At 41.4% G+C, this 230686-nt stretch carries 217 protein-coding genes, 11 tRNA genes, 3 rRNA genes, 1 other RNA gene, 6 pseudogenes and 2 other annotated features (2 of these 240 cut by a window edge); of the genes and pseudogenes, 29 read left to right on the top strand and 209 right to left on the bottom strand.

Annotation, left to right across the window (positions count from 1 at the left end; genetic code table 11):
- The 9 genes in view from EC328_RS05375 to EC328_RS05335 are tightly spaced (at most 23 nt apart) and all read right to left on the bottom strand, a layout consistent with a single transcriptional unit that may run on beyond the window.
- Window positions 1–660 carry the 5' portion of a zinc metallopeptidase gene (locus EC328_RS05375; RefSeq protein ID WP_206363932.1) on the bottom strand. 24 nt of this gene lie to the left of the window's left edge, so only the first 660 of its 684 coding nucleotides appear in the window; its start codon is at window positions 658–660; its stop codon lies off the left edge, out of view.
- A gap of 14 nt (window positions 661–674) precedes the next feature.
- Window positions 675–1601 (bottom strand): methionyl-tRNA formyltransferase, encoded by a 927-nt coding sequence (gene fmt / locus EC328_RS05370; protein ID WP_128425835.1) that lies wholly within the window; start codon window positions 1599–1601, stop codon window positions 675–677.
- Window positions 1598–2071 carry a peptide deformylase gene (gene def / locus EC328_RS05365; RefSeq protein WP_128425834.1) on the bottom strand — a complete coding sequence of 158 codons (474 nt, stop codon included), beginning with the start codon at window positions 2069–2071 and terminating at the stop codon, window positions 1598–1600. The genes fmt and def overlap by 4 nt, the downstream gene beginning before the upstream one ends.
- A gap of 10 nt (window positions 2072–2081) precedes the next feature.
- Window positions 2082–4511, bottom strand: a complete 2430-nt coding sequence (gene priA / locus EC328_RS05360; RefSeq protein WP_128425833.1) for a primosomal protein N' — start codon at window positions 4509–4511, stop codon at window positions 2082–2084.
- A 23-nt stretch (window positions 4512–4534) separates the two neighbouring features.
- The gene (gene coaBC / locus EC328_RS05355; RefSeq protein WP_128425832.1) at window positions 4535–5740 is read right to left on the bottom strand and encodes a bifunctional phosphopantothenoylcysteine decarboxylase/phosphopantothenate--cysteine ligase CoaBC; all 1206 of its coding nucleotides are present in this window, start codon (window positions 5738–5740) and stop codon (window positions 4535–4537) included.
- 8 nt (window positions 5741–5748) lie between these two features.
- Window positions 5749–5955 carry a DNA-directed RNA polymerase subunit omega gene (gene rpoZ / locus EC328_RS05350; RefSeq protein ID WP_128425831.1) on the bottom strand — a complete coding sequence of 69 codons (207 nt, stop codon included), beginning with the start codon at window positions 5953–5955 and terminating at the stop codon, window positions 5749–5751.
- Window positions 5945–6571: a guanylate kinase gene (gene gmk, locus EC328_RS05345; RefSeq protein WP_128425830.1), complete on the bottom strand. Its 627-nt coding sequence runs from the start codon at window positions 6569–6571 to the stop codon at window positions 5945–5947. Before gmk ends, rpoZ begins: the two co-directional genes overlap by 11 nt.
- Before the next feature lie 22 nt (window positions 6572–6593).
- Window positions 6594–6851: a DUF370 domain-containing protein gene (locus EC328_RS05340; protein ID WP_128425829.1), complete on the bottom strand. Its 258-nt coding sequence runs from the start codon at window positions 6849–6851 to the stop codon at window positions 6594–6596.
- Window positions 6852–6865: 14 nt separating this feature from the next.
- Entirely contained in the window at window positions 6866–7747 is an 882-nt protein-coding gene (locus EC328_RS05335) for a YicC/YloC family endoribonuclease (protein ID WP_128425828.1), read from the bottom strand.
- Between the two features lie 158 nt (window positions 7748–7905).
- Here EC328_RS05335 and EC328_RS05330 point away from each other — a divergent pair, with 158 nt between their 5' ends.
- Window positions 7906–9681, top strand: a complete 1776-nt coding sequence (locus EC328_RS05330; protein ID WP_128425827.1) for an Rqc2 family fibronectin-binding protein — start codon at window positions 7906–7908, stop codon at window positions 9679–9681.
- A 4-nt stretch (window positions 9682–9685) separates the two neighbouring features.
- Here EC328_RS05330 and pyrR read toward each other — a convergent pair whose 3' ends face one another.
- From pyrR to EC328_RS05280, 10 genes are read right to left on the bottom strand one after another with little or no spacing between them, the layout of a single operon-like run.
- Window positions 9686–10219: a bifunctional pyr operon transcriptional regulator/uracil phosphoribosyltransferase PyrR gene (gene pyrR, locus EC328_RS05325; RefSeq protein WP_128425826.1), complete on the bottom strand. Its 534-nt coding sequence runs from the start codon at window positions 10217–10219 to the stop codon at window positions 9686–9688.
- Complete coding sequence (locus EC328_RS05320; protein ID WP_128425825.1) at window positions 10176–11138, bottom strand: RluA family pseudouridine synthase; 963 nt, start codon at window positions 11136–11138, stop codon at window positions 10176–10178. Before EC328_RS05320 ends, pyrR begins: the two co-directional genes overlap by 44 nt.
- Window positions 11135–11605 (bottom strand): signal peptidase II, encoded by a 471-nt coding sequence (gene lspA, locus EC328_RS05315; RefSeq protein WP_128425824.1) that lies wholly within the window; start codon window positions 11603–11605, stop codon window positions 11135–11137. The genes EC328_RS05320 and lspA overlap by 4 nt, the downstream gene beginning before the upstream one ends.
- Before the next feature lie 41 nt (window positions 11606–11646).
- Window positions 11647–12147, bottom strand: a complete 501-nt coding sequence (locus EC328_RS05310) for a DivIVA domain-containing protein (protein ID WP_128425823.1) — start codon at window positions 12145–12147, stop codon at window positions 11647–11649.
- A 12-nt stretch (window positions 12148–12159) separates the two neighbouring features.
- The gene (locus EC328_RS05305) at window positions 12160–12942 is read right to left on the bottom strand and encodes a YlmH family RNA-binding protein (protein WP_128425822.1); all 783 of its coding nucleotides are present in this window, start codon (window positions 12940–12942) and stop codon (window positions 12160–12162) included.
- Window positions 12943–12946: 4 nt separating this feature from the next.
- Entirely contained in the window at window positions 12947–13213 is a 267-nt protein-coding gene (locus EC328_RS05300) for a YggT family protein (RefSeq protein ID WP_164906038.1), read from the bottom strand.
- A 10-nt stretch (window positions 13214–13223) separates the two neighbouring features.
- Window positions 13224–13664 carry a cell division protein SepF gene (locus EC328_RS05295; protein ID WP_240671533.1) on the bottom strand — a complete coding sequence of 147 codons (441 nt, stop codon included), beginning with the start codon at window positions 13662–13664 and terminating at the stop codon, window positions 13224–13226.
- A gap of 11 nt (window positions 13665–13675) precedes the next feature.
- Window positions 13676–14377, bottom strand: a complete 702-nt coding sequence (locus tag EC328_RS05290) for a YggS family pyridoxal phosphate-dependent enzyme (RefSeq protein WP_128425820.1) — start codon at window positions 14375–14377, stop codon at window positions 13676–13678.
- Complete coding sequence (locus tag EC328_RS05285; RefSeq protein WP_128425819.1) at window positions 14377–15585, bottom strand: biotin/lipoyl attachment domain-containing protein; 1209 nt, start codon at window positions 15583–15585, stop codon at window positions 14377–14379. The genes EC328_RS05290 and EC328_RS05285 overlap by 1 nt, the downstream gene beginning before the upstream one ends.
- Before the next feature lie 11 nt (window positions 15586–15596).
- Window positions 15597–15971 (bottom strand): hypothetical protein, encoded by a 375-nt coding sequence (locus EC328_RS05280; protein ID WP_128425818.1) that lies wholly within the window; start codon window positions 15969–15971, stop codon window positions 15597–15599.
- Between the two features lie 103 nt (window positions 15972–16074).
- Here EC328_RS05280 and EC328_RS05275 point away from each other — a divergent pair.
- Window positions 16075–16151 (top strand) — tRNA-Pro (locus EC328_RS05275).
- Between the two features lie 66 nt (window positions 16152–16217).
- Here the strand turns inward: EC328_RS05275 and EC328_RS05270 are convergent.
- From EC328_RS05270 to EC328_RS05125, 30 genes and pseudogenes are all read right to left on the bottom strand, one after another.
- Window positions 16218–17240 (bottom strand): NAD(P)H-dependent glycerol-3-phosphate dehydrogenase, encoded by a 1023-nt coding sequence (locus EC328_RS05270; protein WP_128425817.1) that lies wholly within the window; start codon window positions 17238–17240, stop codon window positions 16218–16220.
- A gap of 4 nt (window positions 17241–17244) precedes the next feature.
- Complete coding sequence (gene plsY, locus EC328_RS05265; protein WP_128425816.1) at window positions 17245–17832, bottom strand: glycerol-3-phosphate 1-O-acyltransferase PlsY; 588 nt, start codon at window positions 17830–17832, stop codon at window positions 17245–17247.
- 1 nt (window position 17833) lies between these two features.
- Window positions 17834–19150 (bottom strand): ribosome biogenesis GTPase Der, encoded by a 1317-nt coding sequence (gene der, locus EC328_RS05260; RefSeq protein WP_128425815.1) that lies wholly within the window; start codon window positions 19148–19150, stop codon window positions 17834–17836.
- Window positions 19147–20484: pseudogene (locus EC328_RS05255) on the bottom strand (DUF512 domain-containing protein). Before EC328_RS05255 ends, der begins: the two are co-directional and overlap by 4 nt.
- Window positions 20485–20546: 62 nt before the next feature.
- Window positions 20547–21776: a serine hydroxymethyltransferase gene (locus EC328_RS05250; RefSeq protein WP_128425814.1), complete on the bottom strand. Its 1230-nt coding sequence runs from the start codon at window positions 21774–21776 to the stop codon at window positions 20547–20549.
- Between the two features lie 63 nt (window positions 21777–21839).
- The gene (locus tag EC328_RS05245) at window positions 21840–22094 is read right to left on the bottom strand and encodes a metal-sensitive transcriptional regulator (protein ID WP_128425813.1); all 255 of its coding nucleotides are present in this window, start codon (window positions 22092–22094) and stop codon (window positions 21840–21842) included.
- 12 nt (window positions 22095–22106) lie between these two features.
- Window positions 22107–22436, bottom strand: a pseudogene (locus tag EC328_RS05240) (SoxR reducing system RseC family protein); the annotation flags it as partial.
- A gap of 94 nt (window positions 22437–22530) precedes the next feature.
- Window positions 22531–23247: a tRNA threonylcarbamoyladenosine dehydratase gene (locus EC328_RS05235; protein WP_128425811.1), complete on the bottom strand. Its 717-nt coding sequence runs from the start codon at window positions 23245–23247 to the stop codon at window positions 22531–22533.
- Window positions 23240–25024 (bottom strand): aspartate--tRNA ligase, encoded by a 1785-nt coding sequence (gene aspS, locus EC328_RS05230; RefSeq protein WP_128425810.1) that lies wholly within the window; start codon window positions 25022–25024, stop codon window positions 23240–23242. Before aspS ends, EC328_RS05235 begins: the two co-directional genes overlap by 8 nt.
- 44 nt (window positions 25025–25068) lie before the next feature.
- Window positions 25069–25258 (bottom strand) — a binding site (T-box leader).
- Window positions 25259–25306: 48 nt separating this feature from the next.
- Window positions 25307–26773, bottom strand: coding sequence for a coproporphyrinogen dehydrogenase HemZ (gene hemZ / locus EC328_RS05225; RefSeq protein ID WP_128425809.1), 1467 nt, complete (start codon window positions 26771–26773; stop codon window positions 25307–25309).
- Between the two features lie 14 nt (window positions 26774–26787).
- Window positions 26788–27411: an MBL fold metallo-hydrolase gene (locus EC328_RS05220; RefSeq protein ID WP_128425808.1), complete on the bottom strand. Its 624-nt coding sequence runs from the start codon at window positions 27409–27411 to the stop codon at window positions 26788–26790.
- An 11-nt stretch (window positions 27412–27422) separates the two neighbouring features.
- Window positions 27423–27872, bottom strand: a complete 450-nt coding sequence (gene dtd, locus EC328_RS05215; protein ID WP_128425807.1) for a D-aminoacyl-tRNA deacylase — start codon at window positions 27870–27872, stop codon at window positions 27423–27425.
- Between the two features lie 11 nt (window positions 27873–27883).
- Window positions 27884–30049, bottom strand: a complete 2166-nt coding sequence (locus tag EC328_RS05210) for a RelA/SpoT family protein (protein ID WP_128425806.1) — start codon at window positions 30047–30049, stop codon at window positions 27884–27886.
- A 15-nt stretch (window positions 30050–30064) separates the two neighbouring features.
- On the bottom strand, window positions 30065–31801 hold the full coding sequence (gene recJ / locus EC328_RS05205) for a single-stranded-DNA-specific exonuclease RecJ (RefSeq protein ID WP_128425805.1): 1737 nt from the start codon (window positions 31799–31801) through the stop codon (window positions 30065–30067).
- Window positions 31802–31864: 63 nt separating this feature from the next.
- Complete coding sequence (locus EC328_RS05200) at window positions 31865–32227, bottom strand: LapA family protein (protein WP_128425804.1); 363 nt, start codon at window positions 32225–32227, stop codon at window positions 31865–31867.
- Between the two features lie 39 nt (window positions 32228–32266).
- Complete coding sequence (gene secF, locus EC328_RS05195; RefSeq protein WP_128425803.1) at window positions 32267–33127, bottom strand: protein translocase subunit SecF; 861 nt, start codon at window positions 33125–33127, stop codon at window positions 32267–32269.
- A gap of 12 nt (window positions 33128–33139) precedes the next feature.
- Window positions 33140–34405: a protein translocase subunit SecD gene (gene secD, locus EC328_RS05190; RefSeq protein WP_128425802.1), complete on the bottom strand. Its 1266-nt coding sequence runs from the start codon at window positions 34403–34405 to the stop codon at window positions 33140–33142.
- 1 nt (window position 34406) lies between these two features.
- The gene (scfB, locus tag EC328_RS05185) at window positions 34407–35768 is read right to left on the bottom strand and encodes a thioether cross-link-forming SCIFF peptide maturase (RefSeq protein ID WP_128425801.1); all 1362 of its coding nucleotides are present in this window, start codon (window positions 35766–35768) and stop codon (window positions 34407–34409) included.
- 63 nt (window positions 35769–35831) lie between these two features.
- The gene (gene scfA, locus EC328_RS05180) at window positions 35832–35972 is read right to left on the bottom strand and encodes a six-cysteine ranthipeptide SCIFF (protein ID WP_128425800.1); all 141 of its coding nucleotides are present in this window, start codon (window positions 35970–35972) and stop codon (window positions 35832–35834) included.
- A gap of 123 nt (window positions 35973–36095) precedes the next feature.
- Complete coding sequence (gene yajC, locus EC328_RS05175; protein ID WP_128425799.1) at window positions 36096–36404, bottom strand: preprotein translocase subunit YajC; 309 nt, start codon at window positions 36402–36404, stop codon at window positions 36096–36098.
- 51 nt (window positions 36405–36455) lie between these two features.
- A complete protein-coding gene (gene tgt / locus EC328_RS05170) occupies window positions 36456–37583 on the bottom strand; it encodes a tRNA guanosine(34) transglycosylase Tgt (protein WP_128425798.1) in 1128 nt (375 codons plus the stop codon).
- Window positions 37584–37595: 12 nt separating this feature from the next.
- Window positions 37596–38621 (bottom strand): tRNA preQ1(34) S-adenosylmethionine ribosyltransferase-isomerase QueA, encoded by a 1026-nt coding sequence (gene queA / locus EC328_RS05165; protein ID WP_128425797.1) that lies wholly within the window; start codon window positions 38619–38621, stop codon window positions 37596–37598.
- 10 nt (window positions 38622–38631) lie between these two features.
- Window positions 38632–39993, bottom strand: a complete 1362-nt coding sequence (locus EC328_RS05160; RefSeq protein ID WP_128425796.1) for a SpoIID/LytB domain-containing protein — start codon at window positions 39991–39993, stop codon at window positions 38632–38634.
- A 17-nt stretch (window positions 39994–40010) separates the two neighbouring features.
- On the bottom strand, window positions 40011–41030 hold the full coding sequence (ruvB, locus tag EC328_RS05155) for a Holliday junction branch migration DNA helicase RuvB (protein ID WP_128425795.1): 1020 nt from the start codon (window positions 41028–41030) through the stop codon (window positions 40011–40013).
- Between the two features lie 12 nt (window positions 41031–41042).
- Complete coding sequence (gene ruvA, locus EC328_RS05150) at window positions 41043–41630, bottom strand: Holliday junction branch migration protein RuvA (protein WP_128425794.1); 588 nt, start codon at window positions 41628–41630, stop codon at window positions 41043–41045.
- A 19-nt stretch (window positions 41631–41649) separates the two neighbouring features.
- Window positions 41650–42144: a crossover junction endodeoxyribonuclease RuvC gene (ruvC, locus tag EC328_RS05145; protein WP_128425793.1), complete on the bottom strand. Its 495-nt coding sequence runs from the start codon at window positions 42142–42144 to the stop codon at window positions 41650–41652.
- Between the two features lie 127 nt (window positions 42145–42271).
- A complete protein-coding gene (locus EC328_RS05140; RefSeq protein WP_128425792.1) occupies window positions 42272–43006 on the bottom strand; it encodes a hypothetical protein in 735 nt (244 codons plus the stop codon).
- Between the two features lie 150 nt (window positions 43007–43156).
- Window positions 43157–44143: an aspartate--ammonia ligase gene (gene asnA, locus EC328_RS05135; protein WP_128426998.1), complete on the bottom strand. Its 987-nt coding sequence runs from the start codon at window positions 44141–44143 to the stop codon at window positions 43157–43159.
- Window positions 44144–44187: 44 nt separating this feature from the next.
- Window positions 44188–44429: a binding site (T-box leader), on the bottom strand.
- 51 nt (window positions 44430–44480) lie between these two features.
- Entirely contained in the window at window positions 44481–45125 is a 645-nt protein-coding gene (locus EC328_RS05130; RefSeq protein ID WP_164906037.1) for a zinc dependent phospholipase C family protein, read from the bottom strand.
- Between the two features lie 104 nt (window positions 45126–45229).
- Entirely contained in the window at window positions 45230–45754 is a 525-nt protein-coding gene (locus EC328_RS05125; protein WP_128425790.1) for an O-acetyl-ADP-ribose deacetylase, read from the bottom strand.
- A 232-nt stretch (window positions 45755–45986) separates the two neighbouring features.
- Between EC328_RS05125 and EC328_RS05120 the strand changes: the two genes are divergently transcribed.
- On the top strand, window positions 45987–47192 hold the full coding sequence (locus EC328_RS05120) for a Na+/H+ antiporter NhaC family protein (RefSeq protein ID WP_240671532.1): 1206 nt from the start codon (window positions 45987–45989) through the stop codon (window positions 47190–47192).
- Here the strand turns inward: EC328_RS05120 and EC328_RS05115 are convergent.
- The 14 genes from EC328_RS05115 to EC328_RS05050 all read right to left on the bottom strand — a co-directional run bounded on the left by EC328_RS05115 (window position 47189) and on the right by EC328_RS05050 (window position 54658).
- Window positions 47189–48106, bottom strand: a complete 918-nt coding sequence (locus EC328_RS05115) for a ketopantoate reductase family protein (protein WP_128425788.1) — start codon at window positions 48104–48106, stop codon at window positions 47189–47191. The two genes, EC328_RS05120 and EC328_RS05115, sit on opposite strands and share 4 nt — an antisense overlap.
- A 267-nt stretch (window positions 48107–48373) precedes the next feature.
- Window positions 48374–48450 (bottom strand) — tRNA-Arg (locus EC328_RS05110).
- A gap of 9 nt (window positions 48451–48459) precedes the next feature.
- Window positions 48460–48533, bottom strand: a tRNA-Gly gene (locus EC328_RS05105).
- A gap of 43 nt (window positions 48534–48576) precedes the next feature.
- A tRNA-Gly gene (locus EC328_RS05100) sits at window positions 48577–48651 on the bottom strand.
- Between the two features lie 18 nt (window positions 48652–48669).
- Window positions 48670–48754, bottom strand: a tRNA-Tyr gene (locus EC328_RS05095).
- A 66-nt stretch (window positions 48755–48820) separates the two neighbouring features.
- Window positions 48821–48896 (bottom strand) — tRNA-Thr (locus EC328_RS05090).
- Between the two features lie 110 nt (window positions 48897–49006).
- Window positions 49007–49083: transfer RNA gene (locus EC328_RS05085), tRNA-Asp, on the bottom strand.
- A gap of 111 nt (window positions 49084–49194) precedes the next feature.
- A tRNA-Val gene (locus tag EC328_RS05080) sits at window positions 49195–49270 on the bottom strand.
- A gap of 5 nt (window positions 49271–49275) precedes the next feature.
- Window positions 49276–49350 (bottom strand) — tRNA-Glu (locus EC328_RS05075).
- Between the two features lie 139 nt (window positions 49351–49489).
- Window positions 49490–49566, bottom strand: a tRNA-Met gene (locus EC328_RS05070).
- Window positions 49567–49600: 34 nt separating this feature from the next.
- Window positions 49601–49675, bottom strand: a tRNA-Asn gene (locus EC328_RS05065).
- A gap of 92 nt (window positions 49676–49767) precedes the next feature.
- Window positions 49768–49884 (bottom strand): 5S ribosomal RNA (gene rrf / locus EC328_RS05060).
- Window positions 49885–50039: 155 nt separating this feature from the next.
- A 23S ribosomal RNA gene (locus EC328_RS05055) occupies window positions 50040–52979 on the bottom strand.
- A gap of 143 nt (window positions 52980–53122) precedes the next feature.
- A 16S ribosomal RNA gene (locus EC328_RS05050) occupies window positions 53123–54658 on the bottom strand.
- Together the 16S, 23S and 5S rRNA genes with 10 tRNA genes alongside form the textbook arrangement of a ribosomal RNA operon.
- Before the next feature lie 464 nt (window positions 54659–55122).
- Here EC328_RS05050 and EC328_RS05045 point away from each other — a divergent pair.
- Window positions 55123–56025 (top strand): selenium metabolism-associated LysR family transcriptional regulator, encoded by a 903-nt coding sequence (locus tag EC328_RS05045; RefSeq protein WP_128425787.1) that lies wholly within the window; start codon window positions 55123–55125, stop codon window positions 56023–56025.
- A 15-nt stretch (window positions 56026–56040) separates the two neighbouring features.
- On the opposite strand, the gene EC328_RS05040 is transcribed toward EC328_RS05045, so the two are convergent.
- The 14 genes from EC328_RS05040 to EC328_RS04975 all read right to left on the bottom strand — a co-directional run bounded on the left by EC328_RS05040 (window position 56041) and on the right by EC328_RS04975 (window position 73440).
- Window positions 56041–56694, bottom strand: a complete 654-nt coding sequence (locus EC328_RS05040) for a LuxR C-terminal-related transcriptional regulator (protein ID WP_128425786.1) — start codon at window positions 56692–56694, stop codon at window positions 56041–56043.
- Complete coding sequence (locus tag EC328_RS05035) at window positions 56684–57817, bottom strand: TMEM165/GDT1 family protein (protein WP_128425785.1); 1134 nt, start codon at window positions 57815–57817, stop codon at window positions 56684–56686. The genes EC328_RS05040 and EC328_RS05035 overlap by 11 nt, the downstream gene beginning before the upstream one ends.
- A gap of 89 nt (window positions 57818–57906) precedes the next feature.
- Window positions 57907–59175 carry an imidazolonepropionase gene (gene hutI / locus EC328_RS05030; RefSeq protein WP_128425784.1) on the bottom strand — a complete coding sequence of 423 codons (1269 nt, stop codon included), beginning with the start codon at window positions 59173–59175 and terminating at the stop codon, window positions 57907–57909.
- A 22-nt stretch (window positions 59176–59197) separates the two neighbouring features.
- Window positions 59198–61219, bottom strand: coding sequence for a urocanate hydratase (locus tag EC328_RS05025; RefSeq protein WP_128425783.1), 2022 nt, complete (start codon window positions 61217–61219; stop codon window positions 59198–59200).
- Between the two features lie 11 nt (window positions 61220–61230).
- Window positions 61231–62760 (bottom strand): histidine ammonia-lyase, encoded by a 1530-nt coding sequence (gene hutH, locus EC328_RS05020; protein WP_128425782.1) that lies wholly within the window; start codon window positions 62758–62760, stop codon window positions 61231–61233.
- A 109-nt stretch (window positions 62761–62869) separates the two neighbouring features.
- Entirely contained in the window at window positions 62870–64111 is a 1242-nt protein-coding gene (ltrA, locus tag EC328_RS05015) for a group II intron reverse transcriptase/maturase (protein WP_240671456.1), read from the bottom strand.
- 112 nt (window positions 64112–64223) lie between these two features.
- Complete coding sequence (locus tag EC328_RS05010) at window positions 64224–64403, bottom strand: hypothetical protein (RefSeq protein ID WP_128425093.1); 180 nt, start codon at window positions 64401–64403, stop codon at window positions 64224–64226.
- Between the two features lie 343 nt (window positions 64404–64746).
- Window positions 64747–65760 carry a LacI family DNA-binding transcriptional regulator gene (locus tag EC328_RS05005; RefSeq protein ID WP_128425781.1) on the bottom strand — a complete coding sequence of 338 codons (1014 nt, stop codon included), beginning with the start codon at window positions 65758–65760 and terminating at the stop codon, window positions 64747–64749.
- A gap of 49 nt (window positions 65761–65809) precedes the next feature.
- Window positions 65810–70021 carry a diguanylate cyclase gene (locus tag EC328_RS05000; protein WP_128425780.1) on the bottom strand — a complete coding sequence of 1404 codons (4212 nt, stop codon included), beginning with the start codon at window positions 70019–70021 and terminating at the stop codon, window positions 65810–65812.
- A gap of 35 nt (window positions 70022–70056) precedes the next feature.
- Window positions 70057–71061: a protein kinase domain-containing protein gene (locus EC328_RS04995; RefSeq protein ID WP_128425779.1), complete on the bottom strand. Its 1005-nt coding sequence runs from the start codon at window positions 71059–71061 to the stop codon at window positions 70057–70059.
- Window positions 71062–71083: 22 nt separating this feature from the next.
- Window positions 71084–71524: a MarR family winged helix-turn-helix transcriptional regulator gene (locus EC328_RS04990; RefSeq protein WP_128425778.1), complete on the bottom strand. Its 441-nt coding sequence runs from the start codon at window positions 71522–71524 to the stop codon at window positions 71084–71086.
- A 17-nt stretch (window positions 71525–71541) separates the two neighbouring features.
- Entirely contained in the window at window positions 71542–72426 is an 885-nt protein-coding gene (locus EC328_RS04985; RefSeq protein WP_128425777.1) for a diacylglycerol/lipid kinase family protein, read from the bottom strand.
- 126 nt (window positions 72427–72552) lie between these two features.
- The gene (locus EC328_RS04980; protein ID WP_128425776.1) at window positions 72553–73026 is read right to left on the bottom strand and encodes a hypothetical protein; all 474 of its coding nucleotides are present in this window, start codon (window positions 73024–73026) and stop codon (window positions 72553–72555) included.
- Window positions 73027–73053: 27 nt separating this feature from the next.
- Window positions 73054–73440, bottom strand: a complete 387-nt coding sequence (locus EC328_RS04975) for a YtxH domain-containing protein (protein ID WP_128425775.1) — start codon at window positions 73438–73440, stop codon at window positions 73054–73056.
- Between the two features lie 191 nt (window positions 73441–73631).
- On the opposite strand from EC328_RS04975, the gene EC328_RS04970 reads away from it, so the two are divergent.
- Window positions 73632–74432 carry a histidinol-phosphatase HisJ family protein gene (locus EC328_RS04970; RefSeq protein WP_128425774.1) on the top strand — a complete coding sequence of 267 codons (801 nt, stop codon included), beginning with the start codon at window positions 73632–73634 and terminating at the stop codon, window positions 74430–74432.
- Between the two features lie 43 nt (window positions 74433–74475).
- Here the strand turns inward: EC328_RS04970 and ssrS are convergent.
- Both ssrS and EC328_RS04960 read right to left on the bottom strand, forming a co-directional pair.
- Window positions 74476–74654: non-coding RNA, 6S RNA (gene ssrS, locus EC328_RS04965), on the bottom strand.
- A 62-nt stretch (window positions 74655–74716) separates the two neighbouring features.
- Window positions 74717–75541 carry an RluA family pseudouridine synthase gene (locus tag EC328_RS04960; protein ID WP_164906035.1) on the bottom strand — a complete coding sequence of 275 codons (825 nt, stop codon included), beginning with the start codon at window positions 75539–75541 and terminating at the stop codon, window positions 74717–74719.
- A 157-nt stretch (window positions 75542–75698) separates the two neighbouring features.
- Here EC328_RS04960 and EC328_RS04955 point away from each other — a divergent pair, with 157 nt between their 5' ends.
- Window positions 75699–76505, top strand: a complete 807-nt coding sequence (locus EC328_RS04955) for an NAD(+)/NADH kinase (protein ID WP_128425772.1) — start codon at window positions 75699–75701, stop codon at window positions 76503–76505.
- A 25-nt stretch (window positions 76506–76530) separates the two neighbouring features.
- Here EC328_RS04955 and EC328_RS04950 read toward each other — a convergent pair whose 3' ends face one another.
- Genes EC328_RS04950 through EC328_RS04940 form a run of 3 tightly spaced genes read right to left on the bottom strand, consistent with a single transcriptional unit; the run spans window position 76531 to window position 79608 of the window.
- The gene (locus EC328_RS04950; protein WP_128425771.1) at window positions 76531–77940 is read right to left on the bottom strand and encodes a peptidoglycan D,D-transpeptidase FtsI family protein; all 1410 of its coding nucleotides are present in this window, start codon (window positions 77938–77940) and stop codon (window positions 76531–76533) included.
- Window positions 77937–79166 carry an FtsW/RodA/SpoVE family cell cycle protein gene (locus tag EC328_RS04945; RefSeq protein WP_128425770.1) on the bottom strand — a complete coding sequence of 410 codons (1230 nt, stop codon included), beginning with the start codon at window positions 79164–79166 and terminating at the stop codon, window positions 77937–77939. Before EC328_RS04945 ends, EC328_RS04950 begins: the two co-directional genes overlap by 4 nt.
- Window positions 79167–79176: 10 nt before the next feature.
- Window positions 79177–79608, bottom strand: a complete 432-nt coding sequence (locus EC328_RS04940; RefSeq protein ID WP_128425769.1) for an FHA domain-containing protein — start codon at window positions 79606–79608, stop codon at window positions 79177–79179.
- Window positions 79609–79725: 117 nt separating this feature from the next.
- Here EC328_RS04940 and EC328_RS04935 point away from each other — a divergent pair, with 117 nt between their 5' ends.
- From EC328_RS04935 to EC328_RS04925, 3 genes are read left to right on the top strand one after another with little or no spacing between them, the layout of a single operon-like run.
- Entirely contained in the window at window positions 79726–80118 is a 393-nt protein-coding gene (locus EC328_RS04935) for a PspC domain-containing protein (protein ID WP_128425768.1), read from the top strand.
- A gap of 13 nt (window positions 80119–80131) precedes the next feature.
- Window positions 80132–80752: a regulatory protein RecX gene (locus EC328_RS04930; RefSeq protein WP_128425767.1), complete on the top strand. Its 621-nt coding sequence runs from the start codon at window positions 80132–80134 to the stop codon at window positions 80750–80752.
- Between the two features lies 1 nt (window position 80753).
- Complete coding sequence (locus tag EC328_RS04925; RefSeq protein ID WP_128425766.1) at window positions 80754–81011, top strand: GIY-YIG nuclease family protein; 258 nt, start codon at window positions 80754–80756, stop codon at window positions 81009–81011.
- Between the two features lie 12 nt (window positions 81012–81023).
- On the opposite strand, the gene EC328_RS04920 is transcribed toward EC328_RS04925, so the two are convergent.
- Genes EC328_RS04920 through EC328_RS04900 form a run of 5 tightly spaced genes read right to left on the bottom strand, consistent with a single transcriptional unit; the run spans window position 81024 to window position 86018 of the window.
- The gene (locus tag EC328_RS04920) at window positions 81024–81437 is read right to left on the bottom strand and encodes a hypothetical protein (protein ID WP_128425765.1); all 414 of its coding nucleotides are present in this window, start codon (window positions 81435–81437) and stop codon (window positions 81024–81026) included.
- 29 nt (window positions 81438–81466) lie between these two features.
- Window positions 81467–82984, bottom strand: coding sequence for a hypothetical protein (locus EC328_RS04915; RefSeq protein WP_128425764.1), 1518 nt, complete (start codon window positions 82982–82984; stop codon window positions 81467–81469).
- Window positions 82981–84378: a sensor histidine kinase gene (locus EC328_RS04910; protein ID WP_128425763.1), complete on the bottom strand. Its 1398-nt coding sequence runs from the start codon at window positions 84376–84378 to the stop codon at window positions 82981–82983. Before EC328_RS04910 ends, EC328_RS04915 begins: the two co-directional genes overlap by 4 nt.
- A 9-nt stretch (window positions 84379–84387) precedes the next feature.
- Window positions 84388–85080, bottom strand: coding sequence for a response regulator transcription factor (locus tag EC328_RS04905; RefSeq protein ID WP_128425762.1), 693 nt, complete (start codon window positions 85078–85080; stop codon window positions 84388–84390).
- Between the two features lie 14 nt (window positions 85081–85094).
- Entirely contained in the window at window positions 85095–86018 is a 924-nt protein-coding gene (locus EC328_RS04900; RefSeq protein ID WP_164906034.1) for a polysaccharide deacetylase family protein, read from the bottom strand.
- Between the two features lie 220 nt (window positions 86019–86238).
- On the opposite strand from EC328_RS04900, the gene EC328_RS04895 reads away from it, so the two are divergent.
- Window positions 86239–87420, top strand: coding sequence for an MFS transporter (locus EC328_RS04895; protein WP_128425760.1), 1182 nt, complete (start codon window positions 86239–86241; stop codon window positions 87418–87420).
- Here EC328_RS04895 and EC328_RS04890 read toward each other — a convergent pair.
- From EC328_RS04890 to EC328_RS04870, 5 genes are read right to left on the bottom strand one after another with little or no spacing between them, the layout of a single operon-like run.
- Complete coding sequence (locus EC328_RS04890) at window positions 87417–88232, bottom strand: alpha/beta hydrolase (protein ID WP_164906032.1); 816 nt, start codon at window positions 88230–88232, stop codon at window positions 87417–87419. The genes EC328_RS04895 and EC328_RS04890 overlap by 4 nt on opposite strands.
- 10 nt (window positions 88233–88242) lie before the next feature.
- The gene (locus EC328_RS04885; protein ID WP_128425758.1) at window positions 88243–89148 is read right to left on the bottom strand and encodes an ROK family protein; all 906 of its coding nucleotides are present in this window, start codon (window positions 89146–89148) and stop codon (window positions 88243–88245) included.
- Entirely contained in the window at window positions 89148–90407 is a 1260-nt protein-coding gene (nagZ, locus tag EC328_RS04880) for a beta-N-acetylhexosaminidase (RefSeq protein WP_128425757.1), read from the bottom strand. The genes EC328_RS04885 and nagZ overlap by 1 nt, the downstream gene beginning before the upstream one ends.
- Window positions 90408–90411: 4 nt before the next feature.
- Window positions 90412–92064 (bottom strand): nucleoside kinase, encoded by a 1653-nt coding sequence (locus tag EC328_RS04875; protein ID WP_128425756.1) that lies wholly within the window; start codon window positions 92062–92064, stop codon window positions 90412–90414.
- Between the two features lie 11 nt (window positions 92065–92075).
- The gene (locus tag EC328_RS04870; protein ID WP_128425755.1) at window positions 92076–93044 is read right to left on the bottom strand and encodes an RluA family pseudouridine synthase; all 969 of its coding nucleotides are present in this window, start codon (window positions 93042–93044) and stop codon (window positions 92076–92078) included.
- Between the two features lie 98 nt (window positions 93045–93142).
- Here EC328_RS04870 and EC328_RS04865 point away from each other — a divergent pair, with 98 nt between their 5' ends.
- Window positions 93143–93667, top strand: coding sequence for a hypothetical protein (locus EC328_RS04865; RefSeq protein ID WP_128425754.1), 525 nt, complete (start codon window positions 93143–93145; stop codon window positions 93665–93667).
- Window positions 93668–93689: 22 nt separating this feature from the next.
- Here the strand turns inward: EC328_RS04865 and EC328_RS04860 are convergent, their stop codons facing one another.
- The 19 genes from EC328_RS04860 to EC328_RS04770 all read right to left on the bottom strand — a co-directional run bounded on the left by EC328_RS04860 (window position 93690) and on the right by EC328_RS04770 (window position 108618).
- Window positions 93690–94241 (bottom strand): DUF6648 family protein, encoded by a 552-nt coding sequence (locus tag EC328_RS04860; protein WP_128425753.1) that lies wholly within the window; start codon window positions 94239–94241, stop codon window positions 93690–93692.
- A 53-nt stretch (window positions 94242–94294) separates the two neighbouring features.
- The gene (locus EC328_RS04855) at window positions 94295–95026 is read right to left on the bottom strand and encodes a pseudouridine synthase (RefSeq protein ID WP_206363928.1); all 732 of its coding nucleotides are present in this window, start codon (window positions 95024–95026) and stop codon (window positions 94295–94297) included.
- 52 nt (window positions 95027–95078) lie between these two features.
- Window positions 95079–95501, bottom strand: coding sequence for a hypothetical protein (locus tag EC328_RS04850; protein WP_128425751.1), 423 nt, complete (start codon window positions 95499–95501; stop codon window positions 95079–95081).
- A gap of 46 nt (window positions 95502–95547) precedes the next feature.
- Window positions 95548–96501 carry a tRNA modification radical SAM protein MnmL/YtqA gene (gene mnmL / locus EC328_RS04845; RefSeq protein ID WP_128425750.1) on the bottom strand — a complete coding sequence of 318 codons (954 nt, stop codon included), beginning with the start codon at window positions 96499–96501 and terminating at the stop codon, window positions 95548–95550.
- A gap of 13 nt (window positions 96502–96514) precedes the next feature.
- Complete coding sequence (locus EC328_RS04840; RefSeq protein WP_240671531.1) at window positions 96515–97390, bottom strand: HAD-IIB family hydrolase; 876 nt, start codon at window positions 97388–97390, stop codon at window positions 96515–96517.
- Window positions 97391–97417: 27 nt separating this feature from the next.
- A complete protein-coding gene (locus EC328_RS04835) occupies window positions 97418–97777 on the bottom strand; it encodes a DUF1292 domain-containing protein (RefSeq protein ID WP_320405557.1) in 360 nt (119 codons plus the stop codon).
- A 68-nt stretch (window positions 97778–97845) separates the two neighbouring features.
- Window positions 97846–99288 (bottom strand): aminoacyl-histidine dipeptidase, encoded by a 1443-nt coding sequence (locus EC328_RS04830; RefSeq protein ID WP_128425748.1) that lies wholly within the window; start codon window positions 99286–99288, stop codon window positions 97846–97848.
- A complete protein-coding gene (locus tag EC328_RS04825; RefSeq protein ID WP_128425747.1) occupies window positions 99260–100585 on the bottom strand; it encodes a DNA-methyltransferase in 1326 nt (441 codons plus the stop codon). Before EC328_RS04825 ends, EC328_RS04830 begins: the two co-directional genes overlap by 29 nt.
- 22 nt (window positions 100586–100607) lie before the next feature.
- Window positions 100608–101111, bottom strand: coding sequence for a GAF domain-containing protein (locus tag EC328_RS04820; RefSeq protein ID WP_128425746.1), 504 nt, complete (start codon window positions 101109–101111; stop codon window positions 100608–100610).
- Between the two features lie 11 nt (window positions 101112–101122).
- Window positions 101123–101599, bottom strand: a complete 477-nt coding sequence (gene msrA / locus EC328_RS04815; RefSeq protein ID WP_128425745.1) for a peptide-methionine (S)-S-oxide reductase MsrA — start codon at window positions 101597–101599, stop codon at window positions 101123–101125.
- A gap of 17 nt (window positions 101600–101616) precedes the next feature.
- On the bottom strand, window positions 101617–102306 hold the full coding sequence (locus EC328_RS04810; RefSeq protein ID WP_128425744.1) for an LrgB family protein: 690 nt from the start codon (window positions 102304–102306) through the stop codon (window positions 101617–101619).
- Complete coding sequence (locus EC328_RS04805; RefSeq protein WP_128425743.1) at window positions 102303–102671, bottom strand: CidA/LrgA family protein; 369 nt, start codon at window positions 102669–102671, stop codon at window positions 102303–102305. Before EC328_RS04805 ends, EC328_RS04810 begins: the two co-directional genes overlap by 4 nt.
- 56 nt (window positions 102672–102727) lie before the next feature.
- Complete coding sequence (locus EC328_RS04800) at window positions 102728–103219, bottom strand: ferritin family protein (RefSeq protein ID WP_128425742.1); 492 nt, start codon at window positions 103217–103219, stop codon at window positions 102728–102730.
- A gap of 69 nt (window positions 103220–103288) precedes the next feature.
- Complete coding sequence (locus EC328_RS04795; protein WP_164906031.1) at window positions 103289–104638, bottom strand: GTP pyrophosphokinase; 1350 nt, start codon at window positions 104636–104638, stop codon at window positions 103289–103291.
- Window positions 104639–104727: 89 nt separating this feature from the next.
- The gene (locus EC328_RS04790; RefSeq protein ID WP_128425740.1) at window positions 104728–105825 is read right to left on the bottom strand and encodes an NADH:ubiquinone reductase (Na(+)-transporting) subunit F; all 1098 of its coding nucleotides are present in this window, start codon (window positions 105823–105825) and stop codon (window positions 104728–104730) included.
- 11 nt (window positions 105826–105836) lie between these two features.
- Window positions 105837–106427 (bottom strand): NADH:ubiquinone reductase (Na(+)-transporting) subunit E, encoded by a 591-nt coding sequence (locus tag EC328_RS04785; protein WP_240671530.1) that lies wholly within the window; start codon window positions 106425–106427, stop codon window positions 105837–105839.
- The gene (locus EC328_RS04780; RefSeq protein WP_128425739.1) at window positions 106424–107044 is read right to left on the bottom strand and encodes an NADH:ubiquinone reductase (Na(+)-transporting) subunit D; all 621 of its coding nucleotides are present in this window, start codon (window positions 107042–107044) and stop codon (window positions 106424–106426) included. The genes EC328_RS04785 and EC328_RS04780 overlap by 4 nt, the downstream gene beginning before the upstream one ends.
- 3 nt (window positions 107045–107047) lie before the next feature.
- Window positions 107048–107638 carry an RnfABCDGE type electron transport complex subunit G gene (locus tag EC328_RS04775; protein WP_128425738.1) on the bottom strand — a complete coding sequence of 197 codons (591 nt, stop codon included), beginning with the start codon at window positions 107636–107638 and terminating at the stop codon, window positions 107048–107050.
- Window positions 107635–108618: an RnfABCDGE type electron transport complex subunit D gene (locus tag EC328_RS04770; protein WP_240671529.1), complete on the bottom strand. Its 984-nt coding sequence runs from the start codon at window positions 108616–108618 to the stop codon at window positions 107635–107637. The genes EC328_RS04775 and EC328_RS04770 overlap by 4 nt, the downstream gene beginning before the upstream one ends.
- Before the next feature lie 144 nt (window positions 108619–108762).
- On the opposite strand from EC328_RS04770, the gene namA reads away from it, so the two are divergent.
- Window positions 108763–109779, top strand: coding sequence for an NADPH dehydrogenase NamA (namA, locus tag EC328_RS04765; RefSeq protein WP_128425737.1), 1017 nt, complete (start codon window positions 108763–108765; stop codon window positions 109777–109779).
- Between the two features lie 201 nt (window positions 109780–109980).
- Here the strand turns inward: namA and EC328_RS04760 are convergent, their stop codons facing one another.
- From EC328_RS04760 to EC328_RS04750, 3 genes are all read right to left on the bottom strand, one after another.
- The gene (locus tag EC328_RS04760) at window positions 109981–110727 is read right to left on the bottom strand and encodes a peptidylprolyl isomerase (RefSeq protein ID WP_128425736.1); all 747 of its coding nucleotides are present in this window, start codon (window positions 110725–110727) and stop codon (window positions 109981–109983) included.
- Between the two features lie 76 nt (window positions 110728–110803).
- Complete coding sequence (locus tag EC328_RS04755) at window positions 110804–111001, bottom strand: cold-shock protein (protein WP_128425735.1); 198 nt, start codon at window positions 110999–111001, stop codon at window positions 110804–110806.
- 195 nt (window positions 111002–111196) lie between these two features.
- Complete coding sequence (locus EC328_RS04750; RefSeq protein WP_128425734.1) at window positions 111197–111667, bottom strand: methylglyoxal synthase; 471 nt, start codon at window positions 111665–111667, stop codon at window positions 111197–111199.
- Window positions 111668–111789: 122 nt separating this feature from the next.
- Between EC328_RS04750 and EC328_RS04745 the strand changes: the two genes are divergently transcribed.
- On the top strand, window positions 111790–112281 hold the full coding sequence (locus EC328_RS04745; RefSeq protein ID WP_128425733.1) for a hypothetical protein: 492 nt from the start codon (window positions 111790–111792) through the stop codon (window positions 112279–112281).
- A gap of 10 nt (window positions 112282–112291) precedes the next feature.
- Here EC328_RS04745 and EC328_RS04740 read toward each other — a convergent pair whose 3' ends face one another.
- On the bottom strand, window positions 112292–113017 hold the full coding sequence (locus EC328_RS04740) for an acyl-[acyl-carrier-protein] thioesterase (RefSeq protein WP_128425732.1): 726 nt from the start codon (window positions 113015–113017) through the stop codon (window positions 112292–112294).
- 122 nt (window positions 113018–113139) lie between these two features.
- Here EC328_RS04740 and EC328_RS04735 point away from each other — a divergent pair, with 122 nt between their 5' ends.
- Together EC328_RS04735 and EC328_RS04730 are read left to right on the top strand one after the other, a co-directional pair.
- Entirely contained in the window at window positions 113140–113544 is a 405-nt protein-coding gene (locus EC328_RS04735; RefSeq protein WP_128425731.1) for a DUF4332 domain-containing protein, read from the top strand.
- An 87-nt stretch (window positions 113545–113631) separates the two neighbouring features.
- Window positions 113632–115194, top strand: a complete 1563-nt coding sequence (locus EC328_RS04730) for a helicase HerA-like domain-containing protein (RefSeq protein WP_128425730.1) — start codon at window positions 113632–113634, stop codon at window positions 115192–115194.
- A 241-nt stretch (window positions 115195–115435) separates the two neighbouring features.
- Here EC328_RS04730 and EC328_RS04725 read toward each other — a convergent pair whose 3' ends face one another.
- The 3 genes from EC328_RS04725 to EC328_RS04715 all read right to left on the bottom strand — a co-directional run bounded on the left by EC328_RS04725 (window position 115436) and on the right by EC328_RS04715 (window position 117540).
- On the bottom strand, window positions 115436–116107 hold the full coding sequence (locus EC328_RS04725; protein WP_128425729.1) for a DUF192 domain-containing protein: 672 nt from the start codon (window positions 116105–116107) through the stop codon (window positions 115436–115438).
- A gap of 120 nt (window positions 116108–116227) precedes the next feature.
- A complete protein-coding gene (locus tag EC328_RS04720) occupies window positions 116228–117094 on the bottom strand; it encodes a DMT family transporter (RefSeq protein WP_128425728.1) in 867 nt (288 codons plus the stop codon).
- Window positions 117095–117108: 14 nt separating this feature from the next.
- Entirely contained in the window at window positions 117109–117540 is a 432-nt protein-coding gene (locus EC328_RS04715; RefSeq protein WP_128425727.1) for a DUF1893 domain-containing protein, read from the bottom strand.
- A gap of 138 nt (window positions 117541–117678) precedes the next feature.
- Here EC328_RS04715 and mnmH point away from each other — a divergent pair, with 138 nt between their 5' ends.
- Window positions 117679–118728, top strand: a complete 1050-nt coding sequence (gene mnmH, locus EC328_RS04710; RefSeq protein ID WP_128425726.1) for a tRNA 2-selenouridine(34) synthase MnmH — start codon at window positions 117679–117681, stop codon at window positions 118726–118728.
- Window positions 118729–118946: 218 nt separating this feature from the next.
- On the opposite strand, the gene ftsH is transcribed toward mnmH, so the two are convergent.
- The 13 genes from ftsH to EC328_RS04645 all read right to left on the bottom strand — a co-directional run bounded on the left by ftsH (window position 118947) and on the right by EC328_RS04645 (window position 132898).
- Window positions 118947–120767 (bottom strand): ATP-dependent zinc metalloprotease FtsH, encoded by a 1821-nt coding sequence (ftsH, locus tag EC328_RS04705; protein ID WP_128425725.1) that lies wholly within the window; start codon window positions 120765–120767, stop codon window positions 118947–118949.
- A 101-nt stretch (window positions 120768–120868) separates the two neighbouring features.
- Window positions 120869–121375, bottom strand: a complete 507-nt coding sequence (locus tag EC328_RS04700; protein WP_128425724.1) for an ECF transporter S component — start codon at window positions 121373–121375, stop codon at window positions 120869–120871.
- Between the two features lie 57 nt (window positions 121376–121432).
- Window positions 121433–122254, bottom strand: coding sequence for an Mrp/NBP35 family ATP-binding protein (locus tag EC328_RS04695; protein ID WP_128425723.1), 822 nt, complete (start codon window positions 122252–122254; stop codon window positions 121433–121435).
- A 21-nt stretch (window positions 122255–122275) separates the two neighbouring features.
- Window positions 122276–122665, bottom strand: coding sequence for a DUF134 domain-containing protein (locus tag EC328_RS04690; protein ID WP_128425722.1), 390 nt, complete (start codon window positions 122663–122665; stop codon window positions 122276–122278).
- Between the two features lie 109 nt (window positions 122666–122774).
- A complete protein-coding gene (locus EC328_RS11815) occupies window positions 122775–123005 on the bottom strand; it encodes a glutaredoxin domain-containing protein (RefSeq protein ID WP_128425721.1) in 231 nt (76 codons plus the stop codon).
- Window positions 123006–123209: 204 nt separating this feature from the next.
- Window positions 123210–123656 (bottom strand): Hsp20/alpha crystallin family protein, encoded by a 447-nt coding sequence (locus EC328_RS04680; RefSeq protein ID WP_128425720.1) that lies wholly within the window; start codon window positions 123654–123656, stop codon window positions 123210–123212.
- Window positions 123657–123764: 108 nt separating this feature from the next.
- Window positions 123765–124862, bottom strand: a complete 1098-nt coding sequence (locus EC328_RS04675) for a threonine synthase (RefSeq protein ID WP_128425719.1) — start codon at window positions 124860–124862, stop codon at window positions 123765–123767.
- Window positions 124863–124900: 38 nt separating this feature from the next.
- Window positions 124901–126148, bottom strand: coding sequence for a UV DNA damage repair endonuclease UvsE (gene uvsE, locus EC328_RS04670; protein ID WP_128425718.1), 1248 nt, complete (start codon window positions 126146–126148; stop codon window positions 124901–124903).
- A 12-nt stretch (window positions 126149–126160) separates the two neighbouring features.
- Window positions 126161–128245 carry a stalk domain-containing protein gene (locus EC328_RS04665; RefSeq protein WP_128425717.1) on the bottom strand — a complete coding sequence of 695 codons (2085 nt, stop codon included), beginning with the start codon at window positions 128243–128245 and terminating at the stop codon, window positions 126161–126163.
- Between the two features lie 50 nt (window positions 128246–128295).
- On the bottom strand, window positions 128296–129462 hold the full coding sequence (locus EC328_RS04660; protein ID WP_128425716.1) for a DUF438 domain-containing protein: 1167 nt from the start codon (window positions 129460–129462) through the stop codon (window positions 128296–128298).
- A gap of 150 nt (window positions 129463–129612) precedes the next feature.
- Window positions 129613–130167, bottom strand: a complete 555-nt coding sequence (locus EC328_RS04655; protein WP_128425715.1) for a GNAT family N-acetyltransferase — start codon at window positions 130165–130167, stop codon at window positions 129613–129615.
- 70 nt (window positions 130168–130237) lie between these two features.
- Window positions 130238–131047 (bottom strand): zinc transporter ZupT, encoded by an 810-nt coding sequence (zupT, locus tag EC328_RS04650; protein ID WP_128425714.1) that lies wholly within the window; start codon window positions 131045–131047, stop codon window positions 130238–130240.
- A 69-nt stretch (window positions 131048–131116) separates the two neighbouring features.
- On the bottom strand, window positions 131117–132898 hold the full coding sequence (locus EC328_RS04645; protein ID WP_128425713.1) for a diguanylate cyclase: 1782 nt from the start codon (window positions 132896–132898) through the stop codon (window positions 131117–131119).
- 184 nt (window positions 132899–133082) lie between these two features.
- Between EC328_RS04645 and EC328_RS04640 the strand changes: the two genes are divergently transcribed.
- The 4 genes from EC328_RS04640 to pdo all read left to right on the top strand — a co-directional run bounded on the left by EC328_RS04640 (window position 133083) and on the right by pdo (window position 137442).
- On the top strand, window positions 133083–133973 hold the full coding sequence (locus EC328_RS04640) for a foldase protein PrsA (RefSeq protein ID WP_128425712.1): 891 nt from the start codon (window positions 133083–133085) through the stop codon (window positions 133971–133973).
- Window positions 133974–134120: 147 nt separating this feature from the next.
- Window positions 134121–135644, top strand: coding sequence for a hypothetical protein (locus EC328_RS04635; protein ID WP_128425711.1), 1524 nt, complete (start codon window positions 134121–134123; stop codon window positions 135642–135644).
- A gap of 154 nt (window positions 135645–135798) precedes the next feature.
- A complete protein-coding gene (locus tag EC328_RS04630; protein WP_128425710.1) occupies window positions 135799–136776 on the top strand; it encodes an NAD(P)/FAD-dependent oxidoreductase in 978 nt (325 codons plus the stop codon).
- Window positions 136777–136791: 15 nt separating this feature from the next.
- The gene (pdo, locus tag EC328_RS04625; protein WP_128425709.1) at window positions 136792–137442 is read left to right on the top strand and encodes a protein disulfide oxidoreductase; all 651 of its coding nucleotides are present in this window, start codon (window positions 136792–136794) and stop codon (window positions 137440–137442) included.
- A 39-nt stretch (window positions 137443–137481) separates the two neighbouring features.
- On the opposite strand, the gene EC328_RS04620 is transcribed toward pdo, so the two are convergent.
- The 7 genes from EC328_RS04620 to EC328_RS04590 form a co-directional block, all read right to left on the bottom strand.
- Window positions 137482–138888, bottom strand: a complete 1407-nt coding sequence (locus EC328_RS04620) for a sodium-dependent transporter (protein WP_164906030.1) — start codon at window positions 138886–138888, stop codon at window positions 137482–137484.
- Between the two features lie 398 nt (window positions 138889–139286).
- Window positions 139287–140237, bottom strand: a complete 951-nt coding sequence (locus tag EC328_RS04615; protein WP_128425707.1) for a DUF697 domain-containing protein — start codon at window positions 140235–140237, stop codon at window positions 139287–139289.
- 12 nt (window positions 140238–140249) lie between these two features.
- The gene (locus EC328_RS04610; protein WP_128425706.1) at window positions 140250–141116 is read right to left on the bottom strand and encodes an NYN domain-containing protein; all 867 of its coding nucleotides are present in this window, start codon (window positions 141114–141116) and stop codon (window positions 140250–140252) included.
- A 2-nt stretch (window positions 141117–141118) separates the two neighbouring features.
- Window positions 141119–142708 carry an NAD(P)/FAD-dependent oxidoreductase gene (locus EC328_RS04605; protein ID WP_128425705.1) on the bottom strand — a complete coding sequence of 530 codons (1590 nt, stop codon included), beginning with the start codon at window positions 142706–142708 and terminating at the stop codon, window positions 141119–141121.
- Complete coding sequence (locus EC328_RS04600) at window positions 142701–143432, bottom strand: hypothetical protein (RefSeq protein WP_164906029.1); 732 nt, start codon at window positions 143430–143432, stop codon at window positions 142701–142703. The genes EC328_RS04605 and EC328_RS04600 overlap by 8 nt, the downstream gene beginning before the upstream one ends.
- A 147-nt stretch (window positions 143433–143579) precedes the next feature.
- Window positions 143580–144917, bottom strand: coding sequence for a hemolysin family protein (locus EC328_RS04595; RefSeq protein ID WP_128425703.1), 1338 nt, complete (start codon window positions 144915–144917; stop codon window positions 143580–143582).
- Between the two features lie 49 nt (window positions 144918–144966).
- Window positions 144967–147234: a putative bifunctional diguanylate cyclase/phosphodiesterase gene (locus tag EC328_RS04590; protein ID WP_128425702.1), complete on the bottom strand. Its 2268-nt coding sequence runs from the start codon at window positions 147232–147234 to the stop codon at window positions 144967–144969.
- Window positions 147235–147377: 143 nt separating this feature from the next.
- Here EC328_RS04590 and EC328_RS04585 point away from each other — a divergent pair, with 143 nt between their 5' ends.
- Entirely contained in the window at window positions 147378–147815 is a 438-nt protein-coding gene (locus tag EC328_RS04585; RefSeq protein WP_128425701.1) for a hypothetical protein, read from the top strand.
- A gap of 28 nt (window positions 147816–147843) precedes the next feature.
- Here EC328_RS04585 and EC328_RS04580 read toward each other — a convergent pair whose 3' ends face one another.
- The 5 genes from EC328_RS04580 to EC328_RS04560 all read right to left on the bottom strand — a co-directional run bounded on the left by EC328_RS04580 (window position 147844) and on the right by EC328_RS04560 (window position 153971).
- Window positions 147844–148317, bottom strand: coding sequence for a ferritin family protein (locus tag EC328_RS04580; RefSeq protein ID WP_128425700.1), 474 nt, complete (start codon window positions 148315–148317; stop codon window positions 147844–147846).
- A 117-nt stretch (window positions 148318–148434) separates the two neighbouring features.
- A complete protein-coding gene (locus EC328_RS04575) occupies window positions 148435–149136 on the bottom strand; it encodes an FAD-dependent oxidoreductase (protein WP_128425699.1) in 702 nt (233 codons plus the stop codon).
- Window positions 149137–149297: 161 nt separating this feature from the next.
- Window positions 149298–150548 carry an MFS transporter gene (locus tag EC328_RS04570; RefSeq protein WP_128425698.1) on the bottom strand — a complete coding sequence of 417 codons (1251 nt, stop codon included), beginning with the start codon at window positions 150546–150548 and terminating at the stop codon, window positions 149298–149300.
- A gap of 24 nt (window positions 150549–150572) precedes the next feature.
- Window positions 150573–152204 (bottom strand): GGDEF domain-containing protein, encoded by a 1632-nt coding sequence (locus EC328_RS04565; RefSeq protein ID WP_164906028.1) that lies wholly within the window; start codon window positions 152202–152204, stop codon window positions 150573–150575.
- A 111-nt stretch (window positions 152205–152315) separates the two neighbouring features.
- A complete protein-coding gene (locus tag EC328_RS04560; protein ID WP_128425231.1) occupies window positions 152316–153971 on the bottom strand; it encodes a transposase in 1656 nt (551 codons plus the stop codon).
- 458 nt (window positions 153972–154429) lie between these two features.
- On the opposite strand from EC328_RS04560, the gene EC328_RS04555 reads away from it, so the two are divergent.
- Complete coding sequence (locus tag EC328_RS04555) at window positions 154430–155908, top strand: peptidoglycan DD-metalloendopeptidase family protein (protein WP_128425696.1); 1479 nt, start codon at window positions 154430–154432, stop codon at window positions 155906–155908.
- Window positions 155909–156029: 121 nt separating this feature from the next.
- On the opposite strand, the pseudogene EC328_RS11720 reads toward EC328_RS04555, so the two are convergent.
- Window positions 156030–156332, bottom strand: a pseudogene (locus EC328_RS11720) (transposase); the annotation flags it as partial.
- A complete protein-coding gene (locus EC328_RS11610) occupies window positions 156331–156579 on the bottom strand; it encodes a transposase (protein WP_240671544.1) in 249 nt (82 codons plus the stop codon). The gene EC328_RS11610 and the pseudogene EC328_RS11720, both read right to left, overlap by 2 nt.
- A 506-nt stretch (window positions 156580–157085) precedes the next feature.
- Between EC328_RS11610 and EC328_RS04545 the strand changes: the two genes are divergently transcribed.
- The gene (locus tag EC328_RS04545; RefSeq protein ID WP_128425695.1) at window positions 157086–157535 is read left to right on the top strand and encodes an Hsp20/alpha crystallin family protein; all 450 of its coding nucleotides are present in this window, start codon (window positions 157086–157088) and stop codon (window positions 157533–157535) included.
- Window positions 157536–157884: 349 nt separating this feature from the next.
- Here the strand turns inward: EC328_RS04545 and EC328_RS04540 are convergent, their stop codons facing one another.
- The 7 genes and pseudogenes from EC328_RS04540 to EC328_RS04505 form a co-directional block, all read right to left on the bottom strand.
- On the bottom strand, window positions 157885–158463 hold the full coding sequence (locus tag EC328_RS04540; protein WP_128425694.1) for an HD domain-containing protein: 579 nt from the start codon (window positions 158461–158463) through the stop codon (window positions 157885–157887).
- Window positions 158411–159130 (bottom strand): putative ABC transporter permease, encoded by a 720-nt coding sequence (locus tag EC328_RS04535; protein WP_128425693.1) that lies wholly within the window; start codon window positions 159128–159130, stop codon window positions 158411–158413. Before EC328_RS04535 ends, EC328_RS04540 begins: the two co-directional genes overlap by 53 nt.
- 43 nt (window positions 159131–159173) lie before the next feature.
- Window positions 159174–160862 (bottom strand): 2-polyprenylphenol 6-hydroxylase, encoded by a 1689-nt coding sequence (ubiB, locus tag EC328_RS04530; RefSeq protein WP_128425692.1) that lies wholly within the window; start codon window positions 160860–160862, stop codon window positions 159174–159176.
- 95 nt (window positions 160863–160957) lie between these two features.
- Window positions 160958–161170: a DegV family protein gene (locus tag EC328_RS11915; protein WP_128425691.1), complete on the bottom strand. Its 213-nt coding sequence runs from the start codon at window positions 161168–161170 to the stop codon at window positions 160958–160960.
- A 95-nt stretch (window positions 161171–161265) separates the two neighbouring features.
- Window positions 161266–161637 (bottom strand): annotated as a pseudogene (locus EC328_RS11715) (DegV family protein).
- Between the two features lie 188 nt (window positions 161638–161825).
- Window positions 161826–162176, bottom strand: coding sequence for a phasin family protein (locus tag EC328_RS04510; protein WP_128425689.1), 351 nt, complete (start codon window positions 162174–162176; stop codon window positions 161826–161828).
- Window positions 162177–162201: 25 nt separating this feature from the next.
- The gene (locus tag EC328_RS04505; RefSeq protein WP_128425688.1) at window positions 162202–162777 is read right to left on the bottom strand and encodes a TetR/AcrR family transcriptional regulator; all 576 of its coding nucleotides are present in this window, start codon (window positions 162775–162777) and stop codon (window positions 162202–162204) included.
- A gap of 323 nt (window positions 162778–163100) precedes the next feature.
- Here EC328_RS04505 and EC328_RS04500 point away from each other — a divergent pair, with 323 nt between their 5' ends.
- The 4 genes and pseudogenes from EC328_RS04500 to EC328_RS04485 all read left to right on the top strand — a co-directional run.
- Window positions 163101–163781, top strand: a complete 681-nt coding sequence (locus tag EC328_RS04500; protein ID WP_128425687.1) for a ferritin-like domain-containing protein — start codon at window positions 163101–163103, stop codon at window positions 163779–163781.
- A 512-nt stretch (window positions 163782–164293) separates the two neighbouring features.
- Window positions 164294–164962, top strand: coding sequence for an IS30 family transposase (locus EC328_RS04495; protein ID WP_128425686.1), 669 nt, complete (start codon window positions 164294–164296; stop codon window positions 164960–164962).
- Window positions 164963–165088: 126 nt separating this feature from the next.
- Window positions 165089–166876, top strand: coding sequence for an IS1634 family transposase (locus EC328_RS04490; protein ID WP_128425685.1), 1788 nt, complete (start codon window positions 165089–165091; stop codon window positions 166874–166876).
- A gap of 59 nt (window positions 166877–166935) precedes the next feature.
- A pseudogene (locus EC328_RS04485) lies at window positions 166936–167595 on the top strand (IS30 family transposase); the annotation flags it as partial.
- A gap of 407 nt (window positions 167596–168002) precedes the next feature.
- Here EC328_RS04485 and EC328_RS11710 read toward each other — a convergent pair.
- The 21 genes from EC328_RS11710 to EC328_RS04390 form a co-directional block, all read right to left on the bottom strand.
- Window positions 168003–168215 (bottom strand): hypothetical protein, encoded by a 213-nt coding sequence (locus EC328_RS11710; protein ID WP_240671528.1) that lies wholly within the window; start codon window positions 168213–168215, stop codon window positions 168003–168005.
- Between the two features lie 44 nt (window positions 168216–168259).
- Window positions 168260–169519, bottom strand: a complete 1260-nt coding sequence (locus tag EC328_RS04475; protein ID WP_206363926.1) for a hypothetical protein — start codon at window positions 169517–169519, stop codon at window positions 168260–168262.
- A gap of 474 nt (window positions 169520–169993) precedes the next feature.
- Entirely contained in the window at window positions 169994–172918 is a 2925-nt protein-coding gene (locus tag EC328_RS04470) for a TOTE conflict system archaeo-eukaryotic primase domain-containing protein (protein WP_128425682.1), read from the bottom strand.
- A complete protein-coding gene (locus tag EC328_RS11810; protein WP_276318546.1) occupies window positions 172908–173033 on the bottom strand; it encodes a hypothetical protein in 126 nt (41 codons plus the stop codon). Before EC328_RS11810 ends, EC328_RS04470 begins: the two co-directional genes overlap by 11 nt.
- 47 nt (window positions 173034–173080) lie before the next feature.
- Window positions 173081–173683, bottom strand: a complete 603-nt coding sequence (locus EC328_RS04465) for an ATP-binding protein (protein ID WP_128425681.1) — start codon at window positions 173681–173683, stop codon at window positions 173081–173083.
- 206 nt (window positions 173684–173889) lie between these two features.
- Window positions 173890–174120: an AlbA family DNA-binding domain-containing protein gene (locus tag EC328_RS04460; protein ID WP_128425680.1), complete on the bottom strand. Its 231-nt coding sequence runs from the start codon at window positions 174118–174120 to the stop codon at window positions 173890–173892.
- A gap of 1002 nt (window positions 174121–175122) precedes the next feature.
- Complete coding sequence (locus EC328_RS04455; RefSeq protein ID WP_128425679.1) at window positions 175123–175482, bottom strand: VOC family protein; 360 nt, start codon at window positions 175480–175482, stop codon at window positions 175123–175125.
- Window positions 175483–175909: 427 nt separating this feature from the next.
- Window positions 175910–176098, bottom strand: a complete 189-nt coding sequence (gene dmpI / locus EC328_RS04450) for a 4-oxalocrotonate tautomerase DmpI (protein ID WP_128425678.1) — start codon at window positions 176096–176098, stop codon at window positions 175910–175912.
- A gap of 175 nt (window positions 176099–176273) precedes the next feature.
- A complete protein-coding gene (locus EC328_RS11605) occupies window positions 176274–178334 on the bottom strand; it encodes a M56 family metallopeptidase (protein ID WP_206363924.1) in 2061 nt (686 codons plus the stop codon).
- A gap of 2 nt (window positions 178335–178336) precedes the next feature.
- Window positions 178337–178699 (bottom strand): BlaI/MecI/CopY family transcriptional regulator, encoded by a 363-nt coding sequence (locus tag EC328_RS04435; protein ID WP_128425677.1) that lies wholly within the window; start codon window positions 178697–178699, stop codon window positions 178337–178339.
- 230 nt (window positions 178700–178929) lie between these two features.
- The gene (locus EC328_RS11805) at window positions 178930–179052 is read right to left on the bottom strand and encodes a hypothetical protein (RefSeq protein ID WP_276318545.1); all 123 of its coding nucleotides are present in this window, start codon (window positions 179050–179052) and stop codon (window positions 178930–178932) included.
- Between the two features lie 510 nt (window positions 179053–179562).
- On the bottom strand, window positions 179563–185667 hold the full coding sequence (locus tag EC328_RS04430; RefSeq protein ID WP_128425676.1) for a P-loop domain-containing protein: 6105 nt from the start codon (window positions 185665–185667) through the stop codon (window positions 179563–179565).
- A gap of 237 nt (window positions 185668–185904) precedes the next feature.
- Window positions 185905–188469 carry a S8 family peptidase gene (locus tag EC328_RS04425; RefSeq protein WP_128425675.1) on the bottom strand — a complete coding sequence of 855 codons (2565 nt, stop codon included), beginning with the start codon at window positions 188467–188469 and terminating at the stop codon, window positions 185905–185907.
- Window positions 188469–189479, bottom strand: a complete 1011-nt coding sequence (locus EC328_RS04420; RefSeq protein ID WP_128425674.1) for an AAA family ATPase — start codon at window positions 189477–189479, stop codon at window positions 188469–188471. Before EC328_RS04420 ends, EC328_RS04425 begins: the two co-directional genes overlap by 1 nt.
- Window positions 189480–189522: 43 nt before the next feature.
- Complete coding sequence (locus EC328_RS11800) at window positions 189523–189738, bottom strand: helix-turn-helix domain-containing protein (RefSeq protein WP_128425673.1); 216 nt, start codon at window positions 189736–189738, stop codon at window positions 189523–189525.
- Window positions 189739–189896: 158 nt separating this feature from the next.
- Window positions 189897–191531, bottom strand: a complete 1635-nt coding sequence (locus tag EC328_RS04410) for a recombinase family protein (protein WP_128425672.1) — start codon at window positions 191529–191531, stop codon at window positions 189897–189899.
- Window positions 191479–192459, bottom strand: a complete 981-nt coding sequence (locus EC328_RS04405) for a recombinase family protein (protein ID WP_128425671.1) — start codon at window positions 192457–192459, stop codon at window positions 191479–191481. Before EC328_RS04405 ends, EC328_RS04410 begins: the two co-directional genes overlap by 53 nt.
- Entirely contained in the window at window positions 192460–194055 is a 1596-nt protein-coding gene (locus EC328_RS04400; RefSeq protein ID WP_128425670.1) for a recombinase family protein, read from the bottom strand.
- Between the two features lie 83 nt (window positions 194056–194138).
- Entirely contained in the window at window positions 194139–194300 is a 162-nt protein-coding gene (locus tag EC328_RS11500; protein WP_164906027.1) for an SHOCT domain-containing protein, read from the bottom strand.
- 563 nt (window positions 194301–194863) lie between these two features.
- The gene (locus EC328_RS04395) at window positions 194864–195268 is read right to left on the bottom strand and encodes an RNA polymerase sigma factor (protein WP_128425669.1); all 405 of its coding nucleotides are present in this window, start codon (window positions 195266–195268) and stop codon (window positions 194864–194866) included.
- Between the two features lie 321 nt (window positions 195269–195589).
- Window positions 195590–196135, bottom strand: a complete 546-nt coding sequence (locus EC328_RS04390) for a hypothetical protein (protein WP_128425668.1) — start codon at window positions 196133–196135, stop codon at window positions 195590–195592.
- Window positions 196136–196283: 148 nt separating this feature from the next.
- On the opposite strand from EC328_RS04390, the gene EC328_RS04385 reads away from it, so the two are divergent.
- Together EC328_RS04385 and EC328_RS04380 are read left to right on the top strand one after the other, a co-directional pair.
- Window positions 196284–196733 (top strand): helix-turn-helix domain-containing protein, encoded by a 450-nt coding sequence (locus EC328_RS04385; RefSeq protein WP_128425667.1) that lies wholly within the window; start codon window positions 196284–196286, stop codon window positions 196731–196733.
- A gap of 15 nt (window positions 196734–196748) precedes the next feature.
- Window positions 196749–197258, top strand: coding sequence for an ImmA/IrrE family metallo-endopeptidase (locus EC328_RS04380; RefSeq protein ID WP_128425666.1), 510 nt, complete (start codon window positions 196749–196751; stop codon window positions 197256–197258).
- Window positions 197259–197395: 137 nt separating this feature from the next.
- Here EC328_RS04380 and EC328_RS04375 read toward each other — a convergent pair whose 3' ends face one another.
- The 36 genes and pseudogenes from EC328_RS04375 to EC328_RS04210 form a co-directional block, all read right to left on the bottom strand.
- Window positions 197396–199183, bottom strand: coding sequence for an IS1634 family transposase (locus tag EC328_RS04375; protein WP_128425665.1), 1788 nt, complete (start codon window positions 199181–199183; stop codon window positions 197396–197398).
- A 296-nt stretch (window positions 199184–199479) separates the two neighbouring features.
- Window positions 199480–199572 (bottom strand): annotated as a pseudogene (locus tag EC328_RS04370) (Csac_0668 family 2Fe-2S cluster-binding (seleno)protein); the annotation flags it as partial.
- Window positions 199573–199700: 128 nt separating this feature from the next.
- On the bottom strand, window positions 199701–200345 hold the full coding sequence (locus EC328_RS04365) for a plasmid pRiA4b ORF-3 family protein (RefSeq protein ID WP_128426992.1): 645 nt from the start codon (window positions 200343–200345) through the stop codon (window positions 199701–199703).
- A gap of 5 nt (window positions 200346–200350) precedes the next feature.
- Window positions 200351–200923 (bottom strand): hypothetical protein, encoded by a 573-nt coding sequence (locus tag EC328_RS04360; RefSeq protein ID WP_128425664.1) that lies wholly within the window; start codon window positions 200921–200923, stop codon window positions 200351–200353.
- Between the two features lie 59 nt (window positions 200924–200982).
- Window positions 200983–204222 (bottom strand): DEAD/DEAH box helicase family protein, encoded by a 3240-nt coding sequence (locus EC328_RS04355; RefSeq protein WP_128425663.1) that lies wholly within the window; start codon window positions 204220–204222, stop codon window positions 200983–200985.
- A 3-nt stretch (window positions 204223–204225) separates the two neighbouring features.
- Complete coding sequence (locus EC328_RS04350; protein ID WP_128425662.1) at window positions 204226–207360, bottom strand: site-specific DNA-methyltransferase; 3135 nt, start codon at window positions 207358–207360, stop codon at window positions 204226–204228.
- Complete coding sequence (locus EC328_RS04345; protein WP_128425661.1) at window positions 207357–207581, bottom strand: MerR family transcriptional regulator; 225 nt, start codon at window positions 207579–207581, stop codon at window positions 207357–207359. Before EC328_RS04345 ends, EC328_RS04350 begins: the two co-directional genes overlap by 4 nt.
- A gap of 6 nt (window positions 207582–207587) precedes the next feature.
- A complete protein-coding gene (locus EC328_RS11495) occupies window positions 207588–207737 on the bottom strand; it encodes a hypothetical protein (protein WP_164905968.1) in 150 nt (49 codons plus the stop codon).
- 15 nt (window positions 207738–207752) lie between these two features.
- Window positions 207753–208757 carry an SH3 domain-containing protein gene (locus EC328_RS04340; RefSeq protein ID WP_164906026.1) on the bottom strand — a complete coding sequence of 335 codons (1005 nt, stop codon included), beginning with the start codon at window positions 208755–208757 and terminating at the stop codon, window positions 207753–207755.
- 368 nt (window positions 208758–209125) lie between these two features.
- Window positions 209126–209830, bottom strand: coding sequence for a JAB domain-containing protein (locus EC328_RS04335; RefSeq protein ID WP_128425659.1), 705 nt, complete (start codon window positions 209828–209830; stop codon window positions 209126–209128).
- A 1-nt stretch (window position 209831) separates the two neighbouring features.
- Complete coding sequence (locus tag EC328_RS04330; protein ID WP_128425658.1) at window positions 209832–210086, bottom strand: hypothetical protein; 255 nt, start codon at window positions 210084–210086, stop codon at window positions 209832–209834.
- Between the two features lie 156 nt (window positions 210087–210242).
- Window positions 210243–210509, bottom strand: a complete 267-nt coding sequence (locus EC328_RS04325; protein ID WP_128425657.1) for a helix-turn-helix domain-containing protein — start codon at window positions 210507–210509, stop codon at window positions 210243–210245.
- A gap of 10 nt (window positions 210510–210519) precedes the next feature.
- Window positions 210520–212358: a VirD4-like conjugal transfer protein, CD1115 family gene (locus tag EC328_RS04320; RefSeq protein ID WP_206363922.1), complete on the bottom strand. Its 1839-nt coding sequence runs from the start codon at window positions 212356–212358 to the stop codon at window positions 210520–210522.
- A gap of 92 nt (window positions 212359–212450) precedes the next feature.
- Window positions 212451–213932 carry a DUF3991 domain-containing protein gene (locus tag EC328_RS04315; protein ID WP_128425656.1) on the bottom strand — a complete coding sequence of 494 codons (1482 nt, stop codon included), beginning with the start codon at window positions 213930–213932 and terminating at the stop codon, window positions 212451–212453.
- Between the two features lie 146 nt (window positions 213933–214078).
- The gene (locus tag EC328_RS11600) at window positions 214079–214864 is read right to left on the bottom strand and encodes a tetratricopeptide repeat protein (protein ID WP_206363921.1); all 786 of its coding nucleotides are present in this window, start codon (window positions 214862–214864) and stop codon (window positions 214079–214081) included.
- A gap of 89 nt (window positions 214865–214953) precedes the next feature.
- Window positions 214954–215853 (bottom strand): MobP3 family relaxase, encoded by a 900-nt coding sequence (mobP3, locus tag EC328_RS11595; RefSeq protein WP_206363920.1) that lies wholly within the window; start codon window positions 215851–215853, stop codon window positions 214954–214956.
- A gap of 11 nt (window positions 215854–215864) precedes the next feature.
- Window positions 215865–216272 (bottom strand): hypothetical protein, encoded by a 408-nt coding sequence (locus tag EC328_RS04305; RefSeq protein WP_028308203.1) that lies wholly within the window; start codon window positions 216270–216272, stop codon window positions 215865–215867.
- A 417-nt stretch (window positions 216273–216689) separates the two neighbouring features.
- On the bottom strand, window positions 216690–216944 hold the full coding sequence (locus EC328_RS04300) for a DUF6103 family protein (protein WP_128425655.1): 255 nt from the start codon (window positions 216942–216944) through the stop codon (window positions 216690–216692).
- Window positions 216945–216965: 21 nt separating this feature from the next.
- Window positions 216966–217340, bottom strand: coding sequence for a DUF6103 family protein (locus EC328_RS04295; protein ID WP_128425654.1), 375 nt, complete (start codon window positions 217338–217340; stop codon window positions 216966–216968).
- 13 nt (window positions 217341–217353) lie between these two features.
- Window positions 217354–217731: a DUF6329 domain-containing protein gene (locus EC328_RS04290; RefSeq protein ID WP_128425653.1), complete on the bottom strand. Its 378-nt coding sequence runs from the start codon at window positions 217729–217731 to the stop codon at window positions 217354–217356.
- A gap of 73 nt (window positions 217732–217804) precedes the next feature.
- Window positions 217805–218602, bottom strand: a complete 798-nt coding sequence (locus EC328_RS04285; RefSeq protein ID WP_128425652.1) for a Fic family protein — start codon at window positions 218600–218602, stop codon at window positions 217805–217807.
- Window positions 218603–218755: 153 nt separating this feature from the next.
- Entirely contained in the window at window positions 218756–219862 is a 1107-nt protein-coding gene (locus tag EC328_RS04280) for a M23 family metallopeptidase (RefSeq protein WP_206363919.1), read from the bottom strand.
- Window positions 219853–220347: a gamma-glutamylcyclotransferase family protein gene (locus EC328_RS04275; RefSeq protein WP_028308197.1), complete on the bottom strand. Its 495-nt coding sequence runs from the start codon at window positions 220345–220347 to the stop codon at window positions 219853–219855. Before EC328_RS04275 ends, EC328_RS04280 begins: the two co-directional genes overlap by 10 nt.
- Before the next feature lie 15 nt (window positions 220348–220362).
- On the bottom strand, window positions 220363–221397 hold the full coding sequence (locus tag EC328_RS04270; RefSeq protein ID WP_206363948.1) for an amidoligase family protein: 1035 nt from the start codon (window positions 221395–221397) through the stop codon (window positions 220363–220365).
- 69 nt (window positions 221398–221466) lie between these two features.
- Entirely contained in the window at window positions 221467–223299 is a 1833-nt protein-coding gene (locus tag EC328_RS04265; RefSeq protein WP_206363918.1) for a VirB4 family type IV secretion system protein, read from the bottom strand.
- Window positions 223300–223595: 296 nt separating this feature from the next.
- Entirely contained in the window at window positions 223596–224366 is a 771-nt protein-coding gene (locus tag EC328_RS04260; RefSeq protein WP_128425649.1) for a Fic family protein, read from the bottom strand.
- 57 nt (window positions 224367–224423) lie between these two features.
- Window positions 224424–225014, bottom strand: coding sequence for a hypothetical protein (locus EC328_RS04255; RefSeq protein ID WP_128425648.1), 591 nt, complete (start codon window positions 225012–225014; stop codon window positions 224424–224426).
- A complete protein-coding gene (locus EC328_RS04250; protein WP_128425647.1) occupies window positions 225011–225313 on the bottom strand; it encodes a hypothetical protein in 303 nt (100 codons plus the stop codon). Before EC328_RS04250 ends, EC328_RS04255 begins: the two co-directional genes overlap by 4 nt.
- Window positions 225314–225326: 13 nt before the next feature.
- Complete coding sequence (locus EC328_RS04245; protein WP_128425646.1) at window positions 225327–225896, bottom strand: DUF7768 domain-containing protein; 570 nt, start codon at window positions 225894–225896, stop codon at window positions 225327–225329.
- The gene (locus tag EC328_RS04240) at window positions 225893–226753 is read right to left on the bottom strand and encodes a conjugal transfer protein TrbL family protein (protein WP_128425645.1); all 861 of its coding nucleotides are present in this window, start codon (window positions 226751–226753) and stop codon (window positions 225893–225895) included. Before EC328_RS04240 ends, EC328_RS04245 begins: the two co-directional genes overlap by 4 nt.
- A 73-nt stretch (window positions 226754–226826) precedes the next feature.
- Complete coding sequence (locus EC328_RS04235) at window positions 226827–227168, bottom strand: DUF3852 domain-containing protein (protein WP_128425644.1); 342 nt, start codon at window positions 227166–227168, stop codon at window positions 226827–226829.
- Window positions 227169–227261: 93 nt separating this feature from the next.
- Window positions 227262–228953: a DUF8193 domain-containing protein gene (locus EC328_RS04230; protein ID WP_128425643.1), complete on the bottom strand. Its 1692-nt coding sequence runs from the start codon at window positions 228951–228953 to the stop codon at window positions 227262–227264.
- 75 nt (window positions 228954–229028) lie between these two features.
- Window positions 229029–229592, bottom strand: a complete 564-nt coding sequence (locus EC328_RS04225) for a DUF6550 family protein (RefSeq protein WP_128425642.1) — start codon at window positions 229590–229592, stop codon at window positions 229029–229031.
- 89 nt (window positions 229593–229681) lie between these two features.
- Complete coding sequence (locus EC328_RS04220) at window positions 229682–230236, bottom strand: hypothetical protein (RefSeq protein WP_206363916.1); 555 nt, start codon at window positions 230234–230236, stop codon at window positions 229682–229684.
- Complete coding sequence (locus tag EC328_RS04215) at window positions 230224–230622, bottom strand: DUF4320 family protein (RefSeq protein ID WP_128425641.1); 399 nt, start codon at window positions 230620–230622, stop codon at window positions 230224–230226. Before EC328_RS04215 ends, EC328_RS04220 begins: the two co-directional genes overlap by 13 nt.
- A protein-coding gene (locus EC328_RS04210; RefSeq protein WP_128425640.1) for a hypothetical protein crosses the window boundary here: on the bottom strand, window positions 230616–230686 show its final stretch. The gene runs 145 nt beyond the window's last position; only the last 71 of its 216 coding nucleotides appear in the window; its start codon lies beyond the right edge, outside the window — the gene reads right to left on this strand; its stop codon occupies window positions 230616–230618. The genes EC328_RS04215 and EC328_RS04210 overlap by 7 nt, the downstream gene beginning before the upstream one ends.

Genomic DNA, 230686 nt, shown 5'->3' with positions numbered 1-230686 from the left:
AAGTAACCTTAAAAGCTCAGCAAGGGCTACAATAGTAGCTGCAACATATGTTAAAGCGGCGGCATTCAGAACTTTTTTTGAACCTCTTGCACTTTCTTCATCAATAATTCCAGCCTCAAGCTGTTCAAGTGCTCTTTTACTAGCATTAAACTCAACAGGAAGCGTTACTATCTGGAACAAAACCACTCCAAGGAACAAAGCTATTCCTATGTCAATAAAGAATGGGCTTATGATCATTCCAATAAAAATGAATACCCATACAAGTCTGGACCCAAAACTTGCTACAGGAGCCAGAGCGCTCCTCAAGGATAGAGGGAAGTAGCTGTTTGCGTGCTGTATAGCATGTCCAACCTCATGGGCTGCCACACTAACTGCTGCAATACTGCTTCCTCCATATACATTTTGCGAAAGCCTTACGACTTCAGTCCTTGGATCATAGTGATCGGTTAGACTTCCAGCGACATTTTCAACTCTGACATTATACAGTCCATTCTTGTCAAGGATGAACCTTGCGACCTGAGATCCTGTAAGGCCTGTCTGACTTGGTACTTGAAGATATTTTGAAAATGTGCTCTTGATTTTCATCTGAGCATACATCGAAAAGAAAAGAGCCGGTAGGACCAGCATAAACCAAGTATTGTCATAAAATCCTGTATACATAATATCCATCTCCTCTATAAAATGTAGCCTTCCTCGATTTTATTCCCTAACAAAAATGCAGAGACTTCCACAGGCTTCTTATTTGGGAATTGTAATTCCTTAATTATAACAAACCCATCTCCAGCTGCCACCTTTATTCCATCTTTATCTGCCTTGACGATAGTGCCAGGTGGAATATTATGATTTTGCTTTATCGAATCAGCCTTCAGAATTCTTACCTTTTCGCCCTTGTAGAATGAAAATGCGTTCGGCCATGGGATCAAACCTCTAATCATGTTCCTTATATTATCAGAAGGCTTACTCCAATCAATCCTGCCTGTATTTTTATACAACATAGGAGCGTAGCTGCTTTCCCCATGATCCTGTGGTACATATGAGGCTTCTCCGTTAATAATATCATCTATAGCTCTAACTATAAGTTCTGCACCAAGGACAGATAGTCTGTCATGCAACTCTTCAGCAGTATCTTCATCGTCAATCTGAGTCTCAGCCCTTAAAACAATCGGACCGGTGTCAAGGCCCTTTTCCATTTTCATTATTGTTACACCTGAAATGCTCTCACCGTTTATGACAGCCCAATTTATTGGAGCTGCTCCTCGATACCTGGGAAGAATGGAAGCATGTATATTCAAGCAATCATATTTAGGAATTTTTAACAGCTCCTCTTTGAGTATCTGCCCGTATGCTGCCACAATAATGAAGTCAGGGTCAATGGACCTTAGCATATCGATAGTTTCTGCATCATTTACATTTTCAGGCTGGTGGACCGTTAATCCCAGATCAATAGCCACTTCCTTGACAGGTGTCGGTTGAAGTTTGTTCCCTCTTCCTTTGGGCTTATCCATCTGGCTTATCACTAGAGGTATTTGAAATCCCCTATCAAAAATCGCCCTCAGGGCAGGCACTGCGAATGCCGGGGTACCCATATAAACTATCTTCATTCCTCATCATCCTCTTGAGCTTCATTGTATATATCAGTTGCCAGATCAGTATATAGTATGCCATCCAGGTGGTCTATCTCATGACAAAATACTCTCGCCAAATATCCAGTCGGCTCCATTACAAGGTGGTCTCCATCCTCATTCATAAACGTAACTTTTATTCTTTCGGGTCTCTCTACAGTCCCTCGCATTTGTGGAACGGAAAGACAGCCCTCAATATCTTTTATTGCTCCGTCTTTTTCAACAATTATTGGATTGATTGCCTTAATAGGTTTTTCACCCACATCTATTACTATGACTCTCTTTAAAACTCCTACCTGAGGAGCTGCCAATCCAATCCCATTAGCTGCACGCATTGTTTCTACCATATCCTCTAACAACTCAAGTAACCTTTTATCGATTTTTTCTACATCTCTGGATCTTTTCCGAAGGATTGGATCTCCTTCAACTCTTATTTGTCTAAGCGCCATTCTTATCCTCCTACAAAATACTGACAGGGTCAAGATCGATACTGACCTTTATGTCATTCTGACGTATTCTTTCCTTATCTTCAATGAATACCCTATCAAGAGCATCAGCTACCTGTTTTTGGATATTGTAACCAAACTTTAACACTATTTGATATCTATGATTTCCGTTTATTTTCTCCAGTGGAGCAGGATGCGGACCCAGTATCTCCACTTCATTATTATCACCTATGACCCCCTTAAGTAACAGGTGCCACTTTTCGACTGCGAATTTAACTCTATTATTGTCTTTCCCGAATACAGTTATAACTCCCATCCTTAAAAATGGAGGGTACTTCAACGCCTTTCGAAGCTTTATTTCCTCATCATAAAAACCCTTATAATCACTGTTCCTGGAGAATTGAATGCTATAGTGCTCAGGATTATAAGTCTGTAATATGACTTTCCCTACCCATTCCCCTCTTCCAGCTCTTCCGGCTACCTGAGTCGTGAGCTGAAAGGTTCTCTCTGGAGATCTAAAATCAGGAAGATTTAGGGTTATATCCGCAGCAATAATCCCAACGACTGTTACATTTGGGAAATCCAAGCCCTTAGATATCATTTGAGTACCTATCAGTATATCTATTTCTCCCTGCTTCATCGATGTCAGTATTCTTTCATAGTCAACTTTGTTTCTTACTGCATCACTGTCCATACGCACTATTACTTTCCCAGGGAACATTTTATTAAGCATTTCCTCGACTTTTTCCGTTCCTACACCGAACCCCCTTATATAGCTGCTTCCACAAATGGGACATAATATCGGAATAGGTTTTGTACTTCCACAATAGTGACACCTTAGCCGACTGTTGCTTTTGTGATAAGTCATGCTAACCTCGCAGGAATCACATTTGGAAACATAACCGCAGGAACGACAGACAATAGAACCAGAGTAACCTCTACGGTTCAGGAATATTATTATCTGCCTTCCGTCTCCCAATGCTGCTTTCATTTCCTCGTAAAGTAGCCTGCTGACCATAGACCTGTTTCCTTCTGACAGCTCCTTTCGCATGTCAACAACCTGTATTTCGGGGAGCTGCATCGGTGTAGCTCTGGTGTTTATCTCTAACAGTTTAAGATCACCTTTTAAAGCCCGGTAATATGTCTCCACAGAAGGTGTGGCAGTCCCGAGGACTAGGGTGCTTCCTGACATAGAGCACCTTTTCATTGCTACCTCATAGGTGCTGTACTTTGGATTTATGGATGATTTATAGGTGTTTTCATGCTCTTCATCGATGACTATAAGGCCGAGGTCATTGAATGGAGCAAAGATTGCAGATCTCGCTCCAACAACAATCTTGTATTCTCCGGATTTTATTCTTCTCCATTGATCAAATCTCTCTGTCTGGGTCAATCCGCTATGAAGTATAGCTACCTTGTTGCCAAATCTCCCTGCAAATCTATCTATTGTTTGAGGTGTTAGAGCTATTTCAGGAACGAGTATAATTGAGTCTTTACCTTTGCTAAGCATTCCTTCCACCAGCTGAAGATAAATTTCTGTCTTGCCGCTTCCAGTTATACCATGGATCAGGAAAGCTTCTCCTGGATGGCCTTCTATTGAACTGTAAACCTTTCTTTGAGAGCTGTTTAGTTCAATTTTTGAATATCTGGCAACATCGATTCCAATAGGGGATTCCTGTATGCTCTTTTCAATTATTTCTACCATATTTCTCGCTTCCAGGATTTTTAGTACACTTAAGCTGGTATTGCAATTTTGCAACAAATCTGAGACAGGGATTTCAAAGCTACCCCAAATCTCATCCCATAAAAGCTGTTGCTTTGTAGCTCTATGCCCAATTATACCCAGTCCTTCGTTGTATTGCATTATTGGCTTTACAAATTTTTGTGTCTTTCCTTTACCAAGTTGAGCTATATCAAAGCTTAGTTCAATCAGCTGCTTTTCCTCCAAATCCTGGATCGCTGTCATCAAACCGGCTGTATCCAATCTTTCTTTTAGTTCATCAATAATTACAGCCTTCCCATCGGCGATATGCTCCATAATTTGTCTTTGAAGTTTCGATAATTCTTCCGTTTCTACAAATTTTGAAATTTTGATATAGGTCTTGATCTCACGGAAGTCGCCAGGAGGCAGCACTGTTTGTATTGCTTCCGAGAAGCTGCACAAGTATTCATTCTTCATCCAATATGCAAGCTGTATCATATCCGTATCAACAAGAGGATTTTTATCAAGAACATCAAGAATGTTTTTATATTTGAAATCACTTGATGCTGAATCTTCTATCGATACCACCATACCTATTTCAAGCTTATTAAAACGCCCAAACGGAACAACTACTCTCTTGCCTGGTTCAATTATTTTGGCCAGCTCTTCCGGAATCCTATAGGTATATGGTTTGTCAGCCTTAGCTGATTTTTGATTCACAATGATTTCTGCATATGACATTCCTTTACCTCCAAATTAACCCTCTACTTATTCTTAATTATTTCCATTGCTTTATTCAATATCTCCTTAGACAATTGATCTTTGGACATTATTGGATACTGTGTCTGCTGTCCGTTATTTTCAATAATTGTGGCAATGTTGGTATCTCCCTTAAAACCTGCCCCTTTCATTGTGACATCATTTGCAACGATAAAGTCAAGATTCTTTTCCTTAAGCTTTCTTGAGGCATACTCCAGAATGTTGTCTGTTTCAGCAGCAAAACCAATGATAATTTGGTTGGTTTTTTTCTGCCCATAGTATGCTGCTATATCAGGATTCTTATCGAACTTTACTGTAATTCCTGAGTTGTCCCCGGGTATTTTCTTTATTTTTGTTGTACTGACCCTTTCCGGTTTGAAGTCAGATGGTGCAGCAGCTTTGATCAAGATGTCACAGGCATCAAAATACTCACCTATTGCATCAAGCATGTTTTGAGTTGTATCAACCTTAATTACCTTTACACCTTTAGGTTCAGGGATACTTGTAGGACCTGAAATTAAAATGGTTTCAGCACCTCTTGAAGCTGCTTCTCTTGCAATGGCATATCCCATTTTGCCGCTGGAGTGATTGGTAATATACCTTACTGGATCCAAAGGCTCAATAGTAGGCCCCGCTGTAACTATAACCTTCTTTCCGGTCATATCTTTCTCGACCAAACTAAATCTTATATATTCAACTATGTCTGCTGGCTCAGCCATCTTACCCGGCCCAATATCACCGCAAGCCAGTCTCCCTTCACCTGGTGGAACAAACTCGTGGCCAAGGGCTTCAAGCTTTTTGATGTTTTCCTGAGTTATCGGATTTAAAAACATATTGGTATTCATCGCCGGAGCAAAAATTATTTTTGCAGTTGAAGCCAAGATAACAGTAGTCAGCATATTGTCTGCGACTCCATTAGCTATTTTTGCAATGGTATTGCCAGTAGCTGGAGCAACTACAATTACATCCGCTTTTTTTGCCAATGTTATATGCTCGACATCCACATAATCCAACAGTCCAAACAGGTCTGTATGGACCTTGCTCTGAGCCATTGTCTGGAACGTCAAGGGCGTAACGAATTTTTGAGCTGACTCAGTCATTATAACATCTACAGATGCACCTTCCTTAATCAGTCTGCTGACAAGATCTGCAGCTTTGTACACAGCTATTCCACCAGTAACACCGAGTATAACGTTCTTTCCCTTAAGCATTTCATCACCTACTTTAGACTATTTAGGTTAGGAGTCTTATAATTTATCTTTCCCTCAGCAATTTCATCAAGAGCTATAGTTACGGGCTTACTTGCTTTGGTTTCAACTTTTGGTTCATCTCCTTCAACTAATTGTCGAGCTCTCTTTGCTGCGACCATAACAAGAGTATATCTGCTTTCCCCTTCAAGCTTATGTTCCTTTATCCTATTTGACATTTACTGTTCCTCCTTGCATTGTAACAAGCTTTTTAATGTCATTATGCCTTTTAACTCTAAGCTTCTCTGAATGTATTATAGCCTCAATATCGGCAACGGCATTCTCAACCTTGTCGTTGACGACAAAAAAGTCATACTCACCTACAAAATCAAGCTCCTTAAAAGCATTGGAAAATCTCCTTTTTATATCTTCATCTGTTTCTGTTCCCCTCTTTATTATACGGGATCTCAGTTCATCCATTGTCGGAGGAAGAAGAAATATAAATACTGCTTCCTTATAATTTTTCTTTATTTGCAGAGCACCCTGTACATCAATTTCCAGAAATACTATCTCTCCTTTTTCAATCTGCTTAAATACAAAATCCTTAGGAGTGCCATAATAATTGGAATGAACGAAGGCATGTTCCAAGAATCCTCCTTCGTCAGCCATAATCCTGAACTCATCCTCTGACATGAAGAAGTAGTTCTCGCCATTTATTTCCCCGTCTCTTGGTTTTCTTGTCGTAGCTGATACAGAGTATACTATATCATCTCTTTTATCCAACAAAGCCTTACTGATAGTACCTTTTCCGCTACCCGATGGCCCGGAAAGCACTAATAAAAATCCTTTTGCCATTTTAAACCACCAACCCTCATTATTATTCATGCACTTCCTCTTTGGTGTGCAGCCTGTGAGCTATAGTCTCAGGCTGCAGTGGTGTAAGGACTAAATGTCCGCTGTCCATTACAATTACAGCTCTTGTCCTCCTTCCATAGGTAGCGTCAATAAGATTGCCCTGATCCTTTGACTCCTGGATCAGTCTCTTGACAGGTGCAGATTCCGGACTGATAACGGAAACTATCCTGTGGGATGCAACAACATTCCCAAAGCCTATGTTTATAAAGTAAGACACCATCCAACTCACCTCGCTTATTCGATGTTCTGTACCTGCTCTCTTATTTTTTCGATCTCTGATTTCAAATCGACGACTTTGTTGACGATAATTGAATCGCTCGATTTGCTGCCTATTGTATTTACTTCTCTGTTAAATTCCTGGATCAGAAAGTCCAATTTTCTTCCGACTGCCCCATCTTCCTCGATAATAGATCTGAATTGAGCAATATGGCTGTTCATTCTTGTCAACTCTTCATCTATGCTGCTTTTATCAGCATAGATCGCTACTTCCATGGCAAGTCTGTCCTGGTCGATAATAGCTGGTTCCTCCAACAATGCAGCTATTCTTTCATTTAACTTTCTTCTATATTCTTCGACAACTAATGGTGATCTGATTTTCACTTCCGAGGTAATTTCTTCGATTTTGCCAAGCTTTTCAAGCATATCAAGCTTCAATTGCTGGCCTTCAGACTCTCTCATAACTACTATCTGAGAGAGAGCTGAGTCAATAGCTGAACGCAACGTTTCCCATACTGATGCCTCATCAAGGTCTCTTTTTTCAGTCCTTATAACATCTGGGATCGAAAGAATATTACTGAGTCTTATACTGTCTTCAATCTGCAATTGATCCTTCAAATCCGATAGTGCATTTTTAAAGTTCATGGCAAGTGGTATATCTACCTTTACCTCTAATGAAGAGATACTCTCAAAATCCAGATTGATAAACACATCGACTTTTCCACGGCCAAGCTTCTCCTTAATAAGTTTCTTTATACTTTCTTCCAAATATATCAAATACCTTGGAAGTTTTACAGTAATATCAAGATATCTGTTATTTACTGATTTCAGCTCCACTTTTATCCTGAAACCGCTGCTCGATGCCTCACCTTTTCCATAACCTGTCATACTCTTCAGCAATGTGACACCCCCTTTAGTATCAAACTCTAATTATAGCTACATATATGAAAAAGGCTATAATTTGTTAAGAATTATTAATATTCGAGGCTCAAAATGTGAGATTTACATATAGTATAATATTTGTGCTATACTATTTTAAAAAGCTAACGGAGGATATTATGTCTTATGACGGAATAGTGACCCGCGCAGTAGTAAATGAGCTAAGAGACAAGATTCTCGGCGGCAGGGTCGATAAAATATACCAGCACGAAAAGGATGAACTTACTATTACAATTTATAGCAAGGGAATCAATCAAAAACTCTTGGTATCTGCAAGCAGCAACACACCAAGATTATACCTTACACGGCTTGCTTTTAAAAATCCGGACACACCACCCATGTTTTGCATGCTTTTAAGGAAATATCTCATAGGGGGGCATATACTAGACATTCGACAAGAAGGATTAGACAGGGTTGTTACTATTACTGTTTCAGGCACAGATGAGCTTGGGCATGCTCTTAATCGTGAGCTTGTCATTGAGATCATGGGTAAGCACAGTAATATCATGCTGATCGAGGAATCCAGCAAGCGAATACTTGACTCAATAAAAAGAGTACCAGTGGATATTTCACGAATAAGGCAGATCCTTCCAGGGCTTATCTATCACCCCATTCAAAATCAGGATAAGCGGGATCCCTTAAACGTCACCAATACAGAATTTATTGATTTAATAAACAAATCCAGTGGTAATTTGCAGGTATTTAGGTTCCTCTATCAAAGCTTCACAGGCTTAAGCCCGTTGATCGCCAGAGCAATATCTCAAAAAGCTGGTTTAGAACCTGAAAGAACAATGGCTAGTCTTCAGTATCAGGATAAATTATCATTATTTGACGAATTCGAGAATACTATGACTCAAGTGAGAGCAGGCAACTTCAATCCAATGATAGCGAAGAATGAAGATACAGGAACGATAGATGGATTCCACTCACTTTTTTTGGACTACTTTGGTACAAAGGGTATCATATTTTATGATTCAGTTTCTGAAATGTTGGACTCCGTATACTCATCAAAAGATATTTACGACAGGGTTAGTCAGAAATCCTCCTCTCTTAGAAAATTAGTACAAACACGACTTGAGAAAGCTCAAAACAAACTTTCAAAGTTAAGAGAGGAATTACTTGAGAGTTCAGAAAGAGAAAAATATAAGATTTACGCAGATTTGATACAATCAAATCTTCATAGAATACAAAAGGGTACCCGTGTGGCTTTTCTTCAAAATTACTATGATCCGGAAATGGAAGAATTGTCTGTACCTCTGGATGAGAAGCTCGGAGCAGTGGAAAATGCACAGAGATATTATAAAAAATATTCAAAGCTTAAGACTGCCAGCCTGCTGCTGGATAATCAAATAAGTGAAACTGAGGAAGAAATCTCATATCTTGAACACGTCATTATGAGTCTTGAAAACTCCGCTGAGGTGTATGAATTGGAGGAGATAAGGAATGAGCTTGTAAACGAAGGTTATATCTCTATTACCGGTAAACAGGGAATGAAGCGTAAAGATATTATTTCGAAGCCACTTCACTTTGTCTCATCAGACGGATTTAGTATTCTTGTCGGGAGAAACAATAGACAAAATGAAATATTGACTATGAAAACTTCAAAAAAAGAAGATTATTGGCTTCACGTCAAAGGAATCCCGGGAAGTCATGTCATTATACGCACTGAAGGCCGTTCTGTAACTGATAAGACCCTTGAAGATGCTGCTATATTAGCAGCCTGGTTTAGCAAGGGAAGAAACAGCTCAAATATTGAGGTAGACTATACACTTAGAAAGAATGTATGGAAGCCAAAGAATAGCAAGCCAGGATTTGTCAATTATGACAATCAGAGCACTATTGTAGTAACACCAAGCATTTCGCTTATAAATTCAATCAGAAAGGTAGAGGAATGACCCTCTACCTTTCTAATATCTGAACTTCGTCTTCTCCATCGGTTTCAAGAAATTTTACACTAACTACCTCATCCCCTGATGTAGGAACATTTTTCCCAACATAATCTGGTCTAATTGGAAATTCCCTATGGCCTCTGTCAACCAAGACTGCCAATTGAACCTTCTTAGGTCTGCCATTATCTATCAGTGCATCCAAAGCTGCCCGGACTGTTCTGCCAGTATAAATGACATCATCCACCAAAACCACTTTTTTACCATCAATATCCCCAGCAAAATTCTCTTTTACGACAGGCTTATAACCTATCTCCTTTAAATCATCTCTGTACAAGCTTATATCTAGAGTAAATACGTCGACTGAGGTTTCCTCGATCTCCATTATTTTTTCAGCAATCCTGTGAGCAAAAGGGACTCCCCTGGTCTTGATCCCAACAAGAACCAAATCCTTTATACCCTTATTACGCTCAATTATTTCGTTTGCTATCCTTGTTGTAGCCCTAAAAATCGCTTTTTGGTCCATTATAGATGCTTTGATCTTCATGGTAACCCTCCCTTCTGTCAAGCTTTGATAATATCTCTTTGAATAAATCAGGACACGGAGCCTTGAATTCAAGCTTCATTCCAGTCACGGGGTGAGTAAACTCAATTCTTCCGGCATGAAGTAGCTGAACAGCTATGCCAAATTCATTCTTGCCATTCGAATAAACGGGATCTCCGACAACTGGATGACCAATCTTCGACAAATGAACTCTTATCTGGTGTGTCCTGCCAGTTTCAAGTCTTACTCTTACCAAAGTATACTTATCATAGTATTTCAAAACCTGGTAATGTGTTATGGCTGGCTTACTATTTTTATATATCACCGCCATCTTTTTTCTATTGGAAGTATCTCTACCTATTGGAGCGTCGATAATTCCTTTTTCTTCCTTTAGCCTCCCATGTAGCAAAGCAATGTACTCCCTGACTATTTTATGATCCTTTAGTTCATTTGATAGAGCTCTATGTGCAATATCAGTCTTTGCAACTACAATAAGTCCGGAAGTATCCTTATCCAGTCTGTGTACTATCCCAGGTCTGATTACGCCGTTTATCGAAGATAAATTGTCCAGGTGGTATAAAAGTCCGTTTACCAGCGTTCCTTCATAGTTGCCCGGAGCTGGATGTACGACCATTCCTTGTGGTTTGTTTATGACGGCAAGGCTTTCATCCTGGTATACTATATCTATTGGCAGATTCTGTGCCTTGATCCTCAATGGCTCAGCCTCTGGAACTACTGCGAGGATAGACTCCCCTTCCTTTACTAAATAACTCGGTTTTTTATATTTCCCGTCTACTGTAACGTTCCCGTCCTTAATAAGCTTTTGTATATAGGTTCGTGAAATTTCATTCAATTCCTCAGCCAGATAATGGTCAAGTCTTTCATTGTCATCTTCACCTACATACAACTCGATCTTCTTCATGCACGATCGACCGCCTTTTTTTCCAGCTTATCAAATAACACAGTGTAAACCAATAGTGCTGTTCCTACTACTATAAATATATCAGCAATGTTGAAAACAGGGAAGTTGTATATCTTTAGATCCAGTTTTATGAAATCCACTACATACCCAAGTCTGACTCTATCAATTAAGTTCCCGACAGCACCTCCGGAAAGCATTGATATAGATAGTTTTGTTAAAATAGTAATATTCTTGCTGTTTCTAAGCATGTAAACTACCATCGCAAATACAACTATAGACGTAATTACTATAAAAAACCATCTCTGATTTTGAAGTATACCAAACGCAGCTCCATAGTTTTTTACATAATGGAGTTCAACAAAATTCTTTATTATTTCAATGGGCCTTTGACCCATCAGGTATTGAGTTGCAGCTGACTTCGTTATTTGATCAGCCAAAATTATAAATATAGACAATATAAGTCCCAATGAATTTCCTCCCCACAATAAGCCTTGAATAAAAAAGGAGCCTATGCTCCCTGTTCTTCCCTGACAGAATTTACTTCTGTAATCAAAAATTCCTCAGCCTCTTTGTAATAATTATTTAGCGATAAAATTTGAGATTGCAGAAATGACTCATATCTTGTCTTAAATATGTACATTTCCTTCCTCAGCTGGTCATATTCATCCTTGATATCCCTGACCTCTTCCTTGGTTTTTTCAATCAACCTTCTGCCTTCATCTTCGGCATTACCGATAATTAAATCAGCTTTGCTTCTCGCATTCAGAGCAACCTCTTCAGCTGTTTTTTGCGCAATGATCAACGTATTCTTAAGAGTTTCCTCCATAGTATTATACTGTCTTATCTGGTCCGTAAGCATGCTGATCTTGTCCTTATACTCGATATTTTCCTTGTACATCTTTTCGTAATCCTCGAGTATCTCGTTGAGGAATGAGTTAACGGCCTTAGGGCTGTAGCCTCTGAACGACCTTGAAAAAACCTTGTTTTGAATATCAAGAGGTGTTATCATGTCATCACTCCGTTATTTATAAATTTTTAATGCAATATTAAGCCTTCCTTTTTTACTCAAGCCATTCCTTGTCTCATAAAGAGCTCTCCCAAGACCCCTTGCTGAAATCATATCTCCAGGCTCAAGTTTGTAACTGGACTTTTCAACCGACTCCCAATTTACTTTTATATCACCGGCTTCAATTTTTGCCTGACTTTCATTTCTGGATAGATTGAATGCTGCTCCTAACATCACATCAAGCCTTTCTGATGCAATAAATAAATCCTTGCGTTCATAAGCTTGTTCTTTAAATACTACCTTATCTATAGAGATTAGAGAACATTTGACATTTACATTTCCGACCTTCTGAATGTTCATCAATAGGTAATCTCCGATCTCTTTTTTCAAGGAAACGATAGCACTTTTCTCTCCAATAAAAATATCCCCGATCTTTCCTCTTTTTATACCCATGCTCATGAGGCTCCCCAGGAAATCCCTATGATTCAATGAGTTAATATCCCCAGATATTTCCAAGTAACTTGTGTACTCAATGAAATCCATTTGTACCATATAGTCCGGAAATAGAAGAAAATACTTTCTTTCAGCAAATTCAGGCCCTCCAGCTTCCAAGTAGCCAAGATTGTGTATCCCGTTAAATATCGCCATTGCTGTTTTTCTCTCGAAGGGGTCTATAAAATCAGTATCAACTACCACATGTTTATTTAAGGCAATCTCTGCCTTGTCGATAAGCATCCTCATCTTTAATAGCAGCTCGGGTTTCTTTATATGTGATGTCAGCCTTTCTCTGTCCAGCAACTAATCACCCCGCAATATTAATCAGCAGAGTATAAGCTAGTCTTAGAAACAATATTGCAACCCATGGAGAGAAGTCGATAAATCCTCTTCCTAATCCAAGTTTGTCCAGAAGAGCTCTCGCTGGAGACATTATAGGCTCTGTTAGCTCTAAAACAGCCTTTCCAACTACATTATCCATAGATACTCTGAAAATGGACATAAAAATTCTTATTATAATCAGTATCTCGATTATATCAAATAATATCCTGACAGATCTTAGCACTGTATACATTAAATTCTCCTTACCAAGGGAAAATCCCTCTGTTTTTAAGCTCATCCTTAAGGCCGTCGATTTCTATATTACTTGGAGCTAAAATAAATATATCCTTAGTTACCTTCTGAATTTTACCCTCTACTGCATATAATCCACCATTAATAAAGTCAAATATCTGCCTCTTAACAGTTGTGTCAAGTTGTTCGAAATTTACTACTATTGCCTTCCTGAGCTTGAGATCATCTATTATAGCAGGCGCTTCCTCATAGCTTAAAGGCTCGTGTACAGAAATTTTCATATTGCTGTTGGTGTGGATGTTGACTACCTTATTATTGTATTTTCTGGACTTGGGAGCAGCAACATCGTAGGACTCATCCTCAATGGTCTCCTCCTCATGAGTGTATTCATCTTCCTCCTCATAGTCATCGATACCGATGAAGTACTTGAATTTATCCATTATCTTGCCCACACAAATCCCTCCTAATAATTTCTCTTCCCGAAAATTCCTGTTCCTACTCTAACCATGTTAGAGCCTTCCTCAATAGCAATTTCAAAGTCATTGGTCATCCCCATTGAAAGGTACTGGAAATCTATCTCTTTATATGAATTTGTCTTGATTCTTTCCCCCAGTTCATACAGACCACTGAAGGTCCTTCGAAGAATTGATTCCTCTTCAACAAAAGGAGCAATGGTCATCAATCCCTTTATCTTCAAGCTGTCATACTTCAGAGCAGATTCAATAAATGGTATTGCTTCCGCAGGTGAAATTCCAAATTTGGTGTCCTCACCTGAAACATTTACCTGTATAAGAACATCAATGATTCTTCCAATTTTTTTTGCCCTTTTATTGATTTCCTCTGCAAGTGATAATCTGTCAAGTGAATGGATCAAATGGACACTATCTGCTATGTACTTCACTTTATTTGTTTGAAGATGTCCAATCATGTGGTATCTCGCAGCAGTACCAAGTGACTTCATTTTGTCAGAAAGCTCTTGAACCTTATTCTCACCAATATCAGTTGCACCTGCTTCAATTGCCTCTCTTATTCTCCCCAAGTCGATTGTTTTTGTGACTGCAATAAGCTGTATATCATCGCTTCTACCAGCCTTGGAAGAAGCAGCAGCAATTCTTTCATTAATTAACTCGAGATTCTCCCTGATGCTAATTTTTGATCCCCCCATTAATCGATTATTTCTCCCTCAGAAAACTTATCTGGGTCCAGCAAAACTTCAGTATACATATTTATAGTTTTAAATCTCTTGCCACCCTCATCCTCAATATATCCATATGAATCGCCAGGTTCTACGTAGGTGAAATTCTCATCTTCTCCAACTATTTTAATAGGTCTGAAGCGAACAACACCATAAAATTCCTTAATAAATACCCCTGTCTTCCCTTCATTGTCACGTACGATCTCTTTGGGTATCCTTAAAGAATCTACCTTCAGTTTCACTATATCCACATTTGCATGTCTCACATCGTATAGTTCGCCCAGCAGTGTATTAGATTTGAAAAAATACAGGACACCTGAGTTATCCTTCTTGATTTGGATCAGTGGAACTTTCAATGAATATACCTCATCTGGGTTGACTCGTATAATCACTTCATAGACATTGCCTGTTTCAAGAGATCCAAAATCAGACTTTACTGCTAAAATCCAGTCGAAACCATCAACGATCTTAAATGCTGCTTTTTTGTTGTTATCTGAAATAGGAGCATCAAAATACTCAGGCTTAAAATTTTCAAGGTTATTGGTATCCAATAATTCTTCATACCCATCGATTTCGAATGATACAATCCCGGAGTGAGAACTGTATATTCTCTTGACATTTTTTTCAATGTCACTTTTCAAAATATCTCGCTCCTGCTCAAGCTCATTTATTTTATTAGAGATATCCTCAGGGCTGCTTAGGTGATTATTCACTAGAAATCCTAGTTGCTTCCCTAAGTCTCCCTTTAAATTGTGGGCAGTATAATAATCATCGATTGAAACAGCCAATTGAAGTCTGGAGAGAGTGTCTGAATAATTATCTGCATTTCCTGTTTGAAGCAGTGCAATGCTCTTTTCAATTTCAACAAGCTTATTTTTTTGACCAGTCAAATCTACCCCTGATAATACATTTGCTACCTCATAGCCAAAGGGCACCCTTTCACCCTCAAGAGCAACTCTGAAGACTTCTCCATTATATGGGTTATCATAGACTTTTTCGTCACGTATCATCAAACCTTGACCGGTAATGACTTCTTTGTATTCATCATATACCGGCAATACTGTTTCTACCCTGCCAATCAATAGTCCAGGTAATACATTTATAAGAAATAAGACCAGAAATAGCAATGATATCAGAGTTACAGCTTTCCTGGTACTCGATTCTCTTACCGAAGCCATATGATCAACACCTAACTGAAAAATTTTCCGTATTTACTCATGATCCTGAATTGTTTAATGGATTCGATCTTTAGCTTTATTATCTCATTTGCATGAGTTACAAGCTTGATCGATTGTTCCTTCTGAACTGCTCCTAATAGAATTCCGCGGAACTTTTCCTTGGTCTTTGTGATTACAGTTATTTCGTCTCCAGCCTTTAACTTTGTGCCATCAAGGAAAAATTCCTGCATATCAGTATCGTCTATCTCCTCTTGAGAGATATGTTTATTGTCAATCAGTATGATGTTATTCTTAAGATAATACTTCTCTTTTAATACCGTTAAAGAATATCCCAGCACACTTGCAAATAAAAGTATTGAAGCAAGGGATATCAAAAAATCAAACATGAATCATCCTCCTACAACTTAGATAGTGTCAGTATATCACAATCACACGTCATTTTAAACCACTTTACAAATTCAATTTTATCAGTTATAATTACGTTTGTGACGGGGTGTGGCGCAGCTTGGTAGCGCACAAGTCTGGGGGACTTGGGGCCGTAGGTTCAAATCCTATCACTCCGACCATGAAATAATGCTGCTCTTAATAGGAACAGCATTTGTTTTTTTGTATATTAAAGTCCTGGTGAAATATTACCAGGACTTTAATGAAGCTACTATTTCCATCTCGTGCTTTTTTTCTCTGCTCATTAACTTCTGAACTGAATTTCTGACGTCTGCTCCGTTATACAATACATTATATATCTCTTTGGTAATTGGCATTTCTATACCTAAGCTCTTTGATAAGTTGTATGCAGCCTCTGTGGTCTTAATGCCCTCAACCACCATTCCTATCTCCTCAACAGCCTGAGCCATCGTATAGCCCTTCCCAATGAGGATTCCAGCTCGTCTATTCCTACTGTGCATGCTTGTACAGGTCACAATTAAGTCGCCGATGCCAGAAAGTCCGGAAAATGTATCAGCTTCAGCCCCTAAAGCAACTCCCAGCTTTGACATTTCGTATATCCCCCTGGTCATCAGAGCCGCCTTTGTATTGTCGCCATAGCCTAATCCATCAGAAATTCCTGCACCTAAAGCTATTATATTCTTTAGTGCACCACCCAGCTCCACACCTAAAACATCAGGATTGGTATAAACCCTGAATGCAGGGCTAGAAAATACATCCTGAACAAGCTCGGCAACCTCCTTACTTCTGGAGGCGGATACCACAGTTGTAGGAATTTCTCTGGATACCTCTTCCGCATGTGATGGTCCGGACAAAACTGCAAATCCGTTGTCAGGATAATATTCAGTAACGATCTCTGAGATCATTTTCATAGATCTCATCTCAATTCCCTTCGCTACGTTAACGATTATTTGCCCAGATACCACAGCGTCCCCAATGCTCTCAAGAATTTCACGAATACTGTTTGTAGGAACGGCAAGCAAAATAATCTCACTGTCTTTAACTACATCCTTTATTATAGTTGAAACATTTATATTCTTTGGTATACTGATACCCGGTAAATACTTTGCGTTTGTCCTTTTGACACTGATCTCTTCAGCCTGCGATTCATTTCTTACCCAAATATGCACCTCATATTCCTTCTGAGCGAGCAGCATAGCCAAAGCAGTGCCCCAGCTACCACCGCCAAGTATCCCAATCTTTGCGTTCATTCAATCACCTGCCTATCCTATTTTCATTTCCAGCAAGTAAACGCTTAATATTCTCTCTATGTCTATAGTATCCTAAAATAGCCAAGACGGCTGTCAGTGCAGTCAGGTAGGGATCTTTTACAAAAACTCCCATGGAAGTCAGTAAAAATAATAAAGATAAAAATACTATCGATCCCAAGGATACATACTTAGTAATAACTGCAGTCAGTATTCCAATGACTACACTCAAAAGGGTTGTCGGGAAGCTTAAAACAGCCATAGCAGCAATAGTTGTTGCTATACCCTTTCCTCCTTTGAAGTTAAGAAATACCGGCCAATTATGCCCGATAACTGCAAATAGTGCTGAAATATATCCTCCAAATCCATTATGGAGATAAATTCCAATTAGAACTGCTATGATCCCTTTTGTGAAATCCATCAAAAATGTTAAAACTCCGAGCTTTTTGCCCATGATCCTAACAGCATTGGTTGCACCTGCGTTGCCGCTGCCATGTTTTCTAATATCGATTTTCATGAACAGCTTTCCTACAACATAAGCTGATGAAAAGCTGCCTATCAGATAGGATAATGCTGCTATTACAACCAACCTCATATTACTCACCTTTTTCTCTGAATTCAAATATTATTGGAGTCCCTGCAAATCCAAAGTGGCTCCTTATTTGATTCTCAAGATATCTAACATACGAGAAATGCATCAGTTCTTTTATATTGACAAAGATTACAAACCTCGGAGGCTTAACAGAGACTTGTGTACCATAATAGATTTTTGCTCTCTTACCTTTGTCAGAAGGCGGCTGATTCATTAGGATAGCCCTGTTAAGAATATCGTTAAGAACGCCAGTACTTATTCTCATATTATAGTTATTATTTACAATATTGATCATTTCCAGAAGTTTGTCAACTCTTTTCCCTGTTTTTGCGGATATGAATACTATTGGTGCGTAATTTATGAAGCCTAAGGTCTCTCTAATTTCCTTTTCATGGCTTAGATATGTTTTATCATCTTTGTCCACAACATCCCATTTATTAACTGCTACGATTATAGCTTTCCCGTTATCGTGAGCATAACCCGCAATTTTGGTATCCTGCTCTGTTACTCCCTGAGTCCCATCAACAACCAGTACACAAATATCAGCCCTGTCAACGGCGGTAAGGGTCCTTACTACTGAATACCTTTCAACCTTCTCTGTTATATATCTCTTCCTTCTTAATCCTGCAGTATCAACAAAGATGTACTTGTTTCCACTGTGTTCAAAATAGCTGTCTATGGAGTCCCTGGTGGTCCCAGGTATATCCGTAACTATAACTCTTTCCTCTCCAAGGATATAGTTGATCAAGGATGATTTGCCCGCGTTGGGCCTGCCGATAAAGGCAACTCTTATACTCTCATTATTTTTCTCAGTGTCGCTGTCCTCAGGAAAATATTTGACTACTTCGTCCAGCAGGTCCCCTAACCCCAATGACTGTTCTGCTGAAACGGCCATCGGTTGGCCAAGTCCAAGCTCATATAGTTCGTATAGCTCATCCGGGACTTTTCGGTTGTCTATTTTATTAGCTACAAGTATTACGTTTCTTCCTGATTTTCTCAGGATCTCAGCTATTTCTTTATCTGTAGTAGTCAAGCCTTCAAGTCCGTCTACTACGAAAAGGATCGCGTCAGCAGTTTCAATAGCCATTTCTGCTTGCTTCTTGATGTTTTGCATAACAATGTCGTCCTTCTCCGGTTCAAGACCTCCAGTGTCTATAATTGTGAAAAACCTTCCCAGCCATTCGCCTTCGGCATATATCCTATCTCTGGTTACTCCTGGTACGTCCTCAGTTATTGCTATCCTTCTACCAGCCAACTTGTTGAACAGAGTTGATTTTCCAACATTTGGACGACCTACTATACATACTATCGGTCTGCTCACGACCTCACCTCTTTCATAATTGATTCTAAAAACTCTCTACCATCTACAGGCACTAATCTAAGCCTGTTCATCAGGAATTCACTTGCTTGACCAAATGTCATATTATCCAGGAATATGTCCTCGTCTCTTTTCATCATCGACTTTGGAATAAAAACAGCGTCGTATTCTTCACTTCCTCTTACTTGGTCAACCAGGTCTCCGCCGGTTATAAGTCCAGAAACTGTTATCGTCTCGCCAAAGAAATTGTTTTTGATTGGAATGACATCAATTATTAGACCCGATATCTTATTTATAACCATCTCTGACATGTTTTTCATGAAGTTCGATGCAAGCTTTCCCGTAGCGATAAGAAGTCATTTATCTGATTGGATCACATTTATACCATCCAATGCTTCCACCAATTCATAAGAGAAGGATCTTAACAAACCCACTCCATTTTCGTACTGAGGAAAGCCCTCATAAAAATCATGATCCGGCAGCTCCTTGCCTGATACACAATAGAATTCGTCGGAAGCAAAGACAAATCTTGTGCCATGACTCTCAAGATACTCATGCTGCATCTCATCAATCTGTTCTATTAGCTTAGAAGCAGACTCTTGATCATATATTTGCAGCGAATCCAATCCATCCCTGTATTTTGTTATGCCCACTGGAACAACAGCCACTGAATTTATCGATGGATACAAAGAAGAAAGGTCGCTTATTGTTCGCTTTAGCTCTAAACCATCATTCACCCCAGGGACAAGCACTATCTGACAATTCATCTCCAGTCCAGCTTCATGGAACCTCTTAAGAGTATCAAAGATAGCTCCGGCTTTTTTGTTCCTTAGCATTTTGATTCTTAGTTCAGGATTTGTAGTATGCACCGAAACGTTGATTGGGCTTAGTTTATAGTCAATTATTCTTTGAATGTCGTCCTCATTCATATTTGTCATGGTGATAAAATTACCCTGTAAAAATGACAGCCGCGAATCATCATCCTTAAAATATAAAGTATCTCTCATGTTTTGCGGCAACTGATCTATAAAGCAGAACATACATTTATTCTGACAGGTCTTTGCTTTGTCTATCAAAGGATTTGTAAATATAATACCAATATCCTCATTAAAATCCTTCTCAATCTCAAATTCCCAAAGCTCTCCGTCTTTTTTTTCAATGACAATATCAAGCAGCTCATCAGATATAAGATACCTGTAATCTATTACGTCCCTCACCGGTTTGTCGTTTATGCTAACGAGAATGTCCCCAGGATCTATTCCAAGCTCATCAGCTATACTGCCAATGACGACGTCCTCAATTATATTCCTTGATTCCCTGATATTTGTAATTTCCATTTAGATTACCACCTGAATAAAAAATTTAGAGCCTACAGATGACTGTAGGCTAAATTCCTGGACTAATAGAGAGGAAACTTATCGCATAGGTCATACACTCTTTGTTTGACCATGTCCTTATCACTTTCTGGACTTAATGCAAGATTTATCAGCTCTGCAATTTCCTTCATTTCGACTTCCTTCATACCTCTTGTCGTCATGGCCGCCGTACCGACTCTGATCCCACTTGTTACAAATGGACTCTCTGGATCATTTGGGATGGTATTTTTATTGGTTGCCATACCTACCTCGTTTAGCATAGCCTCTGCAGCCTTGCCTGTCAAGCCTTTATTTCGAACGTCAATCAGAATAAGGTGATTGTCTGTTCCTCCACTCACTAACCTGAATCCAAATTCCTTCAGGCCTTCAGCCAATGCATTGGTATTGGTTATGATCTGCTTTTGGTAGACCTTGAAGTCATCCTTTAGTGCCTCACCAAATGCCACTGCCTTAGCAGCAATAACATGCATCAAAGGACCTCCTTGGATACCTGGGAAGATTGCCTTATCGATCATCTTTGCATATTCAGCCTTACACAGAATAGCTCCTCCCCTGGGGCCCCTCAAGGTCTTATGGGTGGTTGTTGTAACAAAATCAGCATAAGGGACAGGATTCTGATGAAGTCCAGCAGCAACGAGTCCTGCTATGTGAGCCATATCAACCATTAGGTATGCTCCTACCTCGTCAGCGATTTCCTTAAACTTTGAGAAGTCTATTTCTCTGGGGTAAGCACTTGCACCTGCAACTATCATTTTCGGTTTTTCTCTTATTGCAATTTCTCTCACAGCATCGTAATCTATAATCTCCGTCACCGGATCTACACCGTATGCAACGAAATTATAATAAACGCCTGAAATGTTTACAGGACTGCCATGAGTCAAATGTCCACCTTGGGAAAGGTTCATTCCAAGTACTTTATCACCAGGCTTCAGAAATGCAAAATAAACTCCAAGGTTTGCATTTGAACCGGAATGAGGCTGAACATTTGCATGGTCAGCTCCAAAAAGCTGTTTTAATCTCTCTATGGCTAATTCTTCTGCAAGATCTACTATCTCACAGCCGCCATAATACCTCTTATTTGGGTATCCCTCTGCATATTTATTTGTCAATTGGCTGCCCATCGCCTCCATAACCGCTTCTGATACGAAATTTTCTGATGCAATGAGCTCAATATGCTTATTTTGCCTGTCGATTTCTCTCTGTACTATTTCCATCATCTTAGGATCTGTCTTTGCTAAGTTTGTAAAATCCATACACACGGCTCCTCCCGAATCAATTTTGATTAACCCCTATGCCCTTCATCCAACGCAAGCCTTTTACTTGGTATACTTCAGCATAATTTCAATTAGTTTATCCATATCCTGCTCTTTACCGTCAGGTGACTCGAGTAAACAATGCTTCATATAGTTCTCAAGGATAAGCCCGCCTACATTGTTAAGTGCGCTTCTTGAAGCAGAAATCTGTATCAGGATATCACCGCAGAATTTATCCTCCTCGACCATTTTCTGTATACCCTTAATTTGGCCTTCTATTCTCCTAAGTCTAACTATCAAAGAATCCTTGTCAGTCAAGTCAGATCCCCCCTATAGCTTTCTAGTCATAACTATGACACTTTCATCCTTCTTGGCAAAGCTTCTATCTATGATTCTAATGACAAAAAAAGCGATAGCAAGAAAAACAATCCCTACTCCGAAGCTCGAAAGCTCCTTGTTAGCAGTGTCAGCACCTTTGAATATCAAGTTTCCTACGATGATCCCCATTATCAAAAATGCGAAGGGAATCATGTAAATTATTGTTATATACTTCATTATATTTTTTTGTATTGCCTGAAGCTCAACGAAATCTCCAGGCTTAGCATCTATATTATTCTTGAGCACAACATAGTGGGGTTTTTCCTCGCAAGAACTTGCGCAGCCTTTACAACTGCCTCACCCAGCTGTCCTCTTTACTTCAAGCTGTACCTTGTTGTCGCCCACAAAACCAGTCACATATCCGATTTGTTCCATACTACATATCCTCCTCCCTTAAAGCTATATCCTTGATTACCTCACCGGCAAGTATTAGTCCTGCAACTGAAGGGACAAATGAAACACTGCCTGGTATCGCTTTTCTTCTGTCGATATCCCCCAGATTCACATCAATAGGTTCTTCTGGCGAATAAACAACCTTAAGAGCCTTGACTCCTCTTTTTCTAAGCTCATTTCTCATGACCCTTGCCAATGGACATACCCTGGTATTGTATATATCGCTGACCAGAAAAGCTGTAGGATCAAGCTTATTACCTGCTCCCATTGAGCTTATGATAGGTATACCCATTTCAAGCGAACTTGTAACCAAATCTATCTTTGATGATACCATATCTATAGCGTCAATAATATAGTCAAATGAAGGATCCAAAAACTCTTGTCTTGTGTCTTTTGTATATCGCTCCTGAATCGCTTCTATTATCAACCCAGGATTTATCTCCAGCAGCCTATCTCTCATAACATCGACCTTAGGCAAACCAACAGTCTTTGAAGTTGCATGGATCTGTCTATTTATATTAGTAACATCAATTGTATCATAGTCTATCAGAATCAAGCTTCCTATTCCAGTTCTGGCTAAAGCCTCCGCAGCATAGGACCCAACTCCTCCAATGCCAAAAATAGCCACCTTGCTGTTTCCAAGTCTCTCCATACCCTCTGAACCAAGCAGATAGGATGATCTTATGAAAGCATTATTCATTATCCACATCGACCTTTATATGGGCTTCAGTTAACTGCTCCGCAGTAACATGTGTTGGTGCACCAGTCATCAAGCATGTTGCAGACTGAGTTTTGGGAAATGCGATAACATCTCTTATGTTTGACGATCCCGAGAATAACATTATAAGCCTATCCAAACCAAATGCAATCCCACCATGGGGAGGGGTCCCGTACCTGAATGCTTCCAAAAGGAAACCGAATTTATCCTGTGCTTCTTCCTCACTAAGACCGAGAGCCTTGAACATTCTGCTTTGAAGCCCGGAATTATTTATCCTTATGCTGCCTCCACCCATTTCATCTCCGTTTATAACCAAATCATATGCCTTTGCCCTGACCTTATCCGGATTGCTCTCCAGTAACTCAATATCCTCTTCCACCGGGTGAGTGAATGGATGATGTTTTGCAACGTATCTCTTCGCATCCTCATCATATTCCAGTAATGGGAACTCCGTGATCCAAAGCATTTCATAATGGTCATCCCTGAGTATCCCAAGTCTCTTGGCAACCTCATTTCTAAGATTGCCAAGGCTGTCAGATACAACGGACAGCTTATCAGCAATAATAAGTATAAGATCGCCTTCCTTAGCATCGAATCTGTAAAGAAGTGTACTCATATCTGCATCACTGAAGAATTTCCCTATGGGAGAGGTTATTCCTTCTTTGGTCACCTTAATCCATGCCAGACCCTTAGCGCCATAGGTTTTAACATAATCCTCCAGGGAAGCTATATCTTTCCTTGTAAAGCTTTCGCCATAACCATTAAGGTTGATACCTTTAACAGCTCCACCATTGGCTACTGCATCAGAAAATACCTTAAATTGAGACTTCGATGCAATATCTGAAATATCGTTCAGTTCGAATCCAAACCTTAAATCTGGTTTGTCCACCCCAAATCTTTTCATTGCTTCTTCATAGGACATCCTTCTAAGAGGCAGTTCTATGTCGATTCCCTTTATCTCTTTGAATAGTCTTTTCATAAGCTTTTCATTCATCGAAAGAACATCATCTACCTCAACAAAGCTCATCTCTATATCTATCTGGGTAAATTCAGGCTGTCTGTTTGCCCTTAGGTCCTCGTCTCTAAAGCATTTTACAATCTGGTAATATCTGTCCATGCCCGAAACCATCAACAATTGTTTAAGAAGCTGAGGTGATTGGGGAAGTGCATAAAACTGGCCAGGATTCACCCTGCTTGGTACCAAGTAGTCTCTCGCCCCTTCAGGTGTTGGCTTAGTAAGAACGGGAGTTTCCACCTCAACAAATCTATTTTCATAAAAGAAATCCCTCACTGTTTTCGCTACCTTAGCTCTAAGCTTAAGATTGCTCTGCATCCCAGGTTTTCTAAGGTCGAGATATCTGTATTTCAATCTCATTGATTCACTAACGTTGTCATCATCCTTAATGTAGATCGGGGGAGTTTCGGCTTCATCAAGTATCTTTAGTTCAGAGACAAGAAGCTCAACATCACCTGTAGCCATGTTTGGATTCTTCGACTGTCTTTCCCTTACGATACCCTTTACAGCTATTACATATTCAGCTCTTATGCTTTCGGCCTTTTCAATCAGTTCCCTCGGTACGCTATCATCAAACACTATTTGCGAGATCCCAGTGGTGTCCCTGAGATCTACGAACATCAGCCCTCCAAGATTCCTTTCTCTTTGAACCCAACCCATTAAGGTAACTTCCTTGCCAACATCACTGATGCTGAGTTCTCCACACATCATGCTTCTTCTCAGGTTTCCCATTCTTTCTCCCATTTTTTCTCCCTCCTAAAAATAAATTAAGCCCCTCATCTCTGATTTTCAGGGACGAGAGGCAATCTCGCGGTACCACCCTAATTAGGCTATCCTCACTCTTCTTTTAACGCTTCCCACGTGCGGTAGATCCGCAGGCTCCAGGTTGTCTTCGTCAGATGTAAGGGTCAACTCTCACCATTCGCTGACTCTCTTTACCTCATTGATCTGATTACTGGTTCCTATCCTTGCCATTATCTGTAATTGCTCATATTATATGATATTAAAAGGATTTGTGTCAATAGATTAATCTGCGAGTCCGACCAATTGAGCGATTAAGGTTTTTCTCCTTTCAACCAGCTCATCGATCCTAAGCATATAGCCATTTATATCCTTGGGATTTGGGACTCTCTCTATAGCTCCTGTATTCTCATTGTAAATCTTTGACACCGAACCCATTCCGGCTGCAATTATTGACTGTTTCTCCTCCATAATTGCTACATTATAAACGCATATATTTTGTGGTCTGCTGTAGCCAATGTTCTCATAATTGCCTAATATCTGTTTCTGTCTGTATAGATAATAAGGGGTCAATCCAATCTCAGCTGCGAACTCACTGGTCAACTTGAGCATTTCTCCAATTTTTTCTGTCCCAAATTCCATAGAAGTATCATATCCATCCATAAGTCTTGAGCCTTTCTTCATTGAAAGGGTGTGAACAGTTAAGTTATCAGGCTTTAACCCCTTTATTTTCTCAAGTGTCTGCCGTACTTCATCAGGTCCTTCGCCTGGTAAACCTACTATCAAATCCATATTCACTACGCTTATTCCTATCTCTTTGGCAAGACTGTAAGATTCAATAATTTGATCAGGGGTATGATCTCTGCCGATCAGTTTGAGAGTATTCAAATTCATTGTCTGAGGATTGATACTGATGCGATCTACTCCATATTTTTTTAGGAGCATAAGATACTCTTGATCAATTGTATCAGGTCTGCCTGCTTCAACAGTTAGCTCATATGATGAATCGAATATCTTTCTAAGTTGACTTAGTAACTTCTCCATAAGGTACTTTGGAAGAGCAGTTGGGGTCCCACCACCAATATAAACTGAATCAAGCCTCCAACCATGCATTATTTCGTGGATGCTGCTTATCTCTTTTATTAGGGTTTCAATGTATGGATCCATTTGGTTGCGGAAATTTATAGAAGAAACAGAGGGAAAAGAACAATAAACGCATCTAGTAGGACAAAAGGGTATCCCAATGTAGATACTGTAGGTCTTTCCCTTGAATGAATCAACTAATGGTGCTTGAATAGAACAGATTTTTAAGGCAAGCTCTGCCTTGTCATTGTCAATCAAGTAACCTTTTGTAAGTATCTCTACAATTTCATCGCTTGTTGCACCATTTTCTCTTAAAGCCGCAGAAACTTTTACCGGCCTTATACCTGTTAATATACCCCAGGGCAATAATTTATGGGTCAAGTTGCTGAGCAACCTGTAATATGCCCTTTTTGCGGCAATTCTGCAAGCGGCTTCATGATCACGCAGAATATCTATCTCTTTAGTTGTGGCAGTAAAACTCACTGAATCATGAGCCAGACCACCGGAACTTGCCTGAAAGTTCCCATTCTCAAGCTCAAGACAAAGGTATGAAGCATACTCTTCAACTGATTTTGCTTCTATAAATTGTTCTCTGGGCATAAAAGCTCTTGCTAACTCAAAGAGGTCGTTGTATTTAACTTTATCAGTCTTATTTATGATCCCTATCATTCTTTTATCTCTACTTAGTTCCTAAGAAACGGATTCTTTTGTCTTTCATAGCCTATTGAAGATTCAGGTCCATGTCCAGGGTAAACAATAGTATCATCTGGAAGCCTAAGGAGCTTATTTTTGATGCTTCTTATTATAGTGTCGAAATCACCGCCATAAAGGTCTGTTCTGCCAATAGAGCCTTTAAATAGTGTATCGCCCGTAAAAAGATTCCCTCCACCATAGAGGCAGATCCCCCCAAGCGTGTGGCCTGGGGTATGGATAGTAATAAGCTTTTCATCACCTATAGTAATTTCATCTCCATCTGTAAGGAGCAAGTCTGGCTCAAAGCATACCTCGCCCATTGCCATTGAACTTGACATATTGAGTGCACTGCTTTTAACCATCTCCAGGTCCGCTTTATGAACCAAAACAGGAACAGATAGGGATCTTTTTAATTCCATGACTCCTCCTATGTGATCTCCATGGCCATGGGTTAGAATGATTGACTTGATTTCAGCTCCAATTTTATTTATCTCAGAAAGTATATGTTCAACATCTCCGCCTGGATCCACAACAATTGCCTCACTCTTGTCCGAGGAGGCAACTATATAGCAGTTAGCGGCATATATCCCAGCCTGTAACCTCTTAATTATCATTTTCTCACCCTCTAAAATTGCTTTTTACTATCTAAAAGTATAGTTACTGGTCCATCATTTACATAATCAACCATCATGTGAGCTCCAAATATTCCCTTATCTATCCTAATTCCGATCCCCTGAATTATACTAATAAATTGATTGTATAGTTCTTCACCTTTGTCAGGATCTGCAGAATCAGAGAAACTTGGTCTTTTGCCCTTCCTTACATCTCCGTATAATGTAAACTGAGAAATTGCAAGTATTTCTCCTCTGATATCCTGAACGGAAAGATTCATTTTCCCATTTTCGTCTTCAAAAATTCTTAGCCCGGAAACCTTATCGGCCATATACTCGATGTCAGATACTGCATCTTCCTTGCCTACCCCAAGATATACCAGCAATCCTTTGCCAACTCTTCCTACCATCTTATCGTCTACTCTTACTTCAGCACTACTTACTCTTTGAACTACTGCCCGCATATATGTCCTCCTTAAGCTGTTACTCTATATACATCGAAGACGTTCCCAATCCTTCTGAGCCTTTTCATCAGCTCATTTAGCTGCTCCTTATCATGTATTTCAAGGGTCATATTTATCATAACGGATTTGTCCTTATTGGTTCTGGCATTAAGCGATAGCAAACCAACATCTGCATCGTTGACCCTTAAAGCTATCTCTGCCAGCAAGCCGGGTCTATCTGTGGCCTTAACCTGGATCTCAGCACTATATGACGACTTCTTCTCTATGTCCCAGCTTACCTCTATAGATCTCTCCTCCTGTCCTTCCAGTATAGTTGAAAGATTAGGACAGTCTGTACGGTGAATTGAAACTCCCCTGCCTCTTGTTATAAAGCCGACAATGTCATCACCTGGAACTGGATTGCAGCATTTCGAAAACTTTATCTTTACATTATCGATATCCTTTACCACTATTCCATGAGTTGGTCTTGGCTTTGACTTATTTTGGGACTTTTGAATTTTCGACTCAACTATTTCTTTTTCGCTGGGCTTGAAGTGTTCACTATAAATTTCCTTTAATTTGCTGATCACCTGGTTTATAGTTATACTTCCATAACCAATCGAAGCATAAAGGTCCTCTATGGAGCTTATACTTACCTTTCCAGCCACATTTTTAAGCCATTCGTCAACAAGAATGTCAGATGGTCTATATCCTAACCGTTTGATTTCCTTCTCAAGTGCATCCTTGCCCTTGGCAATGTTAAGATCACGTTCCTGTAGCTTGAACCATTGTTTGATTTTTGTCTTTGCCTGATTGCTCTTTACAAGCTTTAGCCAGTCTCTGCTGGGCCCGCTGCTGTTTGCACTTGTTATAACCTCAACAATATTCCCGTTCTTGAGCTTATAATTAAGCGGAACTATCCTATTGTCGACCTTAGCTCCCACACATTTGTTTCCTACATCGGTATGGACTCTATATGCAAAATCTATTGGTGTTGAACCATCAGGCAGGTTAATGACATCTCCCTTTGGAGTAAACACAAATACCTCGTCAGTAAAGAAATCAATTTTAAGGGTTTCCATAAATTCCTTTGGATCGTTAAGGTCCGTCTGCCACTCAAGAAGCTGTCTGAGCCAGGTCAGCTTGTCATCAAAATTGTTTCCTTTAGCGTAGCCCTCTTTGTATTTCCAGTGAGCAGCAATACCATATTCCGCAGTTCTATGCATTTCGTAGGTCCTGATCTGGACCTCAAAAATCTCACCCTTGTTACCTATTACAGTTGTATGCAATGACTGATACATATTAGGCTTGGGCATTGCTACGTAATCCTTGAAACGTCCAGGCAATGGCTTCCACAGAGTGTGCACAATTCCAAGGGCTCCATAACAGTCCTTAATGTTGTCAACAAGTATCCTGACTGCGGTTAAATCGTATATCTGTTCAAAGGCCTTTCCCTGGTACATCATCTTTTTGTAGATACTATAAAAATTCTTTGGTCTTCCGCTTATTTCACACTTGATACTCATCTCACCGAGCTTCTCATACAGCTCATCGATGATCTTTTTAATAAAAGCCTCTCTTTCAAGCCTTTTCTTAGAAACCTTCTCTACCAAGCTATAATAGTTTTCAGGATCAAGATATCTTAATGACAGATCCTCCAACTCCCACTTGATCTTAGAAATACCAAGTCTGTGAGCTATAGGTGCATATATCTCAAGAGTCTCAATAGCTTTTTCTTTCTTTTTTTCATCTGTCATATACTCCAATGTCCTCATATTGTGAAGTCTGTCAGCAAGCTTAACTATAATCACTCGAATGTCCTTGGCCATTGCGATTACCATTTTTCTCAGATTCTCAGCCTGATTCTCCTGCTTAGTTTTGTACTGAAGCTTCTTCAATTTAGTTACACCATCGACAAGGTCAGCTACCTCTTCTCCGAACTCTTCCCTTACCTTGTCATAAGAGATATTGGTATCCTCAATTACGTCATGAAGTAATCCTGCAATTATTGTAGCTGTATCCATATTTAAGTCAGCAAGAAGAAGAGCTACCTGGAAAGGATGGACGAAATATTTTTCGCCCGAGTTTCTTACCTGGCTCTCATGTGCAGCCTCTGCAAAGTTATAAGCCTTGATGATTAGCTGCATATCAGCATTTGGATTATACTGTTCAATCCTAAGGAGTAAATTCTCCAACATAGTAACACCTTCTCGCTATTTCTTAAATCTATAACTGTCAATTACAAATTGTATGCTTTTCCTTCCCATATAGTCATTTACAGAAGGATAATATACTATATCCATACAGATCGAATTTCTCTGTCCAGCCAAAGCATTTTCAACTTCTTGTTTGCCAAATGAATCCATCGCTCCGGACACCCACATCTCTGGATCACTAAATACCACCCCTTCCAGTTTTTCTGTATGGTCCTTACCAATTATTAGCTTGAGTACATTTGAATTCTTACCAAGAATTGCTGCTTTATGGATCTTAAGACCCTTAAACCCAAACAAAGGCTTAGGATTACCTTTGCCAAAGGGCTCCAGCTTTTCAATTTCACTTAAAAGATTCCAGTCGAATTTTCCCGGATCCATCTGCATTTCAATGTATATCTTTGGTGTTAGGTCATCTTCTGTCAATCTGCTGTTTCTATTAAGCAATTCTCTTAGTTGTTCCAAGTTTGCATCCTTTAAGCTAAGCCCAGCAGCCATTGGATGCCCACCAAACCTTTCAAGAAGATGACTTACCTTATTGAGTTCATCAAAAATATGGTATCCCTCAATTGACCTTGCAGAACCTTTTATACCTTCTTTACCCCTGGTCAGAACTATTGTAGGTCTATTATACTTCTCTTTTACCCTGCCTGCAACAATGCCTGCGACGCTTTCATGTATATGAGGATCAAATGCAACTATAACACTTTGATTACCCAACTGAGACTCAATAAGATTTTCTACCCGCTCTACGCCATCCCTGGTAAGAGACTGTCTTTCCTCGTTAAGCTCCCTCAGTTTAATAGCTATAGCCATAGCTTCATCACTTCTCGAGCTAAGAAGGAGTTCAAGGCCTAAAATCGCACTATCAAGTCTTCCAGAAGCATTAAGGCTAGGTCCAATTATAAAACCGACATGGTATACTCCCAGCTTTTTGCCGGTTAGTCCACTGGCTGACAAAAGTGCCTTCAGCCCAATATTTTGGCAATTATTCAGTTTTTCAAGACCTCTTGCTGCGATTATTCTGTTCTCTCCAACCAGATCAACAACATCACATATAGTTGCCAGCGCAGCTATCTCCAATGAATCATCGTCAAGAGCATTCAATCCAAATCTCTCAAGTAAATGGATAGAAAGCTTTAATGCAATACCTGCACCACAAAGCATCTTTTCTGGATAAAGACAATCCTCTTGTTTGGGATTAACGATCGCATCAGCTGGAGGAATAGCCTCGGGTATATCATGGTGGTCGGTTATTATTACACGCATACCCATTTCTTTAGCCAGTTTTGTCTGACTGAAAGCAGAGATGCCATTGTCAACAGTAACTATTGTGTCGATGCCTTGTGCTTTTGCCTCGAGAACCAGAAACTGGTTGATTCCGTAACCATCCTGGATCCTGTCAGGTATAACATAATCTACGTCAGCACCAGCTCTATACAAAGCCTTATAAAGTATATATACTGAGGAGATCCCATCAACGTCGTAGTCTCCAATGATCCTGATACGTTTCCCGTGTTCAATACAATCCTGCAAAATATCTCCGGATATTATTATATCCTTCATTAATTCAGGCTTATGCATTCTATCAAGCCTGGGATCAAGGAATTGATCGATATCATTCTTATCAATAATTCCTCGGTTCGCAAGAAGTATGGCTAATTCCCTGGAAATATTATTTTCACTGGCAATTCTATTAACGTCTGCATGAAGCCCCTTGATGAACCATTTACTCATTTTTTCACTCCATATAAAGAAAGAATTTAGATAATTTTATCTAAATTCTATCATCATATACTATCAATTACCAGAAAAATCATTGTTTTGACTGTTGCCTTCATGGAGTTTCTCTCCCCTTGAATACAACAGCTTGAGTTGATCTTCTTTTGTTTTAACGAGAGCTTCCAGTTGGTTTTTCTCGCTTGTAAGTACATTTATCTGCCTGTTAAGATCCTTCGCTTCTTTCTTATGCCTCATTTCTCTGGCCATTCCGAATAATACGGCAATCGCTGAACCAAGCAGCACACTAATAAATATTACTATCGCCTGAGACAGCTGGACTTTTACAAATAAAAAGTCGATTTCCACAACATCCCCATTACTAAGTGCAAAGATACCGATTATTATTGCCAGAATCAATATAAAAATCAAATTCTTTTGCATAATATCCCTCCATATAATCTTTATGCTTATTTTTACCCATTAACCGTTAGTCTTCAACCTTTTGAGTGAATATAGTATTGGCGTAGCTATAAAAAGTGAGGAATACGTTCCCGAAACCATACCTATAAACAATGGAAGTGCCAAAACCTTTACATCCTCAACTCCCACTATATAAAGAATTGTAACTGCCATTAATGTAGTCAGTGTCGTAAATAGAGTTCTTCTTAGTGACAGCTTAATGCTGTTATTTATTACCTCTCCAAACCCTAACTTTGGGTAGATCTTTGACTCTTCCCGTATCCTGTCGAATATTACGATTGTATCATTTATCGAATAACCAACTATTGTCAGGATAGCAGCAATAAACGAGCTGTTTACTGGAAGTCTCAATACAGAGTATACCGCAAAAGTAACCAATACGTCATGGACCAGAGCAATAACTGCGGCAACACCAAATTTGAATTGAAATCTGAAGGATATATAAGCAAGCATTAATACAGAAGCTATAATAACTGAAAATATGGCTCTATCTCTGATTTCCTTCCCCATGAAAGGGCCGAATTTTTGTGTTTGAAAGTTACTCCCATCCATTCCATATACTTCGACAAATTGGCTTACGATCTCTGTTGTATCCTTGTTGCTTAAATCCTTTGAACTCCTTATTATCAACTCTGATTTTTCCGGCCCTGAGTGTATTATGCTGGCATTCTCATCATAAACGCTTACGATCTCTCTGGCTTGCTCCACAGAAACAAATTTCCCTACCTCCAGCTGTAGCATTGTTCCGCCTGTAAAATCAATTCCATAGTTCAAACCGTTTACTGCAAACATTATAAGTCCGACTGCTATAACTGCTAAAGAGATTGCATAGAATAATTTATAATTTTTAATCACATTCATAATAGCAACCCCCTATACACCGTAAAGTTTTAAATTCTTGCCGCCAGTGATCACTGCCATTAGTCTAAGAACATATTTAGTGAAGAACACTGCTGTTATCATAGATGCAACTATTCCAATGGTTAAAGTTACCCCAAAGCCTTTGATTGGACCTGTTCCATAAAAATATAAAACAGCCCCTGCTATCAATGTTGTTATATTTGAATCAAGGATCGATCGTAGAGCTCTTTTAAACCCGGCATCAATTGATACTCTTACAGTTTTCCCCACAAGTATCTCTTCTCTGATCCTCTCAAATATCAGTATATTAGCGTCTACAGCCATACCTATCGATAAAACCAGACCTGCTATTCCAGGAAGAGTTAGCTTTGCTCCAATCAATATCATAGCCCCTACCACTAAAAGCACGTAAATAGTCAGTGCTAGTGATGCAACAAAGCCCGGAACACGATATACCAGCAACATAAAGGCAAAAATAACTGCAATTACAATCCCGCCTGCGAGTATACTCTTTTCAAACGCCTCTAATCCAAGCGTAGGACCAATTACTGAGGTTTGAAGCTCTACCATCTCAACTGGAAGGGCACCAGCCCTTATTAGGTTGGAAAGATCATTGGCTTCATCCAGTGTATACATACCTGTTATTACAGGTTTTCCATCTATAATAGGCTCCAGAACCATAGGATTTGATATAATTTCACCATCTAGTACAATATAAATAATTTTGTCCAATGTCTCTGTTTTTGCAGCAAGCACCGAAGTGGCTTCAAAGAACGACTGTCTACCTTCCTCATTTAGCTCAAGGGATACAACAGGTTCGTTTACGCCATATTCATTTGGTTGAAACAGAACTTGTGAGTTGATTACATTTTTTCCAGTGATAACAGTATCGCCAGCCGGAGTTTTGAATTCAAGCAATGCAGTTTTTCCTATAAGATCAATTGCCTCATCGGGAGCCTGAACCCCGGCAAGTTCAACCCTTATTCTATTTTCACCCTCAATCGCTATATTTGGCTCAGAAACTCCCAAGCCATCTACACGCTTCCCAATTATCGCTTTAGTTTCTTCCATCATTTGCGCTAGTTCATCACCGGTCGCTTCGGTATTGGCTTCGAGGACCACATATACACCTCCGGCCAAATCAAGTCCCAACTCAATTGAATCCTTTGCACTTCGTATGGTCTTGTCACCAAGCACTAAACCATTCATCCCAATATAGCTTGCAAATATTACAATGATAATTATAGCAGCAACGATTGAAATACTCCTCGTCCTCATCCTATTCCTCCTCGCTGAGGCTTGCCATAACCGACAATGCACATTCAATCCTTTTCTTTTCCATCTCACAGCCAATCTCGTATGGTTTTAAAATATCGCCATTCGCATAGTGGGCATTTGCATGGCATCCACCGCTGCAGTAGAACCTGGCCCAACACTCTCTGCATTCTTTTTTTGTGTATACATTAGCGCTTTTGAAGCGTTCTCTAAGACCGGTATTGGATATGCCTGAATCAAGATTTCCAAGTAAAAACTCCTTCTCACCGACGAATTGGTGGCAAGGGTAAATCTCTCCTTCGGGTGTCACTGCAATATACTCACTTCCTGCACCGCACCCTACTGCTCTTTTAATTATGCATGGGCCTTGGTCCAGATCGATCATAAAATGAAAAAACATAAAGTCGGGATCGTTTCTCTTGAGTTCTATATACTGCTTGGAAAAATCCTCATATTCCTTAAGCACTTCATTCAAATGTTCAGTTCTTAGAGCATAGTCCATCTCATCTGGTGCTACGACCGGTTCAATAGATATCTTCTTAAAACCATTTTTGTAGAATTCAAGAGCATCCTTACCAAAATCGGTGTTATTGCTGGTAAATGTACCTCTGACATAGTAATCCTTATCTCCTCTCAATTCAACCATTCGCTTGATTCGAGGAAAGATAACGTCATAGCTTCCTTCACCTGAAATAGTAAGCCTCATATTATCATTTACTTGCTTTCTGCCATCAAGACTCAGAACAACATTTTCCATATTATTATTTATAAAATCCATCTTGTCTTCATCAAGGAGAACTCCGTTAGTGGTTATCGTAAATCTGAAGTTTTTGTGATAGATACCTTCAAGCTCTCTGCCATAAGCGACCAGATCTTTAACAACCTGAAAATTCATTAGTGGTTCCCCGCCAAAGAAATCAACCTCCAGGTTTCTCCTCTTTCCTGAGTTCTTTGCCAGGAACTCAAGAGCTTTTTTCCCCGTCTCGAAGCTCATAATTGATCTCTCACCTTTAAAATTACCCTGGGAAGCGAAGCAATACTTGCATTTTAAATTACAATCATGAGCGACGTGCAAGCACATTGCTTTAATAATGTTTTCCTTGTTATAATCCAGTATGTCTGGATCAGATTCCTTTGAATATAGTATATCACTATCGACCAAATACTGGATTTCATCATACGCCTCGATTATTCTTTCAGTAACAAACCGATCAGACAGATTTTCAATGACTTCTTCGATATTTTGAAGGCCATTTTCATCAAGAATATTGTAAACCAGTTCGTCAATTATATGCACAGCACCGCTGTTAACGTCAAGGACCATGTAATTATCATTTAGAAAAAACTTATGTATAAGCTGTGACAACTGTAAACCCCCTTAATTTTTCTCAAATAAAAAGCAGTGGATAATCCACTACCCCTTATTTCACTACTTGTTTTCGCACTTCTGGTTTCCAACTGTACATGACGTTTTACATGCAGATTGGCATGATGTCTGGCACTCTCCGCATCCGCCATAAATAAGACTATCCTTAAGTCTGATTTTAGTTAGTGTCTTGATATGCTTCATATGTTTCCTCCTGTTTGAAAGAATATACTTTAATGTAGCAATTATACCACATACAAGATGCATAATAAAGGAATTTTTAGTACATAAAAAAGAAAGAACTTCCATCTCTGGAAGTCATTCTCATTATTCTTCTGTGGTCTCTTCTTCCTGTTTATTGCTTTTTGAACCATTTGCTTTTACAACAGAACCAACTGCCCATCTTGTTATATCCAGCTTCGTTTTGGCAGATCCGATTTCAAGAGTGACATAATCATCCTTTAACTTGATAATTTTGCCCATGATGCCACCTATTGTGATTACTTCGTCTCCAACACGAAGGCTGCTTCTCATTTCTTTGATCTCTTTTTCCTTCTTTTTCTGAGGTCTAATAGCGAAAAAGTAGAAAATCACCAGCAAGCCTATTGGGAGAATAAATGCTTGTAATTGCTCCATTAATCAATCACTCCTTTTCTATAATCTATTATACATGAAAATCGTTAAAAATCACTCCAATAATTGTGTATAACCGTATTTTTTATAGAACTCATCTTTTAATTCAAGCAATCTGTCTTCCTTGATAGCCTCTCGAATCCTCTCCATAAGCTTTATTAAAAAATATAGATTGTGGATCGTTGTTAGCCTCAATGCAAGTATTTCATCCACGTTAAATAAATGCCTTATATAAGCTCTAGTATAATTTCTGCATGTATAGCAGTCACACTCCGGATCAAGAGGAGTAAAATCACGAGAATATTTCCCATTCCTAATTACAACCTTACCATGGCTTGTCATTGCAGTTCCATTTCTGGCAATCCTAGTGGGCAATACACAATCTGCCATGTCAATTCCCCTAATTACTGCTTCAAAGAGATAATCAGGACTCCCAACACCCATAAGGTATCTAGGTTTGTCCCTGGGCAACAAGGGCGTAGTGTAATCCAATACCTCACACATCACATCCATAGGCTCGCCAACACTTAGTCCACCCACTGCATAGCCGCAAAAATCCATTTCAACCAAGTCTTTAGCACTTTGCTCCCGCAGATCTCTAAACATGCCCACTTGAACTATGCCAAAAAGGGCCTGAGTGTTCCAATCCTTATGGTGTTCCTTGCATCTCTTCGCCCATCTTGTAGTCCTCTCCATTGATTGCTTAGCATACTCATAATCAGCAGGGTAGGGAACACATTCATCGAAGCACATCATAATGTCTGATCCTAATGCATTTTGAATATCTATGGATGTCTCAGGACTAATAAAGTGTTTTGAACCGTCTATATGAGATCTAAACTCGACGCCCTCTTCTTTGATCTTACGAAGCTCTCCAAGGCTAAATACCTGAAAACCACCACTATCCGTGAGTATCGGTCCATTCCAGTTCATGAACCTGTGGAGCCCTCCAGCCTCTTTAACCAGGTCATGCCCTGGTTTGAGATATAAATGATATGTGTTGGACAATATTATTTTAGCTCCCAGATCCTTTACTTCCTCTGGCGTCATTGTCTTAACTGTAGCTCTTGTTCCTACAGGCATAAAAACAGGCGTTTCGATTTCTCCATGAGGAGTAACGATTCTTCCGAGCCTTGCTTTGGTTTCCTTTGATTCCTTTATCAATTCATATTTAATTGCCATCAGATTCCTCCATCACTTTATCAACATGGCATCGCCAAAGCTGAAAAATCTATATCTTTCTTTGATTGCTTCGTTATATGCAGTCAACATCAATTCTTTTGAACTGAATGCACTTACCAGCATGAGCAAGGTTGATTCTGGAAGGTGGAAATTAGTTAGCATAACGTCCACAGCCTTAAACTTATAGCCTGGATATATAAATATATCAGTCCATCCACTTGAGGGTTTTATCATTCCATTCTCATCCGCAGCAGTCTCCAGTGTCCTGGTACTTGTAGTACCTACAGCAATTATCTTTGAACCCCTAAGCTTGGCTCTATTTATTTCCTCTGCTGTTTCGTGACTGATGTCGTAATACTCTGAGTGCATAATATGCTCATTAATATCCTCTACCTTGACTGGTCTGAAGGTACCTAACCCAACATGCAAGGTCAGATACAGAGTATGCACACCCTTATCCCGAATTTTGTCGAGAAGTATTTTATCAAAATGCAATCCTGCGGTAGGGGCAGCTGCCGACCCATTATTTTTTGAATAAACCGTCTGATATCTTTCAGAGTTCTCCAGTCTTTCAGTGATGTATGGCGGGAGCGGCATCTCGCCCAGTTTATCAAGCACCTCTTCGAATATCCCCTCAAATTTGAATTCTATGAATCTCGTTCCATCCTCCCCAATACCTTTCACAATGCCTGTAAGAAGTCCATCCCCATATTCTATTCTCCCACCAGGTTTCATTTTTTTTCCAGGTCTAACAAGGCACTCCCATATTCTTCCGGATACTCTCTTAAGCAAAAGTGTCTCTATTTTTTCTTCCTTCCCAGGTCTGTTCCCAAATAATCTTGCAGGTATAACCCTGGAGTCATTCATAACCAGAACATCACCTGAATTTAGCTCATCCAATAACTCAGAAAATATTTTATGATTCATTTCACCGGTTTTTCTGTCCAAAATCAATAACCTTGAGGATGTCCTGTTTTCCAATGGATGCTGAGCAATCAGCTCCTTCGGTAGATCATAATAAAAATCGCTAGTTTTCATTCTCTACTTCCTATCTATAAAATATAGTTAATTCAATGTTCCTGTAATAGTGCTTCAATATTTCTTCAAATGTATATCCTTGTTTTGCCATTTCGATGGCACCGTATTGACTCATTCCCACCCCGTGGCCAAATCCTTTGCCAGTTATCAGGTATTCATCATCCATTACAGTTTCGACATTCTTAATGCCAAATGTTTTTATGCCTGAAACCCCCATAGCAGTTATGGCGGAAATATTTGTGGTTTCGCCATTTTTGCCAATAACTGAAAAACCCCTTTTGGTTACTTCAAGCTCAGATTTCCTTCTGGAATCAGTAGCATATAATACACCCGAGTTATAAACTGCTTCATCTCCGATGTAAAATAGAGTGCTCTTGAAAGTTATCGCTCCCATTAAAGTCCTAAATTGAGCCCCAGTTAATTCAACGGAATCCCGTGATCCGATGATCTCCATTAATGTAACTCTACCTGACTCAGATCTTTCCTTAATCGAAATTCCTTCTACTCTTCCTATGTCATATCCTTCAGCTTTCAATTTATCCTCTATCTCATGTGCAGCCAATACTACTGACCACGATGAGTTGGGTCCGTTTGTAGAAAAAGGATCATTCACAGCTCTTAAGTATGGTATAGCAGTTGCCCAAACCTTCTCACTGTTTTCGGTATGGCCTCCTGAGGAGGAATGGTATACGGTATTTGCCGGTAGTCCATTGTAGGTTGCTACAAGGCCAAACGTATCGTCTACTGCCATATTGGTATTTGGATGTTCACCATCCAAGCCTCCATATGCTTGGCAATGGGTAGTATCACACAAGTTATAGCCTTCAGCAGCATGCTTTTTCAGACTATTGTATACAAAGCTTCTTGCAGCAACAGCCTGGGCTTTTAATGCCTCCTCAGAGCTTAAAGGCGGAATCTCTTTGGGTACCACGCCATATAAGTAGCTTTCCACGTCCACATGATTAATCAGGATCAGTCCTGATGTACCGGATATAAAACCTATATAACCTCTGTACGAAATCCCAGCAGTCGAAATTGAACCCTCCTCTGGGCCAAGAACAAGAGAGCCATCAGCAGGGATAGTAGTAATATAGTTGTTGGAAGCATCAAAAATATCAAGACTCCTTGAATCAGTAAAGCTAATGCTGACATATATCCGATTTGAATCAATATTCATCAGTTTGGATTCCTTATCCCCTTTATTTACCAGACTAAACCCGCCTCTTGAGCTAAGTAAGACCCGGTCGAGGATAGCATAGGTTTTGCCGACTCTAACATCTATAAAATCTGCATCTTTTGCTAAAGCATATGAATCAGGCATTGCGAATAATAACCCAATGACCAATAATACTGCAGAAATAAATCTTCTCATGATATTTTCCTCCCGGATCAACCTTCCAAGTCTCTGGTATAAGGTCTGTTGAAATGATTATATGCCTTCTCAGTTGCAACCCTTCCTCTTGGGGTCCTTATCAAAAATCCAATTTGTAAAAGATAAGGTTCATATACATCTTCAATGGTACCGCGTTCCTCTCCGGTCGAGGCTGCTATGGTATCGATGCCAACAGGCCCTCCCCTGAAATTGTCTATCATAGAAAGAATCAACTTTCTATCGACTGCGTCCAGCCCCAATCTGTCCACCTCTAAGACTTCAAGTCCACGCTTTGCAATCTCCTCAGTGATTATCCCGTCCTCAACGACCTGGGCATAATCCCTGACTCGCTTCAATAATCTATTAGCTATCCGAGGTGTTCCTCTTGATCTTTTGGCAATTTCATACGCTCCCATTGGATCAATTTCAATACCCAGGATTCGGGAGGATCTTGTTACTATCTCTGTCAAGCTTTCAATATCATACAGGTCAAGATTCAACATTACACCAAATCTGTCCCTCAAGGGAGAAGTCAATAGGCCCGCTCTTGTTGTGGCGCCAATTAGAGTGAATTTAGAAAGATCCAGCCTTACTGATCTTGCTGATGGTCCCTTACCAATTATTATATCGAGCGCAAAATCCTCCATAGCAGGATAAAGGACCTCCTCTACCGTCCTGTTTATCCTATGTATCTCATCAATAAATAATACATCATCATCCGATAGGTTCGTAAGTATACTAGCAAGGTCACCAGGTCTTTCAATAGCTGGTCCTGAAGTAACCCTTATATTTACACCCATTTCGTTGGCGATTATATTGGCAAGAGTCGTTTTACCTAATCCCGGGGGCCCATAAAGCAGTACGTGGTCTAAAGATTCACTTCTCCCTTTTGCTGCTTGGATAAAAATGCCCAGTTTCTCCTTAGCCTTTTCCTGGCCTATATATTCATTTAACCACTTCGGTCTCAATGTAGCCTCATTTTCTATATCATCCATATTCATATGTCTTGCTACTATCCTATCTCTCACATCATCCATCTTACATTCTCCTTAAAATGAAAGTTTTCTCAAGCCAGCTTTGATAATATCCTCAACGATCATATCATCAGTTTCTATAGTCCTAAGAACCTTCTCAACCTCATATCTGGAATATCCCAGAGACGTAAGAGCTTCTACAGCCTCTTCGTATTCGCTGTTAAAGGCAGCTTCGACAATATCCAAATCATCATAAGCCTTATATGCGATCTTATCCTTCAGCTCAAGCACTATTCTCTCGGCAGTCTTTCTTCCCACACCCTGACCCTTGCACAAAGCGTTTAAATCCTTAGTTAGTATAGCTCTTTGAAGCTGGCCCGGATTAAGAGCAGACAGTATACCGCATGCTACCTTTGGGCCAACCTTCGAAACTGTTAGCAGCAGCTTGAAGGCATCCATTTCTTCGGAGGTAGTAAATCCGAAGAGAAACATTCCATCCTCTCTAACTATCAGGTTAGTGTGCAGCTTTTGAGCTTCAGTGGTTCTTGAGGAATCAAGTATTGAGTTGGTTGATGTATTTATTTTGTAGCCAATACCATTGTTCTCAACTATTAAGTAATCTTCTCCAATGTGCTCTACTTTCCCAATTATGTAGTCGATCATTATAAATCACCTGTCCCAATTATTTCATTATAAACGAATCCTTGAACTTAAGAGAGCTTCCATGACATATGGCTACTGCCAAGGCATCTGCAGCATCATCGGGCTTTGGTATATCTTTCAGATTAAGAAGTATCTTAACCATTTCCTGGACTTGATGTTTTTCGGCCCTTCCATACCCTACGACTGCCTGTTTGATCTGAAGTGGCGTGTACTCGTATACGCCAATGTTGTGATCGACAGCGGCCAGTATTTCTACTCCTCTTGCATGTCCAACCCTTATAGCTGTCTTGACATTTTTATTGAAGAAGAGCTCTTCAATTGCCATATCCTCCGGTTTGAAAAATTTGATGATCTCCGAAAGCTCTTTATATACAGCCTGGAGCCTTAAAGGAAACATTACATCTGCACTGGTTTCTATAGTGCCATGTTCTACCGCTTTGTAGCTATTACCTATACATTCAATAATACCATATCCAACAGTGGCTATCCCGGGATCAACACCAATTATTATCATAAGCTTCTCCTTTTTACATACCTTGACTTCTATATTGTAACATATACAGGCATAGAATCAGAAATACATTTTAAAACCCTCTGACGATGAAGCCAGAGGGCATTTTGCGATTAAAATCTATGAATAATTACCTATATCTTTTTAAGACTCGGTCATTTAATCCATTCCAATATGCGTCTTTATATAGTCTCATGCCGTTTCTATTTATAATTTTTACTACTTCCATGTAGATATTTGACAGTTCATCCAGCGTCAATAGTGAATCATCCTCAGCAATATGAGTATATTCATCGCTATAGTTTATTGTAAGCTGCTTGTCGAGATACTTATTAAGGCTGTAAACCTTCGCTCGAATTATCTTATCACAGTATTGCTCAATCAGATTTATTATATGTCCACTTTCCTCCTCCTGTTGTTCCAGTGAAGAAAATACCTCCTCCTTGAAGGCCTCCACATTGTCCGGTCCACTCTCGAAATGAAACAAATATTTCTGATAATATAATTCATTGATAGGGTAAGTCTTTACAGTCAAATCTTCAAGTTTATTAGCTTCTTTAATGTTTATGAAACCATCCTTATACCCCTCAAGATAAAGAAGCAGCTCAAGCCTGTTAATATCTTCATGGAGAAGCTCTCCAAGATTTAAGGCTATAAGCTGATTTCCTCTTCTTTCCTTCAGTATTCTGGTTATACTGTTCTTCAAGAATTTAATGGAAACATATTTGGGGAAAATATTTCTGATATTGTCTTCAATGTCGTAAAGATTCAAAAGGATATGTATGCTGTTTAAGTCATTTTTAAAGAGAAAGTTATGCTTCAAACCCTCGTAAAGGTCGCAAAATGTGTCATTAGTCAAAGCCATACAGCAAATCCCCCCTTTGATGTTCCAATAAAAGATGTGTATAATCATTATACTATAAAACTTTGACCATTTGTATATTAGTTTGTAACCATTTTGTTATAATATTTTAACATATAGAAGGATCAGCACAATGGCTGATCCCATGAGTATCTATAGCAGGAATATCCCTTCCTCTTCACATCTTTTTATCTCTTCTTCAGACCAAATAGAGGCCTGAACCTGTCCTATATGCTTTGCTTGAAGGAAATACATGCAAATCCTGGATTGTCCTATACCTCCTCCTACCGTGTAAGGCAACTCTCCAGCCAATAATTTATTATGATATTCCAGAGCTTTCCTATCCTCGGTACCTGAAATCCTGAGTTGCTTTTCCAAAGCCTCTTCATCAACTCTTATTCCCATGCTTGAAAGCTCAATGGAATCCTGCAATGCAGGGTTCCAAAAAATGATGTCGCCATTCAATGACCAATCATCGTAATCCGGTGCCCTGTTGTCATGTGGCAATCCAGACTTTAGCTTTTCCCCAATTTGTGTTAGAAAAACAGCCCCATACTCCTTTGCTATCAGATGTTCTCTTCTCTTCGGCGACTCATCCGGATATCTATCCTCCAGCTCCTGACTGGATATAAAGGTAATTTTTCCCGGAAGCTTTTTAAATAGCCTGGATGGATAAAGCCCGTTAATAAAGTCCTCCGTAGCTTTAAAAGCCTCATAAATCCTTTCAACTGTGTCTACCAATGTTTCATAGGTTCTGTCCTCTTTGAGGATAATTCTTTCCCAATCCCACTGGTCGACATAAATTGAATGCAAGCTATCAACATATTCATCAGGCCTTATTGCATTCATATCTGTATAAAGCCCTTCACCAGGCTTAAATTCGTACCATTTAAGTGCCATCCTTTTCCACTTTGCAAGAGACTGAACTATTTCGACATCGAGATCGTGCTTTGTTATCCTGAAGGCTACCGCCTTCTCAACACCGTTTAAATTGTCATTTAACCCTGTCTCAGGTCTTACGAATAATGGGGCGGATACCCTCGTCAGATTTAACTGCTCTGCCAGTTTTCTCTCGAAAAAGTCTTTGATCTGCTTGATGCCAACTTGTGCTTCCCTGGGTGTAAAACCGTTTACCATCATCACAATTATCACTCCTTATTTAAATTAAAAAACCCTTCATCCTATAAAAGGACGAAGGGTAAGTTCGCGGTACCACCTTAATTAGCCATTAAGCTCTCTCTTATCCGTACAGATTTTAATCGATACGTCATAGCTGATAACGGGCTATACCGTCTGAGCCTACTTGTTAATACGTTCGGTCAGATACTCAGGGCTGTTCTTCCTCCAAGCTTTCGTACCAGGATCCCACCATTCCCAGCTCTCTTAGACTACGTTCTTAAAGTACTCGTCCCCTCACTGTACTGTATTAAATATATGCAAATTATATTAAGTATAGCAAAAGTTGTCAAGAAAAAATTTAAAACTCTAAAGCAAAAGCTCTATAAATGTCCTCAGAATAGTTTTGTATCGCATCCAGAATGAAATAGGTGATTTTAAGATTTATTGAAACCGCAAAATCAAGATCGTTCTTCATACCAGTCTTAAGTGAATATTCGTCGACTACATCCATAATATAATTTTTAATGGCTATTCTCATGTTTAGAAGGCTCTCGTCACTAAAATTCAAGTCATCTACAGTAATGACATTCTTTTTAAAGCTATGACTGGATGCAAAATCATTGAGCTTAGATTCATATCTCACGTGTTTGATCATTGAGTCCGCAAAAGTCCATCTCCTTGCGTGTGGCAAGCAAACATAATCGGATAAGTAATGCGATATTATCCCAATGCTTTTACTAAGGATATTTACTGCAATTGGATCCTTTATCTTTCTTAGATCCACAAAACGGCTAATAAAAATTATCTTCATAATTTCTAAAGCTATATAGTTGAGACTTTCGTCCTGATAATGCCTTATCAGCTTGTATTTTGGGACAATATCAGGTGCTACTGAGCCCCATAAAAGCTTATCCTTATTAAGTTTGAAATCATAAATTTTATATATATCTTCATATACCTGGGAGGCAATGATTCTATGAGTATCAGCGAATATTTCAAACACTCCCTTGCAAGAATATTTCAACTTTCTTGATAATATAACAATAAGCTTCACATGTCAACCTTTGAAATATATTATTAATGTAATATTGATAATATTTAAGATTTTCAGTGTATTTTTCTGATGAACTTCTCATAAACGCCATAATTTTCATGGCTGAACAGCACAAATGTTACTTCCTCAATGGAAGAAGAAATCTTTGAAAAATCTATCAATGCTTCAAATGCAATCTCAACAGCTTCATCAATTGGATATCCATACGCCCCAGTTGAAATTGATGGGAATGCAATTGTTTTTATTCCGTATTCATCAGCCAATTTTAATGAATTGAAATAAGCATTATATAGAAGCCTCTTATCTAAATAGGGATTGTTGCCATAAACTGGGCCTACGGTATGTATGACATATCTGCAGGGCAGATTTCCAGCAGTGGTAATGCGAGCTTCACCTGTAGGACAACCCGAATGCTTTTTGCATTGCTCGAGAATAGTTGGTCCACCTCGTCTATGGATAGCACCATCTACACCTCCGCCTCCTAAAAGTGTGTTGTTAGCTGCATTAACTATTGCATCGGTTTTCTCCTCAGTAATATCGCCAAGCTTGATTTTGACACGTACATTATTTAGCACCATGATACCCCTCCTCGTTTATGATCCCAATTTCATCACTATGTTACGTATTTCAAATTGCCTCGGTCAATCGCATCCAGAATGATTTTATGTTACAATATTTCTATAACATCAGGGCGAGGTAATTTCTGTGTATGAGCTTTTAACATTATCTATTTTTATTTTAATATTAGCTGTTTTTGTTGCAACAGGTCAATCATTAATAATTGCGTGATAAATTGCGTTATCACTGGGATTGCTTATTTTTGTAATATACGCATTTATTAAAGGAAACAACCCTAAAAGGATCGGCTCAATGATTCTTAATGGAGTAAAGAGCGCCAAGACAATACTCATTGTCTTTGGTTTGATAGGTATCTTGACGGCGCTTTGGAGAGCAGGAGGTACTATTCCCTTTCTAATCTACCATTCTATAAGATTCATACGGCCGGATTTTTTTGTTTTGTATGCCTTTATTTTATGTTCAATGGTTTCTATTCTAACAGGTACATCCTTCGGTACAGCCAGCACAATGGGAGTTGTGTGTATGTCTATAGGGCTTGCACTTGGAATAGATCCATTCTTAACTGGTGGCGCCATACTCTCAGGAGTATTTTTCGGTGACAGATGTTCTGCTATTTCCTCAAGTGCACTACTGGTTAGCGAGCTTACGCAAACGAACCTTTTCATCAACATAAAGAATATGCTGAAAACAACTATGGTTCCATTACTTATTACAATGATAGTCTATGCTGTCACAGGTCACATAAACTCAACCACGGTCGTTTCGTCAGAATCAGTCTTCATATATAGCGACAGCTTTAACCTATATTGGTGGGTCTCCATACCTGCAGCTCTCGTAATACTATTATCTCTATTTAAGTTCAAGGTTAAGCGAACTTTGATCATAAGCATTATCGCTAGTGTTTTTGTTTGTATTTATGCCCAAAAAATCTCCGTACCAGAAATAATATCCATAGCAATAATGGGATATGAGGCTGAGAATCCAACACTTGGTCCTATAATAAATGGAGGTGGATTAGTTTCCATGGTGAGATCAGCTTCCATTGTTGGCATTTCCTCTTCATACTTTGGTATATTCAGAAACACGGAAATTCTTTTGGAAATAAAAAGATGGATCAGGAACCTGTCACTTCGCACCACAAGTTTCTTTGCCATCTTTCTTTCATCAATTTTAATGAGTGCTGTTAGCTGTAATCAAACCCTTGCTACAATGCTGACTTTCGAACTGAATGATGACCTTGTACCAGACAGATACAAGTTAGCCATCTACCTTGAGAATACAGTCATTGTTATTGCCCCGCTTATTCCCTGGAGTATTGCTGGTGCCTTCCCTCTAACAACGGTTGGAGCTCCTGCTTCGAGTATTCTTTATGCGGTATATCTCTATATATTGCCTTTATACGGATTGTTGACTGAAAGAGACAAACCTAATTCTTAGTATTTTGATTCTATTAATTTTATGGTATCATAGATTTTTTGATTTATGGGAGTGGGAACATTATGCTTTCTTCCATATTCGATAACAGTTCCGGCAAACATTTCCACTTCAGATTTTATCCTGTGAAGGCCATCATATCTCATGGAGGGCATCCCCCTGGGGTTTAGAGAGTCAACAAGACCAACATAGAACTCGAGATCCTTTTCACTGACCCTAATGCCTTCCTTCTCGGCAAGAGCTATTACTTCTCTCATAGCTTTGATCATCATATCTCTTTCCGGTCCTTCTTTTTGTATTGTCTCAAAGGTTCCTTCATGCATCATGATTACTTGATTAACACCTACATTCAGCATAAATTTACTCCATAGTCTGTGCATCACATCCTTTTCGACTTTATACGGGAATTCTGTTCTTTCGAAAAGTCTTATGAGGTCATTCAATCTATTCCTCTTATTTTCATCCTCTTTATCGGTTCCTATGAATACATAACCCATATTGATGTAATTTAGAGATCTTTCAGTTCTAATGGGATCCATCCCTTCAGCAGTCGCAAATAAGATTTTATCCATACCAAAAGCCTCACCTAAAATCTTCTCACTTGATATTCCATTCATAAGAGAAATTATAGTTGTAGATTCATCAACACTTTTTCTAACTGTTTCAATGGCACTTTCCAGGCTAGTTGACTTTACTGCAAATATGATCAATTGAGACTTGCTAACACCTTCTCCAGAAACCACTTTGAAGTCGTAACTCTTGCCATTTATGATTCTGTGCCCATAATCTGTAATTTGGGCTCTTTCTTTATCAATAATAAATTCAACATAGTCACTGCCTAGCTTATCATAAAGAAAGCTACCGAAGATGAGGCCAAGTGAACCCATCCCAACTATTGAAACCCTTGTTATTTCCATTCATAATCACTCCTTCTAACCAAAATCATATTAAGTATGTTTATATCATTTACCATCAATTTGTGAATCTATTAAACTATAAAATGCTGAAAATATTCTCAATAACTCTCCAGACCAGTAGCTCAGAATTATAGATTATGTAATTCCTAAGATCCGAACAACTTGAATCTTAAAAATGCAAACCGATTCATTTAGACATCAAAAAATAAATATAGTTAGGAAAATCCGAACATGAAAAAAGCCTTGAAAAATCAAGGTTTTTTATCTTGGTGTACCCAGAGGGATTCGAACCCCCGGCCTACTGGTTCGTAGCCAGTTACTCTATCCAGCTGAGCTATGGGTACATAGCATATTGGAGCGGGTGAAGGGAATCGAACCCTCGCAACCAGCTTGGAAGGCTGGGGCTCTACCACTGAGCTACACCCGCATTTAAAAAAATGAAGAAACATCTTTCTTCATTCAAGTTCATTTGGAGCGGAAGACGAGATTCGAACTCGCGACCCTCGCCTTGGCAAGGCGATGCTCTACCACTGAGCCACTCCCGCATATTTATTAAGTTTATTTGGTGGAGGAGAGTGGATTTGAACCACTGAAAGCTTAGCTAACGGATTTACAGTCCGTCCCCTTTGGCCACTCGGGAACTCCTCCATATCTATTCCCTTGCTATGCATCAATACTAAAGGACACCTAACGATTTCCTATGGAGTACTTCAATGGAGCTGGCGAGAGGACTTGAACCCCCAACCTACTGATTACAAGTCAGTTGCTCTGCCGATTGAGCTACGCCAGCTTAAGCAATTGACAATTACATAATTGACAGTTGACAATTAAATAATTATCCTTAAAATGTTTGTTATGTTTCAATTTTCAATTGTCAATTGTACACTGTCAATTGAAAATTGGCGACCTGGAAGGGACTCGAACCCTCGACCTCCAGCGTGACAGGCTGGCATTCTAACCAACTGAACTACCAGGCCAATGGTAGTTAATAGCTAATAGCTAATAGTGAATAGTGATTTTGGTCTATCTCTTAAGCTTTGTGTTTATCACTCTTACTTATTCACTGTTACTTATTCACTTGAAATTAGTGGTGGGCACAACAGGGCTCGAACCTGTGACCCCCTGCTTGTAAGGCAGGTGCTCTCCCAACTGAGCTATGCGCCCACTAATGGTGACCCTACCGGGACTCGAACCCGGGTTACCGCCGTGAAAGGGCGGTGTCTTAACCGCTTGACCATAGGGCCTTGTTTATTGTTGGAGTGGTGGAGCGGATAATTATGTAGTGGTTGCACCAACCTGGCACTCCGCAATTGATTTCCTACGGAGTAAATTATGGTTGCACCAACCTGGCACTCCGCAATTGATTTCCTACGGAGTAAATTATGGTTGCGGGAGTAGGATTTGAACCTACGACCTCCGGGTTATGAGCCCGACGAGCTACCAGACTGCTCCATCCCGCGACATTTTTACCTACTATTAAATCCCGGCATACTCTGGCTCTCAGGGTGGGACTCGAACCCACAACCTACCGGTTAACAGCCGGTTGCTCCGCCATTGAGCTACCTAAGAATAGAGTCGGCTGCGTTTGCCAAATCATAGATTTGGACTGCGCGACATCTGACCTGCTAAAGCTTACTTCCGTTCGCTATGTTAGGTCATTAGTCTGGCAACTTCCTACTCTCCCAGGTCGTTTCCAACCAAGTACCATCGGCGTTAAGAGGCTTAACTTCTGTGTTCGGTATGGGTACAGGTGTCTCCCTCTTGCTATCGTCACCAGACGAAAACTAAATCTTTCTAAGAACAAACACTACTTCTTTCAATTCACAATTCTCAGTTCACAGTTCACAATTACTCGGGTCATTCTCTTGGGTCTTAGACCCTAAATCCTTACTTCCACAATTGTGCATTGTGCATTGTCAATCGTCAATTGGTTTAGGTCAAGTCCTCGACATATTAGTATCTCTTAGCTTCAAGCATTGCTGCTCTTTCACCTGAGACCTATCTACCAGGTCGTCTTCCTGGTGTCTTACTCACTTCCGTGATGGGAAATCTCATCTTGAGGGGGGCTTCGTGCTTAGATGCCTTCAGCACTTATCCCGTCCAAACTTAGCTACTCAGCCATGCCTTTGGCAAGACAACTGATCCACCATAGGTTTGTCCATCCCGGTCCTCTCGTACTAAGGACAGCTCCTCTCAAATTTCCTGCGCCCACGACGGATAGGGACCGAACTGTCTCACGACGTTCTGAACCCAGCTCGCGTGCCTCTTTAATGGGCGAACAGCCCAACCCTTGGGACCTACTTCAGCCCCAGGATGAGACGAGCCGACATCGAGGTGCCAAACACCCCCGTCGATGTGGACTCTTGGGGGGTATAAGCCTGTTATCCCCGGGGTAGCTTTTATCCGTTGAGCGATGGCCCTTCCACGCGGTACCACCGGATCACTAAGTCCAACTTTCGTTCCTGCTCCACTTGTTGGTGTCGCAGTCAAGCTTCCTTCTGCCTTTACACTCTTCGCACGATTTCCGACCGTGCTGAGGAAACCTTTGAGCGCCTCCGTTACTTTTTGGGAGGCGACCGCCCCAGTCAAACTGCCCAACTGACAGTGTCCCCACACCGGTTTCACGGTGCCAGGTTAGAATTTCAGCATCACAAGAGTGGTATCCCAAGGACGGCTCCACAAATACTGGCGCACTTGCTTCTATGCCTCCCACCTATCCTGTACATGCAATGCCAAAATCCAATGTCAGCCTGCAGTAAAGCTCCACGGGGTCTTTCCGTCCTGTCGCGGGTAACTCGCATCTTCACGAGTACTACAATTTCACCGGATCCTTTGTTGAGACAGTGCCCAAATCGTTACACCTTTCGTGCGGGTCGGAACTTACCCGACAAGGAATTTCGCTACCTTAGGACCGTTATAGTTACGGCCGCCGTTTACTGGGGCTTAAGTTCACACCTTCGAGGTTTCCCTCTAAGCATTCCCCTTAACCTTCCAGCACCGGGCAGGTGTCACCCCCTATACTTCGTCTTTCGACTTAGCAGAGAGTTGTGTTTTTGGTAAACAGTCGCTTGGGCCTTTTCACTGCGGCCACCTGAAGCTTGTTTATCGTTTGATATCCACTTCAAATGGCACCCCTTCTCCCGAAGTTACGGGGCTATTTTGCCGAGTTCCTTAACAAAGGTTCTTCCGCTCGTCTTAGGATTCTCTCCTCACCTACCTGTGTCGGTTTGCGGTACGGGTGAAAATATTCTCGATAGTGGCTTTTCTTGGCAGTGTGGAGTCTGCAGCTTCTCTACTTGTTTTTCGATCCCCATCACACCTCAGGATCATTAAGAAAACGGATTTGCCTGTCTTCTCTCCCTACGTGCTTAGACGTGCTCTTCCAACCGCACGCTCTGCATATCCTCCTGCGTCCCCACTTCTCTGTTAACGAATACCTCCAGTACAGGAATCATAACCTGTTGTCCATCACCTACGCTTTTCAGCCTTGGCTTAGGTCCCGACTTACCCTGAGTGGACGAGCCTTCCTCAGGAAACCTTAGGTTTTCGACGGGTGAGATTCTCACTCACCTTTCGCTACTTATGCCAGCATTCTCTCTTGTGTAATGTCCAGCGCTCCTTTCGGTACACCTTCGTCCCTTACACAATGCTCCTCTACCGATGTATTATTACATCCCACAGCTTCGGTATCTGATTTTAGCCCCGGAAATCTTCGGCGCAAGGTCTCTCGACCAGTGAGCTATTACGCACTCTTTAAATGTATGGCTGCTTCTAAGCCAACATCCTGGTTGTCTGTGAAACCTCACATCCTTTACCACTTAATCAGTATTTTGGGACCTTAGCTGGTGATCTGGGCTCTTTCCCTTTTGACTATGAAGCTTATCCCCCACAGTCTGACTCCCAAGCTTATGAGTATGGCATTCGGAGTTTGATAGGTTTTGGTAACACTATGTGCCCCTAGACCATTCAGTGCTCTACCTCCATCTCATGCTCTCTTGAGGCTAGCCCTAAAGCTATTTCGAGGAGAACCAGCTATCTCCGAGTTCGATTGGCTTTTCACCCCTATCCACAGGTCATCCCATAGCTTTTAAACGCTACCGGGTTCGAGCCTCCATTTTATTTTACTAAAACTTCACTCTGCCCATGGATAGGTCACCCGGTTTCGGGTCTATGACATGCAACTATATCCGCCCTGTTAAGACTCGGTTTCCCTACGGCTCCGTAACTTAATTACTTAACCTCGCTGCATATCATAACTCGCTGGCCCGTTCTACAAAAAGTACGCGGTCACACTTTTAACGTGCTTCCACTGCTTGTAAGCATAGGGTTTCAGGTTCTTTTTCACTCCCCTCCCGGGGTTCTTTTCGCCTTTCCCTCACGGTACTGTTCACTATCGGTCACCAAGTAGTATTTAGCCTTGGGAGGTGGGCCTCCCTGCTTCCCACGGGATTTCTCGTGTCCCGTGGTACTCTGGAGCACAGCCTGTGAATCTTCCATTTCGTCTACAGGGCTATCACCTTGTTTCGCAAAGCTTCCCAGCTTTCTTCGACTATGGATCATCCATTCCTTTGCTGTGTCCTCAACCCCTGATTAATCAGGTTTGGGCTCTTTCCATTTCGCTCGCCGCTACTTTGAAAATCGATGTTTCTTTCTCTTCCTCAGGGTACTTAGATGTTTCAGTTCCCCTGGTCTACCTCTCATGACTTATTTTATTGGGTCATGAGTACTTGAGGGTTGCTCAAGTGGGTTCCCCCATTCGGATATCTACGGATCGACGTCTATTTGCGACTCCCCGTAGCATTTCGGTGCTTATCCCGTCCTTCTTCGGCTCTTGGTGCCAAGGCATTCGCCCTATGCTCTTAATAACTTGACCTATTTCATGTTTGTTCTTCTTCTTAGATTTAGTTTTCAATGTTCAAAATACAGTTGCACCTTTCAAGACTTTCACCTCGATCGGTGCACAATTGATATTTTATAACAAACAGTGTGAGATACTTATCCTGAAATCTTCCTTAGAAAGGAGGTGATCCAGCCGCACCTTCCGATACGGCTACCTTGTTACGACTTCACCCCAGTCATTGCCCCTACCTTCGACAGCTGCCTCCATTACTGGTTAGCTCACTGGCTTCGGGTATTGACAACTCCCATGGTGTGACGGGCGGTGTGTACAAGACCCGGGAACGCATTCACCGCGGCATTCTGATCCGCGATTACTAGCAACTCCGACTTCATGCAGGCGAGTTGCAGCCTGCAATCCGAACTGGGATCGGCTTTTAGAGATTTGCTTGCCATCGCTGACTTGCTTCTCGTTGTACCGACCATTGTAGCACGTGTGTAGCCCAGGACATAAAGGGCATGATGATTTGACGTCATCCCCACCTTCCTCCGATTTGTCATCGGCAGTCTCTTTAGAGTGCCCAACTTAATGATGGCAACTAAAGACAAGGGTTGCGCTCGTTGCGGGACTTAACCCAACATCTCACGACACGAGCTGACGACAACCATGCACCACCTGTGTCCGCTGTACCCCGAAGGATAAAGATCTATCTCTAAACCGGTCAGCGGCATGTCAAGCCCTGGTAAGGTTCTTCGCGTTGCTTCGAATTAAACCACATGCTCCGCTGCTTGTGCGGGTCCCCGTCAATTCCTTTGAGTTTCATACTTGCGTACGTACTCCCCAGGCGGAGTGCTTAATGCGTTAGCTGCGGCACCGAGGTTTGACCCCCAACACCTAGCACTCATCGTTTACGGCGTGGACTACCAGGGTATCTAATCCTGTTTGCTCCCCACGCTTTCGTTCCTCAGCGTCAGTATAAGTCCAGAAAGTCGCCTTCGCCACTGGTATTCCTCCTAATATCTACGCATTTCACCGCTACACTAGGAATTCCACTTTCCTCTCCTTAACTCAAGTCTGACAGTTTCAAATGCTTACGTAGGTTGAGCCTACGCCTTTCACATCTGACTTATCAGACCGCCTGCGAACCCTTTACGCCCAATAATTCCGGACAACGCTCGCCCCCTACGTATTACCGCGGCTGCTGGCACGTAGTTAGCCGGGGCTTCCTCCTTGGGTACCGTCATTATCTTCCCCAAGGACAGAACTTTACAACCCGAAGGCCTTCATCATTCACGCGGCGTCGCTGCATCAGAGTTTCCTCCATTGTGCAATATTCCCCACTGCTGCCTCCCGTAGGAGTCTGGACCGTGTCTCAGTTCCAGTGTGGCCGTTCACCCTCTCAGGCCGGCTACCTATCGAAGCCTTGGTGAGCCGTTACCTCACCAACTAGCTAATAGGACGCGAGACCATCTTTCACCGCTTATTCGCTTTGACTGATCTACCATGCGGTAATTCAGTTTCATAAGGTATTAATCCCAGTTTCCCGAGGCTATCCCTTTGTGAAAGGCAGGTTTCTCACGCGTTACTCACCCGTCCGCCGCTAAGATGACTCTTCGATCCATCCGAAAACTTCTCTCCGAGTCACTTCGCTCGACTTGCATGTGTTAGGCACGCCGCCAGCGTTCGTCCTGAGCCAGGATCAAACTCTCATTTAATAGTTTGATTTAGCTCATATTATTTGTTCTTAAAAATTGAAATCTTTGGTTCATTCAAAGCTCTCACACTGTTTAGTTATCTAAGTCCATTGGCAGCTTGCTACACAAATTTGTTCACTCGTTGTTACTCGTGCAAATTTGGTGCCGCTGCATCTGACCTACCATCGATTTGTTGCACAAATCGGGTTAGGTCATTATCTACCCTACTTGAGGTGACTTGTTTAGTATACCAAAGCCATGTTTTATTGTCAATCTGTTTTTAGACTTTAATGTGACTTTTTATCAACATTTAGTGTAAAAATGTTCTCTTTGGCTTGGCCTAACAAGTTATTACTATACAAGGTTTCTAATTGCTTGTCAATATGATTCAAATAAAATAATTGAAAGAATTGGATTCTGATACATGTTCCAATTTCTAATATATTTTGATAAAATGATGACAATAGTAAGCAGGAGGTTATATCATGGATATACGACAATTGAAGACATTTGTTGAGGTCGCAAGAGTCAGGAGCTTTTCGAAAGCCGCAGAATCATTATTCTTAACTCAGCCCACTGTTTCAAACCACGTACAATCTCTTGAGAAGGAATTTGATACTATACTTATCAATAGACTTTCAAAAGGTTTGACCCTTACTGATGCTGGGCAGCTGCTTTATCAAAATGCTTTGGATATCATCAACACATATGAAACGGCCCGGTATCAACTTGACAGCTATAAAGGAAAAGTAGAAGGGCATTTGGAGATAAGTGCAAGCTCCGTTCCAAGAAAGCACCTTCTTCCTATTCTTATACATAGCTTTCTTGAGAAATATCCTGATGTATCATTTTCCATAAGCGATAAGGATTCAAGGCAGGTCATTGAGGAAATACTTATTGGAGATACTGATTTTGGATTTGTCGGTGCGTTATATAAAACCCGAAATTTGGCATATATACCTGTAATGGAGGATAACTTAGTACTAATCTCTCCAGAGGATTTTTTTCCGGATCACGAGAACCTCATGAGCATTTCACTGGACATGATTGTCGATTATCCATTTATCTTCAGGGAAGAAGGCTCAGGGACCAGAGAATCAGTAAGATTATCAATGGAAAGTAAGGGTTTCAATTTGGAAAGACTTAAAACAGTCGCCTGGATTGAGGATGTAGAAGCGATTAAGCGGATGGTAGCTCTCGGTGTTGGATTGAGCTTTATATCAGAAAAAGATATAGATTGCGGAGATATTGTGGAAGGGCGTCGTTACAAAGCCCTTAGGTTAGACGACCTGGATCTTTCGAGAAAATTCTACTTAGTCCACCATAAATCAAGGCAGCTTTCCCCTATAGGTGAAAGCTTTAAGTCGTCAGTAAAAAGCTTGGTCTGAGTCATTGACTCAGACCTATTTTATGTTGTGCTTTATAGCAAATAGAGTTGCTTGCACCCTGTCAGAAACCTCAAGCTTTTTAAATATCTGAGTAAGGTGGTTTTTTACAGTCTTTTCACTAATAAATAGTTGGCTTGCTATCATTTTATTGTTTCTTCCAGATGCCACAAGTCGTAATATTTCATATTCTCTTTGTGATAATTGCTCTACTTTTTCACCTTCAGCCATATCAGTTATTTTACATTCCACTGTTTCCGATAATATACGTGTAAAATCATCATCGGTATAATTTTTGCCCTTATAGACTTCATTGATTGATCTAATAAGTTTATCAGGAGATGCTGTCTTTAATAGATATCCATCTACTCTTACTTTACTGGCTTGTTGATAAACTTCACAGCTAATATCACTCATCAGTAGAATTACCTTTCCGCTGAAGCCTCGTTCCCTAATGATTCTTATACTGTCAAAGCCATTGTAATTGCGTTGTTGCGGATCGATAATCAGTATATCGGCATTTGAGCTTACTCCAAAGGAAATGATCTCTTCATGATTTGAAGCCTGGGCAATAACTTTTATATTATCCTGAGTTTCAATTATGCTTTTAAGTCCGTGCAAGCATAGAGGTTGAGAATCAGCAAGCATTACTTTTATAGATTTACCCCTCATCCAAGCCCTCCTTTTTTGTATAATGTTTCAATTTCATGAACAGAACCTGATCATGGCTTTTAACTGCCTCCATCTGTTCACTAAGGCTATTTTCCAGGTTAATCGCCTTCCCAAACAACAATACCTCAAAAGCTTCTCTTGCTCTGTTTATTACAAATTTATCATCTGTTGGCCAATTAAGTTCATCGAGTTCCTTAAGAGTCATCATATATGCGCCTTCTACCTTGTTCCTATCATAATCCCGTATTAGAAGTCCTGCCAAATCAACTCCCTCTATTTCATAATAGTTCTTTTGATCCTTAGCTTTGTTTAGCATGTCCTTTGTATACCCCATCAAGCAACCTGTTCCAACACATGATCCACAAATTCCCTCCCCCAGGCAGAGGTCATCAACTAATTCCTTTACTCTTGCAGTCTTTTCATATAGAATTTGAGCTGCTTCCTTAAGGGGTAGTTTACTTTGCCCTGACATGGCCATTTTTCTGAAGGAAAACAGCATATAAATCTCAATTAAAGCTAAAATAACAAGAGCGGCTGTTGCTAATAGAGAACTTATGCCTTGAATAAGCAGCCCAATATAAATCTTCTGCAGACCAAAAGCAACAAATACTATTGAAGAAATAGCCTTTAAAGCGTTTTCCGGAATTCGCCTTCCAATCCTGCTGCCTACAAGGATTCCAATTCCACTGGTCGTTATCATGCTTGCAGTAGTACCCAATAATATAACCAGTGGGAATAGTGCCTCAGCTGAAAGGGCTAAAGCTGTCAGCTGGGTTTTATCGCCCAATTCTCCAACAAAAAATGCCAGAGCAACAGCCATTATTGGATTGATGGACCTCTTATCATAAATTTCATCATCCTCACGTGATCTTAAAGAATTATAACCAAAGAAGATGAATAAGGCTCCCGCCAGGAGCTGTATTATATCTAATGGCAACATAGTCCCGAGTAAGCTGCCCAAGAGTATCGCAAGACTATGATTCCCTATGACGCCCAATGCTACACCAGCCAAGACCTGTTTGACCGTGAATTGCGTTGCAAATGTCATGGCTATTATCTGAGTTTTGTCTCCCATCTCTGCAATAAATACTAAAGATAGCGCTTCTATAAACTCTGCCAGCATATTTTTCTCCTCTTATAAAAAGACCTTTGGCTTGGCCAAAAGTCTTTTCACTTCATCCAATATTCTGATTATACATCAGGAATCTTGCATTAACAATCTTTCTTAGAGAAAGCTACCCTGCCATCTTTTATGACCATATCAGTATGATTTATCCCAAAATGATAGATGACGTATTCAAGATTAGTTGAATCAAATATCACCAAATCAGCTTTCTTGCCAACCTCAATACTGCCTATTTCTCTCTCAAGTCCCAAGGCGGCGGCCCCATTCATAGTCACTGCTGTCAGTACCTCCTCAGGTGTCATTCTTAGTATCAAGGAAGCAAAGCTCATAACAAGCTGAATATTCTCGGTAGGGCAGCTTCCTGGATTGTAGTCAGTTGAGATGGCTACCGGTAATCCTTTTTCTATCATGAATCTGGCTCTGGCATGCTTGCCCGTCTGAAGATTAAAGCTTGTACCCGGCAGGAGATTAGCTACAACCCCGGATTCAGCCATTCTCATGATTCCTTCGTCGCTGGCTCCCACAAGGTGATCAGCAGAAACGCATCCCAGTTCAGCTGCAAGCTCAGCACCGCCTATTGATTCAATCTCGTCTGCATGTATTTTTGGTTTTAGTCCCCACTGTCTGCCTTCAAGTAGTATCCTTCTCGATTGGTCGATTGTAAACACACCATGTTCACAAAATACATCACAAAATTTCGCGAGCTTTTCCTTGGCAACTGTTGGTATCATCTCTTTGATTATCTTTTGTACGAATCCCTCCGGATCATCCCTGAAGATCAACGGTATGGCATGTGCTCCCATGAAGGTTGAAACTACATCTACAGCATGTTCGTTATTAAGCCTTCTAGCTACCTCCAGCTGTTTAAGTTCAGTCTCAATGTCCTCGATACCATAGCCTGATTTACCTTCAACAGTCGTTACTCCAAATGAAAGCATCCTGTCAAGACTCCTTCTGGCCTGTAAATATAGCTCATCCTTTGACATTGATCTTGTAGCTCTCATAGTGCTGTGGATTCCTCCTCCAGCACTTAGTATTTCCATATATTTTGCACCCTTAAGCTTCATTGATAGCTCATTTTCTCTTGAGCCCCCGTGAACAAGATGTGTGTGTGAGTCAACAAGTCCCGGAGTCACAAGTTTACCATTGGCATCTATGATAAGAGTTTCATCATTTGCTGTTACATCCTCCGGAAGACTGCCTGTCCCAACATAGATGATCCTATCACCTCTCACAGCAACAGCCGCGTCCTTGATAACACTGATCTCCCCCTGGGCACTTCCTCCCCTGGCACTTTGAGGGCCTTTCAAGGTAACTAAGGTTCCAATATTCTTAATGATCAAGTCAGCATCCATCGCACACCTCCATCAAATCCAATCAGATTTTCTCATTAATCGTCCTTTCAATCAATTCCTGATCGGGCACAAATGGTATAGTCAGATGATCTTTTCCCTTAAACTGTTTGTTGTATTCCAGTACCGTTTCTATGGAGTTTTCATTTGTAGCCCATGCTCTTCTGGCTACTCCTACCATAACATCCCAGGGCATAGCAGTTTTTAATATCTCGTCTACTCTTTCACTTCCATCAAGTACCATTCCAAATCCGCCATTTATGGACTTCCCGATACCTACTCCTCCACCGTTGTGAAGTGCTATCAAACTCATTCCTCTTGCGGCATTTCCGGCAAAACATTGCGTTGCCATATCTGCCATCACATTGCTTCCATCTTTGATATTCGATGTTTCTCTGAAGGGCGAATCAGTTCCTCCTGTATCGTGGTGGTCTCGACCTAGCATGACAGGACCAATTTCTCCATTTCTTACCATATCATTGAACTTAAGGGCAATCTTAAGTCTTCCCAGGGCATCCTGATAGAGTATCCTTGCTTTTGTCCCTACCACCAGATTGTTCTTCTTCGCATCTCTTATCCATATATAGTTATCCCTGTCCTGTCCTCTTCTGGTCGGGTCAATGCACTTCATTGCTGCATTGTCTGTTTTGTCCAGATCCTCCTGCTTGCCGCTTAAGCATACCCATCTGAAAGGTCCATAACCGTAATCAAAAAGCATAGGTCCCATTATATCCTCAACATAGGAAGGGAATATAAAGCCTTCTGTCTCATCTACGCCATTCCTTGAGATATCCTTTGCTCCAGCATCAAATACAGCTTTCATGAAGGAGTTTCCGTAGTCAAAGAAATATGTCCCTCTATGGACGAGTTCTTTTATCAAGTGATAATGCTTGATCAAGGATTGGTTGACCAGAGCAACAAAGTCATTCTTATTCTCTGATAGCTTCCTGGTTCTCTCTTCAAAACTCATCCCTTGCGGACAGTAGCCGCCATCATACGGAGCATGGCATGAGGTTTGGTCTGAAAGCAGATCGATATGAATATTCTCATTGACTGCATACTCCAGCAAATCTACAATATTACCATGATAAGCCAATGCAAGAGCTTCTCCTGATTTAGCTGCACTATGAGCTCTATCAAAAAGTTGGTCTAATCTCTCATAAGACTCGTCTATCCACCCCTGGTCAAGTCTGGTTCTGATTCTGGAATAATCGACCTCTGCAATTATCCCAACTCCGTTTGCGATTTTTGTTGCTTTTCCCTGTGCTCCGCTCATGCCGCCCAGCCCGGAGCTTACAAAGATATGACCTCTAAGATCACCTTCCTCCTCTATCCCAAGCTTCAATCTCCCAGCGTTCAAGATTGAGTTGTATGTTCCGTGCACTATTCCCTGAGGGCCGATATACATCCAACCTCCGGCAGTCATCTGCCCATAATTGGCTACACCCATTGCTTGCGCCTTTATCCATTGTTCCTGGTTATCAAACATACCTATCATAAGAGAGTTGGTAATGACTACCCTTGGACTTTGCTTCGCCGATTTAAACAGTCCTAATGGATGGCCTGACATGATCACCAGAGTCTGACTGTCATCCAATATCTCGAGATATTGCTTTACCAGTCTGTACTGCATCCAGTTCTGGAAAACCTGTCCTGTCTCACCATATGTCACAAGCTCATAAGGATAAAGTGCAACATCAAAATCAAGGTTATTGTCTATCATCACCTGAAAAGCTTTAGCTTCTATGCATTTCCCCTTGTATTCATCTATTGGCCTTCCCTTTATCTCACCTTCGGGTCTGAATCTGTAGCCATAAATCCTTCCATAAGTCAAAAGTTCATCCATAAATTCAGGTGCTAAGGTCTCATGCAGTTCCTCAGGGATATACCTTAGTGCGTTTCTTAATGCAAGTTTCATCTCATGTCCGGAAAGCGTCAGTTCTCTTTTCGGTGCTCTTCTAATCCCAGGAGCAAACTCCTTTGCTCGGGGGAGAGTTTTTGGAAGCTTAATCTCCATGCCTTCATAAACCATATCGTTATTGACCATGATAGACCTCCTTACTCTAATTTCCCAATAACAGCTTCAACTTCATCCAAAATCACGTTGGTCCTGATTATATCTTCCGACTTATTTATGTCCAGATACATTATTCTGTCTTCATTTAACTCCCGGACCTCCCGTCTTAAGGTTTTATAAGCCACTTCTGTTCCTTTTCCAAGTTTGTCTTTCCCTCTGAGATCTATTGCCTGGCAAGCTGCCATAAGCTCCATTGCAATTACCTTCCTGGCATTTTTAAGTATCTCCATTGCCTTCCTTGCTGCAATAGTACCCATGGAGACATGATCCTCCTGGTTTGCAGATGATGGAATGGAGTCAACACTTGCCGGATGTGCCAACACTTTATTCTCGGAAACCAGAGATGCAGCTGAATATTGTACTATCATAAACCCTGAGTTCACTCCTCCCTTTGATGTCAAAAAAGCAGGGAGACCATTGCTAAGCGACGGATTTACAAGTCTTTCCAATCTTCGTTCTGAAATATTTGCCAGTTCTGAAAGTGCTATCCCTAAAAAATCCATTGGGAGAGCAATAGGTTGTCCATGAAAATTTCCACCTGATATAACATCTTCCTCATCTGGAAATATAATTGGATTATCTGTTGCAGCATTCATTTCTATCTCTACCTTCTCTTTAATGAAAAGAAGGCTGTCCTTCGTAGCTCCATGTATTTGTGGGGTACACCTTAATGAATACGGGTCCTGCACTCTCCTTTGCCCTTGTTTTGATGTCATGAAGCTACCTTCCAATAGCCTTAGCAGGTTCGCCGCAGATTTGATCTGACCAACATGACCTCTTGCGATATGCACCCTTGGATCCATGGCGTCTGTTATTCCATTTAGAGCCTCAATCGTCAATGCAGCTGCAATGTCTGATATCTTTGAAAGGTTTATCGCATCATGAAGTGCCAATGCACCTATGGAAGTCATTACCTGTGTTCCATTTATAAGAGCGAGTCCTTCTTTTGCTACTAGGGTTACGGTAGGAATCCCTGCATTATCCATAGCTTTTCGCCCACTCATTCTGACACCATTGTAAATAGCTTCCCCCTCACCGATCATTACGAGAACCATATGTGCAAGAGGTGCCAGATCCCCACTGGCGCCTAGTGAGCCTTTTTCCGGGATTATTGGGTGAACTTTTCTATTTAGCATTTCAATAAGAGTCTCAACTACTGAAAGCCTTATCCCGGAAAGTCCCTTTGACAATGCATTTGCTCTTAAGAGCATAATCCCTCTTACAGCTTCCTCTGGCAACGGTTCCCCAACTCCACAGGAGTGGCTTATTATGAGGTTCCTTTGCAAGGCTACTGTTTCTTCACAGCTTATGACAATGTCACTGAACTTTCCAAAACCGGTAGTAATCCCATAAACTACACGTTCTTCCTCTATAAACCTGTCAACCAGATCTCTTGATCTTTTTATTCTTGTTTTGGCATTGTCATCCAACTCCACCTGTGTTCTTTGTCTAGCTACGAGGATGAAATCTCTCAGGTTCATATTGCTTCCGTCTATGTACACTTTATTCATTCTTCTACCTCCAATACATTATTATACTAACAAGATGAAGTGGCGATCGAGTAGGGGAAAATTAATTCCCCTCTCACACCACCGTACGTGCCGTTCGGCATACGGCGGTTCAATTCAAATAATAATCCAAACAACTAATGAGACCTCGCTTTGCGAGGATTTCTTTTGATATTTTACGTAAACCTGTGGTTTTAGCCACTGCCTGGTAATGGTTGTTAAACCCTACCGACTGTCTTACCATCCATTCCGGAGCACCGAGTTTTCTTAAGCCCCACATTCTCTTCTGACTGGTTTTCCACTGCTTCCATATCACGATACGGATTCTTGTACGCAAGTGTCCATCTATTCGTATCATATTAGTCTTCATTTTACCTATTCGAAAGTAGTTTATCCAGCCTCTGATTACCCAATTGAGTCTCTTTATTCTATCGTCCATGCTGATTGACCATGAGCGTTTTGTGAGCTGCTTGAGTTTTCTCTTGAATTTAACTATGGAGTCCCGATGAGGCCTTGCCTCCCATTTACCATCCATCTTCACAAAACCAAATCCTAAATATTTTAGCTTTGTTGGTTCTGTGGTTCTTGTCTTTTCTGCGTTGACTTTTAATCCGAGTTTTCTCTCTATCCATTTTGTTATGGTGTTCATAACTCTGTTGGAAGCTGCACTACTTCCTACTGCTATTACACAGTCATCTGCATATCTAACAAAATTAAGTCCTCTTGCTTCAAGCTCTTTGTCAAGCTCATTGAGCATGATGTTACTGAGTATTGGGGAGAGGTTTCCTCCCTGCGGGGTCCCCTCGTTGGTTTCTTCATATTTTCCTTTGTCCATCACTCCTGCCTTTAGATATTTAGCTATGAGTGATTCTGTGTCAGGGTCTTGTATGATTTTGCCTACAAGGGTCATCAGCTTGTCTTGTGGTACATTATCAAAGAACTTCTCAAGGTCAATATCCACTATGTAGATATATCCGTCATTCAGATATTCCAATAGTTTGATGACTGCCTGTTGTGCTCGTCTACCCGGCCTGAAACCATAGCTGTATTCGCTGAAATGTGGCTCCACTATGGGTGTGATTACCTGCACTATTGCCTGTTCTATGATTCTGTCCATCACTGTGGGTATACCAAGTTTTCTTACTCCACCATTTGGCTTTGGTATTTCAACTCTTAGCACCGGCTGAGGTTTGTACTTTCTGTTACGAATACGTTCCTTGATGTCTTCCCAGTTTCCTTTCAGATATTCATCAATTTCGTCTACACTTATGTTGTCTATGCCTCCTGCTCCTTTGTTGGCTTTTACCTTCTTGTATGCAAGCAGCATATTCTCTCTTGATAATATCTGTTCCATTAGTTGTGACATGATTTGTCTCCTTTTCCTGTTTTGCTTTCATGCATATCAACCTTACCTCCTGTGAACCCTTCGCTCCGTTACGTCTTCGCTACTGAGATTCTCGTCAGGCCTATGCATTTACATCCGTAAGTCCATTTGACTTTGAATTGTTCAGTCCTTCCTTGTTTCCAAGTACTATGACCTCTGCTGACTTCTCATGGTTCGTTATTACTACGGTTTTAGCCGCCCATGAGACCTCACGGGATAAGTCCTCTGTCTTTCCTCGTCTACCTGCCTGATCTACCTGCATGGGTTACGATTGCCTTTTGGACTTCACTGCTTTTGGCCAGCTTATCCTCCATGCAAGCCTTGGTATCAGGTTTCTGTCCGTCAGGCTACGATTTCGCTATTGCTTCCTCTCGCCCACACCTCACGATGTGAACCTTGCAAGTCGCTATAGGGTTCGTCGGCAACTACGCCCCTTGTGGACTTTCACCACAGACAGAAGGCATGCCCGTCGTACCAAAAAAACCACAGCAGGGCTGTGGTTTTGATTTTTTGAATTTTCGTGAAGCAATAATACTTTAGTCATATTATCCCCACTTTTATTTGCTTGAGCGTATTATACCATACAGTGCTGCTTTGTTCCACAATTATTTGGATGGAGATGCACAGCTGTCCCTGACAATAAGTTGGACTGGGAGCACAATTGTCTGTTCTTCTACCTTTTCTCCCTGAAGTACCTTAAGTATCCTTCTTATTGACACTGCACCTATATCATAATATGGCTCCTTTATAGTTGTAAGCATAGGTCTGAAATAGGAAGCCAAAGTAATGTCACCGTAGCCGACCACTGAAATGTCCTCCGGCACTTTTATATTGTGATCATACAGGTAATTGATCAATCCTATTGCTATCTCATCTTCACAACAGTATACTGCAGTGATTTTCTCCTCGAGCAATCTCTCAACTATCCTGTTTCCTATATCGTATCCGTCCTCAATCTTATGACCGTCAACTTCAAAAACCATCGGATCCCCGCCAATATTTCCCATCCATTCTCTGTAAGCTTCCAGCTTGTGCTTCTCAATAGTCAGCTCTACATCCTTCTCCTGGGTAACATAGGCGATCCTTTTATGTCCTTCCTCGACTAAATGTCTCATTACTTTATCACTGGCTTCCCTGTTATTTATGGAAACATTAGGGCTCTCAAGGACATTGTAATATTTGTTAAGATAAACAAAAGGTATCCTCGACATATCCAGGAAAGATAAAACGTCATTATTCAGGATCTCTGATACTATTATTATCCCAGCTACCTGCTTTTGCATCAAAAGCTGAGCAAATCTTAGTTCCGACTCCTTATCTCCATAACTGCTGCAAAGAAGAAGATCGTAATTATACATTCGTCCAACTTCCTCAACGCCTCGGATTATTTGTGCAACATATGAGCTTCCAATATCGTCTACTATAATGCCTATTATGTTTGACTTCTTGGTTACAAGACTCCTGGCAACCTCATTAGGCTTATAGCCAAGCTCCTCTATGGCCTTTAGAACTCTCCTCCTGGCTTCAGGACTTACAGGCTTAGAATCATTGATTACTCTTGATACAGTAGATATAGATACCTCAGCCATTCTTGCAACATCTTTGATGGTGACAGTCATAATACCCCTCCCCGCTGTGATGATATTTCAATTCACAGTACTGAATAAATTATACTAAATTGGCCGAAAATACACTACCCAAAACTTCAATATACTTCAAATCTTTTTGTTTGAACTCTCGTCTGGACAAAGGAACTTCAACCAGTATCAGCCCATAAACATCTCCGTTTATAATAATCGGGCAAATGGCTCCTGAAACATACTCATTTGCCTGCTCATCACCCTCAGAACTGGTCCTAAGATATATATAGCTCTCGGATTCTCTTGATTTAGATACCTTGTGCAAATAATCATATGGTATAAGGATATCAGCATCATTCATCGTCTTGGATCTGACGGCAATACATTTTAGCTGATTATCGGATCTTGAATAAATTGCAGCATTACTACCCTGAGTTGAGTCAAGCAGGTAACCCAGAAATAAATCAAGCTTATCCTTCAAGTTCATGTTTCTTTGAATAAGGAGAGCAGTGTCCGATAAGGCCCCTATTCTATCTGAATCATTCTCAAATCCTCCAACAACAAGGTCATGCTCCAGCTTGAATTTGCTGGCAATCGACCCCATATTATCATTCCACAGTGCGACGCTGTTTCTGCCAAGAACCTCCTTTGCATGATACATTGCCTGATCTGCTCTTAGTATAAGATCCTCCGGCAGCTGCCCATCCTCAGGATAAAGTGAAACACCGATGCTTGCAGTTACTTTCTGCTTCAAGCCTTTAACAGTCATGGACTCAATAGAGGACCTTATCTTTTCAGCAACAGCTGCCGCAGAATTGGAATCAACGTCTTCAATAATCAGTAGAAACTCCTCTCCTCCGTATCTGCCAGCAGTATCAGTGATCCTGACTGATTCTCTTATTGCCTCTCCTATCGATGTCAGAACTTTATCACCTATTTGGTGACCATAAGTATCGTTTATGGACTTAAATCTGTCGATATCAAGCATCAAACAGGCAAACCCTCTATCGTTGATAGAATGGTGCTGAATTGCATCAGACAGTCTTTTTTCGACGACATTCCTTCTGTATGTACCAGTCAGTTTATCATAAAAAGAGCTCCTGTATAGCCTGTCATTCTCAGAATTCAAGTATATCAACCAAGTGAGGTCTTTTATCAAATCAGAACGTAAATTGTCGAATCTATTCACATTACTCCTTGTTAAAAGCAATACATACCCATATATGTTGTTCCTGACATAGGATTGTCTTCTATCCATCGATTTTTCTGAAAAACCTTGTGATGTCAATATCGGGACAACAATAAATCCTGAAATCTCTTCCTCAATATGCATTTCCAGTATGTGGCACTGCTTGCTGGAAATATCCCGCCTGATTAATACAGTCTGCTCATCCTTTATTGTATTTTCAATAACCAAATTGAGAGGAAAGTCTTCATGTGCTCCATATTTAATGACCCTGTTTTCACTCCCGTCGGTGTCGTACAAAACAATGTATCCATGCTCTGCATTGGTCTTTATTGCGATAAACTCAAGTATTTTATCAAGATTCTCGCTGAAATTGCTATCCAGGGCCGATAGAAGCTTCGTTGTGTCTATACAACACCTGGATGCCTCTTCTCCAGAAAATATCCTCAAAAAGAGTTGTTCATCCAGCTTATTGAGATAATTTTCGATTCTTGGCTCAAAATCTCTGTTGAAACCAGTAATTGAGAATAAGCTCCTGTCAATGATCGGGATCATCAGATCCAACATATAAAACCTCCGAAAATCAGGGCCTGCATACTCTTCTCCCAGCATCCTGACGGCTGTTTCATAATAATCCAGGTTATTGATCATAACCGTGAAAGCCTCATAGTAAAGTCCACTGTCCGATAGCTTTACCGCCAGTGCCAAGTTTGAATAAAGCTTGGGTATCAACAAATTTGAGCCGGCTGATTTTGAATGATCAATTGCGGAAATGAGAGAAGAATTGCTTCCCTCAATTATCAGCTCTATAAGCTCCAGATCTTGCTGGTATTTCTCTAATACTTCTTCGCTATCCAGATTTTTATATTCCTGAATCAAGGATTTGCTTAGCTCCTCATCATTTAAATAATGAGCGATCAAACCATAAAGCAATAGAAAATAAGCTCTATCATAGCTGCTTCCGCTATTTTTGTATTCTTCGACGATTTCCAGGATCATATCTTTATCTATGCTTGATTTTTCTATGAAATCGATGTTTATAAGCCTGTTCTTTGCCTTCATATATTCCTTCTTGCTTATATCTAAGGATCTTTCCATGGAAATTTTGCTAAACTCCTTAGATAATTTAAAATCACCAGTCTCAAAATAGAACTGTCCCAGGAAATTTGTATACTGCATCAAGACCTCTTTATCCTGAATTTGGACAGACTTGTTCATCTCCTTCAAGCTCAGATTTATCTCCAGTGCTCTATTTATCCTGCCTAATATCAAATACACGATCCCCTGTAGGACTGTTGAGAGAAAAAGACTCTTCTTGTCATCTATTCTTTTTGATAGATCTATAGCACGATCAAGGAAAATTTCAGCATTTTTATAATCTCTTACATTTATGAAGGCTTCTCCAATGTTGCTTAAAAATGTTGTCTGAAGAGAAGTCAGTCCGTAACTCTCGGATATTTCCACACATCGCCAGTAGTAATCAAGCGCCAGTTTTTCTGACCCGTAATATTCGCTTTGAATGCTCCCAATGTTATTGATTGGCTTAACCATATAAAATGGACGATCAGACTTCTTATATCCCTCCAAAGCCCTGTTGTAATCCACAATAGCCGATTCAGGATCCCCTAACATGTATTTAGCGATCCCCCTTACATTGAAAAGGTCTCCGACATATGTCCAAATATTATTGCTTTCTGACAAAGTTATCCCTTCATCTGCCATTGACTCAGTCATAACCGGATTGTCTACATCAAGATAATGCTTTGCCTGAAGTAATTTATGATAAATCTCCTCCTCAACATAATCCTTGCCTTCCAATCCTTTGCTTATTTCATTTATCAATTCCTGCGAGCTCAGTATGTCGTTGCTTCTAACTGAGAATTCCAGCTTATAAAGCATCCAGCGTACGATGAATCTGTCGTTGCCCCTTGACTCAGCTGCATTCATCAACTTATCGAGATAGTCCTTCAGCTGTGCGGTTTCACCTTTTACGATCAAGCTATAACACAGTTTGTCAAGTATCTCGATGTCCTTAGGATAACCCGATGTTGATAGGATATCATAAACCTGAGTCAGTATGACTATTGAAGAATCTGTGAACATATTTCTCGCTATGCCTATCCTCTCATAGGCAATATCAATAAGCTCTTCAAATTGCTTAGAGGAGCTTAATTGATAGAACAGCTCCTCAAAATTATAGCCATTATCCAGCTTCTTATCGTTGAGCAGTTCATCAGCTATTGATTTGTGCCAGGATTCTCTTTGTGACTGGTCCAGCATACTGTATATATATTTCTTGATTTCGCCCTCAGTAATATCCAATGCCTGCCCATATTCATTATTATCCTCTGAAATGAGCCCTTCAGCCTCAAGGCTGATTAAGAGTTCGTTGAATTCGACATCGGCAAAACCAGTAAGCTTCTTGATCAAAGCTTTCTTTGCCGAACCTTCAAAGCAAGATACCATCTGGAGCAAATAGAGCTGCTTTGGACTTACTGAATCTATCCTGTTTTTGAAAGCATCAACAAAGCTGTTAGGAAATTTAAGGTCGTCGTATCTATCCTTTCTAATATTCCAGACTCCCTCTTTGCTCATGTACAACTCACCGGTGTCATAGAAATGCCGCAGTAAATGGACCAAATATCTTGTATTGCCTAAGGATTCTTTGTATAACAACTGAGAAAAGTCCTTAGGTATGAATGCTATTCCAAGGATAGATTTTACTAATCTTCCTGTAGACTCCAACGAGAGATTTGATGTCTTTATCCGCAATGCACCATTTCTATTTGCCCAATCCTCAAGTAATCTCTCAGAATCCTTACCAGCCCCCATTTGGTTGTAGGTACAGATCAAAAGTATTCGATTGCCTTTGAATTTTGTAAACAGAAAGTCAATCATCTCCAAGATGCTGCTGCTTGAAAGCTCCAAATCATTTATACCTAAAAATATGCTTTCCGTCTTGGACCTTCTTATTAAGTTTTCTGCAATAATATCATAAAGCTTGTATAGGCTTCCCGGTAGATTCAACGAGAAATCCATGTCGACATCCTCATGGATCAGCTTCACGCCATCCCCTTGATTTGTAAGCTTGTACTTGATCTGTGCTACTGCCAAAAAATCGAGGATGAAATCTCGAAAAGAGTCAAGTCCTATGGTTTCCCACCTGCTATGCTGACCTCAGCCGTAAAACCTCCTCTAAGCGCAGCCTTCCTTAGAAATGCTCGCAGTAGATATGTCTTACCGGACCCTATATTCCCTTCAATTAGAGCAATATTGTATAAACTCGAATTTGAATCAATAAAATCCTCCAGCTGTTCTAACTCAAGAAGCTGTGATTCATGGCCTATTGCCTTTATGGAGCCTAAATTGAGAAAGTCCCTTTCCTTTAAATAATCAGTTCCGATAGAAAAATCAAATAATTCCTCGATCTTCTTTCGTGCTTCTATAAGGAGCATATTCCTGCTTCCAGGTTCTTTCTTAATAAATTCCTCCACAATAGAATCAATCACTGGAAGTGCTGTTTTGTCACCCACTATTAGCGGATACAGATATTTTTTGATCAGTACCCCCAATGAATAGTAGTCTGCCTTACGATCAATAATTACGTCTCTGCAAAAGATCTCAGGCGCGATGAATTCCTGAATAGAGTTTATTCGCTCATTTTCGTACAGGTGCTCTATCAAGGTGGAAATATTCAGTAATCTGATATCTCCATCAGCACTAATATATATTTTTTCAGGGCTTAACGCTCTGTATGTAAATCCTCTGAAATGGAGATAATCCAGTACCTCCATGATCTTTGCCAAAACTATCGCCATATCCCTGGCACTTAATTCCCCTTTTAAAGCCTCCAAGGTGTGATTATCGGTGTACTCTGACAAGACATAGTAAAGTCTTCCGCTGATCGGTTTTAGATTTAGGTTTTTTATCAGCCCAAACTCGTATGAGTTAAGAAGATATCTATGCCTGATATTCTCATACTCCTGAAAATTTTCTATAAAATCCTGGATACAGCGATTGCTTTTATGAGGCTCAATAATTTTCAAAAAATAGACCCTTCCCGGTTGATTAACTTTTTCAACCAGATAGGCCTCTTCTTTCTTGCTTTTTACATAGGTATCGAGGACCCGATAATCATTATTTATCAGCTTCATTTAAACGCCTGCCTTTATCCGTTTAGTCTTCGTTCATTTCAACATAAAGCTTTTCCAGAGCTGACTTTAAGGCCTCAACTTCAGCCACTGAAAGCCCTTCCAGTTTTACCTCAAGAAAGTTGATACGCCTGTCTAAAACCTTTTGCAAAATATCATGACCCTTAGTTAATACAATAACGCGAACTACTCGCTTGTCCTTTTGGTCCTTTTCTCTTTTAACAAGTTCATTTTTCTCCATCCTGTCTACCAAGTCAGTTATTGTACTGCAGGCTAGATCCATCTGCTGGCTTAACTCGCCTATTGTCATATCACCATTATTTATGAGCACCTGGAGAGCAGTGAACTGAGGTACAGTAATCCCATAATCACTTAAAATCATCCTGCCGTTTTTTCTAATGATATAGTCAACCTTTCTTAGATGCTTCTCAATGGACTCTACGTTTCTGATCCTGTCGTTATCCATCATCACCCTCCTCATTGCTATACCAGTATGCTCAGACCTTTTGGAATTACTCTGAACTCTGCAGGCAGCTTGCCTCCATACTCACCGTCTATGTCGACTACTATTTTTCTATCTGACTCTACCTTTAACTTCTTAGTTTTATAGTATATCACTTTAGGGTGGTTAATGTGCTCGCCGGTCAAGACATTAATGAATATATTGGCTAATTCTGCCATATCCGCCTTCTTGATCAATACAACATCTAAAAGTCCGTCAACAACATCAGCTTCGGGTGCCAGCTTCGTAAATCCTCCTATTGACGAGCTATTGGATATGACAAACAGTAAGATGTCTTCCTCTGAAGTGAACTCTTCACTTTGAATAGTAACTCTTACAGTTTCCAATCCCTGGTTAGCCAGCTCTTTTAATCCTTCAAGATAATACGCCATTCTTCCCAGTACAGCCTTTATGTCAGGCTGAGCCTGGTAAGCTACATTAGTAAGCAGTCCCCCTGCTGCGACATTTACAAAATAATCGTCGTTAACGCATCCGATGTCAACATCTATGACTTTATCCCTCTTTATCAGGTCGAAAAATTCATATGTGTTTCGAGGAATTCCAAGATAATTAGCGAAATCATTTACAGTTCCGCTGGCAAGGATCGCTATCGGAACTCTTCGTCCTCCTGTAACTATTCCCTTAACTACTTCGTTAACTGTACCGTCACCGCCACACACAACTATAAGATCGAAGTCCTCTTTGCAGGTGCGCCTTGCCTCCAGCATTGCATCATACTTGTTCCTGGTGAAATACTTCGCAAGAATATAGCCATCATCCAGCAACAGCTTACATAGTGTATCGATTTTCTTTTCCATCGCTTGCCTTCCAGAAGATGGGTTTATAATAAATTTGATTCGTTTCATAGTGGTTATCCTCTTCTTATTTTTAAGAAAGGTGCTCCCGATAAATATTGAAGGCACCTCAATATCAGTATATCAGTAATTGGAAATATATCAATAACCTTGAAAAAAAGAACCCTGCCGGGTTCTTTAATACTTCTTAAGACTGCTTCGGACGATCTCAATGATCTCCTTTATGATCTCAATATAGCTGGTTACATTTTTTGCATTGAACTGAAAAGCCAATGCTGTTTCAGCTAAGGTATCAGTCAGCAATCCTACTGTGTCTTCCACTGTATGCCCTGTTTTGTCAACAATATTTGCAATATCATCGATTTTCGAGGTTATACCATTCACGTTATGGACAACACCACTGATATCCGGAGACATTTCTGAAACCAATTTTGTTGTCTCACTGGTAAGCTTGTTTATGTTGGCGGTGATCTCAGGCAGTTGTTTGATGGCAGTATCCAGTTCCTTAGAATTTTCCTCCAATAACACCTGAGCCTGGCCTATTGTTTTATTAACATTGCGCAGTATCAGCAGTAGATAACCCAAAACGCCTATACCAAGCAGAAATAGAATTAACTTTAGCAAATCCTGTAATGTCAAGGTCGCGTCCATATAAATACCCCCTTAGATTTGCGCAAGCTATTCCTTTGTCTCTTCTTCCATAGTCTCTTCAACTGCTTCTACCACTTCCTCAACCTTTTCCTCTGCGGCTTCCTTTTCTTTTTTGACCTTTTCCTTCAAATCTCCCCAGTTCTTCTCGACTTCTGTCTTTACTTTATCAAGCTGCTCTTTTGTAACATCAAGTTGTTCCTCAACCTTTTCCTTGACTGTTTCAGTGACTTCTTTTGTTTTCTTTGAGATATCCTCTCTGGTCTCTTTACCTGCTTTAGGAGCAAAAAGTAACCCAGCAGCAGCCCCAAGAGCAGTACCTATAGCAGTACCCACTGCAACGTTTTTTGCAGTCTCGATTTTTTTTGCTTTTTCCATTTGTTTTCTTTTTTCTTCGATAATCTTATTCAATTTCATAAGCAGATCTCCCCTTTGCGTTTTCTATACACTCCATTTACCCCAAATGATTTCAGATAATCAATAATGTTCATATTATTAGCTTTTCTAATATTTTGCAAGGATACCATCTATAGGGCCTGATTGAAAATACCTGAAATATCTGTTAAAATTGAAAATACTATCAAATATGACTGGGGATGTAAAACGATATGTATGATTTTCATGTGCACAGCGATTTTTCATTGGATTCAAAGACTCCTATGGAATCCATAGTTAAGGCCTCAATTGAGAAGAACCTTCGTGCAATATGTTTCACTGATCACGTGGATTTCGAGGCAACAAAGGAGAAAATCGATCTGACGTTCAGACCTTTGGACTATTTCAGAGATATAAACAGAGTTAAATATACATACAAGGATAAGATCGAGGTTCTGGCGGGAGTCGAAATCGGGATGCAACCACACTTAGCCGACAGGTATTCGAAGTTCATAACTGACCACAGCTTTGATTTTGTGATAATGTCAATTCATGCAATTGATAGCAAAGACATCTTTCTTGAATTTAATAAAATGGAGCTCTCCCAGGGGGAAATAATAAACAGATACTATGATTCAGTCCTTGATTGCATTGATTCCTTTGATGATTATGATGTGCTTGGCCATTTAGACTATATCGATCGCTATCTTTTTACAGATTGTGCACCAATTAAATATGATTTCTATATGGATAAAATTGAAGTTATACTAAAGAAGCTTATAGATAAGGGAAAGGGAATCGAAGTCAACACTGGAGGCCTAAGGTATAATCTTGAAAGCTTTCACCCTAAGCCTCAGATATTGAGGCTATACAAGGATTTAGGGGGAGAAATAATAACCATCGGCTCAGACTCCCACACTATCCATCATATTGGATACGAGTACAAGCAGACTGAGAAGGCTTTAAGAGATCTTGGCTTCAAATATATATATATCTTCAGAGGGAGAAAAAAAATTCCCATTCAAATCCAGTAATTCTCATAAAAATAAAAACCCCGAAGGGTTTTTATTCTTTTTTTGTATTCCCGCAATGCCGTCCTCTCAACTAATTCACACCCGCATAATTGCAGGTGGGTGTCCCGTCAAAGGCTTCTGACTACCTTTCATGAAAGGCTTGTCATTGACCCCCGAACAACGAACTCCCGTATAAGACATGTCGGTTGAATTATATGAGAATAACGCACACCGCAGAAACTACTTATCTTCTTGTTTATTCAATTATACTACTTTACAGTCTCGATTTCAATGATTTTCATACATTAGATTGATTTAACCTGATAAAGCAGATCGGTTATATCCGAAGGAAGTGGTGCATTTACCAGGACCCTCTCACCTGTTTCCGGCGATTCAAATTCAATGCTTGAAGCGTGCAATGCCTGCCTCTTTATCTTGTTGGATTCAGATCCATAGAGTGAATCTCCAATTATTGGATAGCCAATGGCTGCCAAGTGTACACGAATCTGGTGTGTTCTGCCGGTCATAAGCATGAGTTTCAATAAGGATGCTCCTTCAAGCCTGTCCAATACCTCAAAAATTGTTAATGACGGGAGGCCATCCTTTCTCACCTCTTGCCTGATTCCATTATCGCTTGGGCCTATACTGAAATCTATCTTGCCATTATTGGCTGAAATTACTCCTTCAACCACTGCAATATAGGTTTTTATAAGCGTACCATTCTCCATTTGTCTTGCCAGATATTGATGTCCATAAGAGTTTTTGGCAAAAGCAATGACTCCGGAGGTATCTCTGTCCAGTCTGCTTACCAACCGGATTTTCCTTCTAAGCCCCACAGATTTGAAATAATATGCAACACCATTTGAAAGAGTCATACTGCTTATATTCTTTGTAGGGTGAACGATCGTGAAAGGCTGCTTATTCAGCACAAGAACATCCCTATCTTCGTAAAGTATCTCAATTTCCATAGGTTGAGGTTCAACGTCGTAATCTTCATCGTCGATCAGTATCTTAACCCTGTCACCATCATGGAGTTTTAGTTTCTTTTCAACTGGATTGTCATTTACCAGGAGCTGCTTGGACTTTATAAGTCTTCGCATAAGCCTGCCTGAAATTCCCTTCTGCTCCATTAACTGCTTTAGGGAATCACATCCATCCTTGTTAGTAATTAAAATATAATTTATTTCTCCAGGCATCTTAGTAAGTCCTTATCTTCTTTTAATAGTTCATTTGATGTGTTAAAATCATTATATCGGCTAAATAAATTCCTTTGAAGGGTGAGGCTTAATGTCTAATGGAAGAATAATAAATATCATATCCAATAAAAACTATGAGTCCAGAAAAACAGCTCGCCTGCTTTCCGTAAAGCTGGCAGATAAGGGATTGATCCCTTCGGAAGCCTATGATAAGGATGCTGAGCTGAATATATGTATTGGCGGAGACGGGGCTTTTTTAAGGGCTATCCATAGGAATGCCTTCCCTCAAATACCATTCGTTGGTATAAACACAGGACACTTAGGTTTTTTTCAGGAGATATCGCCTAAAGAGATAGACTCGTTCATTGACAGATACCTGAAGGGTGACTATAAGACCGAAAACATATTTCTTGTAGATGCCAAGGTATGCACTAAGAGCAAGTGTTTCTATCTTACAGGTATAAATGAAATAGTTATAAAGGGAGTAAAGTCTAAAATTGTGCACCTTGAGGTATATATTGACAATAACCATCTGGAAAGATTCAGCGGAGACGGGCTTATTGTATCCACCCCTGCCGGCAGCACAGGCTACAACTTCTCAGCAGGTGGAAGTATAGTATACCCCAGCCTTCCATCCCTACAGATCACGCCTCTTGCTCCTATTAGCTCAAGTGCATATCGAAGTCTTCCCAATAGTGCAATTATTCCCGGTGGATCGATCATTATGATCAAACCTGAATATAGATATGAGAATTCAATTCTTGTTGTTAATGATGGGATGGAGTTCAAATATGAAGGAATAGTATCTATTGACCTCACTCTGTCGCCGAACAGCATCTATAAGCTAAACTTCAGCAAGGATATGTATTGGAATAATTTAAAAAGTAAATTCCTATAAAGATCCTGTCAACAAGGCAGGATCTTTATCTGTTAAAGTCGACGTTATTCAAGGCATGAATCATGATATCCCTGGCTATAGGTGCTGCCGAGCTTCCGCCTGAAGATCCTTCCTCCTCAAGGATCACCACTACTGCGACCTTAGGGTCATCGAATGGGGCAAAGCCCGCGAACCAGGCGTGATTTTTCCCAGTCGGATTTTCAGCAGTTCCTGTCTTACCTGCTACTGCAACATTCTTGATGCTTGCGTTTCTACCGGTTCCCGTCTTTACAACCTCTCTCAACATCTCCTTAAGCCTGGCTATTTCATCAATGTCACCAGCTTGCATTGTCAACGCCTGTTCATGACTATTAATAAGCTTGCCCTCAGGTGATGTCATTTCTGAAACCAAATATGGTTCCATCATAGCACCATCATTTGCAATTCCCGCAATAATGGCAAGCATATTCAAGGGTGTTGCAAGTATCCTCCCCTGGCCGATCCCAGATGCTGCAAGATCTGTATCTCCTTTGGAATCAGTTGGAAAGACAGAAGATGACGATTCGAGGCCTACATCCAGTTTTTTATTGAATCCAAGCTCCTCAGCTATCTTCAGCAGCTCAGAATGCCCTATTTCCAATGCCTTTATTGCAAAGTAGGTGTTGCAGGATTTCGCGAACGCCTCATTGAGACCAAGCTCGCCATGACCCTTTTTGTCAGAGTCGCTGAACTCCTTGCCATCGATGATGACAGTTCCAGTGCAGTTATACAGATCATCCGGATTTGAAGCTCTCATAACACCGATCGCTGTTACAATCTTGAATACAGATCCAGGTGGATACAGACCTTGTGTTGCTCTATTGAAAAGCGGGCTGTTGGTGTCCTCGGAAACCGTGTTCCATTCCTGTATGAGGGTATTGACGTTGAAATCAGGTAAACTGACCATCGCCAATATTTCCCCGGTTTTCGGGTCCATTGCGATGATGCTGCCTTTTTTACCTGATAACAGTTCTCTGGCTTTCGCCTGAAGACTATGGTCTATAGTTAGCTTCAGATTATTGCCTACGCCCGTGGGATTGATAAGATTAATAAGCTCGTTGATCGCCGTATTCTCATTAGCACCCACAAGATATGAGTTAAAGCTCTTCTCAAGTCCTGACTTCCCATATTCTTTCAGGCTATACCCTATTACATGGCTGTATAGTCTGTCGTATTTATAAATCCTTCTTGCAGTTCCATCTGATGCCTCCGAATAAGCAAGAAGATTTCCGTCTCTGTCAGTAATAGATCCTCTGAGAATCTTATCCTCATTGATCCAAAGCCTTTTATTGTATGAATTATTCCTGACATCTTCTGCTCTGAATATTTGAAAATAGCTTAAGTAGCCTATCAATATTGCAAATCCTGTACACAAGGATGCAAGTAGTATCAATATCCTCTTCTTTTCCAGATTCATCTGATCTCCTCCCTGGTAAGCTTTTCAGATGCACCCTGAAGTATCCCCAGCGCAATAAAGCTGGATAATACGGAGGTGCCTCCATAAGACACGAATGGCAGAGTCAAACCGGTAAGAGGGATAACCTTTGTAACCCCTCCAATTATTACTAAAGATTGTAAACCAAACATGAGAGTTATCCCAAGCGCCAGTATCCTGTAGAACTTTGAATCTTGTTTTAAGGCTATTTTGAACCCCCTGTAAACTAAAATCATAAAAAGCATTATTATACCGATACCTGTGAATACACCCATTTCTTCAGTTATTGAAGAAAATATAAAGTCGTTATAGGAAAGAGGGATAAAGGATGGATTGCCTCTGCCCAAGCCTGTTCCAAAATAACTCCCTTCGGCAATGGCAAATAATGATTGGGTAATTTGGTATCCCTTGTTATCAATATACGGCCAGGGGTTAAGCCAGGTCATGATTCTTACCTTCACGTGGTCGAAAAGGATATAAGCTGTAATGCCGCCGATAGTGAATAATCCAAGATTTGCTCTGATTGCCATTCTATCATTGGAATAGATATACTGCAATCCGGTGAATATTCCCATAAAGATCATAGCAGTGCCAAGGTCCCTTTGGATGAATAACAGTCCTATAAATGAATAAATTACTCCCATCATCCAGTAATCTGCATACTTATATTTATTGAATTTATCTCTGCTGGAATAAAAACACGCCAAAATAAACACCAATATAATCTTTGTCATCTCGGCAGGCTGAAAGCTTATTCCACCAATACTGATCCAGTTTATGGCTCCGTGCTTTCTGTCTCCAAGAAGCAGAGTCATAGCAAAGAAGCTGTAAGCTGCAGCGATATAAACGGGAAACAGAGATTCCCAGAAGCTTATCTTTGTAATCATTAAGTAGCTGCCAAAAAAAGCTCCAACCCCTATAACAAGCCACATTAACTGCTTTAATCCCAAATCCGAGCTTATTCTGAAGATCATGATTATACCAATAGAGATAAGCATACTTACTATTAAAAAAATGTACAAATCTCCATCAGACAGCCTTGATAATATGTAATTGGCTCCATAGACTACTACCAAAAGGCCAAAGGCCAGCGCCACTGTCTTTATATCCAGACTATCCCTTCTGTATAAAAGAATAAGCGACATAGACATAAGCTCAAATAAGAGCAGAAGCCTTCGAGGTAATCTTCCGTCCATTAAATTTTTCATATTCGATCCCCTATCTTCTATTAACGAAGATGAATTCCAAATCCCCGATTTTTATAATGTCTCCGTTGACCAGCTTGGCAGCATCCACAAGAAGCTGTTTATTTACGTAGGTCCCGTTTGAGCTTCCCAGATCCTCTATAAAATATTCTTCCTCATCCTTGGTTATCATAAGATGCCTTTTAGATACAAAGGGATCTTTAATAACTATGTCATTTTCGCTGCTTCTTCCCAGGCTAATAGTACCTTTCAGCGAATAGGAATCCCGTACTCTGTATGGGAGGGAGTCGAGTCTGTTAAGAAGCTTGAGATAAGCCCCAGAGTCTTCGGGATTACTCTCCATAGCTCTGATGTCAAGGTAAATCATCCTGATTATAACAAATATAAACATATAGATTATAATTACGAAGATGTACTTAAATACAATCGATAATAAATCAAACATATCTTTTCACCCCCCTCTAATGTTACCATAAAGCCATATTCAAGGGAAATATTTTAGATGCCTATTTTATTGGACACCGTATTTTGATATTATATTAGATAATTAGGGGGGTGTCATATGAAAAAACTAAAGAGATCGAGGTCAAACAGATATATCATGGGTGTTTGCGGAGGACTTAGTGAGTACCTGAATATCGATGCGACAATCATAAGAATAATTTGGTTCATTTTAGCAATAACTTCCTTCGGTACTTTTGGACTCGCATATTTGATTTGTGGGATAGTGATTCCTGAAGATGATGGTTATATTGAATCAAATACGCAGGCGACTAATGGTAAGGATAATGGAAGACTCCTTATTGGCATCGCTTTAGTTCTGGTGGGAGCATTGATGCTGGCCAGGATACTATTCCCTTGGTTCTCACATTCACTGAGGAAAATCGTTGAGCTGTGGCCTGCCCTTTTAATTGTACTTGGTGTCTATATATTGATAAATAATAAAAGCAATTAGGAAAGTAAAAGCTATGAAGATTACAAAAATATCAACTCAGAAAGACAGCTCCAGAATCAATCTTTATGTAGACGGCGAATTTTACCTCGGACTCCCTTCAGAGGCCATAATTGAGTTTAAGCTGAAAAAGGATATGGAACTGGATCATGAAACTGCACAGCGTTTGCAGTGCTACGATGAGCTTCAGAGAACCAAATCATCAGCTTACAAATATTTATCCTACAGACAAAGAACTGTAAGTGAGATGATGGATTACCTTGCCAGAAAGGGATTTGAACAGCAAAGCATATCTAATGTAATCGAGCTTCTTAAGGAGTCAGGGTTCCTTAATGACGAGAGCTTTGCAAGGGCTTATGTTGATGACAAGACCAGGCTTAACGATCTCGGCGCTTATAGATTGAAGGCAGAGCTAAGAAAAAAAGGAATAGACGAAGATCTGATCAAAGAAACACTCTCAGATCTGGAACCGGATATTGAGCATTTAGTCGAACTTGTACAGAAGAAATATTCGAACAGCTTGACTGGTGATGAAAATTCCACTATGCGAAAGGCCGCAGGATTCCTGCAACGAAAGGGCTATGGTTATGATGTCATAAAAAAAGTGCTTGAAAAGCTTGGATCCGTGGAGGAATAAGATGTTTTTTGTATATATACTTGAGTGTTCAGATAAAAGCCTTTACACTGGCTATACTACCTCCCTGGAGGAAAGACTGAAGCTTCACAATTCCGGAAAGGCTTCAAAATATACTCGTTCCAGACTCCCAGTTGAGATCATCTACTTCGAGGAGTATCACACTAAAAGCGAAGCCATGAGCAGGGAATGTGAAATAAAAGCTCTGAAGAGGCCAGAAAAAATTAGCCTGATAAATAGATTAAAGCCTGAATCTTTTTGATCCAGGCTTCGATTATTTCTGTACTGGGGTCGTCTCTCTTTGCTCACCGTTTGTATTTGAATTGGGTTTAGCAGTACTTCGTCTTCTTTTTTTCACAGGCTTAGCGATTATTCCGATGACCAGAGCAAAGAGCATCCCAACGAGCCCGGCTACTACTCCAATTACAGCCAGAAGCAGCACGGGAAGACTGCTCTCAGCGGTAAGTACATCGAGAACGGAATTCAGATTATAAAGACCTATTAACAATACTACAAATCCAGGCAGGTATTTCAGTATCCTGATTTTCTTAAATAAGAAATATGTCACAAGAGTTAGTGTCATAACACCAGCTGTAACCCACATCATCAGGCTCGCATTGTCGAAGTATTCTGCAAGCTCCATTATTACTCTTTTTAATGTATTTATTATTGTTGTGACCTTATCCACTTCAACAGCCCCTTTATGATGAACCAACTCTAATTCTGTTCGACTTCTATTGCCCCGTGCTTCAGCATCTCATTCTTCCAAATATCCGGGTACCTGTCAGTCGACCATTCGGACATTACTACCGTAGAATCCGAAGGCAGCTCGACTCTGGCAAGAGGTACTTTATTGATGTCATACCCCTCTATCGAATATATTACAATATTAGAGCTTGTAATTACAACCAGAAAATCATTGTTAGGAGAAGAAAAGATATCCTGCACATCAGGGATCGCCAACCTCACTGCATCAAACGGTATTGATAACTCATCATAGCTAACCATTTCTCTCGGAGGAATTGCCTTAATATTGAACTCTCTAAACAGCTCCTCATCCTTATCCTTGAAATTTATCCTTCCCTTTAGTGTCCAATACCCATTTCTCCTAGTCAATGTAAAGTTTTCCTCATTTGGAAACACCTGATCGTCTATGGTTATTACTGACCTGGCGCCTTCATTAAATAAATTGATGGCCGTTTCTCCAATCAAATCGGAAAGCTTTATCGGCTTTTTATCTTCCAGATTATCAACTGCATAGGTCTGGAGGGTCCTTCGGTCCCCTCTGTCTCTGTCTATACTCTCTACAGAGATATAATCGTTGCCTACAAATACAATGTTTTTGAGAATCGATGGCTCTACTTTATCAAGAGCTGCTCCAAATGTATTTATTTTTTCATCGAAGTTGAAGGCCAGATCCTCCATGAACTTATCCTGATTTTGAAGATTAAAAAGAGGAGTAGCATGTATCTCGTCGTAGACTATATTGTTCTCAGTAATCCTTTCCTGTTCAACTATCCAAAATCCATTCTTTCTCGGCAGGAGTAAATGATCCATCCTGTAAATCTCCCCCAGCTCCCCGTTCTTCATCTGGATCCAGTAGGTATAATATTCCCATCGAGGAAGCTCATTATCTTCATCAAAGGATTGAACCTTAAAGCCAAGTAAAACCCCTGAGTTGAGATTTTCAGGCTCTATACTCCCAAAGCTTTGCTGTACGCTCTCTTCAACGTCTATATATCTCAATACCTCCTCGAGACTTACTTTGGCAACCTTGCGCTCCAGCTTATAAAAGCCGTCCTCCCTGTATATGAAGGCGGTCTTATCATCCAGCTGCAGAAGCTCACAGAAATACTGCTCTTGGTTTAGCACTGTGATGACATTAATATATTCATTCTGGAGTCCAAGTGACAAAGGACTGGTCTTATATTTATATATCAGATAGTCGGATGTCTTCACTCTTTTAATTTTATATGAAGGCTCCTTTGTGTACTCACTTCCCAGGACTACTGCGTCAGTATGGAATAAAGCCTCTTTGCCTATATAATCCGATTCCTCATCAATTATACTGCTGCCCAGTCTATAAAGTAATGAAGTTACTTCCCACTTACCCTCTATGGCAGATACATTTGCATCTGGAGCAACGATAAGGTCCTGTACCTGCCCTCGGGAGTCGACGCAGGATGTTAGCAGTATTGCTGATATCAATAGCATAAGCAGTTTTACAAGCTTCACTGGCTTCTCACCTCCTTAGGAAAGCCTAAAATTACCTTTGTTCCTTTATTAGGCTCAGACTCGATATCGAAGATCCCCTCATGAAGCTGCATGATCTCATCGCAAATCGATAGACCTATTCCACTGTGCGAATTGCTGTTTTTCCCCTTATAAAACTTATCCTTTACATAGGGAAGTTCCTCATTAGGGATACCAGACCCATTGTCCTCTATCTCGATCCTAATATGGCTGTTATCCTCATAAGCCTTTAGTGAAACATCTCCCTCTCCTGTGAATTTGAATGCATTGTCTAAAATATTGATCAAAACCTGCTTTATTCGATTCTCATCCCCAATTATTGCAGGTATTGAACCTTCAATATCCACCTCGAAATTGATGTTGTTGTTTATTGCTCTTGGCATCATTTGGTATACAACCATTTTAACAGTTTCTTTGATATCTACTGTATCCTTCGAGAGAGTTATCCTGCCTGAAGTGAATCGAGAGAAATCAAGCAGTTCTTCGACCATTTGTGATAACCTGTCGCTTTCAGTTTCGATTATTTCCAGGCCATCTTCGAGAAGCTCCTTATCAGGTTCATCACCTGATTTCAGCGTAATTGCCCATCCCTTGATCGATGTCAGGGGCGTTCTCAGTTCATGGGAGATCGAGGAGATAAAATCATTCTTAAGAGTTTCCTTCCTTACAATTTCTTCAGCCATGTAATTCAATGTATGCGATAGTCGACCTATTTCATCATTCACTCTCACCTGGCTTCTCACCTTGAACTGACCGTCAGCCATCTTTTCAGCTACCTCAGTTACCTCCTTCAGCGGTTTGGTTATTGAGTTAGCGATGAATACGCTAATAAGACCAGATACCCCTACTACGACGATACCAAGTATCAGCAGGAACCTTGAAATATCCTTAATAACGTTGTTTGTTGCCTCGAGACTCGATATAAAACGTATCAGCCCTACAGTTTCATTCCTGTATTGCAACGGCATGGAAACAGCCATGACGGGCTCGTCGGAATATGAGACACTCCCTGTCCATACTCCCTTCCCCTTTTCCAGAGCATCTTTAATGTCAATGGTCTGAAGAGGTTCAGTACCCGGTATGCCAAGTGAATCCAGAACTACTTCACCCGAAGTATTCAATATCTGTACCTGAGCCGTAGTATGCTGCCAGAATAAGTCTATGTCATCAATGAGTATTTCTTCAAGATTTCTGTTCGCAAAATAGCGGGCATAAAAAGTTGTAGAGAATTCGATCTGACTTGTCAGAATATCCTCTACATTGTTATAATAATGAGTTTTTATTCCATTTATAAGAAGTACCTCAAGAAATACCACTGTTACGAGAATGATAAGCATGAAGCTTCTTATCAGTCTTGATTTGATGCTTCTTTTCATATCTTTCTCCTAGTCCTTCGACTTCCACCTGTACCCCACTCCCCAGACTGTCTCAATGAATGAGGGTTGGCTGGAGTCCTCCTCTATTTTGGACCTGAGTCTTCTGATATTTACATCGACAATCTTTGAATCTCCTACGAAATCTACACCCCACACATGGTTCAGTATCTCATCTCGTTTAAATGCTTTTCCTGGATTCTCAATAAATAGCTTAGCAATCGAGAATTCAGTAGGGGTCAACTCGATCTCCAGGTCATTCTTATAAAATTGTCTTGAATAAACATCTATTCGGAAGGGCTTAAACTCCATTGTTAAACTGTTTCCTTCCTTTTCAGGTTCCAGCCTTCTCTCAAGGGATTTTAGCCTTAAAACAAGTTCAGTCGGATTGAAGGGCTTTGTCATATAATCGTCAGTACCGTATTCCAGACCCATTATTTTGTCTATATCCTGGCTCTTTGCAGTAAGCATAATTATTCCAAGGTGAGGATGATCTGCTCTTAATTTTTTACATACTTCAAACCCGTCTATGCCTGGAAGCATTACATCCAGTACAACGATATCAAGCTTTTCTCTTGAAGCAATCTCTATGCCCTCTTCGCCGCTGCTTGCTTCCAGAACCTTATATCCGGCTCTGTCCAGGTTTATTTTGACAAACTTTCTTATGGACTCTTCATCCTCAACTATCATTACTGACCTTTCCATCATTCCACCCCTGTTCAATGATTATAGTTATCCAGTGTATTGAAACTGTAGCCCTCAAGTTTAAGGTGTTCAATTATCATGGGCAAGGTATCCACCGTCTGCTGTTTTCCCTCAGCATCATGCATCAAAATAACAATAACGTCCCTTTTACCATAGGTTTTTAGAAATCTGCCCATAATATAGTCCTTTGATGGATACTTCAACTCAGAATCACCATTTACCGTATTCCAGTCATACCATTTGTATCCTGCTTCCTCGGCAGCTTTAACGAATTGTCTTTTATATGGTGCATGAGTTCCTCCAGGAAATCTCATTATATCCGTACAAAAATCCTCACCAAGTATTCTTTTTAACGTCATATCCGCCTTTTCGAGGTCATTTAGAAAATTGGCGGTATTTCTGTATATATAGTCATATACGTGGGAATAAGTGTGATTTCCAATCAGGTGTCCTCCAGCCCAAACCATTTCCAGCACATCAGGAAATTTGTCAGTCATACTGCCCACCACGAAAAAGGTAGCCTTGATATCATATTCTTCAAGAATCTTAAGGATCTGAGGTGTAATAGTTGGTGAAGGTCCGTCATCAAAGGTTAGGTAAGCCACCTTCCCTTCTATAGGAGCAGGAAACCTATCCTCCTCCACCACAATTTCCTCAATGGCCTTCTCCTCATAGATTGCGACAAGGTCCCTTAAATAGCTTCCTATCATTTCCTGCTGCTCTTTCTTAGCCTGATTTCTCCTCGATTCCCGCAATATTTCATCTATAGATGCTCTTACATGGTCCTCCTTCAAAGCATATCCAATAAATCTCCTGCTGTCGTACGCCTCAGCTGCACTGGAATTGTCGCCCAGAAGACTGTAAAGGTTTGGACTCGCCCACATCAAGGCTGCAATCGAGATAATCGATAATGTCAAAACCAGTAGCCTTTTAAGCATAGTCCTCACCTCCATATACTGTTCTTATTTTATATTATTATACCCTGAGTTGGCTTGAGTTACAAATGTATTAATATATGGTTACATAAGGTTTACAAAAGGTATCAGTTTGATATAAAGTCTTTAACTGGAAATTACCTTACTTTAAAATCACTATAAATTATGGTAATATGTATTGACCAGAAACTTATTTAGGCACACGAATATTATTAAATACCGGATGTCACTGGTAAAATATATAATAACAGGAGGGAACATGAAGCAGGGACTGATATTTACGACCACATTTATTATCCAATTTATAATAGCCATGGAGATGAACTTCATAGGTCCGTTAGCTCCTTTTCTCGCAGAATACTTCAATATCAGAGACAGTCAGGTAATATACTTTAACCTGGGATATTCAGCAGTAGGCTTATTGGTGCCTCTGCTCGGAGTATGGGCTGACAGGTATGGAAGCAAAAGACTCATATCCTATGCTTTGGTTCTATTCCTCGCTGGAAGCCTTCTAAGCGCTTATTCAAGCACAGCTTTATCATTCGCACTGGGCAGGATCTTGATCGGTTTGGGCTACTTCTCACTGAGCGGTACCACGATGTCTTATATATCTGAGTTTGTTGACTACAGGAGAAGAGGAATGGCTGCAGGAATACTAAGAACCGCTTTTGGTCTTGCTATTTTTGTAAGCCCGCTTTATACTTCATATCTTACCAGTAAATTTCAAAGCTTAAGAAGTATCTACCTGCCCTTGAGTATCCTTGCGCTAATAGCGCTATTGATGCTGAGGAAACTTCCAGAGATAGTAAAAAGTGAAGGCACAAAGCTCGATATGGAGGAATTTATTGGTATATTGAAGCATCCAAGATCCATTAAGGTATTGACCTCACTATTCCTCATAATAACTGCGCCTACTATGCTTTACAATTTTCTGTCTATACATCTTTCACAGGAGTTTGGCTTGACTCAGCAGCAAATAGGAATATCATACTCTCTGATAGCATTAGGTACTATTGCTGGTATCGGTGCGGCAACATTTTTTGCAGACAAAGTAGGCAAACTTAGGTTCTCAAGATACTTTTTTGGGTTAATGGTCATCTCGCTTATCCCTATAGCCTATGTTCCAGCTGCAACAGCAGCAGTAGCCTTATCCGCAGTATTCGCATTCGGACTTGACGGAGCATGGACTTCGTACCAGGCGTTCTCGTCTGAGATACAACCAGAAAAAAGAGGCACCTTCCTGAGCCTCTTTTATACTGTTAACGCGCTTACCATAACGCTTTATTCTGTTGTCGGGCCTTTCCTGTTTGATCTTGGAGGCTTGAGGTTTACAACTGCTCTCGGGGTAGCTGCATCAGCAATAGCTCTTATGATCCTCTTCAGACTCGGCAGATCCCCTGCTTAGATCCTTTCATTAATCCAACTGACCATGTCTTCTATGACCTGGTCTTTTTTCTTCTCATTCAGTATTTCGTGATAGAGTCCCTCATATACTATAATCGATTTGTCTTTTGAGGATACCCCTTCGTAAAATGACCTGCTCAGCTCCAGAGGTACAATTGGATCCTTCTCGCCATGACATATCAGACAAGGTGAAGAAAAGCTTGTAAGCTTTTCATTTAGAGAGTCAGTCCCGTTAAAAAGAAACTCATAATAAAAGCTTATGGTTGCTTTATGTAAAACCAGCTCATCTGATGCGTAGTCCAAAAAAACCTGCGGATCTCCACAAATACCTTCACCTATCGGATTTTTCAATGAGGCTCTTCCTGCTAAAATCTTCATTAAATTCATGAGCCCCCTGTTATAGCCTTTAGCAGAGGGAAGCCTGCCGACTGAAGGTCCAGAAAGAACAACTCCCCTTACGCCTTCGTTAAAGCTTGTACAGTACAGGGACGTTATCAAACCACCCATGCTGTGTCCTATCAAGAATATCGGAAGGTTTGGATCAGTATTTTTTGCAAACAACTTCAGTTCGTTAAGGTCGTTCACGTAGTCTTCGAAATTTCTCAAGTATCCTCTGTCAATATTGGCTCCATGTCCTCTCAGATCATATCTGAGAACGTTAAGTCCGTTGCTAATAAGTGCCCTCGAGAAATAATCATATCGACCCATGTGCTCAGCAAAGCCGTGTGAAATAATAACAGTTGCCTTTGGGCTGTAAGCATTTTCATAAGAATAATTGATCCCATAACCATCTCTCATCTGTAGAGTGCTCATACCTCGTCTCCTATCTATCCAATGGATTGTCGAACACCAAGCTTGCTGCACCAAGCATTCCTGCGTCATTGCCGTATTGGGCAGGCAATATTTCTATTGAGGAAGGATCATTGACTTGGTTTTTAAACTCATTTATCATCGTATCCCACCATATTGTCCTTGAATCAATGACGCCCCCACCTATTATAAAGGCCTCTGGGTCGATTATGTTTCTAAGTGTTGCCAAGAATATTCCAAGATCTCTGGCAAATCTATCAACTGACTGCCTTGCAAACTCGTCAACATCATATGAAGCAACTATTGAGGTTCCATCGATACGACACCCGGATAACTCAAAATAATTCTCTTCTATCGCAGTGCCTGAAGCGTATCTTTCAACACAACCATATTGACCACAGGTGCATTTCCTTCCCCTTGGAATCAAAATAGAATGACCAAGCTCAGCTGCCCGGAAGTTGGACCCCCGCCATAAACCAAGTTGGGGGAGCCATATTGCGCCTCCAAGGCCAGTACCTATGGTAAGCATAACAAAGCTGGATAAATCTTTACCTGCACCAAGCCAAGCCTCACATGCCGCAGCACAGTTGGCATCATTTTCCATAACAACCGGTAGGGGAGACAAATCACTCAAGCCAGCTTTGACATCTGTCCATGCCCAACCGGCAATATTCCCGCCAACGGCCATTATCCTTCCATTTTCTGAATCTACAAAGCCTGGGGAGCCAATACCTGCACCTACTACTTCCTCACCTTCGGAAAGCTGCACTATCATTTCTGCCAGTTGCCTCAGGATGATTGAAGGATCACCTTCATTCCTTGTATTTGTGCTAGCTCTCTTAAGGAAAAGGCCATCCTCAAGGATCAAAGCACCATTTATCTTAGTCCCACCAAGGTCCAAGCCTATTGCTTTTTTCATTACATATCCCCCATTTTCTTCAATAGCTCCTCAATAAGAAATTCAACCTCACTGGTCTCAGGAACATCCACTTTATCAACATTTTCCTCAATATCAGCCTTTAGCATCATGATCCTTAAAACATGCTCATTGATATCCTTCTCATCCAATGAGCCCTCCAAATAGCTGTTCATTATTTTTTGTAGAGCTTCATTCACCGGCTGGACGCCGTGACAGATAAGTGCAATGTCACCACCAGCCCTTATAAAATCAACGACAGCAGAAGATATCTCATAATTCTCAGCAATAGCACCCATTGTCATATCATCTGAAAATACTACACCCTTGAATCCCAGATTTTCTCTAAGCAAACCATTTATCATTTTCTCTGAGATTGTTGCAGGAAGGTCATCGATATCTTCCACCATGAGATGACCGACCATTATAGCTGGAATGCCGGCTTCTATCGCACCGATAAATGGTACAAGCTCCAAAGTATACATGTCTTCAATATTCTTCGTTATCCTTGGAAGTGTCAGATGTGAATCCACACTAGTATCTCCATGACCAGGGAAATGCTTGCCTACAGGGACTATGCCCCCATCCATAAGGCCTATTATAATACTCTCGCCATTTCTTTCAGCAACGAATGGATCGCTGCTTATAGCCCTGTTTCCAATAACAGGGTTTGAGGGATTGGAGGATACATCAAGAACAGGACTGAAATTAAGGTTGAAGCCAAGATTTCTAAGCTTGGATGCCTGTACTGCACCATATGAATATGACAAATCAAGATCATCCTCTTCACCTAATTTAGCTGCAGGAGGCAGATTGTCAAATATCCCAGAAAGTCTTGATACCCGTCCGCCTTCCTCATCTATGCCTATAATAAGCGGCAAAGGATTGCCCTCATTTGCAGCAATCAAGCTATTGATCAGTTCCTTAACCTGATCTGCATCCTTAATATTCCTCTGAAAGAGTATTACTCCCCCAATTTTATTTTCTGATATCAGGTTAAGCTCCTCTTCAGTTGCAGTGAAGCCTCCAATTCCGATCATAACCATTTGACCCAGCTTTTCCTCAAAGGTCATCCCCATTATTCTTTCCTTCAAGATCTCCTCTTCTGTAGGCTCAGGTTTTTCAACAGGTTCCAAGGGCTCTCTTGAAGGCTCTTCAGCCGAGGGAGGCAATTGCTCCTTCAATGGAGAACATCCAACGGTCAAAAGCACCAGAAGGATTGAAATTATTATGAATATCCTTGGCAACAAGGTACTTCTCATATCATCAACACCTGTCTCCGATAAATTCTCTCAACAAAGAATTTGGAGGTATCTGACCCTCATTTTCGATCGACCTGAAATATCTTAAGAACTTGATAAGCTTTTTTGCTTCGCTGAAGTAAACACTGTCAGGGCCTATCTCTTCGAGTAGTGGAAGGATATATTTCTTCAGCACAGACATCTCATAGACCAATGATGAGTTAAACATTGCATCAGCCTCCTCCTGGAATGGAAAGATATGCTTTTCCTCTCCTTCTCTAACGCCCTGCCACATATCAAGGGTCCTTAAAGGTCCATTACCCCTGTATTTCACGTCACGAACCATCCTTCTGATAAGTCTGGTATCTGTTGTGGCAATACGGTTGTGGTTATCTATGTTGAGCTGGGTAAGCGCAGAAATGTATATCTTGAATTTATTTTTCTCAGGAATACCAGTTGTAAGCTTGGGGTTCAGAGCATGAATGCCTTCAATAACGATCGGGTGATCCTTGTCGACCTTTATCCATTTGCCTGACTTCTCCCTTCTTCCAGTAACAAAGTTGAACCTTGGAAGCTCTATGGTATCGCCCTCGAGAAGTGATATTAGGTCCATGTTGAAGGATTCGAGATCTATCGCCTCAAGTGCTTCAAAGTCCGGCTGCCCATCCTTCTTCAAGGGAGTTTTTTCACGATCCACAAAATAATCGTCCACAGAAATAGCTACAGGCCTCTTCCCATTAACCCTAAGCTGAGTCGAAAGCCTTCCTGCAAAGGTAGTTTTCCCTGAGGATGAAGGACCTGCGATCAATATCATAGTAATATCTGAGTCCTTGCTGATCCTGTCAGCGATCTCAGCTGTTCTTTTTTCGTGAAGAGCTTCTGATATCCTAATGATCTCCTCAATTTCTCCGTTTAGAATCTTCTCATTGAGGGATCCTATATTTGAGAGGTCAAGGATCTCCAGCCAGTCACTAGCCTCTTTGAATATCTTCGCAAGATTTCTCTGATCATGGAAATTATTCATATTATAGTGATTTTTTCTGCTGGGAAATAGTATGATGACCCCTGGGTAGTAGTATTTGAGCATGAACTCATCAGCGTATCCTGTTGAGGGTGCCAGGTAGCCATGAAATGAATCAATGTGATCACCGATCGTGTACACGCTGACCTTTTCCTTTTCAAGAGACGAGAATAGCCTTACCTTGTCCTTATAGCCCTCTCTTCTGAATATTTCCACAGCTTCCTCCCTTGGGTAGTCGCTGCGTCTTATTGGGGTATCCCTTTTAATAACTTCTTTCATTCTGTCCTCAAGAGCTCTGGTTTCACTAAAGGAGATACCATGTTTGTCATCCAGCTCTGCATAAAGCCCAGGACCAAGAAAATGGTGGATGATGGCGTCGTTACCCGGAAACAGCTCCCTGCAGGCGATAATGAAAACTGCCGATATGGTCTTCGTATATATCCTGTATCCATCCACATCACGATTATCAATAAATTGTACTACCATACCATCCTCAGGACTTTTATACAGCGGCCAAATCTCATTGTTTATTCTTGCCCCAAGATAGCGTTTGTAATCTTCACCATACACTGTCTTGGAAATCTCCTGAAGTGTTGCACTGCCATGGATCTCCAACTCACCGTAGCCTTCAACGGCTATCCTTATCAAATCAAGCATAATATCCTCCTTCATCGAAATAACTCTTGTTCGATTTTAACGTAAAGCTGGTCCGGCTCTGCGATAAACTCCCTGCTATTAAGGTAATCAAGCTTCTCCTCAAGACCATTCAGCACGATCCTGTATCCGTGAAGCCACTGGTTCTCAAGACCATACTTTTTTCTAAATTCATCATTTACAACTGAATTCCCATACTTTCGATCACCAATTACTGGATAACCCATTGTTTGAAGAGTACTCCTTATCTGATGAGTCCTCCCGGTTATAAGTTCAACCTCAAGTAGTGAATATCCTCCTTTTGACATAATGACCCTGAATTTTGTGTAAACATCCTTGGATCTTTCGCCCTGCTTATCTGAAATATCAACAAGATTCCTATCTTCATCCTTGATCAGGAACCCCTTATGCTCAAAATCTTCTTTGATTGTTCCCTTTACTATGGTTTTGTAATACTTCCTGACGCTGCCTTCCTTTATCGCTTTATTTACAAGCCTCAATGCCTCGGAGTTCTTGGCACCTATTATTACTCCCGATGTATTTCGATCCAACCGATTGCAGATTGATGGTGAAAAGGTCTTTTCGATCCTGGGTATGTAATCGCCTTTTTGGATCAGATACGTTATCAGTGAGTCTACGATATTCTCCTCGAACTCCTCGCCTGCACCATGAGATAAGATCCCCGCAGGTTTATTTATCAAAACAAGATTCTCATCCTCGTAAATTATACGAGGAGCGAGCTTGGATTTCCTTACTTCCTTTGTGCCAATGAATTTATCTATAGTCTCATCAGAAAGGTAAAGCTGTATAGTGTCTCCTTCGAAAATCATCATTTCTGGTGATGCCTTGGACTCGTTAACCTTTATATTTTTCTTTCTCAGCATCTTGTAGATAAAGCCAGTTCCGGCCTCATCCATATATTTTTTAAGAAATCTGTCAAGCCTTTGATTGCTGTCGTTTTTCCCAACCCTTATCTCTCTCAAAGTTTATCTCACCTTTTCCTCTTTATTATGCTATAATTATACTATAATTTGACATTGAATTGAAAACAAACTGAATTTGAAGGTCATGAGGTGGATATATGAATAGCTTTGAAAAGCTTAGGGATATTTTGTATGATTCCATAGATTACGTTTTTATGCTTGCAATTATTGTAGTTGTTGCGTTGGTTATTGGCTGGAGACTTGACGTTCTATTTGCAAAGGATGCTCTCGAAATACCTCCGTCAACAGTTGTCGTAGATAACTCCGAAAGACCTCAGGATATCGAAGATGAGCCATCTGACGACCCTGCTGAAGACCCTTCTGCAGAAGAACCTGCAGATGCCCCCTCTCAGGAGGAACCCCTGTCAGAGCCTTCTGATGAACCTCAACCTGCACCACCTCCGCCAGCTCCGCAAACTCAAACAGTTAAGATCATTATCCCCGAGGGGAGTCTCCCCGGAAAGATCGGGCTGATACTGGAGGAAAATGGTGTAGTATCCAGCAGCAGGGATTTTCTTGCTAAGGTAGTTGAAATGAAGCTGGATACGAAGCTTAAATCAGGGACATTCACAATTCAGAAGGGACTATCTATAGAAGAAGTCGTAAGGATAATTACAAAATAACGTCACCACCAGTGACGTTATTTTAATAGGTCTCATTAATGTATTCATCTATTAAAGACTTCCTTCTGCCCTCAAAAAATACTCCTTCCTTCTGGAGGATTTCCAAAAGCCACGTTGCCTTGGAGTGAAAAATTGCCTCCTTGTAATCCAGCAGGACTATTTCATACAGTTTATCCTTCAGATTTCGGGATTCACATTTTACGAAATATGCCTCAACACCCTTAAAATCGATTATTTTAAGCACATCCAAGGCGGATCTGTCCTTTTCATGATAATATTTATATCCCTTATTGAGATATTCAATATAATATTTCTGGTGTTTTTTTGAGTTTCTAAGCTCCATAGCCATCATTCTGAAGTACTTGGCAAGAACATTATAATACTGGTAGTTATACATTCCCTTTTCATAGCTGTCTACTCTGATAAACGGTTTTACATTCATCCTTGTAACAAAATCATAATTGCTTTCAAGAAACTCTCTTTTAGAAATGTCTCCATTCTGAAGTTGAAGTATAAGCGAAGACCTGTTGTCAAAGAAGGTCTCGAACAAACCCTTTTTCCCGTGATAAATCAATATTTACACCCATTCTAAGATCTAATTTGCAGACATTACCGTCTGCATCCATATTATACCATACCAACTTCCCTTTTCAAAACTCCAATTTCATTGTCCGTCAGCTCCCTGTATTCGCCTTCCCCAAGTTGATTATCCAACACCAGTGGCCCCATTCTTATTCTCTTTAGATAGACCACCCTTAAGCCATGGGCTGCAAACATTCGTTTTACCTGGTGGTACTTTCCCTCCTGTATGGTGACCTGTACTGTAGAGATCAATTCTGACCTTTCTATTTCAAGCTCTGCTGGTAATGTCAGATAACCATCCTCCAGCTGTACGCCTTTTCTAAAGCTTTCAATATGCTCAGGCAATACCACACCATCGATTTCAGCATAATAGGTCTTGTCTACTCCTTTTCTTGGCGATAGTAAAAGATGGGCAAGCTGACCGTCGTTAGTTATCAACAGGAGACCTTCCGTATCCTTGTCCAGCCTTCCCACCGGAAAAGGCCTGAAGCCCTTCCAATAGTCATCAAGGAGTTCAATTACTACCGATTCTCTCGGATCATCAGTAGATGAAACCATGCCTTGGGGTTTATTTAACATCAGGTAGATAAATTCTCTGTACTTTATCTCACGTCCCTTTAAGCATACCCTGTCCACTCCAGGCACTACCTTAGCTTCCGGCGACGTCGCCAAAACACCATTTACAGTTACAAAGCCAGACTTGATCATATCCTTTACCTGGGTCCTGCTGCCAGTGCCCATATTAGACAATAGCTTGTCCAATCGTTCCTTCTTCATGGGCATACCATCCCCCTAAAAAATCCGGGGAGCCCTAAGGCTCCCCTTTTGTTTATTCTTCAATCTCGTAGCAGTAAGATCTCAGGTTCTCAGGGATCTTGTCCATTGTGTAATCGATGTTGATGTAGAACTCAACCTCATATTTTGAGGCGATCTTGTTCAAGGAATCTATTAAGTAAACAATATCCTTCAGCTCAAGACTCATTACCTTGTAGATGCCATCTACGTAGATCTTCTCCAGATCGTAATCCATAGCCATGATCCCACACAAAAAGCCATAGAAAGACTGTACGTTAAGTACATTGAATTCCATGGCATTAATAAGTCTCACATTATAATTCAAGCTGAAGATATGATTATCGTCAACGTCAACAAAAGCTATGTTTCCATTCCCCTCAAGCATGTCCTTATTGGCATTATCGATCAGCCACTTGGTTTTGCCTGAGCCCTTTGTACCTAAAATGAACTTAACCATGATAATCCACCTTACCTTTCTTTGTCTTTATATTTGTGTAATTTGGTTAAAGATTAAAGATTTTTAAGGCTTTACCATCAAGGTAATCAAATCTTCTACCTTGACGCGTATTTTCTTCCATCATCCTGTGTATGATCTCATCCCTGATCTTCCACCAGGATTCCTGCCAATTGACGAATACCGAGCCTTTCTCCGGAGCTCTCCCTATGATCCGTTGTACTACAATTTCCGGATCCAGCAGTTCCAAGAATGCTATTACCCTCTTTACGTATTCGTCCCTCGAATGCAGCTGAAGCTCACCATTGGCATATTGTGCCGCCATTAATGTACTTTCCATTAGATACAGACTGTGAAGCTTTACCTCATCGACTCCAAGTGCCGACAGTATTCGCGCTCCCTCTTCCACATCCTCCAAATCGTCCCAGGGTAGGTTGAGGATCATGTGAGTGCAAACCCTAAGTCCGTATCTCTTTGCCATCAATACAGCATCAATGAACTCAGCCAATCCATGCCCTCGGTTTATTTTCCTCAAGCTATGGTAATTTACTGTCTGCAACCCTAATTCAATTGTTATATCTATACCCCTATTATACTTGATATCACTTAAGAATTGCAAATAATTATCCCTTACGCAGTCCGGCCTTGTAGATATTGATATTTCAACGATATCTGGCTGTAATGCCTCTAAAATCGCTGACTTGAAGGTTTCGAACCCCATGTAAGTGTTAGAAAAATTCTGAAAGTAGGCTATGAACTTTTCAGCTTTGTATTTTCTGCGGATCAGGTCCTTATTTTCCTTCAACTGGGCAGCTATACTCATGGAATCAGGCAGGTTTTCAAAGGAACCGCCCTCTTCACCACAAAAAGTGCAGCCTCCACAGCTTATATTCCCGTCTCTGTTTGGACAGGTCAAGGGCAGCTTTATGGGTAGCTTATATACCTTCTCACCGTATTTTTCTATCAAATAGTCTGAATATGCTCTGTAAACTCCGTTTCTCAATTTGAAATCATCCTTAAAATAAGATTTTCAACGCATCAGCCAGGGTAAATGCCAGCCCGGCTTCATCGTTATCCTTATCCGTGATTATATCGGCTGCATCCTTCGCCAACTGGCTTCCGTTTTTCATGGCTATGCCGATTCCGGCATTCAATATCATCTCAACGTCGTTGTTATCATCGCCAATAGCCAGTATCTCTTCCCTTTTTATCCCATTTAGAGTCGCATACTCATACAGGGTCTTCCACTTGCTTCCACCAGGATTCATGGCCTCATACATTGCCTCAGCAATTTTTATATTCTCAAGGACATGAGAGCTATATCTGTCAGGATACTTAAAATCGATCCTGGATCTGAAATCCTTGAGTATGGCAGACTTGCCCGGGTATACTACTGCAAGTACTCTGTCCAGCTTCAGTAATTCCTTCTTAGGCATTAATAAATACCTGTTGTCGCCTTCAGTTATATACTTAAGATGATCGCTGCCGCTTTCATCCTCCTCCAAGACCATGTCGACCCCCTGAGAGAACATATCTACGTGAACTATACCCTTCAATCCCGAATTTTCTGCCTCTATAAGAATATCCCTGTAAGCCTCTGAATCCAGAAATTTTGAAATAATAAGCTTATCATCATCAGTTCTTCTTACAATATTCCCATTATTGGCAAGGATCACGAAGTTCCCGCCAAGAGCTTCAGTCATCATCTTTGCAGAATAGTATCTTCTTCCTGTCGCTATTACAACCTGGTATCCTACTGTGACAAGTTTCCTTATAAGAGCTACATTCTCTTCAGGAATTCTCTTTTTGCTGTCCAGCAAGGTACCATCCAGATCTATGGCTATCAGCTTGATCAATATGTTCACCTCATTATGAAGAAAGTACCTTGCCATTGCAAAGTACTCCCATAATAATTATTATTATTCTTCGTCGTCCTCTTCGTCATCCTCAAACTCGTCCTCATCTGTATAAAGAGCGTAGAAAGCCTCTGATACAAGGTCGAATTCTTCTTCGTCCTCAATAAGCTCCAGCTCGAACTCCTCATCATTCTTCTCCATATATCTGTAGAGGAGAACGTCATCCTCTTCTTCCTCTTCTTCGTCATCGCTCAGTGGAAGCAATGCGATATACTCCTTGTCTTCTACCTCAAAAATTCCCAATACTGCACAATCCAGATCGGAGTCGTCATCGAGTGTCAGAGTTATTATCTCCATTTCCTCGTGCTCGTGGTCATGATCGTGATTGCAGTGCTCATCGTGTACATGCTTGTTATCGCTCATCATCATTCTCCTTTGTTTTTATTTCCATAGGTATATTACCCATATTGTTTCGTCGCACATCCTATATATTAATTTATTTTACTTAAAACTTCAACAAGAATATTATAGGTTCTTTCAACAGAGTCGATGCTCAGCCTCTCTCCGGGTGCATGGACTCCCCACATATCAGGCCCCAGCGAAACCATGTCGATGTTACCCAGCAGCTCGTAAAATAATCCGCACTCAAGCCCTGCATGTATTGCTTCGATCTCCATCTCCTTACCTGAGATCTCCCTGTAGGTTTGTGCAAATAGATCCCTGATGTAGGAATCCTTCCTGTATTGCCATGCTGGATACTCACCGGAGCTTGACCAGTTTGCCCCAAGAGATTCAGCAATAATCTCCATCTGTCGGGATAGCATATCCTTCAATGACTTGACAGAGCTTCTTATGGCATTCTCTACGACTACCTTATCCTCCAGGGTCGAAACAACCCCCATATTATTTGAGCTTTCCACAAGGCCTTCAATATCCATACTCATCGAGTTTACACCATTGGGGACCAACAATAGTGCTGCGATGACTTTGAGTTTGACAGTGTCCTCGAAGGCTTTTACTCTGTCCTTGGTCTTTTCAAGCGTAAGGGTTACGTCTGGATCGCTTGTAGAAAGCTCTCCCTTGAAGTGTTTCTCCATTTCATTGACAATTACCCTTGCTTTCTCAATATCGCTGTCTGCAAGACAGATTATTGCGGATGAAAGTCTAGGTATAACGTTTGACTTTGATCCTCCCTCAATATGACAAAGATCGTAGTCGATCTCTCTTAATCCATCCAAAGCTCTGGCAAGCAGCCTGTTGGAATTACCCCTGCCCTTATCGATCTCCATACCTGAATGGCCACCCTTCAGTCCGGATACCTTCAAAGTAAATGAAGATTTGTCAGTAACCTTAAAGTTTACAGGAATCTCTATTGAGAACCTCTTGCCACCTGCACAGCTTACCAGGAGCTTGCCCTCTTCCTCTGAATCAATGTTTATGAGGATCTTGCCTGAAAGATTTTTTTTATCCAGCTGAGCTGCACCGGTCATACCGGATTCCTCATTGGTTGTTATGAGGACCTCCAGGGGCGGATGTTCCAGCGTTTTATCCTCCAGAATAGCCAATCCCATTGCAACTGCGATCCCGTTGTCTGCACCAAGGGTAGTATTAGGTGCCATTATCAAACCATCCCTGACCTCAAAAGGTATTGGATCCCTGGAAAAATCTATGTCAAATCCCTCTGACCTATCGCAGACCATATCCATGTGGCCTTGAATTATGACAGTTGGCTTTGATTCATATCCCTTTGATCCAGGTTTCTTGATTATTATATTCAGTGCCTCGTCCTGAATTGTCTCAAGCCCAAGTCCCTCACCAACTGATTTAAGGTAATCACTTACCCTTTTCTCATCAAAGGAACACCTTGGGATTTTTGTCAATTCCTCAAAGTAGTGAAAAACTCTTTCAGGCTTCAGTCCTTCCGTCTTGTTCAATATTATCTCCTCCTATTGCAATCTCCTGAACTGCGCCAAAAACATCGACCAACTGAACTATTACCTTCTTGTACCCATCTGGGATCATTATCTGTTGAGGAATATCTGGCATGAAGTATTCACTAAGAATCATTCTTTCACTATTTACTCCAATGACGGCGATATAGTCTAAAAATATCAATGGAGACTCCTCAACCAAAGAAGAAAGCTTTTCAGGATCTACCTTTCCACTATCCAGCTCATCCCTTGAAGGTATATACTCCTGCAGATACAAAACGATCCCTTCGCCATTTTTAAGGATCCTGTAGGTAAGTTTACCAGGAATTGCTGTAATCTGATTAAAGTCGGCAAAGATCCTTGACCCCAAATTATCATCCTTAAGTCTCTTGCTGACCGTTACATAGCTTATGGTGCTCGAATCCGACCCAATAAATTTACGGCCTGACTCCATGGCCGCCTTGGCAGTCGTACCACTCCCAAGGAAAAAGTCAGCTACAATAGAATCCTCGTTGGAGGATGTTTGTATTATCCGTCTCAGGAGAGCCAAAGGCTTTTGAGTTTCGTACCCCGCTCTTTCGCTTGAGGTCCTTCCGACCATATCAATATTCCAGACATCTCTCAGGTTTACCAGAGTATGCCAGCCTATTTCATCCTTGAACTCCTCGACATTTTTAAAGCGGTATGGAGCAAACCCCCTGTTATAGGACTTTTCCTTTTGGGGATTGAAAATATACTTGTCAGTCTTGGTATAGACCAATATGTTGTCGTGTTTCCTTGAGAAGCTCCTTCGTCCTGTACCACCCGACTTGTAGGCCCAAATGACCTCATTCAGAAATCTGTATTCACCAAATATATGGTCAAGTATAAGCCTGAAATAGTGCGCCGTCCTATAGTCTACATGAAGATATAGAGTCCCTTTCTCGGATAGAAGCCTGTGGATCAGCATAAGCCTTATAGTCATCATCTGAAGATATTCCCCAAGGTTCTTCCAATTGTCATTGTAGGTTTCGCTGGAAATATCCAGAGAGTGGGATCTGCTTTTTAACCTGAGCTTCTTATTATAGCTTGACCGAGTATTAAACGGCGGATCGATATACACCAAATCGATCTTGCCTTCCATACCTGAATCCAATAATTGAAGCATTGCTTTGATATTGTCGCAGAAATACAATATTGATCTGAGACCGTCACCCTTCACCAGGGATTCAGCTTCAAAAAAAGTTTTGCATTTCAGCAGCTGATCAACCTCTTTTTCTGAGTCTTTGATTGTCTTGTCCAGCAGTTCAAATTTATTCAATGCCACACCCCGCGATGCAAAATTAGAAACAGACCTTCGTCCAGTCTATATAAAGGTTCAGCTGTTCAACAAATTTCTCAAAATAGTCCGCATGAAGCTTTGTAAATCTTTCTTTTTTAGGGCTGTCCATATCAAGCACTCCAAAAACCTTGCCATCTTTGATAATAGGTACCACCAATTCAGAATTTGACGCGGAATCGCAGGCGATATGCCCTGGAAAAAGATGAACATCCGGTACAAGCTGGATTTCTCTCGTTTCAGCTGCAGTCCCACATACTCCCTTCCCGATGTCGATCCTGTTACACGCCGGCAATCCCTGGAATGGTCCAAGAACAAGCTGCCCGCCTCTCATAAGATAAAATCCCGACCAGTTAAGATCGTCAACACATGCATCTATTATTGCAGATGCGTTGGATAAATTTGCAAGCTCGTCATTTTCTGAGCTTAATTGTCCCTTCAGCAGCATTAGCATGTACTTCAGTCTTTCCTCTTCATTCATGTTTTTAATTGGATCCAGTTTGAACAAAATGGTCACTCCTATGCGTTTAGATTTATATGGCAATAGCCAAACGGGTTTTTCTTTAGATAATCCTGATGATAATCCTCAGCAGGATAATAATATGACAATGGCATTAGTTCCGTTGCCAAAGGGATTTTATACTTCTTTTGAACCTCGTCCATTGCAACTTTGGCAATAATGGCATCCTCTTCATCGACATAATAGATGCCTGTCCTGTACTGAGTACCTATATCATTGCCCTGCCTGTTCATAAGTGTCGGATCGATAATTCTAAAGAATTTTTCGAGAAGATATTTCAATCCCACTTTCTCCTCATCATACCTTACAAACACAGTCTCAGCATGTCCTGTGGTACCTGTGCATACTGACCTGTAGTCAGGCTCCTTGGTCTTTCCGTTTGCGTATCCAGTCTCAGTATATACAACGCCCTCGATCCTGGAAAAATACTCCTGAACACCCCAAAAGCACCCTCCGGCAAGGTAAATATCCTTCATTTTAATGCCTCCTTCAGTTAGAGAAACCACATAATGACCGGTATCAGAAAAACTGTTATTATTCCTGCTACCCCTATTGACAAAGAACTCATTGCTCCCTCAACCTCTCCTACCTCCATTGCCTTTGCAGTACCGACCGCATGGGATGCTGTTCCCATGGCTATGCCCTTTGCAATTGGATTTCTAATACCAAAGGCATCGATTATCCTTACTCCGGCTATAAAGCCTGTAATTCCTGTGATGGAAACAAAAGTGGCGGTCAGCGACGGATTTCCTCCTATTACTGCGGAAATCTCTATGGCAATAGGAGTAGTTGTAGATTTTGGAACCATCGAGGCTATAAGGACAGTATCAAGATCCAGCAGCCTTCCAAGTATAATAATTGATGCAACGCCAGCGATAGAGCCAACTGCAATCCCTGTAAGGATAGGCATAAGGTTGCTCTTCAGTAGCTCCCATTGTCTGTAAAGCGGCACTGCAAGAACAACCGTGGCAGGTCCAAGGAAGAATGTGATCATTGCACCTCCTTTGTTGTAGGTTTGATAATCCACGCCCAAGATTGTAAGGATAGAAATCACTATTACCATAGCCACGAGTAGAGGATTCATTATCGCCAGTCTTGTTCTTTTGGCCACCATCAAACCTATTGAATATGCAAGAATCGATACCCCTACTCCAAAAACAGGCGTATCCAGGTATTGGATCATAGCTGGTCACCTCTTTTTCTGTTTTTTCTTTGGAGCATCCATTGTACTGTTCGTCCCGAGGTCACCATTACAACTATTATACTGAAAAATACAATTATGAATATCTTGATAACATTTCCTTTAAATAGATATGCTACAGTCATCACCCCAACAATCGAGGGAACGAATAAAAACGACAAATGTCCCAGAAGGACCTCCGTCACTCTTTCCACATGCTTAAGCTTCAGTAAGCCTGTAACGAGTAGAATGAGTAAAAGCAGCATACCAAGAACGTTCCCCGGAAGTGCAAGACCAAATATCCCCTGTACGGTTTGCCCTATCCAAAGCAACAGCAGGATAATTCCCAGTTGTTTTAATTCTGTCATTTTGTGTCAATCCTTTCATACAAAGAAATAACAGGGAAGACCCTGTTATCTTGCTGTTAATACGGTGCAAAATTTTGCTCGTTCCACCAATCTTTTCTGTACATCTCATATTGCTCAGTGAATTGATTCAGATGTACAAACTCCCATTTGATCAATGTATCGTACAGTTTTGCGGCAGCTTCGAATTTTGTGTTTTCCTTTGCCTTCTTGTAGAATTCAATTGAATCCTTCTCCATTTGCATCCCTATACCGAAAACAGACATTGCCAGAGCCAACATGTCCACGTCCATTTTTCCCCATTTATATATTCCCGGTGATGGCAGCTCTGTGTTGAATGCCAGCTCGAAATCCTCTGTAGGATTTCCCTTGATTTTATCAAATAGCTCTTTTAGGTACTCTACGTGCTTGAGTTCCTCGTTGGCAAGCTCCAGAAATGCGTCCTTGCTGCCGCCAGAAACTGCTTTTTCCGAAGCCAGCTTGTAAAATTCATAGCCTTCTACCTCATTTAGAATAGCTTGTTTTATTACTTCCAACTCTTCCTTATACATGTAAACACCTCTTTTTGATTTATTTGATATTGTTTTACCCATTTTCAGGTAAAACTCACTCCATTTTATTTAATAGTGGTACTGATAGCCTAATATCTGATTCTTGATGTCCTTTCTTTTTGCCAGCCATTCATCATATCCATTTATTGGTCCAATAAGGTGTAAAAGCTGATTTTCCAGGCCCTGGATAGTGACAAGATTTATAAAATCTATGCTTGCTTCATCCTTAAATGCCTCGTAAATAAATTCCATCAACTGAACTTCCATATCAAGCTTTTCATCATCACTTAGTCTCATGCCTTCCATGGCCCTCCTGATAATATCCTGGTAGCTGTATCTCAGATAGTGCATGAAGCTTTCAAAATCCTCAGCTCTTGTACCTTCCTCTATTTCAAATATTATCTTGAAAAACAGGTTCCACCTGAAGTCCCTGTTTATGACCTGAAGGATCCTGCTTCCAAACTTTCTCGTGAACTCATCGTTATAAAATATCTCCCGTTCAAAATCTATAAAGGTGTTAAAGTCAATCGTCCGCTTACCTATGTCGTTAAGTCTGTTCAATATCCTCAAAAAGCTTTCGGTGTAGCTTCCATTTCCATCCTCGGTTCTTGAAAAAATGAAGTTTACTATAACATCGCTTGACTTTTTGAAGTCCAGAACAAAGCCTACCTCCTGACGTACCTTTACTATGTATATATCATGGATAGTCTTTGAAAGGAGGCTTTTTAGCTGAACCTTTTTTGTAGGTGTGGAACTGGCGTCCATACTGCTCAAATGATTGTATATAAGCATGAGCTGCCTGTCTATCATCGTCAAATTATCCTTGATGGATGACATGATGTCCCTGAAAAAATCCTCAGTAAGCATATAGTTGAAGTTCTTATACAATACCCTGTGATCAATGTCTCCCCAAAATACGTTTACCATAGATTTTATCTGAAGTTCAAAATTTACCACTATGCCATCTTTTTCATATCTGCCGTCGATCTTGTATATCTCAAATCCATTCTTCTGGATCTGTGGCTGCCGCTCCTCAAGATTAAGGGATATGCTTTCATTAAGAGGATTGGAATAATATCCTCCATCCAGCTGGAGGTTGAAAAGCCTTAGAATATCCTGATATATCTTTGCTTCATCCTCAATAAATCTACACTCTATACGAAACCCTATAAGGTCTGACAGGTCCTCAACAAGGCTTTCGGGAGAATCATACTTCATGTAAAAATTGTGTCTTAAAATCTTTTCCTTTAGACTTTCCGCTGATTTTATTCTGTAATTGACATTTAAAAAATGGTCCTTAATGAAAAGACTGTCATTGAAGAATTTCTCCAGCTCACCTGCAACTCTGTTAAGCACATTGGATTTTCCTTCAATAAGCTCCAGGGTCTTGTCAATAAAATCAAACAATTCCAGTTTCATCTTTACCCTCCCCTTAGGATCTAAGATGATTATATCATATACCTTCATTCCAGGCATTATAAAGTCCCCCGAATTTTCGGGGGACACTGTTAGAATTTGTCGTAGAATATTAGCTCAACAGGCATTCCCTTATTTGTAAGAGAAGTTACCACACTGTCTATCATAGCTGCATTCCCGCAGAGGTAAGCCTCTTTATTTTCCCCTGAATCAAGCAGCTTGTCGATGGCATTGTTTACTCTGCCTTTTTGACCATCCCACACCTCACCCTCAGAAACTCTTGAAAGGGTAGGAACAAAGGTGAAGTCGAAGAGAGTCTCCTCCAGCTCCTTGAAATAATCCAGCATAAACAGGTCGCTTGTCGTCTTTGCTCCAAAGAAGAAGGTAGCCTTTCTCTTGATGTCGTTTGTCCTCATATAATTCAGTATTGCAAGTATAGGGGCAACACCTGTTCCAGTAGCAACCATTACCATATCCCTGTCGGTATCCTGATAATAGAAGTCCCCAAATGGTCCATTAATAAGAACCTTGCTGCCGACCTCAAGGTGGTGATGAACATATGTTGTGGCGATACCCTCGGGTACATACCCGATAACAAGATCAAAATACCCTTTTTCAGTTGGAGAGGAAGCTATAGAATACGCTCTGTATACCTCTTCGTCATTGCCTTCATACAAAGGCGCCCTTAGCTGAACGTATTGTCCAGGCTTAAAGTTGAATTCCTCCCCTTCAGGCAGCTGAAAACGAAGTTTCTTGATCGTATCTGTAAGATCGATGATTTCAATTACTGTGGTTTCAAATTCCTTGACGTTGAAAAGCTCCTCAGGGATTTCTATTTTTATGTCCTGCTTCACCTTGCATTGACAGGAAAGCCTGACATGCCTCTCAAGCTCCTCCTCTGTCAGGAAGGGCAGCTCTGTGGCAAGTACTGGGCCTCCGCCCTCATGGATCTGGACCTTGCAATAACCACAAGTGGCCTTACCTCCGCATGCAGAAGGAATAAATATCTTCTCTGCAGTTAGGGCTGCCAGCAGTGAAGAACCACCCTCAATGTCATACACCTTTTCATCGTTGATAGTTAGCTTGACAATTCCATAGTTATTAATGGTCCTGTCTGCAATTGTCAGGAGTACTGCGAACAATGCAGTTATTACTGTTATAAACGCGGTTGAGATCAATATATTGTCCAAATCGATCCCCCCTATGATATCTGGACTATCCCTGAAAACCCGATGAAGGCAAGAGCCATTATACCGGTTATTATCAGGGTAATTCCAGGTCCCTCAAGACCCTTAGGGACACTCGATCTTTTTAGTCTTTGTCTGATCCCCGCAAGAGCAACGATAGCCATTGTCCACCCAATACCTGAACCAACTGCAAAGCCTAAGGATTGCAGGAAAGTATACTGTCTTATTACCATGAACAGAGAAACTCCAAGTATTGCACAGTTGACTGTTATCAATGGAAGGAATATACCGAGTGCATAGTAAAGATTAGGTATATACCTCTCAAGGATCATTTCAATCAGCTGTACAAAGGCAGCTATGCTTATAATAAAGACGATGAACCTCAAGAACTCAAGGTTATATGGAACCAGGATGTAATGGTAAACAAGATAATTGATGACTGTTGTGCCTGCTAATACAAAGGTAACAGCCTGGCCAAGACCCAAAGAGGTGTTTATTTCCTTCGATACCGCTATAAAGGAGCACATTCCAAGGAAATTGGACAATATCATGTTATTTGTGAAAATGGATGCTATAAATATTACCATTGGATTTACTTCTATCATGATTTAGCCACCTCCTTACTCTTCTTATCCTGAATATTGTGAGTGATCCAGATTACTATTGCCAGCAGGAAGAATGCACTTGGCGGCATTATCATGATCGTCCATGATGTCCACCAGTCTCCAAGAATTTTTACTCCAAATAACGTTCCAAAGCCCATAAGCTCTCTGAAAAAGGCAATGAATAGAAGTACTCCTGTATATCCAAGGCCATTGGCGACTCCATCAATGAAGGATGGTATCGGCTTGTTTTTCTGTGCATAGGCTTCAGCTCTTCCCATTATGATACAATTTGTTATTATAAGTCCTACATAGGGTCCAAGTGCCTTGCTTAGCTCAGGCATGAAAGCCTTTAAGTAAATATCCACCATGATTACATAAGCAGCTATAATAAGTACCTGAACCATCATTCTGATATGTTTAGGTGTGAACTGCCTTATTGCTGATATCGTAAATGATGATAGAGCTGTTACAAAGGTAAGTCCTATCCCCATAACAAGAGAATTTACCATTAGGTTTGTTACTGCAAGGGCTGAACATATTCCGATCAATTGCCTGAATACCGGGTTGTCGACCCATAGCCCCATAGATAGAATATTTTTAGCTGTTTGCTTTGCCATGGTCTATTCCCCCTTTCTCTCAGCAAGGAAGTTGTGAATGTCTTCGTTGAGAAATGTTGAAACAGATTTTGAGGTTAAAGTTGCACCTGCTACTGCATCAACATTGCCTCCTGCTGCCGGTCTGTAGGTTATGTAGCCACCCTCGACTGCGCTTGATACATCGAGATTCCTGAATTGACTAAGGAATTCTTCTTCTCCAATACGGCCGCCAAGACCAGGAGTCTCATTCTGAGTTATGATAGCCAACCCAAGGATCGTACTGTAATCCTCAGAGATACCCACATATGTCTCAATGCCGCCCCATAACCCTGGACCCTTCGCAGGAAATGCATACCCTACGGTCTGTCCGTCTTCTTTGTAAATAAATACATCTCCATCCTGGGTTATCTTGTCTTCAAATACTGCGTTTACTACCTCTGCACTGTTATCTACTACTGGAATATTAAAAACATAAAGTATCTTTCTTTGAAGCTCCAGCTCCAGGTTTTGCTGCACCCTTTCTGCGGTTCCAAATTCCATGAAAGCCAGAATAAATGTAAAAATAGCTGTCAATAGGGACATGAATACTATTGGGTAAAGAAATGACTTTTTCATGCTGTCACCTCTTTCTTTTCGGCTGCCTTTTCTTTCTTGTTCTTCTTGTAAGCATTTACCGCCTCATCGATTATTGGAGCGAAGGTGTTGCCAATAAGAATTGCAAACATGACTCCTCCTGCAAAAAGAGCAAACCCTCTTATTATTACAGTAACTATTCCAATCAATATCCCGTATATCCATCTTCCTTCCTTTGTCTTGGGAGATGAAACCGGGTCGGTTGCCATAAATACAGTACCAAACAACAATCCTCCAGCAAGAAGTCCAAACATCGGATTTGGAACCTGCTTAATACCCGCCATGAAAAGAACTGTACTCAGTACAAGGAAGCCCGTTATACAACCTGCCATAGTCTCCCATGAGGCTACCTTCTTGTAAATAAGGTAAGCACCTGCAAGGACGACAAGAATGGCACTGGTCTCCCCTATTGATCCTGATATATTTCCAAGTAGGAGGTTAAACATTGGTTCCATTGCACCTGAGTCCCTATATGCGAGCATTGGAGTAGCGCTTGATACCATCTCAACCGTCTCGTTCAGATAGGTCCCGAATCCTCCCGGGAAGCCTGTTGATACTTTTGTCCAATGTATAGTTAGCGGTTCGGGGAAGGAAACATAAATAAAGGCCCTTCCAACTAAAGCCGGGTTGAAGATATTTTTCCCGAAGCCTCCGAAAACCATCTTACCGAAGAACACACCAAAGACTATCCCTACTGCAGCAATCCAGAAGGGAGTCGAAGGTGGAAGTGTCATGGTATACAACATGCACGTTACGAAAATTGCCTCCGAAATTTTCTTTTTGTTTTTCTTCTCAAAGATATACTCCGTGCCTATACCGAAGGCATGCACTACTAAAAATAACAATAATACCCGTAAACCATAGAAATATGTAGCCGCAGCCATGATCGGGATGAGTGATACGATAACTGTCCTCATCATTTTCTGCTTAGTGAAATATTTTGCCATTAGACCGGAAAACAAAAGATCACCTCCGTTGATGTTATGTAATGATTCTCATACACTATTAATACCACATTTTACCTTCTTTATTCAATAGACTATAGGTCCCTCATATTGATGTTTGTCACATTATTTTTTAGGTATAAATACCAACGAGGTGATTAAATGAAGGCGCTTGAGGTTTTCAAAATAAAAGATGTGGAATTGAGAAATAGGATTGTCATGCCTCCTATGTGCATGTATTCATCTGACGATTCTGGAATTGTGAAGGATTTTCACAGGCTGCACTACGGAGCAAGGGCGTTTGGAGGAACCGGCCTTGTGATACAGGAAGCAACTGCGGTAGAATCCAGAGGCAGGATATCGGACAAGGATCTTGGTATTTGGTCAGATGAACATATCGATGGTCTTAAGGAACTTGTCGATATGGTAAAGGGCTATGGGGCAGCATCTGGAATACAGCTTGCGCATGCGGGCAGAAAATGCGCTGTCAGTGATGAGGATATAATTGGTCCTTCCTCTCTGCCTTACGATGACCAGTATGCAGTGCCAAGAGAGATGACTCTTAACGACATAAAAGAAATAGTACAAAGCTTCAAAAAGGCCGCTGAAAGAGCTCTTAATGCAGGATATGACCTGCTTGAGATCCACGGTGCACATGGATATCTTATTCATGAATTCCTCTCTCCCCTGACAAATAAAAGGACCGACCAATATGGAGGCAACTTGCATAACAGAGTCAGACTGCTGTCTGAGGTGATCGATGCGGTTAAAGAGGTCTGGCCTGAGACAAAGCCGCTTATTCTGAGAGTATCTGCTTCCGACTATACAGAGGGCGGAATTGATGCAGATATGATTTGTGAGATAACGGATCTTGTAAAGGACGGACTGGATATAATCCATGTCAGTTCAGGAGGACTGGTTCCTGCAGAAATGGAGCTTTACCCGGGATATCAGGTAAGGTTTGCTGAGAGGATAAAAAAGGAATGCAATGTTCCTACAATAGCGGTAGGATTGATCGACGACCTGCAAATGGTGGAATTTATTCTTGGCAGTGAAAAGGCTGACCTTGTCGCATTAGGTCGCGAGATCCTTAGAAATCCAAATTGGGTCCTGAACAACCTGCACAGGAAGGGCATAAAATATAGATATCCGGAGCAGTATTTCAGGGCATATAGATGAAAATGGGAAGTGAATAGTTAGCAGTGAATAGTGAAATTCGAAAAGGGCGACCAATGGTCGCCCCTACTATCTCTTAACGCCTAACGCATTGCTTTTCAACTCGTTGAGATCCCTCCATTACAGTCGGGATGACAAGAAACTGTTAACTGTGAACTATCAATTGTCCATTGTCCATTGTCCATTGTCAATTGTCAATTATCTTTACTTAATCTCCACTTTGTAAACATCCTTAAGGCTGTTTATCTTTTCCATATATTTGGCTTCCTGTTTTCTTAGGATGACCTGTTTTTCAACCTCTTCCCTTGAATCATCGAAGGAAGCATCCTTTGCCTCTTTTCTTTCTTCAAGTCTAATAATGTGGTATCCAAATTGAGTCTTGACAGGTGCTGATATCTCACCAAGCTCCATATTGAAGGCAGCTTCCTCGAATTCAGGCACCATCTGTCCCCTTCCGAACTCGCCCAACGCTCCTCCAACCTCACTTGAGGGGCAGCTTGAGTAGCTCCTTGCAGCATCTTCAAAGTCCATTCCGCCCTCAAGCTCATCTACAATCTCCATAGCTCTATTTTCGTCAGCAACAAGGATATGACTGGCCTTGACCATTTCAGGCTGATTGAACAGATGCTTGTTGTCATTAAAATACATTTTAAGCTCCTCCTCATCAACAGTTACTCCAGAAATAAGTTTATTGAAGGCATACCCCTTCAACAGACTTACCTTTGTAGCCTGAAGAACCTGATCGAACTCCTCTTCCTTCTCAAAGTTGTTTTCAACAGCATCCAGGTAGAGAAGCTCCTGATTTACCATCTCATCTATCACTCTATTGATCCCCTCAGGGGACTGAAACTGCATTGCCATTTGAGGACCCATATCGTTCAGAAACTTCATTATGTCTCCTCGCGTTATCTCCTTGCCGTTAACTACTGCTACTGCTAAATGCTCACTCATTCGATTTCTCCTTTATTTGTAGTTTTCTCCACACAATAGAAAACCTCCCTGTTGCGGGAGGTTTAGAGGCTTTAAATTAAAGTATTGTTATTTCTTCAGCTTGCAAGCCTTTTTGTCCTTCAACTACGTTGAACTCAACAGCTTGTCCTTCTTCAAGAGTCTTAAAGCCTTCTTTACGGATTTGTGAGTAGTGTGCGAAAACGTCGTTTCCTTCTTCAGTAGTAATAAATCCGAATCCTTTTTCTGCGTTGAACCATTTTACTGTACCCTTCATTTCATAACCTCCAAAATTTATTTCTTTAATTCATGTAACCGTAAAACAATAAATTTGAGTTATGATCCGATAAGGCCAACCAAAATATTGTTACTGTGTTATCACTACTGAATTAAAGCTCAAGTCAATAATAACACTAAAATGCCCATTTTGCAAGGGATTTTTTGCAAATTAACTAATTATTTAATTAATTTGTTATTTGTCAAAGAGCTTCACTCTGTTCTTCAATGCACCCTCAAAATCATATACTCTTCTTTCATATTCCTCATCCATAAGCGGTGAAGAAAGAAGAAAATCGGCAGTGGCCCTGTTGTTTGCCACAGGGATATCGTAAAGCACCGCTATTCTTAAAAGAGCCTTTACGTCAGGATCGTGAGGCTGTGCTTCCAGGGGATCCCAGAAGAATATCATAAAGTCGATCTCGCCCTCTGCTATTCTGGCACCAATTTGTTGATCACCGCCCATAGGTCCTGATTTGTAGCCCTTAACCTCAAGACCAGTCTTATCCTCTAACAGCCTTGCTGTAGTCCCGGTGCCCATAAGCTGGTGCTTCTCCAGAATATTCTTACGCTCCTCCACCCATTGTATAAGCTCCTTTTTCATGTTGTCGTGAGCTATAAGTGCGATCTTTTTTTTCTTCTTCATTTTTACACTTTGATTGTCCATCATACTCCCTCCAGTCCTCTGTAAAACCCTCAGCGATATTTCTTGTAAAGTACCTTTAGTACTTTAATATTTCAATTCATGATGATACAATATATCCATAATCAAATAAGAGGAGTGATATTATGAATCCAATGATTGCAAAATTTGTATCCCAAGGCTTTATGACAGAGGAACAGGGACAATATATCGAGAACGCCATAATGAAAAAGGAATCCATAGTGGTATCAGGTCACCGTTCGGCAGGTATCAGACCCCTGATGGCATCCCTTATGGCAGTCGCCAAGGCAGCCTTCCCTATCGTTCAGGTCAAAGGATTTGAAGATCTTAAGACCGAAACTGAATTCTTCCTTATCCCGGGAATTGACGGGATTGACTTTGAGAAGCTTATAGGAGATGCCATAGCTGTTGAAAACACTGCATTTATATCGCTTAAGGAGCCTGAGCACCCGGTATCTTTGATGAAGGTCATGAAGGCCAACTATAAGGCCGGTAAGGGTATCGGCAAGAAGATACACACTCTTGAGTGCATCAAGGTTGACAATGTGCCTGTGCTGGACAAAATAACTGAAATGATGCTCGACGAAAACGGAAAAATCCAGAAAAAGGACCTTTAATGGCCCTTTTTTACTTCCACTCGGTCATTCCCAGAGCATTGTTCTCTCCGTCCACTGATATCAGATGAAGGAATCGACCTTCATTCTCAGGGTCTGCTGCAATACTGGTGCTTATAGTATCACCAAGGAGTACCTCCTTCTTATAATTGACTGCCAGTTTCTTAAGACTTCGACTTCCCAACACATCCTCAGGGATCTGCTCCAGCATCCATTCGATGTACCTGATATTGTTTACGTGATTATTGTTGTCTATATCACTTTTTCTCGTTGTTATAGCACTTCCTTCCGAAACATACAAAGGCTTAAGCTCCGTATAACCTTCAAAACAATGCTCATTAAGAAAGCTGTATTTCTCCTGTATCTCCCCAGGGATCCTTATTGGTCTCTTCTTTTTCATATCAAGGAAGATCCACCGGGTACTTGCTTTTGCCAGGAGACTACTGTTTTCATCCTCCATCGTAAACTCTCTTGCGGCATAAAACCTGTCAAAGCTTGACGTCCAGGTCCTTATAACTACTCTTTCCTTTGCCTGGGGAAGCATAAAAAATTCTGCCTCCCATCTGTTTAGCATCCACCCATAGCCCTTTGCGTTAAGCAGCTTGTGCCCTACACCCAGACTGTCGCTATGCCAGGATGATGTTTCCGCCATATATGACAGCACAATTTCAGGTCTTAATGTGCCCTTTGGATCAGTATCAAAATAAGGAACCAGGAATTCCTTCATGAATTTTGTCATATCTATCCCTCCAAAGAAATTATAGCAAATGTTAAGCTGAAATGACAATAATTTTGGTTAAATGTTAGAAATTGCAAATTTGTGGTATAAATTCAGTAACAAATAGGCGAAGGGGGTATATTATGGCAAAAATTGAGGCAATCCAAGGCATCGGAGCGGCTTATGCAGCAAAGCTGATCGAAGCGGGAATAGCGAAAACGGAGCAGCTACTGGAAGCTGCAGCTGATAAAAAAGGCAGGGCCAAGCTGGCTAAGGAAACCGGCATAAGTGAAAAGCTCATACTTACGTGGGTCAACCATTGCGATCTCTACAGAGTCAAGGGTATCGGACCACAGTATGCTGAAGTTCTCGAAGCAGCAGGAGTAGATTCGGTCCCAGAGCTTGCAACCAGAAAAGCAGATACTCTTCTTAAGAAGATGAAGGAAGTAAATGCAGAAAAAAATCTTGTTAGAGGATTACCAGCTCAAAAGCAGGTTGAGAACTGGATACTTAGAGCAAAAGCGCTGCCTAAAGTCGTCAAACACTAACGAGAGGCTACCTCAGGTAGCTTCTTTTTATTTGATATATGTCAATTGCTGTAATACAATAAAGAAAAGGGTTTAAGGAGGGTTCGTATGACTGATGGCTACAGCTTTTTGATTGGAAAAGGTGAAAACAACGTCGAGCTTCTATCCAGAATGAGCAACAGACACGGCCTGATTGCAGGAGCTACCGGAACAGGTAAAACTATTACACTAAAGGTTATGGCAGAGCACTTCAGCTCTATAGGGGTACCGGTATTCCTTGCAGATGTCAAGGGAGATTTGGCAAGCCTTGCAGAGCCGGGTGCTGAAAATCCTAAGCTGAAGGAAAGGATCGAGTATATTGGCATCGAAAACTTCAGATACCAATCCTACCCGGTTAGACTATGGGACGTATTCGGTGAGCTTGGCCATCCTGTCAGAACCACCATAAGCGAAATGGGACCGTTTCTCCTTTCGAGGCTCCTTGGATTGAACGACACTCAGGAAGGAGTACTTTCCATTGTTTTCAGGCTTGCTGACGACATGGGGCTGCTTCTCATAGACCTCAAGGATCTAAGGTCTATGCTTCAGTATGTAGGTGAGAATGCAAAGAATATAACTCTGGAATATGGAAATGTTTCTGCTCAGTCAATTGGAGCCATACAAAGATCGCTACTGAGGCTTGAGGACCAGGGAGGAAATATCTTCTTTGGGGAGCCCGCTCTTGATATAAGGGACTTCATGATGACTGACCACACAGGAAAGGGTATGATAAATATCCTTGCAGCCGAGCAGTTGTTCCACTCCCCTACTCTATACTCCACCTTCCTCCTGTGGATGCTTTCTGAGCTGTTTGAAGAGCTTCCTGAGGTTGGGGATCTGCCACAGCCTAAGATAGTTTTCTTCTTCGATGAGGCGCATTTGTTGTTTGATAATGCCCCAAGGATCTTGATGGAAAAAATCGAACAGGTGGTAAGGCTTATCCGTTCCAAGGGAGTTGGAGTGTTCTTTATAACCCAGAACCCGATAGATATTCCCGATAAGATTCTTGGTCAGCTTGGAAACAGAGTACAGCATGCTCTGAGAGCCTATACTCCAAGAGATGAAAGAGCAGTAAAATCAGCAGCAGAGACCTTCAGGCAAAATCCTGCGTTCAAGGTCGAGGACGTGATCACAGAGCTTAAAACAGGAGAGGCACTTGTCTCCTTCCTGGATATGGAGGGCAGACCTTCCATTGTTGAAAGAGCACTTATTGCACCTCCAAAGAGCCTTATGGGAACTATCACTCCTGAGAAAAGAAACAGCCTGATATTCTCCTCACCTATGGGAACCAAGTACTCAGAGACAATTGACAGGGAATCAGCCTATGAGCTCCTTCAGCGCAAGGTTGAGGAAAGGATGGCTGAGGAAAAGGAAGCCGAGGAGAAAAAGCAGCTTGAGAAGGAGCAAAAGGAGCTTGAAAAGCAAAGACTTGCAGAGGAAAAAGCTGCTGAAAAGGCTCGCAAGGAGGAAGAGAGAAGACTTCTATCTGAAGAAAGAGAAAAAGCAAAGGCAAAGGCAAACAACCCGTTGAACAAGGTTGCCAAGACTACACTAAATACTGTTACCGGCGACATTGGAAGAAAGATCGCAAGAGGACTTTTGGGCGGTATAACGAAGGGACTGTTTAAGTAATCGACAATGGACAATTGACAATGGACAATTATGTTGTCATCCCGACTACCATGGAGGGATCTCGAATAAGTTGGAATGTTGGAAGAGTTGGCAAGTAGGAAAAAAGTAGGGGCGACCATTGGTCGCCAAAAAGTAAGATCCTTCGTTGCACTCAGGATGGCAGCTCCATTCCGAGTACTACAAAAGATCTTGCTTTTTCTTGGCTCTTAGTTCTTATCTCTCATCTTGCGGCCGCAGGCTGCTACTCATTCGGTACAATGTGCACCCTGTCCCCTTCCTTTACCCTGCCGCGAAACGCACCTGCGGAGGCTTCAATAACATATGCGGACTTCAGGATAAGGGGTCCTAATCTGTCGGGCTTTATTGAATCGACTACCTTTAATACAATATTTTTCTTATCAATATACAAAACATCGATAGCAAATTTCATCCTGTAGGTATGGATAGAATTGCAGGGTCTTATTATAAGCCCTTCTCCACTTGTAAGTGAGCTTCTTCCGAGGAGACCCTTAAGCCTTTTACTATAATTATCTGCGAGCTTAAGCTTATCCAGAATGACCTCTCCATTAACAACAAGATTATATTCCATTGGTCCTTCCCTCCAGAATGTCTCTTCCTGCCTCGTCCTCTTCTTCTTGATAAAGCCAACTACAATGTCAGTAAGCTTAAAGCCTACAAGAAACCCCAGTATTCCAAGAAACCACATTTTAGATAACACACAAACAATAAGTCCCAGTCCGATAATAATCAATAGCGACATCCCAACAAATTTCTCAGGCTTCATAAAAACATAGGCCTGAAGAAGCTTCTTTCTAACTCCCTCAATATAGGTCTTTCTTGAAAGGGTGTTGGATACTCCCATTATTATGCTAATGAAGAATTCCTTGAGAGACAAGGGCTCTTCAATGGTCATATCGGCATCCTTTGTATATTCATTTGTGATTTATTTACCCTGAGTATACCACTTAACCCAGTATGTGGTTATATATGCGTTTTTATCAATTTATCATTTTATTTTAGTTTTGTAACGACTTTAAATTTGTTGTTTTACAGATTTACTTTTTTCGATTTGATGATTACGGCTTGAAATGACACCTCTCAACACGATCGTTCCAACTACTATTATACCCCCTAAAAGCGACATAAATCCCGGTCTTTCGCCGTTATAGAGGAATACCCATATTGGATTCAGTATTGGCTCCAAAACCATAATGAGTATGGTCTCCATTGCTGTAAGATGCCTGATCGCAAGGGAGTAGAAAATATAAGCTAACCCCAGCTGAAACGTGCCAAGAAGGAATATGCCAATAATATTTTGCAGGCTGAAGCTTGCTCCGGATAGAAAAGGTATACCTATGGCTATGGTTATGAGATGACCAAGTAGTGTAGTTTCAACGGGGGATCCATCCTTTTGAAACCTGAGGGAAATGGTCACTCCTGCAAGTGCCACTCCACTAACAACTGCAACCATATTTCCTGCAGTACTACCTCCTCCCATATCATCAAGGAAGAATAAAAGCATCCCTACCCCTGTAAAAAGTATTGCTATTATGTCATACCATCTGGGTCTTTCCTTAAGGATAATCGCACCAAGTATCGCCACCCATATAGGCGCAGTGAATTGAAGTATTATTGCATTTGCCGCTGTTGTGAGCTTGTTTGCAACTATAAAAAGGATAACCATGGAGGAATAACAGATTGCTCCTGATATCTGAGCCTTAGAAAACGTGAACCTGGGCTTTCTTAAATAAAGCCAGACTACAGCAGCGGAAAAAACAGCCCTTGATCCGGCTATTGCCATAGAGGGCATATCAATGAACTTAAGTATTACTCCACCAGTGCTTAAGAGTATGGCTGCAGTGATTATCTGGAGGATCGCTTTTCTTTTCTCTGTGCTCATATTTCTCCCCTCCCCTACCTGGTCATTCCTACCTCAAGGAAGAACTCCTCAATGCCTTTAATAAGGCCTTCAACATCATCAACACGTCTTGATATCTTTTCAATGGGACACATATCATTGCCCTCGCGGTTTAGTATATAGGGAACTCTTTTTTTATACTCAACCAGTATGGGGTGCTGCTCAAGTATCTCTATTGCCGCATCGCTGATAAGGTCTGTGTATATCCCCTTAATTCCTGCCTCTGAAAGTAGCATTGCTGCAGCTTTGCCTGTCACTCTGTCGGCAATGTATGCTCCCTCAAGGTAATGAAGCTCCTTGGTGTATACGTCATAAACAGGCTTTATCCCCCTGTCTGTAGAGCTTGCAAGGGGTATGCCGTCCTTCATCACTACCAGCTTCAAATCATTGGCATATAGGTATTTCTTAGCAATTCCAAGTTTGTCCATCTCTTCACTCCTCGTATTCTTATCTCATTATTTTACAATAGATCGAAGGATTTTTATATAGATTTTTACAATTGCTTTACTGTAAAGGATTTTAGTATATAATAGAAAAGTAGAAAATCTAACATTAAGAGGTCGATCATGTTTACAGATATAAAGTACGAGGATCTTAGAGACAAGCTGTCATCTGGAGAATACATTTTAATAGATGTCAGGACCCCCCTGGAGTACAAGGAGGAGACTATTCCCGGAGCAATAAATATTCCTATTTTTACAAATGAGGAAAGGGCAGAGATAGGTACAGCCTATGCTCAGGAGAGCGTCGATAAGGCGAAGATGCTTGGGATTGAGGCAGTTTCCAAAAGGCTACCGCAGATGTTTCAGGAGCTTCTCCAAATAAGTAAGGACTATCCCCATATGGTGTTCTTTTGCGCCAGAGGCGGATTCAGAAGTACGAGCATAGTAAGTCTTTTAAGGAGCCTTAAGATAGGTGCATTAAAACTTGACGGCGGTTATAAGGCTTACAGGGCATATATCAACGATAATCTTCCTAAGATCGCTGAGCCTGTTGATCTGGTGGTGCTTTATGGAAACACGGGAACTGGGAAAACTCAGGTGCTTGACGCTTTGAGAGCCCAGGGAGCTGATGTTCTTGATCTTGAGGCCTGTGCTAACCACAGAGGTTCAACCCTTGGTTCAGTAGGCCTGGGTGAGCCTAACAGCCAGAAGATGTTCGAGTCGCTGGTTTTTGAGGAGCTTGCAGGCAGAAAAGGAAATCTTGTTTTTGCTGAGGGTGAAAGCAAGAGGATCGGGAGATCAGTCATTCCTGAATACCTTTTTGATAAGATAAGAAATGGAAGGCATGTGAGGGTAACCGCTCCAATGGAGCAGAGAATCAAAAACATTATGGCTGATTATGTCTATGATACGGATGATGAACTTATTGAAGCATTGAATCATTTAAGGAAGAGAGTCGGGAATGATGTGATTGACAAATATATCATCGAGGTAAGGAATGGAAACTACCCAGTAGTGGTAGAGGAGTTGATGAGGGATTATTACGATCCCATGTATGAACATAATCCGAAAAATTATGTCTTTGAGGTTGAGAATCTGGACCCTGAGGAGACGGCAAGAAATCTCATTGAGAGATTTCTTAATTCACAATTCACAGAGCACAATTCACAATGAAAAGATAGATCCCTCTACGTTGGTCAGGATGACAAAGTCAAATCGAGAATCTTTAATTTACAGTTCACAGAGCACAATTCACAATGAAAAAAGGCAAAAAGAAAAGGCGAGCAATGCTCGCCCAGCTAACTACTATATTATGTTCCAACTTTTCCAACATTCCAACTTTTCCAACTGGCTAAGAGGTCCCTCCACGTTGGTCGGGATGACATTTATTGTCAATTATCTTTGTTGAGTATCTCCATAAACTGTGCTCCGGTGATGGTTTCCATCTCGAGAAGATAATTGGAAAGCTCTCGAAGCTTGTCAATGTTTTCATTCAGTATATCTCTTGCCCTTTGGTGGGCACTTTTTATTATCGCCAGAACCTCTGCGTCTACCTTTGATGAGGTCTCACCTGAGCAGGTGAGGGATGTGTCTCCTCCCAGGTATGGGTTGGTCTGTGTTTCAAGTGCCATCATGCCGAAGGTGTCGCTCATTCCAAAGCGGGTTACCATTGCGCGGGCGATCTTTGTTGCCTGCTCTATGTCGTTGGAGGCACCTGAGGTTATAGAGCCGAAGACTATCTCCTCTGCTGCCCTTCCTCCAGTGATAGTGACTATCTTGTTGAACAGCTCCTCCTTGCTCATAAGGACGCTTTCCTGTTCTGCTACCTGCATTGTATATCCCAGGGCTCCAGATGTCCTTGGGATTATGGTTATCTTATGCACCGGATCTGAATCCGTCTGCTTAGCCGCGACAAGCGCGTGACCTATTTCGTGGTATGCAATGATCCTCTTTTCCTTTGTGGAAATTACTGCCTGCTTTCTTTGGTATCCTGCCAATACTACCTCTACTGACTCCTCAAGGTCTGACTGGTTGATGGTTTCTCTGCCCATCTTGACTGCCCTTATTGCAGCCTCGTTTATCATATTAGCAAGCTCAGCTCCGTTGGCACCGGCAGTTGCCCTTGCTATAGCATTATAGTCAAGGTCAGGCTCGACCTTTACATTTCTTGCATGGACTTTCAGGATCGCTTCCCTGCCTTGAAGATCAGGCAGATCAACCGGTATTCTCCTGTCGAATCGTCCTGGCCTTAGTAGCGCCTTATCCAGGGATTCAGGCCTGTTTGTGGCAGCCAGTATTACAACTCCCTCCTTGCCGTCAAAGCCATCCATCTCAGTTAAAAGCTGATTCAGAGTCTGCTCTCTTTCATCGTTGCTGTTAAAGCCCGAGGAGTCTCTTTTCTTTCCTATGGTGTCGATCTCATCGATAAAGACTATACACGGTGCCTTCTCCTGTGCCTGCTTGAAAAGATCTCTCACCTTTGCTGCTCCCATGCCGACGAACATCTGCACGAATTCCGATCCGGAGATCGAGAAAAATGGCACATTGGCTTCTCCGGCTACTGCTCTTGCAAGAAGGGTCTTACCAGTTCCCGGGGGGCCTACAAGCAGTGCTCCCTTAGGAAGATTTGCCCCGATGTCTTTGTATTTCGTTGGATTGTGCAGGAAGTCAACTATTTCCTCGAGAGCTTCCTTTGCTTCCTCCTGTCCTGCTACATCATCAAAGGTCTTTCCTGTCTTTGACTCCACATAGATCTTTGCGTTGCTCTTCCCGAAGGAGAGGACGTCGTTGCCGCCCATCATCTTCTTTTGCATGTATCTTGAGAAAAGCTGTCCTATCCCTACGAATATGGCTATGGTGATAATCCATGAGAATATTTGACTTCCCAATGTGGGCGTCGTGTCAGTGACCACTCTCGAGAAGGTTACTCCGGCAGAATAAAGCCTGTCCACCAGCTGAGGGTCGTCCATTGTGCCTGTCGAAAACAGTTCAGGACTATCTCCTTTGCCCTGGAGATATATCTGGTTGTCCTTGATCTCTACTACGCTTATCTCACCGTTCTCGAGCTTCTGAAGGAATGTGCCGTAGTCGATCGGTTCGATCTGTGACTTCGCCATCCTTGGGAACACATAGGAATTCAAAAGGATGACTATCAACATTGCTATTACATAGTAATACATTATCGGTTTCTTTGGTTTGTCTATTTTTTTCATTTGATTCTCCTTATTTTACAGACGTATCGATTAAGTGAAGTATAGTTCAACCCTCACCAATAGTCAAGTGAGGGTTATGTGAAATCCTTGTGATAAGATGTCTATAGGTCAATATGCCTTCTTAAAAGCTTTACAAGCGGCGGTATTACTACAAGCTGGATAATTATGCCTGGTAAACCAGTAATTATTGCTCCCTTAATGAAGGGTATCGGCGACAGCTGAGCTCCAAAGCCCATTGAGAGTATGAATACGGCTATACCTGCCGCTATCCTTCCATCGATCATCCCTGCCAACAGAGGGATATAGACTCTGTCATTAAGTACTTTCCCTATATAGCCTGAGGAAAGTCCGTATACTCCAAGCTCGAAAATCATGATCGGCAGCATTGGGAACATGGTGGGCATTCCTGTTAAAAGGCTGCTTAGAATGGGCGTAAGTATGCCGACGAGTAATCCTGATAACGGCCCTAATAAAAGACCTGCCACGAGTACAGGTATATGCATAGGCAGAAATATCTGGCCACCCATATTGAAGCTGTGGAATATCATTGGGAGCAAAATCCCAAGGGCTACAAGCATTGCAGAAAACGCTAATTTCTTTGTGTTCATCAGTTCCTCCTGTCATTGTTAAAAAGAGACCGGCTGACCAGTCTCTCTTATAGGCTATTATAAGGCAGCTGCAAGATCATCAAGAACACTTACGTCTATGTGCTCTACCGCTCCGTTATCAACTGCTGCCGCAATATTCGGATTTATAGGTACTCTGGCATAGTTTTGTATCAACTGCTCTGCAGCGACCTCTTCAACTCTGCTTTCGCCAAATACGTTTATTTTCTTGCCACAGTCCGGGCACTCAAGATATGACATGTTCTCAACTAAACCGATTATAGGTACATTCATCATTCTCGCCATTTTAGCCGCCTTGGCAACTATCATTGATACAAGCTCCTGTGGTGATGTGACCACTATTATCCCATCGACTGGAAGTGACTGGAATACAGTCAGTGGAACGTCTCCTGTTCCAGGTGGCATATCCACGAACATGTAGTCGATGTCTCCCCACTCCACATCAGTCCAGAATTGCTTTACCACTCCTGCCACTATAGGCCCTCTCCAGATGACAGGGTCGGATTCATTTTCAAGTATCAAGTTTACTGACATTATCTTGATTCCATTGTCACTTATCCTTGGGATCAGGCTCTTGCCGTTTGATACTGCCTTACCGTCGATACCGAAGGATTTTGGAATTGATGGTCCGGTTATGTCTGCATCCATTATTGCAGTCTTGAAGCCTCTCTTGTTCATGTTTATCGCAAGCATTGAGGTTATCAGAGATTTCCCTACTCCGCCCTTGCCGCTGACCACTCCGATTACCTTTTTTACATTGCTTACTTCGTTCATCTTTGCAGCGAATTCATTGTGAGCAGCTGTTCTGTCATTGCATTCAACACTGCAGGTGCTGCAGCTGCTGTTACAGGTTTCACTCATTACTAAGCCTTCTTTCTATTATTATTCCTGACTTTTGTACATCCCCTGGTGTCTTCTTCTTTGTCTGCCGGGGTGCAGCCTGCAATTCTTACAGAAGAAGTGGTCCTTCTCATCATCGGAGCATAGCTTATATGATCCACCCTCGATTTTCAGGGTTACTCCTTCCACAATTGCATCCGCCAGCTTTTTACGAGCTGAAATGTATATCCTCTGCACAGTTGTACGAGCGACATCCATTCTGTCTGCACATTCTTCCTGCATTAGGCCTTCCTGATCTATTAGTCTTATTGTTTCATACTCCTCAACAGACATTACTATCTCATCACCTGTTGCATGTCTTCTATTGAGTGGTCCGAATAGATTTGTTTCCGGTAAACAGCATACCTTTCTTTCTTTCATTGGTCTTGCCAATCATCTCACCTCCATACCCTACCATTATACCATGGATTAAAATAGGTAGTTATATATTATTGTAAATTTGTGCAAAACCATGGCTCCCCTTTCAGGGAGCCATTTTCCACTATAATCCGAGTATTTGATCTATGCTGGCCTTGTCAAATCCTACTATGATCTGACCATTAATGTCTATTACCGGTACTCCTCTTTGACCTGATTTTTGAACCATTTCCACTGCTTTATTGTAGTCTTTGGATACATCGTAGTCAGTGAAGCTTATGTTCTTCTGGTTTAGGTAATCCTTTACCTTTGTGCACCATGGTCAGGTGGGTGTTGAATAGATTATTACATTCATCGTATTTCCTCCTTTGGAGTTAGTTTTTATACATATACCTTGAAATAAGAGTTTCTAATCAGAATTTGGTTATTATAAAAAAGCTATTAGCATATAGCTGTTCGCTGTTAAAAAAAGTTAAAGGTAAATACTGAGATCCCTCCACGTTGCTCGGTATGTTCGTCATATGAAAAAAGCGGGGTTCTGCTTTTCCCCGCTTTTTTGTTACTCGATTTCGATTTTGCTTTTTACTTCAGGCTTTTCTGTCTTTGGTATAGTAATTGTAAGAACGCCGTTATCGAGCTTTGCTTTGATCGAATCCGCTGATGCATCCCCAAGATATACGGATCTGCTCATAGAGCTATATCTTCTTTCCTTGTGGATGTAATTTTTCTTCTCCTCATCGACCTTCTCTTCTCTCTCAATAGAGATCCTGAGTTGACCGTCGTGGATATCGAGGGATATTTCCTCTTTCTTAACACCTGGAAGCTCAGCCTCGATTACATACTCCTTCTCCTTATCAACTACGTCCACTTTGAAGGTGTCCCTGACCAGGCTTCTTCTCGGCATAAAATCGTCGCTGAAGAAATCATCCAGCATACCATAGAAATCACCGAAGTCCGGACCCATCAACCTGTTTCCTTTCCTGTTAAAAGGTATCAAGCTTGCCATGATCAACAACTCCTTTCTATTGTTTTTTATTGTTTTTGTTAGCACTCTTATGAGTTGAGTGCTAATTTCTTTGGATTGTCTTTATTATACTACCATTAAAAATATATGTCAACTACTTTTTATTCCTGCTCCACAAAATGGTATTACCCATAATTTTCCTCCATTTTCAGCCATTATTCTTAAATAAGCAGCATAATTTACGGCTGATGTTATTTCCACATAAATTCCTTTAGCCGCCAGCAGTGCCCGTGCCTTTAGTGTCTCATCATCATCGATTGCAACCATATCCCCGCCTGATTTTCTTATTACCTTGAGTATCTGTTCTCCTCTTGCAGGAGCGGCTATGGCTATCCCTTCTGCCTCAGTTCCTGATGACTCTATTTGAGGTACTACATCAAGACCATCCTTGAATGCTTTATAGATGGGAGCACACCCTGATGCCTGAACTCCTATTATCCTGGGCCACTTATGGATAAAACCTGCACTCTGAAGCTCTTCAAAAGCCTTCTCTGCTCCAAGTATAAGTGTTCCATTGCCCACAGGGATTATGAAGCCGTCGGGAAATCGACCACCCAGCTGTTCGAAGACCTCATAGAAGTATGTCTTTGTTCCCTGGTAGAACAATGGATTATATATGTGGCTGGCATAGAATGAATCGTTCGTCTCAACAAATTCCCTTGCTGTAGCGCCGGAAGCCTCCCTTGGTCCCTTTATCAGATTTATTTCAGCTCCATGTGCCTTTATTTGTGCAAGCTTTTTTTCTGAGGTGCTTTCAGGGACAAAGACACTGCATTTGATGCCTGCACGGGCGCTGTATGCCGCAACTGCGGTGGCTGCATTTCCACTGCTGTCTATGGCTATACTATTAAATCCCATCTTCCTGGCATGAAGCACCAGCATAACTGCCCCTCTGTCCTTAAAGGACAAGGTCGGCATGAAATACTCAGCCTTACCCAATAAACCATCCTGCACCTTGACAAGGGGGGTAAGACCTTCCCCCATAGTTATCTTTGAGGCTGCTTCACCTGTATACGGCAAAGCCTCCTCATATCTCCATAGCGACAGGTCTTTTATACTGAGTTGCTTGTCAAAATCAAAGGTAGTCTTCCCAGTTACCAGATCAAAAAGACCTCCACATTTACATCTGTATTCCTTTGTGTTTTCAGGATATCTTTCTCCACAGCTGTTACAGACAAACTCTGTCATTTACCATTCTCTCCTTACATATAGGATAACTGTTTCATTTATAAGTGAAAATAATAGGAATTCTTAAGGTACTTTTCATCGTATTTTTCAACCATAGCCCATAGCTTGCGCTTGACAACACCAAGAGATAAAGAGTCTGCGGAGGCTGAGTTGATTGTTTTTGAGTACCATGCTCTTTCCTTATCGTCAGCTATGTCCTTGAAATATCCCCAGACATGCTCCAGTGCGTTAACTGAAGTTCCGGGTGTAGGGGGTGTGCTTAGTGCCTGGTCTAAAAGCTTGTAGAATTCGATCACGGGATATGATGATTTATCCTTAAGAAGCTCTCTTATTTCCTGGTATATCCTTGGTGAGTTTTCCAGGACATTATACTTATACCTGCTCCACTCTTTCTCAAGAGAGGTTATGTCCCTTGAATTCAGAGCACTGATTGCCTTTATTGCCGAGAGGTTCTTGTCCTTTACCTCAAGCATTATGTCGAAGTCTGTGCCTGAGGTTTCTTCCAAATATTTCAGTAACTTATAGACATCTATTGTTCCTGAGTGGGCACCTGGACTTTTGCTCTCATCCTGCTGTGAATAATGGATCTTTTGAACCCCGTCTTTTTGCTTCCAGGTATTACCAGCCTCTTTGATCCATATCGAATCGGATCCGGTATTCCCGTTTACCCGATGGTGAAGATTGTCAAATACCACAGGGATATTTCTTCTTATTCCCAGTTGGAGTACCTCTTCAATGGTGTAAGTCCTGTCGTCGTTTTCAATAACGAGTCTGGACTTTATTGGGTCCTTAAGTCTATCCCAGTTTTCAACAAATGCATCCATGGCAGACCGCTTGTCTCCATAGGCTCCTCCTACATGGATAATTATCTTATTGGCAGCATCTGTTCCCAAAGCCTCTAAAAATCTTAAATGGTATTCAAGGTCAAGAATAGCTCTGTCGACGACCTCTGGCCTCGGTGAATTAAGGACAGTATATTGACCAGGATGCATTGATACTCTGATATTGTAAGCTTTAAGCTTCTTCCCCAGTGCAGCCAGCTTCTCCTCAAACTCTTTGTCCCATTGGAGTTTGTTGACCGGACTTGATCCAAAGGGTATGATATCTGAGCTAATTCGAAACATATTTATACTGTTATCTCTGTTGTAATCAAGTATCCTGTCAAGTGAAGCAAGGTTGTGGGCGATTATATCCCTCAACCTTGCTTCGGTGGCATTTTTTTGAACTGTTCCCTTTATATCGGTATAGGGTATTCCCCTCGTAAGACATGCATAGCCTATTCTCATGGTTATTCCTCTCTAAAAGATTATCCTGTCCAGTTCCTGGAGGTTATATTGATTTACAAGTCTTATAAGCTTCAATGGATATTGGGGATCTGTTGCATAGCCTGCTCTTCTAATAGCCCAGGCACCTGATGTATAATCGTGCATGACGTCCCTGAATATCTGGTATCTTGCGGCGTTAAGAAGCAATGCCTTATGGTCATTCCAGCTTTCCTTAGGATCCTTGTAGGCTCTGAACTTGGCATCGATCCTGTATGTGACTCCGTTGTATACTTCCCAGGTGTTGGATATGACATAGTCCTCATTTCCTTTTTGCTTTATACCGAAAAGGTTATTAGACTTTTTGCCGGTATACTTGTCGCTTGGTACACTTTGTCCCCAGCCTGTTTCAAGTATAGCCTGTGCTGTCTGGATAGCTGCTGACATTCCAGTTTTTTTCATTTCCTCCACAGCCATGTCTGATGCAAAGCCGAGGAATTTTTCCTTTTCGATTATGCTGTACGGACCATGGATATTCCCTGTATATACCTTGAACTGAACTGATTCGCTCCTCAAGATGCTTCCGTTGTAGCTCCCTTCTACCTGCACCCTCCAGTCACCTGTATCGGTTGGAAGCGGAGCATAGGGAGCCTCCGTAAACCCTGCAGATGGCAGGATCGTTCGTTTTTCGCCAGTCTTTATATTCGTCAGCGTATATTTTACATTTGTTACATTAACATTGCTCCTGTAGTTTAATTTGGCTGCTCCGGTTATGACCTCGGTTGGTCCGATACCCAGAAATTGTATCCTTGGACTTCCATCGACCCTTACACTAATTGGACTGCTTGTCCAGCTTTGGCCAAGTGTGTCCGTCACTCTTACCATTAGTTCCTTATCTCCTGAGTACTGAGGTCCGGGAAACCAGGTATATCCTCCGTATGGTATGGTAGCCAGTGCTGTTTCTGATCCTGTTGCCTTGTCCCTTAGAACATAGGTTGTATCCTTTACATTGAAGTTTCTGGAAGCAATAAGTGTCACCGGATTATTTACTGTCATTCCCTGTGATACGCCGGAAAGCGACAGCTTCTTATCGAGTAAAACAGACAACTGTATCGATCTACTGTCATAGCCCTTCATGGACATATCATATGCTGTAAGCTTGACACTGTAGCTTCCCTGCTGCTCGAAGGCTGGATCCCAGGTAAAGGTTCCGTATGGGTCCAATTCCTTGTACTCGAGTACATTACCGTTGCTTAGATTTGTCATTGTGTAGGTAACTGAATGGGGAACAAAGTTAAGCTGTGGAGTCAATTGAACTGCACCATTGGCAGTCATACCGTCGTATATCCCGCCTATTGAAACCTGCGGCATCACCTGAACAGTCACAGGTATGACATCAGATGCGATCAAAATCCCGTTTGAATCATATAGTGCTGCCGCAAGAAGCTTGCTGCCATTGTCCTCTACCTTCGGGATATATGTGACCTTGCCTGCAGAGCCTGTGCCTCTGGCCACGACAAAGCCCTTGGCATTAAACCTGTCTAATAGCATCAATCTCAGTTCATTGCCCCTGGAAAGCTCCTGTGCTCCTATTGAGTAGGACACCTCGGTGGTTCCGGTGATCACTATTCCGGATGCAGGACTTGTGATCCTCATGTTGAAGAAGGGCTCCATGGTTGAGCTTCTTGAGGAATCAACATAAACTGTCCTTGTTTCATTCTTCCACTCGATACCTATATTCAGGGCATTGCTTATGACCCTTAATGGAACATAAGTCCTGTCATTTATAATCTTCGGAGCGACATCTGAAACCATTGCTTTTGTGCCGTTGTCAAGCTGTATCATTCTGCTTCCTACGATGAGAACTATCTTCTTCCCGTCTTTTTCTATTGAGACGGCTCTGTTTGTATTATCCCAGCCTACCTTGCCTCCCAGCTCCTCTGCGACAAACCGAACGGGGACAAGAGTCCTGTTGTTGTCGAGGATCGGTGCTGACATATGGGTAATATCTCTTCCGTTTACCACCAGCCTAATTGGTTCAGCAGCGTATGCTCTATCCGATGATATCAATGATACTATCAACATAGCCATTATTAAAACAACTGATTTGATTCTTCTCAATGCTAATGCACCTCCCAATGCTTCTGCCCGCTATTCCGTCACAATTCTTCTTAATCCCACTGAAGCAGCCTTCTCTCACCCTGCAGCTGCGAAATTCCTGTTATGTCCTGGCTTACCTCGATGACTCCTTTGTAGCTGCCTGAATCGTCTCTCAACGCAAAATACTGGATCAGTACCTTCTTACCCTTTATATTGATCCAGAAGGTCGCTGTATCTCTTTCTCCTCTTCTAAAGGAGTCTACAATTTCCTCGACTATATGGACGCTGTCCGGCGGGTGGCAATTTTTTACATCACGCCCTATTATTGCGGGCGACCTTGGAAAGATCCTGTCCTTTGGTCTTGTAAAGAACCTTACTTTATTGTTTTCATCTACAAAGGTCATATCAACAGGAAGGGAATTGAATACCAATGCCATCTGATCCATGGTAAGCTCGCCGGTTTCTGTCCTGAAGGTCCCTTTTGATCCATCCACAGCCATAGACTCCTTAATAAACTCAGGGTCCCAGGTTTTTTGTATATATGGGAACTCATACTCATAGCTCTGTTTGTGCATATCGTACCACTCGTGTTCCTCAAGGACCTCACTTGCCGAAGGGAAAAGGATTAGCTCCTCCTTTCTGACCAGACCCAGCACTCCAAAGAACATCTGGGCAATTGCAACGTTGACCGCATGGTCTTCACTCTCCGGATCCTTTATCAGCTCGATTGCGTATTCGATTTCCCTTTTGACCTCGTCGTGTAGAGCCCACATTATTGTAAGGCCTTGGAATTTCTCCATTTTCTTCTCAAGATATGGAAACAGTATATTTTCCTTTTTGGTGTAGTGAGGATAGAATTCCTTAAGCTCTTCAACGAGAGGAAGTAGCTTTTGTCTTCTTATTGATGGTACAGGCTCCCTGATAACGATCTTTATACCTTCGATTTTCTTCTTCATTTCCTCGTTTTCAAGCATAAGATCCATGAGAAAGTTGTCATTCTTAGGTCTTTGGTATCTGTAGTTGGAAAGGCTTTCAAAAAATACATTTATTATCTTATCAAGGAATAACAATATTTCATACTCCTTGAGGCCATCCTGAAGAAGTCCATGGAATATCTCAAAGGCTTCCTGAGGTGTTACTGTATCTATATCCTCCTTGTATTCCAGATAAAGACTCCTGCCATCCTCCCTGGAGTTTAGTCTTTTGATGTAGGTCATCAGTCGATTTATCTTATCCATATTATCCTCCTTCGGTATATACGGTTATTATACCATTTATAGATGTCCAATGACAAAATCGGAGGCTGATTTAAGGTTACGATTTTGTTACTTTTCTAAGCCTATAACAAAAGTCCAGCTGCAGCTTTTTAGACTGCCCTGGACCTGGTATTACTTATTCTCTTTCTTGCCAAATATTTTAATGTACTCATCCCTTGTCATCGAGTAGCATAAGTCGTCACATATTTTGCCATCATATGTTACTGTCGCGTTCCTCAACATGCCCTCATAGGTAAAGCCGCATTTCTCGATCACTCTCCTGGAGCGTTCATTGTCAGGGTAATGATAAACAGACAGCAGGGACACCTTCATCCCCTCAAATGCATGCTTAACCAGCGCAAGGGTCGCTTCAGTACATAGTCCTCTTCCCCAATATTCGGGGTTCAACACATATCCGAGCATTCTCGCTCCTTTGTTGTCTCGTTTTCGGTCCTTATGTACTCCAATGGAGCCTATGACCTTGGAGTTCTCCTTGAGCTCCAGAGCCCAAATCTCGTTGTTATTTGAAAAATTCTTCAAAAGAAGAAGAGCTTCCTCACGGTCTCTGTGATAATCCCAGCCTGCATTCGGGCCGACAAGTGGATTGCTGGAATATTCATAAAAATCTCCGATATCGCTTAGCTTGAACCTTCTAAGCCTGAGTCTTTCAGTTTCAATTGACGGCATATATACACCCCGATTTACTAATATTGCGATAATTATACCAAAAGGATTATTAATTGGGAATAGTTTACAGCTATAAAATGATGAGACTCAAGGCCATTAGTGCCATTCCTCCGATCATACCCCATATGGCTATGTGGTGCTGACCATATTTCTCTGCTGTTGGCAATAGCTCATCAAGTGATATATATACCATTATACCTGCCACGGCAGCAAAAATGTAGCCAAACATTGAATCGTCAAAAAAGTTCATAAGCAGGAAATAGCCTGCAATTGCTCCGAGAGGCTCGGACAATCCTGACATGAATGAATACTTGAATGCTTTCTTTTTGTTCCCTGTCGCAAAATATATCGGTACAGACACGGCAATTCCTTCAGGAATATTGTGGATCGCTATGGCTACTGCAATGGATATGCCAAGGGAAGGATCCTGAAGTGCACTTATAAAGGTTGCAAGTCCTTCAGGAAAGTTGTGGATCGCTATGGCAAGTGCTGAGAACAATCCCATCCTCATAAGCTCATGGCTTTCATCGGGAACTATCCTCATTTCCCTGACGTCTCTCATTTCGTGGGGGTTTTCACCACTGGGCACGAACTTATCTATTAGTGCAATAACTGCTATGCCTGCGAAGAAAGCGAAGGTAGTTGCCGCCAGCCCCATAGTCGGCCCATAAATACCCTCAAGGGACTCTCTCGCTTTTGCGAAAATTTCAACAAAGGAAACGTATATCATGACTCCTGCAGAAAAACCAAGTGCTGCTGAAAGGAATTTTTTGTTTGTCTGCTTTGTGTAGAATGCCAGTGCGCTTCCAATACCTGTTGACAATCCAGCAAAAAGGGTTATCCCGAATGCGAATAATAACTCATTTGTGCTTGGGTTCATAATGCTCCTCCATGTAAGTTAAATTGCTGTTTTTAATATTATCATATCCATTAGCTCCATAAAAGCCTGTCAGCACAGAGCTTCGCCGCTTTTCAATATCCTTACAAAGATCTCAGAAAGCTCCGGATCGAATTGAGTTCCTGCATTATCCATAATCTCAACAATGGCATCCTCGATAGTGAGTCTCTCTCTGTAGGGTCTGCCTCCTGTCATTGCATCATATGCATCGATAATGGCTATGATCCTTGATAAAAGAGGTATTTCCTCTCCCTTCAGACCTGATGGGTAGCCCTTGCCATCCCATCTCTCGTGGTGTGAAAGGATGTAGTCGGCTATTGCGGCAAGATCCATTGAGGCCATGGCTATCCTGTAGCCCATCTCGGGATGTCGTCTCAGCACTTCCCACTCTTCATTGGTCAGAGGTTCCTTCTTACTAAGAAGCTCTGAATCGATAGTTACCTTCCCAAGGTCATGTATAGAAGCAAGTATGATCAGCTGCTGGATCACTTCCTCATCCAGACGCAGCTCTTCGCCAAGCTTTTGAGCTATGCACTGAAGTGTGGACAGATTCTCCTCCCGCATCTCGCCCCTTCTGGATAGCATGTCCCTGATAGAGGCCAGTATGCTGTTGTGTGAGCTTCTGTGTTCAAAGAGCTTATTTTTATACATTATGTCCTCAGCATTTCTAATTGACTCATCAAGGCTTTCATCCCGAGTGTTTACAGTATCCAGACCAAGTGAAATGCTTATCTTGATAGGAGTATCCCTATTATCTTCATTGTATATCATTATACCCTTTTCAATTCTTTCAAGAACTGTCGAAGCGGTATCCTTGGGTGTATGCGGGAGAAATATGGCAAATTCGTCTCCACCGATCCTGGTGACTATGTCGGAGCTTCTCACTGATTCCTTTAGAATATTTGCTGTCTCCTTTATGAGGCAATCGCCAAATTCATGGCCAAAGGCGTCATTTATCATCTTCAGACCATTTATATCTCCGATAATTACAGAGATCGGAAGAGCATCATCGAAAATAAGCTGAGATGATAGCTCCGTGAAATATCTTCTGTTATATAGTCCGGTCATGGAATCGTGGTAGGTAAGGAAGTTGATCTGCTCCTCCCTTTTTTTCTGAAGAGTCACATCGACGATTATTCCTTCAAGTGCCTCTATTTGGCCATCTATATCATAGATTGCCTGCCCCTGCTCATAGACCCACTTAAGTCTGTTGTCCTTTGTCCTGATCTGGTATTCAAGGTTATATGGCCTATTCTCGCTTGCAGCAATATTAATGGTTTCCCAAACATTCTCGCGATGCTCCTCCTGTATCACCTCATTATATGAAATCATAGAATTTTGTATCAGCTCCTCAGGATCGTAGCCGGTAAGACCCTTGCATCCATCTGATATGTATTCCATGGTCCAATCCTTGTCCAATGTACGCCTGTAGACCATCCCCGGAATATTATCAAGAAGCCTGAGCTTCATTCTTTCAGATTTGGAGGTGTCATTTGCTCCGGTTATGACAACAATTGCACACCTTTTGTCATCCAGTCTTATGGCCTTTGCCTGGCAGCTGCAGCCCAAAAGCTCCGTCCACCTTTCTGAAGGCTGGTCATTCATAAGGGAGTCCAATATTATTGCTTTGATTTGTTCAAAGAGAAAGCTTCCCAGTGAATTGCCCAGTATTGTCCTATCCTCCGGGATCTTCATCTTCAGGGCATTAATTATACTGTCATTTGCCTCCACAATAACCATGCCGGCAGGGTCATTAGGGATGTCCTGGGATTCAAGTATTACATAACCCACGGAAGCCTTATTCATTATTAAAGCACTACTTGCTGAATCCATAGTTAAACCTCCAAATCACTAACAACACACTTTAGGTGTTTATACCCATAAAACTTTCGGAGTTAACTGTATCAGATCCATAGATTTCACCAAACTTTCACCTGCCGGATTTGAATTGTAACCCCATCCACTCTTTTTTTATGGTATACTGTATAGGTATTAACAGGAGAGGAGAGCTGAATAAATGAAAAGTGTATTAAACAAAAAAGGAAAATTGACTGCACTTATAGCTATAGTGCTGATTTTTGGGGCTTTTGCAGGAGCTTGTTCAAACTCAGGAGACGAAGAAGTCGTTGCGATGGTAAATGATGTTAAGATCACTAAGGGTGAATTCTATGACTACCTGGTTGAGCAAAATGGTGAAGAAGTCCTCGAAGCATTGATCCTTGAGACGATGCTGCAGCTGGAAGTGGAGGCGAACAATATCGAAGTATCTGAAGATGAGATAGACGTTGAGTATGCTGAGATGGCAGCGGCTTATGGTGGAGAAGAGGGACTTAAGAACACTTTGCAGATGTATGGCTATACAGAAGAAAGTATCAGGAAGAATTTGAAGCTTAATCTGAGCATAGAAAAGCTTATGGAGCCTTTGATCACAGTATCTGATGAAGAGATAGCACTATATTTTGCAGAAAACAAAGAGGATTTTGACGTATCTGAGCAAGTCAAAGCGAGCCATATTCTTGTGGCTACAAAGGAAGAGGCTGACGACATACTGGATAAGCTCAACTCCGGTGAGAGCTTCGAGGACCTTGCAAAGGAGTATTCTCTTGATACCAGCAATGCAGGCAATGGCGGAGATCTTGGATATTTTGGGAAGGGTGCCATGGTGCAGCCATTTGAGGACGTTGCGTTCAGACTTGCTGTAGGTGAAGTAAGCGAACCTGTTGAAACATCTTTCGGCTTTCACATAATAAAGGTGTTCGATAAGAAAGCAGCTGAGGAGGCTACTCTTGAGGGTTCAAAGGAAACAATAACCGAGGTTCTCAAAGAGACTAAAATGACTGAGGCATACCAGACCTGGTATAGTGAAGTCAAAGGAAAATACACAGTTAAGAATAACCTGTTCAATTAGATTATATAGATCCGGGGTGCCATATGGCATCCCGTTTTTATATCTCATCCTGAAATGCCCTAAAATACGAAAAATTCAGTTAATAAACCATTGCAATATTGCGTAAAAGTACTCAACGGGGTATAATTGTTAAGGGAGTGTGAGAGGATGAAATTTTTCGAGAAGCTTAATTTATTGCTGAACATGTTTGGAATTACAAATTATCAACTTGCAGAAGCTCTGCAGGTAGACGTATCTCTGATAAGCAGATGGCGTACAGGTAATCGATTACCCTCTGAAAGAAGCAGTCATTTGGAGGATATCTCAATGCTTATTGTGGAAAAGGCGATTGAGTTGGAAATGATTAATGATCTGATTGAGCAGCTTGGACTTTCCCTGTCATCTGCATCAGGCGAATCGGATGCAATCAAAGACAACCTGATGCATTGGTTAAAGGATGAAGCACCTGATAAAAATGCCAGCCTTATAAAAAATCTCATTGAGAAAATTGAGTTTTTTGGTATTGAACCAGGAGATCAGGATTTGAAGGTAACAGCTGATCTGGACGATTTTCTTATAACGTCCGATTATGTTGGTCTGGAGGGAAAACGTGAGGGTATTAAGAGGTTCTTATTTGAAGCAAGCCTTCTTGAGCCTTCTAATATCTATCTCTACAGTGATGAGCCATTGTCCTGGCTTATCGATGACGTGAATTTTTATTTTACCTGGACGCAGCTGCTTAACAGGGTGCTACAGAAAGGGCACAGGTTTATCCTTGTCCACTCCGTAGAGGGTGAGCTTGAGAATATTCTCGGTGCGATTGAAAAGTGGCTTCCAATCTATATGAATGGAAATCTTGAGTCATATTACTACCCTACGGATAATTGGGGTCCATTCAGGCAGACTCTGATGATTGCCGGGGAATCATTGGCACTAACGTCTGCTTCACTTGAAAACAGATCTGATTCACAGCTTAACTATTATATTACAGATAAAGCCAAGGTAAAGTCACTTATTGAAACCTTCTACGGTCTCATTGAAAAGTGTCAACCCTTGCTTAAGGTATTTACTGATAAGAACAGGACCGAGTATTTTAAGGAGCTTCTTGATGCTGAATCAATATTTTCTGAAACCTGCACCTTCAGTCAAAGTCTCAGCTCAATAACAATGCCGGTATCTGTAATTGGCGAGGTACATGAAAACGCAGGCTGGATGAAGGAAAGCGCTGAAAAATTCCTTCTTGAAAGACAGAAGCTTTTTTTTAAGTGCCTTAAGGATAACAGATATATTGAAATCCTGTCCCTTCCAAGTGTAGAGGATGTTAAATCAGAAAAAGTGATGATCGATCTCAGCCACTTCTTTCCGGATGGTCCCCTGCCCTACACGCTTGGGCATTACAAGCAGCATCTTATAAATATGATCTCATTACTGGAGACTTATGAGAATTACAGCGTGATATTACTTGACAAGAAGCTGTTCAAGGACATAAAGATATTGGTAAGAATAGATGCTTTTTCGATCATTTCCAGATACAAGCCCAGACCCGTTACTATCTTATTCAAGTATAACGGTATAAACAAGGGTCTTTTTGAATATATAAACGAAAGGATCAAGGAGGCAGATCAAAAAGCTTACGACAGGGAGATAGTCCTTGCGAAGCTTAAGGAGCTTCTCAGAGCATTGAATCAATAATAGCGATTTTTGATATCTTAAGTCATTGCTGCTGATGGTATAAATCATTAGCGGCAATTTTTTATTGACAACTATACCCCATTGGGGTATAGTTACTTTATAAGAAAGAGACTGGTACGAACGTATTGGTTTTCAAAAGTATTGGAGGTGCGAGATGAGTTTCGAAATCAATTTACACAAAAAAACATCAGCAGCCATTCAGGATGATAATAAGATTTATGATCTTCTTATTTTGGGTGCTGGCCCAGCAGGACTTAATGCTGCTTTATACGCTAAGAGGAAGGGCTTGGAAACATTAATAATTGCCCGGGACAAAGGTGGTCAGGTAATTGATACTTCATCCGTCGAAAACTACCTTGGCCTTCCTTCTCTCTCAGGAGAAGGTCTGGTGAAAAAATTTTTAGAACATGTCAAAGAGCTTAATGTTACAATTCTTGAATATGAGGAAGTCGAGAAGGTACAAAACGATACTGAATCAAACGTCAAGATTGTCACCTTGAAGAGCGGCAAAGCTTTCAGAACAAAAACAGTCATCATTGCAACCGGGAGCAAGCCTCGAAGACTGGGTATTACTGGTGAAAAGGAGTTTTCAGGTAAGGGCGTCTGCTATTGCGCCATATGCGACGGCCCACTGTTTGCAGAGGAAGAAGTCGTCGTAGCAGGTGGAGGAAATTCAGCCGTTGAAGCCGCCCTTGACCTATCGAAGATTGCAGCTAAGGTAACGCTCGTTCACCGTTCGCAGTTCAGGGCTGATAAGGTTTTGGTTGATCAACTGATTCAAAAACCAAATGTGAAAATTAAGCTTGCTACAGAAATACTCGAAGTTATTGGTGGCAAATTTATGAGTGGAATAAGGGTGCTGGATAAGGAAAGTTCAAAAGAATATATAATTGAAGCGTCAGGGTTATTCGTGGAGATTGGTTATTTGCCAAATAGCGAAATGTTTGCGGGTTTTGTCGAGTTGAACTCCAGAAATGAAATAGCCGTTGACCGTTACGGAATGACAAGTGTTCCCGGTGTGTTCGCTGCTGGTGATGTTACTGACACACCTTACAAGCAAATCATAATGTCGGCTGCTGATGGTGCAAAATGTGCACTGGCTGCAAACGACTATATAAATAACCTGAAATAATAAGGGGGATAACAGATGAAGTATATCAATGAAGAGGTATTAGAACAACTAAAGGACGTATTCTCAGCCATGAAGGATGAAGTTAAAATCGCTCTTTTCACCAAGGAGGAACTTTGCGAGACTTGTCTTGAAACCAGGGATTTTGTTGGTGAGTTAGTCCAGGCATCCCCTAAGATGTCACTGGTTGAATACGACCTTGATAAGGATTCAGACCTGGCTGAGAAATTCGAAGTTTCTCTTGCACCCAGTCTTGTTCTTCTCGATAAAACAGGCGAATATAAGAGAATCAAATTTAACGGTATACCTTCAGGACATGAGATAAACTCCTTTATAAGCAGCGTTATCGCTGTATCAGGAAATGGTCAACCTTTGGCTGAATCTATCACTGAAAGACTTTCAAAGGTTAAAAAGCCTGTAAATATAAAGGTTTTTGTAACTCTTGGCTGCCCGCATTGTCCGGGTGCAGTTGAAAAAGCTCACCACCTGGCATTGTTGAATGATAACATTACTGCAGATATGATTGAGGCACAAACCTTCTATGATCTGTCAGACGAGTATAATGTATCAAGCGTGCCGAAGATAGTAATAAATGATATTTACGAATTCGTTGGAAACCAACCTCTGGAAGTATTTCTTGAAGAGATAGAGAAAACTCAAGTTGCATAAAAAATGCCATCCGATCGGATGGCATTTTTTATACTCTTATTAAAGTTTTTTAGAGAATATTGCAAGAACTGCTATTACAGCAAGTCCAAACAGCATCAAACTGGTTTGAGCTATTCCAGTAATTCCAAAGAAAGCTACTATAGCGATAGCTATAGGAATAACAAATTTGACAAGTGCATACCAAAACTCAAACAAACCGAACTTTATTGCACCACCGTTTGTCATTTCTTCCTTCAACTCGTTCTTATCCATGAACCAGCCAACAAATACTGCCAGTATCAAGCCACCGATTGCAAGGAATATCTTGTCTGTCAATATGTCGAAGAAGTCGAATGCCCCAACTCCAAATAAGGTAAATCCTGACATTACTCCAAGTGACAAGGATGATAGTATCCCAGTTACTACCATTATAGCTCCTGATAAATATACTGATTTCTTCCTTGCCCATCCTCTTTCGTCCATCAAGTATGCTACTACTACCTCAAGGAGTGATACTGAGGAGGTAAGTGCCGCAACCATAAGAGCTATAAAGAATATTGCTGAGAATATTGGTCCAAGACCACCCATTTGTGCAAATATCTGAGGAACTACTACGAATACAAGACCAGGGCCAGCTGCTGGCTCCATCCCAAATGCAAATAATGCAGGGAATATTGCAACACCTGCCAACAATGCAACACTTGTATCCATTAGTGATACTGTAAGTGCACTTGAAGGAAGGTTTTCACTCTTGCTAAGGTAGGATCCGTATGTGATCATACAGCCCATACCAAGGCTTAGTGAGAAGAAAGCTTGTCCTAGTGCTGCAAGGAATGTTCCGCCGTTAACTACTGACCAGTCAGGCTTAAAAAGGAAATCAAGGCCTGCTCCTGCTCCAGGAAGTGTGACACTTCTAATGGCGATAAGAATCAATAGTACAAATAATGTAGGCATAAGGATCTTTCCAGCTTTTTCGATTCCACCGGAAATACCCTTCGCAACAATAACAATGTTGATTGCAAGGAATATTGCCATCCATATCAACGGCTCAACTGGGTTACCAATGAATGCTCCAAACATGTCCCCAATTGCTGCAGGATCTGAAAGCAATCCAGTAAAGGATTTCAAAATATAGGCAGTAGCCCAACCTCCAACTACTGGATAAAAACCCATTATGAAGAATGCACTAAGAACTCCAAGAACCCCTGCAAAGGTAAAGCTTCTGTTGATTTTTTTGTAAGCACCAACTGCTGCTAAACCAGTTTTTCTTCCTACTGTGAATTCAGCAAGCATTATACTGAATCCAATGAAAACAACAAACATCAAATAAATTACAATAAATGCTCCACCGCCGTTTTCGCCTGCCAAGTACGGAAATCTCCAGATGTTACCAAGTCCTACGGCCGAACCTGCTGCTGCCATGATAAAGCCGATCCTGGAACCCCAATTTTCTCTTTTGTTTTCCATCAAATTCCCTCCTTTGATTTTGATTTAATAGGAAACATCCCATCTATAGAATATATTAATACATCCAATGAATTTTGTCTACTTAGAATTTACAGATTATTAAGACAAGTTTGTTAACTGTTTGACAGTAAATTTCGCCACACTAAGCAAAGATAAATTGGGTCTGATCCTGAACGAAAGTAATTTGCTGATTAATTGTTATATGTTTTTAATCCAGCTACTGAACATCGATCAAGCGTATTTCCCGTTTATAAAAGCAAAGCGTTGAAATCTTACGATTCCAACGCTTTCAGGTTGATTTGCGTAAGTATTTTATATTTGAATCTTTGTTAATTTATTTTCATATTTTGTGAAAACCTTTTCATGAGTGGAATAATTCGTCTTCATGTTTAGATCCACTATAATTTGAAGGTATTCTTAGCAGCGTTCCTGGCGCCTTTTGCAAAAGCCTTAAGTATAAGCACAGAATTTTCCTTCATGACCTCACCGAGCATACCGCAGGCTTCTATGGTCGCACTTCTTCTTAATGCCTTTCTTTCCGGGATTGTTACTGAGCTAAGATATCCTTGGGCAATGCAGCCTACTCGAAGGGTTAGAAGAGCATTTACTGAGCCTTCAGTTATTGAGTTAACAACAAGATTCGTCGCCATTACCGCTCCAGGGACCAGGGTAGCCATCCCTCCTCCCAGTATGGATGCAATAAGAGGCTCAACCTGCTCGTCCAATAGATCCAGATCTTCAATCCCTCTGGCCATAAGTACTGTTGCTGCAACGTTGCCATAAAGTGATACTAATCTCGCTATCGATGGCCGCTCCTCATATATCCTGGACACCTCCCACAGCATTTTTGTTAGTGTTCCCAGTACAAAAAAACTGTCCAGCACACCATTTTGCGAAATTGATGTGGAAAGAAAAACCCCTGTAGCTTTTCCTTTTATAAGCTCTCTGGATCGTTTACCCAATATCTCATAAGCCTGGATGATTTGATTCTTTAAATCTGAACCATCTGAAAACTGATAATCTTTCTCCCTGAGATATCTGTTTTTCTGAAGCCTTCGTTTGGTCTCATTAAGGTAATTAGCGAATTCAGGAGAGTTCTCGTCCTCAGGTATCGGGAGAGCCTTCCTGAAGCTTAAGAAGCTAATAAGTGGTAATAACAATAGGGCAAGAAACACAAGAAGCAAAACTACAAGTGTAATCTGACCCAACAGTGGATGGATCCCTGACATGAAGGATGAAATCTGTATCACATTGTTGAAGGCAATGATCATTAGCAGTACCAAAAGTCCTATCCCGACTCTTATCAAGGTCTTAATAATCGGTTGAAATGTGTCAACAGGCTTTTCCATAATAGGTCTCCTCTATGTTTTATTTCTCTTTCTGTAATATGGACGTTTCTTCTTTTCTAAAGGGATATTCTCCTCTTCTGGTGGCTCCTCCTCTGATCTTAAAGAAACCCAAAGTGAAGTGCCTCCCTCTCCTCCCGACTCTATTCTTAGAAAATCAAATTTCTTAAGGAATTTGGAGAGCTTGGTGTCACCATAGTTTCTGACGTCAAAATCGGGGTACCTTTTGGCCAGCCTGTTTCCTATCTCACCCATATTCATCCTTTGGTCTTCACCAGATGCCTCGGCCAGCATCTTCTTTATTGCAAGCTTAATAACACTCAGATCGGTCATGCTCTTTTCCTGATCTTCAGTAATAGCCGCCTTACTCTTTCCGTTTCCTGTTGAGTTGTTTCTGCCATCTCTGTCCTGGTCTCTGTCTTCTTCAAGCCCGATTGCCTTTTTCTCTGACTCCGCCAGAACATCCAGATACTTAAAGAGGTTACAGGCTGAAATGAAAGGCTTAGGTGTTTTTCTCTCTCCCATGCCTATAACCATCATCCCTGATTCTCTTAGCCTTGCTGAAAGCTTTGTAAAGTCGCTGTCACTTGATACTATACAGTAGCCATCTACATTTCCTGAGTATAGAATATCCATGGCATCGATGATCATGGCTGAATCTGTTGCATTTTTCCCGACAGTATAATTATATTGCTGAACCGGGGTTACTGAGTTTTCAAGCAATACATCCTTCCATGCAGCTGCTCCTGGTTTAGTCCAGTCCCCGTATATCCTTTTATAAGTAGCAGTCCCATAATTGGCAGTTTCATCAAGGATGTACTTTATATATTTCGCTGATACATTGTCAGCATCTATAAGAACCGCAAATCTCTTATCCTCCAACTCTACTTCCCTCCTTTCCAGTTTCCGATCTTCTCTGCAACTCTAATACCATCAACAGCTGCTGATATTATACCTCCTGCGTAGCCTGCACCTTCACCTGCCGGATATAGACCTTTGATATTTGTCTGCAGCTCCTCGTCTCTTGTTATTCTCACTGGTGACGAGCTCCTTGTTTCGACCCCTGTCATAACTGCATCGGGTCTGGCAAACCCCTTAAGCCTTTTATCAAATTCAATTATTGCCATTTTCATTGTTTCTGTAACATAAGGAGGAAGACACTTTCTCAGATCAGTCATTACTACGCCCGGCTTGTAGCTGGGCTCAATTCCTTCAAAAGCTTTTGAGGTCCTATCCACAAGAAAATCTCCGACTAATTGTGCTGGTGCTTTATATGACCCTCCTGAGGCCTCGTATGCACTTCTTTCCCAGCACCTTTGGAACTCGACTCCAGCAAGCGGGTGATCACTCCCAAAATCCTCGGGGGTAACATTGACTAATAAGGCTGCATTGGCGTTTACCCTGTCTCTGGCTCTTTCACTCATTCCATTTGTGACTGTCATCCCTTCCTCAGAAGCTGCAGCTACTACGGTTCCACCTGGACACATGCAAAAGGTATAGGCTGACCTCCCATTGTCAAAGTGACCGGACAGCTTGTAGTCGGCAGCTCCCAGCCGAGGGTGAGTGTACAGCTCTCCATATTGACTTCTGCTTATCATTTCCTGTGGATGCTCTATCCTTACACCGATGGAAAATGCCTTCTGTTGAATGCCGATCCCAGAGTGGTAGAGCATCTCGAAGGTATCTCTGGCACTGTGGCCCAATGCCAGAACAACCTTATCGGTCTCCAATTCATCAGCCCCGTTGATTACTACACCTGCAACAGCACCATCTCTGATAATAAGGTCTGTTACCTTTGCCTGAAATCTCACCTCGCCACCAAGGGATATTATTCTTTCCCGAAGATTCGAGACTACTCTCCTCAATATATCCGTACCTATGTGAGGTTTATTCACATAAAGGATATCCTCAGGAGCACCGGCTTCAACAAAGTACTCCAGGACCTTTCTGCAGCGTGGGTCCTTGATCAATGTTGTGAGCTTACCATCTGAGAAGGTTCCTGCTCCCCCTTCACCAAACTGAACATTTGATTCAGTGTTAAGTATTCCCGTTTCCCAGAATTTCTCAACATCCCTGACTCTGTCATCCACCCTCTTACCTCTTTCAAGAAGAATGGGATTATATCCAAGCTCCGCAAGTACCATTCCTGCAAAAATTCCTGATGGCCCTGTACCTACAATCACAGGGCGTATAGAATCCTTCTCAGCGATTGGAGTATATTTAAAGCTAATGCTCTCTGCCTTTATTACTCCTTTTTTTGAAAGTCTCTTAAGCATTTTATCTTCGTTATCTACCTGGAAGTCGACTGAATAGACAAAGCTGATCATATCTTTTTTCCTGGCATCGATCGATTTTTTATATATCGACCATTCTCTTATCTCATCCGTTCTTATTCCCAGGGTCCTTGATAAAATTTCAGGGAGCTGTCTTTCATTCTGAGCAAGTGAAAGCTTGATTTCCGGCACTCTAAGCATAGGCTTCACCTTCCCTGAAAGGACCGCATTCAGAGCTCAGTATTGTAAGTTTCCTGCCAAATATTTCTCTCAGACCATCGATAGAAGCCGGGCAAACTTCTGCAATTACACAAGTAGCTGGTCCTGCGGATTTTTTAAGATCAATTACTGTCTCTAATGGCTTTACTCCAAATTGGCTCAATTCCCATTCAACGCCATGGGATCCGACTGGAATTATTTCATATATTCCCTCGGCTTTCTTCAATCTGATGAACTCTTCTGGTAAAATCATTTTCTCAGGGTTTTCAAGAACCTCCATACCGACAAGCGGCTCACCAATAAGTACATACACTGGATTGCTGCACTTTGTTTTTTCCCTCTTTTCTCTAACCCCGGTCAGAGCTATGGTAATGGTCGTCTGGTGGACCTTGAAATTCTTCTCGCTGCTTGATATATGGGGAATGTCAATAAAGCCGAAATCATTGAGGCATTTTTCGATCCCTGCTTCTGTCTTATTATGATCCGCCAAGTCCGCTATGTGGTTAAAAGCATATCCAACCGGTCTTGCACCAAGGGATATTAGCTCCATAAGAGCTACCTTACAAGCTGTCCAGGCTACTTCTTCGATTTCCAGCGGAAATAAATCTCCCTCGAGGTTACCAATACCTGTACACCCATCGGTCGTTATGACCAGCTCATGTTCGCTGTCCAAATCAATAATTACAGCATCTCTCAATCGTATCATCCTTTTCTGACAAAATATCCTGTGAATACCTAAATTTTACAGTAATTATGCTTATTAGTCCAGCGAAGACTCGCTATTGTGATCCATGTAAAATAGAAAACCCTGGTCAGTTTTACGTATAGTGAGTCCAGGGTCTTATCGATTATTCTATTCCTCTTTCTTTTCATGAGATTCTGACTTTGATATTCTGACTGCTACTACTCTTTTGTCCTCTACACTCTCGACTCTGAAGGACAAGTCTGATATAGTAAGCTCCGGTTTATCCCCGTCATCAGGGATATAACCCAGGTGATGTATAATAAACCCTCCCAGTGTGTCGTAGTCCTCAGTTTCCTCATCCAGTTCTATTTCCAGCCTGCTGTTAAGCTCCTTGATAGAAACTGATCCCCGTGCAATATATGTGTCCTTATCAAGAAGCTTAACGTCCGGATCATCATGGTCATATTCATCATCGATATCTCCCATGATCTCTTCTATTAGGTCCTCCATAGTTACAATGCCTGAAAATCCACCGTATTCATCTATCAAAACTGCCATGTGCTTTCGAGTATTCTTAAGCTCGAGGAACAGATCGTTGATGTTTTTTCTCTCCGGAACAAAATATGCCGGCCTCAGGATAGCTTTTATGTCAACGTTAAGAAATCCTGATTTATAAGCTTCAAGAAGATAATCCTTTAAGTAGAGTATGCCGACTATATTATCGATATCTTCCTCATAGACAGGTATCCTCGAGTATTTTAAGGACAGAAGATCATCTATGTAATCCTCTATCCGGTCGTCAGCATCGATCATATAAACCTCTGTCCTGGCTGTCATTATCTCTTCTGCAAGCTTGTCGTCGAAGCTTATTACACTCTTGATCATCTCTCTTTCAACCGGGTTAATAAAGCCCTGCTCGTGTCCCACTTCGACCATAGAGCTGATTTCCTCCAGTGTTACCTTTGCCTCAACGCCCTCCTGGCTAACGCCTAAAAGTCTAAGTATAGCATTTGTTGATAAAGAGAGAAAAGTCACAAATGGGTGCATCACCTTTGCAACCATACTGATTGGCCTGACTGCAAGCATGGCAAAACGTTCAGCATGGTTTAATGCTATCCTTTTAGGTACCAGTTCCCCAATTACCAGCATGATATATGAAAGCATGAGAGTTATCCCAACAAAGGCAATATCCTTTCCGAATGGTACCCCGAGAGCCTCCAGCCGGCCTCCGAGGGCAGTTGATATGCTTACTGCAGCTGAAGCTGAGGAGAAAAATCCCGCAAAGGTTATACCTACTTGGATGGTAGACAAAAACCTTGATGGCTCCTTAAGGATATCAAGAAGAAGTCTGGCCTTTTTATCGCCTTCCTCAGCCTTGTTGATCAATCTGATCCGATCGACTGAAACCATTGCCATCTCCGATGCAGCAAAAAAAGCATTGACCAGAGTAAGAACGAATATCAGCACCAGCTTGCCTGTTATATTAAGATCCTGTTCAATTCCCATAGTAACATCTCCTTAGCTTCTACCCAATGAATACCCATGACAGGCTTTATTACGCATCCCTTATGATCTGATCTCTTAATATGTATATTGCCTCTCTGAACTGAAGGGGCTTGCTGAAGAGATAGCCCTGAAATTTATCGCAATTGTGATCCAACAGGTATGCTGCCTGGACATCATTTTCAACTCCTTCGGCAACAACTGTGAGATCCAGTCTGTGGCACAGGGAAATTATATCTCCGGTAAGCAGCATCTCATGTGGGGTATTGGTTATTCTTTCGATAAACGTTTTATCTATCTTAATTGTGTCTATGTTCAGCTGGTTAAGCCTTGAGAATGACGAGTACCCAGTACCAAAGTCGTCTACTGCTATGGTCACTCCTTCTTTTCTCAATTGACCAAGGCTTAAGTTTATCTCTTCGTAATTGTCCAGGATTATGGACTCTGTAACCTCCAATTCAACATTGGAAGGTTTTATCCTTGTCTCAGCCATTACCCTCCTCAATCTGGGGATAAAGCTCTTATCCTGCAATTGAGCTGCCGAAATATTGATACTTATCTTTACGCCGCTTACACCCTGATTTTCAATATCCTTCAGAAATAATAGTGCAGTATCGACTATCCAGTTGCCGAGCTGCACCATCAGCCTTCTTCTTTCGGCTATCGCTATAAATTCAATCGGAGAAATCGGTCCGAGAACAGGGCTGTTTAATCTTGCCAAAGCCTCAAACCCGGATATTTTGTTTGTTCTTGCGTCGAATATTGGCTGATAAACCAAGTGTAATCCACCTTCAGAAGGATTCAGGATAGCCTTTATGAGCTCAGCCTCGATCTCTTCATCTCGTTTCAATCCCTCCATCATCGAGTATTCATAATATGAGTACAGTTCGGATTCAACTACGCCTACGTAGTCCAAAGCTATAGTAGCGTCCCTTATTATGTCATTTGGATCTCTGTAACGTCCCCCTACCTCTACTATACCAATATTAAGGTTCAGTGCCTTTGTATAGCCATGCGCAATAATTTCCTTGTCGACGGAGTTTACTATCTGTTCAGCCAGTAGGTTCAAATCATTCCTGTCTTTGTAGCTTTTAACCAGAAGAACAAATCTGTCGGAAGCAAATCTGAAAATGTCATATTTTTTGTCAAAAGCATCATACAGCTGCTCTGCTACCCGTTTTAATACTGAGTCTCCGAAATCATATCCGAAAGCCATGTTCAAAGCTTTGAAATTACTTATGTTAATTAGGAGCAGAGCATTTCTGTCATAGCTTCCCTTGGAACACCACTCCTTCAACTCATCCATAAGGTAAGCATGATTTGGTATCCCGGTAAGAGAGTCAATATAAGCCATTTTGGTCAGCTTTTCATCATTCTTATATGCTGATCTGTTAAATATTACTATCAATCCTGCGATTGAGAGAAGAAGACCCCCGCCCAGGAATATTATGCTATTTATAGTCTCATTGGTCGATTTAAGTGAATGGACGAAGCCAAGAGTTCCTATCCTCTGTTCCTCGACTACTACAGGGGTCGTTACATAGAATGATTCTTCTCCCTTGTAATCTGCTATCCAGGATGAATCCTCTGGTGTATCACTTGCTTCATCAGATGAATTCCCGCCAAATGTTTTTCCATAGTCAGAAATATCAGTAGAGCCAACAATTACATTACTGGTGTTTACAAAATATGCCTTTAACACGTGTCCGTCTGAGTGCATTTGATCCAGAAGCTTCTGTGTATTGAAGGACCCTAAAAATTCCTGAACTCTCAATGCTTTTATTCCGGTCTGGACAAAATATCCGTTCCCGAGCCTGTAATATCCGTATTTAAACAGCTCCCCGCTTTCGCTATCCGGCCTGATCTGGTCGATATGACTACTATTCCCGCTAATCATGAAATCGTGTACCGGGTGACCCGGCTCGGCGACCCAACCTATGTACTTCCCATTATTTGAGGAGATAATTACACCATTTTCATCATATACGTAGATATCATCCACTTGAAGAGATTCTGAAACCTCCTTCAGTTTGGTTTCCGAAAATTCACCATTGAAGCTGTAGACCATTTCACCTGTTCCCATAAGCCTCTGATCCATTATCTCATTTGCCATTTCCTGCGCTTCAGCTGCTATCTCCAAATTATGCGCGTAGCTCTTTGATAATCTTGAGGATTCATTTCTAAGTATCTCGTAATAGTGGCTTCTTATGGTTGAGGTCATTATTAATATTGAGAACACAAAAATTACCCCTACTGAGAGTACGGGTATGTATGTGTATTTTTTCCTCAGTTTAGATTTGATTTTATAGTCGGTATCCATAGAACCACCTTGCCAACTAATTACAAGTACAGTTTATCAAAGTCGTAACCACAGAGTCAACAAGTTTAGGAATAATTAGAATATAATTGAAGCCAGTGATACTCCAGTGGTATCATATAGACAAATGATTTCAGGAGGATACTATGAAGGGTAAAGACAATGGCAAGCCCGCTTTTTTCTGGAGGGCTTTGATAACATTTATCGGGATTTTTCTTATTATAAGCACCTTATCCAACATCTTACTTTTTTTATTCGGAGCAACTGCTTCTGCTCAGATAGAAACTAGGCGATTCGGAGGATCAAATACCGGATATCCTGCTGAGAAGAGGTATGAATGGTCGGTGGAGTATTCCTTTATTGATAATGAAGGCACGCAGCATACCGGATACACTAAGCGCAGAGGTGCCGACTTGTCGGTTGAAGTGTCGAAAGAGGTTAAGTATTTTAGCTTTGCGCCATTTATAAGCTCGCTAAGCGATGAGGCATTAATCTCCCCTATGCAAATGATCAGTATTGCGATTGGCGGATTTTTGATCTATTCAGTCAACTGGGACTTAAATAAAAAGAGAGCTAAAAGATAGCTCCCTTATTCGTAAATATTCTCCTTAATTATAATCCAAGTGATCTCAATGGACCAAACTGCATTCTTTCTCTAACCATCATCAGGTGTTTCTTTTCTTCGTTAAGTATTACATTCATTTCCTTCTGGGCAATGTCAGGATACATCCCCATCATTTGATGGACAAAAAGTATGCCGTCCTTTTCCATCCTTTCAGCCAGGAGCAATGAGTCTGCGTACTTCATGTTCTTATCAAATTCATGCTTCGAGGTGATATTCTCCTCGATCAGTGATTTTACGTACTCTACTTCTTCCTCAGAGAATTCCCTGGTCATTTCCCCGCCATGCTTCTCAAGAAGAGCTGTGTACATTCTGTTGTGCTTGTCTTCCTCCTGGGACATACGCGCAAACAGTGCTTTAGATTTCTCATCCGGCGCATTCTCAGCTAACTCAGCGTAGTATTTTGTAACCTCCTCCTCCATTTTGACGAATGTTGACAAAATTTGCTTACCATCGAAATTCATAAAATCACTCCTTTAGTGTAGTATGGTTTCACCTTAATAATACCTTTAATTTGGTATTATTACAAGTTTATCTCAAAAACAAATTACCCAACTATGTTCAAACAAATCAAGTGACTTCTAATAACCAATAAAATTATCAGCTTTGATGTTTGTTTTGTCAATTTCAAGCGCCAGCAGCACCTCGATCAGCATACCGTTTATTCCCGCTGTCCCAGAAGTATAGTAGAGGCCTTCATTTCCAATGATCCTTGCAAAGGCTTCAGCTCTGTCCTGTAAGGTATCAAGGCTTTTCAGGAATTCGATCTCAAGACCTGGTATCTTATTATCGATATGCCGTAGGCTTTCCTCGAAGGCGTATTCTCCTCCCTCATCCAGGTAATATATTTTCATCTTAGTCGGATTTGATCCCGATATGTCCAGCTTCCGAAGTATTGCTCTAACAGGTGTGATCCCAATACCTCTTGCAAGGATGCAAACAGGCCTGTTATAATCATCAACAACAAACCTGCCCTGGGGATCCTCCACGGTCATAATGTCACCTTCTCTCAGCCTTAAGAGATGCTCCTTGAACTCTGAGCCAGGTCTGTCATATGTACATGATGTGAACATAAGGATATTATCCTCAGGTACTGATGTGAAGCTGAACACTCGATACCCCTTGTCTGATTCGAAGTCATAGTCGTGAAACCGGAAAATACCATGCTGACCTGGTGCCCAGTTGAAACCATCCGGCTTGGTGAATACGAAGGAAAATATGTCTGAGGTTTCCTGTTTTTTGTCTTTGAAAACAATTTCATATTTCTTATTAAGCTCCGACACTTTTCACCACTCCTTTCCTGAAACCAACCCTGGAGTGAGCCGTATTTTTAGTTTCTCTCACGGTACTGATGGCTTGCTCCAACACTATTCTCTACTGCCTTTATACCCTTAGAATCATGTTGAAACTATTAGAATCTGCATATTGGAGAAAAAATATCAATTTATCCCTTTGACCTTAGCAGCTCCGCCGCTGCCGCTTCCTCCTCTGGCTGTACCTTCGCTGCTACATAAAGATTGCCTACTGAAAACAATGCAGCCAGAAAAAACACCCAATGACTGCCCCATTTTGTCCAAATAAAGCCGCCGATCATTGCAGCTATTATGGATATTATATGATCGAGACTAACACCCATGGACAGAGTAGATGTTATTTCTTCTTTATCCACTGCAATAGATCTAAGATAGATTGAATTGACCATACCAATCTGCATAGATAACCTGTCGGCTATATACAGCAAGTATATCGTCCAGACCGCCCATCCCTGATTTTGCAAAGCTCCCGATTCAATTCCCCATACCATGCCGCCATATACAAGATAAACGATTATGAAGGTCAACGCATCAAAATACATCATGCTTTTTATTCCGTACCTGTCCATCCAGTGCCCAAGCTTGTTTAGAAAAAATATTGAAACGAATGTAAAGGCTATTGTTAGAAGTGCTATTGTATCAGCCTTCTTCATAAGAAGGTCAACAATTATCCAGGTACCATAAACGTATGCTATCTGCTTTTGTACTCCCTTAAGGACAGTGAGAAAATAAAAATACTTATATTGCTTTCGGAATACCAGTTTTCTCCGTTTTTGGGATTTGATCTCAATATTAACTCTTCGGGACATTAGAGCGGTAATAACAGCTGCCGCTGTAAAAAGTGCACCGGAAATAAGGAACACGATCTTTACAGGCTCCTGAAATGTGAAAAATCCTGTCCTGAACCCAAAGAACACCATCAATGCTGCCATCAGGCTGAATGCTGCCCTGACACTTGAATATTGCCCCATTCTTCTTCCTATTCTGTCCTGCTCAGCCAGGGACATGCCTATGGCGTCCTGCAATGGCATAAAGAGGTGCATTCCCATGGAGTTAATAAACAGAAATACAAGCATTATTCCAAATGACGGAGTTAAAAGACCAAGCATTGTGACTCCTATTAGAGATAAAATCTGTGCAATAAATGCTACTCTTATGTCTCCCATGAATCCCAGCACTCCGATCACAACCGTGCATAGTATCCCTGGAAGCTCTCTGGGAAATTCAATCAAGCCTCTTTGAAAGGCTGTCACCCCATACACTTCCTTGAAATAATTGGAGTAGATGCTGTCACTCAGGCCATTTCCCAAGGCAACGATGGATATGAGGATAAAAAATAAAATTAGCTCGATCCTGGCTTGTGAAGTGTTATCTTTTGTCATTTAATCTTGCAAAGCCTCCGTTTTTTAATCAAGACTTATTAGTCTGACTCTATTTTTACCGCTTCTCTTGGAGATATAAAGCTGATCGTCGGCCATTTGCAGTAGTCTGGGGACACTGGATAGCTCTTCTCCAGATCCAACGACTCCACCGATGCTTATTGTAGTTGGAGTCTTATCGGAACCATTGCCATAATATAGTCCAAGTTTCTCCACTTCTTCTCTGATTTCTTCCCCAAGTCCAAGTGCTGTATCATAATCCTTTGTTCTTGCGATATACACGAATTCTTCACCGCCGTAACGTCCAAAAATATCATTCCTTGACCAGGCGATCGAGCTTATGGCTTTGGTTATGGATATCAGACACTTATCTCCGTCTGAATGACCCCAATGATCGTTATACATCTTGAAATTGTCGATATCAAGCATATATACAGTCAAAAAGAATTTCTCGTCCCTGGCAGCCTCAGCAATCTCGTGCAGCTTCTTATTTATTGCTCTTCTATTGAGTATTCCTGTCAGCTCGTCCTCTGAAATCTTTTTTTCAAGGCTTCGGTTCATTTCATTCATTCGTTCGATTTCAAGCTTCTGGAGCTTTATCTCATGCTCAAACCTATCCTTAAGTTGATTCAATTGCTCAAAATCCGTTGTATGCTTAAGCTCAATGTTCAGGATCTCTAATCGGTTACCAAGTGCCAAATTACTCTGCTTTTCACTGTATGAGCAGTATAGTTTAAAATAATCCAGTGCAACACTGTAGTTACCGTAATCCTCATTAATAGAGGCAATTTGTCTGTAAACGGAGCTAATTTTCTTCTTCGCATCTATCTCTTCAGCATAGCTGATGGCAATTGCAAGCAACTCCATGGCTTCATCAAGGTCTGTCTCGGCGTAAAGAGATGCCAGGTTTGTAAGTATGTCTATTGAATAATATTTGTTTTCCAATGTTTCCAGCATAGCCAGGGATTTCTTGTACTGCTCCTCGGCTTCAGCCCTGCCTCCCATAGCCTGGTAAACCTGGCCTATCCTGCTCTCTATCTCAGCCAGGCTTATCGGGTCATTCATATCTTTCAAAATCATCTTGCCCGATTCAAAGCACTTCAATGCCTCCTCAGGCTTGCTTTCCTTTAGATATATCTCCCCAATATTTCCCAGGATTACAGCCCTGTTAATATCCAGTCCATTTTCCCTGCTTAATCCTTCAGCTCTTTTATAGAACTCTATAGCCTTATTATATGAAAGTGTTTCCCGATAAACCTCGGCAATATTATTCAGAACACTGCTCTCGAGAAATGGGTCATTAACCACCTTTGAATAGTCCAGTGCCTTCAGAAAATTCCTCATGGCCTCCTCATACAATGAACTGTAAAAGTAAGCGACACCAGCAAGATTCAAGGCTCTCATCAAGCCCTCATGGTCATCCAGCTCCTCAAAAATTTGTCTTGCAGCCAGACTCATGTCAAGCAGATTCCCAACATCGGATTTGACCCTGTAGCCATAAGCGGCTCCCAGTAGAGAAAATCCTTCCTCTCTTTTAAATCCACCGTCTCTCGACATTTGATAAGCCTCGTTGCTCATCTCTATAGCCCTATCAGGTGAAACTGATGACGCTGCCTTGGCTTTACTTAAAATCTCCAGTATACTCTCTCGATTGCTCATTATTTCCTCCATCGTTTGAAAGTTAAAACAAATCACATTAAGATTATATCATTACTCTGAATGGTAAATGTTAAAATTTTAATATTGGTTGTAGTGTCAAAACAGCCGATTTTAAGCCCACAATCTTACAAAATGTTGAGTTGAAAACATTGTTTCCCAAATGTCTTGAATATTTGTCAAGATATCCGGAAGAAAACGGTCCTGTCTTACCTTTTTCAACACTCTTTTAACGTTGATTGCTGTAATTTTAAACCCAAACCACATTTTTGAGCGCAGATAACCCCGGACAGGCATTTGATCAACATGGTGCTTGCGCCTAAGGACGGAGGGTATGCCTTCCACTCCGTTTCGTATTCTTGCCAGTTCCTGGTATTTTGGCAGAGAATACTTTTGTAGATATTCGGCCCGTTGAACCGTTTTTTCGGTAATCATCACGTAGTTGGATTTCTTTTGGGGTTTCATGCCACATTGATTTCGTAGCGGACAATCCTGGCAGGCGCTCAGTGTAAAAGAGGCCCGATAGATTCCTGTCTGTTGGTAATAGCAAGTTTTGTATGGTTTTTTCCCAGCTGGGCATTTTAACACCTTATGATTCTCGGTATCGAGTTTGAAATGGGCTTGTACTTCATTTGGGGCTTTTCCCAAGAGGGAGGTGGTCACCAGATCTATGTTGTTGGCTTCTGCCATTAAGGTGTTCTCGGTACTGGCATAGGCTCCGTCAGCTACCAGGGTGGTCTTCTCTTTCTGAGGGCCCATCTCTTCGATGGTTTTTCGACAAAACTCATTGTCGCTGTGGGTGTTGGGCTGATATTCGTAGGCGGTGATCATACTGCCTTCTTTACCTGTGGTTTCAACGACATGTGCCACATAGCCTTTATGGTTCTGGCCGCTTTTCCAGCGGAAGGTGGCGTCTGGGTCGGAGGGGTTTTGCATACTCTGGGTCGAGATATCTTTTTTCGGCTTAGCTATGGTCGTTCCTGTGTCATCGGTGTGGGTTTGTTCTTCCATCACTCGGACCAGGTGGTGATAAGCTTCTGTTTGTTGGCTTATTACCGGCACCAGGTCCATCAGGTGTTTCGCATCCTGGATAACAGCATTCAGGCGTTGGTCCAGGTCTTCATGGCGCTGGTGGTAGATGATCTGGTTTCGGTGTTCTTCTTTCAGGTAGGTCTGCAGGGGTTGCACCAATGTTGTTTCACCGTTTTTATGAAGCTGCTTTACCAAGTTGGCAACACAGGTGTACAAAATTTCAAGGCGGCTCATCTTCTTGCTGCCAGAGGCCACCATCAGGCTGTCCATTCGTTTTAAAGTGGGTTCGATGTTTAGGTACTTTCGAAAGGCTTCGGCCAGATCAACCATTTCTTCTTTTAGTAAATCTTCGCCGGTGTTCAGTTCGTGATAGTACAATCGTTCACGAAATCGGCTGAAGGTGCGGTCGCTGAAGGGTTGTTCCTTGAAACTGGTGGTGCGTAGTGCTACTTGAAACCGTACGTCGCACAGGATGGATTCCAGCAGGTCTTCGTCAGTTAGGCTAAACAGTTCTTTAATGATCAACGCACCGATGATGGCATTGACAGGCGTGTTGGGTCGGGTAGCCGGATTGTCACTGTACAAGACCGCGAACCGTTTTTCGTTAATCTGTGGAAAAATGATCTCTGAAAAACCGGCGGACCATGATTTCTCAACAAATTTCTTAACACGTGGCGGGAGGTTAAGCAGCGCATCTTCCATGTTGATTTGTTGGACAGCATTGGGTTTAAAAGCCATAATATCCACCTTTCCGAATTACCTGTGATACCTTTATTATATCACAAATAGGTCGGAAAATGTTAATATTGCAATGCTTCTAAGGCGTTTTTCAGTTACATTAATGGTCGTTGCTGTTAGTTGGACAAGATTTTTATGATTGTACTTGGGTGTGAAAAGTACTTTTGACACCTAAACCAATATTTATCGGACAAAAAAGACCCGCTTTAATCGCGAGCCTTGATAAATATATTATTTCTTGCATTTTGAATTATAATCAGACTCTCAGTGTGCTTCTAAAGCCTTTTGAACTGTAAAATGAATCGACTCCGTTGTGATACTGGTTTTGCATCAAGTCTTTTCATGACTATTTCCCATACAACTTCCTTATGCTTAGTGTAAATATTTGGCTGGTAATATATAATGTACATGACCGGTTTACATCCTCTGGATATAGCATGAAGGGAGGACGATAATAGATGATCGTTAAGTCAAGGAACAGAATTATAAGGTTTATAGCAGCATTAGTTACTATTCTCATCATAGCTGCTTCGTTTGATAACACATCATATGCAGTAGCTTTCAGTGATCTTGACAATCACTGGGCAAAGTCATATATTGAGAGAGTTTCAGATCATAAGGCCATATCCGGTTATCCTGATGGCAGCTTTAAGCCTGATGATCAAGTTAAAAGAATTGAATTTATTTCAATTATTGTAAAATCACAAGGAATAAGTGTCAGAGACAGGACTCCAGGTGAGTACTGGGGACAGCCTTATATCGAGGCAGCGATAAAAAATGATTTAATAAGGTCAAATGAATATGGAATTGCAAATGAAGTAAATTTAGAAAAGTATATTTCGAGAGAGGAAATGTCCAGCATCGTTGTTAATGCGTATACAAAATCAGGAGGAACTGTCGAACCTGCTAAGTTTGATGCTGCCCGTTCAAGCTTGGTTGATTTTGATTCTGTTGCCCGGTACTATTATAATAGTTCAATAGAATCTGTCGCTTTGGATTTCATTTCAGGTTATCCCGATGGTAGCTTTGCTCCGAAGCAAAATGCAACCAGGGCACAGGCTTCAATAGTATCCTATAGGTTGCTATTGAAGCAGGGAATCATTAAAGATAGCGAGTTGCCAGTGAATGTCGTTCTGTCAAAAACCAAGCTGCAACAAGGTGAACTTTTGAGATTGACGGCTTACCACGCCGATAATGCTAATAGAGCTTCACTTGTTCAGAGCCTGTATCCAGACTATGTGTGGTATGAGGATGGTGATGTCCTTAGAGGATACATTCCGACAAATTATAATACAAAGCCTGGAGTATATAGTTTGAGGTTCATTGATGAAAAAACAGGAAATATATCTACGAAGTATGTGGAAATATCCTCAAGGGATTTTAGGGTCCAATATCTTAAAGTCGATCCAAATATCGAGTCAAGCACAAGAACAGAAGAAGCGAATGCTGAATACAGAAAGTATTTCAATCCTTCAAGAGATGTTTCTTCTCCGGTAAAGTATTATTCGGAGCCCTTTATACTGCCAGTCACGGGCAGGGTAACAACTGAATTTGGTGAGACTCGTACTGTAAACGGAGCACCTACCTCCTACAGACATGCAGGTATAGATATTGCTGCACCGCTTAATACAAAGATATCAGCTGCAAACAGAGGTAAGGTTACTCTTGCTATGCCTTTGATCCTGACTGGAAACAGCATTGTCATAGATCATGGAGAGGGTCTGTTCAGTGTCTATTTCCATCTTGAAAAACTACATGTTTCCCAGGGGGAGATGGTTGAAAAAGGACAGCTTATTGGTACGGTTGGTTCCACAGGATTTTCCACAGGACCTCATCTCCACTTCACTATGTCCTATTACAGGACTAATATCGAACCCGGATTCATTATTTATGGCAAGAGTATCACTAAGGCAAATTATCAGGAACTTATGAAGTAAGTGGCAAAGCACCGGGAATTATCCTGGTGTTTTTTATTTCGACAGCATACCTTTTTGACACGTTCAAAATAAGATATCTGCAAAGGGGGGTGCGGATGTTTTTTGGACCTCAAAAAGCCAATCATAGACTCCTCCTATACTCTATAGGACTCATTCCTCCTGGTGATAGTTTTATCCTCTCTTCAGAATACCATTTAATGTATTCATTAAGCTCTTTTACGAATTGAGCTATCGTAGCATCAGCCCAGGAGTAACCTTAAAACATCTCATTCTTAAGTCTACCAAAAAAACCTTCACATGCTGCATTGTCAGGCGAACATCCTTTTTTTGACATAGATCTTATAAGCTGTGCTTTTTCAATCCGTTCTAACCAACCTGGCCAACGGTAGTGACATCCTCGGTCAGAATGTACTTTAGGTTTTTCAATGTTCCTGAGCATTATCGGCAGTTGCCTTTGCAAGCTCCTCTTTAAGAAGCTGTCTTTTCCAGTTATAAATACTTTCTATAGTTACTCCATGCTCTTCAGCAACCTGTTTGGCAGGTTCGTTTCCAGAGCACAAAGAAATGACAGCTTTTTCTTTCTGTTCAAGTGCATATTTTATATTAGATCCACCAGTACAACAATGTCTCTTTTCATCTGGTGCTCTCTCTAATATCCATTTATCCAACACTGGACGACTTGGATAACCAAGTTTTTTGTCGGCTTTAGACACACTTTTACCATTCTCAAGATAATAATTCACAGCTATTTCCTTTTCGTCTTCTGAGAATTTAGTATTTTTAACGTAACCTTGATGAAGATTACCATCCTGCAGATATTCTTCCTACCAATTTCGTAAAGCTCTTCTATAAGAATACTCCGACTCACGAATGACTGTAGGATAACTCATATCAGACTGAATCAACAGTTTTACTGCTTTTATACGTTCTTCTTATGTGAATGCGCGGCACCTCCTAACTTAAATTAAATCCAGGATTTTGTCTGCGTCCCTGGTGGTAAACTTTTTCGTTGACATTCACATCTGATGCTAATATTTATTAATCTTATCTAAGTTAAATTTTTTAAGATCTTATGCGGATAATGATATTGACACATCGATTTTTTTGTGTTATATAATAATTAGCACTCAGGTGACGAGAGTGCTAATAAAAATAAAATGAAAAGGAGTTGTTATTTATGGCTGGATTAGTCCCTTTCAACAAAAAGAACAAGGAAATCTCTACAAACACTGGCTTTGAGGACTTCTACAACGTACTTGATGACTTTTTTTCTAATGACTGGCCTTTTAGAAGATCCCTCGCAAATGACACATTCAAAGTTGATGTCGAAGATAATGGCAGTGAATATCTCATTGAGGCTGAAGTGCCAGGTATAGACAAAAAAGACATCAATGTTGAACTTAACGATGGAAAGCTTGTGATTGCTATTGTTAAGGATGAAAAGAATGAATCAGAGAAAAGGAATTTCATCCACAGAGAAAGACGTTATAGTTCTATGAGTCGTTCAATTTATTTGGAAGATGCCAAACCCAATGGTATTAGGGCAAAACTTGAAAACGGCTTGCTTAAAGTCAAAGTTCCTAAAGAAGAGAAACCAAACAATAGTGTTACAATTGATATTGAGTAATACAAACATAAGCACATTGGGTGATTCACCAATGTGCTTATATTTGTCATGTTATCATAAATTTTCTTATTAATGCTCATTTTATTGACCACGCATAAATTAATCAGTGTTTCTTGATGAAATTTTTATGCTTTACTGAGTAAGCAGCAAATAATCTTGTCGATAATTGTGTTTCATACATAGGGATTTCCAGTTTGTTGACATTTGTTGTTGTTTGATTTTTATCAAGTTCTTTTACTCTTAACTTCCTAAAAAAATTAACTCTCTATAAGCATACCATGTTTTACTGATTTCGTTGGAAAATGAACATTTCCAGAGTATTCAAAATTCATTTTCAGATATCCGAGAGTTAATTATGCCGGAAGTTCAGACTAACTCTAAAAGTTTTCCCAACATTATCAAATAACTGTTTTAATTGATTAGTATTTTTCCATAGTAGTTTTTTACTTATTGAATCCCAAGTTTCAAAAGTAGCACAATATTTATCTACCATCAGGACGACATAAGACTCTTTATATTTGGGTAACCTTAATGTTAATGGCCACATATGTTTTTCAATAATATCCTTTTCAATATTATTCAGAGAGAAATACTCATTAGCATTTTTAAGTGCTATGCTTGGATGAACAAATCCATGTAGTCCTGTGTAAGGCTTGCTATCGGTGTGCCAGTCATACAAGAAAAAATCATGAAGAAGTCCACCTCTTGCTGCAGAACAGGGGTCCAGCCCTAGTTTCTTACACAGCCGGAAACTAATATAAGACACACGCAGACTATGATCGTAACAGCTTATATCTCCATGTTGCATATATTTTTTCATTAACTTTACCTTTTCATGATCAATCAAATCCCACACGCACTCACAATATTCTTTTTCAAGTGTGAAATTTATTTTTAAACTCAGTTTTGATTTTATCGACTCTACCATTCAAAATCCTCCTCACATCGCGATTTATTATATCCGCATTTAAGAAAAGCAATTTGGGGAAAGCAAGAAAGATCCTTTTATATTTTATAATCTTATTTTTGTACACGTGTACTGATAGTTCAGAATAAAGGAGAATTGTTCTTCTTAAATCCAATATATCAATAATAGATTTTATAGTATCAATAATAAAATAAACAACAATAATGATAGCAACATATTCTTTAAACTGAACAGGAATAGTACGCGTAAAATTTATGATAATTGGATGGACTATTTGAATTAATGCAAAGGCAAGCATTCCCCATAACATTGAGTATTTAATGCATATATACCCTTTAATGTTCAAGAAATTATAGCTGTAATCCCACCATTTTTCATGAAATATTTTTTCCAATATAAATCCAGTGACAAACTCCAATATTGTAACTAATAATATTGAAACAATCAAATTTATCATCAATAATAATGATTTATCCTCTAAAGAAAATGGACTCCAGTTAAAGTAAGAAACAATAATAATTCCGCCAAACCCATATATAGGTGTAAAGGGTCCTCTAAGGAATCCCCTATTGATAAATTTTCTGTGTTTAATACTTGCAAATAAAGTTTCCATCACCCACCCTAAAAATGAATAAATCGCAAAAAAAAGTATCAGATCAACTGCCATATTAATTTCTCACCTCTATAGTTAATTGTATCCATTGATCAAATTATGTTCGTTTTGATCTTAAAATTGCAATAATCAGTGCTGCAAAGGTAATTGCCGCCAGGAAAAGGCTACCTTTTAATATTATACTTAAGACCATTATAAAATCAGCCGCTTCCATGCCAATTAAACTTAATCCAATGATTGTTCCCGCAATTACTATACTTAAAGATAGAAACACTATGCTTATTGATAATCGGCTGAAGGATCTATCAATTTTTTGCGCATATCGTTCTGCCTCTTTCACCTTAATTTGTATTGTAAAGTCATCATGTTCTATTTTACCTAGAAAATTTAAAAAAACAGACGGAAACTTTCGAACTAGATTACCATAATCCATAGCACCACTCAAGATTTCCCGGCCTATTTTCTCAGGGGAAATCAAAGTGAAAATCAACTTTCCTGCAATAGGTTCGGCAATTTCCAGGATATTAAGATCAGGGTCCAATTTCTCAACTAACCCTTCCAAAGTTATAAGGGATTTAGCAAGCATAGTGAATTCCCCTGGAATCATCATATTATAAGTAAATGCTAAATCAAAAATTTCATTAAAAACTTCACCTATTTTTATTTCACTCAATGGAACCGACAAAACTTGATCTCTTAATCGATCAATATCTTTTCCCAACTTTCTCATATTGATACTGTTTGATATTGCATCAAGTTCAACAATTGCTTGAATAATCAGCTTACTATCTTTCAAAGTTATTCCCATTAACATTTTCAAAAACTGGTTTTTCCTATGAGGGCTCAGTTGTCCTATCATCCCAAAATCTAAAAAAGCTATCTTATTATTTTCGAGCACCATTATATTCCCCGGATGAGGATCGCCGTGGAAAAAACCATCTCTTAATATCTGATATAAAACAGAGTTGGCTAAATTTCTTGCTATTATTTTTTTATCTAACCCTAATTGATCTAACGCTTCAAAGTTTTTTAGAGAAGTTCCTTTGATTTCATCCATTGTAAGTACACGACTCGTTGTATGGATCCAACTAATATCTGGAACTATTACATTTGCTTCATCCTTAAAATTCACTTTAAAAGTTTCTGCATTTTCGCCTTCAAGCCTAAAGTCTAATTCATTCGTTATGGTAGTCTCAAATTCTTCAGCCATTTTACTGAAACTATAAAGTTTCCCCAGCTTAGTTCGATTATCTATAAAATCTGCTAAATCTTTAAGGATACCCAAATCAAGCTCAATATTTTTTTCGATATTAGGTCTTTGAACTTTTACTACCACATCTTTACCTGATAATAATTTTGCACGATGAACTTGCCCAATAGAAGCTGCCGCTATAGGTTCCTCTTTAAACTCTCTAAATATATTTTCAAGTTTATCTCCTAACTCAAATTCTATTACTTGTTTAACATCGCTTATTGAAAATGGGGCTACTGCATCTTGAAGTTTTTCCATTTCATGTATGATCTCACGAGGCAATAAGTCTGGTCTAGTACTCATGATTTGACCCAATTTTATAAATGTCGGCCCCAACTCTTCAAAAGATAATCTCAGTCTCTCCCCAATTGATAATTTTGAAAGTTCCCTTTCTGAATATTCTTTGGTTTGCATCTCTATTTTAAGATATTTTAAAATTCCTAATCTATCCATTAATGCGCCAAATCCATGGTTTGCAAATATTTTGACAATTTGTGTTGTTCTCTTTAATTTTCTATGTTTACTAACCGCCATCATTTATCCCCACTCTGTCCAATCACTCTTTTGCTAAAAATGAAGATATAAATTGATAGAAACTCTGTCATCTATACCTGCTTCATGTCTGTGAGCTAATATACATTTTTAATTCTTAACGGAACGGACGTCATAACTATCTTTCTTTTCCTAAAAAAAAATACACCCACCAACCCTGGTCCTGTATGTGTCCCTATGATTGGTCCCAAACTATTTATAACTATATCTTTGGGCACTGTCTCACTCAAAATCAGAGATTTCAGATACTCTGCATCTTCAATACAATCACCATGGGTGATGAATATCATTTGTTCTTCCGGTTTAGTTACGCGAATTTTATCCCTCTAATTTTTTTACAACATCTAATCTTCCATCATTTGAAACATTTAAAACCGGTTTAACATCAAGCAATCCACTCTACGATTTCTTCTTTAGATTTTCCTTGTTTTAACATTTCGCTCGCATAATACACTAATAAACCCTGACCGATTGAGGCGCTTTTCGAATCTATCACTGTTATATCTGCTTCTGGGTTTGCTTCCATTATTTCATTTCTATCTATGACAGAGCCATTAAAAGTTTCAATAAGTGCTGAAGAGAAACCTATATAAATAACTGGATCTCCTTTTTAAACAAAACTTCTAAATTCATTTTCAAAAGTAAAAGCAGCAATCTGAGCAGTTGTTGGCATACTTCCATTTCGAATTTCGTCGTAAAATTCTTTGTAACTTAAAGATTCCCCAAAATCATCTATATAATTTATTCCATTTAGCACAAATGTAAATGGAATAACATGTATATTATTTTGAGAAATATATTCAACGGCAAATCGCAATTTGAATCAGTAGCTATAACAATTCCCATTTCAAAACCATCTCCAAATAATGGACAGCCCAGCTAAAAAACATAGACAATATCTAAGAACCTGCCATTGCTCTGTCTTTTAACTGATCAATCCAAATCTTATTTTTTTAGTTCGTTTATATCCTTCTTTGTGGCTATTTCTTTCTCATTTAATATATCAATCAACTCTTCTCTTACAATCTTTCTGAACTCATCTTTTCCCATGAGATCTTCTTTGCGGGCAATATCTTTTGATTCTAGTGCGTCTAAAATTTCATCCTTGACCATTTTCTTAAATTCTTCACGTTGTTCTTCGCCTTTTTTCACTAAATCATTAACCAGATCCTTAGCGTCCTTCCTAGCCACTTCACCTTTATTCACCAACTCATCAACCACATTTTCAATTTTTTCTCTAGAGTAAGAAAACAACCCTAACCCTAAATTGACTGACTTTTCAATTAATCCTGACATAACAAAATACCTCACTTTCATAAATTTAATCAAATAAAATTTGCATAGCATTTAATGCTTCTGGTAATTTTTCATCTTGATCAAGCAAAACCTGAATCCCTGTACCAAACATCGACCCCAAAATCAAGCGAGACAAGTCTTTTGTAGGATAGCCTTTTAATTCCTTTAATTGAAGATCGTTAAAAATATACTTCTCAATCATGTCCGATAAATCTTTGAACAATTCACTAAGCAAACTACTGAATACAGGTGACCAAATAGCTAAACCCGTAAAATCATAGAGCAATCTAAAAAGTTCCGGATTATGCTGCAACATATTTTTAAAGTAATTAATCAAGCCTTTTACTTTTTTCTGGGGTGTACTTTCCTGCTCCAATGATGCTTTAATCTCCTTTAAATACTTTGAAGTCATCATTCCTACAACTTCTTTAAATAACCCCTCCTTATTTTTGAAGTAATAATTTAACTGGCTTAAAACGACTCCTGCTTCATCAGCAATGTCTCTCATTGAAACATTTGCATAACCTCTGGTCGATATACAGGTATAAGCTGCTAATAAGATTTTCTCTGGTTGAGTTCGTTCATTTGTTCTAGTAAGCACAATACCAACACCTCACAATTCGGTCGTTCGTCCGATTTATTCTTATAGTACTATTTTTTGATGAATTTGTCAATAATCAACTTGACATGATGGTGTCAACTTACTGCAGGAAAAACTACAGTACATACCCTTATGCATTTGACTCACTATACTATGCCCCTTAGGCTAAATACCCCCACAAAATCATACCCGAGGAATTTACACACTAATATGGACTTGACTCTTTCACATCATTCGGATATAAAATCTCCGATAATCATATTTCCATCACATTTATGGAGTATGATAAACGTTAAAAATATCAATATAAAGGAGTGAAAAATATGCGAACGAGAATAGATTTGTTTAAAAAAAATCATAAGCGCACGACAATGGGAATATTAATTCTCCTGCTTATTATCAGCAGTATGTTTTTACTAGCTGCCTGCAGCACATCCACTGAACCAACAAAGGAAACTACCCCACCCGTTCAGGATACCTCAACTCAAGCACCTGAAACTACGCAACCTATCGATCATAATATTGACATTGATCCAGCTCCACTAACCGATAACGATAAAGCACTATCACTTGAAGGTTATGGGGCTAAAGGAGCTGCTGCTGATAAAGCTCTGAGTGTCAACGATATGTTGATGTATGCTGTTCAAGATGAATATTTAGCGCGTGCTGAATACTTAGCCATCATAGATAAGTTTGGCAGCCAAAAGCCCTACGACAATATCGTTAGTGCCGAAGAAACACATCTCGCATTTTTAAAAGAGGTATATGTCTCATATGGTCTTGATTTCCCTGCGGATGACTCTGCGGATCACATTGTTATACCCGCCGACCTTCTTGAAGCCGCCGAGACTGGAGTTCAAGCCGAAATTGACAATATTGCGATGTATGAATTATTCTTAACCTATGATCTTCCTGATAATGTATATGAAGTATTCACTGCATTAAAGAGTGGTTCTGAAAGCCATCTGTTAGCGTTCCAAAAGCAAGTCGATAAGTTGAAATAAACAACATCACCCAGTAAAATGTAAAAGTCAAAAACGTTGAGGAAAAGCATTTAGTTGCTATTTGCCCAACGTTTTTATGGTTTTTTTATGGCATTTGCTTGTGTTTAGATATCACTCATTTATCCTGACCACACAACCTCGGATTTTTCAAAAAACATCTAACTCGATCACTGCAAACCCATGTTATCTAAATCGCTCTGTCACGTTCAAAATCACGTCTTTGGACTTGTTCCCAAAACCCGATGTTTTCACGATTTTTGCTCATCCGATTTTTACGTTCAAACCTCGGAAACCCTTTATTTCAAGGCTTTTCTACACTTTTACTTCTCAACCCTTGACATCAATACGACCGGCTCAACGTGTGTTGGGTGCGTGAAAAAGATCAAAAAGATAAATTTGATAAATTGGTGACTCATTGTAAAATGAAATTGAACTAATATAAAAAGCCCATAGATGACTATCTGTGTTATGATTTAATCACTACAAAAAATCTGACACGGAGGATAATCACTATGGACTACCCTAATAATACCACTGATTCGAGGAAAAATAAACACCTAAACTACGAGGAGCGAATGTTTATTCAACTTCGTCTTCAAGATGGCTTTACCCCCTACAAGATAGCAAAGCAGCTTGGCAGGGCAAGGAATACCATTCTAAATGAAATCAGAAGGGGTACAACAACACAAATATATGCCAAAAAGAAAGTTGATGTATACCTGGCTGCCACAGGCAAAGCAGTCTATGACAACAACCGTAAGAACTCCTGTAAGCCCTTTAAAAGGCTACAATGCAGTGACTTCATAGATTATGTCACCAAAATGATCAAAGAAGATAAGTGGTCACCCGACACATGCGTTGGTCGTGCGCTTAAATCCGGAAAGTTCAAGCCTTCTGAAATGGTATGCACCAAGACTTTGTACAATTACATTGACCTTGGACTTATGAGAGTAAAGAACTCTGACTTACCCCTTAAGCTTCAATACAACACAAAATCAAAACGTACTCGCAAGAATAAGAGGAAGCTTGGCAACAGTATAGAACTACGACCAAAGTCAGTTGATCAGCGCAATGAATTCGGGCACTGGGAGATAGACACTGTAATAGGTAAAAAGTCCAGGGGCGAAGAAGTCTTGCTGACCATACCTGACTTTGGAAGGAAAACAAATAAAAATAAATAGCATAACTTCTAAAACCTTGAATTCTCAAACGAATTCAGGGTTTTATTTTGGAAAAACATTGTTTATCTATGTACACTTATAATCACTTATGATATAATATAAGTAAATAGGTGTTGGAGGTGCCAGATGTATATCACAATCAGCGGAAAAGGAAGTCATCGCATTGTCCAGTTGCGTGATGATCGACGAGTTCCAGGCACAGATAAAAGAAAAGCGGTCATCGTAAAAAATTATGGTAACTATGAAAAGTTGCTGGCAGAAAACCCTCATATCATTGAGGAACTGAAAGAAGAAGCAAAGCGCTTAACACGGGAAAAGAATGCTGAGTCTGCTCCAATTACCTTAACTGTGCCCACAAAAGAGATTACCTCCGCCGAAGACGTGACGTCTTCGTTCCGTTTCGGACACGCCCTGATTCAGAACCTCTGGAGAGAACTGAAATTGGAGAAGTTCTTTGAACGATATGCTGGAAAAAGAGATCCTGAAGAGCTAATACAAAGCATCTTCTACCTCTTGGCTAGGAGATGTACGGATCCCGGCAGTATTTACAGCTGTTATCAAGTACAGAGCCAATATGCTGGTCATACGGAACAGACTTTGGATGCACTCTATGGAGTTTTGGATATCCTAGCAGAGTCTAAAGAGGATCTCATTGAATTCCTATCTGTTTTCTTCCAGAAGAAAACGAAACGAAAGAATGGTTGCGCCTATTACGATGTCACCACTCATTCCTTTGAGAGCACCAAATGGGGTGAACTGAGAATGTTTGGTTTCTCAAAATCCCACAAAAACAATGAAGTTCAAGTAGTTATGGGACTTCTAATTGATAACAATGGGATTCCTGTAACCTATGAACTTTTTCCTGGAAACACTATGGATCAGTCAACTTTAACGAAGTCAGTGGAAAGACTGAGAGAGTTATATCGTTTAGAGAAGATCACAGTAGTCGCAGATAGAGGACTTAATAGTGGTACAAACCTAGGCTACCTATGCTCACAGGATCATAACTTTGTAATCAGCTATACGCTGAAACGATCCACGCAAGAGTTTAAAGAACTGGCCTTGAATCCAGAAGGATGGAAAGTAACTTCGGTAAACAAAGAGAGCGGCGAGGTTCTGACCATGGAGAAAGTGGTGGAACAAACATTGGAATACAAGACAGAAGGTCTAGCGCTGGACGCACCGGAGGGTGCGGAAGAAGGCATAAAGAAGAAGCGTGGACGACCTAAAAAGTATCAACACCATACTGTTCCGGTGAAGATCCATCTGACATGGAGCGCTAAAAGAGCGTCGAAAGACCGCGGTGATCGGCAACGAATGCTTGAAAAACTGATGAAAAAAATGGATAAGCCTTATCAGATGAAAGCAGCGGTGAAAAGAGGGGTAAACCAGTTCTTGGAGATGGAACTGGAGACAGAAAACTGGAAAATCAGCGAAGAGAAAATTAGGGAATCTGAAAAATATGATGGATATTACGCTATCATCACGAACAATCTAGAGTTATCAACCCTTGAAGTAGTTGAAATCTATCGTGGTTTGTGGAGAATCGAAGAGAGTTTTAGGATCATGAAGACAGATTTACAGGCGACCCCTGCTTTTGTTTGGACCGATAAACACATCGAAGGACACTTTGCATTGTGCTTTTTAGCCTTAACTATTATGAGATATCTACAGTATAAGATTGCAGATCACACTGGAGCGCAGGTATCCGCTGCAAATCTCATGGAAGCTTTGTCAGGACCTACCGTTATTACGCAGGGAACTTATCCCAGTATTACCGTAACCCCGATCAATATAAACCAGACATACCTGGACATCAGTAAGATTCTTGGCATGGCCGCACTCAGACAGAATATGACTTTGACTCAGTTTCGGAGTGCAACAAAATTGAATTTAGTGAAGAATCTAGAATAAGTGTACAAAAAAACCGTTGGAAACGAGGTGTAAACCAGGTGTTTCCAACGGTTTTATTAATATTAAGTTCTAAAGTCAGGAATTACATTGACCTTGGACTTATGAGAGTAAAGAACTCTGACTTACCCCTTAAGCTTCAATACAACACAAAATCAAAACGTACTCGCAAGAATAAGAGGAAGCTTGGCAACAGTATAGAACTACGACCAAAGTCAGTTGATCAGCGCAATGAATTCGGGCACTGGGAGATAGACACTGTAATAGGTAAAAAGTCCAGGGGCGAAGAAGTCTTGCTGACCATAGTTGAAAGACAGACCCGAAACGCCATCATAAGAAGGATCCCATCAAAAACAGCTGATGCAGTATCCAATGAGTTCCAGAAGATACGATCATTTTTCGGTGACAGGTTCAGCAAGGTGTTTAAGACCATAACCTCCGATAATGGGTCGGAGTTCTCAGAGCTACATGAACTGGAGTCTAAAACATCTACAAAAGTCTACTTCACCCATCCTTATTCATCATTTGAGAGAGGGACAAACGAAAGGCACAATGGGCTGATACGTCGCTTCATCCCAAAAGGGAAAAGCATAAATGACTATGCTGATGAAGACATTTCCTTCATAGAGGAATGGATGAACTCATTACCCAGAAAGATCCTTGGATACAATACACCAGAGGAGCTCTTTGAGGACGAACTGGATGCAATCTATGCATCATAGCAGAAGCCATCGAGTTTTCATGTAGGCCTTTACGGCATCGAGTGCCGAAAGGCCAACTTAGAGTATACTATGCTAAAAGTTGTCAAGGTCGGGTAGTATTTTCGATGAAAATCTCCACCCTTCCCGTGACAAATCAATCATAATACAGTACAAGATCTGTTAGGCATGAAAATTAGTTCAATTTGTTATTGCAATTTATCTTGATAAATTGGTTTTCATTACGTTAGATTTTCATTTTTTTACTGTTTATGAAAATCCTTTCCCTCTCCTAGCTTTAGAGCTACAACGTAGTGTGTAGCATACGCTTCTTCTATTCTTGAATCTCCGGATTTACTAAAACGCAAAGGAATCTTCCTGCCTTTTACACCCCACTGATTGTATGCAGTCCATGAGGGCTTCATATGATTCTATTTCGCATATGTCCTAAGCTCTCTCATTATAAAGGACAGGTTACTCAAGTTGGATTTACATACCTGTTCAAGATACGGCACATGCCCAAACCTCCAGCTTTCATAATCCTTGACTGATAATATGCCTACACCCATTATCACATCTATAGGAGATATATAAATCTTTTCTTGCAATATGTTGTTCATGACCGAGTATATCTTCCGCTTCAATTCAACATTATTCATAGGCTGTTTTTCCTTTTCCGAAGCATGATTTACCTCCATTCCCCGGACATTTTTATATTAAATAACCCTGACGCCTGTAATGCCTGGGTAATCTCGCTTTTGAAGGCTGAATGCCGGGGATATTTGCTCCTATATCTTTCAATGAAATCCATACCCTCCTGCTTTTCCTCTCTGTTCGCTAAAACCTCTGCCATTGCGACCAATAGTCCGGCTGCTTTATGATAACTCCCTCGATGCTGGTTACTGACAATTGCATCTACCCGGTGTCCTATCTCATCCCTACACCATTTTAAATAAAATTCTTCTTGTTCCTTGGTTAGCTTTATAGACTTTTTTATAAAATCAGTAACCTTTAGGTACTTCTCAATATATTCCTTATTTGCATTATCACTTGTATTTTTAATAGCATCCTCCCATTGTTTGCAAAGAATTTTTGAATGCATTCCTTCCTTTGATAAAACTGCCATCATAAAAGTAACAAACAATGGTTTGGGATTCTCACTGGAGCTCCATCCAAGGGGACCTTTGCCTTTGCACATTTCAAATACCTTTTCATACTTTCCACTTAGAAGCAAAGTATTGAATAATACTCCTTCGGTTGCAAAAGATGCACTTTGCTCTCTATTGTGGTAGTTGCTTTCAGGTATCCTACCTTTACCTTGAAGTTCCATCACCCTTTGTTCAGCTTCATCTTGAATTTCTTCAAAGCAAGCACATTCAATAGCACTAATATATAAGTCAAGTAAATATCCTATAGAAGGATCGGAATAAAAGCTTTCCCTATACCCTTCCAGTTTCAGCTCATTATCATTCAATCTTTCTCCTATCCTTGAAATGGCTTCTGCTATTTTAGCCCTTACCGCATAATCCCGAGGAATTCTGGACAATCCTTCTCTGGCAACCTGAATAACTGAATCTTTATCGTCTTCCATCTCCAAATCCGCAATCCAATCCAAATATGCTTTAGGATATTTCGCTGCATATTGCCTTGCAAACTCAGAAATAGCCGGGATACCCCCCTTAATAAAAACAGCTTCCCTCAGTAACTCGCTGACATTTATCTGACTTTCACTTTTCAAATATTCAATCCAATTTGTTAGAAAAGCATCAAAATTCGGTAACACAGAGTCTAAGGCATCCATAATATTTTTTAGTTTGATTCCATGGGCCAGATATCCATATTCATTCATTGATCTATACAGCGAAGCGGGCCTCTCTTTGGAAGCGGAATTCATATATACGGATCTCAGAAAGAGTGCAACCTGCTCATCTATATCCGTTTTTAACATATTGCTGTAATCCGGATCACCAGGAAGATGCCCCGGTTCCCATCCCATCTCCAATATATCGAATAACCTTCTATATGCAGCTTCGGCCAGCTTATATTTCCCTCGCAGCAATAATTTTCTTGCTTGCAGAAAAAACTCGTCCATTTCCTCTGCCCAGCTTTCGTCACCCCAATCTCTTTCCTCTTGGATAGCATCATCCCAGCCCCATCCATCGCAATATTCACCATTCTCCACTCTCTGTGCAAAAGCTTCTATCTCATCCATCAGCGTATCCTCATTGGAAATAACTTCTTCATTCTGCCTCAAATGCATTAATTTGCCCAAAAACTCTTGTCTTCCTGAAGGATGTTCTTCGCTGGCCCAGTTCAATATCAGGTTTCGGAAATCTTCTGTAGAAAGATTTCTTAAACGGCTCCTTACTTCTTCCATAAATTCTTTATAACTTAATACACCCATGCTTCATCTCTCTCTTCATTATGTTTGATTTAGTATTTCATCAAGCGTACCTATTAATTCATTTGCAATACTCAGGCTATCCAACCTCATGATACTTTCTTCGGAATTTCCAAAGCTCAAAAGATTTATGCTGCCATACCAAACAATCCTCTGATCAATCACCGCAAACTTTTGATGGATATTTGATTTAAAAATAATACTGGCTCCTGTATTCTTTATAGAACTAATCATCTCCTCAAAGGTAAGCCTGTCCCTTTCCTTATAATCTGTTTCAGGCAGGGTAATGATGGTAAGCTTTGCACCATTGTTAATCCCGGTCATAAAAATACTTAACATCTGATCTAAACGTTTTTTAGTAACATAAGGACTGACAATGACAATGTCTGATTTAGCAGACGTAATATCATTACTGAAAACTGTTAGGAAGTTGCTATTGTCAAAAATCGTATTAATAGATTCAAAAGACCTGCTGTCACCCTTAGCCGAATATCCGATAGAGGCATATCCCTTCAATCTTTTTTGATACATTCTTTCAAGTACACCTACATGTGCATCCACATAATCATAAATCTGAACTTCACTCTTATTCTGATATAATCTGTGGAGCCTGCCCGCATACTGTTGAACTGTACCTTTCCAGGCTACAGGCATTGCAAGAAACAAAGTATCAAGTCTTGGTTCGTCAAAACCCTCGCCAACAAATTTGCCGGTTGCAACTATGACAAAATTACTCTCTTCCGGTATACTTGAAAGTCTTTCAAGCGCAGCTCTTCTTTCCTTTGCAGACATACCTCCTGTTAATGTAATAACATTCGGGAGTACTTCCTTTAAAGAGCTTGCAATCACTTCAACATGTGCAGTTCTTTCAGTTAGAACAATGGGATTGCGGCCCTCATTTGCACTTTCAATAACATCATCTACGATTAATTTGTTACGGATCTGACTGGTGCTGATTTCAGCATAAATTTGTCCAATAGACCATTCCTTTTCATCCTGGCCGATAGGTTTTCTGAAAGGAGTAAAGCGCGGAATGACATAATGCTCAAAAGGTCTTTTTTCAGCTTGTTTTCTGGCATCCACTCTATACCTGACCGGACCGCAATGCATGAATATGATGGGGTGGTGTCCGTCCTGCCTTACCGGGGTTGCTGTTAATCCGTAAACATATTTGCCATCCACGTTTTTTAATATCTGTTCGAAACTAAATGCCGGAACATGATGGCATTCATCTACTATCACCATGCCGTAGTTGCGGATAAAGTCCTTAACCTCATCTCCCTTTACCAATGACTGCATGATAGCAACATCAATGATGCCACTTAGATTGTTTTTTCCTCCCCCTATCTGACCAATAATACTTCTGCTCTTTTTTCTGCCTCTATTCTTAATTTCTTCAGAAGGAAGGGCTTCTCTGATTACGAGAAACTGGTTCAAACGCTCCTTCCACTGCTCTAATAATTGCTGAGTATGAACAAGTATAAGAGTATTTACTTTTTTTACTGATATAATTTTCGCTCCGATAACGGTTTTGCCAAATGCAGTCGTTGCGGATAATACACCGATGTTATATTGTATCATTGAATTAACAGAATCTTCCTGCTCATCACGAAGCTGGCCGTTGAATTCAACGTCAATCTGTTTTCCTGAATAGCTTTTATCAATCCATTTGACATCCACCTTGTGAACATTAAACAGGTTTATCAGATCAAGCTCACATCCCCTTGGAAGACACAAGTACTCAGGCGTCTCGTCAGATAAGGAAATAATTCTTGGCTTATCAAAAGTCGGCAATCTCATAGCTTGAGCCTTATAAAAGTCAGGGTTTTTAAAGGCTGCCATACGTTTAATAATATTCAATGCTTTATGTGAAAAGCTATTTTTACTAATGTAAAGCATATTTGCTTTGGTTATATAAACAGTGTCAGGAAAATCAGACTTGCATAATTTATAATTTGTCTTGCTTCTCTCCCATGGCTTGCATTCTTCATCTTCATTCTGCCTTAAATCACCCAATTCACTGCCACTGCATAGTTGCGAAATATATAGGTCAATTTCACTTTCACTGAGCTTTCGAATAGTGCTCAAAAAACTCCATTGATCCTCATAGGGCCGGAGGTTTTCATCTATAAAAACACTGTTGTTGTTTCTTCGAGCATTTAATTGTAAAGGTAATGCGATGAGATTCCCAAGACCACCTTTAGGAAGTGTATCCTGATTTGGAAACAAGCGGTCATATGAAGAAAATTTGATTTCATGCCTTTTAACCATAGCATGTGTAAGAAGTGCTGTACCAAATTTTCTGGCCGACGCAGCGCTCACCTTGTCATCAAAAAAGAACCATACATGCGCTCCATTCCCTGAACGAGAACGTTCAACTGCAAATGGAATATTTTTTTCTGCACAGATATCCCTCATGGCTGATATATCTTTTTCCCAGCCTTCATCATCGAAATCAATAGCGAGGAAATAGCAGGTTTCATCCGGTAGCATAGGATATATGCCAAAAACATCTTTGCCCCTGAGATGCTTGTCTATTGCTGCAAAGTCAAAATTTGCATAATTTCTACTATCGCATTCGGAGCATTTAATCCTTGGCTTATTACAAAATCCTCTTGCCCACTCATTCAAACATACAGGAGAATACCCCGATTTACCCTCTTTGTTTTGCCACCTTTTTGCATAGACATCATCCCTGCCTCTAAACAATGACATAAACAGGTTAATTTTATCCTCCGGGGAGCTACTATTGGTTACATATCCTGGTTTGACTACCTCAACTGCCTGGATGTTATTTATCTCTATTGAGGCTTGAGCATCATTTTTTATATAGGGTGATGTCACTGGCAATCCAAGCCGTTTCCTATAGTCCTCATTTTCATTTTTTAACCTTTGATTTTCCTCCAGCAGCTTCTGGTATTTTTCGAAAAGCTCATTATATTCCATTTTCCCTTACTTCCCAATACCCGTTTTTTCTTGAACCAACCCTCTCAATAATTCCTTTCTTTTTTAAATCTGATATGTTTGCCTCTATATTTCTTTTTTCTTTTTGATATACCAAAAATTTTTCAAAATTTTAGAAAGTCCAACTGTTGTTATTCTGCTGTCTTATTTCATAAGTTCAGTAATCTTCATTTGAGTTTCATTTAATCCGATGTTTATACCGATATTTATACCGAAGTTTCCCGAAGTTTTTCTGCGGAATAAAATTGTGAAAAAGCCTGTTATTTCAAACTCCGGTTCAGGTATTCCAGCTTCTTTACAGGCTTCCCTCATCCTGTTGATGCCTGTCCCCATTTTTTCTATATAGTGAATATGGTGTAATAGGGAAGCAATGATAGGATTCCTCGTTATACTCTTCTTTCCGAAGTCTTCTAAAGTCATACCGTGAGGAAGGGAACCAGGATTGCTGATTTCAACCTGGTCATCAAAAATCTCAACCATCACATTGGCCCCTTTTTCAAAATAATCCCTGTGGCAAACTGCACTGACAACCGCTTCCCTGATTGCTATTTCAAGTATTTCAAGAATCTCTTTCCTACGTATTTCTTTGATTTCATATCTCAAGTTTAAATGCTTCTTAAGAAATAAAATGGCTTCATCAATAATAGTAACCAAATCGCCAATCAAATCTTTCCGGTCAAGAACTGTTATCTTTTCGGTTCCTTTATATAAAGCACATATCACTTGAGCCTGCGGAATATATTTCATAGTCTCTTTTAAAAAAAGCACTCCCGCATTTGTTAGATAAGTTTTTCCTTCTGACTGTATAAAAGCAATAATTTCATTTCGACCAAGCTTTTGAGAATTCGGGCCGACTCTGAGGAAAAATCCCTTTGAGCAACTGTACGACTTTTCTTTCCTTCTGGCACTGACAGGATGATGATAATATTATTAAAAACATCAAGTTTTACAGTTTAGTCCGGTTGAATCTGCCTTAGCGTGTCCTGGATACGGGAACGGACGGTATTACTGATATCAGTACCAGTAATTTTGCCATTGTCATCAACACCTATAAATATACGTCCGCCGGATGCATTTGCAAAAGCGAATACTTCTTCCACAAGGTTCTTATCCACACTTTCTTTGAATTCAACTTTATATCTTTCACCCTCTTGAAGGATGATTTCAAGTTCAGTCTGTGTCATAAAATTCAACCTCAACTTTTTATGATTTACAATACCTGTACTGCTTGGTAAATATCGTTATCGTTATTTTATTCCCTAAGAAGAATTTATGCAAGATTTATACTCAATTTTCTATTCATGCCCGTTTTTACCGAATATCTTTTTTATACACTCAAGGGTAACCCAAAATCAGAAGATTTCCCAAGTGCCCCAAGCTCTCTATCCATCAGTATTCACACGTTCGATCCTCACGACGGTTTCCACATGTTTTGAGTTGAATTGATAGCTATCAAAAGTACGTTTTCAATCCCTGTTTTTGTTGGGAACACACACATCCAAGCTCGTAGATGGAAACATATCAAAATTAACTATGGTTTGGGGAATAAATCAAAGGTAATTTTAACACTATTGGGCAGGAAGTTTTCCATCTTGATAGTGTTACAATTGATGTTGAGTAATACAAAATACCCACATTGAGTCATTAAATAAGAACACCTCACTTTTGGTTTGACAACAGTAGTGAGGTGTTCTTTTGTTAGAAACCCTTCTTGAACTCAAAAAGCTCGTCGCACCAATCTATTCAGTAGCTGGAAGATCTCCCAAAAAACAGTCTGAAATCTTTCGTTCGCTGATTCTGATGGTTTGTTTGAGTTTGCCTTTGAATAAATGGGTGGATAAACTCTTGAACAATCCAGTTTTGCAGATTACTTGCGGCTCAATCGGGGTGCTGCCCTATCCTGTGTATGAGTAAAAGCAGTTAAAGCGTAGCACCACTTTTCATCAGGGTGTCAATGTCAAATCTCTGCGCCGCAACTGTTAAATTTCAGCGTCGCAAGTGTAAACCCTATCCGGTTCGCAGTGTAAAACAGCGCCGACATATTCAATATGCACCTTCTCATTAACTATATCGCAGTTCAAATTGATACAATATCTGCCGAATCCACTTCATGGACCCTGGAGTGGATTCGGCAGATAATAGTGCTTTATTTTACACCACTTTCCAGCAAACGGGTATGGCTTATCTTATAGTTTCTGCCTTAGCTGTATCGAAATCCCATTGGGATCATATACCCAGAAATAGCGACTTTTGGCGTCTGGCGTTTTTATTTCGGAAGGATTGAGTCCTTTCGACTGAACTAGTTCGTGCTTTTCATCCAGGTCTTCTGTTTCAAAGCAAAGGGAGACTCCTTTACCTTCCAGTTTTGGAGTTTGCGGCATGCAAACCAATTCAATTTCCGTTTCTCCCTTGCCGTTTCCCAAAAACACCACTTCTCCCATTCCTGTTTTGATGCGGCGGGAAATCGTCATTTCAATGACTGTTTCGTAAAATTCGATCGATTCCTCAAGTTTTTCAACCATCAAAGTAACTTGTTTGAAATGCATAACAAATCTCCTCTTCATTAAATAATATTTTTGAATATAATAAACCTACTGAAGCAAAAAGCAAAGATAATCGAATGTTTTGCTTGCAAGGGTTTTGATACTTTCTTCATTTTCAAATTATTTGGAGGGATTACAAAGGGCCTCCGGGCGCTGAAGAAAACAAAAAAACTGAGGAATTTGCCCAGTCACTCAGTCAATAAAATTCAAGTGATTGGAGTATCAAAGCGCCAGGTTTGCTGTTTTCATTTAATCGCAAATTGCAAGTGCAAGCTGAACACCTCGGTAGAAAAGTAGCCAGAAAAACGTTGCAGCATATTCCTCATCTAAATATAAAGAGCTTAACTTATCAAGATGGAAACTTCCTTTTTACTAAAAAGCATAGGCCCTCTCAAAATTTCATATTCAAGATGGCCTGTTATGATTTAAATTACTTATGCGTTTCAGATAACAATTTGCCTCCTGCACCTATGTTATCCATACTGTTCTCTTTGATTAAGACATGGAATGCCTGCTCCGGGATACCTAATACTTCTACTGAAGCCTGTGTTAACTTTTCAACAAGTTCGGCTTTCTTTTCTTTAGTAAGTTCGGGCCCGTCAAACTGTATAAATGGCATATTTTTACTCCTCCTTATTTAGCTCCCTATGATAAATCCACATAGTTAATTTTCAACTTCATTATATCACAAATAACTTGAATAAACACAAAAAAACGAGACCACTGAAGGTCTCTTTGGTACTGCATATAATATAAATGATGCGCAACAACTATTATTATATTATTTCCAATCATTAATAACCTTGGTCATCAATTTTCCAATCAGTTTTTTTATCATCCCTTATTAATATCCATTGATAATTTTCATAAGTTGTACCTGGATTTAAAACAGGATTATCACCTGAATCGTCAACCTCAAAATTTGATAACAATACAATAACATTTTCAGATTTAGCTCCATTTATTGAACCGTTACCACTTTCTAAATAGACTTTAGTCAACTTCTCTGCTTTTTCTTCATTGTACATTATTTTTGTTAGGGTAGAAGCTGGAAACTCAAAATTATCTTTAACAATTTCTATTGCCCTATTTATCTCTTCTTCAGTAAATTTAGTAGAGTCCCCGATATCTATAAAATGGCTTTCTGGCGTTTCCATAAAATCCTCTAATGTTGCCGAATATTGAGGAACAAGGTCATCAATAAACACTTGCCATTGTTCCAAGTCATTTTTTATAAATTCAATGGCAACCTGTAGAGGGTCTCTAAGCCCTGGTTTATGCCCATTATCAACTTCATTTTGCAGTTTCCTATAATAATCTGCTATCATAATATCTGTTTCTGGGGTAACATAATATACTGTACCGTTTCCATCCATCCAGCGTTCTACACACCAAATCCCATGTTCTCCCTGAACAATCGGCTGAGACAAAAACAGTTGGCAGGTTTCTCCTGTTGACAAAGGAAATTTTACAACAATATGATTCCCACTGTATGTTTCCCTTGGTAACATTTCTCTAGTTTCGAGAAAAATGCGAAGCGCAGTTTCTTGTCCTGCCAGTGTAGAAAGATCTGCTTCACCACTCCAAAGGGTACCTAAAAACTGCGGTATAGCGTAATCATAGGAAAAGACCAATATCGGTTTACCCATACTAGCCTCCTCCGTAATCCAACCGTCAACTTCATTCATACCTCCTGCCAACATAATCTTACTCATATCTTCGGGTTTAAGACGGTATTCGAGACTCCACAACTCTAATGTAGCTGCAGGTAGCAGTTCATCAAAGGATACTATTTTCTCAAGCTTTGTAATTTTCCTATCTATAATCTTAAAATAATTATCGTCGGTGTTATAATCTGCAATTGTTTTTTCAATAAATTGATTAGCATAATCCTCTATCGACAACTGCTTTTCTTGAGGATTACTCATAAGCCCTACACTAACTGCTACCACAGCGATAATTGCCACAATAACAACCCAAAACACTGGCTTTTTATAATTTAGCACGTTTATTATCCTCCTTTTCACATTTCCCTCACCAAAAGCAAGAGGACTTCCATTTAAAATATGCCGTCCAGTAGCAAGGGATAATAATGATTTAGCATAAGGCTTTTTAATTTCTTCAATTTCTTCATCCATTTCTCTTAATACTCTTTCGTCACAAGAAAGCTCCATATCCGTACTCATTAACATGAACGCAATCCATACAAGAGGATTAAACCAATGTATAGACAATATTAAAAAAGCTAATATTTTAATGATATGATCTTTTCTCTGGATATGGGTCTGTTCATGAAGGAGGATATAATTTCGCTCCTCTTTACTCAATCCAATAGGTAAATATATCTTGGGGTTTATTAGGCCAAGCACAAATGGTGTTTTCAAATTCTCCGATTGATAGATATTCTGCTCTATTAGCCGTGCACTTTTAAGTTGTCTTTTTAATCGGAAAACGGACACTAAACTGTAAACAAGCAATGCTATTATTCCAAAAACCCAGAGGTATGTCCCTAATTCTACAAAAATCTGTGAAGGATTTACAATATCTCCAACTGTTGGAGCAGGAAGTGATTGACTTACAAAGGAATCAACTGCTTCCATCCCACTATTAACCTGTGGACTTTGCTGATAAATGATATCACGAGGGATTGGAACAGAATTTGTATTCCGTGGCATAAGACTAAACATGCTTTCAAAGGAGAATGGAATTATAAGTCGAAAAGCAACCACACCCCATAAGGCATAGGAAATGACTTTTGGAGCTTTTTTTAGTATAAGTCTGACAATTATCACAAAAAGGATCACGTAGCTTGCCGTAAGACTCATATTTAAAACAGTAATAAAGAGTCCACTCATTGCTACACCTCCCCATGCTCATCAATCAGCTTTTTCAACTCTTCAGCTTGATGTTTACTTAATTTTTTTGCCCCTATAAAAGCTGTTAGAAACTTAGGCAATGACCCTCCAAAGGTATCTTCAACAAAACCTATACTTTGCTTGGTATAATATTCATCCTTTGTAACTAGAGATGAAACTAAAGCATTTTCATTTTGAAAAATGCCCTTTTCACATAATTTCTTCAGTACTGTATATGTTGTAGATTTTTTCCAATTCATTTTTTGTTCACATAGTTTCACAAGATCGCCAGAACCAATCGGCTCGCTTTGCCATATTAACTCTGCAAACTTTTCTTCACTTTCTGCAAGTTTATATTCCTTCATGATAACCTCCTTGGTCTATACAATATCGACTTTGTGTTATAAGTCTATGCCTAATAGACCAAATTGTCAATAAGTATTCATGAAAATATATAAAGAACTATTTAATTGTTTAATAAAGGATACCAAAATCACCAACTAAGAGAATTCATCTCCTACTTGACGGTATCTACCAATTTCATGCATATACATCAAACTCAACACCCTGCTTAAATTAAACTGTGAAACTCTCTTTAAAAATCGTCTCTTAATCTTTGATGATCAATTACTGCATACAAATCAGCAAATTCCGGATTTATTTGTCCACTTTTAATAAGTTCCCTATACTGAGATTCAATATAGTTTTCAATATTCATCTACACTTTCACCCCCGATAAAAACAGTTCCTTAACTATTTATAGTAAACCTGTATTACATTCAAACAGCTCATATAGCCTCCGTTTTTTACAAAACATCTAAATCGACCACACACAAACCCATGTTATCTAAATCGCTCTGTCACGTTCAAAATCATGCCTTTTGACTTGTTTCCATGAAAAGATATTTTCACGATTATTGCTTATCCAATTTTACCGTTCAAACTCCGGAAAGCCCTTATTTCAAGCCCTTTCCACATACTCACTTCTCAATCCTTGACATCAATACGACCGTCTCAACGTGTGTTGATGGTATGGAATAGATAAATTGCTCAGTAAAATACACCAAAAAAGATGGTAAGTGTCTCCAAAAAATAACTTACAGTCATCCCAACTTATCATCGAAACAACTATGAGATACCAACACATCTCGGCTCTCTGTAAGAATTCCGCTTTTTTAAAAACTATAGATGGTAAATTGGGTACTTGTTACTGCTGGTATCATGGCACTTAGCTCAAATAATACAATACATATCGTCTTGAATATCGACTATCATTAGGTTCTGGACGGTAAATAGACTCGTAATACTCCCGTTTTTCATCAATACAAATACACAGTAATTTGCGATAACAACGACAAATCTCGGTTAAGAAGTCTTGGCGCACCCGAAGTCTAAAGCCAAGTGACAATTTCTCCCGTGTGTAACACTCATCCTGGTAGCCTTCCTGCCATGCCTCATACTTGGCAACAACTTCGCCATTTCTGAGAAGATTCAACCCTTCAAACGACAGATTGAATTCCTTTATGATGAAAGAGGTCAGAGTACACACATTTAAGTACCCCAAAAAAGTTAAAGGATTCTCGTGCTCGGCGATAATGGGGATACATTCGTCTGACTTTTCCAAGACTCTGTGTCCTCTACCAGATAGTTCTATCTGAGTCTGTTTAATTGTGACAGACATTGAGGAATTTGGGAGGATTCTCTCGGTCCATAATTCAAGTTCATCTAACCTATAGGATCCACCGTACACCTGTCGAGGGATCAGAAATCCTTGCAGGGAGATCTCTTGTCTATATGGAACATTGTACGTTTCTTCCTGAGCCATTCTCCGCTTCTCAAATATTGTTATCCATTCTCCATCATCACCCTGGATTCTTGTATCTCCAATTTCCAGAGATTTGAACGCGTCCAGCTCGCTGAACCAGGCCTCTTTGTCATGGACATTAAGTGGCTCGATGTCTAGAGGGCGCGGCATTAAACCACGGAAAACATATTCCGGATCGGCAGGCTGGATTGTCTGCCAGAGCCAGTTAATCTGTTCTTTGCTCATCTTCAGCTTTATAGCCACTTCGTCCAGTATGCCCCAAAGAGTCTCTGTAACAAGTTCCTGAAATTCGGTTGTAATCCAGACAACAGGCCAGCCCTGCGGATGTACATGGCCGTACCAGTCATCTTTTACACGGTCTCTCTCATCATCTATCGACCATTTTTGGGCAATCAGTCGTTCTTCAATGGCAGCCACAAGATTCCCCGGAGGTACTTGAAGAATTTTCTCCATCAACTCTACCTGCTTGGAAAAATCAAACAGGGTGTTTCGTTTTAGAAAATGCTTGAATTCAGGAGTAGAACAAGACGGAAGTATATACGACGAATAATATATGGCATCTGAGTAATTCTTATCTATACGCTGGACAGAACTGTTAACGGAAGCTTCAAGAGGAGAAGCTTCGTCCACACGGCGAAGAATACGCAGAACTGTTTGACGGCAGAAAAAGTCCTCCCTCTCAAGAATTTGGGCGAACACCTGCTGGTGCGGCACCAAGAGCTGGGGACAATGGGTAGCAAGACAGTAAAATACCGTCAGCAAACGACGCAGAATCCTTCCGGAAGCTGATACCATCCTGGTAATAAGCACAGGTATTGCCTCATCGGGTCTGGCAATCGCCAACTTCGTCACTGCCTTGATCAATCTCTCGCCGTGATCAATCTCAGAAGTCGACAACTCGTCCACAACAAAATTAAGAATGAGCTGGTTGGCATCGGCGGACGGTTCCTTGTACTCTTTCAGCCATGCATAGTTATCATTCTTAGGCAATTGCGCAAACATGCTTTCACAATGCGTCAGGAAGTCATTGAATACATCCTCAAGCATTTGAGGTTCATCCAGCACATCCAGTCCAGAAGCCGCAATAGGCGGTGTATCATAGCCACCACCGGAACCGCATGTTGATTCATAGCATTCCTTTAGGACAAACTTCTTCGCAGTTTGTCTGTCCCTTGCCGCTGCTGCCGCCAGATATTTTCTGTTATCTCGCCAACGGGACCAGCTTCCATAGCAAGCGTATGCTATCCCGAAGCACGATATGGCGTTAACATGATCTCCGAATTCCACAAAACGTTCAGCTAATTGTTCAATTACAGTTGCATCCTGCCAGCGACCTTCAGGCTCAGCATATTCCTTGATCGATATGAGGTCTTCTAATGTCTTGGCAGTCGTTATGTGATGTCTTAAAGAGGTATTTACTAGATCCCGTTCGTAAAAATGCTCATTCTGGTTCTTCAGCTTGTCAATCGTCTTCAGAAACTCAGCAAATGATACCCGGCATTTCTCAGCTATGCCTTCAATGGTTATGCTTTCACCATCCAGTTTGAACTCTGATGGTGGCTTAGCCCATGAGTCAGCATTGTCGTTCTTAACATTAGTGCTACCAGGGATGCCGAGCTCTTTCTTCAGGTCTTCGGGCCAGTGCCTAGGTGTGATCTCCGTTAGTATGAAACGTCGGAAGCGGTTTTCGAATTCATTGTAAATTTCTACTGAACAGGATTCGTGCACCAAATCGATGATGTGCTGCCTGGTTTCCATAATTTGATTACAATGCCTACCATCTTCGCTAAAGTGATTGGCAAAGAGCTCCGTGAGACACCAGAGGTACTCGGGGTCGCCCTCTTCCATACTAAGAATGTATTCCTCAAGGCAATCCTGCATCTTCCATCTTGCTATAGACCGTGAGAAATGAGTTAGCAAATCAAACGCGGCCTGCCGATTAACTTTTAAAACGGCCGCGAAAGCTTTCTGGGGAAACCACTTGGTCTCCCTGCCATCCGTAAGATGTGGCATCCAGTCCACCATTGACAGCACGCGAGCACACCGTTCAAGTGCCAATTTAGGCTGACGCTGATTGACGAGATTAAGGATGTCGATCAAGTGTAAAAGGGTGACATCCTTGTGATACCCATATATTTGCGATGAGCGTATGCCATAGCGGAGCCACTTTTCGGCATCATCACGCATACCACACTTAGCCATAATCGCTGAAAGCCAAATGAAATGATCCGAACGGGAACCACCTTTAAGCAAGGTTGACTTCTCATAGGTTTCGGCACAACTTCTCAAAATTGGAGCGAGCCTGGTGCCCACTTGCGGAATTCTCGCAAGGGTTTCCCAAATCCGAAGCTCAAAACCATAATCTTGACGGGATTCCCCTATTCCGAAATGTGTGTTCCATAGTATAGAGTCACGAAGGGAATCCAAGCCCATGACCCATTCACTCAGACGCTCTGGAAAATACTTCTGTACCTGCTCAGTAAGAAGGCCGATAGACAACTGCAGTACTTCTCTAATTAGCTCAATCGACTCGAAAATTCTTTCGCCTTCTCCTTGTTCAGCCTGGACAAGTATGTTGATACTCTGCCGCGCTTCTTCATACCAATCATGATCAGTACCTCGCAACGACTGCCCGATACAGTGACTGGCTACAAGCAAATGTCTAAGAGCCGCGTTCCAAAGTGTTCGAGCTATGCCGACCGTAGCGAAGAGGTTTGCATAGGCTTCCTCGTTACCCTCATAAGCAACAACAATGAAAGTGTATACATACTGCCTAAGCATCGGGTTGCTCGGGGAAACGTAAGCAGGTACTGCCGCCTTTGGGGCTTCAATAGTGCCAGCAATGGCAGTCACCTCGGAAGCCGGCATACCTGCCTTGGCAGCGTAGAAAGCAAGCTCGACATTGCCAGAAGGCTGCTCCTGTTCCCAGTACTCAGACACGTCAGTCCGCAGGTCATCGATTAGGTTGTAGCGAGCAAGAGCACGGATTATCAGATACCGCACCAATCTGCTTGGAAATATTCTTTTCACACGCTTGAGCCGCTTCCACTTGTCTGAAAATCCGAATTTAACAAGCGTATCAATATAGGCATCCAAGTGAGGGCTGTAGCCCGGGGCATATAAGTCCTGTTGTTCCAGAATCCCGGGGGAGAAGTTGAATTGCGCAAGCCATCGCAGCGGACGTACCTGATTCTCCCTATAAATGCCTAAGCATCGTGCTATACCTACAACCTGCGACCTTACTTCTTCTGCATTGTCAGAATGAATGCCTCTGAACTCGTTTGTGAAAACATCAAAAAGCCGCCGCCCAAGCTCCAATTTCCCTGATTCGGCCAGCCTATACATAACCGCAAGTGAGGTGCGACTGTCCACAAGCCAGTGATCCGCCTCTAGCGAATAGGCAAAGGCGATTACGTCTTGTTCCCTGCCCAGAGCGAGAAGAGCATCTGCAAGTAAGGCTCGATTGAGGTTGTTCTCAAGGCGGTCACCAGTTCTAAACTTCAGTGCTCCGAGACGACTAAGTTGAACTATATCTTGCCGATTGAATGCTGCTTCTATGGCCCAGTGTATCGCATCCAGAATTTCCGCGGCTGGCCGGCAATGCAGCAATGCGCGATCCACGAATTCTTCGTTAACTTCATCAAGAACATATGCGTAATCTTCAGCGTCATAGCAGTATTTAAAAACGTGGCCAAACCAGCGAGGAGAATCCTTGTTATCTTTTAGGAAGGTACAGATGTTACTTCTTATCTCCTTAATCCAGTCGTCAGACACCTGACTAATCACGAACTCACGGAAGCTGTTGTGAAAAACAGTCAATCTACAGTCAAAATCGCGCAGCAAGTGGGAGATGCATTTGTAAGCATCTTCAAAAGCTGGCCGATTAAGTGCCGCAATCTTATAGAGTTCATCCCTATGCACGCTAAAGCGCATACAAGCCATAGCTGCACACAGGTGTTTTGCCTCCCCCATACCAACTCGCTCAAACTCGTCCCAGAGAAGCCCATAGTAATTGCGAATATCCCCACCTGAGGCCGGAGTTAGAGAAGCAATGGCCTCCGCTAACGACTCGCTTGAGATGAGGATTTCAGCCGCATACCGCAAATATAGGGGTAGGCCTTCACTCCTCTTGTGAATCTCTACAATGTCAGCATGTGTCAGGCCTGAAATGCCCCGTTTATTTTCCAGATACTCGCGCGTCTCGGTTTCCGAAAATAGCGGCATCTTGATGTGACTGTCCGGGCATTCTCTCGCTCGCTTAAGAAAGTATGGCCACTTATGTAATTCTTGTGTACCAACAACTATGGTAACCCCCTCAGGAACATCCGAGGGCAAAGCCGATATCACCGTTTCTCTTATTTCCGGTTCAAGTCGTTCAGCGTGATCCAATCCATCAAGGAGAATAACGAATCGGCGGCCATGATCTACAAAGAACTTGGCCAGTGTTACCAGGCATTCGAAGAAGTTACGTTCGCTATAATCAAAACGTCTTTTGAGGACATCCGGGTATCTCCGGTGGAACTCACTCAGAAGGTTGGCACGGAGGCTTTCAGCCTGGACACGCATTCTTTGGGCGTTATCATTGACTCCGACGAAACAGTAGTATCTGAACACTTCATACATAGAAGTGCTAAGCGCATCGAAGTACATAGTCAGCGATGTAGATTTCCCGCTGCCAGGAAGTCCGGTAACAATCAAATATCCACCGTTAATGTGTGGCAACACCTTGTCAAGTTGCTCTGAAAGAGACTTCTGTTCTACGAAGTGGTCTTGGTTTACAGGAAATACCTGAGGAATAAGCAACTTGCTCTGGACTCGCTCTAATAGACTGTCAATAGATTGGGAAGTAATTGCTTCACGCGAGAAAATTGCATTGTTTTTAATGGCATCCTTAAGATCTAAAAAAATAGTATTATCCGATAAGCCCAATTCCTTGTCAAGAAGAACCGTTCGGATATATTGCTCCAGCTCCGATAGAGTCGGCTGTCGGAGTACAAACCAGAAATCTGTCAAAAATGCTTTGAATGAGTCTGTATCAAGGCCTGAGGCCGAGGCCAGGTCCAATCGTAGTTTTTTAGCATCGCCACGTTTGCGGTTTTCGATAACCTCACGTTTAAATGTCCCTTCCGGATTCACAAGATCAAAGAGAGCGCTATCCAAACCCCTGTTTGAGCATAAACATACAGTAAGCCTGCGATCAGGGAACCGCTGTTTTAAAAATTGCCAGCTCGTAGCAAATTTCTTAATGCTGACTGGACTGTCTGGATTAAGGAAGTCAACCATTTCGTAGTTTTCGAGCGAGTTAACAGCATACTTCACTTGATGGGCAAAGATATCGGATCCCTGGAAAAGTACGATGTCATCAAGGTTGCCAGATTTTTCGTACTCCAAAAACATTTCGAAGGGTTTACGGTCAATATATGCTTCCAAGGCCAGCCGCAGAGCAGTAAGGTCTTGGTATTCATCACCTTTTCGTCGAGAACTACCTCGTTTACCTATTTCGGACATTGTATTCCTCCTGCCTCAATAACTATACTCTTCAAACATAGATAATAAGGATTCTTCTCCTAATTATTAACGAATTCTTAGTAATAATAATTCTCAGTTTAGTTTTAAATTTGAACATGAACTTGCTCGTAGCAAATCACTTCAACAGAACATTCGTCTTTATGTCTATACATAAAACATACATCCCCAAAAAGATTAAATGTGTATAAGCAAATACACTTGGTTTCTTCCAAATTTCTATGCTCGGCCAAGTGTAGTGATAGGAACCGCTTGCCGTATTTTATTAACGACACTTGTATAAACATCTACATCCAGACCTTCTGCTACTTCAAAGGTTACAAACAAACCGTATGCCACTGTTTCTTTGCGATTTTCAGCATCTTTTTTACAATTGACTTTAATCTTTATGCTATCTTCAATATCCCATACAACTGCATTTTCTCCAGAAAAAATCTCATGTTGTAATGTTCCTCTGCGAACACTGTTCCAATCTGTATTCTGACGGGTGGAAAACAGTTCATGTGGCTGCTCAATCTCAAACCAAATTTGTGCTGTACGATATCTCTGTTTGGCTGGGGATATAGGTGAAAAATATGCTAATGTTACTGTTAACCTTCTTTTTACAAGTTGTGCTGAAAAGTCAAACGGTAACGGCAGAGTATATACATGCGCCTCATCTGGCTTCAAACCCCCTAAACCAATCAGAGTAATTCTCCTATTGGTGCACTCCATCACACGAGAAATATCTGGAACTCCATTTCCCAACCAACGATGAAGTCTATTAGGAGGCAACTGTGTCAGCTTCGATAATTCATCTGCACAAGTATCCCATGATGCTCCATGAGTTAACATACCTTTTAATAATATTGCGGTATAATTATTCGGAATCGAATTGCCTGTTTCATTAAAGAATATTTCATTGAGGACATCGTAACACTTACCAGCTTCATGAGTAATCTGAGCAGCAGCATCACTCGTCCCAAATGAAAAGGCTTGTCCTGATTCTGCACCATCTCCATATGGTGCTGCAATTTTACATCCTGGCTCCCTGCCACTTATAGGCCATCTAAGTCCACCATCTATTGAGCGTATTAAAAACTTTCTACCCCCATAGTAGTACAAATCAGGGGTTATGGCACGATTATAGCCTAATCCAAACGAAGATACCGGGCTTGGTAATCCATCGCTTACAGCTGCTGCCTGCCTTTCGTTTTCCATCACCTGACATGCATCTTTATACAAGGCTCCTATAGTTAAACTATTTATACTTTCAGCAGGAGATAAAACGCGAAGATTACGTATCTCATCTTTCAGATGTGAAAAGATTCGCTCATTTCGTTGTTCTTGTGTTAACCCCTTAAATTCATCAAAAGAAATTCCTATATTAAGTCCTCCGGTATTCTGGTTTCCAGCACTCACAATAAATAATACTTTATATTTAAAACTTAACCAATCTAACAGTCGTGCAAGAGGGCTCATAATACTTGTAAGTTGCCTTACCGGATCTCCGATAGAAATATTAATGACTTTTACAGTAGGAGCTACCGCAGGAGTTGCTCCCTCTCCTTCAAATATTCTCCTTACAGCACGATGAATAACATCAACAAAGATTATATCTGTTGGCACTCGCTCAATTGCATTTCCCCAAAAATCTAAAACAGGTTTTAATACGGGTCGAAAATAAACCTTGTGATTATGTACCTGATCATTTCTGCTTAAATCTCCATATATTATCAATGAAGCCATCGCCGTTCCATGGCATCGATATTTTTCTAAGTAATTATTTTCATAATTGTCCGGGTCGTCCACTATCAACCTTCCCGATAAAAGTCTATGATTTTGAACTGGCATGCCATCAAAAATACCAATTATTGGATTCGTATCGGGTTGAATATCTACTCGATCTGAATCTATATCTAAAGCTGAACTATCCTCATATCCTTTTACTACAGCTTGTGAAACGGGTCTAAAAAACATAATATCATCAATAGTAACAATGGAAATTTGATCATAAGTATCTACGAGTAATTGAATTTGCTGTCTTGGAAGAAGAACAAGCATTGAATGATAGTTAATTGATTCAATTTCGCATTGGCTGCGTACGACTCCCCCAAGTTCAACAACAGCTCGTCTTACTGTTTCATAAGCAACCCTGCGCTTAGTAGGATCATCCCTAAAAAACAATTCAATCTCAAAGGGAACTTCCTGATCCCCTTGTATTTCGAGGCTTTCTTTCCAATATTCCATAACATTTGTTTCATGGATTCTGTCTTCTGGACCCCATGGTCTAATAGTTTTGATATGAACAAAAACATCCCTTAAGCCGGCAAATCCACGTTCAAACAAACTAGTTTCACCAGCTACATACCTGTTCCATAAAGAAAGCAATTGATTCATAGCCTCTTGGTTTGACATTATGCAGTAAACCCTTCCGGATAAACTACTTTCTTCTCTCTGGCCAGAATCATCTATGTTATAAAAATCATTATCCGGTTCAATTTCATCTGTAGATGCTTCAAACATCCACTCCATTCCTTCAACTCTTTTAACTGCAGTATAAAAATTCTCAACAGAGCCAACGACTTCAAAAACAAGAGCAAATTCCGGATTTAATCCTACAGGTGAATTCTGAATAGCAATAGCCTTTTGTTGGAAAGCTTGTCTTAAAACACTGAAATAAGGATTAAGCCTGTCATATTGTCTTGCTATTGAGGGATATACAGGAGGACGTATAGGCACTCTTCTTTTAATACGTTCAGCCTGCTCTGGTGTTGGGAATAGAATTAAAGGTCTTTCCGGCATTATTCATCAGCCTCCTCTTGAGAACATGTATCTATGCTTTTTCGCTGAGTGCTCCAAAGTTTTAATACTTTTTCTGAAATAGTTTTTGTCGAGGCATTAGGTAGTTGTAAAATATATTGCCGGTATATCTCCAAAGCCAGTTCTTCTGCTTCAGCATAACTATAGCCTAGCGTACGTTTAGCTAAAGTACTAGGCTCAATACCAAAGTCAAAATCCTTTTCCTTTTCAAACATAGAAAACCATTTTTCTAAATTTGAACGAGTTGGTCGAGGTAAATCTAATTTCAATTGAAATCTACGCCAAGCTGCTTTATCTAGCAAATTTTCATGATTTGTTGCCCCAATGACTACAACATAACTTGGTAGTGAGTCTATATGAAGCAGCAGCGAACTGACAACCCTTTTAATTTCACCTGTCTCGTGAACATCACCACGTTCTTTGCCCAGTGTTTCAAATTCGTCAAAAAACAGCACACATTTTCTGGTCTTCACATATTCAAAAAGCTTGGAAAGTCGGCTAGCTGTCTCTCCAAGATATGCTCCGACTATGCCCTCATACCTAACAATAAGGAATGGTAACATCAGCGATTCAGCGATTGCTTCAGCTAAAGAGGTTTTTCCGTTCCCAGGAGGCCCAATCAATAAAAGTTTGTTTCTTGGTTCCACGCCATATGAACGCAATAAATCTGCACGTGTTTGCTCTTCAATTAAACCTTTACATAATTCAATCACATTGGAAGGCAAAACTAATCTGTCCAGTCTTTTGCGAGGAGCTTTCTCCCAAAATAAAGACTGTTCATTCACCCCATTTTTCATAATGACAGGCGAAGTACTTTCTTTTGCTGTTGGGCGGCTAGACATTTTTAATAATTCTTCAATTTTATCTGCTAAAACACCATGTTGCTTCGCGCGTTCTTCAGCGCAAATAGCTTCAGCTGCTTTTCTAAAATTAACATTATCACCAATAAGACCGTTTTTTATCAATTCACATAGCAAATCTGCTCTTGCCATATGCGCGTCCTCCCGTTTATAAATTCCCTACATATTGAAAAAATCAATCTTCGTGTTTCTCTTCCTTAAGTGAAGTAATATCAATGAAATTATTTTCACAAAAATCAAAAAAACTTTTTTGGGCAAGATTACTAGGTATTACATGCCCATTTTCCCATCTATTAATAGTCGCAAAGCTGACACATAATGCGTCCGCTAGCTGTTGCTGACTCATCCTAAGTTGTTTCCGGACTTTTCTCACTATTTTCGAAAACTCCATGCTTACACCTCAAATTATAGCATATGTTATATTCTTTATAGCATATGTTATAATGAATTGCAACTTTTCTTTTATATATTTTCTTATCTACTAATACTTTTTAAAACAACCACCATCCTGCTTTTTCACAGTTTGGCGGTTGTCTCTTCTCGGTAATGCTATTTTTTAGCAAGCTCTTGCTCCATCTCTAAGCCCGACTTGAATTTTATGAGAATCTTATCCTTTGACATGACCTTGATGCTTTGTATAAGCTGCCTGACAAGCTGGTTATCAAAATTTGATAATTTGCAGTCTGCGGTGTTCAGAAACTTCTTCATATCCTCGATTCTTCGCTGGAAGCTGTCTTGCCTGGCTTGCTGCTCGGTATACTGCGTTTTTATCTCCTGAAGCTTTTTCATCTCGGCGGAGATTTTGGCATAGTGCTCGTCAAAGTCTGTATTATCTGCTCCACATTTTGCATTTTCCTCTACAAAGCCTATCATCTCTTTCTTTAATTCCGTGATCCGTTCCTCAATTTTTGCTATGTCCATCTGCTTGGCTCGGTTGCCCATCACCAGCTGAATATTGGACTGGAGCGTGTCCACAAAATCCCCCTTATCCTGTATGAGGGAATTGAAAGCATCCATAATGGCTCTATGTAAAACTTCTTCATCGATGGTAGGGGACTTTTGGCAGTATTTTTTTCCATACTCCAGCCTGTTTAAGCACCGCCAGACAATCCTTTTCTCGCTGTAGGCTGTCCAGGATACCCGTCTATAAGGCTTGCCGCACTCCCCGCATATCAATAATTCGGTGAGAGCATATATTGAGCTATATTTCCCGCTGTCGGTTTTGGCTCTTTTTTCAGCAGTCTTTTTAATGTTAGCCCGGCGTGCTTTTTCTTCCTGTATCCGGTGAAACAAGTCTTTGGAAATGATGGCCGGATGGCTGTCCTCCACATAATACTGCGGGACAATTCCATTGTTTTTAACTCTTTTCTTTGTGAGGTAGTCTACAGTGTAGCTTTTTTGCAGCAAGGCATCTCCCATGTACTTCTCATTGGAGAGCATGTTGTTGATGGTAGTTGTAGACCATTGATTTCTTCCAGTAACGGTTTTAATGCCGTTTTCCTCCAGGTACTTTTTTATTTGTGCGATGCTTAGACCCTCTAAATACAGCCTGAAAATCAGCCTTACAATTTCTGCTTCTTCGGGTACAATCACCAGCTCTCCGGCCTCATTCTTTGTATAACCTAAAAACTTGTTGTGATTGACCATAACCTGTCCTTTTTCGAACCGGCGGACCACACCCCACCTTGTGTTGGTGCTTAAGGAACGGCTTTCTTCCTGGGCAAGGCTTCCGAGGATGGTGATTAGAAATTCTCCGGTGCTGTCCAGGGTGTTGACGTTTTCTTTCTCAAAAAACACTCCGATGTTTTTTTCTTTCAGTTTCCGTATGTATTGAATGCAGTCAAGGGTGTTTCGTGCAAAACGGCTGATGGATTTTGTCAGCACCAGGTCGATCTTGCCTGCCATGCAGTCTTCAATCAATTTATTGAAGCCTGTCCTGTTTTTTGTGCTGGTGCCGGATATGCCCTCATCGGCATAGATGCCTGCAAACTTCCAGCCTGGGTTTTTCATAATCTCCATCGTGTAATAATCCACCTGTGCTTGGTAGCTGGACTGCTGTTCCTCCAGCTCCGTGCTGACCCGGCAGTAAGCGGCCACTCTCAGTTTTTTTATCTTTGCTTTTTCCTTAAAATCATAAATCGGATTTGCAGGGATTACCGATACTGTTCTTTGTCCCATCGCCATGGGCTTTTCCTCCTTTTCCCCGTAGTTTATATGATGTGCTCAACATCACTCCGTTGATCAGTTCAAACCGGAGCTGCCCGGTGATTTCCACCGTAATGCTTTTGATGGTTGCTTTGAATAAAGCCTCATCAAATGCTTTAATGGGCTTGAAGCTCTCAAGCACCGCTTTCAATTTCCTGGTTTTATATTCAAAGTCATCTGCCTGGGAGATTCGATATTGTTCTATAGCCCTTTTAAACAACAGCTGTGCCATTTCCGACGGTTCCAAGCCGTTTTGATCAAATCCGTTGGATATTTGCAATTTTATCTTTCTTAATTCAACACTCTCAGTCACAGCATTAACTGCTGGACGCTTTTCTATCATTTCAGGGTTCTCCATCACCCGGTTGATGATCTGTATAAAGGCAGCTTCAAGCTGCTTGTCATCAACCACGCCGCTTTTGCAGCAGACCCTGTTGTCAACGATATACCGTTTGCATTTCCAGTTGCATTTCTTGTTCCTGTCATGATGTTCGGTGTACCTTTTGAAAACACTCCCGCATTCCCCGCATATCAACCTGCCGCTGAAGGGGTAAGTGCTGGCGATGCCGTTAGCATAGTAATTGACATTCCTGCCAAGCCGGGCGTTCTTTTCTTCCCTGATCTTATTTGCAGCATTGAACACTTCCTCCGGGATAATGGAAGGATAGAAGTCGTTTCCGGTGTATTTACAGTTGCTCAAAATTTTTCCGATGGAGCCATGATTCCAGGAGGGCTTTCCGTTGGCATTGGAAACCTTCATTTCCGTCAGGTCCTTTGCCATCTGATTCAAGGATATACCCGATATAAAATTATTGAACATTTTTCTGACCAGGTCTGCCTTTTCCGGTTCGATGGTTACAGCTCCGTCTATGATTTTATAGCCAAAGGGCGTATGTCTTTGCGCCATTTAGCCCACTTCCTCTCCGATGATTTCCGGAAGCTCCAGTCCGTTGATCAGGCGGAAGGCGATTTCAAGCTTGGATTTTACAATGATCCTTTCTACCATCAGCGAAAATATGCTTTCATCAAAGCTCTCCATTAAGTCATCCTGCTTTTTGAGGAAAGCAATCAGTTCCTCCGTTCTGGCAGCCTCGTCGCTAAATCCGTTATATTCAAACAGCTTGTTCCGCTGCTTTTTGGCTTCATTGAGCTGCTTGGTAATCAGATTGCTTTGCTCCATAAAAAGAACAGAGTCAAGATACCCTTTCGACCTCAGTCTACTTAATACATGACTCTGTTCCGTAAGTTCCGTTATTCTTTTATTGATTTCCCTGACCTGGGATTCATGTTCCCTGCTGCAGTGAAGCTTTTTCAAATCCTCGGCCAGGGGGGTTAATATTTTGTCATGATTGCTTTTCAGCTTATTATAGAGATTGATGAATGCAGCTTTGATGTTATTGTCCTTGACAGCTGTCATGCTGCATTTCGCCCGATTCATGATATGCTTGGTGCAGCACCACTGCACGGTTTCATAAGGTTTGCCTTTGAATATGATTTGCCTTTTAAAATTACTCCCGCATTCACCGCATTGGATTTTGCTGCTGAAGGGGTACCGTTGGTTGTATTTCCGGGTGTCTGTATCCACCATGGCTTTTTCAATTTTTCGCTGCTCCATAATCTCCCTGACTCGTTCAGCCTGCTCTTTTGAAATAATGGGTTCATGGTCGTTGGCGATGTAGTAGCACTGTTTTTGTCCCCGGTTCCGCTTTCGTTGGAAGGGCAATGTGTCGGTGGTAAAGGTTTTCTGAAGGAGCATGTCGCCGTAATATTTTTCATTCATGAGTATTTCCTTAACCACATTTTCTCCCCAGGCTTCCGCCCCTTTTCTTGTTGGAACTCCTTCTTCCGTAAGCTCCTTTGCGATGACATACGTTCCTTTTCCATTCAGGTAATCGGTGTAAATCCTTCGGACAATAGCGGCTTCTTCTTCATTGATGACGATTCCTCCGTCCTTACCCTTCATATAGCCGTAGGGAAGGTAGGAAGGCTTCCATTCGCCTTTCATGAACCTTTTTTGTATCGCCCACCGGTTATTTTTGGAGGTAGAAATGGATTCCTCCTGGGCAATGGAGCTTAAAACCGTCATCAGAAGCTCGCTTTCAGCAGACAGGGTGTTGATGTTTTCTTTCTCAAAGAAGACTGCAATCCCCAGCGCTTTCAACTTTCTCACCGTCTCAATGCAGTCGGCGGTGTTTCTTGCAAATCTGGATATGGACTTGGTAATGACCATGTCCACCTTTTTGGCTTCACAGTCAGCAATGAGCCTTAGAAACTCATCCCGCTTGTCCTTGGCGGTGCCACTGATGCCTTCGTCCGCATAAATTCCGGCAAAAGTCCAAGCATCGTTGTTTTCTATCAGCCGGGTGTAGTACTCCACCTGTGCTGAAAAGGATTGCAGCTGCCCTGTATGGTCTGAGCTGACCCGGCAGTAGGCACACACCCGCAGTTTCGGAGCTTCTGCTTCCATACGATGGATGGGCTTGATGACTCTTACCTTTGCCATACGCTTCCTCCTTTCACTTTTCAGTACATGATGCTTTATCAGCAACACACAGTACCACACAAATCCAGCCATATCAAGTGTTTTTACACATATACCTCCGCCAGGGTTGGAGTGAATGAATTCCGATTTAATCTGTCAATTTCTTTCAATTCAGAAAGAGTAATAAGCCCTTTTTCAAGCATGCTGTTTAGCAGCGAAAGCGCTATTTTGTACTTGATTTCATTAGTTATTTGAGTTTGTGACATGGTTAAATCCCCCTTTACATTTTGCTTTAATACCACAAGGATGCAGCGGATTTAAGTTCCGCTGCATAGTTTCTGATATCAAAGCGGTTAAGCTTGTTATCAATCTTCTTCCTGTGCTCTATTTGCCGCTGCTTCCCAAGCACCGGGGCAACAGCTCAAACTGCCTGTGGTCAGCAGGCATCACAGGAATTCCACCTCCCCGAGAACCTCCGGGCTGCACTCTGGGACTCAACCTCGACTATGCAGGAGTATCATTGTAGGCTGTTCAGGTCCTGGCGAAACAATCCACCACAGATTGTTTTATGGTCAAACATTTCTCGCTCATAGCCTTTGATGCCATCGTTTTGACGGACAAAAAATGCCCGCAGGCTGTCTTGGCGTGTTTACCAATGTCGCTTCCCGTTTCAGCAGCTGAACAGCTAACGTATTTGAGCTGTTGGATATGTACGGCTTTAAGGCTTACAAGCGAGCCTTGCCGGCAATTTTTCAAAGAGCAATAAGGGATAAAAAATACCCCTTCACTTTTTAAGCCGAAAAAATGAAGGGGTGGACGAAACAAATTTTTATTTTTCAATAATTTTTTTAAGTTTGCTGATAATGCTGTTTTTACGAGATTGCAAAGTTGTTCTTGGCAGCTTCATTGAATCTGCCAGCTCTCTTTCGCTTTTGCCATTAAAGAACAGTTCGTTAATTATTAGCCGCTCGCAATCTGTCAATTCTTCAAGCGCCAGCATCAATTTCTCAAGCATGATTTTTTCAATAATAACGTCTTCAACAAGAAGTTGCTGATCACACATTTTCTGCTCGATAGGATAGTCCAGCTCTACTAGCTGGTCATAAGAAAGATTGTTCTTAATGCTGGTTTCCTCTATGTACCTTTCTCGTCTTTTCAACTTGTAATAGGCGGTATATATTTCCTTGCTTACAGTAACAATTTCATTTTTCACTCTTATTTTGTATTCTTTCATCTTTCCTTCCCTCCGTTTTGCTTTGTTTGCGGTCCTTAGCAAAACAGAGGAAATCAAGGATACCGGATGTAGTACCAAAACAAACGCTTCACGGATGTCCCCTTTCCGGCAGCAAAAAAGGCCGCACGGTTTTCCGTGCGACCCTTTTTTTGCTGCCTATGTGCAATTTAGGACGGGTTTCGGGGCATAAAAAAAGCCCTCGACTCATGGCTGTATAAGCCTGAAATCGAGGGCTTTAAAGTATGCAGCTACCCATCATAATTATCGTAACACCCTAGCAGTTCATATTCAGTACTTACTATGTAGGAATTTTGTCCTTTATCAGTTCGTATTTAGTTCACATTCCGTTTGCCATATATCCCTTAGAGCAGGTATCACATATCCCCATATGGCAAGGCCCATTAAATTAATAGCTTCCTTTTTTCTTTTATAAAAGGTTGTCCTCTCACAATTGAGAGATTCGATAATTTCCTTTTCCGAATACCTGTATTTTACAATATACTGCTTGTAAAGGATATTGAAATACAAGTCCCCATAATCAGGATAATTCTTTATTTTTAACAATGCCTTGTCCACAATTTCAATAAGCCACTTGCTTTTCAATAATGAGCACAGCTTTTCCTCAAGGTCTTTCTTATTGATATTGGGGTCATAGTCATCCAGGTAATCCAAGGCTTCAGCCAGACGATTGCCTCCCATGGCATAATACTCTGTTTCAATCTCGCATATCCTGTCTTCAATACACCAAACCACATCCCGGTATATTTTCAGCAACAATTTTGTTTTATGATATACCCGCTCTTCATCAATGTGCATGGAAGCTAATCCTCGTTTCAACACAGCTAACGCCATTTTTTCAGAACTCATCTGTTTTCACCTCTTTTCAAAATTATTGACATATTTTTTGTTCTCTTGTATTATATAATGTGAACAATATTTTTGTCAATAAATTTGTTCTCTCAATGTATAATGAGTGAACAATATAGCCAAAATATTACCGGAGGTGTTTTATCAAATGCAGTTTGGCGAAAAAATTAGATTATTACGTAAAAGGGCAGGGATTTCTCAGAAAGATTTTGCAGCGCAGCTCGGGATTACAAGACGGGCTTTGGTCTATTACGAAAACGGGCAGCGTTTTCCAAGGGAAGCAGAGCTGATTGATAAAATCGCCAGTTTCTTTAACGTATCTTCAGATTTTCTCACAGACGACAGCGAAAGCATTGCAATGACCAAGGAAGAAATATTTCTTGAGGAAGCTAAAGCAGAAGATAAGTTGAGGGGAAAAAGCGAAGCAAAAAAATTCATCGAAACTACAAAATGTTTATTTGCCGGTGGAGAGTTATCAGAAGAAGATAAAGATGCGCTTTTTGAGGTATTAACCGAAATATACTTCGACTCAAAGAAAAAAGCCAAAAAGTATGGTGCCCGTAAAAATAAAGGCAGCAAAAATACACCAACTGATTAGCTGCGGGGTGAAAGTATGGAATTTATTTTGAGAGAAGCCAAAAGGTTGATCCAAAAGCATAAAACCCGAAACCCTTTTGAGATTGCCGATTGTCTTAATATTAATGTTCTCTACAGGCCGCTCGGCAAGCTTAAAGGGATTTACATATACACAAGGCGGAGCCGGTATATCTGCATTAACAATGAATTGGACAGTCCTGCCAGACGATTGGTATGCGCTCATGAAATTGGCCATGACCGCTTCCACAGGCATTTGGCCAAAATGAATCCCCAGGCCCAGGAGCTTATCAGCTATGATATGTCATCAAAGCCGGAAAGGGAAGCAAATGTTTTCGCTGCAGAAATCCTCTTGCCTGATGATGAGGTTATTAAACTGATAAATGACGCAGATATGAATTTTTTCAGAGCCGCAAGGGAACTTTATGTACCACCTGAATTAATGGATTTCAAATTTCAGATATTGAAAAATAGAGGCTACAGGCTTGAAGCTCCATTAAATGCTACCGGAGATTTCCTGAAAAAATAACACCCCGAAACATCACATGTTTAAAGATGTACGGGGTGTTTTTGTTTTTGTTTATACCCTGACTTTAGAACTTAATATTAATAAAACCGTTGGAAACACCTGGTTTACACCTCGTTTCCAACGGTTTTTTTGTACACTTATTCTAGATTCTTCACTAAATTCAATTTTGTTGCACTCCGAAACTGAGTCAAAGTCATATTCTGTCTGAGTGCGGCCATGCCAAGAATCTTACTGATGTCCAGGTATGTCTGGTTTATATTGATCGGGGTTACGGTAATACTGGGATAAGTTCCCTGCGTAATAACGGTAGGTCCTGACAAAGCTTCCATGAGATTTGCAGCGGATACCTGCGCTCCAGTGTGATCTGCAATCTTATACTGTAGATATCTCATAATAGTTAAGGCTAAAAAGCACAATGCAAAGTGTCCTTCGATGTGTTTATCGGTCCAAACAAAAGCAGGGGTCGCCTGTAAATCTGTCTTCATGATCCTAAAACTCTCTTCGATTCTCCACAAACCACGATAGATTTCAACTACTTCAAGGGTTGATAACTCTAGATTGTTCGTGATGATAGCGTAATATCCATCATATTTTTCAGATTCCCTAATTTTCTCTTCGCTGATTTTCCAGTTTTCTGTCTCCAGTTCCATCTCCAAGAACTGGTTTACCCCTCTTTTCACCGCTGCTTTCATCTGATAAGGCTTATCCATTTTTTTCATCAGTTTTTCAAGCATTCGTTGCCGATCACCGCGGTCTTTCGACGCTCTTTTAGCGCTCCATGTCAGATGGATCTTCACCGGAACAGTATGGTGTTGATACTTTTTAGGTCGTCCACGCTTCTTCTTTATGCCTTCTTCCGCACCCTCCGGTGCGTCCAGCGCTAGACCTTCTGTCTTGTATTCCAATGTTTGTTCCACCACTTTCTCCATGGTCAGAACCTCGCCGCTCTCTTTGTTTACCGAAGTCACTTTCCATCCCTCTGGATTCAAGGCCAGTTTTTTAAACTCTTGCGTGGATCGTTTCAGCGTATAGCTGATTACAAAGTTATGATCCTGTGAGCATAGGTAGCCTAGGTTTGTACCACTATTAAGTCCTCTATCTGCGACTACTGTGATCTTCTCTAAACGATATAACTCTCTCAGTCTTTCCACTGACTTCGTTAAAGTTGACTGATCCATAGTGTTTCCAGGAAAAAGTTCATAGGTTACAGGAATCCCATTGTTATCAATTAGAAGTCCCATAACTACTTGAACTTCATTGTTTTTGTGGGATTTTGAGAAACCAAACATTCTCAGTTCACCCCATTTGGTGCTCTCAAAGGAATGAGTGGTGACATCGTAATAGGCGCAACCATTCTTTCGTTTCGTTTTCTTCTGGAAGAAAACAGATAGGAATTCAATGAGATCCTCTTTAGACTCTGCTAGGATATCCAAAACTCCATAGAGTGCATCCAAAGTCTGTTCCGTATGACCAGCATATTGGCTCTGTACTTGATAACAGCTGTAAATACTGCCGGGATCCGTACATCTCCTAGCCAAGAGGTAGAAGATGCTTTGTATTAGCTCTTCAGGATCTCTTTTTCCAGCATATCGTTCAAAGAACTTCTCCAATTTCAGTTCTCTCCAGAGGTTCTGAATCAGGGCGTGTCCGAAACGGAACGAAGACGTCACGTCTTCGGCGGAGGTAATCTCTTTTGTGGGCACAGTTAAGGTAATTGGAGCAGACTCAGCATTCTTTTCCCGTGTTAAGCGCTTTGCTTCTTCTTTCAGTTCCTCAATGATATGAGGGTTTTCTGCCAGCAACTTTTCATAGTTACCATAATTTTTTACGATGACCGCTTTTCTTTTATCTGTGCCTGGAACTCGTCGATCATCACGCAACTGGACAATGCGATGACTTCCTTTTCCGCTGATTGTGATATACATCTGGCACCTCCAACACCTATTTACTTATATTATATCATAAGTGATTATAAGTGTACATAGTTAAACCATGTTTTTCCAAAATAAAACCCTGAATTCGTTTGAGAATTCAAGGTTTTAGAAGTTATGCTATTTATTTTTATTTGTTTTCCTTCCAAAGTCAGGAAATGCTACCGGAGATTTCCTGAAAAAATAACACCCCGAAACATCACATGTTTAAAGATGTACGGGGTGTTTTTGTTTTTGTTTATACTATTCCAGTCTTACATCCTTGTTTCTAATTTTAAGACAATAAACAATCATTTCATTGCCAATCCTTTATTTATTGCTTCCTGAATGATCTTATGGTAGCAAACGCCCATTGGATTATTCTCTTTGCAATTAGAATTTTTTGGTATATTTTCCTACTGCTTCGCCTTTATTATTGCAGACAGGGCAAATCCCTTGGTTTGAGCTAAATCCTGCGAACAGCATCCGCAACTGCACGCATTATTGGTTTTTATCATGGTAGCATCCCCCGCTACTTTACTTTTTTGATTTTCAAGCATGTCTTTAGCAGATCATTCCTAAAGTCAATGTCAAATTCCCTGTAATGCTGGCTTTCTCCCCATTGCCGCATTGATTCATGTTCCGGATGCTTAGGGTCATTCCATGCTTCAAGAAATTCTTTGTAACCGCCAAGACCACCTACATCTTCCGGCGGACAAGCGCCCGCGCCTGCAAGTATTATAGGGTAACCAAACTCATAATCTTCTATGGTTTTTTCCAATTCAATTTTATGTCTCCAGTAGTCGCCAAAGTCGTAAATGTATTCTATGGTCTTATATTTTTCCAGATACTTATCAATTTTGACCGTTTGAGGCTGTCTAACGTTTGTTTCAATTATCCTGGCTATAATGCCATGAGGGTCTTCCTTTTTTGTTGGCTTTTTGTTTTTATACTTGGCAAAGTAAAATTTGAATTCTTCATAGGATTCTTCGTCATTAGTAATTCTAAGTTTCTCCTGCGGGAACTCAAACTCATAAAGATGATAATCCCGCCAACCCATTGAAAATTGTATTGTGTCATGCAGGCGTCTGAAGGTAACATCCGCCGGGATAACTACCCTTCTCCATATTAGCGGTTCGGAATCAATTAATTCGATTTTTATCTGAAAGGCTTTCATCACTTTCACCTGAATTCCTTTCCGGTTATTCTTTTAATCATCTTGCAGAATTGCTTCCATTCTTCCGGAAACTTATTGTTGCCATACTTTTTTACGGTTCTCCCGCTAGTAATTATTTCAATGCTCCATTGAGTACCATCACAGATTCCGGGTTCTATGTACCTGGCTTTCCAATTCAGCAAATCAATTTCTTTTAAACACTTAATAAATTCTTCTGCTGTTTTATTTCGGATGGATCTTGTACTGGTTTCTTCAGAACCGCCCTCGTTGAATAGCCATGTAGTTTTAAGATTTGTCAAATCAATAGTTACATGATAATAACCGCCGAAGTATCCACCCACTGATGCTTTAAGCCCTTTGATCTGGCCGTATGCGATGTCAAGCGCCTGTTCCCCGTTCCACTCATTGTTACAATCCTTGCAGTGGTATTCCGGACCGCCTTCTATAATGCAACAGCCGCCCAATTTTACTTTTCCGGCTTCAGCTTCCTGAAAAAGCTTGAAACTCGGCATGCCATAAACAATTTTAACCGAATTCTTAGACCCGCATTTAGGGCATTTTTTATAATTAACAGCCACTTTTCCGCACCTCTTTGCTACAATAAACTAATCGCCCCACATTACAAACCTTGTTGAGCTCATTTAGCCCCATGCCTCTCCATGCTCGCCGGTTTTGAGCATTCCAGACATATCTTGCTCATCATCTTCTCTATGCAATCATCATCCTCCAGAAAAAGCACATTCCTGCTTTCAAACTCAGGTCTCTTAACTCCAAAATGGGAGCTGGCATCTGCAGCCGGTGTGCCGGACATGATGAAGGAATTCAAAATAATCTGCTTTTCGGTGCAGGTCGGCTGTAACTGGGCTTCCTTTTCCTTTATAGTCTTGTAAAATTGTATTTTGGGGTTATTGATATTCTTTTCCAGCATCATTATGCCCTTGGGATCAATAAAGGTTATATACTGCTTGTCATCTTCGGCAATCCACATAATAAAGTCCGGGTAAAAATTACCTGCTTCAAAAAAGCCAATACCAACTTTGCTCTTATTGCGGAGCAAATACAACCTCTTTTCTATAAAAGCAGATGGATTATCATCGCAATATTTCTTCAGCCTGTCAATAAACAGCTTTTCATCGCTGTTTAGGCTTACAGGCGAAACCTCGATACGGATTCCTTTATCTATAGAGATAAGGGGAGTGTAAAGGTGGTTGTAAAAGTCAAAGTAGCGGAAATTCAAATGCTTATCCTCGTACTTGCCCAAACGCCTGTTTTTTTCCAAAGCCTCTCTGATTCCCTCAATCAGCTCTGCAAATTCGTCGAATTTCTCTTTGTTAAAAAGAGTAATATTATACTCATCGATAAAATTCTTATCACTGGATTTTAAGTCCCCGTAAACCAGGTGCGGCGCTTCCCATTGGGCCTTATGATATTTAAAAAATCTGTCCAGATAGTTTTTCAGAAGCATAACACATATATCATTGATTCTGCCGATTTTATCAAAACTGTCGATTTCCATCAGCGCCCTGGGGACAAACAAAGTGTACCAGCCCTTCAGCTTAAGTATTTCCGGCAATAATGACTTTTCGATGCTGATATTGTAATAAGCCTTTTGGTTTTTGTATTGCAGCAGTTCGGCATAAAGCTTATCCACATCTAAGAACGCGATATGATGTGGCTCCAATACAGCCTCGTCCTTTTGATATTTTACATCTTCACTCCTGGTAGAAGTAAGACTTTGGATGGCAGCATTATAATCTACCTTGACTTTATTTTTGACCAGGTTGTCCATAAAGCCGTCTGAAGGAGTGGTAAGGATCAGCCGTTTCGACTGCTTTTTGAAATTGATGCCGTCCTTGACCTTAATCACCTTCAGTTTATCCTTCGCATCATGAAAACGGCTTACTACAGGGAGCTTGAATTCTCTGATGGAGTCATTCAGATCCATATCTTCCTTTTCAAGATATTCTTTGAATTGTGCCATATAATCGGCTTTTACCCCAAATATAGTTAAGGTTTCTATTTTGTTAATATACCTCGGCACTTCAACAGGGTAGTCCAGTTTGGAACTGCGCTTGAGACAGTTTCCGTAACCTTTAAGTCTTACCCCCCTGCCAAAAAGCTGGATGGCCTGAGAGCCTTCGCCTTTGGCAAAGTTAATCAGCCCCATGGTGGAAACCCGCCAGCTGTTCCACCCTTCTGTAAACTTTTTAGAGCCTATAAGTATATTAATCCTGGAATTTTTATCATTTATTCTTTTAAACAGGGACTCGTTCTCAAACTGGTTTTCATCGGTAACAATCCCGGTCTTCCCTTTTTCAATATTCTTAATCAGCTCGCTGTCGCCGCCGGCGCCAACATTGATAACCCCGAAAAATTCATTGTCACTGCCAATCCGTAAACCAATTTCTCCGCCCAGCTGTTTTAAATTTACCAAGTGCAACCTGCCTGTGGAAGTTGTCTCAAAAACGATTTTTAACACATCGTCATAAACAGAGCCGGCATCTCGCTGAAACAGATTTTGCAGATAGGAAAAATCGCCATAAAACAGCTCCTGTCCTCTTTCATCAAGGAGCCCGGTATTGTCATCCAGCAGCATTTTGATCCGGCTTACGGCCTTTTCTTTGTTTGCCGTAAAGCCGTTAATAAAGGCCAGGACTTCCTGCACGTCGGTTAATTCGTCCTTGCTGACGGTTTTATTCACGCTGTTACCCACAAATACAAGCAATGGCTTTTCAATATTGAAGGGGACAAAGGCCCCTCTATCGCTCTGATAAATTTTCATTTGCTGATAAAAACTGAGTAAACAACCCGTTAAATACAGCTCCTGCTGTTCTCTGGAAAGACTCTCTTTCAGGTTATAAATACGGTATTCCTTGCCATAGCCGTCGTTATAGAAGTACTTATAGGAATAGTCAAATATAATGGCCTTGCCGTACTGATGAGCAAGAGCCTCAGCTTCCGATTTTGTTTTTTCCTCCTTGATAGCCTGCTTAAAAGTCGCCGAATACTCAAAGGAAAACCCGTTTTCCGACAACCGGCTCCGAAAATCGTACCACACATTCCCGGAGAGACCTTTATGCCCTTCATCAACAAGGACAAGGTTGTTCTGCTCAAAACTGTCCACAGAAACAGTCTTCACCTTCCCCTGCTCTTCCAGCTTGTTAATGTCGATAACCAGCACTTCATTTTTTTCCTGCAGAGTATCCTTTTCAAAGAGGCGGCAGCGAATGCCTGAAAGCTTCATTTCCTCAATGTGCTGGTGCGATAAACCTTCATTAGGCGTAAGAAGAATGATTTTATTTAATGTCAAGCTTTTGTTATATTCCTGTGCCCTCTTAAAGTAATGTTGGAATTGCAGGATATTAGCATGCATGATTAACGTCTTGCCGCTACCCGTCGCGCACATAAAGGCCAGCTTGTTCAAGCTGTCCGCTGTATAATCTGAAATTGTTTCTCCATCGCTTCCAGAATTGAATTCATGCAGGAAATTATTTAAGTCGGCAACAAAGTTCTCCCTGTCCAGGAAGTACCTGTCAAGATACATCTCGGTAAAAAGGAGAGCAAGATACTGGAAATATTTTAGGGTAAGCCCGCCCCGACCCTCGCCGATATGCTGGACATAACGGAAGATGTTTTCATCATACTCCTTCAGCTTGTCCTTATTTAAAAAGCCCAGCTTAACATACTTGCGTACTATAAATTCATGGAAATAGGAGGTGTTCTCTTCGTTATACCCTTCCAAATCGGCAGACCGCATATCTTCCGCCAGTTCCCTGAAATCTCTTTTGCCAAAGAGGGAAAGGAAGTACTTATTGAGCACCAGGCAATCATTGAGATTGATGGCTTTATTTGCTTTCTTGGTCTTTTTAGCCCCCATACATCACACCCCCTCAAACATCCTCTTTTTAAATTCAAGCTCGATTAAATGAACCTTCCACTGCTCTTTGTCGCCCTTGAGGTTTTCCAGATTGTTATCTCCATTAACATAGATAATGTCGAACTCGCTGTTTTTTGTTTCTGCGCGGTATTTCACAAAGAAAGCATCCAAAGCAGCGTTATCGGCTGCCAGATCTTCGGTAAGATTGCGCCAGATAACAAGAGCTTTATCCCCATTGGGCATAATACCTTCCACTGTTTTAAAGGCATATTGCCCTTCCTTGTCTTCTGTAAGCATTACTGCGTTTTCATATTCACCCTCAGGATCAGGGACGGCATTAAAGCGAGCAGCAGCTTTTTGTCTCGTAACAGCAAGGCCAAGGAGGTAATTAAAGGTTTCCACCAGGTCTATGGTTGTTTCTTTTGTCTCGTTGTTCTCGGCAATTTTCATTTTATAGGCAAAAGGCTCCTTAAAGCGGTCAAGGTTTAAGAGGCTGCCCCTGCTTTCAATGTCCAGCATATATGATACAAGGTACTCGTTAAAGAAGTTTGCGTCCATCCTTAGCTGCTTCTCCTGCTCAGTCGTGCGGCTAAGCTCGATATTATTCAATGTATCCTCGTAGCTTTCCAGACGGATGTATTTAAAAATCTGTGAAACACCGGTATTTCTGTTCTGTGGCTTGCCGTCCTTCCAATCTTTAGCGTAGACAACCTTTTTAATCCTCGGCTTGGTAATTGTGTTGAAATAATTGCCCATTTCCACAAGGATATATTTACGGTTACCTCCGTCTTCGCGGTTGAGATTTATGACTGCGTGACCTGTTGTGCCAGAGCCGGCAAAATAGTCAAGAATAGTATCGTTTGAGTCAGAAACAGCATATATACAGTCTCTTACAGTAAATATTGATTTTGGGTAATCAAACAACTTATTACCCAAGCCTAACGAACTAAGTATTTTTGTACCATAATCCCCAGCATTATAAAGCGGTGAATACCACATAGTCTTAAATTGTTCGGTTGCTTTAGCCAATTTAATTTGCAAGTTCCCTTTTCTTGATGTATCGATTTTCAAGTATTTTTTTATTTGCTCTACTGTTTGTCTAGCATATCTCCACTTTCTTTCAATTCCCTCATCATCAATAGGATAAATTTCAATTATTCCGTCATCACGCAAAATATTTGAAGATGCAGGATGAAAATCATCTTCACAAACATCGCCAAAACCAATTATCTCATTATCTTTTACATAAATTGGGTAAAAACAATTAGCTGCATCTTCTCTCAACGACTCTCCGCCCCAGTTTCTAAGGTTTGAATACTCCCATTCATTTTCGGGAATTTCAACCCTATTTAATTCTTTAAGGGTTTCTGGCATTACAAATATTGCGTATTCATTTGAAAACGAGAAATGATCACCTTGTGTTCCTTTTTTATTATGCTCAACTGATACAGATACAATATCATAATTGGGATAAAGCTGTTTTAGTAATGCGAATAACCCATTATGCTCATATTTATCAATAGCCACAACAATAGAACCATCGCCGGAAGATAATTTTCGACTTAAATTTAACCTGTTTTCCATTAAAGATAACCATGATGAATGTTTAAAATTGTTTTTATATACAATCTCACTAGAAGGTGAATTATACGGCGGATCTATATAAATACACTTAATCTTCTCTCGATACTTCTCCTGCAGCAAATTTAATGCCTGAAAATTCTCACTGTGAATTAAAAGGCCGTTTGTTTCCTCATCTAAATTGTCAATGCTCGCAATCAGCCTCTCCTTGAATTCCGTCGTAAAATGCTTTGTATCCAACACTAGATTTTTATTCTGTTTTAAAAAATCTACGGTCAGCGGAATAGAATAGGCCACTGTCATCAAGTCCCCGGCAATCTCATCAATGGCATACAGTTCCACCCATTCCTGCCGTTGTGCATCATTTGCAGATATTTCAGGATAGAAACTCTCGTCAATTTTATCAAGGGTGATACACCAGTTTGTCTCAACCACAAACTTTTTCTTGAGCCACAGCTTTTTCTGAAAGTCCTCTATTTGCGCCAAAAAGTCAATAATGGTGCGACCTACCTTTTTAATGGCCTTCACCTTGGCCAGGTAGGCATTTACTTTCACTTCATTGTCGGTATCCAGGTCGTCCAGGTGCATTATCTCGGCTTTTATGTAAAAATCCAGTTCCCTGTTCAAGAAACCGCGCAAATCTTTGTGAATAAAATAATCGAAGGTGTTCTTGGCAACATAGGTTTCCAGGTGCTTTTCCAGAATTGTGCGGGTCTTATTTTTATCTGTTGGAGCAGGCATGTTTATGGCCCAGACAAAGCGCTTTAAGTCGGCATTTTCTGAAACGGCGCCTTTAATTTTATCAACGGCGGATTTATTTAATTTAGTATTATCTTTCAGCTTGTTTACGCTATCCTGCTCACTTGCAGGAACACGATATTCAAATTTTATTGTAAGCTCATTACCCTCCGCTTCCAGGAAGTTTCCATCCAGCAGGATGAATTCGCGCTTCTTGTCATCACTTTCTTTGTTGTTATTTTGCTCGGTATTGGCGTCAACCAGCTTAAAATGAATCGTATACTTTTCTCCCTGTACATCTACCTTAAACGAATAATCCCTGAAGTTTTCGCTGGTTTTGATATAGTATTGGTCATGGTTGGCCCAGTAAAGCTTTACTTCTTCCCCCTCATAGGGGATAGCATAGACCCCTTCTTTATAGCGGCGTTTGCTTATAAAATCTCCCTCATCATAGTAACGGCTGAAAAAGTTATATAAAGCTGAATAAACATCACTTTCCAGCTCGGCAACTCCTGTGCCGGAGGCAAGCAACGCCTTATATTCGGCATATTCTTCTCTCAGCTTGCTGTCCTCTACCTTAACCCCTACGCTTTCACACTGTTTCTCAATTTCTTCAATACGCTTTCTTACCTGGCTGTTGTCGGTAGCATATTTCGATAGTATGGAATTAACTTCACTGGCAAGAGTATTTTCAATGAAGTTATTGATCTCATTTTTTCGAATATTCATGATGCGGTATATGCCAAAGTCAAGATCTGATTTCTCCAACTCAAACATGTCCCTTAAAAGTTTGGTAAAGCGTTGCAGTTTTTCGGTCATTGCCTAACCCCTCCTGTCCTAGCATCTATCTTCTTTTCATTAGTCCTGGTTTCTTCTCTTTTAAACCTTGCATCTGCTGGTTTTAGGGCATCTTTAGGAATTGCCCATACCCAGCCAAGGCGCTTGGCTCCATCAACTCTGCCCTGTTCACACAGAACCTGTACCCGCCGTTGGGATATGCCCCATTTTTCAGCAGCTTCTTTCGCAGTAATATATTCCATTTCTCATCACCTGTCCATTACCCATTCCTCGCTATTGCCCTCTTTCATACGTTCAAGAACTACTGGATTTTCCATTCTTTGGAGATTATAAAAATCCAGTATGCATCTTATTAAAGAATTCACTTGCTTCAAATAAACACCCCTTCTTCTTGCCATCCAAAACTTTTCTACTTATTCCAAACCATCATCTTCAGCAGCGCTGGTAGACTTCGTTTCAATGGTTTTCCCTGTTGTCCGTTTAGCAATATATCCCCTGTAAACAGTTTTTTTATCTTCATCCTCAAATTTTAGAGGTACATATTCGACCTGGTACCAGTACCGTTCTTCGCTAATTATCGTGACGATTTCATTTTTTGTAATGGTATATACAATTGGAGCTGCTTTAGAAGGTTCTTTTCTTATTGCTGCTTTATCTGAAACGATGGTAGCCTGATGCACAAAACCGGCTATCGTCACTATTGCACTTATTATGGTAATTATCGTAACAATTGCTTGTAAAACCCGCATAACTATAGGATTTTTTTCCTGCCATTTTATTATTGCTGCATTTAGCCGTTGCTGCCAGTTTGGAGAAGAATAAATCTCTGTAATATCATTTGCAAGCTCTTCCTCTTCGATAGAGGTTAAAGATACCTCGTCAATTTCACTATCAAAATTGTTGAATATCTGAGTATACTCGTCTTCAGGAAATAAGTTCCCTAACAAATTGTTATAAGCAGTGGTATTTATTATGTTTTGGAAAAGGTTTTGATAAGTATTTAATGAATCTATAATGGACGACAGCCTGCTGTTATTAAAATTAATCCTCTCAAGGATTGCTATAGAATTCTCAAACATACTGCCTAAATGCTTTGGCATAATACCTTCAATCCTATTTGCATAAAGAATTGCCTCTCTGATTGCAGGCGTATTGACAATATCTAAAGCTCTTTGTACTTCAGAAAAAACCGCAGCATTAGGCAATACAAGCTTTTCAATACGCGGAAAGAGTTTGTCCATTTTCTCTGCGTATGAAAATGCAGAAGCAAATTCTGTGCTTTTAAAAAGATTGGCAATATAGTCTTGCTGTTGAAGCAACCGACTAATAGGCGTCTCAAACATGGTTGCCATATTAAGCCTTGATGCTATTCCTGTCAACCTACTGATTCTATCCATTTGTTCCATATATCTATTCATCGTCCTGAATGGCTTCTCCATCTTACCCTTTGACATTTCTACCGAAAGCCCCCCACCTAATCGCAAACCGTTCTGATTCAACTTACAGCTAGGCATTTGCATTCTGTTTTAACCGATATATCCCATTGACATATCTCTTAAAAGTTATAATCATACAAAATATATTATATTCGAAACTACGAATAATGGCAAGTATTCCCTTCATAATTGAAGAAAAATTTTCAATTGGTTTCTTTCCATCAATGGAAATATATCTAACTATAACTATGCCCGTAAGCTCATAAAGCCTTGCATAGCAAGACTTTATGAGCTCAAAATAGATATACTGAACTAATATAGCTGCAATCGTTTTTCCCCTTCTCTTCGGCCTAAAATGAATGAGTATACTGACAACTATCCTGGTTTTCTTCCACCGCCGATTCACTTAATGCAATCACTTCATAATTTGCTTTACTTACACACTGATGAGGAATTTCTCCTTGTTCCGCCATGGAAGAATAGCGTGTTCCGCCTACAACAATATGGTCTAAAACTTTGATTTCAAGAGGATGAAAAATATCAACAAATCTCTGTGTCAATGCCCTATCTTCCGGAGAAAAATTTGTGGAGCCGCCGGGATGATTATGGGCCAAGATTATCGCCCTGCAATCACAGGCAATAGCATATTTCAATACCTCTCTTAGATAAACAACGGCTTGTCCGACACTTCCTTCAGACATAGTTTTTGTTTCAATCACGTTATTGCCATTATCCAGAAAAGCAACCATGAACCTTTCTTTATCCTTCATTCCACCCAAAAGAGCCAAAAAATACTGTCCAGATACGGTTGATGAATTAAGCATAATCTTCTTCTCACTTTCGTAGATTTTCAAGAGGTTATAAGAGGCTATGAATTCATTGAGCAGCCCTATCTTTTCAAGCTGTTTTTCATTTGGTTCCATGATATGAGGGTGTTCCAAGATATTAAAAGGGTTGTTTTCTTTTGCATACTGCCGAACCTTTTTGTAGGGCAGTCCTGTTAAAGTCGTCAGCCCTTTTAAAAAGCTTTCGGTATGCTGCATATTTTTCTTCATGTTATGCCTGCCCCCTTTCCTCACCAAATACCTCAATAATAATTCTTAAGCTTTTCAGCTTCTCATAAGTCTCCTGGGATAAGCCAAGTTCAAGTGATTCGAGATGAAGAAAAAAGTTATTTATTCCCATGTTTTGAAAACATCCACAAACCCTTTCTTCTGTATCAGCATCCAATCCAACCAGCAGAGACAATAAAGCTGCACACTTCTTGTACTCCGCATTCCTTGATTTTTCTAAATTCATCTCATCTTCCACCTTTCATGCTATTTATCAATAAAACTATTTTGTTTCTTTGTCTGATGTTGAATATTTCTTAGAGTGGGGAGTTCACTGCATAGCTCACGGTGAACCGTACCACAGTTCACCAAATAAACAGACTGCCCCCTTGGTGTAAAGTAAAGTTTTTCAGAGTTACCCCATCCCTGATTTTAAAAAATACATGTTGCTGCTCTTGCCCCCGTTCTCACGCCACCGCTGCTCCTTGCGAAGATAACTGCTCTTTTCAAGGTCCGCGATGGCTCTTTTTACAGTGCTCCGTGACAGCTTCAGTTCTGCGGCGATGGTACCGATCGCCGGATAGCATTTGCCGTCCCTGTCGGCCCTGTCACGAAGGTACATGTAGACGGCTACAGCCCTATGGGGAAGCTCTGATGCATAAAGCGATTCAAAATAGCCCATCAGGCACCTCCTAATCTGTACGCAGCGGCGGCTCCATTTGCCGCTGTGTTTTTGTCTTTGTTTGCAGCCTGGACTTCAATGCTTTTTCCTGAATCTCTTCAGCAGGTGCAAGGGATATGCCGCCTTGAGCTGATGTGAAGTATGGTTCCTGTTCTACTATATCTTCATATGATATGTGCCGCTTGACAATCTCCTCTTCCAGCTCTTTTTTGTCAGCATAGGCAACCTTGCGGGCGGATTTTTCCTGCAGCTCATACACCTTTTCAAACCGGATGCCCCATTCAATGAACAGCTTTAAACTTGTTTTCATAGGACAGGCGCCGGTCTTTGCGACAATGAAGCTGCCTTTGGGCAGGGTCTTCAATTCATCGGGAGTCATCAGGGGACGCTGGATCATTTGCAAGGATTGGGACGGATCATGCTTTCCCCGGGTGACCGAACCTGATAAAACCGTCTTATTGCCAAGGCTTCTGGAAAGTATCTCCGCTGATTCCGAGTTTGGGGCAAAGCCTCCGAAGATGGTGTCCTGGCAGTTATCGATGATGATGGCGGCTCCTTCCTTGCCGTAGTTCTTTTCAAGCTGCGCAAAGCTCTGTATGATGGCCACGATGGAAACACGGCGGGAACGGGAAGCGGAAAACATCATCTCCGCACATTCAATTTTTGGTATGGTGCCGATCTCATCCAGGTACATCATGACACGGTTTTGAAGCCTGCCGCCCTGCTCATCGGCCACCGACAGTATCTCCCGGTAGAGCTGCTGGACAATGAGAGAAATTAGAAAGTATTTTGTATTGTCTTCTTCCGGCATGACAAGGAAGATGGCAGACTTTCTTTTGCAAAAACGCTCTGCATCGATGGCAGTGTCAAAGCACAGTATCTGCTCCAGTTCCGAGTCCAGGAATGCATTCAACCGGGAAAGGGCTGTCGACAGGACGCTTTGCATCGCCTGCTCCGCAGTGTTTAATGCCGCTCCCGCAAACCATCTTGCCTTATGCTCTGACGGGAGCTTTTCAATAAGCAGCTGGAACTGATTTTTGCCTTTTACGCCAGAGGGAGCCAGCAAGTCCTGTATGAGCTTAAAGACCGATATGATATGGCGTTTTTCGTTTGGACAGTATTCCGCCACCAATAAAATGACGGCGGTCAGCAAGCCTTCGGCTGCATCATAGAAAAATGCATTCTGGCCGTAGGAGCCTGCATCCAGTCCCCCGGAGTTGACGATGGTTTTGGCAATAATTTTTGCATATTTCTCCGCCCTGGCTTTTGCTGGGAGATTATCAGGATTGGCAAGGTATTCATCCATATATTTGTTTACAAGGTGCAGCATATTGTTGCCGTCGCTGCGGGTGGGGTTTCTCAGGTCAATGACGGACACATCATAGCCATAGTAATCCTTGGCGATGCATCCATAATTCCTGTAAAGGTCGCCTTTGGTGTCAGTGGTGATAAAACTCATCCCGGACGCACAGGCATATTCCAGATTGGGGTAGAGGAAATTGGCAGTTTTGCCGACCCCCGCCGCACCGATCATCAATGCATGCACATCCCCCTGGTCTACAAGAGCGGTGACCACCCCTGAAGCCGTTTTGCATCCCACAACCAGACCCTGCACCTTGGGCAGGTTGATGCCCTTGCGCCACCGTTCCGGCTCATAGGGTACATGAGCATAGGTCTTCTTTATTTCATTCTTCGTTGCAAACCTTGCCGTGCCATGCTGGCCGTCACCTACAGTCCTGGCCTTGATGCCATGCAAGGTATAGTAATGAGCCAAAAGAACGATAAAACCGATGACTCCAAACATAGTTGCAGCAGCTATGATTAAAGTAACCACCTGTGATGCTTGCATTGGTTTCCTCCTTCTTTCCAAATTAAGAAAGCCATGCACCAATGGTTTTTCATTCGCACATGGCTTTTTTCAAATCCGTAGTTATAATGTTGCTAAATATTATGCTGCAAAAATTCTTCGCAAACAGCCTGCATACAATCGACTCTCTCTTCATTCTGCTTTTGCAGAGCTTCTATTCTCTGTTCCTGCTCTTCAAGACATATAAAAATTTGAGCCTTGACACAGTTTAGTGCAAGACTCATATACGATGCGATTAATTTTTGCTTATCCTCAAGGGTACGGATTCCAGATGTTTTGAGCTGAGCATTAATGGCATTGACATCCTGCTGGATATCCTCTGCTTTGGTTTTCAGCTTTCCCCGGTCCTGGTGCGGATGATAGCTGTGACAGAGTTCATCGGTCAGTTGTTTAAAATTCATTGGTTTTTCAAGCTGCCGGTATTGCGCCATTACTGCAAATAACGCATATACCGCCATGCTTAGCAGCTGTTCCATCAGGACAGCTTTTTGTCTATCGGTTGATCTTGATGACTGCATGAGGGGCACTGCTTTTTCATAGTGCTCCATCAGCATTTCATGGGGATTTTTCACGGATTTGATATGGCTACACAAGTAACGAATCTCTCCGCACAGCTCTTTGCAGGCTTCAAGCTTCGGATGCGGTTTTGCCGGAATCGGTGTTATGCCATGCTGCGCTTTCAAGTCCTCATTCCAATCCTTGCATGCGGGCTGTAAATATGAAATGTAGGCGTATCCTTTTTCATGCAATATGTCTGTAAATCGCCCGGAAACTTCTATACCGGCAGGATCATGATCAAGGCACAATACCACATTTTTAATATGCATATTTTTTGACAGCACATGAAGCATGGCATGTTCAGCCACACCGTCCAGCGCAACATAGCTGTGCTGCTGCCAGCCGTTCTTATGCAAGGTGATAAATGACAGCATATCAATGGGAGCTTCAAATACATAAAGGGTATCGCTGGTACCGATGTAATTGAAGCTGTATTTTGGGTCGGAGCCTTCTACATTGCCACGGTAACCAGCAGCGTTGGAATAGGTTCCCCTTTTATGTGCATGCCGGGCAGTACCGTTTTCATCATAGCCTACAAAAACAACATTGTGATATTCCTTATCCTCATATATTTTTTTCTCTCTGACAAAGTGGGTGAGGACATCCCGGTCAATATACCTCTGCTTCAAGAGGTAGGCATATACCCGGCGCATATTATCTGCAGCCTCCGGCAGTATGAATTCTTTTCGTTCTGTTTCCGGGACCTTTTTATCGCTTTGCCTAAACGCCGTACCCTGTTCGCCGCCCAGAAGCAGCATCACTGCATCAGGGAATGAGAGGCCATAAAATTCCTGCACAAAATCAATGGACAGACCGCCTTGCCCGGCGCTGTGGCGGAACCACCGGTTGCCCCGGATAGTCACGCTGTCATGACGCTTCCACCGCCACTCCCTGCCGGAGCGTATGAGCTGCTCTCCCTGCCGTCTGAGAAAGTCCACAAGGTCAACGGAGTTTGCACGCTGTTTCTGCTCATCGGTAAAATGTACGTACTCTGCCATAGCGATCCTCCTTTGTCAGCGTTTCCGCTTGCCCGACCTGCGAAAATAAGCCACCCTTTTCACAGGTGGCTTCAGTCTTGAGAATATATAAGAGACGGGGATCTTTTCTTTTTTCTGTAGGTAGTTCTTCTTCATGGGAATTCCTCCTAATAGCTTTGATGCGGCGCATGGTCGTTATATGCATGACCTTGCGCCAGTTTTTTCTCCATGATTTTTTTGCGAAGCTTTCGGTCAACCTGGATGAGAGGATTGCCAAAAGCTTTCTGATACTCCTCTCTAAAGATGTTGCCCAAGTGATGCATCAAGCGTGTTGCTGCAAGGAGTATGGATGGGTCTTTGAAGGAATCCATGCGTTCCAGCAAATATTTTGCATAGATATTTCCCTGTGCTGCAGCTGCCGACAGCCAATGCAACGCTGTTTCCTTATCCTGCCTGACATCATGCCCCAAAAGATACAGTTTGCCGAGGGCATATTGCGCATACTGATTGCCTTGTTCTGCAGATTTGGTGAACAGTTCCACAGCCTTTACGGCATCTTTCTCTAGATGGTTTCCTGTAAGGTACAGCTTCGCCATTGCATACTGTGCGAGAGCATTCCCGTTGTCCGCAGCTTTCCCCAGCCACTGCAATGCCTTTTCTACATTTTCATGCTCGCTGTCCGATTCAAGATAAATCCTTTCGAGCATATACTGTGCGTTGACATTTCCGAGCTTTGCAGATTTCTCAAAATATGTGGTGGCAGCAACAATATCACCATCATCTTCTATTGATATATTCTGTTCCTCGTCCGGCTCAAAAGTGAAATGGTGACTGCCGATATTTAACGCTTCGGCAATCACCATGTTTTTAATGCTCTTGAATTCTTTCTGCTGTGAAAGCGGAAGAGGCGGCGGCAGCTTGTCAACATAGGTGCTTAAAACTTCATTACGCATTTCGTACCAGCTGCTGTAAAGCTCTGTTACTCTTTCATCCTTTGCAAGCTCATCGACAATCTGATTAACGAGTGCCTTGAGGGGAGCCTTCAGATAACCGTATTGCTTCTTGCCGGAAGTAGCTTGAGCTTTTCAGCAAGGCGGGCAATCAATTCCTCTATATTTTTATTCTCACATACCCCTGCACGAATTTGAGCAATGATGTCCTGCATGGCCTCACGGCTCTGTCTATTCAGGGCATTGCGTCGTTCAGTCTGCTTCTCATAAATCTGCATCAAGTCCTGGCGGAAGATTTCCCGTGCAAGACTTCCCCGCATGTTTTCTATCCCTTGCTTTGTGACATAGGCTTCTTTGGGATTGATGGAGTAAGCAATCAGGTGGATGTGCGGGTGATGGCTCTCATTGTGAAAAGCAGCATACCATCGCAAATTTTCCGGAGCGATCTTCATATTTTCCGCAATGATATTCCGTTGTGCCCTGATCAAATCCTGCCACGGTTTTGCGCAGTCATATCCCAGCCTCTCTGCATCTTCGCGCCGGAGGGATACAATATTGGTCCACACATTTCCGGAATGGTTTGATACTTCATCAGCAACTTTTGATAGTACAACAGGTACACCTTCATCCGTAAAGAGTCCGTGGCTGCCGAACTTTTCAACTCTCGGACGATTGGCGATGTAGTCTACAAAGTTTTTCTTTTTGCCGATCAGATCGAGATTGTTTTCAAGAGCAATAGAAATAAACTCTGATGCATTTTCCCTGGTAGGTTTTTTCAGATAGTCCTCGTACTCGAATATGTCAGCAGTATCCGGCAGCATTTTCAGGATTTCAGAAATTAGCTGCTGCTGATTTTTTGTTGCAGGAAGAGTTCTGAAACTGTCATCAATTTTTTCGACTCCCTCACGGGTGGCCACATATTCTACCAGATTGGCCAAATGTGCTTTGGGTGCATTTTTTAAGTACCGGCATTTGAATATGATCCTGGGCATAGCATATCACCTTACTTACCCTTTTGATATTTCACTGCCTCCTCAAAGGTGACGGAGCCGATGGTCTTTTTTACATCGTTGATGCATTTCCCACGGAGCTTTTGCAGCAGGGTTTCATCGATCTCGGCGGTAGACGCAAGGACATTCATCATCATGGACATCTCCACCGCCAGCTTGAAAAGCAGCCGTGCAATACGGTTCTCAGAGCTTTCAACAATACCGGAAAGGGTGGAAGTAATTGCACTAGGAAGATATTTGTTGTTTTCACCGGATGTGATATATCCGCTGTAAAAGTGAATGGCCTTTTCTATAAACTCGCTCCGGCTTTTGCAGTTATCCTTCGGGAAAAGCTCGTCTGTCTTTTTTATGGTTTCAGGATACAGCCACAGGGGAATTCTCTTTTTATTCTCCTCTGCCACTCTCAACCACCTCCGTTCCTTGTCTTGATTCCATTCATATATTCGGCAACCACCTGTGAGGTGTACCTGCAAAAGCCTTTGCATGCGGGAAAAACCCGGATTTCCGACCACCCGCGAGGTAACCGCAGCCCTATTTAGGTGCACCTGTCTTAAAGCCTTTCAGTCCGCATTGCGGGCTGATGTGATTCGAGGGGAGGTCGCCTGCGACCACCCCTCTTTAACCTGCACCGTTTTCGACCCCATGGTTCACCCCTGCTGAGGATAATAAAAGCCATGCCTGCTGCCGTCTTCTTTATGCTCTCAACAAGCCCTAACAAGGGGCGGAAAACTGCCCAAAGGTATATAGATGCCATCCTCCCCCTGAAAAGGCTGCACAAGGGCACACAGCCGCCAAATATGTGGCTTTTTGTATGCTATTTACACGGTAGTGTTGCTGTCGTTATTGGCAGCAGCCGTAGAGGAAGGCCGGGACGGTCTTTTCGGCTTTTCCTGCACCCTGGAATCCCGGCTTTCAATGTACTCACGAACTGGGGCGGGGACGTGCTTTTCGTAGAGCTTTTGCATCACGTCGTCCAGCTCCGTCTGAAGGTCGGCATCCTTTTTACCCATGTACTGCTTGATAGCGTTCAGCTTTTCTTCATCAAATTTGATTTGCAGGGTTGCTTGTTTCATTGTGAATCTCTCCTTTCGAATTTACATACTCATGCTTATGCCCTGGGATTCTTCCGGTTCTTCCGGCGGCTCCGGCTGTCTGGCCTGCGAAGATAGTGTCGCTGATTCAGCTACCGCCTGCTCACGCTGGCGGCGGGTTTGTCTTGACTGGCGTTCCCTTTGTGGCTCCGGCTGCTGCTCCTGAGCTCTCTGTTCAGACGTTTCCTCTTGCAGCGATGCTTGGTCAAGCTTGCTTTCCACATATTCTCGGACGTGTGTCGGAACAACTTTTTCATAGGTTTTATGAAGGTAATCCTTCAGCTCCTGCTCAACAGTCAGCTCCTTTTTGCCCATAAAAAAACGGAGTGCATCCAGCTTCTCCGTAGGGAACAGTATCTTCAGTTCCGTTTCTCTCATGGCTCTTTTCCTCCTATAAATTCATTTTCATGCCGGTAGATTCCAGCTCCGGCTTTGCATCATGAAGCCCTTGAGTTTGCTCCTGATGCGCAACAAGAAAATCACAGGCGTTGGGCAGGAAAGCAGCGTAGCGGGCGTAACTGCTTCCTTCCGATTCGATGAGAATGCCATCGGACCTGTTCTCACCAACTACCAGCAAGCAGTGATATGTCCCCTCTTGGTCCACATACATGAGGTCGATGTTGTCCTTGATAAAGTCGTAATCCGCCAGCATATTCTTGGAAAACGTATCGTACTCCCGAGAATTAAGCTCAATAATTTTTTCAATCACACAGTCCCTGGGCTGAAAGTCAGCGGTTTTTCTTTCAAAGATAGCTTTGCTCTTTAACATTTTTTCCCTCCTTGGTAAACAAAAAAAGCCATCCCTTTTCGAGATGACTTTCGCTTCTAAATTATTCTGTTGGCTACATACTCTGGGTAAAATCTGACAAACCTTTACGTTCCTGCTTCACGCCATTGGCAAGAGCCAAGGCCTTTTCCCATGTTTTTTCCGTTTCATATTTGAGAAACTCATAGAGAGAATTTAAGTCCTCGGCTTCATCATACTTTTGCAGGCACTCGTAATACATCCGCTTATCCTCGTTATAGACGATAAGGGGCGGGTGGTTATGGGTCATGAGATAGTAATTCATGAGCGTCCTGCCCACACGCCCGTTGCCGTCTGCGAAGGGATGGATGTATTCAAACCTGGCGTGAAGATAGGCGGCGGCTTTTAAGACATCTTTGCCCTCATAGGCGTTGACTTCGGCAATCAGTTCCGTCAGGTCGTTTTCAACATCTTCCGCAGCGGAGCCCACCTCATGGACGCCGGTTACATAATCGTGCTTTTTAAATTCGCCTGGCCGTTCCTCATTTTCAATAAACTTTCGCTCATCGTATGTCCCGCTGGTGAGAACCTTGTGAATTTCCTTAACCAACTCTATGCTGAGAGGCTCCTTTTTCACGATTTTTTCTTTCAAAAACTCATAGCACAGCTTTTGGTTTTGCTGCTCAAACAGAGCGCGGGGACTCCCGGTGTAGCCCACAACCCTGCCGTTTTCAAAGATTTCTCTTGTATCGTGGTAGGTGATTTCCTCGTTCTCTATTTTCCCGGAATGAAACGCAAACAGGATGCGGAAACTGTCAAGATATTTATCTAAATCAGCGGCGGACGCAATTTTGTATGACTGCCACAGTTCAACAGCCCGGTTATATTGATCCAAGCGCATTCCTCCTTTTTTACAATATTTGTTTCATTATACCACACTTTTAATAAGCTTAGACAGAATTACGAAGGCTATAGGTTTATTCTAACAGGAAGACTCGCCATCGGAGCCACTCATTTTTCTAATCCGCAGCATCGTTTTTCACCATGCTTACGGCAGATAGTTTCTTGGGTTTTGCTTTTCACCGTTCACTCGTACCTCAAAGTGCAAGTGCTCTCCGGTACTCCGGCCTGTGGAACCGACCTGTGCGATGATGTCGCCCGCCTTCACGGTTTGCCCCTCAGTGACAAGGATTTTGGAGCAATGGGCATATATTGTGACGAAACCGCCGCCGTGGTCGATGGCCAGATGATAGCCGTAGCCTGTATTCTTATAGCGCACAAACAGCACCGTACCATCAAGGGCTGCACGGATCGGTGTGCCTTCGGGCGCGCCCATGTCCAGTCCGGAGTGTCCCTTGTGTTGGCCGGTGAAGGGATCAGTTCTGTAACCAAATTCCGATGTTACCATGCTGCGCCAGTTTTCACCGAGGGGAGAACAGAAGCCATCCACGCCGGTAAAGGGTGCATCGGACAACGGCAGTCCGTTTACCCAAGCATCAAATTCTTCTCCATAGGTGGGGACACTGCCCCCGTAGTCAATGCGGTAGTAAATCTCCGAAGCGTTGGCCTGTTCCTCATAGCTGATGGTCCTGCCGAGGGCGCTCTGAAGGTTTCCGTAAATTTCCGGCAGTGATTTAAGCGGCACAGCCACGGTGTATTCTTCCTCCGAGGTTGTGCCATCGCCATTGTCCACGGTTCGGGTGCGGGTTTCATAACGGACAAAGCAGTCAGCAAAGGCACGGTAGTCCGAGCTATCCATCTGCAGATTTTCAGTGCCGAAGAACAGAGAATAGAAAATTGCCTTAACCCTTGTGCTGTCGATACTGCCGTCCTCCACCAGTGATGATATATCGGAGATGACGGTGTCAAGCATGGCGAAGCTGTCCTGCATATCCCGGATATAGGCGGCGTAATCCTCCGGCATTTGGGAAGAGATCGCACCGCCATTAAAGCACAGGTCTATGGCTGCATTGTTATGATCTGCTGCGGCGGAGAGCAGGCTCACGATCATCACGATGGCCAGAATCAACGGTGTAAGAATGGCAGCGATGAGGACGCCAAGGACTTTCCATGTCCGCCTGTCGGCTGCCGCAGCGACCGCCGCTTTACCAGCGAGGGTAATGGTAGCCGGATCAGCCATAACCATCACCACCATTTCAAGTCAAACAGATTTTCCTGTTCCGGCTGTTGTTCCTTAGCAAGCCGGATAGATTTTTCCACCGCCTGCTCCAGGTACTCGGTATCGAAACCTGCGCTTTTGTAGCCCTCCATGATGGCATTAAGATAGTAATCGGACGGAGATCCGAAGGGATGTCCGTCATTCATGATATAAACCATCGCAGAAATGGTCTTGCCGTTAAGCTCGACATCGAGGATTTCCTTGCGGTAAAAATGGGGATACCCCTCATAACGGTCAAGGGCCTGCAGGTCTTTTTCTTTCAGTTCCCATAAAAGAACAGGAACATGGCTGCCCTTGAGCGGTTCTACCGTTGCTACCGAACCTCTGCGACCGCCACGGAACAGCAGCTCATAATCCTTGATTTTACTTGCCCCGATTACCTTGGCAGTGGGGCATCTAAATGCCATCTGCTGCAGGTTGAGATTGCTTCCGTAAGCAATGTACAAGGTTTTGCTTTTCATGTTTGATCAGTCCTCCTACATGGACATAGAAAGACCGGGGGATTCTTCGGCCTCGGTCTGTTCGATGTCCTCATGATTTTGTTCTGCTGAAGCTTCTGTAATCGCTTGCGCTCGTTCTTTTTCTTTATTCTGCCTTAATCGTTCCTTTTGCCGCTCGGCCTGCTGGGGGTCTTTCCAGGCGATGCAGCCGTCCAGATGCTCCAGCAAATGCAGCCGTGCGGTTTTGAATTCATCGCCGATTAAGCCGAGTCTGAGAAGCCAGGTGCGGAAGGTATATTTTTCATTGGTGCTTTGGGTTTTGGCCCGGCTGGCGCAGCGTTGGGTGAGCGCCTGGTGGCTGATGGCGAGGCAGAGCTGGATATATGCTTTGATCTTTCCGGCGTGGGTGGTGCTGTTAAACAACCTGAACTCGATCGTGCCTTTTTGAAACACACTGTGGAGATTGAGGCAGTGGTACCGGCTGTTGTGGTAATGCTGATGCCTGCCATCATTGCCGTTGTACCAGATCCTGCTGACATCCTCCAAGGTTTTCGGTTTTTTACGGTTGAGTTCTTCTAAAAAACTTTGCTCCACCTTTTTGCAGTAGCTCCGCTCTCTTGCCACATTGACCTGCAGCGCCTTATAGATCAAGTCCTCCTTGCTGGCCATGATGTTGGTAATATTGCGCAGGGTGTTGGCATTGTGAGGTGACGCATCCACATGAACATGGATGCCGCAGCTTGCATTGGCGATGGCTCCGGCAGCCCGGAGTTTCCGCACAATCTCCTGGATGGTTTCAATATCCTCATATTTGCAAATGGGACTGACCAGTTCCACGCTGTAGGTGCTGTCGGCCGGAATAATCCGCCGCCCTTCTTTTTTCTCTGTAGTGATGCTGCCGTCGCTCATGACCTTCCACCGGCGGCTTTGGCCGTCCAGGACAGAATAGATGCCGTAATAGCCCCCGTCATGGGAAACCGGCGTGCCGAAGTATTCCGCCATGACCTGGGCAGCGCGCAGACGGGACAGTCCCGTCAATTCGATTTCGATGCCGAAGCGCTGGTCCTTCATCTCCAAAAACCTTCACCCCCTTGCCGTAGCACAGGCGTTTCGCCCATACTGGATTTCTCCGGTTTTTGATCATCTGCCGCCCGCCTTTCCAAAGAGCCTTGCCTTGTGTTCCGGCGCGGTCACCATGAGGTTATACCGCTCATTGCCGCATTTGTAGAGACACACACCGCGCTGCGGGTAGCGGATCAGGTTATATTCGCTCTGCTCCAGCTGCAGGGTATCGATGTAGAATTTGGCATCAATGTTTCCGGCATTAAAGAGGAAGGCATGAGTCGGTATGGAAAACAAAGGCTTGGTATACTCCCGGATGCCGTCAATATTGAAATCCTCCAGGTTCTGGCTGGCAAGGATCACGGCGCTGTCCTTTTTGCGGACACGCTTCATAAAGTTGCGGATATACTCAACCGCTGTGAGGTTGGTAAGAAACAGGTAAAACTCATCGATGCTTGCTACCGTATTGCCCTTGGTTAAAAGCTCGTTGGACATGAAGGACAGCACGTTAAACAGCAGGGCGTTGCGGATATTTTTGCTTGCCTGCAGCAGTCCTTTCACACCGAAGGTGATGAAATGGCTGCTGGTGATGTTGGTATGCCCGTTAAAAAATTTAGACTCCGCACCCTTGCATAGGGAGTGGAGTCCAAGGCAGATTTGCTGCAGGATTTCTGCGGTATAAAGCTGGCGTTTGCTTTCATCAAAGGTTTTGTATTCGTTTTCAATCAGCTCATACAGGTTGGACAGGATGGGATAATCGGTGGATTTAAGCCGGTCAAAGCTGCTGTGGTCCGTGATGCCCCATTGCTCATACAGCTTCCCCAGCATGATTTCAATGGTGTCGATCTGCCGGTCGTCAAAATCCTTGTAGGTTCTGAAAAAGTCCTTGAGAAAGCTGATGTGCTGGCTGAGTTTGGAGGTCTGCCGGAACGCCTGGGGAGCTTCAGCATCCCTGGGATCGCCGTTTTCATCCCATGTTTTCGGTTCCAGCACATTGATGATATATTCGCCGGACATTAAGTCAATAAAGCAGCCGCCAAGGCTGTTGGTTAGTTCCTCATATTCCATCTCCGGATCAAGCGCCAGTACATGCATGCCGGACTGCCGCATGTTGCATAGAATGAGCTTCAGGAGGTAGGACTTTCCTTGTCCTGAGTTGCCAAGAATGAGAATGTTGGCATTGGTCTTGTCCTCGGCACGTTTGTTAAAATCCACGAGAATGTTGCTGCCGAACTTGTCCCTGCCCAGGTAGAAGCCGTTGGCATCGGTCTTGCCGGAGTAGTTAAAAGGATAAAGGTTGGCAACGGAGGATGCCGGCAGCACCCGTTCAAACTGATCTCCGAACACATTCCAGCCGGAAGGCATCACGCATATAAAGCCCTGCTGCTGGCGGAGCATGAGTCGATCAACGTTGAGCTTAGAACGGATCAGTTCGGTCAGCACCTCGGTCTGCAGCAGCTTTAACTGCTCAAGGTCGTATGCTAAAAGCTCAATGTAGACGGCAGCATGGAGCAGCGGTTCTTTGTTCCGGTGCATGCTGGCTACGATGGAAGCCACATCCTGCAGGTTGCTCTCAGCGGTGACGGTCTGCTGGAGGTCATTGGTGTTGCTCCGCTTCATGCGGTTCTTGTTGGCGGCATTGCTAATGATCTTCTTTTCCTCAACAGGGGTGACGTGACGGGCGTAAATCTTTAAAGTGACGCCGTCCTTTTCCCCAAGGTGGCGCAGGATTGCCTGTTCCTCCGTGGCTGTGGGGTACTCGCGAAGCGCCCACACACAGCGGTAGGTATTGCCGCAGATGAAGTGGTCGGTGTTGAATTTGATGACCGACGGTGCGATCATGTCCAGGAATTCCTGTATGCGGACGTCCTCCTGCGCCACGGCAGTATTCATTCGATTTGCTTTTGACATTGCATCATCTCCTCTCCTCGAAAAACAAATAAAAAAGACCTGCCTGAATTTTTAGGGCAAGCCTCCCACAAATATCCTGTACAACTGCCATCCTAATCACCTCAGCACACACAATAAACGAAGAAGCAGTGGAAGTCCATAGGAGAAAATAGATAAAGAGCAGCCTCACCCTTCATTAATAGGGATAGAGAACATGGCTGCAGCCTTAAAAAAGGCAAAAATAAAACACCAAACGATTTTCGCCTGGTATTTCATCGTCATCCGGTGGAATTTCCTCATAATTTGATATATCTATGCTACAGCTGCATATCCATGCCGCTGTCCAGCTTTGGAATTGGTATGTGCAAAAGCCGCATGATTTCCTTTTGGGATTCAATAACCCGCTCTGCAATAAACTGTACAAAAGGTTTGTCATCTCTATGGGCTTTTTCAAGAAGTTCAATGTATTCATGTCTAAGCACTGGAGGAATTACAGCCAAAAGATATCCATCCTGTATCAGTGCGGTGTTCATAATGAGCCTCGCAATTCTGCCATTTCCGTCTTTAAACGGATGAATGAAGACAAATCTTTTATGGAGCTGTGCTGCAAACACTACCGGATGAAACTTCTCTCTTTCGGTTGCAATCCACTGAAAAAGTCCATCCATTTCTTCCTGTATGCGATTTGTTTCTGCCACAGGATATCTGGAGCCGCTGATGAAAACATCCATGTCACGGTATCTTCCGGCATATTCTTTCTCTATATTCTCATAAAACATTTGATGCATTGTCAGAACATCTCTTTCCGTGATGGTTCTATTTTTAAGCAGGGTGAACATGAAATCATAGGCTTTAGCGTGACCGATTGCCTCAAAGGTATAGCGCAAGGGTTTACCGCCAACAGTCAATCCATCCTCAAGCAGCACTTTGGTTTCACTTTCCGTAAGGGTATTTCCCTCAAGCGCATTGGATGACCAAGTGAGTCCGATACGATAGTATTCTTTAAGTTGTGCCAGCATCTCACCCTCGAAGGGTCTGCGCTCATCTATGGCAGCCTTATATAAGTCAAGTAATCTGTATATATCCATCTTTATTCACCTGTTTTCATTGTATTTATCATTTAATTATACCACAAAAACTTCCATTTAGTCACCAAAAATCACCCATCTCTCACCATCGAAGTCCTCAAATTTTTCGGTAGTCACGTTCTGCTCAAAGTACACGGCGAGGATTCTTTTGATGTCCTCTTTTTCGGCCCTTTTAACGGAAAAGCCCTGCTCTCGCAGAGTTTTTTCAATACGGTTTAAATACGGGAACACTTCGTTCGTTTTTTCATCCCGCAACCGAATAACAATGAGGAATTCACGGGCGGTCGCCATCTGCACCTGTATACGGTCAAGGAAGGTCAAGTCTGCCTCCAAAAGCTTTCGGACAGTAGAGTTATCCTCCTGTTCAATGCGGTTTCGCAAAAAACGCTTGTTGTCCTCAAAGTTTTCACGGCTGTTAAGACACAGCATTTCAATCTCAGCCATGCCTTTCAGAACAGTCATAAGAGCATAGATTCGGGCGGCGATACTGGCTTCCGACAGAACCGAGATGTTGGACGGCTTGATGATAAAATATACCAGTTCGTCGTGACCGTAAGTCAAAAGGCTGTAGTCAGTGATGGCCTTTGTGTTTATGAGCTGCCGTGTGGAGAGCTTTTGTTTGGCTTTCTTTTTTTCTTTTCTGCTCATTTGTCCACCTGCTTTCTATTTGGTTCTGAATGGACAGCGGGTTGAAGCTTCCATTCAAATAACTGCTGTTTGGTTATAAAAAAGGCACAGGCATACTTGATAAAATCGAGGATAGAGGTGTCCTCAAAACGGATGGTTAAAAAGGCATAGAGGGCAGTTGCCACTATCGGAAGAAGGATGCCGAGCTGTACAAGCGCAAAAACAGAAACAACACATCCTATGCCGATGATGCCGATATCCCGAAGCTGCCACAGCCACAATACCGCCTTGGATTTTAAATTATCCGGGTAAATATACATACTCTGCGCCTCCTTATAGCTTCATGTTTATGCCAGGGGATTGATCTTCATTTAGTTCAATTTCTATTTCCTTGGGATAGTAGGAGACATTTGCCGTGCCAATGTTTTTCATAAGTGTGCTTGCTTTCTCGGCAGCTTCCTCATAAGTATCAAAGATTTGCACTTTTCCTTCCGATTTGAGCCAATCTTCAGCAACGCCGAAGATAGAGGCAGCACTGCGCTTTGCCCAAATTCCCCATCGCTTCACGTTCATCACTCCCTGAATTTTATTTGAATCTTGATAAATGATTTTAATCCCGAGCCTTTCGGCTTCCTGAATTTCACGCCGCATACCCTCGGATATCCGGTCGCCGAACACCCACAGCTCGGAGCATAAGGCAAGAAGCCTAAGCCCCATTTTGATTCCCAGCTCTCGTTCTGCCGGATTTGATTCACAGAGAAATCTCGTCAGCAGCAAATGTGGAGCCAGGGGAATTACGCCACAGTCTGCGGCATAGCGGCAATATGCTATTGCCCTTTTGGTGTTATATTCAATATCTCCGGCATAGGGAGAACAAATATAGACCAGCATCATGTCCGTCATTTTGCCACCGCCCTTACCACTGTGCGCGTTATGTTCATCGCAGTCTGCGCCGCATACATGGTACTCATGAGGTTGCCCCTGGTGCTGGTGTCAAGTCCGAATTGCCCGGCAATCCGTGGTATCTCTGAAGCTGCAAGCATAAGGCCAAGGCCTAGAAGCATGTTGCTGTTAAACACCATGAGCCCTGCAATGAGGATGGTCGCCTGCAAAAATGCGGTCAGGCATAAACCCACCACCTGCTTGCACCATGATACGAATCCGTCGATATATCCTCTGGTGACACTGAACATATACAGGCTGCCCACGGCAATCTGGATGAGCAGAATTCCCCCTCTCTTGAGGTTGGCAAAAAACACTTTGATTACCGCATAGCCCATGAAGATCAAACAGAATATCCCCATAATGGGACTAACTAAAACATCGCCTATGCTGGCAAGGGCAGCGGCAGCCATGGTGCTGATGCTGCTGTCTGCCGCCGCAAGTCCTGTGATGCCGGATGTGAAGGCGCCCTGCAGGGTAATCGCCAGCTTGTACAGTTCCACCGGCACAATGGTAAACAGGCTAACAGCCATAAAGCCTTTGATGGCATTTAAAGCTGTGTCCTTGATGCTGCCCCTGCCGCTTTGGTATTCAATACCGCATTCAAAGGCGGAAACCACAAGCCCTGTCCCATAAAGCGCCCATGCAAGATAGGAAAAGAACAGCACAATAGCCTGCACCCAGCTCATCTCGAACAGCTCGGCTCCCATGTTGCCCATCATAGCGAAGAATTCACCAAGAAAGCCAATTATCTGAGCATAGATCCAGTCCATAATCTGTCCGAGGACAGTGTCAGCAGCAAAATCCCATATGAACATTTATAAGTTCACTCCTTTCGGAAAAGATTGAGAGCCTGCTCTTACACAGACTCCCTGCACAATTTTGCTGCTGTTACATGCCAAGAATCTGCCAAATATAAAGAGGCGCTGTGAGGGTAAATATCAAGCAGGCGAAGAGAATAGCAGGAGCCGTCCACTCAAACATTCCGTGTTTTCTATAGTCGAAGTACGCCATCCCCAGTTTGGCGAAGAAAAACACAGCAAGAATCAGGTCGATTGCAGGGAAAACAACCTTGTTGACCACGGTTTTAATCTGCGCGGATGCGTCCTTCCATGTGCTTTCTATGGCTCCCGCAACATCGCCGGTAGGAGCGGCATAGGCGGTCATGCAGAAAACGCTGATAAGGACAAGGGTGACGCAAAAAAGGTACAAGAGCTTTTTCTTTTTTTTCATCAATTTTTCCACCTTTCATCCTTTATTGCTGAAAAAGAAAAGACCGCAGGGCTTTTCACGCCTTGCGATCCTATTCTTTTTCTGATGATTTTTTTAAGGTTTTACGGGCGCGATGTGCCAGTCATCCCATAAGCTTCCGCTTATGTTCACTGAGTCTGTTAGGTTCATAGAGAGCATCCCCTGCGGTGTCCAGCAGTCAATTAGGTACGTATACGGGGTGTAGCTTCCATCCGGCATCCAAATTGGGGTGAAATGGGTGCGCCGGTTATAGGTCGAGTACTTGTTTTTAGCAAACTCGAATTTGGCACTGTAGCCGCTGCTTGTTGGCTCCAGTAAGCGCCAGTAGGTTTTGTACTGAAACTCCGGAAAGTAAGTTATGGCAGTCTGTACGCCGGTCACCGCCCAGGACTGATTGGTGCTGACATTGGCAGTCACGGTTTGGTTGATGCCATATCCGCTTTTCATGGTTTTCCCCGATGCGGTTGGTGCTTTAGCATCGGGAATGATGCTCATGGAAGCTGAGAGATCTGCCCTGTAGGAGTCATAATCAAACTCCCACCAGCCGTGATCGCACCAATAGCCTGAATCTTCGCCGGTGGAGTGCCACACCCAATACTCCTGCCACCAAGGACGCCACACGCCCCATAAGGTGGATGTTACCTGTGGTTTGCTCGGGACGCTCGGTTTAGAGTAGGAATCATTGCGATCATCTGCAACGGGGTTTGGCGGATCATTGCCCGACAGATCCACAATATTTGCGGTGATGGTTCCTTGGCTTGCCCTGCCTCTGCCGGTTACAGACACAGTTATTGTCATGGTCTGCGGTGTGGAAGGTGTCGTCCAGCGCACCCACACAAGCTGGCTGTCACCATCCGGATAATATACGTTGTTTACCGTGTAGGTTTTGCCTCCGATGGTAAAGCGTACCGATACAGGATTGTCGGGATCAGCCTGGCCTCCGCTGACCGTGACCGAAGTAATGACCTCGGTATTAACACGATAAGTGTAATCGTAGCTGCTCACTTGGGGAGGCTCTGCCTCGCTGAACCGTACAATGCCAAGGCCAAGAGACGAGATGATATCCGTGTTGGAGGCAGCAGTTGTCGTAGAACCAGACCATGCGGGATAGCCAAGATCAGGCGTTTCCAGAAACATGGCAAGGGGTAGATTTTGGTGTGAAAGAGAAGCCATTTTGCTTCTTAAACCACCGCCGAGCTGCTCGTCATAAAGGGCAGCTTCTGTTGCAGTCACAGCAATCCTTACGCCTTGAAAGGTCATATATGCAACTGGCTCTAACAGTATTTTGTAGTCACCGCTGATGAGGGTGTCGTAATTGAAGCCGGTAACATCGGCAATGTATCTGATAACGAGTTCATCTGTAAAATAGCTTTTTATGGCTTCAATGTTTGCATTGCCGCTGCCAGAGCTAATAATTCTCGGAATTGCTTTTGCAGGGTTGACATAGGTGTATGCTTGTGGATTAGGTGTCAGAGAAAAACCTTTTGTATAAGATATTTTGCTGACCTTTCCAAAGTGTGCCTGGATGTTATCGGGATTTTTGTTGGTAAAATCAATGGGTGTGGTGACCACCGCACGATCTCTTACTCTCACAACCGTAACCCGCACACCTTCGTCGCCAGGGTTCCAATAGTTTCCGCTGGTACCGTTGCCCATCCCGCCGCCTCCATGGTCAATGTTCCCTTCGCCCTCGGCATAGGCGGCGAGAGGAGACAGGAAGGTCAGCAGCAAAGCCAGCATAAGAAAAATACTAAGGTTTCGTTTCATAAAGACCTCCTTAAACAGCAAGAAGCACAGCATTTCTACTGTGCCTCTTCGATTGCTTTATTCTAATTTAATGGGTTAATCCATCGTCCCAACCTTGTTGCCAGTAAGCTCATCCCCTTGTTCACCTACCGTTGTACCCGAACCTCCTGTTTCAGTTACCCATCCGAAGCCGGGAAGATAAACCTTGCCGTCTTTTTTCTCACCGCCCTGCGGCTCACCGGACTGCGTGGTATTTGGTTTTTTTACACTGTCATGGTCTACCGCTTTCACATTGTCAACCTTTTCTCCGTTGGGCTTTTGGGTTTTGTCGATCTTTTGGCTTTCTGTCGGCGCTGCCGGTTTGGTCACTTCCGGCTGAAGATTCTGTACCGGCTGATCGGTCTTAGCCGCTGTGTCATCGGTCGGCGCTGCAACCGATTCGTTGGCCTGGATGACCACTTCTTTTTCTTCTGCCTTATCACCGGTATCGATGCCTGGATTGACCTTATTATCTGTAACTGCAGTCGGCGGAGCTATGTCGTCATCCACCGGCGTTTGCGTCTTAAATTGAGAGGATATTGCAATAACCAGCACCACGCACACAATGCCAAGCCCGGCGATGGTCAGCCATTTCTTTGTCTTGTCAGTTATATTCTTCATAAGAGATTACCTCCTTGTCTATTTTTACAGTTCCTTACAAGCCACCCTACCACAAGAGTTTTCAAAAGTCTATTACAATTCCGATACAGTTAAAATAAAGGCATATATTTCGCCTGCACCTTAAGGTTCATCCGCATCGGCGGCAGGGATTTGCCGCCAAAGGACACCGGAACCTCCAGCCGGAACACCGCATCGGCGAGAAGGCCCTGCGCACTGTCGGAGTCGGAGGGTGCAAGGGGCACATTAGTAATATCGACGGATAAACCGGAGAGCTTGAATTCCACCGCTTCGCCTGCGTATTTCACATGATAGCCGCCGTTTTTTTGCAAGCCAAGGGTATTGTCAAGATACTCATAAATATCGCCGTAGTCAATGCTGCCCTCCCATGAGGAACCGCTTGGCTTATACCCTCCTGCATAGCCCTCCCGAACGCCGTGGTAAACATCATCATAGTTGTCGTTAACTGTCGAAATGATGGCAGACTGCACCGCATCCCGAACACCGGAGGCGATGATCATGAGCCTCATGTATTCGGATATTCCGCACAGGATGATGCCAAGCGCGAGGGTGATGGCAACAACCAATGGGAATGACGATCCTTTTTTTTCCTTTAGTATACCATATAATTTTGTCATTTTTTCCAATACACCTCGCTTTTGCCTGTCGCCTGTGCGGTCAGAGTAATGGGAAAGGAGCCGAAACCGCCAAAGAGTCCGATGTCGGTCTGCATGGAAACGGTCACCGTGAACTCTTCATTGAGCTGGATTTTGCCGGTCTTTGACCAGGAAATGGCGGGATCAAGTCCTGTTTTTTCCCGCAACACCTGCGCCCTTTGGTTCGTTTCGCTGCCGACCCTGCCAGCAATCTCCGCTTCTCTGCAAAGTTCCGAGGCAAAGGTGTCAAGTTGGCTCTTGGCGATGTAGACCGGAAATACCTTGACGGCAAGAGCAATGACAAGCATGGCGCAAAGTACCAACACGGCTACATCGATATACCCTTCTCCGCGTTTATTCCCCAGCTTTTCTAACACATCCGCACCCCCTCGTCCTGTCCGGGTTTCCGGAAGGCTTCGCCCAGCTCGTAATCTTGTTCGG

The organism is Gudongella oleilytica, from assembly GCF_004101785.1.
Classification (GTDB): Bacteria; Bacillota; Clostridia; order Tissierellales; family Tissierellaceae; genus Gudongella; species Gudongella oleilytica.
Note: the sequence above shows the minus strand (reverse complement) of the source record. Positions and strands in the feature narration are given on the sequence as shown.

Excerpts from the sequence above, each read along its gene's own strand:
- fmt (WP_128425835.1), bottom strand. The coding sequence starts at position 1,601 with ATGAAGATAGTTTATATGGGTACCCCGGCATTCGCAGTGCCTGCCCTG.
- def (WP_128425834.1), bottom strand. The coding sequence starts at position 2,071 with ATGGCGCTTAGACAAATAAGAGTTGAAGGAGATCCAATCCTTCGGAAA.
- priA (WP_128425833.1), bottom strand. The coding sequence starts at position 4,511 with ATGTCATATGCAGAAATCATTGTGAATCAAAAATCAGCTAAGGCTGAC.
- coaBC (WP_128425832.1), bottom strand. The coding sequence starts at position 5,740 with ATGCTTAAGGGAAAGAACGTTATACTCGGTGTTACTGGTGGAATAGCT.
- rpoZ (WP_128425831.1), bottom strand. The coding sequence starts at position 5,955 with ATGTCAAATAGGATAAAGGAACATAAGCTTGAAGGGGAAAGCAGATAT.
- gmk (WP_128425830.1), bottom strand. The coding sequence starts at position 6,571 with ATGGCAAAAGGATTTTTATTAGTGCTTTCCGGGCCATCGGGTAGCGGA.
- EC328_RS05340 (WP_128425829.1), bottom strand. The coding sequence starts at position 6,851 with ATGGTGTCTTACTTTATAAACATAGGCTTTGGGAATGTTGTTGCATCC.
- EC328_RS05330 (WP_128425827.1), top strand. The coding sequence starts at position 7,906 with ATGTCTTATGACGGAATAGTGACCCGCGCAGTAGTAAATGAGCTAAGA.
- pyrR (WP_128425826.1), bottom strand. The coding sequence starts at position 10,219 with ATGAAGATCAAAGCATCTATAATGGACCAAAAAGCGATTTTTAGGGCT.
- EC328_RS05320 (WP_128425825.1), bottom strand. The coding sequence starts at position 11,138 with ATGAAGAAGATCGAGTTGTATGTAGGTGAAGATGACAATGAAAGACTT.
- EC328_RS05310 (WP_128425823.1), bottom strand. The coding sequence starts at position 12,147 with ATGATAACACCTCTTGATATTCAAAACAAGGTTTTTTCAAGGTCGTTC.
- EC328_RS05300 (WP_164906038.1), bottom strand. The coding sequence starts at position 13,213 with ATGTATACAGTGCTAAGATCTGTCAGGATATTATTTGATATAATCGAG.
- EC328_RS05290 (WP_128425820.1), bottom strand. The coding sequence starts at position 14,377 with ATGGGGGGATCAAAAATTAGCATCAGGGAGAATCTCGAGTTAATTAAT.
- EC328_RS05285 (WP_128425819.1), bottom strand. The coding sequence starts at position 15,585 with ATGGCTTCGGTAAGAGAATCGAGTACCAGGAAAGCTGTAACTCTGATA.
- EC328_RS05280 (WP_128425818.1), bottom strand. The coding sequence starts at position 15,971 with ATGTTTGATTTTTTGATATCCCTTGCTTCAATACTTTTATTTGCAAGT.
- EC328_RS05270 (WP_128425817.1), bottom strand. The coding sequence starts at position 17,240 with ATGAACGCAAAGATTGGGATACTTGGCGGTGGTAGCTGGGGCACTGCT.
- plsY (WP_128425816.1), bottom strand. The coding sequence starts at position 17,832 with ATGAGGTTGGTTGTAATAGCAGCATTATCCTATCTGATAGGCAGCTTT.
- EC328_RS05250 (WP_128425814.1), bottom strand. The coding sequence starts at position 21,776 with ATGGATTTTACAAACTTAGCAAAGACAGATCCTAAGATGATGGAAATA.
- EC328_RS05235 (WP_128425811.1), bottom strand. The coding sequence starts at position 23,247 with ATGAATAATGCTTTCATAAGATCATCCTATCTGCTTGGTTCAGAGGGT.
- aspS (WP_128425810.1), bottom strand. The coding sequence starts at position 25,024 with ATGGGAGAAAGAATGGGAAACCTGAGAAGAAGCATGATGTGTGGAGAA.
- hemZ (WP_128425809.1), bottom strand. The coding sequence starts at position 26,773 with ATGATAGGGATCATAAATAAGACTGATAAAGTTAAATACAACGACCTC.
- EC328_RS05220 (WP_128425808.1), bottom strand. The coding sequence starts at position 27,411 with ATGATAATTAAGAGGTTACAGGCTGGGATATATGCCGCTAACTGCTAT.
- dtd (WP_128425807.1), bottom strand. The coding sequence starts at position 27,872 with ATGCGGGCAGTAGTTCAAAGAGTAAGTAGTGCTGAAGTAAGAGTAGAC.
- EC328_RS05210 (WP_128425806.1), bottom strand. The coding sequence starts at position 30,049 with ATGTTGGAGAATTTACTCCTTAGGATTGAACAGTATAATCCAAATGCT.
- recJ (WP_128425805.1), bottom strand. The coding sequence starts at position 31,801 with ATGAGTAAATGGTTCATCAAGGGGCTTCATGCAGACGTTAATAGAATT.
- EC328_RS05200 (WP_128425804.1), bottom strand. The coding sequence starts at position 32,227 with ATGCAAAAGAATTTGATTTTTATATTGATTCTGGCAATAATAATCGGT.
- secF (WP_128425803.1), bottom strand. The coding sequence starts at position 33,127 with ATGAATGTGATTAAAAATTATAAATTATTCTATGCAATCTCTTTAGCA.
- secD (WP_128425802.1), bottom strand. The coding sequence starts at position 34,405 with ATGAGGACGAGGAGTATTTCAATCGTTGCTGCTATAATTATCATTGTA.
- scfA (WP_128425800.1), bottom strand. The coding sequence starts at position 35,972 with ATGAAGCATATCAAGACACTAACTAAAATCAGACTTAAGGATAGTCTT.
- yajC (WP_128425799.1), bottom strand. The coding sequence starts at position 36,404 with ATGGAGCAATTACAAGCATTTATTCTCCCAATAGGCTTGCTGGTGATT.
- tgt (WP_128425798.1), bottom strand. The coding sequence starts at position 37,583 with ATGGCAATTAAATATGAATTGATAAAGGAATCAAAGGAAACCAAAGCA.
- queA (WP_128425797.1), bottom strand. The coding sequence starts at position 38,621 with ATGAAAACTAGCGATTTTTATTATGATCTACCGAAGGAGCTGATTGCT.
- EC328_RS05160 (WP_128425796.1), bottom strand. The coding sequence starts at position 39,993 with ATGAGAAGATTTATTTCTGCAGTATTATTGGTCATTGGGTTATTATTC.
- ruvB (WP_128425795.1), bottom strand. The coding sequence starts at position 41,030 with ATGGATGATGTGAGAGATAGGATAGTAGCAAGACATATGAATATGGAT.
- ruvA (WP_128425794.1), bottom strand. The coding sequence starts at position 41,630 with ATGATCGACTACATAATTGGGAAAGTAGAGCACATTGGAGAAGATTAC.
- ruvC (WP_128425793.1), bottom strand. The coding sequence starts at position 42,144 with ATGATAATAATTGGTGTTGATCCCGGGATAGCCACTGTTGGATATGGT.
- EC328_RS05140 (WP_128425792.1), bottom strand. The coding sequence starts at position 43,006 with ATGGCTTTGACTAATGACACATTTTGCGACCTTTACGAGGGTTTGAAG.
- asnA (WP_128426998.1), bottom strand. The coding sequence starts at position 44,143 with ATGATGGTAAACGGTTTTACACCCAGGGAAGCACAAGTTGGCATCAAG.
- EC328_RS05125 (WP_128425790.1), bottom strand. The coding sequence starts at position 45,754 with ATGGTGCTAAATAATGTACGTGTCAAAATCAAGCTTGGCGATATTACT.
- EC328_RS05115 (WP_128425788.1), bottom strand. The coding sequence starts at position 48,106 with ATGGAAATAACAAGGGTTTCAATAGTTGGGATGGGTTCACTTGGCCTC.
- EC328_RS05045 (WP_128425787.1), top strand. The coding sequence starts at position 55,123 with ATGGATATACGACAATTGAAGACATTTGTTGAGGTCGCAAGAGTCAGG.
- EC328_RS05040 (WP_128425786.1), bottom strand. The coding sequence starts at position 56,694 with ATGAGGGGTAAATCTATAAAAGTAATGCTTGCTGATTCTCAACCTCTA.
- EC328_RS05035 (WP_128425785.1), bottom strand. The coding sequence starts at position 57,817 with ATGCTGGCAGAGTTTATAGAAGCGCTATCTTTAGTATTTATTGCAGAG.
- hutI (WP_128425784.1), bottom strand. The coding sequence starts at position 59,175 with ATGGATGCTGACTTGATCATTAAGAATATTGGAACCTTAGTTACCTTG.
- EC328_RS05025 (WP_128425783.1), bottom strand. The coding sequence starts at position 61,219 with ATGGTCAATAACGATATGGTTTATGAAGGCATGGAGATTAAGCTTCCA.
- hutH (WP_128425782.1), bottom strand. The coding sequence starts at position 62,760 with ATGAATAAAGTGTACATAGACGGAAGCAATATGAACCTGAGAGATTTC.
- ltrA (WP_240671456.1), bottom strand. The coding sequence starts at position 64,111 with ATGGAACAGATATTATCAAGAGAGAATATGCTGCTTGCATACAAGAAG.
- EC328_RS05010 (WP_128425093.1), bottom strand. The coding sequence starts at position 64,403 with ATGCAGGTAGATCAGGCAGGTAGACGAGGAAAGACAGAGGACTTATCC.
- EC328_RS05005 (WP_128425781.1), bottom strand. The coding sequence starts at position 65,760 with ATGACTGTCACCATCAAAGATGTTGCAAGAATGGCTGAGGTATCTATA.
- EC328_RS04995 (WP_128425779.1), bottom strand. The coding sequence starts at position 71,061 with ATGAAGCTGATAAATAATGATTATCGGGTCCTCGATACCTATGTAAAA.
- EC328_RS04990 (WP_128425778.1), bottom strand. The coding sequence starts at position 71,524 with ATGGATAACGACAGGATCAGAAACGTAGAGTCCATTGAGAAGCATCTA.
- EC328_RS04985 (WP_128425777.1), bottom strand. The coding sequence starts at position 72,426 with ATGAAACGAATCAAATTTATTATAAACCCATCTTCTGGAAGGCAAGCG.
- EC328_RS04980 (WP_128425776.1), bottom strand. The coding sequence starts at position 73,026 with ATGGACGCGACCTTGACATTACAGGATTTGCTAAAGTTAATTCTATTT.
- EC328_RS04975 (WP_128425775.1), bottom strand. The coding sequence starts at position 73,440 with ATGAAATTGAATAAGATTATCGAAGAAAAAAGAAAACAAATGGAAAAA.
- EC328_RS04970 (WP_128425774.1), top strand. The coding sequence starts at position 73,632 with ATGTATGATTTTCATGTGCACAGCGATTTTTCATTGGATTCAAAGACT.
- EC328_RS04960 (WP_164906035.1), bottom strand. The coding sequence starts at position 75,541 with ATGGAGCAGAAGGGAATTTCAGGCAGGCTTATGCGAAGACTTATAAAG.
- EC328_RS04955 (WP_128425772.1), top strand. The coding sequence starts at position 75,699 with ATGTCTAATGGAAGAATAATAAATATCATATCCAATAAAAACTATGAG.
- EC328_RS04950 (WP_128425771.1), bottom strand. The coding sequence starts at position 77,940 with ATGAATCTGGAAAAGAAGAGGATATTGATACTACTTGCATCCTTGTGT.
- EC328_RS04945 (WP_128425770.1), bottom strand. The coding sequence starts at position 79,166 with ATGAAAAATTTAATGGACGGAAGATTACCTCGAAGGCTTCTGCTCTTA.
- EC328_RS04940 (WP_128425769.1), bottom strand. The coding sequence starts at position 79,608 with ATGTTTGATTTATTATCGATTGTATTTAAGTACATCTTCGTAATTATA.
- EC328_RS04935 (WP_128425768.1), top strand. The coding sequence starts at position 79,726 with ATGAAAAAACTAAAGAGATCGAGGTCAAACAGATATATCATGGGTGTT.
- EC328_RS04930 (WP_128425767.1), top strand. The coding sequence starts at position 80,132 with ATGAAGATTACAAAAATATCAACTCAGAAAGACAGCTCCAGAATCAAT.
- EC328_RS04925 (WP_128425766.1), top strand. The coding sequence starts at position 80,754 with ATGTTTTTTGTATATATACTTGAGTGTTCAGATAAAAGCCTTTACACT.
- EC328_RS04910 (WP_128425763.1), bottom strand. The coding sequence starts at position 84,378 with ATGAAAAGAAGCATCAAATCAAGACTGATAAGAAGCTTCATGCTTATC.
- EC328_RS04905 (WP_128425762.1), bottom strand. The coding sequence starts at position 85,080 with ATGGAAAGGTCAGTAATGATAGTTGAGGATGAAGAGTCCATAAGAAAG.
- EC328_RS04900 (WP_164906034.1), bottom strand. The coding sequence starts at position 86,018 with ATGCTTAAAAGGCTACTGGTTTTGACATTATCGATTATCTCGATTGCA.
- EC328_RS04895 (WP_128425760.1), top strand. The coding sequence starts at position 86,239 with ATGTCACTGGTAAAATATATAATAACAGGAGGGAACATGAAGCAGGGA.
- EC328_RS04890 (WP_164906032.1), bottom strand. The coding sequence starts at position 88,232 with ATGAGCACTCTACAGATGAGAGATGGTTATGGGATCAATTATTCTTAT.
- EC328_RS04885 (WP_128425758.1), bottom strand. The coding sequence starts at position 89,148 with ATGAAAAAAGCAATAGGCTTGGACCTTGGTGGGACTAAGATAAATGGT.
- nagZ (WP_128425757.1), bottom strand. The coding sequence starts at position 90,407 with ATGAGAAGTACCTTGTTGCCAAGGATATTCATAATAATTTCAATCCTT.
- EC328_RS04875 (WP_128425756.1), bottom strand. The coding sequence starts at position 92,064 with ATGCTTGATTTGATAAGGATAGCCGTTGAAGGCTACGGTGAGTTGGAG.
- EC328_RS04865 (WP_128425754.1), top strand. The coding sequence starts at position 93,143 with ATGAATAGCTTTGAAAAGCTTAGGGATATTTTGTATGATTCCATAGAT.
- EC328_RS04855 (WP_206363928.1), bottom strand. The coding sequence starts at position 95,026 with ATGAAGAAGGAACGATTGGACAAGCTATTGTCTAATATGGGCACTGGC.
- EC328_RS04850 (WP_128425751.1), bottom strand. The coding sequence starts at position 95,501 with ATGGTTAAGTTCATTTTAGGTACAAAGGGCTCAGGCAAAACCAAGTGG.
- EC328_RS04840 (WP_240671531.1), bottom strand. The coding sequence starts at position 97,390 with ATGGCAAGGTACTTTCTTCATAATGAGGTGAACATATTGATCAAGCTG.
- EC328_RS04835 (WP_320405557.1), bottom strand. The coding sequence starts at position 97,777 with ATGAGCGATAACAAGCATGTACACGATGAGCACTGCAATCACGATCAT.
- msrA (WP_128425745.1), bottom strand. The coding sequence starts at position 101,599 with ATGAAGGATATTTACCTTGCCGGAGGGTGCTTTTGGGGTGTTCAGGAG.
- EC328_RS04810 (WP_128425744.1), bottom strand. The coding sequence starts at position 102,306 with ATGATCCAATACCTGGATACGCCTGTTTTTGGAGTAGGGGTATCGATT.
- EC328_RS04805 (WP_128425743.1), bottom strand. The coding sequence starts at position 102,671 with ATGACAGAATTAAAACAACTGGGAATTATCCTGCTGTTGCTTTGGATA.
- EC328_RS04800 (WP_128425742.1), bottom strand. The coding sequence starts at position 103,219 with ATGTATAAGGAAGAGTTGGAAGTAATAAAACAAGCTATTCTAAATGAG.
- EC328_RS04795 (WP_164906031.1), bottom strand. The coding sequence starts at position 104,638 with ATGAAACTGGAATTGTTTGATTTTATTGACAAGACCCTGGAGCTTATT.
- EC328_RS04785 (WP_240671530.1), bottom strand. The coding sequence starts at position 106,427 with ATGATAGAAGTAAATCCAATGGTAATATTTATAGCATCCATTTTCACA.
- EC328_RS04780 (WP_128425739.1), bottom strand. The coding sequence starts at position 107,044 with ATGGCAAAGCAAACAGCTAAAAATATTCTATCTATGGGGCTATGGGTC.
- EC328_RS04775 (WP_128425738.1), bottom strand. The coding sequence starts at position 107,638 with ATGAAAAAGTCATTTCTTTACCCAATAGTATTCATGTCCCTATTGACA.
- namA (WP_128425737.1), top strand. The coding sequence starts at position 108,763 with ATGAAGGCGCTTGAGGTTTTCAAAATAAAAGATGTGGAATTGAGAAAT.
- EC328_RS04760 (WP_128425736.1), bottom strand. The coding sequence starts at position 110,727 with ATGAGTGAGCATTTAGCAGTAGCAGTAGTTAACGGCAAGGAGATAACG.
- EC328_RS04755 (WP_128425735.1), bottom strand. The coding sequence starts at position 111,001 with ATGAAGGGTACAGTAAAATGGTTCAACGCAGAAAAAGGATTCGGATTT.
- EC328_RS04750 (WP_128425734.1), bottom strand. The coding sequence starts at position 111,667 with ATGGACAATCAAAGTGTAAAAATGAAGAAGAAAAAAAAGATCGCACTT.
- EC328_RS04745 (WP_128425733.1), top strand. The coding sequence starts at position 111,790 with ATGAATCCAATGATTGCAAAATTTGTATCCCAAGGCTTTATGACAGAG.
- EC328_RS04740 (WP_128425732.1), bottom strand. The coding sequence starts at position 113,017 with ATGACAAAATTCATGAAGGAATTCCTGGTTCCTTATTTTGATACTGAT.
- EC328_RS04735 (WP_128425731.1), top strand. The coding sequence starts at position 113,140 with ATGGCAAAAATTGAGGCAATCCAAGGCATCGGAGCGGCTTATGCAGCA.
- EC328_RS04730 (WP_128425730.1), top strand. The coding sequence starts at position 113,632 with ATGACTGATGGCTACAGCTTTTTGATTGGAAAAGGTGAAAACAACGTC.
- EC328_RS04725 (WP_128425729.1), bottom strand. The coding sequence starts at position 116,107 with ATGACCATTGAAGAGCCCTTGTCTCTCAAGGAATTCTTCATTAGCATA.
- EC328_RS04720 (WP_128425728.1), bottom strand. The coding sequence starts at position 117,094 with ATGAGCACAGAGAAAAGAAAAGCGATCCTCCAGATAATCACTGCAGCC.
- EC328_RS04715 (WP_128425727.1), bottom strand. The coding sequence starts at position 117,540 with ATGGACAAACTTGGAATTGCTAAGAAATACCTATATGCCAATGATTTG.
- mnmH (WP_128425726.1), top strand. The coding sequence starts at position 117,679 with ATGTTTACAGATATAAAGTACGAGGATCTTAGAGACAAGCTGTCATCT.
- ftsH (WP_128425725.1), bottom strand. The coding sequence starts at position 120,767 with ATGAAAAAAATAGACAAACCAAAGAAACCGATAATGTATTACTATGTA.
- EC328_RS04700 (WP_128425724.1), bottom strand. The coding sequence starts at position 121,375 with ATGAACACAAAGAAATTAGCGTTTTCTGCAATGCTTGTAGCCCTTGGG.
- EC328_RS04695 (WP_128425723.1), bottom strand. The coding sequence starts at position 122,254 with ATGAGTGAAACCTGTAACAGCAGCTGCAGCACCTGCAGTGTTGAATGC.
- EC328_RS04680 (WP_128425720.1), bottom strand. The coding sequence starts at position 123,656 with ATGGCAAGCTTGATACCTTTTAACAGGAAAGGAAACAGGTTGATGGGT.
- EC328_RS04675 (WP_128425719.1), bottom strand. The coding sequence starts at position 124,862 with ATGACAGAGTTTGTCTGTAACAGCTGTGGAGAAAGATATCCTGAAAAC.
- uvsE (WP_128425718.1), bottom strand. The coding sequence starts at position 126,148 with ATGAGAATAGGCTATGCATGTCTTACGAGGGGAATACCCTATACCGAT.
- EC328_RS04660 (WP_128425716.1), bottom strand. The coding sequence starts at position 129,462 with ATGGATAAGATAAATCGACTGATGACCTACATCAAAAGACTAAACTCC.
- EC328_RS04655 (WP_128425715.1), bottom strand. The coding sequence starts at position 130,167 with ATGCCGTCAATTGAAACTGAAAGACTCAGGCTTAGAAGGTTCAAGCTA.
- zupT (WP_128425714.1), bottom strand. The coding sequence starts at position 131,047 with ATGAACCCAAGCACAAATGAGTTATTATTCGCATTCGGGATAACCCTT.
- EC328_RS04645 (WP_128425713.1), bottom strand. The coding sequence starts at position 132,898 with ATGGATTCAGCAAGTAGTGCTTTAATAATGAATAAGGCTTCCGTGGGT.
- EC328_RS04640 (WP_128425712.1), top strand. The coding sequence starts at position 133,083 with ATGAAAAGTGTATTAAACAAAAAAGGAAAATTGACTGCACTTATAGCT.
- EC328_RS04635 (WP_128425711.1), top strand. The coding sequence starts at position 134,121 with ATGAAATTTTTCGAGAAGCTTAATTTATTGCTGAACATGTTTGGAATT.
- EC328_RS04630 (WP_128425710.1), top strand. The coding sequence starts at position 135,799 with ATGAGTTTCGAAATCAATTTACACAAAAAAACATCAGCAGCCATTCAG.
- pdo (WP_128425709.1), top strand. The coding sequence starts at position 136,792 with ATGAAGTATATCAATGAAGAGGTATTAGAACAACTAAAGGACGTATTC.
- EC328_RS04620 (WP_164906030.1), bottom strand. The coding sequence starts at position 138,888 with ATGGAAAACAAAAGAGAAAATTGGGGTTCCAGGATCGGCTTTATCATG.
- EC328_RS04615 (WP_128425707.1), bottom strand. The coding sequence starts at position 140,237 with ATGGAAAAGCCTGTTGACACATTTCAACCGATTATTAAGACCTTGATA.
- EC328_RS04605 (WP_128425705.1), bottom strand. The coding sequence starts at position 142,708 with ATGCTTAGAGTGCCGGAAATCAAGCTTTCACTTGCTCAGAATGAAAGA.
- EC328_RS04600 (WP_164906029.1), bottom strand. The coding sequence starts at position 143,432 with ATGATACGATTGAGAGATGCTGTAATTATTGATTTGGACAGCGAACAT.
- EC328_RS04595 (WP_128425703.1), bottom strand. The coding sequence starts at position 144,917 with ATGGGAATTGAACAGGATCTTAATATAACAGGCAAGCTGGTGCTGATA.
- EC328_RS04590 (WP_128425702.1), bottom strand. The coding sequence starts at position 147,234 with ATGGATACCGACTATAAAATCAAATCTAAACTGAGGAAAAAATACACA.
- EC328_RS04585 (WP_128425701.1), top strand. The coding sequence starts at position 147,378 with ATGAAGGGTAAAGACAATGGCAAGCCCGCTTTTTTCTGGAGGGCTTTG.
- EC328_RS04580 (WP_128425700.1), bottom strand. The coding sequence starts at position 148,317 with ATGAATTTCGATGGTAAGCAAATTTTGTCAACATTCGTCAAAATGGAG.
- EC328_RS04570 (WP_128425698.1), bottom strand. The coding sequence starts at position 150,548 with ATGACAAAAGATAACACTTCACAAGCCAGGATCGAGCTAATTTTATTT.
- EC328_RS04565 (WP_164906028.1), bottom strand. The coding sequence starts at position 152,204 with ATGAGCAATCGAGAGAGTATACTGGAGATTTTAAGTAAAGCCAAGGCA.
- EC328_RS04560 (WP_128425231.1), bottom strand. The coding sequence starts at position 153,971 with ATGGCTTTTAAACCCAATGCTGTCCAACAAATCAACATGGAAGATGCG.
- EC328_RS04555 (WP_128425696.1), top strand. The coding sequence starts at position 154,430 with ATGATCGTTAAGTCAAGGAACAGAATTATAAGGTTTATAGCAGCATTA.
- EC328_RS04545 (WP_128425695.1), top strand. The coding sequence starts at position 157,086 with ATGGCTGGATTAGTCCCTTTCAACAAAAAGAACAAGGAAATCTCTACA.
- EC328_RS04540 (WP_128425694.1), bottom strand. The coding sequence starts at position 158,463 with ATGGTAGAGTCGATAAAATCAAAACTGAGTTTAAAAATAAATTTCACA.
- EC328_RS04535 (WP_128425693.1), bottom strand. The coding sequence starts at position 159,130 with ATGGCAGTTGATCTGATACTTTTTTTTGCGATTTATTCATTTTTAGGG.
- ubiB (WP_128425692.1), bottom strand. The coding sequence starts at position 160,862 with ATGGCGGTTAGTAAACATAGAAAATTAAAGAGAACAACACAAATTGTC.
- EC328_RS11915 (WP_128425691.1), bottom strand. The coding sequence starts at position 161,170 with ATGATATTCATCACCCATGGTGATTGTATTGAAGATGCAGAGTATCTG.
- EC328_RS04510 (WP_128425689.1), bottom strand. The coding sequence starts at position 162,176 with ATGTCAGGATTAATTGAAAAGTCAGTCAATTTAGGGTTAGGGTTGTTT.
- EC328_RS04500 (WP_128425687.1), top strand. The coding sequence starts at position 163,101 with ATGCGAACGAGAATAGATTTGTTTAAAAAAAATCATAAGCGCACGACA.
- EC328_RS04495 (WP_128425686.1), top strand. The coding sequence starts at position 164,294 with ATGGACTACCCTAATAATACCACTGATTCGAGGAAAAATAAACACCTA.
- EC328_RS04490 (WP_128425685.1), top strand. The coding sequence starts at position 165,089 with ATGTATATCACAATCAGCGGAAAAGGAAGTCATCGCATTGTCCAGTTG.
- EC328_RS04475 (WP_206363926.1), bottom strand. The coding sequence starts at position 169,519 with ATGTTAAAAACGGATATAGATGAGCAGGTTGCACTCTTTCTGAGATCC.
- EC328_RS04470 (WP_128425682.1), bottom strand. The coding sequence starts at position 172,918 with ATGGAATATAATGAGCTTTTCGAAAAATACCAGAAGCTGCTGGAGGAA.
- EC328_RS04465 (WP_128425681.1), bottom strand. The coding sequence starts at position 173,683 with ATGAAATATATTCCGCAGGCTCAAGTGATATGTGCTTTATATAAAGGA.
- EC328_RS04460 (WP_128425680.1), bottom strand. The coding sequence starts at position 174,120 with ATGACACAGACTGAACTTGAAATCATCCTTCAAGAGGGTGAAAGATAT.
- EC328_RS04455 (WP_128425679.1), bottom strand. The coding sequence starts at position 175,482 with ATGCATTTCAAACAAGTTACTTTGATGGTTGAAAAACTTGAGGAATCG.
- dmpI (WP_128425678.1), bottom strand. The coding sequence starts at position 176,098 with ATGCCATTTATACAGTTTGACGGGCCCGAACTTACTAAAGAAAAGAAA.
- EC328_RS11605 (WP_206363924.1), bottom strand. The coding sequence starts at position 178,334 with ATGAGTGGACTCTTTATTACTGTTTTAAATATGAGTCTTACGGCAAGC.
- EC328_RS04435 (WP_128425677.1), bottom strand. The coding sequence starts at position 178,699 with ATGAAGGAATATAAACTTGCAGAAAGTGAAGAAAAGTTTGCAGAGTTA.
- EC328_RS11805 (WP_276318545.1), bottom strand. The coding sequence starts at position 179,052 with ATGAATATTGAAAACTATATTGAATCTCAGTATAGGGAACTTATTAAA.
- EC328_RS04430 (WP_128425676.1), bottom strand. The coding sequence starts at position 185,667 with ATGTCCGAAATAGGTAAACGAGGTAGTTCTCGACGAAAAGGTGATGAA.
- EC328_RS04425 (WP_128425675.1), bottom strand. The coding sequence starts at position 188,469 with ATGCCGGAAAGACCTTTAATTCTATTCCCAACACCAGAGCAGGCTGAA.
- EC328_RS04420 (WP_128425674.1), bottom strand. The coding sequence starts at position 189,479 with ATGGCAAGAGCAGATTTGCTATGTGAATTGATAAAAAACGGTCTTATT.
- EC328_RS11800 (WP_128425673.1), bottom strand. The coding sequence starts at position 189,738 with ATGGAGTTTTCGAAAATAGTGAGAAAAGTCCGGAAACAACTTAGGATG.
- EC328_RS04410 (WP_128425672.1), bottom strand. The coding sequence starts at position 191,531 with ATGGCGATGGGACAAAGAACAGTATCGGTAATCCCTGCAAATCCGATT.
- EC328_RS04405 (WP_128425671.1), bottom strand. The coding sequence starts at position 192,459 with ATGGCGCAAAGACATACGCCCTTTGGCTATAAAATCATAGACGGAGCT.
- EC328_RS04400 (WP_128425670.1), bottom strand. The coding sequence starts at position 194,055 with ATGGCAAAGGTAAGAGTCATCAAGCCCATCCATCGTATGGAAGCAGAA.
- EC328_RS11500 (WP_164906027.1), bottom strand. The coding sequence starts at position 194,300 with ATGTCACAAACTCAAATAACTAATGAAATCAAGTACAAAATAGCGCTT.
- EC328_RS04395 (WP_128425669.1), bottom strand. The coding sequence starts at position 195,268 with ATGAAAGAATACAAAATAAGAGTGAAAAATGAAATTGTTACTGTAAGC.
- EC328_RS04390 (WP_128425668.1), bottom strand. The coding sequence starts at position 196,135 with ATGAGTTCTGAAAAAATGGCGTTAGCTGTGTTGAAACGAGGATTAGCT.
- EC328_RS04385 (WP_128425667.1), top strand. The coding sequence starts at position 196,284 with ATGCAGTTTGGCGAAAAAATTAGATTATTACGTAAAAGGGCAGGGATT.
- EC328_RS04380 (WP_128425666.1), top strand. The coding sequence starts at position 196,749 with ATGGAATTTATTTTGAGAGAAGCCAAAAGGTTGATCCAAAAGCATAAA.
- EC328_RS04375 (WP_128425665.1), bottom strand. The coding sequence starts at position 199,183 with ATGTATATCACAATCAGCGGAAAAGGAAGTCATCGCATTGTCCAGTTG.
- EC328_RS04365 (WP_128426992.1), bottom strand. The coding sequence starts at position 200,345 with ATGAAAGCCTTTCAGATAAAAATCGAATTAATTGATTCCGAACCGCTA.
- EC328_RS04355 (WP_128425663.1), bottom strand. The coding sequence starts at position 204,222 with ATGGGGGCTAAAAAGACCAAGAAAGCAAATAAAGCCATCAATCTCAAT.
- EC328_RS04350 (WP_128425662.1), bottom strand. The coding sequence starts at position 207,360 with ATGACCGAAAAACTGCAACGCTTTACCAAACTTTTAAGGGACATGTTT.
- EC328_RS04345 (WP_128425661.1), bottom strand. The coding sequence starts at position 207,581 with ATGGAATATATTACTGCGAAAGAAGCTGCTGAAAAATGGGGCATATCC.
- EC328_RS11495 (WP_164905968.1), bottom strand. The coding sequence starts at position 207,737 with ATGGCAAGAAGAAGGGGTGTTTATTTGAAGCAAGTGAATTCTTTAATA.
- EC328_RS04340 (WP_164906026.1), bottom strand. The coding sequence starts at position 208,757 with ATGAATAGATATATGGAACAAATGGATAGAATCAGTAGGTTGACAGGA.
- EC328_RS04335 (WP_128425659.1), bottom strand. The coding sequence starts at position 209,830 with ATGAAGAAAAATATGCAGCATACCGAAAGCTTTTTAAAAGGGCTGACG.
- EC328_RS04325 (WP_128425657.1), bottom strand. The coding sequence starts at position 210,509 with ATGGGCTATTTTGAATCGCTTTATGCATCAGAGCTTCCCCATAGGGCT.
- EC328_RS04320 (WP_206363922.1), bottom strand. The coding sequence starts at position 212,358 with ATGCAAGCATCACAGGTGGTTACTTTAATCATAGCTGCTGCAACTATG.
- EC328_RS04315 (WP_128425656.1), bottom strand. The coding sequence starts at position 213,932 with ATGGCAGAGTACGTACATTTTACCGATGAGCAGAAACAGCGTGCAAAC.
- EC328_RS11600 (WP_206363921.1), bottom strand. The coding sequence starts at position 214,864 with ATGCGTAATGAAGTTTTAAGCACCTATGTTGACAAGCTGCCGCCGCCT.
- mobP3 (WP_206363920.1), bottom strand. The coding sequence starts at position 215,853 with ATGCCCAGGATCATATTCAAATGCCGGTACTTAAAAAATGCACCCAAA.
- EC328_RS04300 (WP_128425655.1), bottom strand. The coding sequence starts at position 216,944 with ATGAAACAAGCAACCCTGCAAATCAAATTTGATGAAGAAAAGCTGAAC.
- EC328_RS04295 (WP_128425654.1), bottom strand. The coding sequence starts at position 217,340 with ATGAGAGAAACGGAACTGAAGATACTGTTCCCTACGGAGAAGCTGGAT.
- EC328_RS04290 (WP_128425653.1), bottom strand. The coding sequence starts at position 217,731 with ATGTTAAAGAGCAAAGCTATCTTTGAAAGAAAAACCGCTGACTTTCAG.
- EC328_RS04280 (WP_206363919.1), bottom strand. The coding sequence starts at position 219,862 with ATGGTGGTGATGGTTATGGCTGATCCGGCTACCATTACCCTCGCTGGT.
- EC328_RS04275 (WP_028308197.1), bottom strand. The coding sequence starts at position 220,347 with ATGAAAAGCAAAACCTTGTACATTGCTTACGGAAGCAATCTCAACCTG.
- EC328_RS04270 (WP_206363948.1), bottom strand. The coding sequence starts at position 221,397 with ATGAAGGACCAGCGCTTCGGCATCGAAATCGAATTGACGGGACTGTCC.
- EC328_RS04265 (WP_206363918.1), bottom strand. The coding sequence starts at position 223,299 with ATGTCAAAAGCAAATCGAATGAATACTGCCGTGGCGCAGGAGGACGTC.
- EC328_RS04260 (WP_128425649.1), bottom strand. The coding sequence starts at position 224,366 with ATGGATATATACAGATTACTTGACTTATATAAGGCTGCCATAGATGAG.
- EC328_RS04255 (WP_128425648.1), bottom strand. The coding sequence starts at position 225,014 with ATGAGCAGAAAAGAAAAAAAGAAAGCCAAACAAAAGCTCTCCACACGG.
- EC328_RS04250 (WP_128425647.1), bottom strand. The coding sequence starts at position 225,313 with ATGTATATTTACCCGGATAATTTAAAATCCAAGGCGGTATTGTGGCTG.
- EC328_RS04245 (WP_128425646.1), bottom strand. The coding sequence starts at position 225,896 with ATGACGGACATGATGCTGGTCTATATTTGTTCTCCCTATGCCGGAGAT.
- EC328_RS04240 (WP_128425645.1), bottom strand. The coding sequence starts at position 226,753 with ATGTTCATATGGGATTTTGCTGCTGACACTGTCCTCGGACAGATTATG.
- EC328_RS04235 (WP_128425644.1), bottom strand. The coding sequence starts at position 227,168 with ATGAAAAAAAAGAAAAAGCTCTTGTACCTTTTTTGCGTCACCCTTGTC.
- EC328_RS04230 (WP_128425643.1), bottom strand. The coding sequence starts at position 228,953 with ATGAAACGAAACCTTAGTATTTTTCTTATGCTGGCTTTGCTGCTGACC.
- EC328_RS04225 (WP_128425642.1), bottom strand. The coding sequence starts at position 229,592 with ATGAAGAATATAACTGACAAGACAAAGAAATGGCTGACCATCGCCGGG.